General features: G+C 62.4%; 213 protein-coding genes and 3 pseudogenes (1 of these 216 cut by a window edge). 95 read left to right on the top strand and 121 right to left on the bottom strand.

Annotated features, from left to right (window positions below; translation table 11 throughout):
* The 3 genes in view from FJ959_RS14565 to FJ959_RS14555 are tightly spaced (at most 25 nt apart) and all read left to right on the top strand, a layout consistent with a single transcriptional unit that may run on beyond the window.
* On the top strand, positions 1-209 hold the final stretch of the coding sequence (locus tag FJ959_RS14565; RefSeq protein WP_140630523.1) for an amino acid ABC transporter permease. 463 nt of this gene lie to the left of the window's left edge; only the last 209 of its 672 coding nucleotides appear in the window; its start codon lies beyond the left edge, outside the window; it ends in the stop codon at positions 207-209.
* Entirely contained in the window at positions 206-880 is a 675-nt protein-coding gene (locus FJ959_RS14560; protein WP_140630521.1) for an amino acid ABC transporter permease, read from the top strand. The genes FJ959_RS14565 and FJ959_RS14560 overlap by 4 nt, the downstream gene beginning before the upstream one ends.
* A gap of 25 nt (positions 881-905) precedes the next feature.
* Positions 906-1,649 carry an amino acid ABC transporter ATP-binding protein gene (locus tag FJ959_RS14555; protein WP_140499166.1) on the top strand — a complete coding sequence of 248 codons (744 nt, stop codon included), beginning with the start codon at positions 906-908 and terminating at the stop codon, positions 1,647-1,649.
* A gap of 15 nt (positions 1,650-1,664) precedes the next feature.
* On the opposite strand, the gene FJ959_RS14550 is transcribed toward FJ959_RS14555, so the two are convergent.
* From FJ959_RS14550 to FJ959_RS14530, 5 genes are all read right to left on the bottom strand, one after another.
* On the bottom strand, positions 1,665-2,363 hold the full coding sequence (locus FJ959_RS14550) for an RES family NAD+ phosphorylase (protein WP_140516231.1): 699 nt from the start codon (positions 2,361-2,363) through the stop codon (positions 1,665-1,667).
* A complete protein-coding gene (locus FJ959_RS14545) occupies positions 2,357-2,767 on the bottom strand; it encodes an MbcA/ParS/Xre antitoxin family protein (protein WP_140559857.1) in 411 nt (136 codons plus the stop codon). Before FJ959_RS14545 ends, FJ959_RS14550 begins: the two co-directional genes overlap by 7 nt.
* A gap of 297 nt (positions 2,768-3,064) precedes the next feature.
* The gene (locus tag FJ959_RS14540) at positions 3,065-4,498 is read right to left on the bottom strand and encodes an aldehyde dehydrogenase family protein (RefSeq protein WP_140559858.1); all 1,434 of its coding nucleotides are present in this window, start codon (positions 4,496-4,498) and stop codon (positions 3,065-3,067) included.
* A 153-nt stretch (positions 4,499-4,651) separates the two neighbouring features.
* Entirely contained in the window at positions 4,652-5,035 is a 384-nt protein-coding gene (locus FJ959_RS14535; RefSeq protein ID WP_140516236.1) for an ACT domain-containing protein, read from the bottom strand.
* Positions 5,036-5,049: 14 nt separating this feature from the next.
* Complete coding sequence (locus FJ959_RS14530) at positions 5,050-5,517, bottom strand: GNAT family N-acetyltransferase (RefSeq protein WP_140499176.1); 468 nt, start codon at positions 5,515-5,517, stop codon at positions 5,050-5,052.
* Between the two features lie 418 nt (positions 5,518-5,935).
* Between FJ959_RS14530 and FJ959_RS14525 the strand changes: the two genes are divergently transcribed.
* From FJ959_RS14525 to FJ959_RS14515, 3 genes are all read left to right on the top strand, one after another.
* Positions 5,936-7,000, top strand: coding sequence for a YeiH family protein (locus FJ959_RS14525; protein WP_140556332.1), 1,065 nt, complete (start codon positions 5,936-5,938; stop codon positions 6,998-7,000).
* A gap of 83 nt (positions 7,001-7,083) precedes the next feature.
* Positions 7,084-8,127 (top strand): AraC family transcriptional regulator, encoded by a 1,044-nt coding sequence (locus FJ959_RS14520; protein WP_140630518.1) that lies wholly within the window; start codon positions 7,084-7,086, stop codon positions 8,125-8,127.
* 121 nt (positions 8,128-8,248) lie between these two features.
* Positions 8,249-9,298: a dienelactone hydrolase gene (locus FJ959_RS14515; RefSeq protein ID WP_140630516.1), complete on the top strand. Its 1,050-nt coding sequence runs from the start codon at positions 8,249-8,251 to the stop codon at positions 9,296-9,298.
* Positions 9,299-9,325: 27 nt separating this feature from the next.
* Here the strand turns inward: FJ959_RS14515 and FJ959_RS14510 are convergent, their stop codons facing one another.
* On the bottom strand, positions 9,326-9,823 hold the full coding sequence (locus FJ959_RS14510) for a GAF domain-containing protein (RefSeq protein ID WP_140582607.1): 498 nt from the start codon (positions 9,821-9,823) through the stop codon (positions 9,326-9,328).
* Between the two features lie 77 nt (positions 9,824-9,900).
* On the opposite strand from FJ959_RS14510, the gene FJ959_RS14505 reads away from it, so the two are divergent.
* The gene (locus tag FJ959_RS14505; protein ID WP_140630514.1) at positions 9,901-10,305 is read left to right on the top strand and encodes an NUDIX domain-containing protein; all 405 of its coding nucleotides are present in this window, start codon (positions 9,901-9,903) and stop codon (positions 10,303-10,305) included.
* Positions 10,306-10,322: 17 nt separating this feature from the next.
* Here the strand turns inward: FJ959_RS14505 and FJ959_RS31785 are convergent, their stop codons facing one another.
* From FJ959_RS31785 to FJ959_RS14495, 3 genes are all read right to left on the bottom strand, one after another.
* Entirely contained in the window at positions 10,323-10,481 is a 159-nt protein-coding gene (locus FJ959_RS31785; protein WP_181165260.1) for a hypothetical protein, read from the bottom strand.
* Between the two features lie 149 nt (positions 10,482-10,630).
* Entirely contained in the window at positions 10,631-12,259 is a 1,629-nt protein-coding gene (gene groL, locus FJ959_RS14500; RefSeq protein ID WP_140630511.1) for a chaperonin GroEL, read from the bottom strand.
* 60 nt (positions 12,260-12,319) lie between these two features.
* Positions 12,320-12,634: a co-chaperone GroES gene (locus FJ959_RS14495; protein ID WP_140516246.1), complete on the bottom strand. Its 315-nt coding sequence runs from the start codon at positions 12,632-12,634 to the stop codon at positions 12,320-12,322.
* Between the two features lie 245 nt (positions 12,635-12,879).
* On the opposite strand from FJ959_RS14495, the gene FJ959_RS14490 reads away from it, so the two are divergent.
* Positions 12,880-13,128: a hypothetical protein gene (locus tag FJ959_RS14490; protein ID WP_140499188.1), complete on the top strand. Its 249-nt coding sequence runs from the start codon at positions 12,880-12,882 to the stop codon at positions 13,126-13,128.
* Positions 13,125-13,391: a DUF1488 domain-containing protein gene (locus tag FJ959_RS14485; protein WP_140499190.1), complete on the top strand. Its 267-nt coding sequence runs from the start codon at positions 13,125-13,127 to the stop codon at positions 13,389-13,391. The genes FJ959_RS14490 and FJ959_RS14485 overlap by 4 nt, the downstream gene beginning before the upstream one ends.
* A gap of 23 nt (positions 13,392-13,414) precedes the next feature.
* Here the strand turns inward: FJ959_RS14485 and FJ959_RS14480 are convergent, their stop codons facing one another.
* Both FJ959_RS14480 and FJ959_RS14475 read right to left on the bottom strand, forming a co-directional pair.
* Entirely contained in the window at positions 13,415-13,606 is a 192-nt protein-coding gene (locus tag FJ959_RS14480; protein ID WP_140521391.1) for a hypothetical protein, read from the bottom strand.
* Between the two features lie 5 nt (positions 13,607-13,611).
* A complete protein-coding gene (locus FJ959_RS14475) occupies positions 13,612-13,818 on the bottom strand; it encodes a hypothetical protein (RefSeq protein ID WP_140499194.1) in 207 nt (68 codons plus the stop codon).
* Between the two features lie 728 nt (positions 13,819-14,546).
* Between FJ959_RS14475 and FJ959_RS14470 the strand changes: the two genes are divergently transcribed.
* The 5 genes from FJ959_RS14470 (at position 14,547) to FJ959_RS14450 (ending at position 21,069) form a co-directional block, all read left to right on the top strand.
* On the top strand, positions 14,547-15,596 hold the full coding sequence (locus FJ959_RS14470; RefSeq protein WP_140565487.1) for a LacI family DNA-binding transcriptional regulator: 1,050 nt from the start codon (positions 14,547-14,549) through the stop codon (positions 15,594-15,596).
* Positions 15,597-15,659: 63 nt separating this feature from the next.
* The gene (locus FJ959_RS14465) at positions 15,660-16,907 is read left to right on the top strand and encodes a sugar ABC transporter substrate-binding protein (RefSeq protein WP_140582616.1); all 1,248 of its coding nucleotides are present in this window, start codon (positions 15,660-15,662) and stop codon (positions 16,905-16,907) included.
* A gap of 374 nt (positions 16,908-17,281) precedes the next feature.
* The gene (locus FJ959_RS14460) at positions 17,282-18,208 is read left to right on the top strand and encodes a sugar ABC transporter permease (protein WP_140630509.1); all 927 of its coding nucleotides are present in this window, start codon (positions 17,282-17,284) and stop codon (positions 18,206-18,208) included.
* A complete protein-coding gene (locus FJ959_RS14455) occupies positions 18,208-19,065 on the top strand; it encodes a carbohydrate ABC transporter permease (protein ID WP_140630506.1) in 858 nt (285 codons plus the stop codon). The genes FJ959_RS14460 and FJ959_RS14455 overlap by 1 nt, the downstream gene beginning before the upstream one ends.
* 21 nt (positions 19,066-19,086) lie before the next feature.
* Positions 19,087-21,069 (top strand): glycoside hydrolase family 127 protein, encoded by a 1,983-nt coding sequence (locus tag FJ959_RS14450; RefSeq protein ID WP_140521385.1) that lies wholly within the window; start codon positions 19,087-19,089, stop codon positions 21,067-21,069.
* Positions 21,070-21,143: 74 nt separating this feature from the next.
* Here FJ959_RS14450 and FJ959_RS14445 read toward each other — a convergent pair whose 3' ends face one another.
* From FJ959_RS14445 to FJ959_RS14415, 7 genes are all read right to left on the bottom strand, one after another.
* Positions 21,144-21,542: a DUF1801 domain-containing protein gene (locus tag FJ959_RS14445; protein ID WP_140499206.1), complete on the bottom strand. Its 399-nt coding sequence runs from the start codon at positions 21,540-21,542 to the stop codon at positions 21,144-21,146.
* Positions 21,543-21,639: 97 nt separating this feature from the next.
* On the bottom strand, positions 21,640-22,095 hold the full coding sequence (locus FJ959_RS14440) for a DUF1801 domain-containing protein (protein WP_140630502.1): 456 nt from the start codon (positions 22,093-22,095) through the stop codon (positions 21,640-21,642).
* Positions 22,096-22,106: 11 nt separating this feature from the next.
* Positions 22,107-22,331: a hypothetical protein gene (locus FJ959_RS14435; RefSeq protein ID WP_140499210.1), complete on the bottom strand. Its 225-nt coding sequence runs from the start codon at positions 22,329-22,331 to the stop codon at positions 22,107-22,109.
* Between the two features lie 34 nt (positions 22,332-22,365).
* Positions 22,366-22,758 (bottom strand): VOC family protein, encoded by a 393-nt coding sequence (locus FJ959_RS14430; protein WP_140559866.1) that lies wholly within the window; start codon positions 22,756-22,758, stop codon positions 22,366-22,368.
* A 73-nt stretch (positions 22,759-22,831) separates the two neighbouring features.
* Positions 22,832-23,263 (bottom strand): SRPBCC domain-containing protein, encoded by a 432-nt coding sequence (locus FJ959_RS14425; protein WP_140582629.1) that lies wholly within the window; start codon positions 23,261-23,263, stop codon positions 22,832-22,834.
* Entirely contained in the window at positions 23,260-23,583 is a 324-nt protein-coding gene (locus tag FJ959_RS14420; RefSeq protein ID WP_140559868.1) for a metalloregulator ArsR/SmtB family transcription factor, read from the bottom strand. The genes FJ959_RS14425 and FJ959_RS14420 overlap by 4 nt, the downstream gene beginning before the upstream one ends.
* A 129-nt stretch (positions 23,584-23,712) precedes the next feature.
* Entirely contained in the window at positions 23,713-24,444 is a 732-nt protein-coding gene (locus FJ959_RS14415; RefSeq protein WP_140630499.1) for a gamma-glutamylcyclotransferase, read from the bottom strand.
* Positions 24,445-24,672: 228 nt separating this feature from the next.
* On the opposite strand from FJ959_RS14415, the gene FJ959_RS14410 reads away from it, so the two are divergent.
* The 3 genes from FJ959_RS14410 to FJ959_RS14400 all read left to right on the top strand — a co-directional run bounded on the left by FJ959_RS14410 (position 24,673) and on the right by FJ959_RS14400 (position 29,481).
* Positions 24,673-25,365 (top strand): DUF2270 domain-containing protein, encoded by a 693-nt coding sequence (locus FJ959_RS14410; RefSeq protein WP_140499219.1) that lies wholly within the window; start codon positions 24,673-24,675, stop codon positions 25,363-25,365.
* Positions 25,366-25,528: 163 nt separating this feature from the next.
* Entirely contained in the window at positions 25,529-26,803 is a 1,275-nt protein-coding gene (locus tag FJ959_RS14405; RefSeq protein ID WP_140630496.1) for a DUF763 domain-containing protein, read from the top strand.
* 356 nt (positions 26,804-27,159) lie between these two features.
* Complete coding sequence (locus FJ959_RS14400) at positions 27,160-29,481, top strand: cation:proton antiporter (RefSeq protein ID WP_140630494.1); 2,322 nt, start codon at positions 27,160-27,162, stop codon at positions 29,479-29,481.
* 9 nt (positions 29,482-29,490) lie between these two features.
* Here the strand turns inward: FJ959_RS14400 and FJ959_RS31780 are convergent, their stop codons facing one another.
* The 10 genes from FJ959_RS31780 to FJ959_RS14355 form a co-directional block, all read right to left on the bottom strand.
* The gene (locus FJ959_RS31780; RefSeq protein WP_181165259.1) at positions 29,491-29,634 is read right to left on the bottom strand and encodes a hypothetical protein; all 144 of its coding nucleotides are present in this window, start codon (positions 29,632-29,634) and stop codon (positions 29,491-29,493) included.
* Positions 29,635-29,835: 201 nt separating this feature from the next.
* Entirely contained in the window at positions 29,836-30,669 is an 834-nt protein-coding gene (locus FJ959_RS14395; protein ID WP_246678927.1) for a methyltransferase domain-containing protein, read from the bottom strand.
* 398 nt (positions 30,670-31,067) lie between these two features.
* Positions 31,068-31,463: a hypothetical protein gene (locus tag FJ959_RS14390; protein ID WP_140630487.1), complete on the bottom strand. Its 396-nt coding sequence runs from the start codon at positions 31,461-31,463 to the stop codon at positions 31,068-31,070.
* Positions 31,464-31,769: 306 nt separating this feature from the next.
* Positions 31,770-32,903, bottom strand: coding sequence for a DNA adenine methylase (locus tag FJ959_RS14385; protein WP_281405966.1), 1,134 nt, complete (start codon positions 32,901-32,903; stop codon positions 31,770-31,772).
* A 5-nt stretch (positions 32,904-32,908) separates the two neighbouring features.
* Entirely contained in the window at positions 32,909-34,192 is a 1,284-nt protein-coding gene (locus FJ959_RS14380; protein ID WP_140630482.1) for a hypothetical protein, read from the bottom strand.
* Positions 34,176-35,699 carry a DGQHR domain-containing protein gene (locus FJ959_RS14375; RefSeq protein WP_140630479.1) on the bottom strand — a complete coding sequence of 508 codons (1,524 nt, stop codon included), beginning with the start codon at positions 35,697-35,699 and terminating at the stop codon, positions 34,176-34,178. The genes FJ959_RS14380 and FJ959_RS14375 overlap by 17 nt, the downstream gene beginning before the upstream one ends.
* A 183-nt stretch (positions 35,700-35,882) precedes the next feature.
* Entirely contained in the window at positions 35,883-36,128 is a 246-nt protein-coding gene (locus FJ959_RS14370; RefSeq protein ID WP_140552045.1) for a MoaD/ThiS family protein, read from the bottom strand.
* Positions 36,128-38,392: a xanthine dehydrogenase family protein molybdopterin-binding subunit gene (locus tag FJ959_RS14365; RefSeq protein WP_140630476.1), complete on the bottom strand. Its 2,265-nt coding sequence runs from the start codon at positions 38,390-38,392 to the stop codon at positions 36,128-36,130. Before FJ959_RS14365 ends, FJ959_RS14370 begins: the two co-directional genes overlap by 1 nt.
* A 2-nt stretch (positions 38,393-38,394) precedes the next feature.
* The gene (locus FJ959_RS14360) at positions 38,395-38,871 is read right to left on the bottom strand and encodes a (2Fe-2S)-binding protein (RefSeq protein ID WP_140521372.1); all 477 of its coding nucleotides are present in this window, start codon (positions 38,869-38,871) and stop codon (positions 38,395-38,397) included.
* Positions 38,871-39,731, bottom strand: a complete 861-nt coding sequence (locus tag FJ959_RS14355) for a xanthine dehydrogenase family protein subunit M (protein WP_140499232.1) — start codon at positions 39,729-39,731, stop codon at positions 38,871-38,873. Before FJ959_RS14355 ends, FJ959_RS14360 begins: the two co-directional genes overlap by 1 nt.
* A gap of 247 nt (positions 39,732-39,978) precedes the next feature.
* On the opposite strand from FJ959_RS14355, the gene FJ959_RS14350 reads away from it, so the two are divergent.
* A complete protein-coding gene (locus FJ959_RS14350) occupies positions 39,979-40,422 on the top strand; it encodes an SRPBCC family protein (protein WP_140499234.1) in 444 nt (147 codons plus the stop codon).
* A gap of 98 nt (positions 40,423-40,520) precedes the next feature.
* A complete protein-coding gene (locus FJ959_RS14345) occupies positions 40,521-41,669 on the top strand; it encodes an amidohydrolase (RefSeq protein WP_140630474.1) in 1,149 nt (382 codons plus the stop codon).
* A 65-nt stretch (positions 41,670-41,734) separates the two neighbouring features.
* On the opposite strand, the gene FJ959_RS14340 is transcribed toward FJ959_RS14345, so the two are convergent.
* Positions 41,735-41,935, bottom strand: a complete 201-nt coding sequence (locus FJ959_RS14340) for a hypothetical protein (RefSeq protein WP_140630472.1) — start codon at positions 41,933-41,935, stop codon at positions 41,735-41,737.
* A 375-nt stretch (positions 41,936-42,310) separates the two neighbouring features.
* Between FJ959_RS14340 and FJ959_RS14335 the strand changes: the two genes are divergently transcribed.
* Positions 42,311-44,338 (top strand): amidase, encoded by a 2,028-nt coding sequence (locus FJ959_RS14335; protein WP_140630469.1) that lies wholly within the window; start codon positions 42,311-42,313, stop codon positions 44,336-44,338.
* 67 nt (positions 44,339-44,405) lie between these two features.
* The gene (locus FJ959_RS14330; protein WP_140630467.1) at positions 44,406-44,825 is read left to right on the top strand and encodes a VOC family protein; all 420 of its coding nucleotides are present in this window, start codon (positions 44,406-44,408) and stop codon (positions 44,823-44,825) included.
* Between the two features lie 23 nt (positions 44,826-44,848).
* Here FJ959_RS14330 and FJ959_RS14325 read toward each other — a convergent pair whose 3' ends face one another.
* A complete protein-coding gene (locus FJ959_RS14325; protein WP_140499244.1) occupies positions 44,849-45,496 on the bottom strand; it encodes a ThuA domain-containing protein in 648 nt (215 codons plus the stop codon).
* A 52-nt stretch (positions 45,497-45,548) separates the two neighbouring features.
* Positions 45,549-46,571 (bottom strand): LLM class flavin-dependent oxidoreductase, encoded by a 1,023-nt coding sequence (locus tag FJ959_RS14320; protein WP_140630464.1) that lies wholly within the window; start codon positions 46,569-46,571, stop codon positions 45,549-45,551.
* A gap of 122 nt (positions 46,572-46,693) precedes the next feature.
* Between FJ959_RS14320 and FJ959_RS14315 the strand changes: the two genes are divergently transcribed.
* Positions 46,694-47,791 carry a CaiB/BaiF CoA-transferase family protein gene (locus FJ959_RS14315; protein WP_140630462.1) on the top strand — a complete coding sequence of 366 codons (1,098 nt, stop codon included), beginning with the start codon at positions 46,694-46,696 and terminating at the stop codon, positions 47,789-47,791.
* Positions 47,792-47,954: 163 nt separating this feature from the next.
* Positions 47,955-49,181: an FAD-dependent oxidoreductase gene (locus FJ959_RS14310; protein ID WP_140630459.1), complete on the top strand. Its 1,227-nt coding sequence runs from the start codon at positions 47,955-47,957 to the stop codon at positions 49,179-49,181.
* Positions 49,182-49,206: 25 nt separating this feature from the next.
* On the opposite strand, the gene FJ959_RS14305 is transcribed toward FJ959_RS14310, so the two are convergent.
* The 15 genes from FJ959_RS14305 to FJ959_RS14235 form a co-directional block, all read right to left on the bottom strand.
* The gene (locus FJ959_RS14305; RefSeq protein WP_140517323.1) at positions 49,207-49,482 is read right to left on the bottom strand and encodes a hypothetical protein; all 276 of its coding nucleotides are present in this window, start codon (positions 49,480-49,482) and stop codon (positions 49,207-49,209) included.
* A gap of 164 nt (positions 49,483-49,646) precedes the next feature.
* Complete coding sequence (locus FJ959_RS14300) at positions 49,647-51,143, bottom strand: aldehyde dehydrogenase family protein (RefSeq protein ID WP_140630456.1); 1,497 nt, start codon at positions 51,141-51,143, stop codon at positions 49,647-49,649.
* A 113-nt stretch (positions 51,144-51,256) separates the two neighbouring features.
* Entirely contained in the window at positions 51,257-52,519 is a 1,263-nt protein-coding gene (locus tag FJ959_RS14295) for a D-tagatose-bisphosphate aldolase, class II, non-catalytic subunit (RefSeq protein WP_140630454.1), read from the bottom strand.
* Positions 52,516-53,511 (bottom strand): sugar kinase, encoded by a 996-nt coding sequence (locus tag FJ959_RS14290; RefSeq protein WP_140499255.1) that lies wholly within the window; start codon positions 53,509-53,511, stop codon positions 52,516-52,518. The genes FJ959_RS14295 and FJ959_RS14290 overlap by 4 nt, the downstream gene beginning before the upstream one ends.
* Before the next feature lie 72 nt (positions 53,512-53,583).
* Positions 53,584-57,390, bottom strand: a complete 3,807-nt coding sequence (locus FJ959_RS14285; protein ID WP_140630451.1) for a hydantoinase B/oxoprolinase family protein — start codon at positions 57,388-57,390, stop codon at positions 53,584-53,586.
* Positions 57,391-57,653: 263 nt separating this feature from the next.
* Positions 57,654-58,655 (bottom strand): N(2)-acetyl-L-2,4-diaminobutanoate deacetylase DoeB, encoded by a 1,002-nt coding sequence (doeB, locus tag FJ959_RS14280; protein ID WP_140630448.1) that lies wholly within the window; start codon positions 58,653-58,655, stop codon positions 57,654-57,656.
* A gap of 5 nt (positions 58,656-58,660) precedes the next feature.
* Positions 58,661-59,839 carry an ectoine hydrolase DoeA gene (doeA, locus tag FJ959_RS14275; protein WP_140556274.1) on the bottom strand — a complete coding sequence of 393 codons (1,179 nt, stop codon included), beginning with the start codon at positions 59,837-59,839 and terminating at the stop codon, positions 58,661-58,663.
* Between the two features lie 138 nt (positions 59,840-59,977).
* Positions 59,978-60,970, bottom strand: a complete 993-nt coding sequence (eutC, locus tag FJ959_RS14270; protein WP_140499263.1) for an ectoine utilization protein EutC — start codon at positions 60,968-60,970, stop codon at positions 59,978-59,980.
* Complete coding sequence (eutB, locus tag FJ959_RS14265; protein WP_140630445.1) at positions 60,970-61,956, bottom strand: hydroxyectoine utilization dehydratase EutB; 987 nt, start codon at positions 61,954-61,956, stop codon at positions 60,970-60,972. Before eutB ends, eutC begins: the two co-directional genes overlap by 1 nt.
* 28 nt (positions 61,957-61,984) lie before the next feature.
* Positions 61,985-62,761, bottom strand: a complete 777-nt coding sequence (eutA, locus tag FJ959_RS14260; protein ID WP_140630442.1) for an ectoine utilization protein EutA — start codon at positions 62,759-62,761, stop codon at positions 61,985-61,987.
* A 5-nt stretch (positions 62,762-62,766) separates the two neighbouring features.
* Positions 62,767-63,426, bottom strand: a complete 660-nt coding sequence (gene ehuD / locus FJ959_RS14255; protein WP_140521357.1) for an ectoine/hydroxyectoine ABC transporter permease subunit EhuD — start codon at positions 63,424-63,426, stop codon at positions 62,767-62,769.
* Between the two features lie 16 nt (positions 63,427-63,442).
* Positions 63,443-64,102, bottom strand: coding sequence for an ectoine/hydroxyectoine ABC transporter permease subunit EhuC (gene ehuC, locus FJ959_RS14250; protein ID WP_140517343.1), 660 nt, complete (start codon positions 64,100-64,102; stop codon positions 63,443-63,445).
* Between the two features lie 207 nt (positions 64,103-64,309).
* The gene (ehuB, locus tag FJ959_RS14245) at positions 64,310-65,161 is read right to left on the bottom strand and encodes an ectoine/hydroxyectoine ABC transporter substrate-binding protein EhuB (protein ID WP_140499273.1); all 852 of its coding nucleotides are present in this window, start codon (positions 65,159-65,161) and stop codon (positions 64,310-64,312) included.
* 93 nt (positions 65,162-65,254) lie between these two features.
* On the bottom strand, positions 65,255-66,046 hold the full coding sequence (gene ehuA, locus FJ959_RS14240) for an ectoine/hydroxyectoine ABC transporter ATP-binding protein EhuA (RefSeq protein WP_140499274.1): 792 nt from the start codon (positions 66,044-66,046) through the stop codon (positions 65,255-65,257).
* A gap of 221 nt (positions 66,047-66,267) precedes the next feature.
* Complete coding sequence (locus FJ959_RS14235) at positions 66,268-67,653, bottom strand: PLP-dependent aminotransferase family protein (protein ID WP_140499275.1); 1,386 nt, start codon at positions 67,651-67,653, stop codon at positions 66,268-66,270.
* An 84-nt stretch (positions 67,654-67,737) separates the two neighbouring features.
* On the opposite strand from FJ959_RS14235, the gene FJ959_RS14230 reads away from it, so the two are divergent.
* From FJ959_RS14230 to FJ959_RS14215, 4 genes are all read left to right on the top strand, one after another.
* Entirely contained in the window at positions 67,738-68,229 is a 492-nt protein-coding gene (locus FJ959_RS14230) for an Lrp/AsnC family transcriptional regulator (RefSeq protein WP_140517347.1), read from the top strand.
* A 200-nt stretch (positions 68,230-68,429) separates the two neighbouring features.
* Complete coding sequence (locus FJ959_RS14225; RefSeq protein ID WP_140630833.1) at positions 68,430-69,923, top strand: NAD-dependent succinate-semialdehyde dehydrogenase; 1,494 nt, start codon at positions 68,430-68,432, stop codon at positions 69,921-69,923.
* A gap of 32 nt (positions 69,924-69,955) precedes the next feature.
* A complete protein-coding gene (locus FJ959_RS14220; protein ID WP_140630439.1) occupies positions 69,956-71,335 on the top strand; it encodes an aspartate aminotransferase family protein in 1,380 nt (459 codons plus the stop codon).
* 105 nt (positions 71,336-71,440) lie between these two features.
* The gene (locus tag FJ959_RS14215) at positions 71,441-72,556 is read left to right on the top strand and encodes an alcohol dehydrogenase family protein (protein WP_140630436.1); all 1,116 of its coding nucleotides are present in this window, start codon (positions 71,441-71,443) and stop codon (positions 72,554-72,556) included.
* A 69-nt stretch (positions 72,557-72,625) separates the two neighbouring features.
* On the opposite strand, the gene FJ959_RS14210 is transcribed toward FJ959_RS14215, so the two are convergent.
* Genes FJ959_RS14210 through ehuB (FJ959_RS14190) form a run of 5 tightly spaced genes read right to left on the bottom strand, consistent with a single transcriptional unit; the run spans position 72,626 to position 76,435 of the window.
* Positions 72,626-73,351, bottom strand: coding sequence for a GntR family transcriptional regulator (locus FJ959_RS14210; RefSeq protein WP_140499279.1), 726 nt, complete (start codon positions 73,349-73,351; stop codon positions 72,626-72,628).
* A complete protein-coding gene (gene ehuA / locus FJ959_RS14205) occupies positions 73,348-74,127 on the bottom strand; it encodes an ectoine/hydroxyectoine ABC transporter ATP-binding protein EhuA (RefSeq protein WP_140499280.1) in 780 nt (259 codons plus the stop codon). The genes FJ959_RS14210 and ehuA (FJ959_RS14205) overlap by 4 nt, the downstream gene beginning before the upstream one ends.
* Positions 74,124-74,783 (bottom strand): ectoine/hydroxyectoine ABC transporter permease subunit EhuD, encoded by a 660-nt coding sequence (gene ehuD / locus FJ959_RS14200; protein ID WP_140499281.1) that lies wholly within the window; start codon positions 74,781-74,783, stop codon positions 74,124-74,126. Before ehuD (FJ959_RS14200) ends, ehuA (FJ959_RS14205) begins: the two co-directional genes overlap by 4 nt.
* Complete coding sequence (ehuC, locus tag FJ959_RS14195) at positions 74,780-75,508, bottom strand: ectoine/hydroxyectoine ABC transporter permease subunit EhuC (RefSeq protein WP_140499282.1); 729 nt, start codon at positions 75,506-75,508, stop codon at positions 74,780-74,782. The genes ehuD (FJ959_RS14200) and ehuC (FJ959_RS14195) overlap by 4 nt, the downstream gene beginning before the upstream one ends.
* A gap of 57 nt (positions 75,509-75,565) precedes the next feature.
* Positions 75,566-76,435: an ectoine/hydroxyectoine ABC transporter substrate-binding protein EhuB gene (gene ehuB, locus FJ959_RS14190; protein ID WP_140499283.1), complete on the bottom strand. Its 870-nt coding sequence runs from the start codon at positions 76,433-76,435 to the stop codon at positions 75,566-75,568.
* 449 nt (positions 76,436-76,884) lie between these two features.
* On the opposite strand from ehuB (FJ959_RS14190), the gene FJ959_RS14185 reads away from it, so the two are divergent.
* From FJ959_RS14185 to FJ959_RS14165, 5 genes are read left to right on the top strand one after another with little or no spacing between them, the layout of a single operon-like run.
* On the top strand, positions 76,885-78,033 hold the full coding sequence (locus FJ959_RS14185; RefSeq protein WP_140630434.1) for a Xaa-Pro peptidase family protein: 1,149 nt from the start codon (positions 76,885-76,887) through the stop codon (positions 78,031-78,033).
* Positions 78,034-78,042: 9 nt separating this feature from the next.
* Positions 78,043-79,299 carry a sarcosine oxidase subunit beta family protein gene (locus FJ959_RS14180; RefSeq protein ID WP_140630431.1) on the top strand — a complete coding sequence of 419 codons (1,257 nt, stop codon included), beginning with the start codon at positions 78,043-78,045 and terminating at the stop codon, positions 79,297-79,299.
* Between the two features lie 12 nt (positions 79,300-79,311).
* Positions 79,312-79,578 (top strand): sarcosine oxidase subunit delta, encoded by a 267-nt coding sequence (locus FJ959_RS14175; protein ID WP_140630428.1) that lies wholly within the window; start codon positions 79,312-79,314, stop codon positions 79,576-79,578.
* Positions 79,575-82,523 (top strand): sarcosine oxidase subunit alpha family protein, encoded by a 2,949-nt coding sequence (locus FJ959_RS14170; RefSeq protein ID WP_348640290.1) that lies wholly within the window; start codon positions 79,575-79,577, stop codon positions 82,521-82,523. The genes FJ959_RS14175 and FJ959_RS14170 overlap by 4 nt, the downstream gene beginning before the upstream one ends.
* Positions 82,516-83,022: a sarcosine oxidase subunit gamma gene (locus FJ959_RS14165; protein WP_224705352.1), complete on the top strand. Its 507-nt coding sequence runs from the start codon at positions 82,516-82,518 to the stop codon at positions 83,020-83,022. Before FJ959_RS14170 ends, FJ959_RS14165 begins: the two co-directional genes overlap by 8 nt.
* A 219-nt stretch (positions 83,023-83,241) precedes the next feature.
* Here FJ959_RS14165 and FJ959_RS14160 read toward each other — a convergent pair whose 3' ends face one another.
* The 5 genes from FJ959_RS14160 to FJ959_RS14140 form a co-directional block, all read right to left on the bottom strand.
* A complete protein-coding gene (locus FJ959_RS14160; RefSeq protein WP_140499290.1) occupies positions 83,242-83,835 on the bottom strand; it encodes a DJ-1/PfpI family protein in 594 nt (197 codons plus the stop codon).
* Positions 83,836-83,902: 67 nt separating this feature from the next.
* On the bottom strand, positions 83,903-84,853 hold the full coding sequence (locus FJ959_RS14155; RefSeq protein ID WP_140630426.1) for a substrate-binding domain-containing protein: 951 nt from the start codon (positions 84,851-84,853) through the stop codon (positions 83,903-83,905).
* Positions 84,854-84,910: 57 nt separating this feature from the next.
* Entirely contained in the window at positions 84,911-85,882 is a 972-nt protein-coding gene (locus FJ959_RS14150; protein ID WP_140630826.1) for an ABC transporter permease, read from the bottom strand.
* 17 nt (positions 85,883-85,899) lie between these two features.
* Positions 85,900-87,477, bottom strand: a complete 1,578-nt coding sequence (locus tag FJ959_RS14145; RefSeq protein ID WP_140630424.1) for a sugar ABC transporter ATP-binding protein — start codon at positions 87,475-87,477, stop codon at positions 85,900-85,902.
* Positions 87,478-87,483: 6 nt separating this feature from the next.
* A complete protein-coding gene (locus FJ959_RS14140) occupies positions 87,484-88,182 on the bottom strand; it encodes a GntR family transcriptional regulator (protein WP_140499296.1) in 699 nt (232 codons plus the stop codon).
* A 209-nt stretch (positions 88,183-88,391) separates the two neighbouring features.
* On the opposite strand from FJ959_RS14140, the gene FJ959_RS14135 reads away from it, so the two are divergent.
* From FJ959_RS14135 to FJ959_RS14125, 3 genes are read left to right on the top strand one after another with little or no spacing between them, the layout of a single operon-like run.
* Positions 88,392-89,615: an iron-containing alcohol dehydrogenase gene (locus FJ959_RS14135; RefSeq protein ID WP_140630422.1), complete on the top strand. Its 1,224-nt coding sequence runs from the start codon at positions 88,392-88,394 to the stop codon at positions 89,613-89,615.
* A gap of 14 nt (positions 89,616-89,629) precedes the next feature.
* On the top strand, positions 89,630-91,117 hold the full coding sequence (locus tag FJ959_RS14130) for an NAD-dependent succinate-semialdehyde dehydrogenase (RefSeq protein WP_140630420.1): 1,488 nt from the start codon (positions 89,630-89,632) through the stop codon (positions 91,115-91,117).
* An 11-nt stretch (positions 91,118-91,128) separates the two neighbouring features.
* Positions 91,129-91,944 carry an alpha/beta hydrolase gene (locus FJ959_RS14125; RefSeq protein WP_140622775.1) on the top strand — a complete coding sequence of 272 codons (816 nt, stop codon included), beginning with the start codon at positions 91,129-91,131 and terminating at the stop codon, positions 91,942-91,944.
* A 131-nt stretch (positions 91,945-92,075) separates the two neighbouring features.
* On the opposite strand, the gene FJ959_RS14120 is transcribed toward FJ959_RS14125, so the two are convergent.
* Positions 92,076-93,143: an ornithine cyclodeaminase gene (locus tag FJ959_RS14120; protein ID WP_140630418.1), complete on the bottom strand. Its 1,068-nt coding sequence runs from the start codon at positions 93,141-93,143 to the stop codon at positions 92,076-92,078.
* A 3-nt stretch (positions 93,144-93,146) separates the two neighbouring features.
* Entirely contained in the window at positions 93,147-94,067 is a 921-nt protein-coding gene (gene rocF / locus FJ959_RS14115; protein WP_140521344.1) for an arginase, read from the bottom strand.
* A gap of 126 nt (positions 94,068-94,193) precedes the next feature.
* Between rocF and FJ959_RS14110 the strand changes: the two genes are divergently transcribed.
* On the top strand, positions 94,194-94,631 hold the full coding sequence (locus FJ959_RS14110; RefSeq protein ID WP_140499320.1) for an Lrp/AsnC family transcriptional regulator: 438 nt from the start codon (positions 94,194-94,196) through the stop codon (positions 94,629-94,631).
* A 226-nt stretch (positions 94,632-94,857) separates the two neighbouring features.
* Here the strand turns inward: FJ959_RS14110 and FJ959_RS14105 are convergent, their stop codons facing one another.
* The 3 genes from FJ959_RS14105 to FJ959_RS14095 all read right to left on the bottom strand — a co-directional run bounded on the left by FJ959_RS14105 (position 94,858) and on the right by FJ959_RS14095 (position 97,768).
* On the bottom strand, positions 94,858-96,186 hold the full coding sequence (locus FJ959_RS14105; RefSeq protein WP_140584262.1) for a cation diffusion facilitator family transporter: 1,329 nt from the start codon (positions 96,184-96,186) through the stop codon (positions 94,858-94,860).
* Between the two features lie 10 nt (positions 96,187-96,196).
* Positions 96,197-96,478 carry a metal-sensing transcriptional repressor gene (locus FJ959_RS14100; RefSeq protein WP_140499324.1) on the bottom strand — a complete coding sequence of 94 codons (282 nt, stop codon included), beginning with the start codon at positions 96,476-96,478 and terminating at the stop codon, positions 96,197-96,199.
* A 219-nt stretch (positions 96,479-96,697) separates the two neighbouring features.
* Positions 96,698-97,768, bottom strand: coding sequence for an NAD/NADP-dependent octopine/nopaline dehydrogenase family protein (locus tag FJ959_RS14095; RefSeq protein ID WP_140499326.1), 1,071 nt, complete (start codon positions 97,766-97,768; stop codon positions 96,698-96,700).
* Positions 97,769-98,010: 242 nt separating this feature from the next.
* On the opposite strand from FJ959_RS14095, the gene FJ959_RS14090 reads away from it, so the two are divergent.
* The 10 genes from FJ959_RS14090 (at position 98,011) to FJ959_RS32295 (ending at position 106,919) form a co-directional block, all read left to right on the top strand.
* Entirely contained in the window at positions 98,011-98,982 is a 972-nt protein-coding gene (locus FJ959_RS14090; RefSeq protein WP_140552093.1) for a LysR family transcriptional regulator, read from the top strand.
* Positions 98,979-100,448 (top strand): NAD(P)/FAD-dependent oxidoreductase, encoded by a 1,470-nt coding sequence (locus FJ959_RS14085; protein ID WP_140584261.1) that lies wholly within the window; start codon positions 98,979-98,981, stop codon positions 100,446-100,448. The genes FJ959_RS14090 and FJ959_RS14085 overlap by 4 nt, the downstream gene beginning before the upstream one ends.
* Positions 100,445-100,927 carry a hypothetical protein gene (locus tag FJ959_RS14080; protein ID WP_140499332.1) on the top strand — a complete coding sequence of 161 codons (483 nt, stop codon included), beginning with the start codon at positions 100,445-100,447 and terminating at the stop codon, positions 100,925-100,927. Before FJ959_RS14085 ends, FJ959_RS14080 begins: the two co-directional genes overlap by 4 nt.
* Positions 100,924-101,487 (top strand): peroxidase-related enzyme, encoded by a 564-nt coding sequence (locus FJ959_RS14075; RefSeq protein WP_140517387.1) that lies wholly within the window; start codon positions 100,924-100,926, stop codon positions 101,485-101,487. The genes FJ959_RS14080 and FJ959_RS14075 overlap by 4 nt, the downstream gene beginning before the upstream one ends.
* A 56-nt stretch (positions 101,488-101,543) precedes the next feature.
* Positions 101,544-102,284, top strand: coding sequence for an amino acid ABC transporter ATP-binding protein (locus FJ959_RS14070; protein ID WP_140559957.1), 741 nt, complete (start codon positions 101,544-101,546; stop codon positions 102,282-102,284).
* A gap of 24 nt (positions 102,285-102,308) precedes the next feature.
* Complete coding sequence (locus FJ959_RS14065) at positions 102,309-103,136, top strand: transporter substrate-binding domain-containing protein (RefSeq protein WP_140559901.1); 828 nt, start codon at positions 102,309-102,311, stop codon at positions 103,134-103,136.
* Positions 103,137-103,202: 66 nt separating this feature from the next.
* On the top strand, positions 103,203-103,919 hold the full coding sequence (locus FJ959_RS14060; protein WP_140559902.1) for an amino acid ABC transporter permease: 717 nt from the start codon (positions 103,203-103,205) through the stop codon (positions 103,917-103,919).
* Positions 103,920-103,939: 20 nt separating this feature from the next.
* Complete coding sequence (locus FJ959_RS14055) at positions 103,940-104,632, top strand: amino acid ABC transporter permease (protein ID WP_140559903.1); 693 nt, start codon at positions 103,940-103,942, stop codon at positions 104,630-104,632.
* A gap of 229 nt (positions 104,633-104,861) precedes the next feature.
* Complete coding sequence (locus FJ959_RS14050; protein WP_246675682.1) at positions 104,862-106,217, top strand: D-alanyl-D-alanine carboxypeptidase family protein; 1,356 nt, start codon at positions 104,862-104,864, stop codon at positions 106,215-106,217.
* Positions 106,218-106,544: 327 nt separating this feature from the next.
* Complete coding sequence (locus FJ959_RS32295; protein WP_281405485.1) at positions 106,545-106,919, top strand: SH3 domain-containing protein; 375 nt, start codon at positions 106,545-106,547, stop codon at positions 106,917-106,919.
* A gap of 263 nt (positions 106,920-107,182) precedes the next feature.
* On the opposite strand, the gene fdhF is transcribed toward FJ959_RS32295, so the two are convergent.
* The 4 genes from fdhF to glp all read right to left on the bottom strand — a co-directional run bounded on the left by fdhF (position 107,183) and on the right by glp (position 113,383).
* On the bottom strand, positions 107,183-109,975 hold the full coding sequence (gene fdhF, locus FJ959_RS14040) for a formate dehydrogenase subunit alpha (RefSeq protein WP_140630415.1): 2,793 nt from the start codon (positions 109,973-109,975) through the stop codon (positions 107,183-107,185).
* Complete coding sequence (locus FJ959_RS14035) at positions 109,975-111,648, bottom strand: NAD(P)H-dependent oxidoreductase subunit E (protein WP_140630412.1); 1,674 nt, start codon at positions 111,646-111,648, stop codon at positions 109,975-109,977. Before FJ959_RS14035 ends, fdhF begins: the two co-directional genes overlap by 1 nt.
* 150 nt (positions 111,649-111,798) lie before the next feature.
* Positions 111,799-112,050, bottom strand: coding sequence for a sulfurtransferase TusA family protein (locus tag FJ959_RS14030; protein WP_224671395.1), 252 nt, complete (start codon positions 112,048-112,050; stop codon positions 111,799-111,801).
* A 76-nt stretch (positions 112,051-112,126) separates the two neighbouring features.
* The gene (gene glp / locus FJ959_RS14025; protein ID WP_140630410.1) at positions 112,127-113,383 is read right to left on the bottom strand and encodes a gephyrin-like molybdotransferase Glp; all 1,257 of its coding nucleotides are present in this window, start codon (positions 113,381-113,383) and stop codon (positions 112,127-112,129) included.
* Between the two features lie 150 nt (positions 113,384-113,533).
* Here glp and FJ959_RS14020 point away from each other — a divergent pair, with 150 nt between their 5' ends.
* Together FJ959_RS14020 and mobA are read left to right on the top strand one after the other, a co-directional pair.
* The gene (locus tag FJ959_RS14020; RefSeq protein ID WP_140630821.1) at positions 113,534-114,418 is read left to right on the top strand and encodes a formate dehydrogenase accessory sulfurtransferase FdhD; all 885 of its coding nucleotides are present in this window, start codon (positions 113,534-113,536) and stop codon (positions 114,416-114,418) included.
* Positions 114,408-115,049 (top strand): molybdenum cofactor guanylyltransferase MobA, encoded by a 642-nt coding sequence (gene mobA, locus FJ959_RS14015; protein ID WP_181171911.1) that lies wholly within the window; start codon positions 114,408-114,410, stop codon positions 115,047-115,049. The genes FJ959_RS14020 and mobA overlap by 11 nt, the downstream gene beginning before the upstream one ends.
* Here mobA and FJ959_RS14010 read toward each other — a convergent pair.
* From FJ959_RS14010 to FJ959_RS13990, 5 genes are all read right to left on the bottom strand, one after another.
* A complete protein-coding gene (locus FJ959_RS14010) occupies positions 115,033-116,982 on the bottom strand; it encodes a molybdopterin biosynthesis protein (protein ID WP_140630408.1) in 1,950 nt (649 codons plus the stop codon). The genes mobA and FJ959_RS14010 overlap by 17 nt on opposite strands.
* A gap of 14 nt (positions 116,983-116,996) precedes the next feature.
* Complete coding sequence (locus tag FJ959_RS14005) at positions 116,997-118,124, bottom strand: molybdopterin-binding protein (RefSeq protein ID WP_140630406.1); 1,128 nt, start codon at positions 118,122-118,124, stop codon at positions 116,997-116,999.
* Positions 118,125-118,166: 42 nt separating this feature from the next.
* Positions 118,167-118,952 (bottom strand): extracellular solute-binding protein, encoded by a 786-nt coding sequence (locus FJ959_RS14000; protein ID WP_224519050.1) that lies wholly within the window; start codon positions 118,950-118,952, stop codon positions 118,167-118,169.
* 62 nt (positions 118,953-119,014) lie between these two features.
* The gene (locus tag FJ959_RS13995; protein WP_140630405.1) at positions 119,015-119,737 is read right to left on the bottom strand and encodes an ATP-binding cassette domain-containing protein; all 723 of its coding nucleotides are present in this window, start codon (positions 119,735-119,737) and stop codon (positions 119,015-119,017) included.
* A 2-nt stretch (positions 119,738-119,739) separates the two neighbouring features.
* A complete protein-coding gene (locus FJ959_RS13990) occupies positions 119,740-120,432 on the bottom strand; it encodes an ABC transporter permease (RefSeq protein ID WP_140630402.1) in 693 nt (230 codons plus the stop codon).
* A 95-nt stretch (positions 120,433-120,527) separates the two neighbouring features.
* On the opposite strand from FJ959_RS13990, the gene FJ959_RS13985 reads away from it, so the two are divergent.
* Positions 120,528-121,403 carry a helix-turn-helix transcriptional regulator gene (locus FJ959_RS13985; protein WP_140521328.1) on the top strand — a complete coding sequence of 292 codons (876 nt, stop codon included), beginning with the start codon at positions 120,528-120,530 and terminating at the stop codon, positions 121,401-121,403.
* A 27-nt stretch (positions 121,404-121,430) separates the two neighbouring features.
* On the opposite strand, the gene FJ959_RS13980 is transcribed toward FJ959_RS13985, so the two are convergent.
* The 6 genes from FJ959_RS13980 to FJ959_RS13955 all read right to left on the bottom strand — a co-directional run bounded on the left by FJ959_RS13980 (position 121,431) and on the right by FJ959_RS13955 (position 126,971).
* Positions 121,431-121,637 (bottom strand): DUF6494 family protein, encoded by a 207-nt coding sequence (locus FJ959_RS13980; RefSeq protein ID WP_140499366.1) that lies wholly within the window; start codon positions 121,635-121,637, stop codon positions 121,431-121,433.
* A gap of 309 nt (positions 121,638-121,946) precedes the next feature.
* A complete protein-coding gene (gene ugpC / locus FJ959_RS13975) occupies positions 121,947-123,002 on the bottom strand; it encodes a sn-glycerol-3-phosphate ABC transporter ATP-binding protein UgpC (protein ID WP_140630400.1) in 1,056 nt (351 codons plus the stop codon).
* Positions 123,003-123,027: 25 nt separating this feature from the next.
* Complete coding sequence (locus FJ959_RS13970) at positions 123,028-123,783, bottom strand: ribonuclease activity regulator RraA (RefSeq protein WP_140630398.1); 756 nt, start codon at positions 123,781-123,783, stop codon at positions 123,028-123,030.
* A 106-nt stretch (positions 123,784-123,889) separates the two neighbouring features.
* Positions 123,890-124,768, bottom strand: a complete 879-nt coding sequence (locus tag FJ959_RS13965; RefSeq protein ID WP_140630395.1) for a carbohydrate ABC transporter permease — start codon at positions 124,766-124,768, stop codon at positions 123,890-123,892.
* Entirely contained in the window at positions 124,765-125,688 is a 924-nt protein-coding gene (locus FJ959_RS13960; RefSeq protein ID WP_224646876.1) for a sugar ABC transporter permease, read from the bottom strand. The genes FJ959_RS13965 and FJ959_RS13960 overlap by 4 nt, the downstream gene beginning before the upstream one ends.
* Before the next feature lie 2 nt (positions 125,689-125,690).
* A complete protein-coding gene (locus FJ959_RS13955) occupies positions 125,691-126,971 on the bottom strand; it encodes a sugar ABC transporter substrate-binding protein (protein ID WP_181171909.1) in 1,281 nt (426 codons plus the stop codon).
* 346 nt (positions 126,972-127,317) lie between these two features.
* Between FJ959_RS13955 and FJ959_RS13950 the strand changes: the two genes are divergently transcribed.
* The gene (locus FJ959_RS13950; protein ID WP_318012678.1) at positions 127,318-128,022 is read left to right on the top strand and encodes an FCD domain-containing protein; all 705 of its coding nucleotides are present in this window, start codon (positions 127,318-127,320) and stop codon (positions 128,020-128,022) included.
* Between the two features lie 84 nt (positions 128,023-128,106).
* Here the strand turns inward: FJ959_RS13950 and FJ959_RS13945 are convergent, their stop codons facing one another.
* Positions 128,107-129,093, bottom strand: a complete 987-nt coding sequence (locus FJ959_RS13945) for an aldo/keto reductase (protein ID WP_140521324.1) — start codon at positions 129,091-129,093, stop codon at positions 128,107-128,109.
* 288 nt (positions 129,094-129,381) lie between these two features.
* Between FJ959_RS13945 and FJ959_RS13940 the strand changes: the two genes are divergently transcribed.
* From FJ959_RS13940 to FJ959_RS13930, 3 genes are all read left to right on the top strand, one after another.
* Positions 129,382-130,539 carry a mandelate racemase/muconate lactonizing enzyme family protein gene (locus FJ959_RS13940; protein ID WP_140521323.1) on the top strand — a complete coding sequence of 386 codons (1,158 nt, stop codon included), beginning with the start codon at positions 129,382-129,384 and terminating at the stop codon, positions 130,537-130,539.
* A 54-nt stretch (positions 130,540-130,593) separates the two neighbouring features.
* A complete protein-coding gene (locus FJ959_RS13935) occupies positions 130,594-131,490 on the top strand; it encodes an NAD(P)-dependent oxidoreductase (RefSeq protein ID WP_140630390.1) in 897 nt (298 codons plus the stop codon).
* A gap of 671 nt (positions 131,491-132,161) precedes the next feature.
* Entirely contained in the window at positions 132,162-133,784 is a 1,623-nt protein-coding gene (locus FJ959_RS13930) for an alpha/beta-hydrolase family protein (RefSeq protein ID WP_140517423.1), read from the top strand.
* A gap of 8 nt (positions 133,785-133,792) precedes the next feature.
* On the opposite strand, the pseudogene FJ959_RS13925 reads toward FJ959_RS13930, so the two are convergent.
* The 3 genes and pseudogenes from FJ959_RS13925 to FJ959_RS32290 form a co-directional block, all read right to left on the bottom strand.
* Positions 133,793-133,918: pseudogene (locus tag FJ959_RS13925) on the bottom strand (ionic transporter y4hA); the annotation flags it as partial.
* Positions 133,919-134,177: 259 nt separating this feature from the next.
* The gene (locus FJ959_RS13920; protein ID WP_140630388.1) at positions 134,178-135,653 is read right to left on the bottom strand and encodes a Do family serine endopeptidase; all 1,476 of its coding nucleotides are present in this window, start codon (positions 135,651-135,653) and stop codon (positions 134,178-134,180) included.
* A gap of 654 nt (positions 135,654-136,307) precedes the next feature.
* Positions 136,308-136,562: a hypothetical protein gene (locus tag FJ959_RS32290; RefSeq protein WP_224655846.1), complete on the bottom strand. Its 255-nt coding sequence runs from the start codon at positions 136,560-136,562 to the stop codon at positions 136,308-136,310.
* On the opposite strand from FJ959_RS32290, the gene FJ959_RS32615 reads away from it, so the two are divergent.
* From FJ959_RS32615 to FJ959_RS13890, 5 genes are all read left to right on the top strand, one after another.
* Entirely contained in the window at positions 136,456-136,878 is a 423-nt protein-coding gene (locus FJ959_RS32615; RefSeq protein WP_348640289.1) for a BA14K family protein, read from the top strand. The genes FJ959_RS32290 and FJ959_RS32615 overlap by 107 nt on opposite strands.
* Before the next feature lie 57 nt (positions 136,879-136,935).
* Positions 136,936-137,496 (top strand): hypothetical protein, encoded by a 561-nt coding sequence (locus FJ959_RS32285; RefSeq protein ID WP_224655847.1) that lies wholly within the window; start codon positions 136,936-136,938, stop codon positions 137,494-137,496.
* Positions 137,497-138,302: 806 nt separating this feature from the next.
* Positions 138,303-138,848, top strand: coding sequence for a DUF308 domain-containing protein (locus FJ959_RS13900; protein ID WP_181165256.1), 546 nt, complete (start codon positions 138,303-138,305; stop codon positions 138,846-138,848).
* 415 nt (positions 138,849-139,263) lie between these two features.
* Positions 139,264-139,785: a DUF1269 domain-containing protein gene (locus FJ959_RS13895; RefSeq protein WP_140499392.1), complete on the top strand. Its 522-nt coding sequence runs from the start codon at positions 139,264-139,266 to the stop codon at positions 139,783-139,785.
* 84 nt (positions 139,786-139,869) lie between these two features.
* A complete protein-coding gene (locus FJ959_RS13890) occupies positions 139,870-140,214 on the top strand; it encodes a hypothetical protein (RefSeq protein ID WP_140630383.1) in 345 nt (114 codons plus the stop codon).
* A gap of 31 nt (positions 140,215-140,245) precedes the next feature.
* Here FJ959_RS13890 and FJ959_RS13885 read toward each other — a convergent pair whose 3' ends face one another.
* The 4 genes from FJ959_RS13885 to FJ959_RS13870 form a co-directional block, all read right to left on the bottom strand.
* Entirely contained in the window at positions 140,246-141,274 is a 1,029-nt protein-coding gene (locus tag FJ959_RS13885; protein ID WP_140499465.1) for an AI-2E family transporter, read from the bottom strand.
* Positions 141,275-141,421: 147 nt separating this feature from the next.
* Positions 141,422-141,679: a YMGG-like glycine zipper-containing protein gene (locus FJ959_RS32610; protein ID WP_348640292.1), complete on the bottom strand. Its 258-nt coding sequence runs from the start codon at positions 141,677-141,679 to the stop codon at positions 141,422-141,424.
* Between the two features lie 245 nt (positions 141,680-141,924).
* Positions 141,925-143,169, bottom strand: a complete 1,245-nt coding sequence (locus FJ959_RS13875; RefSeq protein ID WP_140559915.1) for an arginine deiminase — start codon at positions 143,167-143,169, stop codon at positions 141,925-141,927.
* A gap of 18 nt (positions 143,170-143,187) precedes the next feature.
* Complete coding sequence (locus FJ959_RS13870) at positions 143,188-144,621, bottom strand: basic amino acid/polyamine antiporter (protein ID WP_140630380.1); 1,434 nt, start codon at positions 144,619-144,621, stop codon at positions 143,188-143,190.
* A gap of 265 nt (positions 144,622-144,886) precedes the next feature.
* On the opposite strand from FJ959_RS13870, the gene FJ959_RS13865 reads away from it, so the two are divergent.
* Positions 144,887-146,317, top strand: coding sequence for a basic amino acid/polyamine antiporter (locus tag FJ959_RS13865; RefSeq protein WP_140556218.1), 1,431 nt, complete (start codon positions 144,887-144,889; stop codon positions 146,315-146,317).
* Here the strand turns inward: FJ959_RS13865 and FJ959_RS13860 are convergent.
* A complete protein-coding gene (locus FJ959_RS13860; RefSeq protein ID WP_140556217.1) occupies positions 146,314-147,369 on the bottom strand; it encodes a helix-turn-helix domain-containing protein in 1,056 nt (351 codons plus the stop codon). The two genes, FJ959_RS13865 and FJ959_RS13860, sit on opposite strands and share 4 nt — an antisense overlap.
* Positions 147,370-147,840: 471 nt before the next feature.
* On the opposite strand from FJ959_RS13860, the gene FJ959_RS13855 reads away from it, so the two are divergent.
* The 13 genes from FJ959_RS13855 (at position 147,841) to FJ959_RS32495 (ending at position 164,096) form a co-directional block, all read left to right on the top strand.
* Entirely contained in the window at positions 147,841-149,034 is a 1,194-nt protein-coding gene (locus FJ959_RS13855; protein WP_140630814.1) for a succinylglutamate desuccinylase/aspartoacylase family protein, read from the top strand.
* A 79-nt stretch (positions 149,035-149,113) separates the two neighbouring features.
* Entirely contained in the window at positions 149,114-150,556 is a 1,443-nt protein-coding gene (locus tag FJ959_RS13850) for an amidohydrolase family protein (RefSeq protein ID WP_140521318.1), read from the top strand.
* Positions 150,557-150,822: 266 nt separating this feature from the next.
* Positions 150,823-151,404 (top strand): HdeD family acid-resistance protein, encoded by a 582-nt coding sequence (locus tag FJ959_RS13845; protein ID WP_140499407.1) that lies wholly within the window; start codon positions 150,823-150,825, stop codon positions 151,402-151,404.
* Positions 151,405-151,419: 15 nt separating this feature from the next.
* Positions 151,420-152,553: an efflux RND transporter periplasmic adaptor subunit gene (locus FJ959_RS13840; protein WP_140556215.1), complete on the top strand. Its 1,134-nt coding sequence runs from the start codon at positions 151,420-151,422 to the stop codon at positions 152,551-152,553.
* Positions 152,550-155,711: an efflux RND transporter permease subunit gene (locus tag FJ959_RS13835; protein ID WP_140630377.1), complete on the top strand. Its 3,162-nt coding sequence runs from the start codon at positions 152,550-152,552 to the stop codon at positions 155,709-155,711. Before FJ959_RS13840 ends, FJ959_RS13835 begins: the two co-directional genes overlap by 4 nt.
* Before the next feature lie 238 nt (positions 155,712-155,949).
* A complete protein-coding gene (locus FJ959_RS13830; protein WP_181171825.1) occupies positions 155,950-156,657 on the top strand; it encodes an META domain-containing protein in 708 nt (235 codons plus the stop codon).
* An 18-nt stretch (positions 156,658-156,675) separates the two neighbouring features.
* Positions 156,676-157,857 carry an alpha/beta fold hydrolase gene (locus FJ959_RS13825; protein ID WP_140565652.1) on the top strand — a complete coding sequence of 394 codons (1,182 nt, stop codon included), beginning with the start codon at positions 156,676-156,678 and terminating at the stop codon, positions 157,855-157,857.
* Positions 157,858-157,895: 38 nt separating this feature from the next.
* On the top strand, positions 157,896-158,603 hold the full coding sequence (locus tag FJ959_RS13820) for an MgtC/SapB family protein (RefSeq protein WP_181165254.1): 708 nt from the start codon (positions 157,896-157,898) through the stop codon (positions 158,601-158,603).
* Between the two features lie 62 nt (positions 158,604-158,665).
* Positions 158,666-158,866, top strand: coding sequence for a hypothetical protein (locus tag FJ959_RS13815; RefSeq protein ID WP_140499417.1), 201 nt, complete (start codon positions 158,666-158,668; stop codon positions 158,864-158,866).
* 68 nt (positions 158,867-158,934) lie between these two features.
* On the top strand, positions 158,935-159,915 hold the full coding sequence (locus FJ959_RS13810) for an AraC family transcriptional regulator (RefSeq protein WP_140584247.1): 981 nt from the start codon (positions 158,935-158,937) through the stop codon (positions 159,913-159,915).
* Between the two features lie 653 nt (positions 159,916-160,568).
* Positions 160,569-161,639 (top strand): AraC family transcriptional regulator, encoded by a 1,071-nt coding sequence (locus FJ959_RS13805; RefSeq protein WP_140499421.1) that lies wholly within the window; start codon positions 160,569-160,571, stop codon positions 161,637-161,639.
* Between the two features lie 748 nt (positions 161,640-162,387).
* A complete protein-coding gene (locus tag FJ959_RS13800) occupies positions 162,388-163,239 on the top strand; it encodes a helix-turn-helix domain-containing protein (RefSeq protein WP_210239525.1) in 852 nt (283 codons plus the stop codon).
* Positions 163,240-163,490: 251 nt separating this feature from the next.
* On the top strand, positions 163,491-164,096 hold the full coding sequence (locus FJ959_RS32495; protein ID WP_140521310.1) for a L,D-transpeptidase: 606 nt from the start codon (positions 163,491-163,493) through the stop codon (positions 164,094-164,096).
* Between the two features lie 137 nt (positions 164,097-164,233).
* Here the strand turns inward: FJ959_RS32495 and FJ959_RS13790 are convergent, their stop codons facing one another.
* The 5 genes from FJ959_RS13790 to FJ959_RS13770 all read right to left on the bottom strand — a co-directional run bounded on the left by FJ959_RS13790 (position 164,234) and on the right by FJ959_RS13770 (position 167,970).
* Complete coding sequence (locus FJ959_RS13790) at positions 164,234-164,686, bottom strand: universal stress protein (RefSeq protein WP_140499425.1); 453 nt, start codon at positions 164,684-164,686, stop codon at positions 164,234-164,236.
* A 673-nt stretch (positions 164,687-165,359) separates the two neighbouring features.
* Complete coding sequence (locus FJ959_RS13785; RefSeq protein ID WP_140517447.1) at positions 165,360-166,184, bottom strand: Ku protein; 825 nt, start codon at positions 166,182-166,184, stop codon at positions 165,360-165,362.
* 137 nt (positions 166,185-166,321) lie between these two features.
* Entirely contained in the window at positions 166,322-167,317 is a 996-nt protein-coding gene (locus FJ959_RS13780) for a YihY/virulence factor BrkB family protein (protein WP_140630372.1), read from the bottom strand.
* A 5-nt stretch (positions 167,318-167,322) separates the two neighbouring features.
* Positions 167,323-167,562 carry a hypothetical protein gene (locus FJ959_RS13775; RefSeq protein ID WP_140630370.1) on the bottom strand — a complete coding sequence of 80 codons (240 nt, stop codon included), beginning with the start codon at positions 167,560-167,562 and terminating at the stop codon, positions 167,323-167,325.
* A gap of 102 nt (positions 167,563-167,664) precedes the next feature.
* The gene (locus FJ959_RS13770; RefSeq protein WP_140500644.1) at positions 167,665-167,970 is read right to left on the bottom strand and encodes a preprotein translocase subunit YajC; all 306 of its coding nucleotides are present in this window, start codon (positions 167,968-167,970) and stop codon (positions 167,665-167,667) included.
* 520 nt (positions 167,971-168,490) lie between these two features.
* Between FJ959_RS13770 and cyoA the strand changes: the two genes are divergently transcribed.
* The 15 genes from cyoA to FJ959_RS32490 all read left to right on the top strand — a co-directional run bounded on the left by cyoA (position 168,491) and on the right by FJ959_RS32490 (position 182,472).
* Complete coding sequence (gene cyoA / locus FJ959_RS13765; protein ID WP_140630367.1) at positions 168,491-169,438, top strand: ubiquinol oxidase subunit II; 948 nt, start codon at positions 168,491-168,493, stop codon at positions 169,436-169,438.
* 2 nt (positions 169,439-169,440) lie between these two features.
* Positions 169,441-171,444, top strand: a complete 2,004-nt coding sequence (gene cyoB / locus FJ959_RS13760; RefSeq protein ID WP_181170974.1) for a cytochrome o ubiquinol oxidase subunit I — start codon at positions 169,441-169,443, stop codon at positions 171,442-171,444.
* On the top strand, positions 171,441-172,115 hold the full coding sequence (gene cyoC / locus FJ959_RS13755; protein WP_140500647.1) for a cytochrome o ubiquinol oxidase subunit III: 675 nt from the start codon (positions 171,441-171,443) through the stop codon (positions 172,113-172,115). Before cyoB ends, cyoC begins: the two co-directional genes overlap by 4 nt.
* Positions 172,112-172,522: a cytochrome o ubiquinol oxidase subunit IV gene (cyoD, locus tag FJ959_RS13750; RefSeq protein WP_140517457.1), complete on the top strand. Its 411-nt coding sequence runs from the start codon at positions 172,112-172,114 to the stop codon at positions 172,520-172,522. The genes cyoC and cyoD overlap by 4 nt, the downstream gene beginning before the upstream one ends.
* A gap of 315 nt (positions 172,523-172,837) precedes the next feature.
* Positions 172,838-173,674: a heme-binding protein gene (locus FJ959_RS13745; RefSeq protein ID WP_246678925.1), complete on the top strand. Its 837-nt coding sequence runs from the start codon at positions 172,838-172,840 to the stop codon at positions 173,672-173,674.
* A 122-nt stretch (positions 173,675-173,796) separates the two neighbouring features.
* The gene (locus FJ959_RS13740; protein ID WP_263486167.1) at positions 173,797-175,557 is read left to right on the top strand and encodes a methanol/ethanol family PQQ-dependent dehydrogenase; all 1,761 of its coding nucleotides are present in this window, start codon (positions 173,797-173,799) and stop codon (positions 175,555-175,557) included.
* Positions 175,538-176,407: a substrate-binding domain-containing protein gene (locus FJ959_RS13735; RefSeq protein ID WP_140630365.1), complete on the top strand. Its 870-nt coding sequence runs from the start codon at positions 175,538-175,540 to the stop codon at positions 176,405-176,407. Before FJ959_RS13740 ends, FJ959_RS13735 begins: the two co-directional genes overlap by 20 nt.
* Positions 176,404-176,937, top strand: coding sequence for a c-type cytochrome (locus FJ959_RS13730; RefSeq protein WP_140630362.1), 534 nt, complete (start codon positions 176,404-176,406; stop codon positions 176,935-176,937). Before FJ959_RS13735 ends, FJ959_RS13730 begins: the two co-directional genes overlap by 4 nt.
* Positions 176,934-177,947, top strand: coding sequence for a cytochrome c oxidase subunit II (coxB, locus tag FJ959_RS13725; RefSeq protein WP_140630360.1), 1,014 nt, complete (start codon positions 176,934-176,936; stop codon positions 177,945-177,947). The genes FJ959_RS13730 and coxB overlap by 4 nt, the downstream gene beginning before the upstream one ends.
* Positions 177,944-179,914, top strand: coding sequence for a cytochrome c oxidase subunit I (gene ctaD, locus FJ959_RS13720; protein ID WP_140630357.1), 1,971 nt, complete (start codon positions 177,944-177,946; stop codon positions 179,912-179,914). The genes coxB and ctaD overlap by 4 nt, the downstream gene beginning before the upstream one ends.
* Positions 179,911-180,516, top strand: coding sequence for a cytochrome c oxidase subunit 3 (locus FJ959_RS13715; protein ID WP_140500655.1), 606 nt, complete (start codon positions 179,911-179,913; stop codon positions 180,514-180,516). The genes ctaD and FJ959_RS13715 overlap by 4 nt, the downstream gene beginning before the upstream one ends.
* A 1-nt stretch (position 180,517) precedes the next feature.
* Entirely contained in the window at positions 180,518-180,859 is a 342-nt protein-coding gene (locus FJ959_RS13710; RefSeq protein ID WP_140500656.1) for a hypothetical protein, read from the top strand.
* Entirely contained in the window at positions 180,856-181,734 is an 879-nt protein-coding gene (locus tag FJ959_RS13705) for a cytochrome c oxidase assembly protein (RefSeq protein ID WP_140630354.1), read from the top strand. The genes FJ959_RS13710 and FJ959_RS13705 overlap by 4 nt, the downstream gene beginning before the upstream one ends.
* Before the next feature lies 1 nt (position 181,735).
* Entirely contained in the window at positions 181,736-182,122 is a 387-nt protein-coding gene (locus tag FJ959_RS13700; RefSeq protein WP_224618831.1) for a c-type cytochrome, read from the top strand.
* 224 nt (positions 182,123-182,346) lie between these two features.
* Entirely contained in the window at positions 182,347-182,472 is a 126-nt protein-coding gene (locus FJ959_RS32490) for a hypothetical protein (RefSeq protein ID WP_263486168.1), read from the top strand.
* A gap of 328 nt (positions 182,473-182,800) precedes the next feature.
* Here FJ959_RS32490 and FJ959_RS13695 read toward each other — a convergent pair whose 3' ends face one another.
* Positions 182,801-183,790 carry an NAD-dependent epimerase/dehydratase family protein gene (locus FJ959_RS13695; protein ID WP_140622719.1) on the bottom strand — a complete coding sequence of 330 codons (990 nt, stop codon included), beginning with the start codon at positions 183,788-183,790 and terminating at the stop codon, positions 182,801-182,803.
* Positions 183,791-184,362: 572 nt separating this feature from the next.
* Here FJ959_RS13695 and FJ959_RS13690 point away from each other — a divergent pair.
* The gene (locus FJ959_RS13690) at positions 184,363-185,238 is read left to right on the top strand and encodes an ABC transporter permease (RefSeq protein WP_140565688.1); all 876 of its coding nucleotides are present in this window, start codon (positions 184,363-184,365) and stop codon (positions 185,236-185,238) included.
* 3 nt (positions 185,239-185,241) lie between these two features.
* Complete coding sequence (locus FJ959_RS13685) at positions 185,242-186,471, top strand: ABC transporter ATP-binding protein (protein ID WP_140565690.1); 1,230 nt, start codon at positions 185,242-185,244, stop codon at positions 186,469-186,471.
* Between the two features lie 9 nt (positions 186,472-186,480).
* Here the strand turns inward: FJ959_RS13685 and FJ959_RS13680 are convergent, their stop codons facing one another.
* From FJ959_RS13680 to FJ959_RS13570, 24 genes and pseudogenes are all read right to left on the bottom strand, one after another.
* Positions 186,481-187,419 (bottom strand): glycosyltransferase, encoded by a 939-nt coding sequence (locus FJ959_RS13680; RefSeq protein WP_181167681.1) that lies wholly within the window; start codon positions 187,417-187,419, stop codon positions 186,481-186,483.
* Positions 187,416-188,294 (bottom strand): glycosyltransferase, encoded by an 879-nt coding sequence (locus FJ959_RS13675; RefSeq protein WP_140565696.1) that lies wholly within the window; start codon positions 188,292-188,294, stop codon positions 187,416-187,418. The genes FJ959_RS13680 and FJ959_RS13675 overlap by 4 nt, the downstream gene beginning before the upstream one ends.
* A complete protein-coding gene (locus tag FJ959_RS13670; protein WP_181175174.1) occupies positions 188,287-189,285 on the bottom strand; it encodes a polysaccharide deacetylase family protein in 999 nt (332 codons plus the stop codon). Before FJ959_RS13670 ends, FJ959_RS13675 begins: the two co-directional genes overlap by 8 nt.
* The gene (locus FJ959_RS13665; RefSeq protein ID WP_140630350.1) at positions 189,282-190,844 is read right to left on the bottom strand and encodes a glycosyltransferase; all 1,563 of its coding nucleotides are present in this window, start codon (positions 190,842-190,844) and stop codon (positions 189,282-189,284) included. The genes FJ959_RS13670 and FJ959_RS13665 overlap by 4 nt, the downstream gene beginning before the upstream one ends.
* Positions 190,841-191,935 (bottom strand): NAD-dependent epimerase/dehydratase family protein, encoded by a 1,095-nt coding sequence (locus FJ959_RS13660; RefSeq protein WP_181172023.1) that lies wholly within the window; start codon positions 191,933-191,935, stop codon positions 190,841-190,843. The genes FJ959_RS13665 and FJ959_RS13660 overlap by 4 nt, the downstream gene beginning before the upstream one ends.
* Positions 191,932-193,035 (bottom strand): Gfo/Idh/MocA family oxidoreductase, encoded by a 1,104-nt coding sequence (locus FJ959_RS13655; protein ID WP_181167229.1) that lies wholly within the window; start codon positions 193,033-193,035, stop codon positions 191,932-191,934. The genes FJ959_RS13660 and FJ959_RS13655 overlap by 4 nt, the downstream gene beginning before the upstream one ends.
* Positions 193,019-194,011, bottom strand: coding sequence for a glycosyltransferase (locus FJ959_RS13650; RefSeq protein ID WP_140630345.1), 993 nt, complete (start codon positions 194,009-194,011; stop codon positions 193,019-193,021). Before FJ959_RS13650 ends, FJ959_RS13655 begins: the two co-directional genes overlap by 17 nt.
* On the bottom strand, positions 194,008-195,024 hold the full coding sequence (locus tag FJ959_RS13645) for a glycosyltransferase family 2 protein (RefSeq protein WP_140630342.1): 1,017 nt from the start codon (positions 195,022-195,024) through the stop codon (positions 194,008-194,010). Before FJ959_RS13645 ends, FJ959_RS13650 begins: the two co-directional genes overlap by 4 nt.
* Positions 195,021-196,166, bottom strand: coding sequence for a glycosyltransferase family A protein (locus FJ959_RS13640; protein ID WP_181165248.1), 1,146 nt, complete (start codon positions 196,164-196,166; stop codon positions 195,021-195,023). Before FJ959_RS13640 ends, FJ959_RS13645 begins: the two co-directional genes overlap by 4 nt.
* A gap of 595 nt (positions 196,167-196,761) precedes the next feature.
* Complete coding sequence (locus tag FJ959_RS32275; protein WP_246678924.1) at positions 196,762-197,061, bottom strand: hypothetical protein; 300 nt, start codon at positions 197,059-197,061, stop codon at positions 196,762-196,764.
* A 76-nt stretch (positions 197,062-197,137) separates the two neighbouring features.
* A complete protein-coding gene (locus tag FJ959_RS13630) occupies positions 197,138-198,259 on the bottom strand; it encodes an aminotransferase class I/II-fold pyridoxal phosphate-dependent enzyme (protein ID WP_140517481.1) in 1,122 nt (373 codons plus the stop codon).
* A gap of 11 nt (positions 198,260-198,270) precedes the next feature.
* Positions 198,271-199,530, bottom strand: coding sequence for a cysteine desulfurase-like protein (locus FJ959_RS13625; protein ID WP_140565709.1), 1,260 nt, complete (start codon positions 199,528-199,530; stop codon positions 198,271-198,273).
* Between the two features lie 11 nt (positions 199,531-199,541).
* Complete coding sequence (locus FJ959_RS13620) at positions 199,542-200,531, bottom strand: pyridoxal-phosphate dependent enzyme (RefSeq protein ID WP_140630339.1); 990 nt, start codon at positions 200,529-200,531, stop codon at positions 199,542-199,544.
* A gap of 14 nt (positions 200,532-200,545) precedes the next feature.
* Positions 200,546-201,532: an ornithine cyclodeaminase family protein gene (locus FJ959_RS13615; protein ID WP_140521280.1), complete on the bottom strand. Its 987-nt coding sequence runs from the start codon at positions 201,530-201,532 to the stop codon at positions 200,546-200,548.
* Between the two features lie 11 nt (positions 201,533-201,543).
* Positions 201,544-202,668 (bottom strand): aminotransferase class I/II-fold pyridoxal phosphate-dependent enzyme, encoded by a 1,125-nt coding sequence (locus FJ959_RS13610; RefSeq protein WP_140521279.1) that lies wholly within the window; start codon positions 202,666-202,668, stop codon positions 201,544-201,546.
* A 20-nt stretch (positions 202,669-202,688) separates the two neighbouring features.
* Positions 202,689-203,498, bottom strand: a complete 810-nt coding sequence (hisN, locus tag FJ959_RS13605; RefSeq protein ID WP_140500676.1) for a histidinol-phosphatase — start codon at positions 203,496-203,498, stop codon at positions 202,689-202,691.
* On the bottom strand, positions 203,485-204,219 hold the full coding sequence (locus FJ959_RS13600; protein ID WP_140500677.1) for an ABC transporter permease: 735 nt from the start codon (positions 204,217-204,219) through the stop codon (positions 203,485-203,487). Before FJ959_RS13600 ends, hisN begins: the two co-directional genes overlap by 14 nt.
* Positions 204,216-204,914, bottom strand: coding sequence for an ABC transporter permease subunit (locus FJ959_RS13595; protein WP_140517485.1), 699 nt, complete (start codon positions 204,912-204,914; stop codon positions 204,216-204,218). Before FJ959_RS13595 ends, FJ959_RS13600 begins: the two co-directional genes overlap by 4 nt.
* 77 nt (positions 204,915-204,991) lie before the next feature.
* The gene (locus FJ959_RS13590; RefSeq protein ID WP_181172022.1) at positions 204,992-205,783 is read right to left on the bottom strand and encodes a transporter substrate-binding domain-containing protein; all 792 of its coding nucleotides are present in this window, start codon (positions 205,781-205,783) and stop codon (positions 204,992-204,994) included.
* 25 nt (positions 205,784-205,808) lie between these two features.
* The gene (locus tag FJ959_RS13585) at positions 205,809-206,573 is read right to left on the bottom strand and encodes an ATP-binding cassette domain-containing protein (RefSeq protein WP_140500680.1); all 765 of its coding nucleotides are present in this window, start codon (positions 206,571-206,573) and stop codon (positions 205,809-205,811) included.
* Between the two features lie 129 nt (positions 206,574-206,702).
* Entirely contained in the window at positions 206,703-208,184 is a 1,482-nt protein-coding gene (locus tag FJ959_RS13580; protein ID WP_140500681.1) for a PLP-dependent aminotransferase family protein, read from the bottom strand.
* Positions 208,185-208,407: 223 nt separating this feature from the next.
* A pseudogene (locus FJ959_RS32270) lies at positions 208,408-208,518 on the bottom strand (integrase); the annotation flags it as partial.
* 154 nt (positions 208,519-208,672) lie between these two features.
* Positions 208,673-210,004 carry an aspartate aminotransferase family protein gene (locus FJ959_RS13575; RefSeq protein ID WP_140500682.1) on the bottom strand — a complete coding sequence of 444 codons (1,332 nt, stop codon included), beginning with the start codon at positions 210,002-210,004 and terminating at the stop codon, positions 208,673-208,675.
* A 97-nt stretch (positions 210,005-210,101) separates the two neighbouring features.
* Positions 210,102-211,079 carry a LysR family transcriptional regulator gene (locus FJ959_RS13570; protein WP_140500683.1) on the bottom strand — a complete coding sequence of 326 codons (978 nt, stop codon included), beginning with the start codon at positions 211,077-211,079 and terminating at the stop codon, positions 210,102-210,104.
* A gap of 119 nt (positions 211,080-211,198) precedes the next feature.
* On the opposite strand from FJ959_RS13570, the gene FJ959_RS13565 reads away from it, so the two are divergent.
* Genes FJ959_RS13565 through FJ959_RS13555 form a run of 3 tightly spaced genes read left to right on the top strand, consistent with a single transcriptional unit; the run spans position 211,199 to position 217,679 of the window.
* Complete coding sequence (locus FJ959_RS13565) at positions 211,199-213,646, top strand: FAD-dependent oxidoreductase (protein WP_140517489.1); 2,448 nt, start codon at positions 211,199-211,201, stop codon at positions 213,644-213,646.
* Positions 213,643-216,108: an FAD-dependent oxidoreductase gene (locus tag FJ959_RS13560; RefSeq protein ID WP_140630335.1), complete on the top strand. Its 2,466-nt coding sequence runs from the start codon at positions 213,643-213,645 to the stop codon at positions 216,106-216,108. The genes FJ959_RS13565 and FJ959_RS13560 overlap by 4 nt, the downstream gene beginning before the upstream one ends.
* Positions 216,109-216,122: 14 nt before the next feature.
* The gene (locus FJ959_RS13555) at positions 216,123-217,679 is read left to right on the top strand and encodes a trimethylamine methyltransferase family protein (RefSeq protein WP_246678923.1); all 1,557 of its coding nucleotides are present in this window, start codon (positions 216,123-216,125) and stop codon (positions 217,677-217,679) included.
* A gap of 80 nt (positions 217,680-217,759) precedes the next feature.
* Here the strand turns inward: FJ959_RS13555 and FJ959_RS13550 are convergent, their stop codons facing one another.
* The 5 genes from FJ959_RS13550 to FJ959_RS13530 form a co-directional block, all read right to left on the bottom strand.
* Positions 217,760-219,286, bottom strand: a complete 1,527-nt coding sequence (locus FJ959_RS13550; protein ID WP_210239463.1) for an ABC transporter permease subunit — start codon at positions 219,284-219,286, stop codon at positions 217,760-217,762.
* Positions 219,273-220,364 (bottom strand): betaine/proline/choline family ABC transporter ATP-binding protein, encoded by a 1,092-nt coding sequence (locus tag FJ959_RS13545; RefSeq protein ID WP_226880602.1) that lies wholly within the window; start codon positions 220,362-220,364, stop codon positions 219,273-219,275. Before FJ959_RS13545 ends, FJ959_RS13550 begins: the two co-directional genes overlap by 14 nt.
* 125 nt (positions 220,365-220,489) lie before the next feature.
* Positions 220,490-221,524, bottom strand: a complete 1,035-nt coding sequence (locus FJ959_RS13540) for a glycine betaine ABC transporter substrate-binding protein (protein ID WP_140521273.1) — start codon at positions 221,522-221,524, stop codon at positions 220,490-220,492.
* Between the two features lie 99 nt (positions 221,525-221,623).
* Complete coding sequence (locus FJ959_RS13535; RefSeq protein WP_140500687.1) at positions 221,624-221,977, bottom strand: Rieske (2Fe-2S) protein; 354 nt, start codon at positions 221,975-221,977, stop codon at positions 221,624-221,626.
* A 9-nt stretch (positions 221,978-221,986) separates the two neighbouring features.
* The gene (locus FJ959_RS13530) at positions 221,987-223,069 is read right to left on the bottom strand and encodes an amidohydrolase family protein (protein WP_140558747.1); all 1,083 of its coding nucleotides are present in this window, start codon (positions 223,067-223,069) and stop codon (positions 221,987-221,989) included.
* Between the two features lie 124 nt (positions 223,070-223,193).
* Here FJ959_RS13530 and FJ959_RS13525 point away from each other — a divergent pair, with 124 nt between their 5' ends.
* The 3 genes and pseudogenes from FJ959_RS13525 to FJ959_RS32265 form a co-directional block, all read left to right on the top strand.
* Entirely contained in the window at positions 223,194-224,051 is an 858-nt protein-coding gene (locus FJ959_RS13525; RefSeq protein WP_140559947.1) for a LysR family transcriptional regulator, read from the top strand.
* Positions 224,052-224,140: 89 nt separating this feature from the next.
* Positions 224,141-225,196, top strand: coding sequence for a hybrid-cluster NAD(P)-dependent oxidoreductase (locus FJ959_RS13520; protein ID WP_181168451.1), 1,056 nt, complete (start codon positions 224,141-224,143; stop codon positions 225,194-225,196).
* Between the two features lie 74 nt (positions 225,197-225,270).
* Positions 225,271-225,526: pseudogene (locus tag FJ959_RS32265) on the top strand (zinc-binding dehydrogenase); the annotation flags it as partial.
* Between the two features lie 65 nt (positions 225,527-225,591).
* Here FJ959_RS32265 and FJ959_RS13510 read toward each other — a convergent pair.
* Positions 225,592-227,344 (bottom strand): hydantoinase/oxoprolinase family protein (locus FJ959_RS13510; protein ID WP_140630332.1); only part of this gene is annotated, 1,753 nt, incomplete at its 5' end.

Genomic DNA, 227,344 nt, shown 5'->3' with positions numbered 1-227,344 from the left:
CGATCGTGCTGGTCAAGGATTCGGCGCTCCTGTCGCTGATCTCGGTTGCCGAGCTGACGCGCGCCGGTCAGTTGCTCGCCTCCGACCGTTTCATGCCGGCGGAAGGATTTCTCACCATCGCCGCCTTCTACCTCCTGCTCTATTACGGCCTCAAAGGGCTGGCGGTTCTCTCCGGCCGCTGGCTCGGCTCGGCGGGAGCGCGCATATGATCTGGCAACAGTTGCAAAGCCTTGCGGGCAGCTATCCGCTGGCGCTGCGCGGCCTCGGCATGACCGTGGTGCTGTCGCTGATCAGCCTGGTGCTGGGCACCCTGCTCGGCTTCGGCCTGGGCATCTTGCGGACCGGCGGCAACCGGTTGATCTCCGGCGTGATCGGTGCCTGGGTAGACCTCATCCGGGGCACGCCGTTTCTGGTGCAGATATTCCTGATCTTCTTCATCTTGCCGGAGCTGGGCATCGAGCTCGACGCCTTCACCGCCGGCATCATCGCGCTGACCAACCTCGCCGCCTGCTTCATCTGCGAGATCGTCGCCGCCGGCATCCGTTCGGTTCCGACGGGCCAGGTCGAGGCGGCACTGGCGTCCGGCCTGTCGCGCTGGCAGCGCATGCGCCAGGTGGTGCTGCCGCAGGCGATGCGCATCGTGCTGCCGCCGCTGGTCGGGCAATATGTGCTGCTGATCAAGGACTCTTCGGTCGTCTCGGCGATTGGCCTGACCGACCTCACCCGCGTCGGCTGGCTGGTGGTGCAGCGCGTGCCGAACGGCCTGCTGGTGTTCTTCCTCGTCGGCGTCGGCTATTTCATCGTCTGCTATCCGCTGATCATGCTCGCCCGCCGGCTCGAGCGGCGCATGGGTGCCGCCCATGGCGAGGTGCAGATATGACATCGAACCCAAAGGTTCTGACCACATGACCAAAACGGGCATGATCGATTTTCGCGGCGTCAACAAATGGTTCGGCCCGCTCAACGTGCTGAGGGACATCACGCTCAGCGTCGAGCCGCGCGAAGTGGTCGTCGTCTGCGGCCCGAGCGGGTCGGGCAAGAGCACGCTTATCCGCTGCATCAACGGGCTGGAGACGATCAAGGACGGCGACCTTGTCGTCGACGGCCAGCGGCTCGGCGACCCCGCCACCAACATGACGAAGCTGCGCACCGAGATCGGCTTCGTCTTCCAGTCCTTCAACCTCTACCCGCACAAGACCGCGCTCGAAAACGTCACGCTGGCGCCGATCCATGTCCGCAAGATCCCGCGCGCCGAGGCCGAGCAGGCCGGCCGCGAACTGCTGGCCAAGGTCGGGCTTGCCGACAAGGTCAACGCCTATCCTGCGCAGCTTTCAGGCGGCCAGCAACAGCGTGTGGCGATCGCCCGCTGCCTCGGCATGCGCCCAAAGATCATGCTGTTCGACGAGCCGACCTCCGCCCTCGACCCCGAGATGATTTCGGAAGTGCTCGACGTCATGGTCGCGGTTGCCGAGGAAGGCATGACCATGATGGTGGTGACGCATGAGATGGGCTTTGCCCGCAAGGTCGCCCAGCGCGTGGTGTTCATGGATGCCGGCGCCATCGTCGAAAGCGGCACGCCCGACGAGTTCTTCTCGCACCCCAGGACCGATCGCAGCCGCGCATTCCTGAGCAAGATCCTGCGGCACTGACCGGCGCCGCCGCCTTCAAGTGACCGCCAGCACCTTGCCCGTATCGTGCTGGCGCACGAAATCCACGCGGCGGCCGTCCCAGTGGTAGCTGTAGTGCCTCCCCTGGACGGGAACGGTGATTGCATCCGGCCAGAAGATGCCGATGCACTGCCCGCTTGGCATGCGCACGCTGTTCCACACCAGCCCGTCGCTGCCGGCCGCACGCAAGGCGCGGCCTTCGGCCTGCGAGGCGGTGTAGTCGTCCGGGTCGAGCGCGCCGGGCACCGCGTTGACGTCATCGAGGTCGCGATCGACGCTGCCGATCAGCACGCGGAAATCCGCGGTCCAGCCCGGCTCCTCCTTGGTGGCGCGCATAAAATTCTGGTGGTGGTGGATGGTTTCGGCCAGCGCCACCTCCTCGCTGTCGCCGGCATAGTAGATGCCGTAGCTGCCATCGGAAAACCGCCCGGGCCGCAAGGTCGAGCAATGCACGAAGGGCGCCATCACGAAACTTGCGCCGGGTCCGGACACCCGCCTTTCGGCCGGCACCTTGCCGAGATCGCCGAGCTCCAGCCGGATGCGCGGATTGGTCTTCTCCTCGACGGCGGCCAGCGCTTCCCAATCGCGCGGGTCGGCAATGTCCTCGAAGAGGTCGATAGGCGGATGGATGGAGCGGATGATGCGGAAGGTCTGGGGCCAGTGGACGCGGCGCCGGACCGCGAGCCCACTCACCATCCACCACGCTCCGCGTCGAGCCATTCGCGCATCGCGGCAAGGTCGGAGATTTCGCCGCGCAGCATCAGGTCGAGCGCCGATTGGCCGCCGAACGTGGCATTGGGCTTGCGGATCCAGGCATAGCCGCGCGCCGGCTCGGTGAAGAGATAGCGCAAACCCTTGTGGATGCCCATCAGATGCGCCATGCGGGTGCGCAGGTCACGGTCGATCCGGCCGATGCCGCCTTCCTTCCAGCGCGCCCAGGTGCGCGCCGACATGCCGCCGAGCAGGATGCAGGCCTCGAGGTCGGTGAGGCCCCACGCCTTGAACAGATTGACCGTGGTGCGCGCCAGGGCGCCCGCCTCTTCATCCGAGATGGCGCTGCCGACCGCGGCCGGCGTGGTGACGATGGACTGAAGCTGCATTTTCTGCTCCCGCTATTGGCAGACATATAGCATGTATTTGCCAATTGGCAAGGAAACAGGACCAGAGCGGCCACCTAAAAAGGTGGCGCGGCATAACAGACCAGGGTTCCTCGCCCCCACAAAGGTGGGGGAGAGGTGGCTCGGCGAAGCCGAGACGGAGCGGGGGAATGGCGCGGCGTGGATATGCCGTGAAAACCTTCCAGCGCCGCAGCCCCCTCTCCGACCGCTTCGCCGCCACCTCTCCCCCGCTTTGCGGGGCCGAGGAACCCACGTTCTGTGAGGGCGGCTCTTGTCCGCCTACTCCGCCGCCTCATACCCCGCGATACCCTTGATCTCCAGAAAATCCTCCAGCCCGTATTCGGCGTATTCGCGGCCGTTGCCGGATTGCTTGTAGCCGCCGAAGGGCAGGCCGGCGTCCCATTGGGGATAGTTGATGTAGACGTTGCCGGAGCGCATGCGCGCCGCGACGTCGCGCGCCTTCTGGATATCCTTGGCCTGGATATAGGAGGCAAGGCCGTAGACGGTGTCGTTGGCCTGCTCGACCGCCTGCTCGACCGTGTCGTAGGGCATGATGGCCAGCACCGGCCCGAAAATCTCCTCGCGCGCGATGCGCATGTCGTGGGTGACATCGGCGAACACGGTCGGCCTGACATAGTAGCCACGGTTGAGTTCGGCCGGACGGCCGGGGCCGCCCGTGACCAGCGTGGCGCCCTCGTCGATGCCGCTCTGGATCATGTCCTGGATCTTGTCGAACTGGGCCTGGCTGACGACAGGGCCGAGCTTGGTGCCGGGAGCGTCGGCCGGGCCGACCACGAACTTTTCCGCCGCCGCCTTGGCGTAGGAAGTCGCCTCGTCATGACGGTCGCGTGGCACGAACATACGGGTTGGCGCGTTGCAGGACTGGCCGCTGTTGCTGAAGCAGCCGGCGACGCCCTTGGTCACGGCGGTGGCGAGGTCGACATCCGGGAACAGGATGTTGGCCGACTTGCCGCCAAGTTCCTGGTGCACGCGCTTGACGGTGTCGGCGGCGGCCTTGGCCACCAATATGCCGGCCCGGGTGGAGCCGGTGAACGACATCATGTCGATATCGGGATGGCTGGACAGCGCCTGGCCGACGCCGGGGCCGTCGCCATTGACGAGGTTGAACACGCCCTTCGGCACGCCGGCCTCGTCGAAGATCTCGGCGAAGATGATGGCGTCGAGCGGCGCGATCTCGGATGGCTTCAGCACCATGGTGCAACCGGCGGCAAGCGCCGGACCCACCTTGCAGGTGATCTGGTTCAGCGGCCAGTTCCATGGCGTGATCAGGCCGACGACGCCGATCGGCTCCTTGACGATCAGCGAGGAGCCCTTGACCTGCCGGAACTGGAAGCTCTTCAGCACTTCCGCCATCTTGGCCAGATGCGCGAGCCCGATGCCGACCTGGCTGTCGAGCGCCATCCGGCGCGGCGCGCCCATCTCGCGTGACACGGCGAGCGCAAGGTCCTGGCTGCGCTTCTTGTAGACCTCGATGACGCGGTTGAGGATGTCGAGCCGTTCCTCGACCGAGGTGAAGCCGAATGTGCCGAAGGCCCGCTTCGCGGCGACCACCGCCTTGTCGACGTCGGCCTTGGAACCAAGCGAAATCTGCGCGAAGCTATCTTCGTTCGACGGATCGATGACATCGATCGTGTTGGGCACGACAGGATCGACCCACGCGCCATCGATGTAGAACTGCAGATTGTGTGACATGATTTCTCCTGAGGGGCGCCGCACAGCCGTCCGGTGTGATATCTGGTTAGAAATAACGATGCGCGAATGGCGGTGTCAAACGCAACCCCGAACTGGTGAGCGAGCCGCGAGCGGTTGAACCAGCCGGGCGGGCGATAGCTGGAATAGAACGAGTTAAAGCAGAGTATGCCCGGCTTCGCCCAGAAGCCGTGTCGCCGCGACCCGATCGGCGGCTTTCACCAGCAGGTGATCGCCGTCGAAAGTCGACACCACGAAAATGCCCAGCTCGTTTTCCGACAGTGGCCTGATGACCGACAACACGATGCCGGTTTCATCGAAAGCGAAAGGTCCTTGGAGCTTGAAGGCGACCCACTCGTCATCCCGCTTGACGCCATCTGGAACGCGATCCTGCAGACAGACGATCGAAAGTTCATCCTCGGTTCTGGTGATGCTGACGAAGCCTGGCCCGTCCGCCCAACCGGGAACGCTCGCTCCAGGCTCGAGCCGCGAAATCGCGTACAGCCCGGGCAGTTGCTTCAGCCTGATTTTGGCAGCCATTGTCGAACTCCGATCTATCCAGCGAGCCTCTTGCTCATATAGACAGTCGTACCGTTCATGAACGGCTCCTCCCGGTCGATCCTATAGCCGTGCCTCTTGTAAAGCGACACATTGGCCGCGAAGGCGCCATTGGTCAGCAGGCGAAGTTCGTTGCGGCCCGCTTCGGCCGCCTTGCGTTCAGCCCGCTCCAGCAACAGCCGGCCGATCCCCCTTCCCTGCGCATGCGGTGCCACGCAGACATTCTCGATCCAGACATGATCGTCGGCTGGCATGGTTTCGATCGCGCCGACGATTTCGCCCTGGTCGGTCGCAAGGTCGAACTCATGCTCTGCAACCGCTATGTCGTAGTCGGCGCGCATGGGCAGCGGTTCGCGGCCGATCAGCGGCACCCATTTGGCATAGGCCAAGCGCACGATGTCCCGGATGGCTGCGGCGTCCGCCGGCCCGGCCTGCCGGAACTGGATGGAAGGATTGATGCTCATCGAGGGCTCCAGACATGAACAGCCCGCCGACGGTTGCGCGGGCGGGGCTGGGAAGAACGAACCGGAATTAACGGGCCACTCCTCGTCGTCGCGCAATCATGCCGCCTCGCAGTGTACAGGTTCGGCGTCGCATGACATTGGCGCGGGGAAGAACGAACATGGCGCCAAGCTGGCGCAGCATGAGTGGCCCGTCAAGCCGACGCCAAGCCACCTTCTGGCGGTGCCCCAGCCTCTTTACCGCGCTGCCTCACCAACCCTGATTAGAGGCATGCCGTATCGGCCCTTGGCCAACGACCGCATTTTGGTCACGTAAGCCGGAAAACCGTCCTGGAAAATCGATCATTCTAACGAAAATAATTCATTGGAAAGATTAGTCGGGGAATGGCATTCCCCGGGCGAAGTCGCCTGGAGCATGACGTTGTCTTCCTTATCCCACATTGCGAACGATATTCCAAAAAGCCTGATTTCCGCCGAACCCGCGCAGCGCCGCAAGGCGCTCGACTCGACCAAGGCCGGACCCGTGCCCGGTATGATATTGGTCGCGATGATCACTGCGGTGGCCTTCTCGGCCCGCAACGTCTCCGGCTTTGCCCTGTTCAGCCCGATGATAATAGCCGTCGTCGCCGGCATGATCTACTCCAACGTGCTCGGCACGCCGGGGCACGCCAAGGCCGGCATCGCGTTTTCGCAGCGCCGGCTGCTGCGCTTCGCCATAGTGCTGCTCGGTTTCCAGCTGACGCTCGGCCAGGTGGTGTCGATCGGCGCCGGCGGTGTCGGCATCGTGGCAGCCACCCTTGGCGCCACCTTCGTCTTCACCATCACGCTCGGCCGGCTGATCGGCGTCGACGCGAAACTGGCGCAGCTGATCGCCGCCGGCACCTCGATCTGCGGTGCCTCGGCAATCGTGGCCACCAACATCGTCACCGACGCGCGCGACGAGGACGTCACCTACGCCGTCGCCTCGATCACCTTGTTCGGCACCGTCGCCATGCTCGGCTTCCCGCTGCTGGCGCCGCTGCTCGGCCTCGACCAGCATGCTTTCGGCCTGTGGGCGGGCGCCTCGATCCATGAGGTGGCGCAGGTCATCGGCGCCGGCTTCCAGAACGGCACCCAGTCGGGCGAGATCGCCACCGTCGCCAAGCTCACCCGCGTCGCCATGCTGGCGCCGATGGTCATCGCGCTGGGCCTGATGGCGCGCCGCAAGAGCAGCAGCGACCAGCAGGCGGCGCGCCCGCCCATGCCATGGTTCGTCGCCGCCTTCGTCGCCGTCGTGGCTCTGAACAGCCTTGTCGCGATACCCGCCGACGTGAAATCGGCGATGGCGCTCGCCACCACCATCATGCTGACCATGGGGCTGGCCGCCATGGGCCTGCAGGCCGATATCTCGCAGCTGCGCTCGCGCGGCCTGCGCCCGCTGGCGCTCGCCTTCTCGGCCTTCCTGTTCATCGGCGGCTTCAGCCTGATGCTGGTGAAGTTGGCCTGAACTGGCCCTATTCGACTGGCAGGTTTGGGAATCGAACCATATCGGCTACGGTCCGCGTGTTCGCACCCGAGCCTGACCGATCCATGCTGTTCGTTCCTCTGCCCTTTGTCGTCGCGCTGTTGCTTTTCATTCTGCTTGGAGTGGTCGCCAGGCGCGAGGATGAGGCAGCACCCAACCTGCCGTTTCTTGGCTTGATCCTGGTCGCGGCATTGCAGTCGCTACTCACCGGCCTGCGCTGGGGCTACGGCATCGGCGGCGTCGGCTACATCGCTCCCGTGTCGGCCGCGATCATGCCAGCGCTGCTCTATGCCGGTGTTGCGAGGCTCGTCCGCACCAGCGACAGCCAATGGCCGGCCCGGCTGGTGCTCCATATGGTGCCAGCCGCCGTCGCTTTGGTGCTGGTGATCGTCTGGCGCGACGCCGTGGACGCAGCACTCATAACCATCGAACTCAGCTATGCCGCCGCCATCCTCTGGCTGCTTCGATCCGGCGCGGATGGGCTTCGGCTTGCTCCGTTCGATGGCGCGGTTCCGGCCTACCGGGCCATTATCGCCGCAGCGGCCACGCTGTGCCTGTCGGGTCTGGTCGACATGGTGATATCCTTCGATGTGGCATCCGGGCATGGCGCCCGCGCCGCGGCCGTGATCGGCGTCGCCAATCTTTTCATCCTCGTCATCGTCGGTGTCGCGGCGGCGGCGGCCGGCCAGAGCCGTGTTCCGCCCAATGCCGCAGAACCGGTGGATACCTCGCCCTCACCTGATGCCGGCGAAGACGCCGACACGCTAGCCAGAGTGGACGGCGTGCTGCGGGGAAAGAAGCTCTACCGGGATGCCAACCTCAACCTCAACCGCCTTGCACGGCGCGCCGGAATTCCGGCACGACAGATCTCGGCGGCGATCAACCGGGCTAAGGCCAGGAACGTCTCGCAATATGTCAACGAACACCGCATCGACGAAGCCTGCCGGCTGCTGACCGGCACCGATCGCTCCGTGACCGAGATCATGCTCGCGGTGGGTTTCCAGACCAAGTCGAACTTCAACCGCGAGTTCCGCCGCGTGACGGACATGACGCCCCTCGCCTGGCGGGAACGCCAGGCACCCTCGCTTGCAAACGCGGTAGGCGGTTGAACGCTAACGACTCCCGCGCCAGTTCTACTCGATCACGATAAAGCACGTCCTCGATCGCGATCGAGGTCGCAGGCTTCGATCCGATCTGCGATGGCGCATGCGTTCGTCAACGGAGATCTCAATGAAATTCTGGATCATGCTTTGCACCGTCCTTGTCTCGACAATGCAGATGCAGCAGGGGGCCGACGCCGCCGACGATGTCGGCGTTCGCCAGATTGTTGCCCCATCCAAAGAGCGTGGCATCGATCTTGACGTCACCGTTTGGTATCCTGCGCAGCCAGGCGGCGAGACGGTCAACCTTGGCGACACCGAGCTTTTCGTCGGCACTTCCGCCATGCGCAATGCGCCGGTTTCAGGCGGGAAATTCCCGCTCATCCTGCTTTCGCACGGCGCCGGCCTGGCGGGAAATCCGCAGGCCCTGAGCTGGATCGCAACGCCTCTGGCCGGGCGGGGATTCATAGTCGCCGCCCCCACCCATCAGGGAAATACGGGACCAAAGAGATCGGCCGCCGAGACGATGAAACTGTGGCTGCGCCCCGCCGATCTCACGGCAACGCTGGACGCGATCAGAAAAGAGGCATTCTTCAGGGGTCATCTTGAGCAAGGCAGGACTGGCGTTCTCGGTCTTTCCATGGGCGGCAACACGGCGCTGGCGATAGCCGGCGCCCGCGTCGACCCGAAGCTGCTGGCCGCCTATTGCGACACGGACCTGCTCAATGCGTCGCTTTGCCAGTGGGTCCAGCAAAGCGGCGTCGATCTTCACGCCATGGATTTGCGCCTCGCCGGCCGCGACAACAGGGACGAGCGCATCCGCTTCGCCATGGCGATCGACCCCGCGCCATCCGATGTCTTTGATCTCAAAAGCTTCGGCGGCATCAAAATTCCGGTCGAGATCGTCAATCTAGGCCGGCCGGGAAAAATCCCTGCGACCGCCGACGCCTCCGGCATCGCAAAAGAGATTACAAGGGCAAGCTATGCGACAATCGAAGATGCCGATCACTTCAGCATGTTCGCGGAGTGCAAACCCGGCGCGGCCGCCATCATCGCATCAGAACAGATCGGCGACCCCGTGTGCGACGACGGCGGCGGGCGATCGCGCGGCGAAATTCACGCGCAGCTTGTCGAGATGGCGGTCACGGCGTTCAGCCGCATGCTGAAGACCGCTCCGTAGGACGGCCGCCTCCATTAGGGCTCGAGCTCAGTCCTCGAACGAACTCGCCGCCACATAGATCGCGGCCAGTGTTTCGATGCCGGCCTGGTCTGCCTTGTCGAAGCGGCCGGGCAGCGGGCTGTCGAGATCGAGCACGCCGAAGACGCCTTCATCGTCTTCGAGAAGCACGACCAGTTCCGAACGCGAATCGGCGTCGCAGGCGATGTGGCCGGGGAAATCGTGCACGTCCTTGATCAGCATCGAGGTGCCGAGTTCGACCGCCGTGCCGCATACGCCCTTGCCTACGGCAATGCGCACGCAGGCCGGCTTGCCCTGGAACGGACCCAGCACCAATTCCTCGTCCGAGGCCAGGAAATAGAAGCCCGCCCAGTTGAGATCGGGCACCATCTGGAAGATCAGCGCCGCGGTGTTGGCGGCATTGGCGATCGAGTCGCCCTCGCCCTCGAGCAGCGCCTCCAGTTGCGCGGCAAGATCGCGGTAGAACGCGGCCTTGTCCGAAGTGTCGATGGCCTTGGCTGCGAACATGGCTTGTCTCCGAACTGAGAATCGCGGTTCCGTTTCCGCAGGCGCCCTGCACCGAACGGCCACCGGAACAGTCTACCGTGAATCCTACCCGCCACGAAAGCCGCAAGATAAGGGTCGCTCCCGGCGTCATCGCGGATGCGTCGGGCCGGCTGCTTCTGGTGCGCAAGCGCGGCACCAGCGCCTTCATGCAGCCCGGCGGCAAGATCGAGCCGCGCGAGTCCCCGCTCGATGCTCTGGTGCGTGAATTGCGCGAGGAACTCGGATTGGCGGTCGACCTCGCCACCACCTCCCGGCTCGGCCTGTTCTCGGCCAACGAGCCGGACAGCACGGTCGAGGTGGAATTGTTCGGGCTCTCCATCGACAGCCAGCCGATAGCCGCCCCCGAGATCGAGGAGATCATCTGGCTGGAGCCCGGCTCGACCAGTTCCGTCGAACTTGCGCCGCTGACGCGCGATGTGGTGCTGAGGTTGAGCGGAATGTAGCGGCGGCGGCGCCGCTATTACATCGGACGCTTGGGTTCGCCCTTTTGTGGCATTGCCGGATCGGGCTCGGATTTCTTGTGCTTGTCGGCGGCAATCCTGCGGATGCGGTCGAAGCGGCTTTCCTCTGTCGTTTCGGTCGTGACGACCGTCTGTGGCTTCTGCACGAACACGATCATGGATCGATCTCCTGGGCCAGAGGCCTGCGCGCCGGGGGAGAATCCCCCGGCGATAGTCGTCTCGCCTGCGGCAAAGGCCGGTTCGGCGAGATACGGATCAGGTCTGAAAGACGGCTTTTATGAAACCACCTTCGCGAGCCGGCCGAATCCTAGTAGCCGCCCATGCCGCCACCGCCGCCCGCAGGCGCGGCATCCTTGGCCGGAATGTCCGAGATCATCGCTTCGGCGGTGATCAAAAGCGCGGCGATCGAGCCGGCATCCTGCAACGCGGTGCGCACCACTTTCGCCGGATCGACGATGCCCGCCTTGATCATGTCGACATACGCCTCGTTCTGGGCATCGAAACCCTGGTTGTGATCCTTGCTGTCGGAGAGCTTGCCGACGACAACGGAGCCTTCAACGCCCGAATTCTCGGCGATCTGGCGGAGCGGCGCTTCGAGTGCCCTGAGCACGATCGAGATGCCGGCGGTGACATCGGCATTGGCGCCGTTCAGGCCGGCAAGCGCCGTCCTGGCACGCAGCAGGGCCACGCCGCCGCCCGGCACGATGCCTTCCTCGACCGCCGCGCGCGTGGCGTTCAGCGCGTCGTCGATGCGGTCCTTCTTTTCCTTGACTTCCGACTCGGTGGCGCCGCCGACGCGGATGACGGCAACGCCGCCGGAGAGCTTGGCCAGCCGCTCCTGCAGCTTCACCTTGTCATAGTCGGAAGTGGTTTCCTCGATCTGGCCCTTGATCTGGGCGACACGCGCCTGAATGGTCGCCTTGGTGCCGGCGCCGTCGATGATCGTGGTGGTGTCCTTTTCGATCAGCACGCGCTTGGCGCGGCCGAGCATCTCGATGGTGACGTTCTCCAGCTTAATACCGAGATCCTCGGAGATCATCTGGCCGGATGTGAGCACCGCGATGTCTTCCAGCATCGCCTTGCGGCGGTCGCCGAAGCCCGGCGCCTTGACGGCCGCGACCTTGAGGCCGCCGCGCAGCTTGTTGACGACCAGCGTCGCCAGAGCCTCGCCTTCGACGTCCTCGGAGATGATCAGCAGCGGCCTGCCGCTCTGCACCACCGCTTCGAGGATCGGCAGCATTGCCTGCAGATTGCCGAGCTTCTTCTCGTGGATGAGAATATAGGGCTCTTCCAGCTCCGCGCGCATCTTGTCAGCATTGGTGACGAAATAGGGCGAGAGATAGCCGCGGTCGAACTGCATGCCTTCGACGACGTCGAGTTCGGTGTTCGCGGTCTTGGCTTCCTCGACGGTGATGACGCCGTCATTTCCGACCTTGTCCATCGCCTTGGCGATCATCTCGCCGACGCTGGCATCGCCATTGGCGGCGATTGTGCCGACCTGCGCGATCTCGGCCGACGATTTGACCTTCTTGGCCTTCGCCTTGATTTCCACGACGACGGCCGCGACGGCCTGGTCGATGCCGCGCTTGAGGTCCATCGGGTTCATGCCGGCGGCAACCAGCTTGGCGCCTTCGCGCAGGATCGAGGCGGCCAGCACCGTGGCAGTGGTGGTGCCGTCGCCGGCGAGGTCGTTGGTCTTCGAGGCCACTTCGCGCACCATCTGCGCGCCCATGTTCTCGAACTTGTCGGCAAGCTCGATTTCCTTGGCGACGGTGACGCCGTCCTTGGTGATGCGCGGCGCCCCATAGGCCTTGTCGATGATGACGTTGCGGCCCTTGGGGCCGAGCGTGACCTTGACCGCATTGGTGAGGATCTCGACGCCGCGCAGCATACGGTCGCGCGCATCGGTGGAGAATTTGATTTCCTTGGCAGACATGATTTTATCCAGTTCGCATTTGGAGTGGAGCCGTCACCGCGCAGAGGCGCGGCGCTTCAGTCAGGCGGCCTTCTTGGCTTCGACGCTCTTTTCGATAACGCCCATGATGTCGGCTTCCTTCATGATCAGAAGATCCTCGCCGTCGATCTTGACCTCCGTGCCCGACCATTTGCCGAACAGGATCAAGTCGCCGGCCTTGACGTCGAGCGGAACAAGTGCGCCGTTTTCGTCGCGGGCGCCGGGACCAACCGCGATCACTTCGCCTTCCTGCGGCTTTTCCTTGGCATTGTCGGGAATGATGATGCCGCCCTTGGATTTGATATCGCCTTCGGCGCGCCGGATGACGACGCGGTCGTGGAGTGGCCGAAATTTCATGAGAACTTCTTTCTGGGGCCGGCATAGGCGGCCGCCCCCTTCTATAGGCTCTTTGGCACTCGATAGATAGGAGTGCCAAAATTTATTCCGAGCGGATATTGAATAATCATAGTATTATTTCGGCGCCCGGTTTCATCGGGTCGGAAAACGACCAAATATTTCAAAAATTTGAATTTTCCCGGCAGAGTGCCTATTTATCGGACAAGTTCATTTTCACGATTTCAGACGCAAGGGAGATTTCCTCGATGGCCGACGGCAACCAGACGATCATGGAAAAAGCTGAAGCGCGCTTTGTCGACAAGCAGAAGAAGACGGCGGAGCGCAACAAGGCAACCGCCGAATATATGTCCGAAGCGAGGGCCAGGGAGATCAAGACGGCAAGGCTGAGGCAACTGCGGCTGGCCAAGGAAGAAGCCGACCGCGTGGCCGAGGCCCTGAACCCGACGCCGAAGAAGAAACGCGCGGTGAAGAAAACGACGGAGGCAAAATCATGAGCCTGACCTTCCCCAACCGCAGCCGCAGCTACGACGAGGCCGGCAAGCGCATCCGGTTCGTCGGCTATGACGGCATGTTCCAGATTTCCTTCTCGGTCGCCGCCGATGCCATGACGAGGATGCAGCCGGCGACGGCAGCCAATGAAGCCGGCTATCTCGCCACCTTCGACACCGAGAGCAGTGTCATCCGGGACGTAGCGTCAAAGGCCTATGACCGCACGCGCAAGAGCATGTATGTGCTGACGGCCGACGACTTCCGCTGAGACGACAGGCGAACGGCGCTGGATCAGGATTTACGCTCCGCCTTCTCCCGGCGCTTGACGTCCCGGACATTCATCTGATCGACCATGGCGTTGGCGTCGCGCGGGCTCATGCCGACCATCGCCCTTTGCCTGACGACGACGGGCTGGCCGGTGAAGACGTCGATGATGGCCCAGCTTTGGGGCAAGTCCATGCGCAGTGCGTAGCGGTTGGCCATTTGCCTCAGCCCTGCAACATGAAGAAGACCATGCCCAGGACCGATATCGTCCAGGCGACGACCGACAGCTTCAGCACCATGCCGCCATGGGCGGCCAGGGCCTCCCGCAGCCGTGGAGCGATACCTGCCGACGGGACCGGTTCCACCGCGACGACACGGGGTCCCTTGGCGCCAAGTTTTCCAAAGACGGGCAACAGCGACGGTTCACGCACGAAAATGGCCTCGAATGTCGGGGAAAGTCGGAGCGGGCAAGCTCTCGCCCTTCCATAGCACTCTTTTGGCGAGTGCCCTGCATGCCAAATGCAAATAGGCTGCTTTAACGCCGGCCGCATGCCACGTGACCCCGATCGTCAGATGCTGAAAGCGCGCAAGTCGGCTGGGTAGCAGTCTTCTTGCCGGCACGTCAGCGTCACGACGAAGACTAGGACCTGTCCGGCCCAGGCCGCAAATGCAAGCTGGCAAGGCCCATCGCCCTTGATGGTCCGACGCAGGCTCTACGTCATGTGATTTTTTGGAGGCCTCGCCTCGGGATCGAACCGAGGCTTCAGAGATTTGCCGTCTCCAGCGTAGCCGCTCCGCCACGAGGCCATGACTAGCGAACTAACCGATAATATTTGCGCAAGCGTTAAGACCGAAGAGTCGTTTGTAGACATGTCGCCGATTGCTGCTTTGGCCGGCTCGCGCCGTGGGCAGCACTGACGGCTGCCGATCAGGAATTCGCCTGATGAACTCGCCGGGCGCCGAGCCCGTGAGCCCGCCCTCCGGCGGCCACTTCGCACCACCGGAGGACCAGCCACTTTTCCTCTTGAACAGCCTCTGGATCTGGCCTAGTTTGGGTTGAGAAAAGGTTTTTCCAAACATTTCCGAGCGGGCTCGGCCATTGGCCGGGTCATTCCGGCCTGTAAGAGAAAACCTTTTCCCAATCGGGATTTTCGCCGCAATGGCATTGGACGATCAGCCAGCCTTTCCCAAGCCCGTCACCTTGCGTGACGTGGCGGCCGAGGCTGGCGTCAGCGTCGCCACCGCCTCGAAGGCGCTCAACGACCAGGGCCGCATGACCGCCGAGACCCGCGAGCGCATTCGCGAGACCGCGCAGCGCCTCGGCTTCCGGCCCAACAGCCTGGCGCAGAGCCTGCTGCGGCGACGCTCCTTCACCGTCGGCCTGCTCACCAACGATACCTATGGCCGCTTCTCGCTGCCGCTGATGTCGGGCATTTCCGACGCGCTGGTCGACGCCGGCGTCTCGGTGTTCCTGTGCAATGTCGAGGAGGATCCGCGTCTCGGCCAGCTCCATGTCGAGGCCATGCTCGACAAGCGCGTCGACGGCATCATCGCCACCGGCAAGCGCATCGACCGTCATCTGCCGGTCGACCTGTCCAATCTGCGCATTCCGGTGATCTATGCCTTCACCCAGCCCGATCCCGACGCCGTCGCCTTCGTCTCCGACGACGCTGGCGGCGCGCGGCTGGCAGTGGAGCATTTCTGTCGGCTCGGCCGCAGGCGCATCGCCCATGTCTCGGGACCGGCGAGCTTTGCCGTGGTGCACGCCAGGGCGCAGGCCTATCGCGATGTTCTGACCGAGAACGGCCTGTCGGTCACCGAGCCGCTGCTCGGCTCGTGGTCGGAGGCCTGGGGACACGAAGCCGTGGCGAGGCTGTTCGACGGCGCGGCCGACGGCGCAAGCGAAAGGCCGGACGCCGTCTTCTGCGGCAACGACCAGATCGCGCGCGGCGTCATCGATGCCTTGCGCGAGCGCGGTCTCGACGTGCCCGGCGATGTCGGCGTCATCGGTTTCGACAATTGGGAGATCGTGGCCGAAGCGACGCGCCCGCCGCTGACCTCGGTCGACATGAACCTGGCTGCGCTCGGCCGCGAAGCGGGGCTGACCTTGCTTTCCCTGGTCGGCGGCAAGCCCGCCGCGCCAGGCATCCGGAAACTGCCGTGCCGGCTGGTGGTGCGTCAGTCCTGCGGCCGCCTGCCGGACGGCTGAAGAACCAAACGCCGCAATCGGCGGCAAGCCGCGCATCGCGGCCAAAACGTGGAGGAGGAGAATATGAGGACTTTGATTGCCAGGCTGGCCTTGACGGCCGCCGTACTCGGCTGCGGGCTGCAATTTGCCGCCGCCGAGACCGCCAACATCTGGGTGCGCGCCGACGGCTCGAACTTCATGCCGCGCATCGTCGATGCCTACAACAAGGGCCACACCAACCAGATCAAGCTCGACATCATCCCCAACGCCGAGATCATTCCGAAATACGGTGCTGCCGCCGCCGGCGGCACGGCGCCCGACGCGCTGTCGCTCGACCTGATCTACACGCCCTCCTTTGCTGCCGCCGGCCAGTTGGAGGACATCACCGACTGGGCCAAGTCGCTCCCCTATTTCGCCAGCCTGTCGCCGGCTCATGTGAAGACCGGCACGTACAAGGACCGCATCTACGGCCTGCCCTTCTCCGCCGACGCCTCGGTGCTGATCTGGAACAAGAAGCTGTTCAAGCAGGCCGGCCTCGACCCCGAAAAGGGCCCGGCCAATTGGGCCGAGATCGAAGCCGACGCCGAAAAAGTCAACGCGCTCGGCGGCAACATCAAGGGCTTCTACTTCTCCGGCAATTGCGGCGGCTGCAACATCTTCACCTTCACGCCGCTGGTCTGGGCCTCGGGCGGCGATATCCTCTCACAGGACGGCTCCAAGGCGACGCTGGACAGCCCGCAGCTGCGTGGCGCCATCGATCTCTACCGCTCGATGGTCAAGAAGGGCCTGGTGCCGGAAGGCGCCCAGACCGACACCGGCGCCAATTTCTTCGCCGCCTTCGCCGGCGGCAACATCGGCATCTCGCCGTCGGGTGCCTTCGCTATCGGCGCGCTCAACACCCAGTATCCCGATATCGACTACGGCATCACCTTCCTGCCGGGCAAGGATGGCGGCTGGTCGTCCTTTGCCGGCGGCGATAATTTCGTCGTTACCAAGGGCACCAAGAAGATCGATGTGGTGAAGGAGTTCCTCGACTTCGCTTATTCGCTGGAAGGCCAGACGATCCTGGCCAAATATGGCAGCCTGCCGGTGCGCGGCGACATCGCCAAGGACGCGCTGAAGGACCTCGACCCGCGCTACCAGGTCGCAGCCGAGGCCATGGCCAAGGGCAAGACGCCCTATTCGGTGGTCTTCAACGACCTGATCAACTCCGCCAACGGCCCGTGGACGCAGATGGTCAACGAGGTGTTCTTCGGCGACGACGTCGACGGCGCCATCGCCAATGCGCAGGAGACCATGCAGTCGATCATAGACCAGGCGCCGCAGAAATAGGCGCCTGCCTGCCGGCCGGCCGTCTCCCTGAGCGGGTGGCTGGATATTGTTTGGTTCAGATACAGGGCTATCGCGTTGAGAAGACTCACTAGCATCGACAGCTTGGGACCTAGCGCACTTCGCCTCCCCTTCTCCCCTTGTGGGGTGAGAAGCGGTCCGCGCAGCGGACGAAAAGCCAACTGCTTGGCTTTTCGAGCTTCGAACGCCCTGAGCCTGCGAAGGGCCGGGTGGTGGCCGATCCACTCTGCCGGGTCCCCGCTGCTTCGCAGCCTCCCGGTGTTCGCCGGCCTTTCATCGTGCCACTGGCACGATGAATTCGCCTCCGGCGAACCGGCCGCTCACCCCACAAGGGGAGAAGGAAAAGCGGGCCAGCCATGACCACCATCACAGCAACCACCGCCCCGCCCCGCGCCCGAAAACTCGTCGGTGCCGGTCGCCGGCAATGGATCGGTCTCATCTACGTCGCGCCGGCCGTGGCGCTGGTCATGGTGTTCTTCGTCATCCCGCTCGGCATGACGGCGTGGATGTCGCTGCACAACTGGCCCCTGATGGGCGTGCACTCCTTCATCGGCCTCGACAATTACGTCGCGATCCTGCGCGACACCAGGTTCTGGAATGCGCTGAAATTCACCGGCTATTACACGGTGATCGTCACCATCGCGATCTTCGCCGTCGCCTTCCCGCTTGCCATCTTCATCGAGCGGCCGCGCCCGTTCACCAATCTATACCGCACCGCCTTCTTCATGCCGGCGGTGGTCGGTTTCGCCTCGGCGAGCCTGCTCTGGTCATGGCTGCTCAACGTCGATTCCGGCCTGTTCAGCCCGGCCGCCTACAATCTCGGCCTGATCGACAGGAAATTCAATCTTCTGGCCACCTTCCAGCCGGCCTTCTGGTCGATCATCGCCATGGTGGTGTGGAAGGTCGCCGGCTTCACCATGATCATCCTGATGACCGGCCTGCAATCGATCCCGCAGGATTTGCAGGAGGCCGCCGTCATCGACGGCGCCGGCCCGTTCGCGAGGTTCCGGGCCATCACCTTGCCGCTGATGCGCCGCACGCTGGCGCTGGCGCTGATCCTGTCGGTGGCCGGCTCGGTCCTTGCCTTCGACCAGTTCTACATCATCCTGCGCGGCGGCCCGCGCAACCAGACGCTGACGGCGGTGTACTGGATTTTCAACCAGTCCTTCGTGTCGTTCAAGCTCGGCTATGGCGCGGCGCTCTCCATGGTCCTGCTGGTGATCCTTGTGGCGCTCAGCCTCGTCCAGCTCTGGCTGTTGAGGAAGCCCGAGGGCGTCGACTGATGACGCAGGCAATGTCCGCTCAAGGCAAGCTCGCCGCCAGCGTCGTCAGGCACTCCACCGGCATCGTCGCCTCGGTGCTGTTCGTGGCGCCGATCGTGTGGGCCGCGCTGTCGGCCTTCAAGCCGGCGCAGGAGGCGCGCCAGCCGCCGCTGCCGCCCTGGCCGACGACAGGCTTCTCGCTGGAGAACTACGCCACGCTCAACACCTTCGGCGACGGGCTCTGGGTCTCGGCGCAGAACAGCATCTACGTCTCTGTCATGACGGTGCTGGTCTCGGTCGTCGTCTCCGTGCTCGCCGGCTACGGTTTCTCGCGTTTCCGATTTCCGCTCAAGGACCTGTTCTTCGTCCTCATCCTGTCGACGATCATGATCCCGTTCCAGTCGATCCTGACGCCGATCTTCCTGGTGCTCACCAAGCTTGGCCTGCACAACACGCTGACCGGGCTGGTCGGCGTCTATGTGACGCTGCAACTGCCGTTCTCGATCTTCATGATGCGCAACGCCTTCGACGCGGTGCCGCGCGAGATCGAGGAGGCCGCGCGCATGGACGGCGCCGGAAACGCCACCATGCTGTTGAAGGTGATGCTGCCGCTGGTCTGGCCGGGCGTCGTCACCATCGCGCTGTTCGCCTTTCTCGGCGCCTGGAACGAGTTCCTCGCCGCTTTGGTGCTGATGACCGACCAGTCCAAGTTCACGCTGCCGGTGATGATGACCGCACTCCAGTCCGGCCGCTTCGGCGCCATCGACTGGGGCGCGGTGCAGGCGGGCGTCACCGTGATGATGGTGCCGTGCCTGATCCTGTTCCTGGCTTTGCAGCGCTTCTACATCCGCGGCCTGATGGCCGGGGCCGTCAAGTGATCGATCGAATGGAGTAAGTTCATGACCGCATCGTCTTCTGCCAGGCCTGCCAGCGCCTCCAGGCCCAAACTCGCCTTCCGGCCGCTACCGGTGCCGCAGGTCGACGTGCACGGCTTCTGGGGCGACCGTGCCGATGCCGTCGCCGCGCGCACCGCCGATATCCTCTACGACCGCTGCGTCGAGGCGGGCATGCTGGAGCAGATCGATCCGGACCGGCCCTCGCCCGGCGTCGTCATCCCGTTCCATTCCCCTTCGCCCGACGAGGCGGCCTCCCCCGGCTTCACCGGCTCGACGGTGACGACGCAGATGTTCTGGGACTCCGACTGGGGCAAGACGATCGAGACGGCGGCCTATTCGCTCTACCGCGCCAAGAACCCGGAGCTGGAGAAGAAGATCGACGCCGTCATCGACCTCTACGAAAAGCTGCAGCAGCCGGACGGCTATCTCTCGAGCTGGTACCAGCGCATCCAACCCGGCCTGCGCTGGACCAATCTGCGCGATTGCCACGAGCTCTATTGCGCCGGCCACCTGATCGAGGGCGCCGTCGCCTATTACCAGGCGACCGGCAAGCGCAAGCTGCTCGACGTCATGTGCCGCTATGCCGACCATATCGCCTCGGTGCTCGGGCCCGAGCCGGGCAAGAAGAAAGGCTATTGCGGCCATGAGGAGATCGAGCTGGCGCTGGTGAAGCTGGCGCGGGTGACTGGCGAGAACAGATACATGGAGCTGGCGAAATACTTCATCGACCAGCGCGGCCAGCAACCGCATTATTTCGACGAGGAGGCGCGCGCCCGCGGCACCGATCCCAAGGCCTATCATTTCAAGACCTATGAATACAGCCAGTCGCACATTCCGGTGCGCGAGCAGGACAAGGTCGTCGGTCATGCGGTCAGAGCGATGTATCTCTATTCCGGCATGGCCGACATCGCCACCGAATATGGCGACGACAGCTTGCGGGTGGCGCTCGACCGGTTGTGGGACGATCTCACCAGCAGGAACCTCTACATCACCGGCGGGCTCGGGCCGTCGGCGCACAATGAGGGCTTTACCAGCGATTTCGACCTGCCCAATGAGAGCGCCTACGCCGAGACCTGTGCCGCCGTCGGCCTGGTGTTCTGGGCCAGCCGCATGCTCGGCATGGGGCCGAACGCCCGCTACGCCGATATCATGGAGCGGGCGCTCTACAACGGCTCGATCTCGGGCCTGTCGCTCGACGGCTCGCTGTTCTTCTACGAAAACCCGCTGGAAAGCCGGGGCCGGCACAACAGATGGAAATGGCACCGCTGCCCGTGCTGCCCGCCCAATATCGGGCGCATGGTGGCCTCCATCGGCAGCTATTTCTACAGCCTGGCGGACGACGCGCTTGCCGTCCATCTCTATGGCGATTCCACCGCTCGTTTCGACATAGCGGGCGTGCCGGTAGCACTGACGCAGGCGAGCCGCTACCCCTGGGACGGCGCGGTCGCCATCACCATCGAGCCGCAGGCGCCGGTCGCGTTCACCCTGCATCTGCGCGTGCCGGCATGGAGCGCCGGCGCGGCGCTCAAGGTCAATGGCGAGACGATGAAGCTCGAGGACGTCACCAGCGATGGCTACGCGGCGATCCGGCGCACATGGAAGAAGGGCGATAGCGTCCGCCTCGATCTCGAAATGCCGATCGAACGGCTCTACGCCAACCCGCAGGTGCGTCAGGACGCCGGCCGCGTGGCGCTCTCGCGCGGCCCGCTGATCTACTGCGTCGAGGCGACCGACAATGACGGCAGCCTGCACCGCATCGCATTGCCGCGCACCGCAAGCATCGAGGCGCATGACGAGCCGGACCTGCTGGGCGGCGTGGTGGCGCTTTCGACCACAGCGCTGGCCGACACCGATGAGGGCTGGCAAAACGGGCTTTACCGCACCGACCCGCCCGCTGCCAGACAGACGCGGCTGACCGCCATCCCCTATTTCGCCTGGGACAACCGCGAGCCCGGCGAGATGCTGGTGTGGCTGAGGGACGGATGAGGCCAGAAGGGCGCGAAGGAGCGCGACAGGCTTCATTCTGCCCGCCGCATTCTTCGGTGCCAGTCACACGGAGCCTATCGCCGGGCCTTTGACTTGTTCAGAGCCACGGCGGCGTGGATAAGCGCCTTGAACGCTTCCTCGTCGACCTCCTCGCCCTCTTGGAAATCGATGGCGCGCCTGGTGTTTCCTTCCAGGCTGGAGTTGAACAGGCGCGACGGATCGGGCAGCGCCGCACCCTTGGCAAAGGTCAGCTTGACGACGTTCTTGTAGGTCTCGCCGGTGCAGATCATTCCGGCATGCTCCCACACCGGGACCCCGCGCCATTTCCACTCCTCGACGATCTCGGGGTCGGCCTGCCGGATCAGGCCGCGCAGCCGGCTCAGCATCTCGCCGCGCCAGTCGCCGAGTTCCTCGATCCTGCCGTCTATGAGCTGCGAAGGAGACCTGCCTTCTGGCGACCCGCTCTTCGTCATGTCCGTTCTCCTTCAGCCTTGAGGGCGATCACCGCCCCGTCCGCCCGATCATAGGCGCTCTGTTGCGCGCGGCAAATCCGGGCCCGGCGCGCAAATCTCACATCCGTTCGCCGGGCAGTCGGCTCGCCTGCTTCACCCACTCGGTGAACTGGGCCTCGTCGAACTCGTCGTCCTCATGAATGTCAAGGTAACGCGTGTCCTTGCTTTTGGACTGGCCAAGCGGCACCGGGTCCAGCGAGATGCCGCGGAAGAAGGCCACCTTTATGTATTTCGTGAAGCAATGAAAGCTGAGGAACCAGCCCTCGCCTTCCACGCCATAGAAGGGCGAGTTCCATTTGACGGCCTTGCGCACATCAGGCACGGCACGCTCGATGAGCGCGTCGAGACGGCCGCCGACCTCGCTCTTCCAGTCCGGCATGGCTGCGATATAGGCCTGCACGGGGGCGTTGCCTTCGCCCTTGGCGATCTGCGGGTTGCCGCCAGAAAGCAGGACCGGACCGGCGGTTGCTGGCCTGGCGGCGCCTTTGGCTGATTGCCCCTGCCTCTTCACCATCCATCCCGTCCTTACTGGCTCGCGCGCTGCCGCCCGTTAAGCCGCTTGGCGGCGTATGGCAGCACGAACATGTAGAGGCCGCTGAACAGCAGCAGGAAAAGCGGCAGCAGCGGCGAATAGACCACCCAGGCAGGCGGCTGCCCCAAGCCCATGGCGACGAAGTTGGCGAGGACAGTCCCCGTGAAGATGATCGATAGCCAGCGATGCGTTTGCCGGACCCATTTGTTCCAATCCATGCTACCTCCTCTTGAAAAATGAACGAAACGCCGCTTACCAGCGCGCCAGCTGCGTGATCTGGATGAGGTTGCCGCAGCTGTCGTTGAGCTGCGCTATGGTCGAGCCGGTCACTTCGGTCGGCGCCATGGCGAAGGCCGCGCCCCGCGCCTTGATGCGCTCGTGATCGGCCTTGATGTCGTCGGTGAAGAGCATCAGCGCCGGCTGGCCCTGCTTAAACAAGGCCTGCTGGTAGGCCTTGGCCGCGGGGTTGTCGCTCAGCGCAAGCTGCAGCTCGGTTCCCTCAGGCTCGTCCGGCGAAGCCACGGTCAGCCAGCGAAACGGCCCGTTGCTGAAATCGGCCTTCTTGGTGAAGCCCAGCACGTCGGTGTAGAAGGCAAGCGCCTTCTCCTGGTCGTCCACATAGACGCGGGTCAATTTGATCTTCATCGCATGTCCTCCATAGGTTTTGTTGCGGCGGCCGTCTTCGAACAGCCTTGCCATGAACCCCGCCTGGCGGATTTCAGTCCGTCCGTGCCAGGAGCTCTTCCAGCTTCTCCAGGAATTTCGGCCATCCCATCTTGGCGCCGCCATAGGCCCGCCTCTGCTCGGGCCGGAAACCGGACTGCTCCATGCGCAGATGGGTCCCGGCGGGCGTCGGGGTGAGCGTGAAGGTCACCACGCTCCTGAGATCGAAGGCCGGGTCCTGGTGCGCGAGGTTCCAAGTGTAGGACAGCGTCTTGTGCGGCTCGACGGCAAGCACCTCGCAATCCAGCACGCCGCCCCAGGCGGTGCTGAGGTTGAAGCGATGGCCCACGACCGGATTTAAATCGTTCTTCATCAGCCACTCCTCAATCAGATGCGGTTGCGTCAGTGCGCGCCAGAGTTTTTCCGGCGGATGCGAAATCTGCCGCTCGACGACGACAGTGCGGGTGTCGGCGGCAGTGTCGTTCACTGGTCCATCCTTTTGAGCAGATCCTCGAGATCGTCGAACCGGGTTTCCCAGAACCCGGCCATCTCACGCGTCCAGTCCATCAGCGGCGCCAGCGCGCCGAGCTGCGCGCTGTAATGCGTCTGGCGGCCCTCATGGCGGTCGCGCACCAGCCCGGCCTGCTTCAGCACGCCAAGATGCTTCGACACGGCCGGCTGCGAGACCCCCGACTGGATCGTCAGCGCTCCCACCGTCTGCTCTCCCTGGCGGCACAGCCGTTCGAAGATGGCGCGCCGCGTCGGGTCGGCGAGCGTCCTGAAGAGCGCATCATGAGCATCCGGCATTTAATCGATAACCCGTTGGCTATTGATGGACGTATAACCGTCGGGATATGTATTCGTCAAGCGGAAGATTTGGAGGGGCGGGAAAGCGTCTGGAAACTTCCGGATCGCGTTGCGCTGGGACGCCGATCGCTAAGCCGTGGCGTGGACGCGGTTGATCTCCTCGGCCACCAGCGCCTGCAACTGCCACAGGTTGCGATCGCGAATGCCGCAGGCGTCGAGGTGGCGGATGGTCTCGAACAGATATTGCGCGCCCGAGCCCCAATGGCCAGCGGCCCGGGCCAGCGTCGCCGCGATCGCCCGTTTGTCCAGCCTGCCGACATAGCGCGCATTGGCGGGATCGACGACGAAGCCGAGCGCGCGGCACATGCCGCCCTCGGTCCTGACCCGCAGCCAGCGCGGCACGTTGACGGCGGGCAGGATGGTCATCTCGCGGCGCAGCAGCGCCTCGAGATTGTCGGCAACCGGCTCCGCGATCTCGAACACCATGCCCTGGCATTGGCCACCACGGTCGAGCGCCATCATCAGGCCGGGCTGCTCGATCGTGCCGCGAAACCGCTGCACGGTGAAGCAGAAGGAGCGGTGCCAGCCGGTCGCCACCGCGCGCTCGCCGCCCCTTACCTCGCCCGCCGGCTTCCACAGCAGCGAGCCATAGGCGAACAGTTTCAGCGGCCCGGCCGGCGCATCGGCCAGGATTTCGTCGCTGAAACGCGCATAGTCGGCATCGGTCATGTAGACCATACCCGGCGTCGGCCCGGCATCCTCGACCGCGCGCAAGGTGCGGGCGACCAGCGCCTCCGTCAGCGCCATCGCCGCGGCTCGCGACGTGGACTGTGAACGTGCGGCGGATATCGGACTGTTCATCTTCGTACTCCAGCCTTGCCGCCATGTTGCCCAAGGCAAAGGGATTCTCAAGAGCCAGGGCCACTCGGACGCTGACTCAGAAGCTGAGCGGACCTGCCCAAGCGTTTGAAAAGCCTCGGCGCACCGCCGTCGCGACAGAAGTGGCCGAAAGTCCGCCTGGGTCGGCGCCATCCGCCGCCGGCGGAACGAGATCGCCTTCCACGCGTTTCATTGGGTTGGGAGGGAACTATGAACGATGCGCCGGCAACGCCCATCGGCAGGACGCTTTCGCCCAGCGAAATGGTCACCGTGATGTCGCATTTCCATCGCGCCGAGATTGCGCGCATGGCGGGATGGCGCGACCGTATCGACAGGACCAGCAACTGGGCGATCACCGTCGTGGCCGCGATGCTGTCGGTGTCGCTGTCGACGGCCAGTGCCCACCACGGCGTGCTGTTGTTCGCCATGCTGCTGGTGCTGCTGTTGCTGTGGATCGAGGCGCGGCGCTACCGCTTCTTCGATGTCTACCGCGCCCGCGTGCGCCAGTTCGAGCGCCACTATTTCGCGCAGATATTCTCGCCGCAGCCGGACTTCGCCTCGGACTGGCTGCTGATCGTCGGCGAAAGCCTGCGCACGCCGAAATTCCTGGTCTCGCAGCGGGTGGCGCTGGCGCGCCGTTTGCGCCGCAACTACATCCATATGATGCTGATCCTGCTGCTCGCCTGGATCCTCAAACTGTCGACGCCGAGCCTGCTCGATCGGGCCGCGCCGGTGGGTTTCGTCGGCACATTGCGCGAGGCCGTCAGCGCCGCCGCCCTGGGTCCCGTGCCCGGCCTGGTCATCGTCACGCTGGTCGCCATCCTCTTTGCCGGCCTGCTGGCCGTCGCCTTACTGACGCCCGACGACAACGGCGAACTCTCCTTCGGAGACGTGCATGTCTAGCCCGCCAACAGACAAAAACGCTTTGCGAACAACCGGGTGAGGCGCCATCCTGAATCAAACCGCGAATGAGCGCCTGTGTGCCGGCTTGGAAAATAGCCGCATGGATGCCATCTAGAGGGAGAGAGCCGGCCTCTGGGCGGCCGGCCACGGAGCATCGAAACAAGTGACGCAGCGAAGCGGCAGCGCCGACCTGCCGCTGCATGGCGGACGGGTCCCGAAATGGCTGGGCGACCGCATGACGCGGCTCGGCGCGGTGCTGTGCCAGGCGATCGTCCACCACTATGGCCGCGACGAGCTGCTGCGCCGCCTGGCGCATCCCTTCTGGTTCCAGTCCTTCGGTGCGGTGATGGGCATGGACTGGCATTCGTCCGGAATCACCACCAGCGTCATCGGCGCGCTGAAGCGCGGGCTGACGCCGCTGTCGGGCGAGCTCGGCATCCATGTCTGCGGCGGCCGCGGCGCTCATTCGCGCAAGACGCCGCATGAGCTGGAGATGATCGGCGAACGTGTCGGCTTCGACGGCGCGGCCCTTGCCACCGCCAGCCGCCTGGTCGCCAAGGTCGACAGCGCCGCCGTGCAGGACGGTTTCGATCTCTATCTGCATGGCTTCATCGTCACTGACGACAGCCGCTGGGTGGTCGTCCAGCAAGGCATGAACGGCGACAGAAGGCAGGCGCGCCGTTACCACTGGCTGTCGGAAGGGCTGAAGAGTTTCGTCGACCAGCCGCACGCGGCCATCGAGGGCGAGCGGCAGGGCGAGATCGTCAACCTCACCGACCATCGCGCCGAGGCCTCGCGCAGCGGCCAGCTCGATCTTCTGCGCCAGCTCGGTCCCGACCGGATCGTGCACGAATTCGCCGCCATCGAGCCCGCGACGGCTTCGGCAAAGCGCGACAACGCACAGCCAATGCTGCCCAATCTGGTCATGCCGGCGCACCATGACGTGCGCGAAAGCGACATCGTCATGCGCCGGCTGCACGGCAACATCTCCGCCGCCATCGAGAGCGGCCCGACAGATTTTCCCGAATTGCTGCTGGTGCCGGGCGTCGGCGCCCGTACGGTGCGGGCGCTGGCAATGGTGGCGGAGGTGGTGCATGGCGCGCCGTGCCGCTTTTCCGACCCGGCGCGCTTCTCGCTGGCGCATGGCGGCAAGGACCGGCATCCCTTTCCGGTGCCGCTGAAGGTCTATGACGAAACCATCGCCGTCATGAAGTCGGCGGTCGCCAAGGCCAAGCTCGGCCGCGAGGAGGAGCTTGCCGCCTTGCAGCGGCTCGACGGCCAGGCGCGGCGACTGGAGCGCTACGTCACCGGCCCGAGCCTGAAGGAGATCGTCGCCGGCGAGTTCGACCAGTCGCACCTGCTCGGCGGCCGCAGCGTCTTCGGCCCGGAGCCGCCGCCTGAAGGTGCTTTGCCGGGCGGCGCCAAGAAGTCGGGCTAGATCGCCGATCGCGGCCGCTACGCCGACAATTGGCGAAGCAATCCGCGGGCGGCGTCCAGCCGGCATGGGCCTTTCTCCCCGTCACTATACGGGGAGAAATGTCCGGCAGGACAATGAGGGGCGGCGCCAAGCTTTCGGCAAATAGCATCTGGATCCTGTATTTCTCCCATGTCGGCGCTGCCCCTCATCCGCCTGCCGGCACCTTCTCCCCGTATAGAGACGGGGAGAAGAGGGCTGTCTTTTATGTCGGCACTTACCCCAACAGATTGGCCCGAACAGATTGGCCCGACCCGCCGCAACCTTGCGCGGCATTGCACGTTTATGCGCAGCGGACTTGATCCGCGTTGAGGGGTTGGATGACTAGGCACTGGCCGCAAACGGGATTTCTTCCTGCCATTCTCATCCTTTTCGCCGCCTTTACCTCGCCGTGCCCGGCCTGGGCAGCCCAGGCAAGCAGCCACGCCGCGGGCATGGGCGGCTCGGCGGAGGGCGTTTTCGTCGCCGAGATCGTGCTTCTGCTTCTGGTCGGGCGCGGCCTCGGCGAAATCTTCCAGCGCTACGGCCAGCCGGCGATCATGGGCCAGCTGATCGGCGGCATCCTGCTTGGGCCTTCGCTGTTCGGCTGGCTCTGGCCGGATGCGCAGCAGCTGATCTTCTCGACCGACCCGGCGCAGAAGAGCATGATCGAGGCGGTCTCCCAACTCGGCGTCCTGCTGCTCCTGCTGCTCACCGGCATGGAGACGGACCTGCGCCTGGTGCGCCGGGTGGGCGCGGCGTGTTTTTCGATCTCGGTCACCGGCGTCGTCGTGCCCTTTGCCTGCGGTTTCGCGCTGGCGCAAGTCCTGCCCGGCACGCTGCTGCCCGACCCCGGCGAGCGCGTCGTCGCCGGGCTTTTCCTCGGCACCGCCCTGTCGATCTCCTCGGTCAAGATCGTCGCCATGGTGGTGCGCGAGATGAACTTCATGCGCCGCAATCTCGGCCAGGTCATCATCTCCTCGGCCATCATCGAGGACACAATCGGCTGGCTGATCATCGCCGTCACCTTCGGCATCGCCACCAATGGCAGCCTTCAAATCGTGCCGCTGGTGGTCACGGTGGCCGAAGTGGCGCTGTTCATGGTGTTCTCCTTCACCATCGGCCGCCGGCTGGTGTTCACGCTGATCCGCTGGAGCAACGATTCCTTCCGCAGCGAATACGCCGTCATATCGGTCATCCTGATCATCATGGGCGTGATGGCGCTGATCACCAACCTGATCGGCGTCCATACCGTGCTCGGCGCCTTCGTCGCCGGCATATTGGTCGGCGAATCCCCGATCCTGTCCAGCCACATCGAGAGCCAGCTGCGCGGCGTCATCACGGCGCTGTTCATGCCGATCTTCTTCGGCATGGCCGGGCTTTCGGCCGACCTCACCGTGCTCGCCGACCCGACGCTGGCGCTGCTGACGCTGGCGCTGGTGCTCATCGCCAGCATCGGCAAGTTCGGCGGCGCCTTCATCGGCGGCCGCTTCGCCGGCATGACGCTGAAGGAGGCGACCGCCGTCGGCAGCGCCATGAACGCGCGCGGCTCGACCGAGGTCATCGTCGCCTCGATCGGCCTGTCGATGAACATCCTGTCCCACAATCTGTTCACCATGATCGTGACCATGGCTGTCATCACCACGCTCGCCATGCCGCCCATGCTGCGCTGGGCGCTCGGCCGGCTGCCCGTCGAAGACGCCGAGAAGCAGCGCGTCGACCGCGAGCTGCTCGACGAGCGCGGCTTCGTCTCCAAGCTGGAGCGGCTGCTGCTGCTGGTCGACGACAGCCCGGTCGGCAAGTTCACCGCCTATCTCGCCGGCTTGGTCGGCGGCGGCAGCGGCATGCCGACCACGCTTCTCCACCTCAAGGACGGCAGGCTTGCCGGCCCGGCCCGCGACAAGGGCCCGGAGCGCGCGCTGAAGGAGGTCAAGAAGGGTGCCGCCCGGAGCGCCAAGGCGGTGAGCAAGGCCGAGGACACGCCGGTCGAGAAGGTGCATCTGACCGCCCGCAGCGAACGCGAGGCCACCGCACGAACGATCGCCGAGGAGGCGCGCAAGGGCTACGGCCTGCTGCTGGTCGGGCTCGAGGCCATGCTGACCGAGAAGGGCTCGTTCACCGAGGCGCTGAACGACATGACCAGCGGCTTCGACGGTCCGCTCTGCCTGGTGCTGAACGGTGCCGGCGCCGGGGGCAAGATGCCGGTGCTGCGCGCCGGAACCACCATCCTCGTTCCCGTCAACGGCACGGAAGTGTCGCGCCGCGCCGCCGATTTCGCCCTGGCGCTGGCACGGCCGCACCGGGCGCGGGTCAAGGTGCTCTATGTCTCGCAGGCGCGCAAAGGCGCCCGGCAAGGCACCGTTTCGCATCGTCGCGAGGAGGCGGTGCTCAAGGATGTCGTCGATCTCGCCGACCGCTACGGCGTCGCCGTCGACACCGCCATCCGCGCCCGCGCCACGCCCGACAAGGCGATCGCCAGGGAAGTGGCCAAGGGGGCGGCGATGGTGGTGATGGGCGTCACGCAGCGGCCGGGCGAGGAACTGTTCTTCGGCGACACCGCAATGGCGGTGCTGGCCGCCGTCGCCTGCCCCGTCGTGCTCGTGGCAAGCGATCGCATCCGCGCCGAAGCAAGGCCCGAGGCCGCGGCCGAAACCGGAGCCTGATGGCGGAGCCTATAGGCCGAAGAACTGCCTGCCGATCATATAGCCCAGCGCCACCACGGCCAGCGGGAACAGCGCCGGCGCGACCTTGCCGAGGACCGAGCCTTGCTGCTCCTTTGGCGGCACATAGCGTGCATTGCCGAGATTCTTGGTCATTGCGTACCCCCGCGCGAACCAGTTCATTAGCAGATGCTTATTAACAGCACGGCCGAATTAACGGTTCGCGAAGAAATTCGCTCGAAAGCCGGCCAGTTGAGTGGAGAGCTGGCGAATGCGGCTTGGCTCAGTCTCGATCTCGGAACAGGGTTTGCCTGCGGCCTGGCGCCGCGCCGCGGCTTCGGCCGTCGCGGCGGAGCGTTACGTCCGGCAAACCGCCATGACGAAGAATTCGCGGTAGCAGAAATCCGGATCGTCGAGCAGGCGATCCGGCCGCTCCTTCAGCTCCCGCCAATAGGCCTGGTCGGCATCAGGCAGGGCATAGCTCGGCGCGACGCTGGCGAAATAGGCCAGCAGGTCGGCAACATAGTCGCGCGTGAAGCGAGGCGCGGGCGCCCAGCGCTCGACCAGCCAGCCCTTGCGGCTGACGACCTGCAGGCCTGCCTGGCGCAGGCGCGCCGGAAGCGTCGAACCGCAATCGGTGCCGAGCACGCCCCGCTCGCGAAATCCCTGCAACCTGGCTGCCATGAAGCGCGCCAGCAGCGCCCGGTCCATGGGCAGGATCTGCAGGATGGTCGAATCGAAATCCTTGACCGCCAAGATGCCGCCCGGCTTCAAAACGCGCCTGGCCTCGCCGACGGCAAGCTCGAACTCGGCCGGCGTCAGATACTGCATGACATTGCCGGACCAGACACAATCGAACGATGCGTCGGCGAATGGCAGCGACAGGATGCTGCCGACATGCGTGGCAATGTCCGGCGGCTCGGACAGCGTGCCCGCGAGCGCCTCGACCCGGGCGATGTTTTCGGGCGCGAGGTCGAGCGCGGCGATGAAGCCGGAGGGGCCGACGGCGCTGGCGATGAGCGGCAGGAAGCCGCCGCTGCCGCAACCGGCATCGAGCACGCGCCAGCCCGGGCGGATGCCGGCGTCGAGCAAGGCCGCCTCATATTCGGGCCGCGACGATTCGAAATGAAGATCGAGCCAACCGGCCTCGCTCGCTTCGTGGCCGGTGGACGTTTCGTTCCTGGCAGACAAATGATGACCCCCCACTATGCCCCGGCAGGATAGAAGCGCACCGAGCGGCATCACGCAATGCCCTGCGAATTTGGGTGGACCCACCGCCAGCCATTGCCCCTCGTCGTTTGAGGATTGATGGACAAGATGCGCCGCTTGTCGGTCGTTCAGTTGATCGCGGTCTCGCTCCACAAGCGGACGTCCGATTGATGTATGGCAGCGGTCTACTTACGTCGGAAATTCAGGCGCGTTTGTGCCGCAAACGTATTCGAGACTCCACAGCTACAGCAGTACCATCATCGAAGCGGCTACTGATACGCATGTGGCGCGCGAATGGCTGTTTTGCGTCCAAAATGGCCATTAGAATGTCATGGCGAGTCTCCGAAAGCGGTCGCTCGCCAGGCTGCTAGAATGCGTAGTTATGAACTTGCTGCCGCCATCACGATCTGCACGATGGCCATCAAAAGGCCGGCGATTCCCGTTACTCCGGCGAGAGCAGGAGAGCGCAAGAGACGCATAATCTCGGGCCAGAGTGGGTCTGGGGTTTCGATCAGCTTTTCGGCCGACTCTATCAATGCCATGGCATTAGCGGTACGGGCGTTTGAAAGCTTGGCTGATTCGATGACTACCCGCATCTCCCTAAGAATTCGCCGGATCTCAGACTTTTGATGCTCTGACAAGTTAAAACGGCCAGTCCAGGCCGCGCTGTCTACGCTGACCGGAATATCTGCCTGCTCCACGGCATCGAACCCAGCGGCGGTAATCTGAAATAATCTACCGCCGGACATCTGGTATGCCTGACGCGTGATAACCAAGCCTGCGGACTCCAGGTCATCCGTCAGAGACAATATGTATTGATTAGGTTTCTCGAGCCCAGTGTTTTTCCTGATCGTCGGTATGGTGCAGTACCGTGTGTCTCCGCCAGCTAAGCGGTGATGTAAGTACTTAAGGATCGTTATCTGGTCCCTTCTGGCACTCACCTTGATTTCCTCTAGTTATGTCGCGATCCTCGGTAAAGTCTCTAGCATTCAAAACACGATAGCTAGCGAAGGCGGGCGATGCAGATCACAGACAGCCCCATGGTTGACCGGTCACAAATCGGCTAATCCTTAGGCTCTCACTCAATAAACAGCACCTGCCGATAAGGTCAGGATGAGCTCATCGGCTTCTTGGCGTGCTGCTCGATGCTTGAGATCGCCTCCCAAGGTCGAAAAACGCGAGGAAACCTTAGCTTCCTCTATCCGAAAATGGTCTGCGGCAAGAGCCTTAACATCGTCCCCGCTGAGACCGTTGGATGCTTTTCCCGCTGGAAAGGTGATGATGACGTTGGCATTTTTCCGAGCGAGGATGGCTAGTAGATCATCAAAAGCTCGCCGAGAAGTGGTCAGCATAGAAAATTCTGAGATAGGACGCTCGCTCTTTTCAGGGTAGCGCCCTGCGCCCGAGACGTCACCAACCTCGCCGCGAGCGATACTCTCGAGTACATGATAGAAACGACTGTAATGCACCCCAGAATAAGGAGGATCAAGAAAGACAAGGTCTCCTGGCCGTGCCGCTTCAGCGAGTTCATTGGCACCCATACAGTAGGCCCGGCCTTTCTTCCCGGCCTTGCGAGGAGCGATATCGTCGACGCGTGTCCGGACAATTGTTGGAAGGTCTCTTTGCCAGGCTTCGATAAGGAAACGGCCCGCGGTTTCATTGGGCTTGAACGGCTGAGCGGTGTGTCCCGGCGAGGCAGCGCAGCGGCTAGCGGCTTGGATAAGAGCGGCGAGCGCGAGATTTCGTAGGTCTTCGGCTTCGGGTATGGTTGCGCGTAATGCGTCGATCCATGCCGACTGCCAGGGGGAGAAGTAATAGCCTCCATAAGCTCTGCTGACCGGAAATTTCACACCAAAGTCGATGGAGCGAGCATTCGATGCAGCCTCGGACACAGGGACCTTACCTAGTGAAGCCTGCAGTTCCTTGATGTCCTGCCATTGCCTATGTGCGGAGATAAAGCCGCGGGCGCGATGCACCCAGCTTTCGACCCAACCCCGGTCAGTAATGGACGACGTGCGCTCTATGACGGAGGCTGCAAGGACCGCCGAATAGATCTGAAGGTCGCACGCAAGGACTTCCTTTCCGTACTGTTCGGCGACATACCAGGCAACCGCGGCGGATCCTGTGAAGAGATCAAAGACGCGTTCGGCCTCGACCAGCGAGCGACCAAGCGCCTCGCCGAGACCGTTGCCGAGCATCGCCCGTTTCGATCCCATATATTTCACTGGAAGAGGCCCCATAGGGCGACTCGTTCTGTTTCACACATCCGCATGGCGTTGCCTGCTAGCTTCGAAAGCCACTCATGTCGATGGCCTGTGGGCGCCCCAGCACTCTCCTCAAGCGCGACATCAATATCATCCCAGAGATCAGAGGTTGTTGCCGGCGGCTGACCCGGACGCCACAGACCATGATTCACACCGAATTCCTGCCACCAGTTATTAAAATGGTCGACAGGCTGAACACCTGCGGCGCGCAGATTTTCCTCAGCCATGCCCGTCGCCAGCGTGAGGAGAAGGCCTGCGCGACACATCATTGGATACGGCGGTGCGGGCAGCTCGCGATTGGCGAGCTGGATGAGAAAGTCATGGTCGACGGGCTCGTTAACCCGTGTCAGGAAATCGAACGGAACCACAGCCTTGGTGCTTTCCTGCAGTCTCGCATGGCTATGGGGATACTCGTATAGCTCCAGGCCGTGAGACCTCGCCTCCCGCTCTAAGAGAATGCGCAGCAGGTGCCGTTCGAGCTCAACGCCGTTGGGTCTGCACGCATTCCAGAACATCCTTAAGAAAGCCGAGTCTTGCTCCGGCGTCGTTAGAAGGGGGCCGAGGGCCGTTGGCTGATAGCTGGACCAGTTGCGCTGATCCCGGTCTACTGCTCCTTGTTGGAGGTCGAACCCCCATTCGGTCATCAGTTCACCTGCAACAGTGGAGGCCTGAGCAGGAAAGAATTCACGAAAGGGATCGAGCAGGGATGCTCCCGCCAGCCGTATAGGTTTGATCAGCCGCTCCAAGCTGGAGGAATCGACGGACCATTCGACCAACGCAAGCCATGCCATGTCATGTGTCGTGTGTGGGGACATGATATGGACCACACCCGCTGCATCAATGGCTGCGTTTCGCCTATTGAATACGCCAATTCCCGAACTGGCCAGAATGGACAGCGCTGCTCGCAGTTCAGCATAGTAGGACAAATGGCGAGCGGCGTGTGCCTGACCGCTCAGCAAGGACGAAAAAGCTCTGCCCAGATAACTCCAGCCGTCGATAGCATGGAGCGGACCTCGGACAGCAATGATTTCGAGCATGTCCGCGCCAGATACAGCAGCAAAGGCGGCCGCTCCTGCGGGAGGGGCGCCATCGGGGTATGGGTGTGCCGCAGGAAGCCAGGGCGGACATGCCTGGGCTCGGAATCGACTTAGGGCATTAATAACGACATTCGGATCGGCAAGCGCCAGAATCGCCTTGTCGGCAGCGTTCAACTGGGCTGTCATGTCAGGAAAGCCGTCCAAGAGCTTCTTCGGCGACCTCCGCTATCTCCTTCGAACCGGCGGCAAGATGCCGAAAAAGCTGCTCTCGCAGCGCTACATAGCCGCTGCTGCCGCGAAACGCACGCTTGAGCATGCGCTGGTCGTCACTCAGTCCGGGCGCGTCGGCGGACCGCCAATCAAAACCCGCAATCGCTGACCCGAAATCCCCGATCCGCTCTAGGAGGTCAGAGCCTTCCAGTTCGCCCAGCGCAATCGATACATCTTCAGGTGTGGTTGCTGTGCCTGCCACGATCTTGGTTTCAAATTCGAAGAGTTCGGGCCCCATCTGTGCGAGTGAGAAGAAGATTTCGTTGGCAACAGCAAGGACACCGCGTACACCTTGCTCCTGGTTGAGCATCGTCCGATTGCCGGTGAAGGCTTCTGCTGGATCATTGTCGAGGGATTCTTGCCCGTTTGGCCGGATGAGTTGCTCAACCCAGTCATGCTTGATCTGCAAGATCGCCTCGCGGATCGCCGTCCACAACGCGATAAGGAAGGCAGCCTGTTGGGGGCGAGACCAAGGGAGCGGTCCCATCACAGGTGTGATCTCGGCGGCGAAGAGACCGTTTGCCGATCGCCCGCTGCCTGTCGAGAGAAAACTCGTGGTAATTGCCTGGACCCAGCCGGCCTGAGTGACGCCTGCGCCAGGAGGTGCAGTTCTCGATGACTCGCCCAACATGTTGATGCGATTGTGGAAGGGACTTTCCGGCTGGGTATAGAGGATTTCCGTCAGTTCCTGCGCTCGCGCCTGACGATAGATGCGCAAGTCCGACAATGTCTCAAGCCATTCAGCGGAGCGCAATAGCGGAAAAAGATCAAAGGCATGGCTGGGATTGATGCGCTTGGGCGATACGTTGATCGACCAGAACAGATAGGCCTGCCAGCCGACATCAAGACCGGTGAAGGCAACGACAGGGAGTTCAAAATCGCCTGGTAAGCTGCCATCTTTGAGTGCTTCATCGAATGCCCATAGCCGATGCTGGCCGTCGATTACCTCAAACGGCTCGAGGTCCGTGGGCGTCCATTGCTCGAGGCGGTCGAAATAAGGCAGCGTTAGCTCGGCGCGGTTTCCTCCATCATTGCTGATCGAGACAAGGTCGGAAGCGGCAACCTTCCGACCACGTCGCTCGTCGTTTGCCGTGAGGATGTTGACGACAATGGCGGTCGGCAACCATCCGGGCTTGCGCATAGCGGCAGAGGCTTCATTACGAGCCGCGATCGGAAGGCTGCTATAGGGATGGCCGAAGCGAACGAAGTCGCGAATTGCAGCCGACCGCTTGGGGTCGTGGAGCCGCTGAAGGCCCTCGCCGCCCTCATGATCGCGGGTTCGCCGATATACACCACTTAGGGCTCGCAATTGGACCGCCGGCATTGAAAAGAGCAGGATATGCTCTTCGGGCTTGCGCCGATGCTGACTTGGGTCAAAGTCGAATTGGCCCCATTCTGGGAGCCATTGTTTGAAGCGTATTGCCTCAAGTTTCCCCGCCATTCACGAAATCCCCCGCCTCTATGGTGTGATCTTTAACGGCAACAATCTTAATTTGTCATCCTATAGCCGCCCGTCCGCTTCCGCGAAGAGTTTCGGGCGCCGGCAGGCGTACGAAAGTCCCCGAGGAAGGAACCCGCGGGCAAGACGTTCGATGCTAAGCGATCGCAGCGAGGCGCCTTCCCCTCACCCCCCAGCCAACCGCGGCAACAGAAAAATCTCCGCCCCCGGCGGCAGCTTCTTCCCCCACGTATCCCGATAAATCACCCCGTCGATCGCCACCGCGATCCCCCTATCGATCAACGGCTCGAGGCCGGGATACTGTTCAGCCAGTTTCCTGAACAGCTCCCTGATGTCCTTGGCCTCGACCTCGACCTTGCTCTGGCCTCCGGCGGTCGCGGCAAGCGCCCCCCAGAGCGTCACTTGCACCATCAGCCTTCCCGTTCCGCCTCGATCGCCGCCAGGATGCGCGGCGGCGACATCGGGATGTGGGTCATGCGCACGCCGGCGGCGTTCGAGACCGCATTGGCGATCGCCGCCAGCGGCGGCACGATCGAGGTCTCGCCGACGCCGCGCACGCCATAGGGGTGGTTGGGGTTGGGAATTTCCAGGATCTGCGTGTCGATCATCGGCAGGTCGGAGCAGACCGGGATGCGGTAGTCGAGGAAGCCGGCGTTCTGCAGCCGCCCGTCCTTGCCGTAAATATACTCCTCGTTGAGCGCCCAGCCGATGCCTTGCGCGGCACCGCCCTGGTACTGGCCCTCGACATAGGTCGGGTGCACCGCCTTGCCGGCATCCTGCACCACGGTATAGCGGATCACCCTGGTCGAGCCGGTGTCGGGGTCGACCTCGATGTCGCATATATGGGTGGCGAAGGAGACGCCGGCGCCGTCGGCGACGAGTTCGCTATGGCCGGCGATCGGCCCGCCGGTCTTGCCGGATTGCGCCGCGATCTCCTTCAGCGACAGCTTGCCGAGATTGCCGTGCTTCTCGCCCTTGGCCACCGCATGGCCCTGTTCCCAGACCACGTCGTCGACGGAAATGTCCCACATCTGCGCGGCGCGCTCGCGCAGCACCTTGATGGCGTTGCGGGCGGCCGAGATGGTCGCCATGGAGGAGGAGAAGGTGCCGCGGCTGCCGTCCGTCATGTCGTTGTAGCCGAGACTGGAGGTGTCGGCGACGACGGCCTTGACCTGCGAATAATCGATGCCGAGCTCCTCCGCCGCCACCAGCGACAGAGAGGCGCGCGAACCGCCCACGTCAACGGTTCCGACGGCAAGCGAGACCGAGCCGTCCATGCCGATGTTGAGGTCGGTGCAGGTCTGACCGCCGAAATTGAACCAGAAGCCGCAGGCCATGCCGCGCCCCTGGTTCTTACCCAGCGGCGCCTTCATGTGCGCATGGTTCTTCACCGCCTCCAGCGTCGGGCCGATGCCGATCGGGCCATAGACCGGGCCGTAGGACGATCGCGTGCCTTCCTGCGCCGCGTTCCTGATGCGGAAATCGACCGGGTCCATGCCGATCTCCTTGGCGAGCTCGTCGACGGCGCTTTCCACCGCGAAGGCCGCCATCGGCGCCGACGGCGCGCGGTAAGCCGCGGTCTTCGGCCGGTTGACCAGCACTTCGAAGCCGACGGTCTTGACGTTCTCCAGCCGGTAGCAGGCGAACGCCGTCATGGCGCCGATCTCGGCCCAGGTGCCGGCATAGGGGCCGCTGGTGTAGCGCAGCGTCGCTTCCGCGGCGGTGATCGTGCCGTCCTTGCGGGCGCCGATCTTGACGTCGATCGAGGTGGCGCTGGTCGGGCCCGAGGCGCGGAACACCTCGTCGCGGGTCATCACCAGCTTCACCGGCCGGCCGGCCTTGCGCGACAGCGCAAGCGCCACCGGCTCGGCCCAGACATGGGTCTTGCCGCCGAAGCCGCCGCCGATCTCGGAGGAGGTGACGCGCAGCTTCGAGGCCTCCATGCCCAGCAGCTGGGCGCAGTGCTGGCGGTAGACGAAATGGCCTTGAGTGCAGACCCACAGGTCCGCCGTGCCGTCGGAGCTGACATTGGCCACGCAGGCATGCGGCTCGATATAGCCCTGGTGCGTCTGCTCGGTCTTGAAGGAGCGCTCGACGATGAAGTCGGCCTGGCCAAAGCCCTGATGGACGTCGCCATGGCCGAACTGGCTGCGCTTGGTGACGTTGGACGGCTTGACCGGCTTTTCCTCCAGCCCCTCGGTGAAGATGGTCTCGTTGATCAGCGGCGCATGGTGCTGCATCGCCTCGTCGACATCGGTGACATGCGGCAGCACCTCGTAGTCGACCTCGATCAGCTTCAGCGCCTGCCTGGCGGTGCGGGCGTCGATCGCGGCGACAGCGGCCACCGCATGGCCGTCATAGAGCGCCTTGGTGCGCGCCATGCAATTGTCGAGGATGTCGTACATGGCGGCATCGCCGTCGGTGAGGTCCGGCAGGTCGGCCGCGGTGATCACCGCCTTCACGCCGGCGAGCTTTTCCGCCTTCGAAGTGTCGATCTTCCTGATTTTGGCGTGCGCGTGCGGGCTGCGCAGCACACGCCCGACCAGCTGGCCGGCCATGTTGAAGTCGGCGCCGTAGCGGGCGCGGCCGGTCACCTTGTCGACGCCGTCGGGACGGATGGGACGCGTGCCGACCGAAGCGAAATTGCGATTGGAAAAACGCGGATCGAAATTCATCGTCAGGCTCCCTTCATCACGCTTGCCGCGTCCTGGACGGCGCGCACGATCTTGTCATAGCCGGTGCAGCGGCAGAGATTCCCGGCCAGGCCGAAGCGGATCTCCTCCTCGGTCGGGTCGGGGTTCTTGGCCAAAAGATCCTTCGCCGCGATCAGGAAGCCCGGCGTGCAGACGCCGCATTGCAGCGCGGCGTGCTCGAGGAACTTCTGCTGGAGCGGATGCAACCGCTCGCCATGCGCCATGCCCTCGACGGTCTCCACGCGGCGCCCTTGCGCCTCCGCGCCCAGCACCAGGCACGAGCACACCAGCCGGTCGTCGAGGATGATGCTGCAGGCGCCGCAGTCGCCGGTGCCGCAGCCTTCCTTGGCGCCGGTCAGCCCGAGCCGGTCGCGCAGCACGTCGAGCAGCGTCTCGTCGGGCTGGCAGAGATATTCGACGCTGTCGCCGTTGATCGTGGTTGAAACTGCTACACCGGCCATCACTTGCCTCCTGCACGCTTGTAGGCTGACGTGGCGGCCCGCCTGGCCAGCACGCCCGCGACTTTCCGTCTGAACTCGATCGTGCCCCGCTTGTCGTCGATGGGCCGGCAGGCCCCGGAGCAGACCTTGGCGAGCCGCTCGAGCGCGGCTTCATCCAGCGTCCTGCCGATGAGGGCCTCGGCGGCCTCCTGCACCAGAAGCACCGTGGGCGCGGCGGCGCCCAGCGCCACGCGGGCCGCCTTGACGACACCTTGCTCGTCGAGCGTCAGGTTCACGCCGGCGCTGACCACCGCGATATCCATCTCGGTGCGGGGAATGAATCTGAGATACGCGTCGCCCGAGCGCGGCGCTTGGCTGTCGAGCAGGATCGCCTCGATGATCTCGCCCTTGGCGAGCGACGTCTTGCCCGGTCCGGTCGGCACCGCCTCCACCGCAATGGTGCGCCGGCCCGCGGGCCCGACGATCACCGCCCTGGCGCCGGCCGCCACCAGCGCCGGCACGCTGTCGGCCGCCGGCGAGGCGTTGCACAGATTGCCAACGATGGTGCAGCGTCCCTGCACCTGCTTCGAGCCGATCAGCTTGGCCGCCTCGACGACGCCGGGCCAGGCCTTCTTCAGGGCCGCGTTCTCTCCCAGCACCGCGCAGGGCACCGCCGCACCGATGCTGAAGCCGTCGGCCGTTTCCCTGATTTCGCTCAAGGCCGCGATCGCCTTGATGTCGACGATCAGTTCGGGTTCGATGAAGCCGCCCTTCATCCTCACCAGCAGGTCGCTGCCTCCGGCGAGAATGGCCGCCGTTCCGGCCGATCCGGCCAAGTGGCCAACGGCATCTTCGATTGAAAGTGGACGTATGTAGCGCATCGTCTCCCCTTGGTCACAGCGATCTCAGCGACCGTTATAAACAGTCTCCTCATAATGGCTATCCGGTTCGTCATTTTCGACGATTGGGCCAGCCGCCGCAAAATCGAGTCCCAACCCAGGCTGAACTGGCGTAAGCCAGTCGCGCAGGCCGCGGCCGAGGCTCTGAAAAATTCCGGGAGCCGGTGTCGGACTGGCCGGGCCCCGCTCGTCCTTGGGGCATCGAACAGGCATTATGAAAGGATATGATATGCCCGGCACCGTACGTTTGCACCGTGTTCTCACCACCAGCCCGGAAAAAGTCTATCGCGCCTTCGTCGAGGCCGACGCGCTGGCGAAGTGGCTGCCGCCGAACGGCTTCACCTGCACGGTTCATCACTTCGAGGGCAAGGTGGGCGGCACGTTCAAGATGTCGTTCCGCAACTTCACCACCGGCGACAGCCATGCCTTCGGCGGCGAGTATCTCGAACTCGTTCCCGGTGAGCGCCTGCGCTACACCGACAGGTTCGACGACCCCAATCTGCCGGGCGAGATCCAGGTGACCGTCACCCTGAAAAAAGTATCTGTCGGCACCGAGATCGACATCACCCAGGCCGGCATTCCCGACGTCATCCCGGTCGAGGCCTGCTATCTCGGCTGGCAGGAGTCGCTGCGGAACCTGGCAAAGCTCGTCGAGCCCGAGATAAATCAATAGGCCAGACGGTGGCGGTTTCAGCCATTTGCCGCTAGCTATCCTTCCGACGCGCCCGGTCGATCGGGCGCGTCGTGAGCGATACAGCGGAGGCCAAAATCATGACTCTCACCAACCGGGACATCGTCGAGCTGACCGAGTGGCGGCGCAAGTTGCACCAGCAGCCGGAAATCTCGAACGAGGAGGAAAAGACGGCGAAAGCCGTCGTCGACTTCCTCGCCGATACCAATCCCGACAAGGTGCTGACCGGATTGGGCGGACATGGTGTCGCGGCCGTCTACGACAGCGGCAAAAACGGACCAACCGTCCTGTTTCGTTCGGAACTCGACGCGCTGCCCATCGAGGAACTGTCCGGCGTGCCGCATGCCTCGCGCGTGCCGGGCAAGTCGCATATGTGCGGCCATGACGGACACACCGCGATCCTGGCGGCGCTCGGACGCCAGCTCGGGCGCGAGCGGCCTGCAAGCGGTCGCATCGTGCTGATGTTCCAGCCGGCGGAAGAGACCGGCAATGGCGCCGCCGGGGTGGTGGCCGATCCCCGCTTCGGCGAGATCGCGCCCGATTTCGCCTTCTCGCTGCACAATCTGCCCGGCGTGCCGTTCGGCGAGGTGCGGCTCAAGCCCGGCGTGGTCAACTGCGCCTCGCGCGGCATGCGCATCGTGCTGGAGGGCAAGACCGCGCATTCCTCCATGCCCGAGACCGGAATTTCGCCGATGCCGGCGATCAGCGCGTTGATGCCTGCCCTGCCCGCGCTCGGGCACGGAACGTTCGCCGACGACGATTTCGGCATGGTCACCGTGACCCACGCCGAGATGGGCGAGGCCGTGTTCGGCATCGCGCCCGCCCACGCCGAGGTCTGGGCGACGCTGCGCACCAGGCGCGACGAGCGCATGGCGGATCTGTGCGCCGCCGCGGAAGCGCTGGTCACGAAGATCGCCGGCCAGCATCGCCTGTCCGCAAGCTGGGACTACCACGAGATCTTCGTCGCCAGCGTCAACGCGCCGGACGCGGTGGAGCATCTCCAACGCGCCCTCGACGAAGAGGGCGTCGCACACACGCAAGAGGCCCTGCCGATGCGTGCCTCGGAGGATTTCGGCTTGTTCGGCCACAGCGCGACGTCGGCGATGTTCTTCCTCGGCGCCGGCGAGCGCCACCCTGCCCTGCACAATCCCGACTATGATTTCCCCGACGACTTGATCCCGATCGGGTCGAAGATCTTCATGCGCACGGCGCGCAACTTGCTGGGGTGAAATAGGCCGGATGGCCGATCGGGGCGAGCCGGCACGCCACGCCCTGGCTGTGGTGGCATGGCTCGCTAAACGTCGAGAACAACCGTCATTCCACGGACCTCGGCCATCTCGAGCAGCAGGTCCTGCAGGCTGTCCTCGGTCACCATCTCGCCGGTTCGCTCCAGCAATTCCTCGATGCTTTCCTTCATTGAAAGGGCGGCAACTCCGGTTTTTTCGGAAAGCAGCCGCCCAATAGCAGCGCGGATCAGGGCATTCTGGTCAGGCATGATCCCCCTTTCATGCTGGGATGGCGGCATGAGTTTTCTTCAATGCATGCTTCCGCCGCAACTTCTGCGAGCTTCAGCTTACGCTTGCAAGTCGTTTTGAGGGACTGAGATTCACTATTTGGCGAATAGTTGCCCACGGACGACACCAGAGGCGCAACTCCTCGTTGCCGGATCCGGACCTCGCCGCTCCAGAAGGCACCTCACGCGCCGTCTCTATTAGAGGTTGCATGGGTCAGCCGCTTTTTGCCAGTCGGGATATGCAACCGCGGCACCGTGCCTGACCCGCGCCAGGACCACCGTCAATCGCGATTGGCCCTTGCCGAAGCCGGCGGCCTCGCTCATCCATGCCTGGAAACGATCGCCAGGGGCCAGAAGATGACCGATGCCAGCCTTCACATCGTCGAAGCGACGATCGAACAGTTGCGGCGCGCGCTCGACGACGGCACGGTGAGCAGCGTCGAACTTGTCGGTGCTTATCTCAGGCGCATCGCGCATTTCGACCGGCACGGCATCAGCCTCAATGCGGTCCCGGTTCTCAATCCTGATATGTTCGAGGACGCCGCGGCTTCGGACCGGCGCCGCAGCCAGGGCAAGACGCTCGGCCCGCTCGATGGCATCCCCTACACCGCCAAGGACAGCTACAAGGTGTCCGGCTTGACTGTTGCCGCCGGCTCGCCGGCCTTCGAGCATCTCATCGCCAACGAGGACGCCTTCACCGTCGCCCGGCTGCGCGCCGGCGGCGCGGTGCTGATCGGCCTCACCAACATGCCGCCCATGGCCAATGGCGGCATGCAGCGCGGAGTCTATGGCCGCGCCGAAAGCCCCTACAATGCCGATTACCTGACCGCTGCCTTCGCGTCCGGCTCCTCGAACGGCTCTGGCACCGCGACGGCGGCGAGCTTCTGCGCCTTCGGGCTTGGCGAAGAAACCTGGTCGTCCGGCCGTGCGCCGGCCACCAACAACGCGCTGGTAGCCTACACGCCGTCGCGCGGTGTCATTTCGGTGCGCGGCAACTGGCCCCTGGTGCCGACCATGGATGTCGTCGTGCCGCACACGCGCAGCGTGCCCGACATGCTCGAATTGCTGGATGTGATCGTCGCCGACGATCCCGAGACGCGGGGCGATTTCTGGCGCGCGCAGCCCTGGATCGCGCTGCCGAAGAGTTCCGAAATCCGACCGCCGCGCTATACCGATCTGGCGCTAGCGGGGTCGCTGAAAGGCATGCGGCTTGGCGTACCCAGAATGTATATCGGCCGCGACAGCGGCGCCGACCGGCGGATCGAAACCCGCGCCTCCGTGCTTGATCTCTGGGAGCAAGCGGCGGCGGACCTGAGACGGCTTGGAGCCGAGGTGATGGAGGTTGATTTTCCTGTCGTCTCCAACCACGAGCGCGATCGCCCCGGCGCGCGCACCATGGTCGACCGCGCTCTGGTGCCGCCGGACTTCGCCGATCGCGAGATCTGGGACCTCTGCATCTCAGCCTGGGATGATTTTTTGCGCGCGAACGATGATCTGAACATTCCCGATCTCGTTTCGGTCGACGGCCCGAAAATCTTTCCGCAGCCACCGGGCACGCTGCCCGACCGTTATGAAGGCGGTTTCGACTTGGCACAGTATGTCGAGCGCGCGAAATCAGGCGTCACGCCGTTCCGGGCCATTCCGACGATGGAGGACGGGCTGAAAGGGCTGGAAGCGACGCGGCGGCTCGATTTCGAGGACTGGCTGGACGCGAACAGGCTTGATGCCGTCGTGCTGCCTGCCGTCGCCGATGTCGGGCCCGCCGATGCCGACATCACTGAGGCCTCCGCGGCGCTTGCCTGGCGCAACGGCACCTGGGTCGCCAACGGCAATCTGGTGTGGCGGCATTTCGGCATCCCGACCGTTACCGTGCCGATGGGCACCATGGCCGACATCGGCATGCCGGTCGGCCTGACCTTCGCCGGCAAGGCCTATGACGATGAAAGGCTGTTGCGCATGGCCGGCGACTTCGAACGCTCCACGCAGCGCCGCACCCAGCCGCCGCGCACGCCGGAACTGGCAGACGATGTGTTTTCGCGCCGGGCCAATCAAGCCGGCAATGGCAAGGCGCCTACGCTCGCGATCAAGCTTGCGGCCGAGACGCGCGACAGCGGCGATCAGGACGAGATCGTCATCACGCTCGACCTCCCCGTCGACGCAACCGAGACGGAGCACGCCAGCATCAAGGTGCACGTCAACGGAGATGCCGTCGCGATGCGCCGAGCCGGCGCGCGTCTGACCGGCCGGGCGTTTGTCCCGGCCGCGGAGCATCAACGGATCCACAGCGTCTGGCGCGGCCCCTACGGCTCGATCGTCACGGCGGTGATGCGGCTGCGGGATGGACGCAGCGCGGGCGCCTATGTGGTCACCGGCGGGATTGAATGACGATGAGCCCACGCGGGCCAATTTCGCGCCGGGCTATGTGAACCTGCGAAATTATGAGGAGCCAGCCATGATCAAGGTCAAACAACTCGCCCATGTCTGCATCTTCGCCAATGATCTGGACGAGACACGGCGCTTCTACGAGGATGTCCTGGGCATTGATATCCAGTTCAATTTCCTGCGCGAAGGAAAGATTTTCGGTTTCTACCTTAATTGCGGCGGCCGCAGCCATATCGAGGTTTTTCACAAAGAGGGTGCGCGGTTCAGCGAGACGAACCAGATCAACCATTTCTGCCTGGAGGTGGAGGATATCGACGCCGCGATCGCGCATATCGCGTCCAGGGGCGTGGAGGTCACCGCGAAAAAACTCGCCTGCGACGACACCTATCAGGCTTGGCTGCGCGACCCCGACGGCGTGAAGATCGAACTGTTCGAATACACCGGCAAGAGCGCGCAATTCACAGGCGGCGATCGCGTCGCCGATTGGTAGGCTGTCGCGGTTTCAGTGGGCAGCTACCCCCGCGCGGCCCAGAGCAAACCACGCTCGACGATGACAGCCATTTCCGGCATCGCGAACTCATCCGCCGTGTGTCCGAGCGAACTGTAGAAGACCTTGCCTGCGCCATATCTTCGCTTCCAGACAACCGGCATGTCGACGCCGCCGATGCCCGGGAAATGCTCGTCGGTGAAGGTGGTCGTCGCCAGCACCTCGTTGCTCGGGTCGACATGCATGTAGTACTGCTCCGACCGGTAGGCGAAGTCGCTAATGCCTCTCGTGATCGGATCGTCCGGTTTGGTGATGACCACGCGATAGTCGATGATGTCGCCGGGATGCGCGACCCATTGGCCGCCGGTCATGAACTGATAGTCCGGCTCGTTGCGGAAACTGTCGCCCATCGTGCCGTGGAAACCGCCGAGTCCCGTTCCCTGTCGAACCGCGCGCGTCAGATTCTGCAGCTCGGACTTTTCGATCTTCGACATGGTGATGACGGGCACGATGAGATCGAATGAGTTCAGCTCCGGATCGGCAAACATCCCCGTGCCCTCGCCGAGCGTGACCGTGTATCCATTGCGCTCCAGCATGTCGCGCACCACAGTGGCGCTGCGCTGGGGCGTATGGCCTTCCCACCCACCCCAGGCAATCAAGGCCTTCTTTGCCATGCAGTGAATCTCCTGAACTGTCCGCAGCAGCGATGGTTACACGGCTCGGCTGTCAGCGCCAACCCAGCGCCGGCGCGACATGGGTCAGGATCGCCTCGATGGCATGGGCGTTGTAGTCGACGCCGAGTTGGTTGGGCACGGTGAGCAGCAGCGTGTCGGCCTCGGCGATCGCCTCGTCCTCGGCCAACTCCTTGATCAGCACGTCCGGCTCGGCGGCATAGCTGCGCCCGAAGATCGCCCGCGTGTTCTCCTCGATGAAGCCGATCTGGTCGCGGCCCTCATTGCCGCGCCCGAAATAGGCGCGGTCCCGGTCGTCGACCAGCGCGAAAATGCTGCGGCTGACCGAGACGCGCGGGTCGCGTTCATGGCCGGCCGCCTTCCAGGCCTCGCGATAGATCCGGATCTGCTCGGCCTGCTGGATATGGAAGGGCTTGCCGCTTTCGTCGAATTTGAGGGTCGAGCTCTGCAAATTCATGCCCAGCTTCGCCGCCCACTCCGAAGTGGCGTTGGTGGCGGCACCCCACCAGATGCGCTCGCGCAGGCCTTCAGAATGCGGCTCCAGGCGCAGCAAGCCGGGCGGGTTGGGAAACATCGGCCGCGGATTGGGCTGGGCGAAGCCCTCGCCGCGCAGCGTGTCGAGGAAGACCTCGGCGTGATGCCGCGCCATGTCGGCGTCGCTTTTGCCTTCCTGCGGCGCGTAGCCGAAATAGCGCCAGCCATCGATCACCTGTTCGGGCGAGCCCCGGCTGATGCCGAGCTGCAGGCGCCCGCCGGCGACGATGTCGGCGGCACCCGCGTCCTCCGCCATGTAGAGCGGATTCTCGTAGCGCATGTCGATGACCGCCGTGCCGATCTCGATGTGGCTGGTCTTGGCGCCGACCGCCGCCAGCAGCGGAAATGGCGAGGCGAGCTGTCGGGCAAAATGGTGGACGCGGAAATACGCGCCGTCAGCGCCGAGTTGCTCGGCCGCGACGGCGAGATCAATGGATTGCAACAGCGCGTCCGACGCCGAGCGCACCTGCGATTGCGACGAGGGCGTCCAGTGCCCGAATGACAGGAAACCGATTTTTTTCATGGCCCTGACGTATATACCGGCGACACGTGCTTCAATGCCAAAAGAGCAGGGTTACACACCGTCGCCCCTGCGTGACACCAAAAGTGTGCCTTACCGAAAGTTTGAATGCCGTGGAGGGTGGGATGCTCAGGGGAATCCGCATCGTCGAGATCGAGGCGTTGGGGCCGGCGCCCTTTGCCGGCATGCTGCTCGCCGATCTCGGCGCCGACGTGATCGTCGTCCACCGCAAGCATGCATCCGTGCCGGGCCTTCCCGAGCGCTCGCTGCTCGATCGCGGCAAGCGCTCTATCGCGCTCGACCTCAGGGATGCCGGGGACGTTGCCGTGCTGATGCGCCTGATCGCCACCGCCGACGGCCTGATCGAGGGCTTCCGGCCGGGCGTGATGGAGCGTCTCGGGCTTGGTCCAGATGTGTGTCTGGCCGCCAACCCTCGCCTGGCCTATGGCCGCATGACCGGCTGGGGGCAGGAAGGCCCGCTCGCCCGCACCGCCGGCCACGACATGAACTATACCGGCGTGTCGGGCGCACTCTGGTATGCTTCCCTGCCGGGCGAGCCGCCAATGGCGCCGCCGACGCTGGTCGGCGACATAGGCGGCGGCGCGCTCTATCTGGTGATCGGCATGCTGGCCGCCATCATGAACGCCCGCGCCTGTGGCGAAGGCACGGTCGTCGACGCGGCGATCGTCGACGGCTCGGCCCACATGATGAATCTTTTGATGTCCCTCGCACAATCCGGCGTGCTTGCCGCCGAGCGTGGCCGGAGTCTTCTGGACGGACCGCATTGGTGCCGCGTGTACCGCACGGCAGATGGCGGCTTCATCAGCGTCCAGTGCGTCGAGCCGAAATTCTATGCGCTGTTCCTCGACAGGCTTGGCCTGGGCGGCGATCCGCAGTTCGCCGCTCAGTTCGACCGCGGCCTCTGGCCCGAGCTCGGCAGCCGGCTGGAAGCGATCTTTGCCGAAAAATCCCGAGACGAGTGGATGAAATTGTTCGAGGGAACGGATGCCTGCGTCGGGCCTGTGCTCAGCCCGCATGAGGCGGCGCTGCATCCGCACATGGCCGCACGCGGCTCCTGGTTGGTCGAGAATGGCGCCCTCCAAGCTGCCTCCGCCCCCCGTTTTTCCAAACGGACGGCAAAGGCACCGGCGAAAAGTCCGGCACGCGACGAACATGGTGCGGAGATTCGTGCCGAACTTGCGGATCCAGCCGCAAGTCGTTGAATAGGCTACCCGCCTTTGCTGAGGAAATCGCCGACTGGCCTGCGCCCGGCTCGGACCGAAGACGATATCGTGGCGGCACTTGCGGCAGTCGTGGGCGGCATACTTGAAAAGCATCTCGTATACGAGTATACGAGATGCTTTCATTGGGAGGAGGCTGCGCTCCATGTCCTTCAACTCGACTCGCGTCCAGACACCAATGGATGCCGTGGTCATCGGCGGCGGCATCGCCGGCTGCACGCTCGCCTATGAACTGGCCCGCCACGGTCTCAAGACGACGATCCTCGAGCAGAGCATGATCGCCGCCGAGTCCTCAGGACGAAACACCGGCACCTTGCTCACCGGCCCGCAGAAAGAGGTCGTCGAACTGCTGGACGCCAGCGTCGCGATCTATGCCGAGCTTGCCGACGGACCCGTTCCCTTCGAATTCGCCGCCATCGCACATCTGCTGATTTCCGAAGACGAGGCGAGTTTCGAGGCGGCTGCCGCCGTGGCCGACCGCTACAGGGAAGTCGGCGTGGCAATGGAAAAGATCACGGGCAAGGAACTGGCGCGCGACCACCCGCGTGTCGGCTTCAACGTGGCAGGCGCCTATTCCGTCGGCCGTGCATGGACGCTGGAACCCATGGGCGCGACACATGCCTTCGCCCACGCCGCCCGTGAGGCCGGCGCGACGATCCGTACTGGCCTGCGCGTCGCCCAGATCTTCTCCAGGGGCGGCAAGGTCCAGGGTATCTTGACCGACCAGGGCATCGTTCCCGCCGATCTCGTCTTCATCGCCAACGGATTGTGGATGTCGGACCTTCTGCGCCGCACCGTCGGCGACGGACCGCTGCCCGGCCTGCCCTTCACCGCCGGCCGCGGCTGGTTGATCCAGTTAGGAAAACTCGACTTCGAGCTGCCCTGGATCGTCGAGGAATTGACCTGGCCGGATCAGGAAGAGCTCGGCCGGCGCATGAGGCTCGACAGCCTTGCCGATGTCGCCGCGCAGCGCGACGACCAGCCGGCGGTGGAAGCTATCTGCCTCAACCCCATGGGCGGCGGCGATGCCAGGCTTGGCGCCTCCGTCCAGCCGGCCTTCCGCGATCTCGTCCGCAACACCGACATGGCGAGCCGGATCGCCAGCCGCACGCTGCGCATGCTGCCGGGCCTCGGCGCGCCGCAGGTCAGGAACGTCTATCCCGGCAACCGCCCGATGCTGTCCGATGGCTTGCCGGTCGCTGGCAGGACGGCCATCGAGGGCCTGTTCGTGCATGGCGGCATGGGTTCCATCGGCATGCATGCCGCCCCCGCCACCGCGCGCTGGCTGGTTGACGCCGTGTTTTCCGGCAATGGCAGCCCAGCCCAGACATGGCTGCGGCCGGACCGCTTTCCCGGATGGGAAGCGTCATGAGCCTGCTTGCGGAGCGGTCGGCCCGCTATTTTCCGCAGTGGTGATCGTTGATCTTGTTCAGCGCATTCGCATCCGGCCCCACCCGGTGGTAGGAACAGGCGCCGGCGGCCGTCGTGACAAGCTGCCGGTCATAGTAGCGCGGGCCGCCGAACAGTATGTCGATAATATCGCCGTCAGCGGGAACATAGCGTTCGGGTTCGCCCTGGTGGTGGCGGTGCCTGGCCCCGGCGGACGCCGAAGAGACGATGCCGCAGCCCATCACAAGGGCGAGAGCGCAGATCGCGAAGCGTTTCGTCGTCATCGACAACACCTTCCTGGCCAACCGGATTTCATCTTATATCCAAAAATCGCCGGATAAAGAAAAGTTCCTGAGAACGGGCGCCGGTTGATTTGCAGCCGGCGTGCATGAGCGGCAGCCTGGGAACCGGCGGCGCAGGCCGGCTCGCCTGACAACCGACAAAAGCCTTAGTCGGTCTGGATCCATACCGACTTGGTCTCCAGATACTCGTGCAGATGTTCGATGCCGCCCTCGCGGCCATACCCGGACATTTTCATGCCGCCGAACGGCACGGCGGGGTCGATGGCGTGGTACATGTTGACCCAGACGGAACCCGCCTTGACCCGGCGGGCAAGCTTGTGCGCCGTGCCGAGATGAGTGGTGAAGATGCCGGCGGCCAGCCCATAGGGCGTCGCATTGGCGCGGGCGACGGCTTCGTCAAGCGTATCGAAGGGCATTGCCGAGATAACGGGCCCGAAGATCTCTTCGCGCGCTATGGTCATCGTGTCGGACACCGCGCCGAAGACGGTTGGGGCGATGAAATTGCCGCCGTCATAGAGGCCGCCGGTCAGCCGCGATCCGCCGGCGACCAGTTCCGCGCCCTCCTCGCTGCCCGCCTTGATGTAACCCTCCACCTTGCCGGCCTGCCGCGCATTGATGAGCGGCCCCATTTCGGTTTCGGCTTCGATGCCGTGGCCGATGCGCAGCCTGCCGGCGAAGTCAGCGAGCCGGCGCACGAACTCGTCATGGATTTCGCGTGCCACGAAAAGCCGCGAACCGGCGATGCAGACCTGGCCCGAATGCACGAAGACAGCCATCGCCGCGATCGGAACGGCCTTGTCGATATCGGCGTCGCGGCACACGATGAGCGGCGACTTGCCGCCGAGTTCTAATGAAACGCGCTTTAGATTGGCAACACCCGCCCGGGCGATCGCCTGGCCGGTGAGCGTCGAGCCGGTGAAGACGATCTTGTTGACGTCGGGATGTTCGGCAAGCCGCGCGCCGGCTTCGGCCCCGGTTCCGGTGACGATGTTGACAACGCCGTCGGGAACGCCCGCGTCCTGCATCAGCCGCGCGATCAAGAGCGGCGTCAGCGACGCATCTTCCGAGGGCTTCAGCACGATGGTGCAGCCGGTGGCGAGGGCCGGCGCGATCTTCCAGATCGACGCGGCGGTCGGCGCGTTCCAGGGAATGATGGCGCCGACCACGCCCACCGGCTCGCGCCGGGTGAAGGTGACGATCTCGCCCGGGATCGAATTGTCGATTGATTCGCCATGCAGCGCGGTCGCCATCCCGGCATAGAAGCGCAGCATGCCGATGACCCGGCGCCGGTTGGCGAGCGTGCGCGTGATCGGCAGCCCCATGTCGAGCGTGTCGGAGACGCAGAGCTCTTCCCAGTTCTTCTCGAAGAGATCGGCGATCCTGAGCAGCACGCACTGCCGTTCGTAAGGCGAAAATCCGGACCACGGACCTTCGAAAGCGGTGCGCGCAGCCGCCACCGCCGCGTCGACGTCGGCGGCGCCTCCGCGCGGCACCGTCGCCAGCACCTGCCCCGTCGCCGGGTTGAGCGCCTGCATCTCCTGTCCGGACTGCGCAGCGACCCATTTGCCGCCGATGAACATCGGCCGGAATTCGCCATGGTAGAGCGTCGCGGCCTTCGCCCTTGGGTCGAAGTTCAGCGTCATATCCTCCTCCTCGCCATTCCGTTGCGACTATTACTCCGGTGCAGGCACACCTCAAGCAAGGAAGCCGACAAGTCGTCGAAATGACCGAACTGCGTCCCCTGGCTATCGGCCGCTCAACCGCTGGAGGCGAAGCGGTAGCCCTCCAGCGCCTGCTGAACCGCGGCCACCAACACCGCCTCCGGATCGAGCGGCTGTCCGGCAAAGCGGTCGAGTGCGGGCAGATGCTGATGGAACAGCGTCACCGGCACGGCCTTGCCCGACAAGGCGGCCGTCAATCGCTGGACAGCTTCCATCGCCTCCTGATGGTTCCAGTAGTAACGTATGCGGTCCGACAGCGAATAGTGCCGCTGCACGCGCTGTTGCGCCGCAGAGCCGTGGTAGTGGCTGTGCCAGTCCTTGGCATCGGCCGTCATCAGCGCTTCCATGGTCTGATAAAGCGGGCGCGCGCCGTAGTCGGGCAACAGATCGGAGGCGATCAGGTCCAGCCCGTAGAGCGCTTCGCGCAGGACGAAGGTCAGCTGCGGCCCCACTTTGAGGATGGCAAAGCCGTCCTCGACCAGTTCGCGCAGGGCCGCTTGCGTCTGATAGTCGGTGGAATGGGCCTCGTAGACCAGGCCCGCTTCCTGTTCGAGCAATTCGCGCAGATGCAGCGCCTTGGCGCGATCGTAGAAGACCACGTTCTCGTTGCCGAACTCCACGCCCGGCTGCACCACCACGGCGATGACCCGCGAGAAGGCGTCTGCGAGGCCGTTCTCGTGGAAGATCTGCCGATGCACCGCCAGTGTGTGCTGGACCGCGGACAGGCTTGTGGGGCTGATTTCGCCGATGAGATGATCCGCTCCGCCCGGCGGCGGAACCTCGGTGCCGATCACGTAGAGTGGCCGGTCGGTCCCGCTGGCGGCGTCCTCGGCCTTGCGCGCCAGGCGGGCGGCGCGCCTGGCAATCGTAGCGTCATCCAGCGCCGCCGGCTCGCCCGCGCATCCCATGGAGGCATCGAGATGGATCTTGCGGAAACCGGCCCGGACATAGGCGGACACCATGTCCTCGGCCTTCGCCATGGCCGCGCCGGCATCTTCCTTTCGCCATGGATTGGGACCGAGATGATCCCCGCCGAAGATGACCCGCTCGGGCGCAAGGCCTTCGGAGCCTGCAATAGCGGTCACCGCCGCGACGAAGTCAGCGGGCTGCATGCCGGTATAGCCGCCGAACTGGTTGACCTGGTTGCAGGTCGCCTCGATCAGCAGCGGCCGCGAGAACAGCGCGGCGTCGCGCACTGCGGCCCGGATCACGACCGGATGGGACGAGCAGACGGAGGTGATGCCTTCCGCCGCGCCCCGCCGCCGGGAATTTGCAAGTTTCAGCAATGGATCGGTCACGGGCGTCGCCTCGGCGTGTTGGCAATGAACAGATCGAGTTCGGCGCGCGTACCGGCTCCTTCCATCGGGCCTTGCCGCGTGACGTTGCGCGCGCCTGCCGCATTCGCGTAATCGAGCGCGGTCACGGCAGGCATGCCGAGCCTGCGGCAGGCGATGTAGGCACCGCCAAAACAGTCGCCCGCGCCGGTCGGATCGATCTCCTCGACCAGGAAGCCGGGCGACTCGACGCGGCTGCCGTCGGCGCCGAACAGGGACGCGCCCAACGCGCCGCGCTTGACGACGACCTCGCCGGCGCCGCGGGCAAATAGCGAGGCGAGCGCGTCGGCTTCATTGTCGTTGCCCGAAGCGGTGTGGAGTTCCTCACCCGACGGCAGGATCAGATCCGCAATGTCGAGAAGCCGCGCGAAGCGCTCGCGCGTCTGGCCATGGCCGAGCAGTTCCTTGCGAAGATTGGGATCGAGCGAGATGCTTCCGCCACGCGCCTTGACCACATCGATGGCATGGTCGAGCACCTGCCAAATGGCGGGAATGCTGAGTGCGGTGCCCATGACGTGCAGGTGGCCTGAACGCGCCAGCAGCGCCCTGGCCTCAGGGGTCAAGCCGACCAGCGCCGCGGCCGATTTGCCGATATTGTAGACGAAGTCGCGCGAACCGTCCTCGCGGTAGCGCACGAAGGCGCTGCCCGTCGGATAGTCGGGGCTGACGGCGATGGCCGTGACATCCGCACCGTCCCGGCGCAGGCGCTCGACATTGATCCTGCCGAAATCATCGTCGCCGACGCAGGCGATGATGCCGGCCCGCCCGCCAAGCCTGGCGCATTGGTCGATGAAGATCGCCGGCGCCCCGCTCGGATAGGGTCCGGTCAGCTCGATGGGCTCGAGAAAGCCATTGCCACGGCTTGTGGCCATGATCTCCACCAGGATCTCGCCGACGGTGACGGTCGGCCCGAGTCCATCGGGCGCCAGTGTCTTCAATGGGGATTTGCTTGGCATGGCGAAGGCCCGGTGTGAAAGGCAAGGGAAATCCGGATTCCAAAAAACGGATAGAGCGGTTCCGCGATTCTATCAAACGTTGGACGGCCCTGGCTCCGGCCTTCCAAACGCCCCGGGCGTCGGCGTCGTCACGATGACGGCGTCGCCGGCCTGAAGCACCGTCTGGTCGCAGGCTTTCAGCACCTCGACCTTGCCGTCCTTGCGGCGCACCTTGGTCGAGCCGGCCTCGCCATCGCCACCGCCGTCAAGCCCTTGCGGCGGCCGGTTGCGATGCGAGGACAGGATGGCGCATTCCATCTTCTCCAGGAAACGGATGGTGCGCTTCGTGCCGTCGCCGGCATTCCACCTGCCCTTGCCGCCGGAGCCTTCGCGGATGTGGAAATCCTCCAGCATCACCGGAAACCGCAGCTCCAGTATTTCCGGATCGGTAAGGCGCGAATTGGTCATATGGGTGTGAACGCCCGACGTGCCGGCAAAGCCGCGGCCGGAATTCATCTCGCCGGCGGGCGAACCGGAACAGATCGTCTCGTAATACTGGTACTTGCTGTTGCCGAAGGTCAGATTGTTCATGGTGCCTTGCGCATTGGCCATGGCGCCCATGGCGCCGAACAGCGCGTTGGTGACGTGCTGCGAGGTCTCGACGTTGCCCGCGACGACGGCGGCGGGATAAGCGGGTTTCAGCATCGAGCCGTCCGGGATGATGATGTTGATGGGCCTTAGGCAACCGGCATTCATCGGGATCATGTCCTCCACCATGACGCGGAAGGCATAGAGCACCGCGGCCCGGGCGACAGGCTCTGGCGCGTTGAAATTGTTCTTCATCACCGGCGACGTGCCGGTGAAATCGACCGTCGCCTCGCGCTTTTGCCGGTTGACCGATATCTTCACCTTGATCACCTGGCCGGTGTCGGTGGGATATTCATAGGCCGATGTATCCGGCAGCCGCTCGATCACGCGCCGCACGCTTTCGGCCGCATTGTCCTGCACATGGCCCATATAGGCCTCGACGACATCGAGCCCGAAATGCGCCACCATCTTGCGCAGCTCCGCCACGCCCTTTTCGTTGGCAGCGAGTTGCGCCTTGAGATCGGCGATATTCTGGTGCGGATTGCGGGCCGGATAGCGGTGATCGGTGAGCAGCGTCTGCAGCTCATTCTCGCGGAACTTTCCGCGATCGACGATACGGAAATTGTCGAACAGCACGCCTTCCTCGTCGACCGTGGTGGCAAGTGGCGTCATCGAGCCCGGCGCGGTGCCGCCGATGTCTGCGTGGTGGCCGCGCGAGGCCACCCAGAAGAGGATCTTGGGCGATTGGCCAATCTCCCCTCTTGTGGGGGAAATCGGCCGCTCTTCCTCGAAAACCGGCGTGACCACCGTGATATCGGGCAGATGCGTGCCGCCATTATAGGGAGCATTGAGCGCAAAGACGTCGCCGGGATGAATGTCGCCGGAGTTCAGCCGGATGATGGTCTCGACCGAGCGGTCCATCGAGCCCAGATGCACCGGCATATGCGGCGCGTTGGCGACCAGCGCGCCGTTCCGGTCGAAAACGGCGCAGGAGAAATCCAGCCTTTCCTTGATGTTGACGGAATAGGCGGTGTTCTGCAGCGTCACGCCCATCTGCTCGGCGATCGACATGAACAAATTGTTGAACACTTCCAGCATCACCGGATCGGCCTCGGTGCCAAGTGCCGCCTGCCGGCCTTTCTTGCTGGTGCGCCGCATCAGCACGTGGTTCCTGGCCGTGATCTCGGCCTGCCAGCCCGGCTCGACGACGATCGTCTGGTTGGGCTCGATGATCAGTGCGGGGCCAGCGACCCGATCGGACGGCCGCAACGCCTCGCGCCGACAGACGTCGGCTTCGTGCCATTTTCCTTCCGTATAGATCCGCCGGACCTCCTCGGCTCTGGCTTTTGATGGCTGCCCCGCCTGCGCATAGGCTTCGGTATTCTGCTCGCCGCCCGCCTCCGTCCCCTCGACGCTCACAGCTTCGACGATCATCGGCTTGTCCTCATAGACGAAACCGAATTGCGCCTTGTGGGCAGCCTCGAAATCGGCCCTCGCCCGCAACATCGAGCCATGGTCGAAATGCACCGGAAGTGCGGTGTCGGTGCCGTCATAACGGATCTGCAACGCCGGTCTGGCGGTCACCGCGTCCTCGGCGATGCCTTGTGCGGCGAGTTCCGCGACAACGGCGGTTTGCAAGGCCGCGATCAGGCCTTCGATTGCCGGCCTCGATTCTTCCGCGAGCGGTGCAAGCAAGGCCTGCTGGCGTGAGGCAAAGACCGAAGACAGGCCGATGCCGTAGGCCGACAGCAAGCCGGAAAACGGATGGATCAGCACCGCCTCCATGCCGAGTGCGTCGGCGACCAGGCAGGCGTGCTGGCCGCCTGCGCCGCCAAAACAGTTCAGAAGATATTCGGTGACGTCGTAGCCGCGCTGCACCGAGATCTTCTTGATGGCGTTGGCCATGTTTTCCACCGCGATTGTGACGAACCCTTCGGCCACCGCTTCGGCCGAGCGGCCGTCGCCGATTTTAGCGGCGAGCGCGGTGAATTTCTGGCGCACGATCTCCGCGTCGAGCGGCTCGTTCTGGCCGGGGCCGAAGATGGCAGGGAAAAAATCCGGCTGCAGCTTGCCGAGCATGACGTTGGCGTCGGTGACGGCGAGCGGGCCGCCGCGCCTGTAGGCGGCGGGGCCTGGATTGGCGCCGGCGGAGTCCGGGCCGGTGCGAAAGCGGCCTGCTTCGTAGTGCAGGACCGAGCCGCCGCCGGCCGCGACGGTGTGGATGCGCATCATCGGCGCGCGCACGCGCACGCCTGCGACCTCGGTATCGAAGGCGCGCTCATATTCGCCGTCATAATGGGCGACATCGGTGGAGGTGCCGCCCATGTCGAAACCGATCACCTTTTCGAAGCCGGCGAGCCTGGCCGTCTCGACCATGCCGACGACCCCGCCGGCCGGGCCAGACAGCAGCGCATCCTTGCCCTGGAACAGGTCCGCGGCGGTGAGCCCGCCAGAAGACATCATGAACATCAGGCGGGGATTTTCCCTTCCCCTCGAGGGGAGAGTGGCGGCGAAGCCACCGGGCGGCGGATCGACTAGGTTCGACGTCTTGGTCGCACCTTCTGCGGCGATCCCCTCTGCCGGCTTCGCCGACATCTCCCCCTCGAGGGGGGAGAGAACGCCGAGTTCCTGGCCTACTTTTTGCACATATCTCGACAGGATCGGAGACAGATAGGCGTCGACCACGGTGGTGTCGCCGCGGCCGACCAGCTTGATCAGCGGCGACACCTCGTGGCTGACCGAAACCTGGCCGAAACCGAGCTTGCGGCAGACCTTAGCGACGGCCTTTTCGTGATCGGGATATTTCCAGGCGTGCATGAAGACAATGGCGACCGCATCGATGCCGTCCGCCTTTGCCTGTTCGATCGCCGGGCGACAGGCAGCGATGTCGAGCAGCCGTTCGACGCAGCCGTCGGCAAGCACGCGCTCGTTGACCTCGATGACGCGCTCGTAGAGCTGTTCGGGGAGGATGATCTCCTTGGCGAAGATGTCGGGCCGCGCCTGATAGGCGATCCTCAACGCATCGCGAAATCCCTTGGTGATGAGCAAAAGCACGCGGTCGCCCTTGCGCTCCAGCAGCGCGTTGGTGGCGACCGTGGTGCCCATCTTTACGTCGCCTATCAGCCCGGCGGGGATAGGCTCGCCGGGGCGCAGGCCGAGAAGGTCGCGAATGCCCTGGATGGCTGCGTCGGCATAGGCCTCGGGATTTTCGGACAGAAGCTTGCGCGGATGCAGGCCGCCCTCGGGATCACGGCCGATAACATCGGTGAACGTGCCGCCGCGGTCGATCCAGAAATCCCATTTTTGTTGCATTCCGACACCCTCTTTATCGCGAGTATGGCAGCAAAGTCATACTCTTTGATACCCGAGTTCGCGCCGGAACAAGTCGTCGCGCCGGCGCCTCTTCGATGACGGTGGCTTTGGATGTCTGAGGCGATGGCAAGGCACGTGCCGCCGCGACACACCGGCCGGAGCCGTGAGCGCGGCCGGGCTGGCTCGCCGGCCGCTATCTGGATCCAGGGTGGAAGAATGCGAGATAGGTCCAAGCCTGCCCGCCGTGCAGGCCGACCCTTCCGTTAGTCGACCAATGCGGCAACCACCGAGACGCAGTCCCCGGCCTTGACCAGGCCGGGGAAATGCCGCGCCGCCAACATGCCCGACATTTTTGCCCGGATCTCCTGGGGGGCGATGCCGGTTCGGCCGGTGGAATGGATGCGCGCCAGCACCGCGCCCTTCTCGACAGGCTCGCCGAGATCGACCATCGTCTCGACCATGCCGTCGTCCTCCGCGAAGGCAAAGCAATCGCCGGACGGCATGTCGAGCCATTGGGTTGGCGTCTTTTCGACCGCACCGGCAACGATGCCGGCATGCCTCAGCACGTTGAGCATGCCGCGCCGGGCGATCCGCACCGTCTCGGCTCTCGACGTGCCTCCACCGCCGAGCTCGGTCGTGACGAACACCTTGCCCATGTCCTCGGCGGCGGTATCGTACATGCCGACGGCATCGATTTCGATCATGCGCATCGAGAACGGCGCCGCGAAGGCTTCGACCGCCGCGAAGGCCCTTTGTTCCAGGGCCTTGTCCGGCAGCGCATGGGCGGCGCAGAACGGCACGAAGTCCAGCGTCTTGCCGCCGGAATGGAAGTCGAACACGATATCCGCGCGGGGAAGCAGCTCCCGCTGGAAATAATCGGCGATCTTTTCCGTCACCGTACCGTCTGGCCGGCCTGGAAAGCTGCGGTTCATGTTGCCCTTGTCGATCGGCGAGGTGCGCGTGCCGGCGCGGAAGGCCGGATAGTTCATCGCCGGCACGATGATGACCGTGCCGCTGACTTGGGCGGGATCGAGCGTGCGCGCCAGATCATAGAGCGCCAGCGGCCCTTCATATTCGTCGCCATGATTGCCGCCGGTCAGAAGGGCCGTCGGCCCCTTGCCGTTGCGCAGGACGCAGATCGGGATCATCACCGAGCCCCACGCCGAATCGTCGCGGCTGTAGGGCAGGCGCAGGAAACCGTGCTGTGCGCCGTCGCGATCGAAATTGACTGAGGGCGAGACCGGCGACGGACGAAGGTCGGACATCGGTTTCAATTCTTCACCACCAGCTTGCGCGGCACATTGGCCAGGCACTCGACGCCCGTCTCGGTGATCAGGATGGATTCGGTGATTTCCAGCCCCATCGTCTCCAGCCACAGGCCGGTCATGAAATGGAAGGTCATGCCGGGCTTCAGCTCGGTGCGGTCTCCGGGGCGCAGGCTCATCGTGCGTTCGCCCCAGTCCGGCGGATAGGAAAGGCCGATCGGGTAGCCGGTGCGGTTGTCCTTGACGATGCCATATTTCTTCAACACCGCGAAGAAGGCGTTGGCGATGTCTTCGCACGTGTTGCCGGGCTTGGCTGCCGCGAGCCCCGCGTCCATGCCTTCGAGCGTCGCCTTCTCCGCATCGAGGAATTCCTGTGTCGGCTTGCCGAGGAACACTGTTCGCGACAACGGGCAGTGGTACCTGTTGTAGCACCCGGCGATTTCGAAAAACGTGCCCTCGCCCGACTTCATCGGCTTGTCATCCCAGGTCAGGTGCGGCGCCGAGGCGTCGGCGCCCGACGGCAGCAGCGGCACGATCGCTGGATAGTCGCCGCCGATGCCGTCGACGCCACGCGTGCCGGCATCATAGATCTCGGCGACGAGATCGCATTTGCGCATGCCGACCTCTATCTTGTCGACGATGCGCTGGTGCATCGCCTCGACGATGCGGGCGGCCTTGCGCATAAAGTCGATCTCGGTCGGGCTCTTCACCGCGCGCTGCCAGTTGACCAGCGCGGTGGCGTCGACGAAACGGGCATTGGGCAGGTGCTTCTGCAAAGAGGCGAAGGCGGCGGCCGAGAACCAGTAATTGTCCATCTCGACGCCGACGGTCAGCTTGCCCCAGCCGCGATCGGCAAGCACGCTCGACAGGAAATCCATCGGATGGCGCTCGGTCGACTGCACATAGTGATCGGCATAGCCGACGATGTTGTCATGCGCGAGATAGGCGGTGCGCTTGGCGCCGTTGGCGTCCTGGCCGCGGCCATACCAGACCGGCTCGCCCGACGGCGGCACGATGACGGCCTGATGCACGTAGAAGGACCAGCCGTCATAGCCGGTGAGCCAGGCCATGTTGGAGGGGTCGCTGACAATAAGCAGATCGACGCCTTTCACCGCCATGGCTTTCCGCGTCTTGGCGAGGCGATCCGCATACTCGCTTCGCGAGAATTTCAAGTTCGGTTGCATTTTGTTGGTCCTCGTTTGTTGGGCCCTGGAACCCGCTTCAACTTCCGTTGAACCTGGCTCCAGGTAATTTTTTGTTTGAGCATGATCTCCTCGGAAAACCGGTTTCCACTTTTCCGGATCATGCTCTTGCGGCCAGCATCAACTTTCAAAAATGGTTCCGGCTTTCGCAACCCGGGCCCGGTCACGGGCTAGCGTGGCGATCGCGGTGTCCTGCACGCCGGTGCCGGTCAGGTCGGCGATGGTGATGTCGTCCGCCGCGCGCCGGCCATGCCGTTCGCCGGCGATGATCTGGCCGAGTTCGGCCACCTCCGTGTCCGCCGCCATCACGCCGGCGGAGATGGCATGGTGCAATTCACCGAGCCGGCGCGTCTGCCTTGCGCTGTCGGCGACATAGAGATCGGCCATGCGCAGGATTGCCGGTGCGATCTCGTTCTTGTGCTCGGCGTCCGAGCCCATGGCGGTGATGTGCTGGCCGGCCGAGACGAAGCCGGCCTTGATCAATGGTTCTGTCGAGGGCGTGGTGGTGACGATGATGTCGGCGCCGGCGGCCGCCTTGGCCGCATCCGGTTCTGCGCGCACCACGATGCCCAGTTTTTCGCTCAAGGCGCCGGCCGCGGCTTGCGCCTTGGCCGCGTCGCGCGCCCAGATGCGAGCTTCTTCGATCGGCCGCACCAGGCGCAGCGCCTCGAGCTGCAATCCGGCCTGCACGCCGGCGCCGAAGATCGCGGCAATGGATGAATCCGGCCGCGACAGATGTTTTGCGGCGACCGCCCCGGCGGCTGCGGTGCGGACGTCGGTGAGATAGCCATTGTCGAGCAGCAACGCCTCGACCAGACCGGTTTTTGCCGACAGCAGCACCATCATGCCGTTGACGCTGGGCAGGCCGAGCTTGGGATTGTCGAAGAAGCCGGGGCTGATCTTGATGGCGAAGCCGTCGATGCCAGGCACATAGGCGGTCTTCACGTCGACCTCGCCGCGATGCTCGGGGATGTCGAGCCGCAGGATGGGCGGCATCGCCACCGGCAGGGTAGCGAGCGCCCGGAAGGCGTTTTCGACGCAGGCGACGGCGTCGAGATCGAGAGCTACGATCTCGCGTAGTTGTTTCTCGGTAAGGATGGTCATCCGGCTCATCAGGCGCGCTCCGCAACTACTTCGCCGCAAACGATCTTTCTGTGCAGGCTCATATCGATATTGCGACCGGAAAGCAGAACGACCACCGGTCCGTTTGGCTTCACCTTGCCGGCAAGCAGCGCAGCGATACCGACCGCGCCGGCGCCCTCGACGATCTCGCGCTCCTGTTCATAGGCATGGCGGATGCCGGCGGCGATCTCGTCTTCGGAAAGCAGCACGACGTCGTCGAGCAGGTCTCGGCACATGGAAAAGGTCAGCCGGTTGTCGAGGCCAATGCCGCCGCCGAGCGAATCCGCCAGCGTCGGCAGTTCCTCCAGCTGCACCGGGCGCCCCGCCTCGAGGCTGGCTTTCATCGCCGCGCCGCGCGCCATCGAGATGCCGACGACCTTTGTGCTCGGCCTGACGCCCTTGACCGCTGCGGCAATCCCGGAGGCCAACCCGCCGCCGGAGAGCTGCACCAGCACCAGAGCGGCGTCAGGAACCTGCTCCATGATCTCCAGCCCGAGCGTGCCCTGCCCGGCGATGATGTCGGGATGGTCGAAGGGTGGCAGCATCACCAGACCCTCTTGCGCCACCAGCCGCTCGACCTCCTGCTGCGCGTCGTCCTGGCTGTCGCCGACAATCCGGATTTCCGCGCCGAGGCAGCGGATGGCATCGAGCTTGTTCCGAGGCACCAGCCGGGACATGCAGATAACCGCGCGCATGCCTTCGAGCCTGGCGGCATGGGCGAGTGCGCGGCCGTGATTGCCGGTCGAAGCCGCGACAACACCGCGTGCCCGCTGCTCGGCATTGAGCGAAGCAATGGCGTTCGAGGCGCCACGCAGCTTAAAGCTGCCCGTGGTCTGGCGGTGCTCCAGCTTGAGGTGAACGGGAAGGCCGAGCCGCTCCGACAGGCTCTCGGACGGCACGACCGGTGTCGACTCGACCTTGCTGGTGATGCGTTTGCGCGCGGCGCGGATGTCTGAAAGGGCGACGGCGTGCGTCATGGGTCGCTCGTGCATGCAGGACATGACCTTACTGTCCAAGCGGCAAGGTCGTCAGCCGCCCGAACTCCGGACGCGGCACATCATCGCCACACAGTCGCAGGCAATTCCACGCGCTCGCCTGGTTGCTGGTGACGACCGGGCGGCCGATAGCCTGTTCCATCGCGGCAACCGCCAGCGCCGAGCGCAGCGCCGTGCAGGACACGAACAACGCCTCGGCCTGCGGGTCAGTCGCCTCGCACGCCAGATCGACGAGGGCTGCCGGCGCAATGCGCGCCATCTCGCGGTCATCCTCGAAGCCGAGACAGGTGAAGCTGGTGATCTCGAAGCCGCGTTCGGCGAAATAGGCCGCCATCGGCCGGCTCGTCTCGACGGTGTAGGGGGTGAGAATACTGATCCTCTTCGCGCCCAGAGCCCTCAGTCCGCGCACGCCCGCCATCGGCGGCGTGACCACGGGCACGCCAGGCTTGGCCGCCTGGATCGCCGCCTCGATCTCGGCATCGCCGATCACCACGGAGGCCGACGTGCAGGAGTAGCAGATGGCATCGAGCGGTTCGTCCGGCAGGATCAGCGCCGCGCCAGCCGTCAGTTCGGGCTGCATCTTGCGCAGATTCTGAGGTGTGGTCGGATTCTTATAGGGGATGCGGGCGACATAGATGCCGATCCTCTCACTCGCCACCATGCGACGGAAGTCCGGCTCGCTGGTGTGGTCGGTGGCCAGGATGATCAGGCCGACGCGCTTTTCCAACGGGCGCACCTCGAGTGCGGGCCTTGTCGGCATCAGCCTGATTTCGGGAAGCGGCTTCATGGGAACTACCTTTCGATCTTGCCGTAGCGATGTTCCAGCCAGCGCAGCAGCATAACCGAGAAAAGGCTGATGATCAGGAAGAAGGCGCCGACCAGCGTCATCGGCTCGACATAGCGGTAATAGGTGTTGGCGACGCTCTTGGCCTGGTTCATCAGCTCCAGCACGGTGATCGCCGACAGCAGCGGCGTCTCCTTGAACATGGCGATGAAATAATTGGCCAGCGCCGGGATCATCGGCGGGATTGCCTGCGGTATGACGATGTGGGTCCAGGTCTGGCGAGCGCTGAGATTGCAGGCTTTGGCCGCCTCCCACTGGCCGCGCGGCACGTTCTCGATGCCGGCGCGATAGACCTCCGCCGTATAGGTGCCGTAGTGCAGCCCAAGCCCGATGACGCCGGCCACCAGCGGCGGCAGCAGGATGCCGAAATCGGGCAGCACGTAGAAGATGAAGTAGAGCTGCACCAGCAGCGGCGTGCCGCGGATGAATTCGGCCGCCCAGCCGACCGTGCGCGACATCATCTTGTTCGGCGAGCGGCGGGCCAGTGCGATGCCCAGCCCGACGATTGCCGCCAGCACCGAGCCGAGCACCGTCGCCAGGATGGTGATCTTCACCCCCTCGATCAGCGTCGGCAGGATCTGCCGGACGAAATCCCAGTCCCAATCCATTACAGGGCCCAATCCATCAGACGCGCACTCCGTCGAGGCCGCGCGCCATGCGCCGCTCCAGCGACCGCACGCCCCAGGAGATGACGAGCGCGAGCGCGAAATAGATCACCAGGATGGTGGTGAACGGCATCAGCGTGCTGCCGGTCTGCGAGCGCACCACCTGCGCCTGGAAGGTGAGATCGGCGAGCGAAATCAGGGAGACGACGGATGTCGCCTTGAGCAGTTCGATGGCGTTGTTGCCGAAGGTCGGCAGCATCACCAGAAGCGCCTGCGGCAGGATGACATGGCGCATGCCTTGCCAGCGGCCGAGATTGAGAGCCGTGCAGGCCTCGTATTGCTCGGCGCCGACCGACTGGATGGCGCCGCGTACCACTTCCGCCGCATAGGCGCCGACATTGAGGCCCAGCGCCAGCACGCCGGCTTGCAGCGGAGTGAGCTCGACGCCCGCCAGGGGCAACACGAAATAGGCCCAGAACAGCTGTACGAAAATCGATGTGCCGCGGAAGAACTCGATATAGGCGGTGGCGAGCGCCCGCAACGCGAAGAAGCGCGACAGCCGCCCCATGCCGGCCAGGAAGGCCATGATGAGGGCCAGCACCGACCCCATCAGCGTCAGCTCGATGGTGACAAGCGCTCCCTGCAATATCAGGCCGAGATAGCCGGACCACTGGGTCATGTATCAGAGGCTTCCAACGTTTGGTTTTAACAACTTCCCCCTCTCACGGGGAGAAGATGCAGGTTCACCCTCTTAGCTGCAGCGCAGCTGCCTCGAAGGACGGGCAGGCGGATGAGAGGCGGCTCCAAGCTCGCAGAAACGCGCGCTGCCCCTCATCCGGCCCTTCGGGCCACCTTCTCTCCGTGGACGGGGAGAAGGGAAAAGGGCTTATTTCGCCGCGCAGAGCTTGTCGCGCGTCGTCGACATCGCCGCCGCCGCCGAGAAGCCGTACGGCTCGATGATCTTGGCGAACTCGCCCGACTTCTTCATCTTGGCGAGCTCGACGTCGAAGGCGTCGCGCAGCGCCTCGTCACCCTTCTTGAACGCGGCGCCGTCGCAATAGACGGGCGCGCCCTGCACGGGTGCTATGACTTCGAGGCTCGGGTCATTGGCCTTCTTCATCAGATCGTTGATCGACAGGACGGGGAGCGAATAGGCATCGATGCGGCCGTCCTGCACCATCTTCAGCCCGCTCTGGCCGTCGGGCACGACGATGACGCGGTCACGCGGCACGCCGGCGTTGAGCGCGAGCTTCTCCTCGGTGCCGCCGCCGGGCGCGCCGATGGTGGCGGAGGTGTCCTTGGCGACATCCTCGTAGCTCTTGAAGCCCTTCGGATTGCCTTTCTTCACCAGCATCGCCTCGGCGTCGCACAGCACCGGCTCGGAATAGGCAACCGCCGCACAACGCTCCGGCTTCATGAACAGGCCGGCGGTGACGACATCGAAACGGCCGGCCTGCAGGCCGGGGATCATGGCACCATATTCCGAGATCGACGCGGCGACGTCGGCGACGCCCAGCCGCTTGAAGATTTCCCGTGCTACGTCGGGCGCGGCGCCCGAAACCTTGCCGTCGGCGGCGACCGCCGTGTAGGGCGGCTCGTTGGCGATGGCGAGGCGGGCGAAGCCTTGCGCCTTCAGCTGCTCGAGCTTGCTGTCGTCGGCCGATCCGATGTTCGAGGCCGCGAGCACCGCGGTCAGCGCAAGACCGGCGACGCCGGCCAGAATGCCAAGTTTTTTCATTGTTCCCAACTCCATGTTTGTGTTCTTGGTTGCAGTCATTTCAGGACGGCAATACCGCCCTTGCGGACGGTGTCGCCGCCTCTGGCATGGCGGTCAGACGCGATGTCCGGCCGCGATGATCTTCTTCAGGAAACCTTGCGTGCGCTCCTGTTTGGGATGGCGGAAAATCTCATCGGGTTTGCCCTCCTCGACGATGCGGCCGCGGTCGAAGAACAGCACCCGGTCGGCGAAGTCGTGGGCAAAGCCCATTTCATGGGTGACGAGCAGCATCGTCATGTCGGTTTCGGCCGCGAGCTTGCGCATCACGTTGAGCACCTCCTCGACCAGTTCGGGATCGAGCGCCGAGGTGACCTCGTCGAACAGCATGATCCGGGGCGACAGCGCCAGCGCGCGGGCAATCGCGACGCGCTGCTTCTGGCCGCCCGAAAGCTGTGCCGGCATGGCCTTGGCCTTGTCGGCCATGCCGACCATGTCGAGCAATTCCATCGCCCGCTTCTCGGCGGCAGCGCGCGGCGTGCCCTTGGTCAGCATCGGCGCCAGGGTGACGTTGTCGATGACGCATTTGTGCGGGAACAGATTGAACAGCTGGAAGACCATGCCGATCTTCTGGCGCATCCTGGCCAGATGCCGCTCGTCGGCGGCCAGCAGCTGGCCGTTTCGCTCCATGTGATAGAGATGCTCGCCGTCGATCTGGATGTGGCCGCCATCGATGCGCTCCAGCGTCATCAGGATGCGCAGGATCGTCGTCTTGCCCGAGCCGGACGGGCCGATCAGCGCCAGCTTCTCGCCGGGCATGACCTGCATGGACAGGCCGTCCAGCACCTTGAAGGTGCCGAAGCTTTTCGAAATGCCATCGACCTTGATGATAGGCGCGGATGCGGACAAACGAATTTCCCGTGCTGGAGAAGCCTATGCCCTTAACGATGCGGAACCCGCCAAATCATGTCAATCGGGAAAATAATATCATGACAATTATTCTGATCCCGCACAATTCTTGGGCATTCAGTGCCTAGCAATGTGCCGAGATCGAAATCAAGTCGAACCGAAAATGACAGCACCGGGGACGCCTTTGGCGGTCGGCATCGTCTGGATAGCGGCACATCTCGCTAGATTGCGAGCAGCAGATGCTCGGGGTCGCCAAGCAGCAGCTTGGTGACAACGCCGAGGCCGGCGCGCAGTTCCCCCTCGGTGGTCGAACCCAGCGAGATGCGCACCGCCGGTTGCCAGGGCGCTTGCGAGATGCGGAAAGAAGCGCCGGGCGCGATCGCCACGCCTTGCAGGCGCGCCTGGGCGACGAAGCTCTCCTCGGCACGGTCGGCCGGCAACTGCAACCAGACATGCAGTCCGTCGCGCCGGGTGCGATAGTCGACGCCGGCCAGCACCTCGGCGACGATGTCCTGGCGTCGCCGCAATGCTGTGCGTTGCCAGCGCACCAGTTCCATCGCGGTGCCGTCGGTCACCCATTTGGTGGCGATTTCCGCCACCAGCGGCGTCGCCATCCAGTTGGAAACCAGATGCCGGTTGGCGACCGCGGCGACATAGCGGTCGGGTGCGGCGAGATAGCCGATGCGCAGGCCCGGCACCACGATCTTGGTGAAGGACGTGACGTAGAGCGTGCGTTCAGGCGCGAAGGCGGCGACCGGCGGCGGCCGGTCCTCGACCAGCGGCCCCAGCACATCGTTCTCGATGATGGCTATGTCGTGCCTGCGCGCAACCGCCGCAATCTGCTCGCGCCGCGCCGCATCCATCAGCGTGGCCGTCGGGTTGATCACCGAAGGCTGCACGAACACGGCGCGGATGTCGGAGATCCGGCAGGCCTCGTCCAGCGCTTCCGGGATAAGGCCATTGCCGTCTATCGGCAGGCCTTCGAGGTTGAAGCCGAGATAGCGGGCGAGCGGCACCAGCGTATGGTGGCCGATCGCCTCGGTGGCGACGGTCGAGCCGGGCGGCGCCACGCTCATCAGCGCCACCGTCATGCCGGCGGTAGCGCCATTGGTCAGGCTGATATTCTGCGGCGAGGCATCGAGACCGCACAGCTTCAGCCACTCGACCGCCACGGCGCGGTGACGGGGAAACACCATGTTGGGCCGGAACGACAGCGCCGAACTCGACGGCAGGTTGTCGGCCAGCCAACCCAGCGCCTGCTTTAGCCGCTCCAGATGCATCGGCTCGCAGACCGGCTTCAGGATCGAGAGATCGATCACTTCGCCCAGCCGCTCCGGCAGATAGGGCGGCTCAGGCTCGCGCCGCTGCGTCTGGACGAAGCTGCCGCGGCCGATCTCGCCCGAGATCAGGCCGCGGCGAATCAGTTCCTCATAGGCGCGACTGACCGTCTGCACCGATAGTTTCAACTCGTCGGCCAGCCGGCGATGCGTCGGCAGCCGCGCGCCGTTGGCGAGCCGCCCATCATGAATGGCGCGTGCGAACTGGTCGGCCAGCGACTGGTAGGCGGGCCGCCGGATGAGCGCGGGATCAGGTTGCCATAATGTCATGACTTATTAGAGATCGAAATCAGTGCAATTGACAATCGAAATAATGCGCCGTCATGGTACGGCGGGACCAAAAAGTGGATACAGATGGCCGCCGCGAAACTCGACCCGATCGACCTCAGAATCCTCGACGCGATCCAGCGTGACGGGCGCATCACCAAGCTGGCGCTGGCCGACAAGGTCGGCCTGTCACCGACGCCGTGCTGGATGCGGCTGCGCAAGCTGGAAAAGGCCGGCATCGTCTCCGGCTATCATGCCTCGATTGCCATGCGCGTCGTCGCACCCGTCGCCACCGTGCTGATGGAGGTGACGCTGGCCAGCCATCGCCAGGCCGATTTCGACCGCTTCGAGCGTGTCATCCGCGACATACCTGAGATTGTAGCCTGCTGGTCGGTGGGCGGCGGCGTCGACTACGTTCTGAAGGTGATGGCGCGCGATATCGATACCTATCAGCGGCTGGTCGATGCCTTGCTCGAACGCGAAATCGGCATCGATCGTTACTTCACCTACATCGTCATCAAGACGGTGAAGGACGAGACCGTGCTACCGCTTGCCGATCTGTTGCCGGTGCAGTCCTGAGATCGAAACCAGCGTTCATCTGGCACCGTACGCTCGGAGAATGCGCGAAAGCACCCGCCCCACCCCTGCGGCTAGACAGATCGTCCTGCTCCCCAGCCGAATAGAGAGAATCTCTCTATATAGCTGCACCTAAACAGCCTCATCCTTCGCGCCGACGCCCCTAGTCTTTGCGGCATCACCCCAATCGGGAGCAATCGATGATGTCCGCGCACTTTGCCCGTTCGCACCGCCATGAGGCGCTCGACCGCCTCGCCGACCGCCGGCTGCTGCGCGAGCTTGCCTATGTCGACGGGCACTGGACGGCAAGCGAGGCGGCGGAGAGCTTCGAGGTCACCGACCCGGCGACCGGCGCCACGGTGGCCTTTGTCGCCGCGCTCGATGGCCGCCAGACGGCAAGTGCGATCGATGCGGCGGCGCGCGCTTTCCCTGCCTGGCGGGCGCTGTTGCCGCAGGAGCGCTCGAAAATCTTGCGCAAATGGTTCGACCTCATCATTGCCGCGAAAGACGATCTCGCTCTGCTGATGACGCTGGAACAGGGCAAGCCCTTGAAGGAATCGCTCGGTGAGATCGATTATGCCGCCTCTTTCGTCGAATGGTATGCCGAGGAAGCAAAGCGCCTCAACGCCGAAAGCGTAACTAGCCATCTGGCGAAGGCGGAAATGACGGTGCGGCGCGAGCCGCTCGGCGTCGTCGGCGTCGTGACGCCGTGGAACTTCCCGTCCGCCATGCTGACCCGCAAGGCGGCTGCGGCCCTTGCCGCCGGTTGCACCATCGTCGCGCACCCCTCTTCGGAAACGCCGCTCTCGGCGCTGGCGCTGGCCGAACTCGGCGAGCGCGCCGGCCTGCCCGCCGGCGTCTTCAACGTCGTCACCGGCAAGGCGTCGATCATAGTCGGGCGAATGTGCGAGGACCCGCGCGTGCGCGCCATGAGCTTCACCGGTTCGACCGAGATCGGCAGGCTGATCGCGGCCCAGAGCGCGCCGACGATGAAGCGGCTGGTTATGGAGCTTGGCGGCCACGCGCCGCTGATCGTCTTTGCCGACGCCGATCTCGACAAGGCCGTGCGCATCGCCGTCGACGCCAAATTCGCCACGTCCGGCCAGGACTGCCTCGCGGCCAACCGCATCTATGTCCAGCGGCCGATCTACGATCGTTTCTGCGCCGCCTTCGCCAAGCGCATCGAGGCGCTGCGGACCGGCAATGGCCTTGCCGACGAAAGCGACATCGGCCCGCTGATGCATGAGCGCGCCGTCAAGAAGGTCGAGGAGCAGGTCACCGACGCGCTCGCCCATGGCGCCCGCTGCCTCGTTGGCGGCATAAGGCACCAGGCCGGCCCGTTGTTTTACCAGCCGACGCTGCTGGCTGACGTATCTGACGAGGCACTGATCATGCGCGAAGAAACGTTTGGTCCGGTCGCAGCCGTGACGCCGTTCGACAGCGAGGACGAGGTGACCGCGCGCGCCAACGCCACTGAATATGGTCTGGTCGCCTATGTCGTGACCGAGAACGGCGCCCGCCAGCAGCGCCTGGGCAGGGCGCTGGACTACGGCATGGTCGCCATCAACCGCGTCAAGATCACCGGTGCGCCGATCCCGTTCGGCGGCGTCAAGCAGTCCGGCATTGGCCGCGAGGGTTCGCGTCAGGGGCTCGAAGCTTTCACCGATCTCAAATATCTTTGCCTGGACGTCGCTTAAGCCGCGTCCACGTTCCTCAAGGAGTCAAAAGAATGCTCGACCAGTCCAACGAACTCGCCGCCTGGGATCGTGATCACTTCTTCCATCCCTCGACGCATATGGGCACCCACGCGCGCGGTGAATCGCCGACGCGCATCATGGCCGGCGGTGAAGGCGTCACCGTCTGGGACAGCAACGGCAGAAAAAGTATCGATGCCTTCGCCGGCCTCTACTGCGTCAATGTCGGCTATGGCCGCCAGAAGATCGCTGACGCCATCGCCGCCCAGGCCACGAACCTCGCCTATTACCACGCCTATGTCGGCCACGGCACCGAGGCCTCGATCACGCTGTCGAAGATGATCATCGACCGTGCGCCGAAGGGCATGTCGAGGGTCTATTTCGGCCTCTCCGGTTCGGATGCCAACGAAACCAACATCAAGCTGATCTGGTACTACAACAACGTGCTTGGCCGCCCGGAGAAGAAGAAGATCATCTCGCGCTGGCGCGGCTATCACGGCTCCGGCATCATGACGGGGTCGCTGACCGGGCTCGATCTCTTCCACAATGCCTTCGACCTGCCGCGCGCGCCGATCCTGCACACCGAGGCGCCCTACTATTTCCGCCGCGCCGACCGTTCGATGAGCGAGGAGCAATTTTCGCAGCATTGCGCCGACAAGCTCGAGGAGATGATCCTGGCCGAGGGCCCCGAGACCGTCGCCGCCTTTATCGGCGAGCCGATCCTCGGCACTGGCGGCATCGTGCCGCCGCCCGCCGGCTACTGGGAGAAAATCCAGGCGGTGCTGAAGAAGTACGACGTGCTCCTGGTCGCCGACGAAGTGGTGACGGGCTTCGGCCGGCTGGGCACCATGTTCGGCTCCGACCATTACGGCATCAAGCCGGACCTGATCACCATCGCCAAGGGCCTGACCTCCGCCTATGCGCCGCTGTCGGGCGTCATCGTCGCCGACAAGATGTGGCAGGTGCTGGTGCAGGGCTCCGACAAGCTCGGCTCACTGGGGCACGGCTGGACCTATTCGGCGCATCCGATCTGCGTCGCCGCGGGTGTGGCCAATCTCGAACTGATCGATGAGATGGATCTGGTGAGGAATGCCGGCGAGACCGGCGCCTATTTCCGCGCCGAATTGACCAAGGCCGTCGGCGGCCACAAAAACGTCGGCGAGGTGCGCGGCGACGGCATGCTGGCGGCGGTCGAGTTCGTCGCCGACAAGGACGACCGTGTGTTCTTCGATCCGGCGCAGAAGATCGGACCCCAAATCGCCACGGCCCTCGCCGCAAGCGGGGTCATCGGCCGCGCCATGCCGCAGGGCGATATTCTTGGTTTCGCCCCACCGCTTTGCCTGACGCGCGAGGAGGCTGACACCGTGGTGGCCAAGACCGCCGATGCCGTGAAGAGCGTGTTCGCCAATCTCTAATTGCCGAGATCGGCGCTATCCCTCATCCGCCTGCCGGCGCCTTCTCGTCGTTCACGGAGAGAGGATAAAGGTGAGGGGCAGCGCCGACCTACAAAGTATTCGGAAGTGAACGCGATGACCTCTCATCCCACCCTCCCCGCCACCATGGCGGCCGTGCAGCTTACCGGCCACGGCGGCCCGGAAAAGCTCGTCTACCGCACCGACGTGAAAGTGCCTGTGCCCGCCGCCGGCGAAGTGCTGGTCAAGGTCACCGCCTGCGGCATGAACAACACCGACGTCTGGGTGCGCCAGGGCGCCTATGGCACGGAGGAGGACGCAGGGGCCGTGTCGACATGGCGGCGTCAGGGCAACACGCTGTCCTTCCCGCGCATCCAGGGCACCGACACGGTCGGCACCATCGCGGTCGTTGGCGCAGGGGTCTCGCCGGATCGCATCGGCGAACGAGTGATGGTTGATTTCTCGATCTACAATCGCGACGACGATTCGCTCGCCGACATCGACTATATGGGCCACGGCCGCGACGGCGGTTACGCCGAATACCAGGCTGTGCCGGCCGAGAACGCCCATGTCGTCGACACCGATTTGAGCGATGTCGAACTCGCCACCTTCTGCTGCGCCTATCTCACCGGCGAGCAGATGCTGGAACGTGCAGGGCTCAAGGCCGGCGAACGCGTGCTGGTCACCGGCGCCTCGGGCGGCGTCGGCTCCGGCATCGTGCAATTGGCGCGGGCGCGCGGAGCCATTCCCTATGCCGTCGTCGGCAAGGGCAAGGAGCAGGCAGTGCTCGACATCGGCGCCGAAGCCGTGATCACCCGTGGCGTGGCCGACCTGCCGCAAGCCGTGGCCAAGGTGACCGGCGGCCAGCCCATCGACGTCGTGGCCGACCTTGTCGGCGGCGCGATCTTCAACGATCTGTTGCGCATCCTGAGGCCCGAGGGCCGCTACACCACCGCAGGCGCCATCGCCGGCCCGGTCGTCCAGCTCGATCTCAGGACCATGTATCTCAAGCAGCTTCAGCTCCACGGCTCGAGCCAGGGCACACGTGCGGATTTCCGCCGTATCGTGCGCTATATCGAGGAAGGCAAGATCCGGCCGCTGGTCGGCGGCGTCTACAGGCTTTCCGATTTCCACCGCGCCCAAGCCGATTTCATCGCCAAGGATTTCGTCGGCAAGCTGGTGGTGGTGCCTGACGCCGGGGCTGAACAGCGGCACCCTAAATAAAGAGGACGGAGCAGCAGCGCTTCTCGGCGCCGGGATGACAAGCTACGTCACCATGACAAAGGACGACCGTCAGGTCTTGCCGTCAAATTCATCATGTCGGCCGGCATGGCGCACCATGCGCCGAAAGCTCATCGAGATATGGGCTCGCCTGATGTGCCCGATCGATTCCCAATCCCCGATTTCCGCCGCAGCCAGCACTTCCTCCATTTCGCGCCGGAAGGCCGTGAACTCCTCCACAAGGCCGAGTTGCGGCATCATCTTGAGGACTACGCGCGCAACCTGAAAATACAGTCTTTCGCTTATTTCGCGCAGGGGCTGGTTCCCGGTCATGCCGGATAGTTCAGTGAAGAAGTCCATGTTCAGCTGCAGGAAGGCACGCTGATCCGGGTTGAGCATATCGGAATCACAGCGCGCGATGAGCGCTCGGATGCGATCGAGGTCGACCGCCGTTCGGGGAATTGGCGAAAGCTTGCCGACAAGCAGCGCGAGTTCCAGTCGCAGATGATAGACCTGCTGCAACTCCTCGATGTCGACGTCGGTGACGATCGTACCGACGCCGTGAACCGATTGCACAAGGCCTTCGGCCTCGAGCCGCGCCAGCACGCGTCGGACCGGTGTGCGGCTGATCTCGAATTCCTGGGCGAGTTCTTCTTCGGAGAGCCGGCTCCCCGGCGGATAATCGAGCAGGCAGATACGGTCGCGCAGGATCAGGTAGATGCGTTCGAACCGTTCGCGCGCCGAAAGCGGACGCGAAGGCGGCACTGTCTTGGCCGAGGCATCCGTATCAAGCGTCATCCAGCCTCCAGGACAGCGTGCAGGAACTGCCGCGTCCGCTCATTCTTGGGTGCGCCGAAAAGCTCTGCTGGCGGCCCCTGCTCGCAAATTTTGCCCTGGTAGAAGAAGCAGACGCGATCGGAAAATTCCTTGGCGAAGCCCATCTGGTGGGTGACCATGAGCATCGTCAGATCATGCTCGCGGCCGATTTGCCTTATCACTTGCAGCACTTCGCCGACAAGTTCCGGATCGAGCGCGGACGTCACCTCGTCGAACAGCATTATCTTGGGCCGCATCGCCAGCGCCCTGGCAATGGCGACGCGCTGTTGCTGGCCGCCGGAAAGCTGGGAAGGATAATGATCCTTCTTCTGCGACAGCCCGACCATGTCGAGAAGCTCGGCCGCCCGTGCCTCGGCATCGGCCCGCTTCATGCCAAGCACGGTCATCGGCGCCTCGATGCAATTGGCCATCGCCGTCATGTGTGGAAACAGGTTGAAAGACTGGAACACCATGCCGATCTTCGCCCGGATGCGGCGGATATGGGCAAGATTGGCGGGCACCAGCTTTCCGCCTTGCTTCATATGCGTCAGTGGCTCGCCTTCGACCCAGATGACGCCGTCATTGATCGTCTCCAGCGTCATCAGCATGCGCAAGACCGTGGTCTTGCCGGAACCGGACGGTCCGATGACGGAAACCTTCTCGCCGCGCGCGATTTCAAGGTTCAGCCCGTCGAGCACGGTGAGCGCGCCATAACGCTTCGAGACATTGTCGAAACGGACCATCGGTTGTTCGGTCATCGCGCGGTCCTTCGGTTGAGCAGGCGTTCGAGGGCACGGATGAGCGCGGCCGAAACCAGGCTCATGGCCAGGAAGAACAGGCCGACCAGCGTGATCGGTTCGGTGTAGCGGAAAGTCTCGGAGCCGATGATCTTGGCCGTCTGCATGAGTTCCAGCACGGCGATGGCCGACAGCAGCGGCGTCTCCTTGAACAGCGCGACGAGATAGTTGCCGAGCGCCGGCACGATCGGCGGTATCGCCTGCGGGATGATGATGTCGCGAAAGGTCGTCCAGGAGGAGAGGTTGAGTGCGATCGAGGCTTCCCACTGGCCGCGATGGATGTTGTCGAAGCCCGCGCGGTAGACTTCCGAGCAATAGGCGGCGTAGTGAATGCCGATGGCCAGAACGCCGGCCGTGAATGCGTCGAGCACGACGCCGAATTTCGGAAAGACGAAATAGAGGAAGAAGATCTGGATGAGCAGCGGCGTCGAGCGGATCAGTTCGACCAGCACCGAGATCGTCCAGCCGGTCCAGGGCACCGCGATACGGATTACCGCGAGGACCAGCCCGAGCAAAGCCGCGATGACGAAGCCGAGCAGCGTCGCCTCGATCGAGACGACGGCGGCGCGTGCGAGCACCGGCAGGATCTCGGCGGCAAAACTCCAATCCCAGATCACGCCGCCCTCCCCCGCGCCAGACCGAGCGAGGCCCGCCTTTCGAGAAGCCGCATGCCGATAGAAACGGTGAGCGACATGGCGAGATACATCAAAAGCACCAGCGTGAAGATAGGAATGGTCTTGAAGGTGTTCTGGTTCATCTGCTGCGCCTTGAAGGCGAGGTCCGTGAGCGTGATCAGCGAAACCAGCGCCGTCGATTTCAAAAGCTCGATGAACAGATTGCCCCAGGGCGGGATCATGGCTACGAAGGCTTGGGGCAGGATGATCCGGCGCAGCATTTGCGCGCGGCTCATGTTGAGCGCCGTTCCCGCCTCCCATTGGCCGCGCGCGACCGACTGGATTGCGCCGCGCACGCATTCGGATCCATAGGCGCCGACATTCAAGCCAAGCGCCAGCACCGCGACGGGAAACGCGTCGAGCGTGACCCCGAATTGCGGCAGCACGAAAAACAGCCAGAACAATTGCACCAGCGCCGAGGTGCCGCGAAAGATTTCGACATAGACCGTCGCCAGCCATCTGAGGGGCGCTGGACCATACATGCGCGCCAGCGCGGCGAGCACCCCCATCACGACCGCCAGCAGGCTGCCGAGGACGGCGATCTCGATCGTCAGGACGGCACCCTGCAATAGTCCCGGTAGGAACAGCCTGTATGTTTCCTGCGTCGCCAGCACCGCGATCACGGCCAGCGAAACGACCAGCATGGCAACGAGCGTGCGGATACCCATCTGCTTCTCCGAGGAAAAAAGAGGGCGGCGTTTTCACGCCGCCCAGCAGTTGGGAATTTATTCGCCCTTGCAGAGCTCTGCAGTCGTCTTGTTCGGCAGATAGTCCTTGCCGAAGCCGAGCGGCTCGACCAGCGCGATATGCTCCGGCGTACCGAGGAACTTCTTCAGTTCGGCGTTGAACGCTTCCTGCAGATCGGTGTCCTCCTTGCGGAAGCCGAAGCCGCCATGGCCCTTCACCGACTTGCCGGCAACTTCACCGAAGGGCTTGGTCGATTCGACGCCATCGGCCTTCTTGGCCATGTCGGCGATCGAGAGCGCGGTTAGCGCGGCAGCATCGGCACGGCCAGACTGGACCGCCGCGACCAGGCTGGATTGGTCGGGCAAGGAAACGACTTGTCCTTGGGCAACGCCGGCGTCCTTCGCATATCCCCCCTCGACGGCGCCCGCCATCACGGCGAGCTTGAGATCGGGATTGTCCTTGATGCTCGAATAGTCCTTCACGCCTTTCGGATTGCCCTTCGCGACCAGCATGGCCTGGCCGATGCCATAGGACGGTTCGGAAAAATTGATCTCGGCGCAGCGCTTGGGATTGATGAACATGCCGGCGGCGATGATGTCGAAGCGGCCGGCCTTGAGACCCGGAATGAGCGAGCCGAATTCGGTCAGCACGCCGTCGACCTGCGCAATGCCCATCTTGGCGAGCACCGCCTTGGCGACTTCCGGCGCTTCGCCGGTCAATTTGCCGTCAGGCGTGGCGAAACCGAACGGCGCCTCATTGGCGAAGCCGACGCGGATATAGCCGTCCTTCTTGGCGCGTTCGAGCGTCGTTTCGGCATGGGCCGGCAGTGACGTGAATGCGGTCGCGGCGAGCGCAAGACAGGCGGCGGCCTTCACGAGCGCGCGGCGGGATATCTGTGACGTGAACATGCATTCCCCTTTTCTTCTTCGATAGTTGTCGGCTCGAACGACGTTTCTCCACCATCGCGTCAAGCGCACTAAGACGTATACAACTCATCTGGACATATCGCAAGACGCACTGTACGAATCTGGAAAAATCGCCATAGAGCTTGATTGTGCGGCTTTGTGATGCGCAAGTTGTGCACAATTAAGATGTGCTTTCTCGATGCGGATACGAACCGCATTTGGATGAGGGCAGGAAGGAAAACGGCTTTGGACGCGTCGGGCGGGTTCAGCAAGGCGGAATACGCGCAGCGCCTGGCCGACGTGAGACAACGCATGGCAAGGCCGGCTTCGATCTCATCTGTCAGGACCCCAGCGTCACCGAAGGCGGCGGCGAGCGGCTCTGCGACGTGGCCCCCGATCCCATCGTCATTGACTGACCATCAGCCCAGGACCGGCAACTCAAGGACACCTCAATGGACCGCAATCCCTTTTCCGAAGCCGAGATCGCCGGCCGCTTGTCGAAAGTTCGCACGGCATTGGCAGAGCGCAAGCTCGACGCCGCCGTCTTCGCCTCGCCGGAGACTGTTTTCTACCTCACCGGCCTCGACCATTGGGGTTTTTTCGCGCCGCACCTCCTGATCGTCACGCTCGACCGGCGCCCTATCCTGGTCACCCGGTCGATGGAGAAGGTAACGATCGAGAACCAGGTAAGGGCGGCGGAATTCCGTGGTCACTCCGACAGCGAGACCGCGGCCGACCTCACCGCACGCGTCATTTCCGAACTCGGCCTGGCCGGCAAACGGATAGGCCTCGAACACTGGACCTCCGGACTCAGCCACGGCCTCGCCCTGAAGCTCGAGGCGCAGGCCGACGCCAAGTGGAGCGACGTCTCCGGGCTGGTCGACAAGATGCGGTTGGTGAAGAGCGCCGAGGAACAGGTGCTGATGCGCCGCGCCGCCAAGGTCACGGATGCTGCGGCAGGTGCCGCAATCGCTGCCATCTCCGACGGCGCCGCCGAGCAGGAGGTTGCCGCCCAATGCGTGGCGGCGATGGTGCGCGCCGGCGGCCACGCGCCGGGCTTCGGCCCGTTCATCCGGCCCGCCGCCCGGCTCGGCGAGGAGCACACGACCTGGGGCGACGGCATCTATCGCAGCGGCGAGCCGGTCTTCGTCGAACTGTCGGGCTGTGTCTCGCGCTATCACGCGCCGCTTGGCCGGCTGATCCGCATCGGCAACATCAAGGACGAAGATGCCGCCATGGCCGAGGTCACGGCCAAGGCATTCGAGGCCGTCGTCAGGGCGCTCGAGCCAGGCGCCTGGGCGCGCGATGTCTACGCCGCCTGGCAAGGCGTCGCTGACGAGGCCGGCCTGTCGCATTATCGCCGCCATCATTGCGGCTATCTCGTCGGCATCGGCCAGCCGCCCTCATGGACCGGCGGCAATTCGGTGACGGGCCTCAGGCACGATTCCGATCTCGAAATCGAGACCGGGATGAGCTTCCACATCCTGTCCTGGCTGATGGGCACCGGCCGCGGCGACCATTTCATCTCCAACACCGTGCTGCTGACCGATGCGGGGGCCGAAGTGCTGACCCGCACCCCGGCCGGCCCGATCGTCCGCTAGACCATGAACATGGCGCGCTATTCGGCGTTTTCGATTTTCCGCAATGCCCTTTCCGGCCAGAAGAACTGGCGGCGCGCCTGGCGCGCGGCCGAGCCGAAGCCCGCCTATGACGTGATTGTCGTGGGTGGCGGCGGGCATGGCCTTGCGACGGCTTTCTACCTCGCCGAGAACCACGGCATCCGCAATGTCGCCGTTCTGGAGAAGGGCTATGTCGGCGGCGGCAATATCGGCCGCAACACCACCGTCATCCGCTCCAACTACCTGCTTGACGGCAACACCCAGTTCTACGAATTCTCGGTCAAGCTGTGGGAAGGCTTGTCGCGGGCGCTGAACTTCAACGTGATGTTTTCGCAGCGCGGCCAGATCGTCACTGCCCATTCGGCCGATCAACTCGACACATTCAGCCATCGCGCCAACATCATGCGTCTGAACGGCATCGACGCCGACATACTCGACCGCGACGCTGTGCGCCGGCTGGTACCCTATCTCGATTTCTCCGAAACCGCGCGATTTCCGATCCATGGTGCGATCTTGCAAGGCCGCGCAGGCACGGCGCGTCATGACGCCGTCGCCTGGGGCTATGCGCGCGCTGCCGACGGCCACGGGGTCGACATCATCCAGAATTGCGAGGTGACCGGCTTTGTCCGAAACGGCGAAAGGATCGTCGGCGTCGAGACCAGCAAGGGCCGCATCGGCGCCGGCAAGGTCGGCCTCGCCGTCGCAGGCCATACTTCGCTCCTTGCCGCCAAGGCCGGCCTGGAACTGCCGATCGAAAGCCACGTGCTCCAGGCTTTCGTCACCGAGCCGCTCAAGCCGCTGGTAGATCACGTCGTCGCTTATGGCGCAGACCATTTCTATGTCAGCCAGTCCGACAAGGGCGGGCTGGTCTTCGGCGGCAATCTCGACGGCTACAATTCCTACGCCCAGCGCGGCAATCTCGGCGTCGTGCGCGAAGTGGCAGAGGCGGCGATAGGCCTGATGCCCTGCATCTCGCGTCTCAGGCTGCTGCGCCATTGGGGCGGCGTCATGGACATGACGCCGGACGCCAGTCCGATCATCTGCCCGACCCCGATCGAGGGGCTCTATCTCAATGGCGGCTGGTGCTATGGCGGCTTCAAGGCGACGCCGGCCTCCGGCTGGTGCTTTGCCCATATGCTGGCCACCGGCAAGCCGCATCCGCTGACCGCCGCCTACGCGCTCGACCGTTTCCGGACCGGCCACACGCTCGACGAGGCCGGCGCCGGACCCTCGGCCTGGCTGCAATAGAGAGCAAGAGAAATGCTTCGCATCGACTGCCCATGCTGCGGCCCGCGCGACCATGACGAGTTCCGCTATGGCGGCGACGCTTCCGCGGTGCGCCCGGCGCATGACGATCCCGATCCGGAGGCGTGGTACCGCTATGTCTATGTGCGCAAGAACCCGGCGGGGCTGCACCGGGAATTCTGGCAGCATGTGACCGGCTGCCGGCAATGGCTGGTCATCGAGCGCGACACGAGGAACCACGCTATCGCATCGGTCGGCTTCGCCAGGAAAATGCCAGCATGAAAATGATTGGAAATCGTCTGGCCGCCGGCGGCCGCATCGACCGCACGCAGCCGCTCCGCTTCACATTCGACGGCCGCGAGCTGGGCGGCTATCGAGGCGATACGCTTGCTTCCGCGCTGCTTGCCAATCGGCTCATGCTGACAGGCCGCAGCTTCAAATACCATCGGCCGCGCGGCATCTTCTCGGCCGGCCCGGAAGAACCCAACGCGCTGGTTACGCTCGGAAGCGGTGGACGGCGCGAACCGAACCTTCCGGCCACGACACTGGAACTGGCTGAAGGTATGACTGCCGAAAGCCAGAATCGCTGGCCGTCCCTTGCCTTCGACGTGCAGAGCGTCAACGGCCTGTTTGCGCCCCTTCTTTCTGCCGGCTTCTACTACAAGACCTTCATGGGTCCGACCCGCCGCGCCTGGATGTTCTACGAGCATTTCATCCGTAAAGCCGCGGGATTGGGCCGGGCCGGCACCGAACCCGATCCCGACCGTTACGAGACCCGGCATGCATTTGCCGATGTTGCAGTCGTCGGCGGCGGCCCTGCCGGCCTGTCGGCGGCGCGCGCCGCGGCAGCCAGCGGCGCCAGGGTCGTCCTCGTCGAACAGGACTTTCTGCTCGGTGGCCAACTTCTTGCCGAGCGCACCGATGGCAAGGCGGCAGCCTGGCTGACAAAGATCGAGGCGGAGCTTGCAGGCCAGCCCAACGTCACCCTGATGCGCAAGACAATGGCGTTCGGCACCTATGACGGCAACACGCTGGGGCTGATCGAGAGGCATGACGGCCAGGTCGCGCAAGGCGCTGCTCGGCAGATTTTCATCGTGCTTCGCGCCGGCTCGATCATCTTTGCGGCCGGTGCTATCGAACGGCCGCTGGTGTTCTCCAACAACGACCGGCCAGGCATCATGCTGGCGTCCGCCGCCCGGACCTATCTCAACCGCTTCGCCGTGCTGCCGGGGAAGAATATCCTCGTGGCCACGATGAACAACGGTGCCTATCGCGCTGCTTTCGACCTCGCCGCCGCCGGCGCGCGAGTGACGGTCGCGGACCAGCGCGGCGCTCCGCCCGCCGGTCTGGCGGCGGAAGCCGGACGCCTGAACGTAGAGATCCGCTCCGGAACCCGGATCGCCGATCTGCGCGGCAGCCATGCGGTGAAGGCCGTACGGCTTGCCGGCCCGAGCGCCAAATCGGAAATCGCCTGCGATTTCGTCTGCGTCTCCGGCGGCTGGTCGCCGACCGTGCATCTCACCTCGCATCTTGGCGTCAGGCCCGTCTATCGCGACGACATCGACGGCTTCGTTCCGGGCGGCTTTCCGGCAGGCCAGTTCGGCGCCGGCGCGATGATGGGGCGCTTCTCGACCGCCGACGCGATCGAGGACGGCCACCGCGCCGGCGTCGAAGCGGCATGCTTCTGTGGAAAACCGGCGGCCATGCCGGCGCCGGATGAACTCGATCTCGAAGGGGCCCCGGCCGCTCCCTTTCGTGCGATCTCTTCCGCGGGGCGCGGCAAGGCCTTCGTCGATCTACAGATGGATGTGACCACCAAGGACATCGAGCTCGCCCATCGCGAGGGCTATGAATCGGTCGAACACCTGAAGCGCTACACCACGCTCGGCATGGGGACCGACCAGGGCAAAACCAGCAATTTCGCAGCACTTTCGGCCATGGCGGCGCTGCGCCGGGCGACGATTGCGCAAACCGGAACCACGACCTTTCGCCCGCCCTACGCGGCGGTCGCGATCGGCGCGCTGGCCGGTCGCGCCGTCGGTCATCACTTTAAGCCGGTCCGTCGCACGCCGATGCACGACTGGCACCTGGCAAACGGTGCCGAGATGCTCGAGGTCGGTCTCTGGATGCGTCCGTATTTCTATCGCGATGCCGGACGCGACGTGAATGAAGCCTATGTCGCGGAGATGCGGATCGTGCGCGGCGGCGCCGGGCTGATGGACATTTCCACCCTCGGCAAGATCGACGTGCAGGGGCCGGACGCGGCCATATTCCTCGACCGTGTCTACGCCAACGGTTTCGCCAAGCTTCCGGTTGGCCGCGCGCGCTACGGCGTCATGCTGCGCGACGACGGCGTCGTCTTCGACGACGGCACCACCACGCGCTTGTCGCAAAATCGCTTCTTCATGACCACCTCTACCGCCAGGGCCGCCGATGTCCTGTCGCGGCTGGAATTCCTGCTCGACACCGCCTGGCCGGATTTGCGTGTCGCGGTCTCTTCGGTAAGCGACGAGTGGGCGGCGATGTCGATCGCCGGGCCACGAAGCCGCGATGTCCTTGCCGCCGCCTTTCCCGCGCTCGATGTCTCCAACGAGACGCTGCCGCATATGGGCGTCATCGAAGCCGGGTTCGACGGACGGGCCCTGCGCGTTATTCGCCTCAGCTATTCCGGCGAGCGCGCCTACGAGATCTATGTCGGCGCCAGCGCCGGCGAACAGGCCTGGAGCCGTCTCATCGAAGCAGGCGCGCCGTTCGGCCTCAAGCCCTATGGCGTCGAGGCGCTTGGTGCGCTGCGCGTCGAAAAGGGCCATGTCGCCGGGCCCGAGATCGATGGCCGCACCACGCTCGATGATCTCGGCCTCGGCCGCATGGTTGGCAAACGCAGCGGATTCGTCGGCGACGTCCTCCGACGCCGCCCGGCGTTTCAGGCGCCCGACCGCCAGCGCCTCATCGGGCTGGAATGCATCGAGGACGGCAAGCGGCTGCGCGGAGGCGCCATATTGTTCCTGCCTGGCGATGCCGTCACCGGCCACGGGCGCGGCCGGATCACGTCGGTTACCTTCAGCCCGGAACTCGGCCACTATGTCGGACTGGCGCTGTTCGCGGGCAATGCCGCGGCCGAAGGAGACGAGGTCATCGCGGTCTACCCGATGCGGACAGAGACGGTTCGCGCCCGCGTCGTGCCTTCTGTCTTCCTAGACCCCAAGGGAGAGCGCATGCATGGTTGAACCTGTGCTGTCGAAGGACTTCAACCTGTGGGCCTCCGATTGCCCGATCATTCAGATCGAGGGCTGGGACGGAACACTGGCAAGATTCGAAACGAGCGTCTCGCAGGCCTTGGACGCGAGGCTCCCTGCCAGCGTCGGCGAGACGGTTCGGCACGCTGGCGCCCTCATCGTCAGGATCGCGCCCTGCCGTCTTTGGCTGATCGTCGAGACAGGCGCGGAACCGCCCGCCATTGCGATCGATCCGGAATTGGGCTGCTCGGTTCTGCTTGGTGAAGGCCGGGTGCGGTTCAGGATGGAGGGTGCGCGTCTTCAGGACACTCTCTCTGCCTGCATGCCGGTCGACTGGTCGTCCGCCGCTTCGGCCCCCGGCCGTGCTGTACAGACGTCCATCCATCACGTGCCGGCGCTCTATCTGCGAACGGGCGAGAGCAGCTGCGACCTGATCGTGCCGCGAAGCTTCGCCATCAGCCTTGCCGACTGGATTGCCGCCGCGCGTTAAAGCAATCCCAGGAAAAGTGCGTAACGTTTTTCCGCTCGCGATTGCGTAAGGAAAAAGCTGGACCTGTCCGGCGCAGCGGCCGCTAAACCGGCAGGACGCACCGCGCGCATACCTTTTGCACGACGGTCGATATAGTTGTCCGCATCGGCGAAGGCCTCGGTATCACTGTGGAGGCCGACACGCCACGGCAGCGCGCCCGGCCTCCACCTGGTTCGTGGCTCAGTTGTGGCGGATTTCCGTGCCGAGCACCTTCAGGCACTCACGGATAAAGGCGGCCAGCGCCGTCCATCCCTTGGCCGACACCATCGTGCCATCGACATAGGCTTCCGTCGGCGAGAGGTCGATATAAGTTCCGCCCGCGAGAGTGACTTCCGGCTCGCAAGCGCCCAGCGCACCAACCTTCTTGCCGCGCACGACACCGTCGACCGCGATCAGGATCTGCACGCCATGGCAGATCGTGAAGATCGGCTTCTTGGTCTCGTGAAAGTGTCGAACGATCGTCTGCACCCGCTTGTCGGTGCGGATGTATTCCGGTCCGCGTCCGCCCGCGCAGTAGACCGCGTGGTACTGGTCGAGCTGCTTTTCCGCATCCGAGAACGTCTTGTTGATCAGCGCGTAGTGCCCGAGCTTTTCGGTGTAGGTCTGGTCCCCTTCGAAATCGTGCAGCGAGGTCTTGATCAGGTCGCCCGCATTCTTGTCGGGGCAGACGACATGGACCGTGTGACCAACGGCTTCCATCGCTTGCTGGTAAACGAAAATCTCGTATTCCTCGGTGAACTCACCGGTCAGCATCAGTATCTTCTTGCCTGGCATAGCTTTTCCTCTCTGTTGTTGGCAGGCAAGGCGCGTGACGCGCCTTGCCTCATTCGGATTGCGCGCCTCAGAACGGGGAGTCGGGGAAATAATATTCCTTGGCGTTGGCCTGGGTTATGAGCGGGGCGTCGAGTTTGACGGCACCGCGAACCGGAGCCTGGCCGATCAAGTTGGCCACGGTCATGTAGATAGCGGTCTTGATCATCGCCGGCGGATACGGCGTCTCGACCGGTGTCATCGCATCCCCGTCTATCACCTTCTTCACGATGTCCTTCATGCCGTTGCCGCCAAGCGCCAGCTTGACGTCGGTTCGGCCGGACTGCTTGACAGCCTCGAGCACACCGAGAAGCATGTCGTCGTCATTGGCCCAGACCGCATCGATGTGCGGGTGCTTGGCCAGGTAATCCTGCATGAGCTTGAAGGCCTCGTCGCTGTTCCAGTGGGCATACTGCATGTCGAGCACCTTCAGGCCGGTGCCCTTGATGGTATCCTCGAAGCCCTTGATGCGCTCGTCGTCGATGACGGTGGGAATGCCGCGCAGCACGACGATGTCACCTTTGCCGCCCAGTTTGTCGATCATGAATTTTGCCGTGTTGGTGCCAACCGCGATGTTGTCGCCGGCAAGATACAGGTCCTGGATGGAAGGGTCGGTCAATCCCCTGTCGACGACGGTGATGAACGTACCCATCTCCTTGATGGCTTTCACCGGCTGGGTCAGTTCCTCGGAGGTGTAGGGCAGTATCACCAGCGCATCCAGCTTGCGGCTGGCCGACAGATCCTCCAGCGCGCTTACCTGGTCGGCCGCCGAGGGCGACGTCTTCACGACGACTTCGACATCCGGGAAGGCCGCGTTGATTTCCTTTGCGGCGGCCTGCGCGTGATAAACGATGCCGGCCGTCCAGCCATGATCCGCCGCCGGGATCGACACCGCGACCACCTTCTTGTCGGCTGCAAGCGCCTGGCCGGCCACCATCAGTGCGCCGACTGCCGCTACGGCAACCCATTTCCTGCTAAACATAAATACCTCCCAGAGATATGGACCACACAACAGGCGCCCGTCCGGTCCGAAGACGGGCTATTTCGAAAATCTTTGCACGAGCATGGCGATGATGATGATGACGCCCTGCACCGCGGCGACGAGGTATTCGGAAACGAAATCCGACAACACCATCAGGTTGGCGATCAGTTCCAGGATCACCGCACCGGCGATGGTGCCCCAGATGCGGCCCTTGCCGCCCCGCAGCGCCGTTCCGCCAATGACAACGGCCGTTATCACCTGCAGCTCCCAAAGCTGTCCGGTGGTCGGGGTGGCGGCTCCCAGACGAGGCACGTAACAGATGGCGGCGACCGCCACGCATGCACCCTGGATGACATAGGCAATGGTGCGCGTCTTGACGACCGAGATGCCCGAATAGCGGGCGACGTCTTCGTTCGCGCCCACCGCCGCGCATTTGCGGCCATATTTGGTCTTGTAGAGGACAAATGCGCCGATCACCGCAACGAGCGCCGACAGAAGGATCGGCACCGGAATGCCCGCGACGGCGCCGAAATAGACCGGCCGGTACGCCTCCCGCAGCGAGCGATCGATCGGGATCGTGCCGCCGTCGGTCATATAGGTGATCAGTGCGCGGAAGATACCCATCGTGCCGAGCGTGGCGATGAACGGCTCGATCCTTCCGACCGTGACGATGAGACCGTTCGCGAGGCCGCATAGAAGGCCCGCGATGACCGCAATCACCATGCCTGCCGGAATGGCCCAAAGGCCGAGGCTGGGGCCCATCATGTTCATGAACATGATCGTGACGCCGGCGATGAAGGCGACCATCGAGCCGACCGAAAGGTCGAGCCCGCCTGATGAGATCACGAATGTGGCGCCGACGGCTATGATGGCGACATAAGCGCTGCGCGTGATCACGTTGCCTAGGTTTGTCGCGGAAAGAAAATCCGGATTGATGAGGAATCCCGCCACCAGCAGTGCGAACAATGCGAGGAAAGGGCCGGCATCCGTCCACGAGAAATGGTGCTGCCTGTCGCTTCGGGCAGACATGGAATGGGTAAGCGCCGTCACTGTCTTCCTCCTTGGGCCGTGCCATGGCCTTTGTCACTGGTCGCCAGCAGCGCGATGTTGCTTTCGATCATCGTTTCGCCCGAGACCTCGCCGCTGATCCTGCCTTCGCGCATGACCAGGACGCGGTCGCAGATGCCGACCAGTTCCTGCATCTCCGACGAGATGACGATGCAGGCTTTGCCTTGGCCCACGAGTTCCTGGATGAAGGCGTAGATCTGCGCCTTGTTGGCGATGTCGATCCCGCGCGTCGGCTCATCGATGATCACGACCGAAGGATTGGTCAGGAGCACCTTGGCCAGCAGAAGTTTCTGCTGGTTTCCGCCCGAAAGCTGCCCTGCCCTGGCGTTGTGGCTCTTCACCCGGATGTCGTAGCTGGAGACGGCCCGCGCGAGCGCCTCGGATTCGCGGCCGCGCAGAACCAGAAGTCCCGGATGCAGAAGGCCAAGCGACGAGAGGGTCAGGTTCGGCGCCAGCCGCTCCTGCAAAAGCAGGCCCTTGCCCTTGCGATCTTCCGTCAGATAGCCGATGCCCGCCTCTATGGCCTCGCGCTGTGAATGTATCTGTATCGGCGAACCGTTGAGCTCGATCGTAGCCGTCGCCGGCCTAAGCCCCACAATGCCTTCGAACAACTCGGTTCGCCCCGCCCCGATCATGCCGGCGAAGCCAAGAATCTCGCCTTTGTGAACGGTAAAGGACACGTCCCGTGCATAACCTGGAACAGTCGCGTTTCTGACGGTCAGCATGGGCCGGCTCGTCTGGACCTCGCGCTTGTGAGGATAAAGCGCGGCGAGTTCGCGCCCGACCATAAGCTGCGCCATGTCGGCCTGGCTCAACGCATGGCCGGGATAGGTGCCGATCATCTTGCCGTCGCGCAGGACCGTGACCTTGTCCGCCAGCCGCTGCACCTCGTCGAGGCGATGGCTGATGTAGAGAACCGCGATGCCCCGCGCCCTGAGCCCGAAGATGATGGCGAGCAAACGCTCGACCTCCCCACCGGTCAGCACCGCTGTTGGCTCGTCGAAGATGACGACCCTGTGGTCGTCGAGCAACGCGCGGGCGATTTGCACGAGCTGGCGATCCGCCAGCGAAATGTCTCGGACCAGCGCGGTCGGCGACACCTCGCAACCGATCTCGGCCAGTTTCGCGGCCGCTATGCGGCGCATGGCGCCATCATCGACGATTCCGCGCCTGGAGAGCTCGCGGCCGAGAAAGAGATTGTCAGTCACCGTGAGCGCTTCGGCCAGGAGGATTTCCTGATGTACCAGCGCGATGCCGGCCGCCTGCGCCTGGTGAGGTGTCCTGAAACTCACGCGGTCACCGGCCATGGACAGGCTGCCGGCGGTTGGCTCGATGTAACCGGAAAGCAAGCGCATGAACGTCGACTTGCCGGCGCCATTCTCGCCGATGACGGCATGGATCTCGCCAGGGAAAATATCCAGCGTGATGTCCGACAACACGGTCACCGGGCCGTATTGTTTGCAAAGCCCTTCCGCGCGTAGCACCGGAGCCACAGCCGGTGTGGGCTCCGGCGGCAAAGCGGTGACGCTTCCGTCGATGCGAGTGGCAACTGGCATCGCGGCCTACTCGAATGCAGGCAGGAGCCTGTCCCGCGAATTCTCTATGTGCACGCGCATCGCCTTTTCGGCGGCAACCGGATCGCTGGCCGCGAAAGCGGCGAGGATGGCTTCGTGCTCGTCGAGCGCCTCCTCGGTGACCCGCGAGTGATACATCAGGCGGAAAATGTGGAAGTGGGTGTGCTGGTGGTTCAGCGTTTCGCGGATGAGCTCGTTCTGCGCGAACTCCATGACCTTGTCGTGGAAGATGGCATCCTGGCGGGCGAAGTTCGAATAACGCAGGCGTTCGTCCTTGCCCACCCGCCTGGCCATCACGCCAGCCGCCTCCTGCAAAATCATCAGCCGGGCTTCATCGAGCGCAGCGGCTGCCTTGGCGGCGGCTGCGGGTTCGAGCAGCAGGCGCAGTTCATAGAGTTCGTCGAAACGGCGCCGTGTGATCTGGGGCGCGGCCCGGTACCCGATCAGATGGGTTTTCACCACCAGGCCCTCGCCTTCCAGCCGCCCAAGAGCTTCGCGGATCGGCGTATGCGAGACGTTGAACTCCTTGACAAGGTTGTCGACGGTGATCCGCGATCCCGGAGCTATTTTCAGCGACATCAGCTGCTGGAAGATCGCCTCGTAGACGTCGCCCGACAGGCTGTTGGCGCGCTGAATGCGGCCTGTCAACCGAGCGTCATTGTCGACGGTAAGGTCTGGATTCTGCATGTTTTGCCTCTTGACAGGGGCGACCTCTAACACGATGCTCCGCGCAATTCAATCCTATATCCTATACGATTTTATAGAGGATATTTCGTGAGGCAGGAAAACTCGACGACGGCTCTGGCCCGTGCCTTGCCCGAACCACGCCACGCACGCTGGGCAAGCGGTGATCTCCGATCCCCCGCTCCCCAATCCATATTCGAAGGACACACTTCATGACGCTATTTGCAGCAGCCCGGTTGCCGCATGAGATTCTTTTCGGCAAAGGCCAGCGCCACGCGCTGCCTGATATTGCCGCCAGATATGGCCGGCGCGCATTCATCTGCACGGATGAGCGTTTCGCCGGGACGCCAATGTTCGCGCAGATCAGCGCGGCACTGAGAGCAGGCTCGATCGAAACGCTCGTGTACGATCGCATCCTCCCGGATGTCCCTCGTGACAGCGTTGCCGTCTGTGCCGCCCATGCGAAGGAATTCAAGCCGGACATGGTGATCGGGATCGGTGGCGGCAGTTGCCTGGACATGGCCAAAAGCGCCGCGCTGCTGATCAGTCACGGCGGGTCGCTTCAGGACTACTACGGGGAGTTCAAGGTGCCCGGCCCCACGCTTCCGGTAATCGCGGTCCCGACCACCGCCGGCACCGGTTCGGAAGTGACGCCGGTGGCGGTGATCTCCGATCCGGAGCGGACGCTTAAGGTCGGCATTTCCAGTCCCCATCTCATTGCCGCGGTCGCGCTCTGCGATCCGGAACTCACCTCGACATGCCCGCCCTCCCTCACGGCAATTGCCGGAGCCGACGCGCTCACCCACGCGATCGAAGCCTTTACGTCCGCCAAACGCGGCGCCGATCCGCACTTGCCGCAGCGGCATGTCTTCGTCGGCAAGAGCGCCCTTACCGATCATTTCGCGCTGCTGGCCATCCAGCTCCTGGGCCGCAGTCTCGAAAAGGCGTACAGGGACGGCTCGGACGAAGACGCACGCGCCGATGTCATGATGGGAGCGCTGGCGGCCGGCTGCGCTTTCGGCACGGCCGGAACGGCGGCTGCCCACGCCGTGCAATATCCCGTCGGCGCGCTTACCCACACGCCGCACGGATTGGGCGTGGCGACGATGCTTCCCTACGTGATGAGCTACAATCTGCCCGCCGCGACCGACGAAATAGCGGCGGTCGGCGCCGCTCTGGGGGTGACGGAGACAAAGAGCGCCGAGGCGACCGCGCGCGCCACCATCGATGAGGTAGCCCGGCTGTTCGCGGCGATCGGCATCACCCGCACGCTGGCCGATCTGGGTCTTCCACACGACAAGATCGACTGGACCGCCGAGCAGGCGCTCGGCATCGATCGGCTGATCAAGAACAACCCTCGTCCTTTCGACATCGCCGCGATGCGGCGGCTGGTGAGGGCCGCCTATGACGGCGACATGGCCGCAAGCTCAGTCTGACCAGAGGTGATGAGATGAACGTACCCCAAGGGCAACTCAACGAAGATCCGGACATGTTCGACTACACCACATTCTCGCACGGCCTCTATATCGACGGACACTGGCGACCGTCTTCCGACGGTCGTCTCATTGAGGTGATCGATCCTTCCACGGAGGCCGTGATTGCGGCTGTCCCGGACGCCACGATTGCCGATGCCGCCGCTGCCGTCGAGGCGGCTGCGAAGGCGGCGGCAGGCTGGCGCGCAACCGCGCCGCGCAAGCGTTCGGAAATACTGCGGCGTTGTTTCGAATTGATGGTCGAACGGTCCGATACGCTGGCGGCGCTGATCTCGCTGGAGAACGGCAAGGCGCTGCGCGACGCGCGCGGCGAGGTCGCCTATGCGGCTGAATTCTTCCGCTGGAATGCCGAGGAAGCGGTGCGCATCAGCGGCGAGTTCGGCCTGGCGCCGTCAGGCGCCAACCGGATCGTCGTTGATTATCATCCGATCGGCATCTGCGTGCTCATAACGCCCTGGAATTTCCCCGCCGCCATGGCGACACGCAAGATCGCGCCGGCGCTGGCCGCCGGCTGCACCGTCATTCTGAAGCCCGCCAGCGAGACGCCCCTGACCGCCTACGCGCTCGCCGCGCTGTACGAGGAGGCGGGTGTGCCTCCCGGCGTCGTCAATGTGCTCACCACTTCGAACCCCGGACCAGTGACCTCCGCCATGCTCGCCGACCCGCGCGTCCGGAAGCTATCCTTCACCGGTTCGACCGGCGTGGGTCGTGTTCTGCTGGCCGAAGCCGCCAAGCACGTCATCTCATGCTCGATGGAACTCGGCGGCAACGCCCCGTTCATCGTCTTCGATGACGCCGATCTGGACGCGGCCCTCGATGGCGCGATGGTCGCCAAGATGCGAAACGCCGGCGAGGCCTGCACGGCAGCCAACCGCATCTACGCGCAGGCCGGCATCCATGACGCGTTTGCCGAAGGTCTGCGCCAACGCATGGCCGCGCTCAAGCTCGGTTCAGGCACCGACCCGGACACCGAATGCGGTCCGTTGATTACCAAGAAGGCCGTCGACAAGATCGATCGGCTGGTCAAGGACGCGGTCGCCCGTGGGGCCAGGATCCTGTGCGGCGGCGCGGTCGCCGACGACAAGGGCTATTTCTATCCGCCGACCGTCCTTCGGGACGTGCCCGCCAATGCCGAGATGGCGCAGGAGGAGATATTCGGTCCGGTGGCCCCGATCAGCCGCTTCGAGAACGAGGACGAAGTCATCGCGCGCGCCAACGACACGGAATACGGCCTTGCCGCCTACATCTACACGCGTGATCTGGCCAGGGGCATGCACGTGGCATCGAAGATCGAAACGGGCATGGTCGCGCTCAATCGCGGCCTGATGTCGGATCCGGCGGCACCTTTCGGCGGCGTCAAGCAGAGCGGCCTTGGCCGCGAAGGCGGACAGAAGCACGGCATTGCCGAGTTCATGGAGGCGAAGTACATCGCCGTGACCATGTGAACGGGCACCCCATGCAGAATGATCCTTTCCGCATCCGCGATCACGTCGCCGAGTTCGACGACATCGTCGCCGAGATCGTTCGTCGCAGCACGGAGGTGCGGGCAACCATGCCGATGGTTGCCGATATCGCCTATGGAGCGGATGCCACCGAGACCATCGACCTGTTCTTTCCGGAGGGCAAGCGCGACCGCCTGCCGGTCCATATGTTCATCCATGGCGGCTACTGGCGCATGTTCTCCAAGCGCGACTATTCCTATGTCGCCGAGACGGTGACGCGCGCCGGCGCAATCGCGGTCATCGTCGATTATGCGCTGATGCCGGCTGTGAGGATGGCCACGATCGTCGACCAGGTGCGGCGCGCCAAAAGCTGGGTGCTCGACCATATCGGCGATCACGGCGGCGATACCGAGCGCCTGACCGTGAGCGGACATTCAGCCGGCGCCCAACTTGCGACGATGCTTTTCAATGACGACGGCCGGACTTCGACAATCAAAGGCGCGTTGCTGCTTGGCGGTCTCTACGACCTGAAGCCCCTTCAGACCTCTTTCCTTGCCGCCGAGATCGCGATAACGGACGAGGACGCAGCCAGGTTCTCGCCGCTCACCCGCCGTTTCGATCCGTCGGTGTCGGTCGAGATCGCTGTCGGCACCGATGAAACGCCGCCATTCCACAGCCAGGCCGAGGCGTTTACGCGGCATCTGAAGGAGCAGGGACTACAGGTCTCGCAGACCGCCCTTCCTGGAGCCAATCACATGAGCAGCGTTCTCGACCTCGGCTTGGCCGGCACCGAGGCGGCAACCATGCTGACAAACCTGGTTTCCGGCTGAGGCCATTGGCGTCGGCGACTTTAGCCAGGGATATTCAGCCGCCGCGCGTTGCGCAGCTCCCGCCCTCCGATCCCATGCAGATTACATTCCGCCCTCGGGCGGGCATTTTGCAGCAGGCTTTCTGCGAAAACTCAGCCGGATACGGCCGTGATCTGGGCGGCCTTGTCGGCGCGCAGCAGCATGCCGAAGAGGTCGCGTGGCTCATCCGGGTCCGCCAGCAGATCGAGCTCCTCGTAGAGGCCGGTGCGCTGAAGCTGGTCGCGGACGTAGCGCAGCGCGGAAAAGTCCTCGATCGCAAAGCCGACGGAATCGAACAAGGTGATCTGGCTGGCATCCCGGCGGCCGGCGGCCTTGCCGGTCATCACTTGCCACAACTCCGTCACGGGATGGTCCGGCTCGAGTTGCTGGACTTCACCCTCGATGCGCGACTGCGGCGGGTATTCGACGAATATGTCGGAGCGCAGCAGAATATCGCGATGCAATTCCGTCTTGCCGGGGCAATCGCCGCCGACGGCATTTATGTGCACGCCCGATCCGACCATGTTGTCCGTCAGGATGGTCGCGGAGCGTTTGTCGGCGGTGACCGTCGTGATGATGTGAGCCCCTTCCACCGCCTCCTGCGCCGAAGCGCAGATCGCGATGTCGAAATCGAACCCCGCAAGGTTTTTCGCGCACTTCAAGGATGCCGACCGATCGATGTCATAGAGGCGAAGCCTGTCGATGCCGAGCAGGGCCTTGAAGGCGATGGCCTGGAATTCCGACTGGGCGCCATTGCCGATGATTGCCATGCAGTCCGCCGCATTGGGAGCAAGGTATTTGGCCGCGACGGCCGACGTCGCCGCCGTGCGCAACGCGGTCAGGATGGTCATTTCCGAAAGCAGCATCGGATAGCCATTGCCGACATCGGCCATCACGCCGAACGCCGTCACGGTCTGGCGCCCGTCGCGCGTGTTTTTTGGATGACCGTTGACATACTTGAAGCCGTAGAGCTGTCCGTCGCTCGTAGGCATCAGTTCGATGACGCCGTCGATGCTGTGCGAAGCGATGCGCGGGGTCTTGTCGAACAATTCCCAGCGTCGGAAATCCTCTTCGATATAGGCAGCGAGATCGATGAGAAAGCGATCGATGCCGACGGCAAGAACCAGCTTCATCATGTGATCGACGCTGACGAAGGGCACGATGTTCAGACGGGGGGTCACAGTTCAATAACTCCGTGTGGGACGGTCCATGATCCGCCGGCCCATCAGGCTCGCGGTCAGGTCCACGAGAAGGGTTGCGGTGCGGTTGCGTTCGTCGAGTGCGGGATTGAGCTCGACCAGATCGAGGCTGGTGACGAGATGGCTGTCGTGCAACATCTCCATCACCAGATGAGCCTCGCGGAAGGTGGCGCCGCCCGGCACGGTGGTGCCGACGGCAGGCGCGATCGAAGGGTCGAGAAAATCGACATCGAGGCTGACATGCAGCATGCCGTTTTCGGCACTGACCCGCTCGAGAAAGGCGCGAAGCAGCGGGGCCATGCCGTATTCGTCAATCATCCGCATGTCGTGCACGGTGACGCCCGCCTTGCGTAGCGCTTCGCGCTCCGCCGGATCGACGCTGCGGATGCCCAGTGTGCAGATACGGGCCGGATCCACGCAAGCCGCCAGGCTGGGGAAGTAGCCTTCGAAGCCGGGTTGCCCGCTGGCATAAGCCAGCGGCACGCCATGCAAATTCCCGCTGGTCGTGGTGTCGAGCGTGTGAAAATCAGGATGTGCGTCGAGCCACAGCACGAACAGCGGGCGGCCGGCTTCCGCCGCCCGGCGGGCGATACCGGCCAGCGTGCCGGCGGAAATGCTGTGGTCGCCACCAAGGAAGATCGGCAGGGCGCCGGCGCTGGCTGCATAGGCCGCCTCGGTGATCGCCGCCGTCCATGCGACGATTTCCGGCAGCGCCTTCAAGGCGGCATTGCCGTGGCTGATCGGGCGCATATCGGCAGAGGCGACGGTGCCAAGGTCGGCCAGCGTATGTCCGAGTTCAGTGAGCGCGGCCGCCAGGCCTGCGGTACGCAGCGCACTAGGCCCCATCTCGCAACCCATCCGGCCCGAGCCGACCTGGATCGGTGCCCCGACGATCGTACAATGCATCCGTATTTCCCCGCGCGTTTTCTAGGCGTCATTGGAGCGCGGATAACTGGCAGGATGAACATATCAAATTGGCAAATTTGTCGAAATGAGCTATCAAAATGGAATGATTTGATTGCATTCTGAGCCATGGATCAGCTTGACGAACAGCTCATCACGCTTTTGCGGCATGACGCGCGGCGCAGCATCTCGGACCTTGCCATGGATGTCAGCGTCTCGCGGGCAACGGTCAGGTCTCGCATAGAGCGCCTTGAAAAAGCCGGTGCGATCATCGGTTATACCGTCATCCTGCGAGCCGATGCCGTCGACCAGCGTGTACGCGGCATCATGATGGTGGAAATCGAAGGGCATGCCGCCGATCGTGTGATCCGCGCTCTTGGCGGCTTCTCGGAGGTTTCGACGATCCATACCACCAACGGCCGCTGGGACCTGGTGATAGAGCTGGGGACGCAGACACTGACCGAATTCGACGCCGTGCTGCGGCGCATCCGCCTGATCCCCGGCATCACCGGCAGCGAGACCAGCCTGTTGTTGGCGACACCCCGGAGCACCAAGGCGCGGCTTTGATCGCTGTCTGCGAATAGCCTAGCTGGCCAAACCGGCAGTGCTGCTCCTGCACCGTTGTGCGGCGCAACCCTAAATGAGCTCGGACTTGGCCAACCTGTGGCAACCTCCAGCGGGGGCGGACCTTGCTGAGAAGAACAGAGCTGCGTGAGCGGCGAGATCTGTCATCGACCCGCGTCACGCGACACCGATTGAGCGAACCCGTCAAGTCGCGCAAGTCTGCCCCGTCCTAGTGTTGGTGGCCTTCCGGCTCAACCATCTTGAACGGCAGGACCTGTTGCTTGCCCTTAGAGGTCAGGATCAGCCTCGCCTCGAACTCGTGCGGCTCGGCGGGGGCGACGCTGCTTTCACGGCGGTGGTGATTGCCGGCGACAGGCCCGAGCGAAAGCGTCTCGGGACCTTCGGACCGGTCGATGATCACGGTCGCCCCCAGATCGTCGGCATGGCTGTCGATGGTGAGACGCAAGCGCTCGCCAGCGGGCGTATCGACGATTTCGAGCGTTCCCGTTGCCAGGTCGCTGACGACCTTGAAAGGCTCCGGCGCATGATCGGCGTGGGCCGAACCGCCCGCCACGGATCCGCCTTCGCCTTCCAGACGGATGTTCGCCTCCGAGAGCGCCGGCAGGTGGTCGAACAGCTCCCCTCTCAAAGCCTCCGCGATGCCGACCACATCCTTTGCGCTCGCTGTCTCGGCCACCTTGATGGCGATATCCGCATGCAGCCTGTGGCCGATCCAGCGCGCCCGCACCTGGGCGACCCGTTGGATGCCCCTCACATGTTCAGCCGCATGATGGATTTCCTCGACGATGCCCGGCTCGACGCCATCCAGCATGCGTGTCAGCACCGCCTTTGAGGACTGCCAGACGATGGCGAGGATAGCCACAGTGATCAAAAGGCCGATGATCGGGTCCGCGAGCGGGAAGCCTAGCCAGACGCCGGCCGCGCCAAGCACCACCGCAAGGCTGGTGAAGCCATCGGTGCGGGCGTGATAGCCGTCGGCGATCAGGGCCGCGCTGTTTATCTCGCGGCCGACGCGGATGCGGAATACCGCGACAGCCTCATTGCCCAGGAAACCGACGAGGCCGGCGGCGGCAACCCAGCCGAGGAAGCTGATGGCTTGGGGATGGATCAACCTGTCGATCGCCTCATAGCCGGCGACGATGGCACTGAAGAGGATAATCAGGACGATGATGATGCCGGCCAGGTCCTCGACCCGGCCAAGGCCGTAGGTGAAGGTCTTGCTGGGCTTGCGCCGCGCCAGCATGAAGGCGATCCACAGCGGGATGGCGGTGACCGCGTCGCCGACATTGTGGATGGTGTCGGCAAGCAGCGCCACGCTGCCCGAGAGGAATACGATGACCAGTTGCAGCACCGCTGTGAGGGCTAGCAGCACGAACGACCATTTGATCGCCCAGATGCCGCGTGTGGTCGTCGCGATTGTGGGATCGACCACGCCATGCGTGTGGCCGTGTCCGCCCTCGCCATGGTCATGGCCATGCCCGCCGAAGCCTTGAGCTGCCGGGCCGAAGCCGAACCAGCCGCGAATGCCGTCCATCATGGAGCGTGTCTCACAAGTATTTGGTGATGTCCTTGAATTCATCGATCGAGCGGCGCTGCTCACGCGGCAGCGGCCCCACGACATCTTCCAGGCAGTGGTTTAGGTGATCCTGGATGAGCGTCTTCTTGGCCTGGGAAACAGCCCTTTCGACGGCATGAAGCTGCTGGGCAATGTCAAGGCAAGGCCGGCCTGCTTCGATCATCTCAATAACGCCCCTCAGATGACCGTCGGCCCGCTTCAGCCGTTTGACGATGTCGGGATGGGTCTCGTGAATGTGGGGACGCTCTTTCATTCTGAAGTGCTATCCCCCCGGAGGGGATATTGTCAATTCAGGATGCTCGATTCCCCGCGGCGTCCCGAACGCTACTTTCGACGGTTGCATGGCTGGTTCTGGCGATCGCGGCGCCAGCGACATCGCCCTGACGCTGCGCACCACTGTTAAAATGCACCGACGCGATGACGTAGCGCGGCGCCCCTAAATGTGATCATGCCGTATCGGCTGCGGGCGCACTCAAAACCCCGTGCGGCAAAGGTTTTCAAGATCCGCCTTTGCTATTCCCTCGAGGCCGAGCGCGGGAAGAATATCGTTATCCCCCTTGAGATCGCGACCGTAAGCCGCCGATAATATCGAAACTCCAGACTCGTGGAGCGTCGCCGGTTTCTCGGTGATCTTACCCAACAATACGGTCGGCAGCAGTCCAAACGGAACATCCTCGAGAATGTAGCGGCTTTCGATTGTTGTCGGACCAAAGCCGCCACGGCCTTGACGATCCATCTCCTGGTTCATCTCCGAAACGGTTCCCTTCGGAACATGGAACGACAATGAAAAATGCTCCTGGACGGTGCGAACCGCGATACCAAAATGGGCCGCGATGGCTAGCCGTTCGGCATCCAGAGCCTCGATAAGGCGGCCAGCGGCAGGGGTGACGTTTCCCCCCTGGCTCCATTGCTCGGCTTTTTCCATGCGTGTCAAGTTGAGGAGGGCAATTCCCAAGTGGTTTTGCGGATTGAGGTTGCTGAGCGCGATCGCGAGCATGCCGTCGCGCTTGACAAAACGATCACCAAATAGGCTCGTGCAAAATCCGTATCCTTCATCCTGAGCTTTGAAAGGCAGCGTCGCGACATCAAGCTTCTGGCGAATGGTGGTGACATGGACCTCGGTTGGCCCGAGTTGCCGCCCGGTCAACAGTGTTGTGCCCCACAGGACGATCGGCAAGCTGACCTTGCGCTCCGCCAACCGCCTGGAGAGATACAGTGCCCCGAACGAACAATGCGAACTGATGATGACCGGGATTCCATCGATCAGATGGGGGGCGGCAGCATCCATCACCATCCTGTGGCCGTAAGCCGGAAGTGCAATCACCACCACGTCCGCGTTGGCGATGGCATCCTTGCAATCCTTGGCGATGCGCACCGGTACCGTCGCCGCGATGTCCCCCGTCGCTTTCAACAATTCGCCGGTAGCCAACCCCTTGGTGCGCTGCCCCGACGGTGACCAAAGCATTGGCGAATGCCCCGATCCTGCCAAATAGGCGGCAAGGCCATAAGCAATTGCTCCGGCGCCCAGAATACTCACGCGCATAATATTCCTCCTGTCGCAGGCTTTGTGGTTCGAGAATCCTTGCCGCCGTCACCTGAATTCTTTTCTTCAGGAGGCTTCGCAAGCTGGAGCCGCGTCTGACGTCCCTGTCCGCCTCCGACCCGGATTCTGGCGCTGAGGCCGGCATATGCACAAAGCCCGTAACGAACATTCGTTTCCGCTTGACATATATCAAAAACGAATGAGACGATGTCAATCATACGGATTACGCATGTAGGAGAAACATGGAAACCCGGGACCTTCAGACCTTCCTTGCGGTTGCTGCCAGCGGCAGTATCACCAGGGCGGCTGACATGCTCGGGCGTTCCCAGCCTGCGGTGACGCGCACCATTCAGGAGCTCGAGGCCGAACTTGGCTTCGAATTGCTGCATCGGATCGGTCGACGGGTGCAGTTGTCTGAAGAAGGAGTCGCGTTCGAGGAGGAAGCACGACGCCTGCTGATGTCCTTCACCGAACTCGCAGCGCGGGCCAAGATGATCGCCGCCGGCAGAGGGCGAATCCTGCAGATCGTCACCACCTCCGCGATCGGCACCGGCTTGATCCCTACGGCCTTGGCTGAACTCCAAGGTGCCGAGCTTCCGCACGAGACGCATCTCGGGCAGTTCCTTCCCTCGACCGTCGCTCAGGAAGTGCGCAGCGGACGTGCCGAGGTCGGGTTTTCAAGCCTGCCGCTCGATACGCCCGGTCTGGATGTCCTGCGGCTCTATTCGGCGCCTGATGTTGCTGCCGTGCGGGAGGATGATCCGCTGGCCGAACTAGATGTCATACCGCTTTCCGCTTTTGCCGGCCGCCGCGTCGCCACGTTGCTCAACCCGCTGCGTTTCCAGTTGCATGTCTCCAAGGCGTTGGCGGCCAGGGGCATCGACACCGGGCCAGTAATCCGCACGAATACCGCCTATGGCGCGTTGCAGATCGTACGCCGGACTGGTGTTGCGGCTGTCATCGATCCCCTCACCGCCTATGGCGTGGGCTTGCCTGGGGTCGTCATCCGCCCGATCGACGTAACCGTCCTCTTTTATTGGGGTGTTGTGGCTGCCGAAAAACGCCCCCTTCGTCCAGTCGCGCAGGCGTTGGTGGATGCGGTCGAGGCGGTGGCTGAACGGTCGATCGTTGGCTTCAAGAAACTCGATCCGACCCTGGCCGGCCAATTGGTGACCGATCCTGCCTCCGGCACAAATCACGGAACGGGAATATGAAGCACACCCCCAGTTCGCTCCCCCTGAGAGGTCTAGCCGCGCTTGAAGCACAACTTGCTCAGGACCTCGATTTTCTCGAACTGCCTGCCAAGCCATGGGTTCCCGCACGTTCGCGCGATGGCGTGCCGGTCCGTGACGTCGTTGTGATCGGCGCCGGCATGTGCGGACTTGCTGCCACCGCAAAGCTGGTGCTGACGGGGATAACCAATGTCGTCGCCTATGACGCGGCTCCGGCCGGCTTCGAAGGGCCATGGATAACGTTTGCCCGCATGCAAACGCTCCGGTCGCCGAAAACGCTGCACGGTCCGTCGCTCGGCCTGCCGCAGCTGACATTCCGCGCCTGGTTCACGGCACAATGGGGCGTTGAGGCATGGCGGTCGCTGGACAAAATCCCCAAAGGCCAGTGGATGGACTACCTGGTCTGGTATCGGAACGTTCTTGGTCTGCCGGTGCGCAACAGCGTGCGCATGACAGGCGTTGCAGCCGTTGGCGATCTGATTGCGATCGATGTCGAGGGCGCGGAAACCGGCCGGGTTCTCACCCGTCGTCTCGTTCTAGCCACCGGTCGGTCCGGTCTCGGCGGTTTTGCCGTGCCCGATTTCCTCAGGGGCATCGATCGCTCCTATTGGGCCCATTCTGCCGACGACATCGATTTTGATGCACTGAAGGGCAAGCGTGTTGCGGTTATCGGCGCCGGCGCCTCTTCGATGGACAATGCCGCGACGGCGCTCGAGGCGGGCGCCGGTTCAGTCGACATGTTGATCCGGCGCAAGGAAATGCCGCGGATCAACAAGCTGACCGGGATCGGCAGCCAGGGTGTCATCCTCGGCATGTATCATTTGCCCGATTCCTGGAAGTGGAGATTCTTCGACTACACCGCCTCGACCCAGACGCCGCCGCCGCGTTCATCGACGCTTCGCGTGTCTCGTCATGCGAATGCCCGCTTCTTTCTCGACTGTGGTGTGGTCGCGGTGAAGGAAGATGCCGGAGGCCTTCTGGTCGGAACTACGCAAGGGCCGATGCGCTACGATTTCATGATCGCTGCGACCGGCTTTTCAAATGACTTCAGTGGTCGCCCGGAATTCGCTGCCCTCGCCCCACACATTCGCACCTGGTCGGATGGTCGATATACGCCGGACATGGGGCCGCCGCGCGCAGGCATGTTGGAGGCACCGGATCTCGGCCCCGCCTTCGAATTCCGCGAGCGCGTCCCCGGTTCCTGCCCGATGCTGGCGCATGTCCACTGCTTCAACGACGCCGCCATGCTGACCCATGGTAAGGTCTCCGGCGATATCCCGGCCGTCAGCGCCGGTGCCGACCGTCTGGTCCGCGGCATTGCCGCGTCGCTGTTCGCCGAAGACGTCGAAACCCACTTCGCCAATCTGATCGCCTATGACACCCCGGAACTTCTGGGCGACGAATGGGTCGATTCAACACCCTTGTTGCATAAGGAGGCCGCACTGTGATCGACGCAATGGACAAGGCTGCAGGTCTTTCACCGGACGATGCCCTTTTTGCTGCACGGCGGTTTCGGCCCGAATTCGTGCGAGGGGCCGAGGAATGTCGCCTCTCCGTCCTGCAGCCGGCAAACGACCAGGGGCTGGCGCCGAATTTGCGGGTCGCTCTGGCCCGTCGCATGGCAGCTCTGAACGCCGACCCCGTCCTGATGGCCGAATATGAGGTGCAACTGGCTCAGCTTGGTCCCACGGAGCAGCTTCTGTCCTTGGCCCGGGGGGAAACGGATTTGAATGAACCTCTGGCGACCATCGCCCGACATGTTGACCTGATCACCCTGACGCCGAAAAAGGCGGAGGCGAGCCACATTGCCCTGCTCGCCCAAGCCGGATTGAACAATCCCCAGATCGTTGCGCTCTCCGAATTGATTGCCTTCATCAACTTCCAGACCCGGGTCGCAACCGGCTTGCGATTGATGAGGCGGGCATGATTTCCTCGGTGCGCCTGAAGCCGCTGAATTGGCATCCCTATATCGCACCGGTCGAGCTATCGGAGGCAACGCCGGAACAGCTCGAAGCGATGAAGGTTACGCCGTCGGCCAAGAAAGTTTCGGAATATGTGCGCACCCTTGTGCATGATCCCGAGAGCTATCTTGCCCGCACGGTGTTGTTCAACGCGATCATGTACGTCGAGGGCGGGCTTGCCCGTCCCGACCGCGAGCTTGGCGCACTGGGTGCCTCGATCGTCAATGGCTGCAAATTCTGTGCCGTCGTTCACGCCCGCCGGCATGCAGAGCTGACCAAGAGCGATGAAGTGGTCACGGCGCTGTATCTCGACAAACCTGAAAAGCTCGGGTCGCGCGATGCGGCAATCTACAACTTTGCCCGCCGCCTGTCGGCGGCGCCGTCGGAAGCGACGGCAGACGACGTCGCCTCGCTGCGATCAGTCGGCATGAATGATGCCGAGATCATCGACCTCGTCCACGCCATAGCGATCTTCGGCTGGGCAAACCGGCTGATGCATGTCCTGGGCCATGCGGAGAGCGGGTGATGACGTCGCATACGGTCAAGCCAGTCCGTCCCACACTTTCCGAAGGGCAACCAGCAATGCTTGAACTCAAAGATATAAAGCTGTCTTACGGAAGCACGCAGGTCCTGAACGGCGTCAATCTCTCGGTAAAGCGGGGTGACGTGGTGTCGATCATCGGCCCCAGCGGCACCGGCAAGACCACGCTGCTGAAATGCATCAACTATCTGGCCAAGCCGTCGTCAGGAACCATCGCGTTCGATCAGATTCGGATGGATTACCAGCGTGCCGACAAGGCCGCTGTCCAGGCGATCCGGTTGAGGACCGCGATGGTCTTTCAGCAGTTCAACGTCTTCAAGAACATGACGGTCCTCCAGAACGTGATGGATCCGCTCGTTGTGGTGCAGCGCAAATCCAGGGAAGAGGCGCAGGAAATCGCGCTCAGAGAGCTCGATCGGGTCGGTCTCTCGTCGAAGCGAGACAGCTATCCATCCCAGCTCTCGGGCGGCCAGCTCCAGCGCACCGGCATCGCACGCGCGCTGGCGGTGCGTCCTGACGTCATCCTCTTCGATGAGCCTACGTCATCGCTGGACCCTGAACTTGTCGGTGAAGTTTTGAAGGTGATCAAGGATGTCACGTCGTCAGGGATCACGTCGCTGCTTGTGACCCACGAGATGCAATTCGCAAAGAACATCTCGAACCGGATCGTCTTTATGGACCGTGGCGTGGTTGCCGCCGACGGCAGTCCGGCTGAAATCTTCGACGCGCCTTCCAGTCCACGACTGGCTCAATTCCTGCAGTCGGAACTCGCTTTTCAATAGCTCAACAAGTAGGGAACCCAAGAAATGTCTGCAATCACATCCGGTTTTTCCCGCCGCTATGTCCTGGCCGTCGCTGGTGGCATCGCAATTGCCCTCGCAACCGCTGGGATCAGCTATGGTCAGGCCGTCCGGACGGTCAAGATCGCGACGTCTGCCGAGTCCAAGCCGCTGGCCTGGGGCGCGATCGGCGTCGAACCGCAAGGCTATGAGCCCGATCTTCTGAGGGCGATCAATGCGAAGCTGCCGCAGTACAAGTTCGAAATGGAAGGTGTCTCTGACATCGCCCAGGAAACCGGCCTTGCCACCGGGAAGTACGACATCGCCGTAGGTGGCTACTACAAGTCGCCCGAGCGAGAGAAGCAATTCATCATTCCAGAGAACCCGATGGGCGCCAGTCTGATGAAAATCTACAGCAAGAAAGACAGCGGCATAAAGGAAATGAAGGACCTGGTCGGCAAGAGGATCGTTCCGACCACGGCAGGTGGCGGAACCTACAAGTTCATCATGAACTGGCAGAAAGAGAATCCGCAATATAAGCTCGACGTCACGGCATCGAGCGCCGGGATCCCCTACCCGAACCGCCTGGATGAAGTTCAGAACGGCAAGTTCGACGCATTGGTTCTACCGTCTAACCTCGGTGAGCAGGCGGTCATCGACAACAAGAAGCTCGATATCGTCGCATCCGATCCGGTCTACAGCAACAACACGTACATGCTGATTCACCGGTCAGCGGAAAACAAGATCCTGGCCGAGGAGGTCAACAAGGTGCTCAAGGAACTGAAGGACGACGGCACGATCGACAAGCTCTCGCAGAAGTGGTTCGGCGAGGACATCGTGAAATACATGAAGTAACAAGGCGTCCTCAGCTGCATCTGGACAGCCGGCGTTGAGGCAGAACTGCAAGAAGGAGTGTTCCAAGTGGACGTTTCTGCTATGATTCCCGAGTTGCTCTCGGCGTTGCCGCTGACGCTGGCCATCACTTTTACGGCCCTCATTGCTGGGTTCTGCCTAGCTCTCCTTGCGACAACACTCCGGGTCCGCAGGGTGCCAGTGATCAGTCACCTGGCGGATCTCTACGTATCCTATGCCCGGAGTGTTCCCGTCGTCCTCCAATTGTTCGTTGCGTTTTACGGGCTTCCCTTGCTGGTAATCCTGTTCGGCTCCGAAGATTTTTTCTCGCCGACGATCGCTGCGATGGTGGCATTGAGCTTTTATCACGGCGGCTACCTGTCAGAAGTCCTGCGACCTGCATATCTGGCCGTCGATCGCGGCCAGCATGATGCGGCAGACAGTCTTGGATATACCTTTCGCCAGAAAATCACGCGGGTCATCGGGCCACAAGCAGTGCACTTCGCATTGCCGGGCTACGGGAACTCCGTCATCTACCTGATCCATAACGTTGCGCTGGTGATGTACATCGGGGCGGCGGATGTCATGGCGACCGCGCATTTGATCATGGAGCGCGACTATAATCAGTACCAGTTCGAAACCTATCTCGTGCTGGCGGTCATCTATTCGGTGATGTGCCTGATCGCATGGCTCATCGTCCGCTTCTTCGAGCTTCGTTCCCCGATGCAGGCACCAGAGGCTACGTCACCTGCTCAGATCAAGAACACACTGATCGCGAGCGTGTGACCTAACAAGGGTATTTGACCATGTTTGAGACCGATATCCTGCTCCAAGACTCGCGGGAAATTCTGGGCGCCGTACCCGTAACGCTTGCAATGGCCCTCACGATCTTCGTGCTCTCGACGATGGTCGGCAGCCTGTTTGCGCTCGTGGAATATAGACGGATTCCCGCACTGCGAGAGCTCGTCATGGCCTACAAGGTCGTCTTCAAGGGCGTTCCGATGGTGATCGTGATCTTCCTCGCCTATTTCGGTCTTCCCCCCGCGCTTCAGTTTCTGTTTTCATTGGTTGGCATAGACTTCAACGCCCACCAAACGCCCAATTGGGTTATCCTTGTCATTGCGGTGACCGGCTGTGTCGCGGCGTTCCAGGCCGAGATTATCAAGGGAGCCCTCAACGCCTTTGACACCGGTCAGGCAGACGCAGCCTATTCGCTTGGCTATACAAGGGGCCAATTGTTTCGACGGGTGCTATTTCCCCAGGTCGCCCTGACAGCAATTCCCGATCTGACAACCTCGATGATGGTTATCATGAAGGCGCTTTCACTCGGATTCGCCATCGAGGTTGTCGATATCTTCGCGCAGTCACAGCTGACCGCCGCGTTGAATTTCTACTATCTCGAAGCCTTCGTAATTGCCGTCGTGATCTACATGGTGATTGCCTATATCGTCACACAAATCGCCGACAGGCTGGAGCAAGCGCTTAGGGTACGGACCTGAGGATGTAGAATAGAATCTTCTAGCAAGATCGGCTTGTCTTCCGCGGAAGCATCCTGGTAGTCGGCGCCGCAATCGATGCGCGCCTCGAGCCGTGCGGCGTTCCGCGAACCGTCACGGCGGCCGACCTTATCTGGTGCGGAATCGAGGGATAGAGCCGAGACAATTTGAGGCCTCTCGTTAAGAATGCGATAACCAATTGGTAACGGTGCCTGCCTAGCTTCGTGATCCGATGGCCGGCTCGCCCGGCCACATTTTACACGGAGCGGCGACGGGCGGGCGGATGTATCTGATATTGGAGAAGCTTGTCGCCTTGCCGGCGTCATTGTTGAAATTCGCCTTGAGGATCTCGGTCGTCATCGTGTTTTGCGCCGCCTCTGCTTCCGCCGTGCAGGCCAATTCCAGATTTTCAGGCATTGTCATCGATGCCAAGACAGGCAAGACCCTCTACAGAGATCATGCGGACGCTCCGCGCTATCCAGCGTCTCTCACCAAGATGATGACGCTCTACCTCATCTTCGACGCGCTCGAGAGCGGCAGGATCTCGAAAGGCACGGCGATACCGGTGTCGGCCAATGCCGCCAACGAGGCTCCCTCCAAACTCGGACTGAAGCAGGGTCAAACGATCACCGTCGAACAGGTCATATTGGCCCTGGTAACGAAGTCCGCCAACGATGCCGCGACGGCCATTGGCGAGTTCCTCGGCGGGTCGGAGGTCGGCTTTGCACGTCTCATGACGCAAAAAGCACGACAGTTGGGAATGACCTCCACCACGTTCAGGAACGCTAACGGACTGCCCGACACAGCCCAGAAGACCACGGCGCGCGACATGGCACGCCTTGGCCTGGCGCTCAGGGATCATCACCCTGGCTATTATTCCTACTTCAACACCCGATCCTTCAAATACAAAGGTCGGCGCTTCGGCAATCACAACCATCTGCTCGGCCGGGTGAAGGGCGTGGATGGGATCAAAACGGGATACACGAATGCCTCGGGCTTCAACCTGGTTTCTTCCGTCGAGGCGCAGGGCCGCAGCATCGTCGCGGTGGTGATGGGCGGACATACGGTCAGGAGCCGAGATGCACGCATGAAGCGTCTCATCAGCCGCTATCTGGCTAAGGCTTCCAACGGTCCGGACCGGTTCAGGATCGATCGTGGCGGAGAAAGCGCATTGGTCGCCTCCGCGGCTTCGAACGCATCGGTGCCCACTCCGACGTGGAAGCCAGCCCGGGTGGCCGATTCCCGAGCCGCTTTCGCCGCTGAGGCGATGGGCGATGTGTCCAGGGAGCAGGCCTTGTCTGCCGATGCCATCGATCCGATCAGCACCGCTTCCACCCAAGAAGGTCAATGGATCATCCAGATTGGATCGATGCCAAGCAAGGCCGCAGCTCGTGAAATCCTTTCACTGGCGGCTCGCAAAGCGCCAAAACTGCTTTCGAACACTTCTGCTTTTACCGAGGCCTTCGAAAAAGATGGCGATGTGTACTACCGCGCCCGATATGCCGGCTTCGACAACAAGTCGGAAGCGTGGCGCGCTTGCGGGCGACTGGCGCTCAAAAAAATCGATTGCTACGCGCTCACTCGGTAGGTGGGACCGAAGGCCCATGCGAACGCTGCAACTCGCCTCTCCCGACGTTGTCTCACCAGGACCACGCGGCAATATCGAAAGATGTCCTCGAGCCCTCTTCAATCCTTCGCATGGGGCTTCGCCGTGAGACGCCGCGGTTGTGCGCCTCGGAGCAACGTCGTCTCGTCGACTTATCAAGACACCGGTTGCGGCTTTTTCGTCACGGGTAGCGTCCTTCGTTGTTGCCTCATCGCTGCACTATGTGTTGCAACTGTCACAAAGGCCGGCCCTCAAGCTGCTGTCAACGGGATTGCCTTGCCCCGCTTCGCGTCGTTGAAGAGTTCTCCTGTGAATATGCGGGTCGGACCGGGCACCCAATATGACGTCGAATGGGTTTATGTCCGGCCCAGGATTCCGCTTGAAATCTACCAGGAATATGGAAACTGGCGGCGCGTGCGAGACTGGCAGGGAACATCCGGCTGGGTCTTCGGTCCGCTTCTTTCGGGGCGAAGGACCGCTGTAACCGCCCCATGGAGCAAGGACAAGATCGCGCTGCGCCGGAAGCCTTCGGTTTCCAGCCTCGTCACCGCCTGGCTGGCGCCGGAAGTAATTGTCGAACTGGTGCGCTGCGACGGGCAATGGTGCAGGGTCGCGGTCAAGTCGCTGGCAGGTTTCGTCAGGCAAACCCGCCTTTGGGGCGTCTATCCTAACGAAACACTCTAACAGCAGCACTCGTCAGAAGGCTGCTGCTGGTCGGCCGGTGATGGCATCTCGCGTCGCCTTCAGCCAAATCAAACCTCGCGAGAAGAACGCCGAGTTGAGGGCGTTCCGCACAACTATGGCTGACATCTGGCCGCCGACAGAGCCCCTCCCACCTGTCGCGAGCCTTCGCGACGGCCTGCCCGACTATTCCGGCGGCCGTCGAGCAATGGACTTCCTCAAGTCAGCCGTCTCCCAACACCACCTCCGCGGGCAGGTTCCAAACGTCATTCGGCAGCTTCGACCGATCTCGATGCCGCCACGATCCGCGCGGCACAATATTTGAACTCGGGGATCTTGCCGTAAGGATCGAGCATAGGATTGGTAAGCATGTTGGCCGGGCTCTCATTAAAGCAGAACGGCATGAACACCATGCCATCGGCGACCTCTCGATCGGCCCGCAGAATGGCTTCGACAATGCCGCGCCGCGTCTCCACGTTGATCACGTCTCCCTGCGCCAGCCCGCGGCGCTTGATCTCGTAGGGATTCATTGCAGCAATGCCGTAGGGCTCGATCGCGTTGAGCACCCCGGCGCGGCGTGTCATGGCGCCCGTGTGCCAGTGCTCCAGCAGGCGCCCGGTGGTTAGCACCAGAGGATATTCGTCGTCGGGCACCTCGTCGGGAGGCAGGAGGTCGGCGGGCACGATGCGCCCGCGGCCATCCGCGGTCGGAAACCCGGTGGTGAAGACGATCTCGTTGCCAGGAACATCAGGACCATCGGCAGGATAGACGACGGACTCCTCGCGTTCGATGCGCTCCCAGGAAATGTGCTTCAGCGACGGCATTACTTGCGCCATTTCGCCGAAGACGTCCGAAACGTGCCCGTAGTTCCAGTCCAGCCCCATGCGTCTGGCAAGCTCGATGATGAGATCGAGATCCTGCCGCGCCTCGCCCGGCAGGTTGACGGCCGGCCGGCCGATCTGCACCTGCCGATTGGTATTGGTGTAAGTGCCGAGCTTCTCAGCATGCGCGGAGGCAGGGAGCACCACGTCGGCATGCCACGCTGTTTCGGTCAGGAAGATGTCCTGAACAACCAGATGCTCTAGCTTGGCGAGTGCGGCGCGCGCATGGCTCTGGTCCGGATCGGACATGGCCGGGTTCTCGCCCATGATGTACATGCCCCGGATCTCGCCGTCATGGATCGCGTCGACGATCTCGACGACGGTCAAGCCGCGTTTGGGGTCGAGCGTCTGGCCCCAGAAATTCTCGTACTGGCCGCGGATATCGGCATTCTCCACCGATTTGTAGTCGGGGAAATACATCGGGATGAGGCCCGCGTCCGAGGCGCCCTGGACATTGTTCTGGCCGCGCAGCGGATGCAGGCCTGTGCCGGCGCGCCCGACATGCCCCGTGATCAGCGCCAGCGCGATCAGGCAGCGCGAATTGTCCGTGCCGTGGGTGTGCTGCGAAATGCCCATGCCCCAAAAAATCATCGAGCGCTCCGCCTTGGCATAGGTGCGCGCCACCTCGCGCAGTACACCGGCCTCGATGCCGCAGACGGGAGCCATCGCCTCGGGCGAAAAATCCTTCACCTTGGCCTTCAATGCCTCGAAGCCGGAGACATTGGCCTGGATGTACTGCTCGTCATAGAGCCTCTCTTCTATGATGACGTGCAGCAGCGCGTTGAGCATCGCCACGTCGCTGCCCGGCTTGAAGCGCAGCGCATAGCTGGCGTGGCGCATCAGTTCCTGGCCGCGCGGATCCATCACGATCAGCTTGGTGCCGCGCTTTGCCGCTTGCTTGAAATAGGTGGCGGCCACTGGATGGTTTGTCGCCGGCCGCGCCCCGATGATGATCACGCATTCGGCCTTCATGGCGTCCATGAAAGGCGCCGAGACCGCGCCAGAGCCGACGCCCTCCATCAGAGCGGCCACGGAAGAGGCGTGGCAGAGCCGGGTGCAGTGGTCGATATTGTTGGTGCCGAAACCCTGCCGGACGAATTTCTGGAAGAGATAGGCCTCCTCATTCGACCCCTTTGCCGAGCCGAAGCCAGCCAGCGCCTTGCCACCATGCTGGTCGCGGATGCGTTTCAGCCCGCTGGCAGCGCGCTCCAGCGCCTCTTCCCAGCTGGCCTCGCGGAACACTGTCAGCGGGTCGACACTGCGCAGATCAATGTCGCCGGCCTTCGGCGCGTCGTCGCGACGGATCAGCGGCTTCGTCAGCCGTTCGGGCGACATCACATAGTCGAAGCCAAAGCGCCCCTTGACGCAGAGCCGGTTCTCGTTCGCCGGACCGTTACGGCCGTCAACCTGGACAATTTTATTGTCCTTGACAGCGACCTGCGTCTGGCAGCCAACGCCGCAAAACGGGCAAACCGTATCGACGACCTTGTCGAACGCCTGGACGACACGCGTCTTGCCGGTCTCGTCCATCAGCGATTTCTCGTAGAGCGCACCAGTCGGGCAAGCCTGGACGCATTCGCCACAGGTGACGCAGGTCGACAGGCCCATCGGATCGTGCATATCGAAGACAGGAATCGAGTGATTGCCGCGCTCGGCCATGCCGATCACGTCGTTGACCTGCACCTCGCGGCAGGCGCGCACGCAAGCGCCGCAGGTGATGCACGCGTCGAGATTGACGGCAATGGCCGGATTGGTGATGTCGAATTCTGGCGCTAGCCCCTCCTCGGTGAACTTGGAACGGTATCGGCTGCCCGAAATCCCCATCGAACCGGCCCATTGCCAGAATGCCGACTGGTTGTCTGGACCGTCGCTCGCCGGTCGCATGTTGCTTGCGAGAAGCTCGAATACCATCTCGCGCGATTTGCGGGCGCGTTCGGTATCGGTTTTCACGACCATGCCGGCGGAAGGCTGGCGAACGCAGGAGGCAGCCAGCACGCGCTCGCCTTCGATGTCGACCATGCAGGCGCGGCAATTGCCGTCGGGACGATAGCCCGGCATGTCGACATGGCACAGATGCGGAATCTTTGTTCCCTGGCGCTTGGCGACATCCCAGATAGTCTCGCCAGGGGCGGCGCTCACGGTTTGCCCATTGAGGGTGAATACCACGCTCTCGGCCATCAGAGGTCACTCCGGAAATGCGTCAGCAGATGGTTGATCGGATTGGGCGCCGCCTGGCCCAGGCCGCAGATCGACGAATCGCGCATCACGGCTTCGAGGTCGCGAATCTTATCTTCCGGCATCGGGCCCTGCTCCTGCAAGATAGCCACCAACTTTTCGGTTCCCTCGCGACAAGGCGTGCACTTCCCGCAGCTCTCATGTTTGAAGAATTTCATGAGGTTGAGCGTGACCTGCTTTATATTGTCGGCCCGCGAGAACACGACTATAGCATGGGAGCCGACGAAGGCGCCCTGCTTGGCCAGATCGCCGCCGAAATCGAGCGGAATGTCCCCCAGTGCTGCTGGCAGGATGCCGCCTGAGGCGCCACCCGGCAAATAGGCCTTGAACTCATGACCGTCCGCCATACCGCCGCAATAGTCGTCGATCAATTCGCGTACCGTGACGCCGGCCGGCGCCAGCTTGACGCCGGGATTTTTCACCCGGCCGGATACGGACCATGAGCGGATGCCAGGGTGGCCGGGCCTGCCCTGCGCAGCGAACCATTGCGCGCCCTTTTCGACGATGTCGCGGATCCACCAGAGCGTCTCGACATTATGGTTGAGCGTCGGTCGTCCGAACAGGCCGACCTCGGCGATGTAGGGGGGGCGGTGGCGCGGCATGCCGCGCTTGCCCTCGATGCTTTCCAGCATCGCACTCTCCTCGCCGCAGATATACGCACCAGCGCCGCGGCGGAGCTCGATGAAGCCCGGCTTGACGATGCCGGTGGCCTCGAGTGCGGCGATCTCCTGACGAAGAATGGCGAGCACCGCAGGGTATTCGTCACGCATGTAAAGATAGATCCGTTCCGCCTCGACGGCGTGCGCCGCGATCAATGCACCCTCAAAGGCACGGTGCGGATCTCGCTCGAGATAGATGCGGTCCTTGAAGGTGCCGGGCTCCCCCTCGTCGCCATTGATCGACATCAGACGCGGGCCCGGATAGGAACGCACGAACTGCCACTTCTTGCCAGCGGGAAAGCCCGCACCGCCCAGACCCCTCAAGCCTGCATCGCCCAGGGTGGCGATGAGCTCGTCCGTGGTCAGCGCCCCAATCCGTACCCGCTGCAAAAGCTGGTAGCCGCCCGCCTGCCGATACGCCTCCAGCCCGACATAATCGGGCAGGCTCACACCGGTCTCCGCTGCCGCGGCCATGCGCCTCAGGCCCTCGGCGGTTGCCTGGTCGACCTCGCGATCACCGATACGCGCGGCAGGCGCGCCAGCGCAACGGCCCATGCAGGGCGCACGCATGACCCTGATCGCCGCTGGATCGGCGCCCGCTTGCAATTCGGCCAGGAGCGTGTCGGCGCCCGCCAGCATGCAACTCACTGAATCGCACACGCGGATTGTCAACGGCGCCGGCGGGATCTCGCCTTCCTTCACAACGTCGAAATGGTCGTAGAAGGTCGCCACCTCGTAGACCTCGGCCTGCGACAAGCGCATATCTTGCGCCAGCGCCCGCAAATGCCGCGCCGACAGGCAGCCATATCGGTCCTGGATCAGATGAAGGAATTCGATCAGCAAGTCGCGCCGTCGCTGGCGCGCGCCCAGGAGCGCCTGGACCTCGGCGAGCGCGGCGTCATCCAGCGGCCTGCCCTTTGGTCCGCGATCACGCGGCCGTCGTTCCTGGATCGTCATGTGCTCACCTCCCCGAGTGAAACGCCCTTACCTCTTAACGATACCCCCGCGGACCAGGATGTCGACTATGAGGCACGACATGTCCCCTGCACGACCAGCGCAAGCATTGCCTCGCAAATCTTGGGGCCGCCGCCGACGGGGTGCAACTCGTCACATCGTCGCGGGCTGCGTCTTTTCGATCATGAACACGACGCGATCGCCGTCGCGCTCCGTCGCTTCAAGTCGCTCGCCCATCTCGTTGAGCAGATTGGGGATATCGATGACCGCCAGCGGGTCCGTGCAGTGAACCTCGAGCCGCTCGCCTGGCCTCAAGGCTTTCAACGCCTTGCGGGTCTTGAGCGCGGGCAAAGGGCACTTAAGCCCGGTCAGATCCAGCTTCGCCGTGGTTATCATGGTCGGCATGATGCCCGACGGGACCTGGCCGCGTCAATCGAGCCTGGGTTGCGGCTCTCGTTTCGAGGACGCGATCCGACGGCGCTCACATAAGACTGGAATAGGGGAGGAACTGGACCGTGTGACCTGGCTCGACACGGACTATCTCCTCTCCCAACTCGACGAGACCGTCGGTCGCGACCAGGGATGACAACAGTCCTGCGCCTTCCCTGGGAAACTTCGTCGCTTCGTAGCATCCATCCGCGGCCGCGCGTACGCTTGCTCGCACATACTCGCGCCGTCCCTGCTTTTTGCTATAGGAAAAGGCGGCCCGCATAGCGATCGGGGTCGGTGGTTGCTGGAGGGCCCCCGCAAGGGCGAGGATTGCCGGGCGGGCAATATGCGCGAAGGTGACGAAGCTCGCCACCGGATTGCCAGGAAGTCCGATCAGCGGGGTTCCATCGATCACCCCCATGGCGACCGGCCGGCCCGGCTTGATCGCGACGCGCCAGAACACCAGGGTTCCGGCACTCTCGACGGCGGCCTTCACGCAATCTGCCTCGCCCGTCGACACACCGCCCGAAGTCAGGATCAGGTCATGGCTCAATGCCGCTTCGCTCAGCTTTTCAGCGATCAGGCTACCATCGTCCACGAGGATACCGAGATCGGTGATGTCGCAGCAGAGTCGAGCGAGCATCGCCGTCAGCATGAAACGGTTGGAGTCGAAAAGCTGCGCCTGTCCGCGCATGTCTCCCGGCGCGACGATTTCGTCTCCGGTCGAGAACACTGCGACGCGTATCCTGCGCCTAACCTGGAGTTCCGTGAACCCCAATGCGGCGGCGAGCGCGATATCTTGCGGCCGCATCCGATGGCCCGCCGGGAGGACGGTCTCGCCCAATGCGACATCTTCACCCGCAGGGCGCACATTGGCACCCTTTTTCAGGCCGGGCGGGAGAAGGATCCTGCCGGAGCCGTCGATGCTCACGTCTTCCTGCATGAACACCGTGTCGGCCCCGTCGGGCATTGGAGCGCCAGTGAAGATGCGTACCGTCTGGCCCGGCCGCACAGGTTCATTCGCCGCCATGCCGGCCTGAACCCTCCCGGCAACGGCGAATGCCGTCTCGACGGTCTGCGGCAGATCTGCCCCTCGCACGGCGTAGCCGTCGACCGCGGAATTGGTGAAGGGCGGCAGCGCCAGCGATGCCACCATCTCTTTTGCCAGGACGCGCCCATCCGCCAGCAAGAGCGGGACCGTCTCGACCTCCTCTACGGCGCTGAGTTTCGAGGCGATCAGCGCGGCAGTCTCGTCGATGGGCCGCATCTGTCCGCCGAAAGCGAAGCAGTCATCCGAGATTTGCGCCATTTATATTCCCACTCTACGAGCGTGTCGGCTTCTTCGTAATCGCATCAATCCGGCTTTTTTTAATCAGCTTCGGTTGAACAGCCTGTAAGATACGGCAAGCTAGCGCAGGCGCGAGCCAGAATACGACGTCAGGAGACTGCCATGCCTTTGATGCTACGCCAACCGGAACACGCTATCATCACACCCGATCCGCAAGACCAACGGCTGACGGAGCTGGTTGCGGGCGTCGACCATACAGGCGCGGCGGTAGAGGTCCGCGTACCGATCGAACGTGCCCTGACGCTCTATCTCAACGCTCAGGAGATCGTCACGATGATGACGGTCAACGACTATCCTGAATATCTTGCGCTCGGCTATCTGCTGAACCAGAACATGCTTCTGCCCACCGATGTGGTGACGGACGTCGAGTATGACGAGGACCTCCAGGTCGTGGTCGTTCGCACCGAGCGCAACACCGACTACGAGCAGAAGCTCAGAAAGCGAACGCAGACTTCGGGTTGCGCCCAAGGCACTGCCTTCGGCGACGTGCTGGAGGCGATCGAAGACATTACGCTCCCGCCCGCTGAGCTTCGCACCTCCTGGCTCTACGAGCTGACGCACAAAATCAACACCACGCCGTCGCTCTATCTGGAGGCAGGCGCGATCCATGGCTGCGTCCTTTGCAGAGAGGGCACGCCAATCTGCTATATGGAAGACGTCGGCCGCCATAACGCTGTCGACAAGATCGCCGGCTGGATGTACCGCCACGCCATCGATCCGGGGGACAAGATCATGTACACGACCGGGCGGCTGACCTCCGAGATGACGATCAAGACGGTTCGGATGGGCATTCCCATTCTGGTTTCGCGTTCCGGCTTCACCGCCTGGGGCGTGGCGCTGGCCCGCCAAGTGGGGCTGACGCTGGTCGGCCGGGCGCGCGGCAAGCGCTTCACCGCACTTTCGGGCCAGGAGCGGATCGTCTTCGACCAGGATATCGCTTCGGTCGATGAGGAAGCGCCGCGCCACCGCCGCAAGGGTGCCGAGCATGACGATTGAGCGGCCCATGACGTTGGGCGTCGTGCTCGCCGGCGGTCTGGGTCGGCGCATGGGCGGCGGGGACAAACCGACGCGCGTGATCGGCGGACGCACGATGCTCGAGCATGTCATCGAACGGCTGGGACCGCAATGCGACGGGCTCGTTCTTAATGCCAATGGCGACCCCGTTCGTTTCGCCCGTTTTGGCCTGCCCGTCGTCGCCGACACGATCGAGGGTTATCCGGGGCCGCTCGCCGGCATGCTCGCCGCGCTCGATTGGACGGCGGACAACAGGCCCGACGTCGAGTGGGTGGTCAGCGCCGCCGGTGATTGTCCTTTCCTGCCGCGCGACCTCGTTGCACGCCTCCAGCGGGCGCGCATGACCGAGGGGGCGGATTTGGCGGTGGCGGCATCCGGTGGTCAGGCGCATCCGGTCATCGGGCTCTGGAAAGTCGCCCTGCGGGACGAATTGCGGCATGCGTTGACCAACGAGAGCCTGCGCAAGATCGACCGGTGGACCAGTCGCTACGGCCTTGCCACCGTATCCTGGCCGGCAGAGCCGGTGGACCCGTTCTTCAACGCCAACACAGTCGAGGACCTCGCCGAAGCCGAGCGGCTGGCCGCGTTGCTTGCCGCTAACCCGGCCGGCTGAACCCCGCGCGCTCCAGCGCCGAATGCACCTCGTCGGCCTGGAGGACTTCGAGGAACGCGTGCACCGCGGGCCGATCCTTTCGCGCGCAAACCAGCGCGAAGTCGTAGTGCTCTTCGGTCAACGGGATAAGACCGAGCCCGGCCGCACGCGCGACCGGCGCAATGGTGACGCCCCAGTCAGCGCGCTTCTGTGCCACAGCCGCGGCCACGGCATTGTGTGTGCGCGGCTGGTTCCAGTAGCCGTCCGGGCGTTCCGCGCCGAGGAGTTGGTCGATCAGGATACGCGTTCCCGAGCCTTGGTTGCGGTTGACCATCATGCAATCGGGATCGGCGAGCGCGGCACGGACCGCATCCTCCGCGCCGAGGCCCTCGAAGCGCTCGTCCCCTCGGCGGAACACCAAACCTTGCATGCGCCGCCAGCCAGGCACGAGTTCGAGACCGTCACCGAGGAAGGGCGCGTTGTAGTTCCGCGTCTTCGGGTCGAAGAGATGGATGGGAGCGAGATCGCACTCGCCGCGCTTGGCCGCCGCAAGACCGCCCAGGCTTCCCACAGAAAGCGAGCGCACCGAAATCCCGCGACGCGAAAGTTCGCCAACGACCAGATCGAGGCCGACGCAGTGACTGCCGATGACGACGAGGTCGGGAACGCGGACTCGCGGCGTGAACAGCGTCACCGGCACGTCGGCACCGGCAGGCACGTGATCGGCCAGGGCCTCGATGCGGATGAAGCCATCCGCCTGGGTAAAGGATGTTATCGCTCCCGAGCCCTTACCAGTCGGATAGGCCGTCAATCCTCCCTGCCCTTGCACAAGGGAGACCATCGCGAATTCGGTCCGTCCGAGTTCTGAAGGAACCCGCAACGGAAGGCTTGCGGTGACCTGAGCATCGACGCGCGGCGGCAGCCCCGCCATGCGCCGCAGGGCGGGTACCACCATGTCATGGAAGGTGAACATGGCCGAGGTCGGAAATCCCGGCAGGACGATGACCGGCTTGCCCCCGCACACCGCCAGGCAAAGCGGCTTTCCTGGCTTCAGCGCCACGCCGTGGGCGATGATGCCGGGCTTGCCCAGTCGGCCGATAATGCGATGCGTGACATCCCCTGCCCCTTTGGACGTGCCGCCCGACAGGATCAGTACGTCGTGGGTGGCGAGCGCCTCGCGCATAGCCGTCTCAAGCGTTGCCTCGTCGTCCGGGAAGGCGCCGAGAAAATGCGCTTCGCCGCCATTTTCAGTGACCGCCGCAGCGATGATCGGTCCGTTGGCGTCATAGATGCCGGCCGCCCGCAGCGGCTCGCCCGGCTGAACGAGTTCATCGCCAGTGGAGAGCACGGCCACGCGTGGCCTGCGCGCCACGGCCACTTGTGCGATTCCGCACGCGGCGAGCATGCCGATTTCGCGCGAGCCGATTTGCGTTCCGGTGCGCAGCACGACCTCTCCTCGCGCCATGTCGGATCCTGCATTGGAGACAAACTGGCCGGGCGAGATGCCGCGCCCCACCTCGATGGCACTCAACCCCGCCGGATGGGTATGCTCCACCATGACGATCGCGTCCGCACCACGCGGCAGCGGCCCGCCGGTTGCGATGGGCGTGGCGGTTTCGGTCAGAACGGGGAGTTGCGGAACCGTGCCGCAGGCAATCGCTTCCGCATTCAGCTCAAGCCGAACGGGACGGGTTTCAGAGGCGGCAGCCAGATCGGCCGCACGTACCGCGAAGCCATCGACATTGGAGCGGTCGAAGGGCGGCACGTCGACCGGCGCCGCCACGTCCTCGGCAAGAACCAGCCCGAGCGCGTCGGCCAGCGTCCGCGTCTCGGTCGGCAACGGGCGGGGAAACAGCGCTGCCTCGAAGCGCGCCAGCGCAGCTTCGCGCGACAATATCGTCAGGAACTGCTCCTGCCCGCTGTTCTGCCGGGCCGATGATGGAGAATTCGTCATAGCGGCTCACTCGATCAAAAGTTGCGGAGCGGAAAGGCGGAGACAGGCGTGCCGGCGGCATACCCCTCGCTATCGCCCGGGACCGCAAGCCAGGCGTCGGCAAGCCGCATGGCGTCCAGCGAAAAGTCGCCGACGGCGAGCGGCGTCCACATATCCCGTTCCTTCCCGAGCAGAACGAGCTCGTAAAGTCCGACCGCGGATGAGATTTTCCGCGAGAGCGGCAAGATGATGCCTGACCGTTCAGATCTGCCCGACAGGCGGTCCAGGACTGGCTGGACAAGCGCAAGAAACCCAGCGAAGGCTTGGTGCGGCGATCCGGCCAATGCGACCACCGGTGTCTTGCCGAGCCGGCCTATTGCCGTTGTCCCTCCGGGCCGTAAGGCAATGCCGTGCCCAATCAACACCCCGCGCCGCACAAGAGCCTCGGCGGTCACGTCGGCGTGGCCGTCACCAGTACCGCCGATCAGGAGCAGAAAGTCGCAGGCCTCGCCATCAAGAGCGGCAATGATCGATGCCGCGTCGCGCTCTACGGTCTCTATACCGGCAATCGAAACGCCCGAGGCACTCAGGCTCTCGACCACGAGCCGCATGGAGAATGTCTCGTGGCTGTCGGCAGCGACATCGATTGCGCGCACTCGCGGGCTCCGTATGGCAAGCTGGCTCAGTCCCACTTTGCGGGCGACCAGCAGGTCGGCGACGCCGATCGCCTTTCCCTCAAGCATTGGCGGGCGGGCCGCCGCCATATCCTCGCCCGCCCGGCGCACACCCTGACCGGGCACGGCTTCAGCTGCTGCTTGGATCATCGGTCCACTGCAATCGACGAGGCCGGCCTGCAGCACACAGTCGCGATCTTCAGGCATGGCCTCACCCGTCTCGACCCAGATCGGCGCGACCGGCAAAACTAAGGGCGAATAGGCTGATGCCCCCACGAGGTCGAGGGAGCGACACGCCCAGCCGTCGATGGCAGCGATGTCTCGCGCAGGCTGAGCCGGCACGACAGCCGGCATCCCGGCAGCGACATAGCCCAAGGCTTGTTCAAGCGGCACCAAGCGGGGGGTGACGGGCATTACACCATCGAGCAGCGCGTCGAGCGCCGCTTCCAGGAGAGTCAGCGGGCCCGTCGAAGAAAACGTTCTCGTCATGGCGCGATATTGAAGCAGACGCGAGCCTGTTTGCAACCAGCTTCAGGAACGCCCGCGCTGCGCGTTCGGGAAGAAGAGCTGCTGGCCGTCGATCTTGTACTCTCCGATCGCCTTCTGGCCTTCCGGAGAAATCAGCCAATCGATGAAGCGCTGGCCGGCCTCCACTTTGACGCTTGGATGCTTGTGAGGATTCACCAGCATCACGCCATACTGATTGAACAGCCGCTTGTCGCCCTCGACAGCGATGTCCAACTCGCCACGATTCTTGAACGACAGCCAGGTGCCACGATCGGAAAGCGTATAGGCGTTCATGGCTGCCGCGGCGTTGAGCGCCGCCCCCATGCCCTGCCCGATCTCCTTGTACCACGGGCCCCTGGCCGCCTCGATGTCGATGCCGGCCGTCTTCCACAGACCCAATTCGGCCGAATGGGTGCCGGACCTGTCACCACGCGACACGAAGGCCGCTTTCTTGGCTTTGATGGCAATCAGCGCGGCTGCGATGTCCTTGGTCCCGCTGACGCCCGCCGGGTCGCTCTTGGGGCCAACGAGGACGAAGTCGTTGTACATCACGTCGAAGCGCTTCACCCCGAAGCCCTCCTCGATGAACTTCTCCTCCTGCGCCTTGGCGTGGACGAAGACCACGTCGGCATCGCCGCGCCGACCGGTGTCGAGCGCCTGACCGGTGCCCTGAGCGACAATCTTCACGCCGATGCCGGTTTTCTTCTCGAACAGCGGCAGGATGTGATCGAACAGGCCGGAATCCTGCGTCGAGGTCGTCGACGCCACGACTATCGACTGGTCCTGGGCAGGCGCGCCGCCTGCTAGCATCAGAAGCACCACAAGCGCAGAGAATATTCGGCGGGTCAGCATCTCAATCTCGGTCCAGTTGATCAAAGCACGAGCTCGCCGCGCACGAAGGCAGCGGCTTGCGGGGTCGCGGGGCGGTCAAGGAAGTCGTCGGCGTCGGCATGCTCGCAAACGCGCCCCCGGAGCAGAAAGACGACGTCTGCCGCGATCCTGCGCACTTGGCCGAGATGGTGCGACGCCATGATGATTTTCGTGCCCGATTGGGCAGCCGTGATGATGATCTGCTCGACAAAACGCGTCGCCGCCGGATCGAGGCTGGCTGTCGGCTCGTCGAGCAGCAGGATTTCGGGCTGGCGCGCCAGGGCCCGGGCGAGGGCCAGCCGCTGCTGCTCGCCACAGGAGAGATGCCGTGCCGGACGTGCCGCGAGATCGAGAAGACCGACGCGCTCGAGCAGTTCCTCCACGCGCGGGGCCCGGAGCCGACGCGGACAGCCCGCTTGAGCCAGTGCATAGGCGACATTCGCGGCCGCCGAGCGACGCAGCATCACCGGCTTCTGGAACAGGATTGCACGCCGTGTCGGCGGGGAAAACGTTCGTCCCCCCCAAGTCAGGGTTCCAGCAGAAGGTGCAACAAGCCCCATGCAGAGCCGCAGCAGGGAGGTTTTGCCCGACCCGTTCGGGCCGACGACCAGAGTCGGCGCGCGCGGCCCGATCGTCAGGTTCACCCGGTCCAGGATGGTCGTCGCACCGGCGACCAGCGACACGTCATCGAGGACAAGTGGAAGATCGCTCTGAGCAGCCCGCATCCCTAGCCAGCCCGTTGCTCGGACCAAACTCGCACGCCCCAGGCGGCGGCGTTGATCAGCAAGATGAGGAAAATCAGCATCAGGCCGAGCCCCATGGCGAGCGGCAGGTTTCCCTTCGAGGTTTCAAGTGCGATTGCCGTCGTCATGGTGCGGGTGAAGCCATCTATGTTGCCGCCGACGATCATCACGGTGCCGACCTCGGCCGCCGCCCTGCCGAAGCCCGCGAGCAGAGCCGTGACGAGGCTGAAGCGGCCGTCCCACAAAAGCGTGGCGACCAGGCCCGCCGGCCCGACCTGCATCGCAGTCAGTTCCTCACGATACTCGCGCCACAGATCCTCGACCGTCTGGCGAGTCAGCGCGGCAATGATGGGCAGCACCAGTAGCGCCTGCGCGATGACCATCGCGGCGGGTGTGAACAAGAGGCCGAATTCACCCAGCGGCCCGGATCGCGATAGCAGCAGATAGACCGTCAGCCCGACCACCACCGGCGGCAGGCCCATGAAACCGTTCAGCAGCACGACGATCGCCGAACGACCGGGAAAGCGCGCCAGCGCGATAATTGCGCCCAGCGGAAGGCTGGCGATCATGGCGATCGCGACAGCCGAAAGGCTCACGGCGAGCGACAGGCGCACGATGGCAAACAGCGTGGCGTCGCCGCTCGCGATCAGTTGCCATGCGCCCAGCCCTTCCGACATTGCTCCTCGCAGTCCTGTCCCGTGTCAATGTCCTGCAACTCCTCCGTCACTGTCAAATCCTTGAACCTGAACAGGAATATGCATATCAATGCAGGATGGATTTGCTGACGACGTCCGAAGCCGCCGACTATCTGCGCATTGGTGAGCGCAAGCTTTATGAGCTGATTGCGGAGGAGCGTGTCCCGTGCAGCAAGGTGGCGGGCAAGTGGCTGTTTCCTCGGCATGAACTCGACCGTTGGGTCATGTCGGGGTTGATCCGGCCCGCAGGAATGACGCAATCCGAGCCGCCGCCGATCGTCGGTGGCAGCCAGGACGACCTGCTCGAATGGGCTCTCCGCCAATCAGCCTCCGGCCTGGCCTTTCTGACGGAAGGCACGGAAGCCGGCGTGACACGCCTGCTGCGCGGCGAGGTGTCTGTCGCCGCGATTCATTTCCACAGCCCCGACCCGGACCCGAATGTCGCCGCGATTGCGGCCAGACCGCGGCTTTACGATGCGGTGCTGGTCGGATTCGCCCGCCGCGAGCAAGGCCTGCTGCTCGCGCCAGGCAATCCAAAATCGCTCAACAACCTGACCGACGTACTTGCGACCGGCGCACGCATCGCGGTTCGTCAACGCGGCGCAGGCGCGGACATGCTGCTCACGCAATTGCTGGCGGACTCCGGCGCGAAACAGGACGACGTCAACCGGTTGGAGCCGCCCTGCCTGACCGGACCCGATCTCGCGGCTGCCGTGCGCATTGGTAGGGCCGATTGCGGAATTGCCACGCGCGCGGCCGCCCGCGCCGCTGGCCTCGATTTCGTTCCATTGGCCTGGGAAAGCTTCGATCTCCTGATGCGGCAGCGGACCTACTTCCAGCAACGGATCCAGACGCTCCTGCGTTTGCTAGGGCAGGAAATCTTCGCCAGCCGCGCCGCCGAGCTTGGCGGATACGATCCATCGCCCGCCGGGCAGATACGGTTCTTCAAGTAGCAGCCGACCCCGATCAAGCCGCAGCTCTCATCCAAGATCGATCTCGCCCTCCACGACATGGCGCAAGCCTGCCGGCTCCGAGGTGATGACGGCCCTCACGGTCAGTCGGCCCTGTCCTTTCAGGCCCTTCTCCGCCACGGCTTTCTCGATTGCCTGTTGCGAAGTCACGCCGACCTGCTTCAGGAACTTGCGCATGGAGACGTTGAAGGGATCGGTTTCCATATTCTGGGTCATATGATTGCCTCGAACGGTGTGGACGATATGGCCGGTCCGGCAAGCTTGGTGCCCGCAACGGCGGCGCTGCGCCAACGGAGCACGGAATGGCCCGGGGTGCAATGAGGACGACGCCCGCACTATGTCTGACGCGGTCCGTTCCTCTGTGGCGTAACAACGCGTGGTGCCGAGATCCCTGGTCATGCCGGAGCGCCGCGGGCGATTGCCGTGACGGCCGATGGGCAAACGGCGATCACCGGTGGTTTCGCAGCAAGTGGCAACTGATGAAGGGCATGATGGGATGGGCTGTTTTTCGCCCGTCAGCGCGCCCTAAGCAATCCTGGTACCACTACGAGCATCGAACAGATGCACCTTGGATACCATGATCTCCAACCCAACCTCTTGATCAAGTTTGAAGGGCGGCTGATCCCGCACCTCGGCCACGAGGTCCACTCCACCTGCACTTAATGTAAGCTCCTGGGCCTCACCGGTCGGTTCGACCACTTGCACCCTCGCCTGAGAGTGGTTGCCACCAACCGAAATGTGCTGCGGACGAATCCCGTAGACTACCCCATCTCTGTCGCCCATCCGAGCATCCGCCGGCAAGGGTAAGCGCAAGCCCTGATCGGCGACAAATGCGCCGTTGTCGATGCGGCCCTCGATCAGGTTCATTTCCGGCGAGCCGATAAAGCTTGCGACGAACAGATTGGCTGGGTTCTCGTAGAGCTCGGAGGGGCTGCCGATCTGTTCGATCCGGCCTTTGTTCAACACCACGATGCGGTCGGCGAGCGTCATCGCCTCGGTCTGGTCATGCGTGACATAGATGCTTGTTCGGCCGAGCCGTTGGTGAAGCTTCTTGATTTCGGCGCGCATCTTGACACGCAACTTGGCATCGAGGTTGCTGAGCGGCTCATCAAACAGGAAAGCGGCTGGATCGCGCACGATGGCGCGGCCCATGGCGACACGTTGGCGCTGGCCGCCGGACAACTGCCGCGGCATGCGGCCAAGCAGATCCTGCAGGCCAAGGATTTCGGCCGCCGCCTTGACCCTCGAGACAATCTCTTCCCTAGGGACCTTCGCCAGTCGAAGCGCGAAGCTCATATTGTCGGCCACGCTCATATGCGGATAGAGCGCGTAGCTCTGGAAGACCATGGCTATGTCGCGCGACTTGGCCGGCATCTCGTCGACGACACGCCCGCCGATGCGGATCTCGCCGGTCGTCTGCTCTTCCAGCCCGGCGATCATGCGTAGCAGCGTTGACTTGCCGCAGCCTGACGGACCGACCAGCACCACGAACTCGCCGCTGGCGATCTCGATATTGACATCGCGCAAAACTTCCACGGCGCCGAAGCTCTTGCCGAGCTGTTCTATCTCAATTGCAGACACCTATTGTCCTCCCGTCCGGCACCACTCATTTTTGTTGAGCATGCCGCCATGCTCGGTATTCGGCCTCGCCCTCGGGGCTCAACGGATAGTATTTCCGCAGGTCTCCCCCTTGCGCCAGGCGCGAGCGCGAAAACTCTTCCCACTCAATATGCGCGCCGGCGAGCTCGACCAATTTTGGAGCAAGGGCGACCGGCACGACGACCACGCCGTCATCGTCGGCGACGATGATATCGCCAGGGATGACCAGCACGTTCGAGCAGGCGATGGGAACGTTGACGGCGAACGGCACGATGTTGGTTTGGGCGTGGAAATTCGGCGTGACGTCCCTCACCCAGATGCCGATGTCCAAAGCCGTCGCCTGGGCGGAATCGCGGATGCAGCCGTCGACAACCACGCCGGCCCCGCCGCGCCCGGCGAAATAGGTCAGCATCATCTCGCCGAAGATGCCGCTTCCCAGATCGCCGCGCGCATCGACCACCACCATGTCGCCCGGCTGCGTGGGATAGAGCACGTGACGGTGTAACTGCCGCTCCGGCTCCTCATATTCGGTCTCGTTGTAGAGATCCTCGCGCTTCGGCATGCACTGGAGCGTGAGAGCAGGCCCCGCCGCTGTGCGGCCCAGCCTCAATGGACGCGGGCCCCGTATCTGCGGGTCGCGAATGCCCATCTTGTGGTAGAGTTCGCTGGCCAGCGTCGCCGAGCCGATCGCCGCAAGCGCATCGACCAATTGTCTCGGCGGCCGCGAAATGTCCGACATCGCCGGTATCTGATCAGCTGCCATTCCGTATCCTCCGATTGCGCGGCGAGGTCCCTGACCCCACCGATCGTCACTCAGTTGCGTATCCCGTCGTCGAAGCCGTCGAGCGTTCTGGGTGCATGTCCGCCATTCAGCCGCGGACGGCACCGGTGGTGAGACCCTTGACCAGCAGCCCCTGGGCAAACCAGACAAACACCAGGGTCGGGATGACCATCAGGACGCCGGCTGCCGACATCGCGCCCCAGTCGATGCCGAATTGCGAGACGAAGTTGGTGAGCCCGACCGGCAGAGTCTGCGCGGCCTTGCTGGAGGTCAGGGTCAGGGCAAGCAGCAGGTCGTTCCAGGTGAAGAGGAAGGTGATGACCGCGCTGGCGCCAATACCAGGAGCAATCAGCGGCGTCACGATCTGGACCAGCGTGCGCACCGTGCCGGCGCCGTCCGACTGGGCAGCCTCCTCGATCTCTTTCGGCACGTCCTGGATGAAGCCCAGAAGCAGCCAGATGGCGACAGGCAGTTTGGCCGCCGTATGGCTCAGGATCAGCGCCCAGATGGTGTCGAGAATGCCCATGGCGGCAAACACGGCAAAGAGCGGAATGGCAAGCGCTATGACCGGGATCATGCGCATGATCAAAAGCAGCCCGAAAATCAGCATGGCGCCCGGCATCCTGAAACGCGACAAGGCATAGGCGCAAGGAATGGCCAGCAGATGGACGAGGATGACCGTCGCCGCCGAGACGATGACGGTGTTCCAGACATAGTCCATCGTGTCGTACTCCGCGAAAACGGAGACGTATTGTGTTAGCGTCGCGGTCTCGGGAATGATGTGCACCGGCACCGAGAAGATGTCGGCCGAACTGCGGATCGACGTTAGGAACAGCCATACCAGCGGAAAGACGGTGAACGCGACGGTCAGGGCCAGCGCCATATACTGGCCGGCGGTTCCCACCGTAAATCGACGGCGCCGGCGCTTTGGCCTGGGACGTGCGCTAACGATTGCGGCTTCGCTCATATCGCTCTCCGTTTCGCAATCAGCCACGGTATTCCGTAGAGGAGCCCGAGCACGAACAGCGACATCCCCAAAGCAATGTAGGAGACGGCCGCCGCATGTCCGAAATCCACCGCCTGAAACGCCAGCAGGTAGGAATAGACGGTGAGCAGGTTGGTGGCGCCGCCCGGCCCGCCCTGCGTCATCAGCCAGACGACGTCGAAGGTCCGGAACGTGTCGATGATGCGAAGCATCAGGGCGATCATGATGATCGGACGCATCAGCGGCAGCACGATATGCCAGAAGCGCTGCCATGGCGTGGCGCCGTCCACGGTGGCCGCCTCGAGCGGTTCCTGCGGCAAGGACTGCAGGCCGGCAAGGAACAGTAGCACCATCAACGGCGTGTTCTGCCAGACATCGGCGACGATCACCGAGACGAGCGCCCAGGTCGGATGGTTGAGCCATGGAATGTCGGGCAGGTTGAACATGCGCAACAGCGCGTCGACCAGGCCGTACTGGGTGTTGAACAGCCACCGGAAATTCAGGCCCACCACTGCGGGCGCGATCATCGGAGGCACCAGGAGCAAGGTGCGCGCGAGCCGCATGCCGCGCAATTTGCCATTGACGAGCACGGCGATCGCCATTCCAGCCACCACTTCAATCGTGATCGAAATGATGCTGAATATGGTCTGATTTCGCAGTGCCTGGTTGAACTGGCGGCCGAAGAGTTCGTCGGTGTAATTTGCCATCCCGATGAAGGGCGCCGAACCGCTCAGATCCCAGCGGAAGAAACTCATGGTGAAAGAGTATCCGAGCGGATAGAGCAGGATGGCCAGCATGACGAGGAGCGCCGGGCTGGCCAGAAGGTATCCTCTCTGCCAGGTGTAGGGCAGCGGCGAACGTCGCCGACGCCCCGACACCGTATGCTGCGCGACGGACGGCATCGTCAATCGTAAGCTCCGGCCCGACGCATGATCTCCTCGGCCTCCGTCGCCGCCTGGTTGAGCGAGTCCGCGGGAGAGGCCTGGTCGGTCAAGGCCTGTTCGATGGCCGAAAACATCAGCGTGCAGACTTTCGAGAAGCCGGCTAGCTTCGGCCATTCCTTGCCGTTGGCTATCGTCGTCTCGAGCTGCTGCAGCCACACGGCCTGAGGCCCCTTTGCCGCTGATATCACTTCCTTGGCGATCGCCTGGCTGCTGGGGAAGTTGGTGAATTGATCGAACTGCAACCGCTGCGCCTCCGGACCGACCGTATACTTGATGAATTCGACGGCGGCGTCCTTGCGTCCGGATTGTCCGTTGAGCGCCATGGCATGCGAAATGGCGCATGAAATCGCGGCCTTGTCCTTGACATAGGGCGCAGTCGACCACTTGCCGACGACACGTGAGGTCTCCGGATTCGATAGGGTCGCGAAGGCGCCCGGCCAATCGAAATTCGCATAGACCGTGCCGGACGAGAATTCGGTCGAATTTTCGTTCCACTGATAGCCGACCGCATCGGGTGGCACGATTTTGTGCTTCTGGATGAGATCGCGATAGAAGGTCAGGGCCTTGATGCCGGCTTCGGAATTGAAGGCCGGCTTGTTGGCCTGGTCCACCCAATCGCCGCCGGCTTGCCAGAGCAGATCGCTGAAGGTGCGTTGTGCTGGATCGCCCTGCCCCGGCACGACCAGCCCATAATGGCCATTGCCGGTCAGTTTCAGCCCGACGTCGACGAGCTCCTCCCAGGTCTCAGCCGGCTTCAGGCCTTTTTCCTGATAGATGTCGCTGCGGTAGTACTGGGCGCGCGAATCCATGTTGCGCGGAATGGCCGCCAGATTTCCAGTCTTGGGATCGCGCAGATACTTGACAGCGACCGGGTAGAATTCCGCGAGTTCGCTGTCGCTGAAATAGCTGTTCAGCGGCGCAAAATGGCTGAAGTAGGAATCGATCTGCGCCGTATGGGTGCTATAGACGTCGTATTGGCTCGATCGCGCTGCGCTCAACGTGACCACCTTCGCCGTCAGCGGGGTGAATTCCAGCAGGTCGTAGCGAACCTTGATACCGGTCTTGGCGGTGAAATCCTGAACGATCTTTTCCCAGTATTTGGGATAGAGCGGGCCGCCGGTGATCAGCAGTGCGGTGATCTCGTTCGCGTCTGCCCTGGCGATCCATGGCGCGGCTAGCGAGCCGGCCATCACTGCCGCGCTCGCGGCCAGGAATTTGCGTCTCGATAGGTTTGCGGACATCATAATCTCCTCCTTGGTTTGATTGGTCGGCCCATCCAAGGGTCGGCCGATAACTTCAACCTTTCCGGCAAATCCGCGGCGGCTTGCTCCTCCCGCAGCGAGACTGCCTGGATTACGTCCCGAACGACGCTTGCGAGCCGGCCGGGCGATTAGGCACGTTTGTTCCAAGGCGCCTGGGCGTTCGCGAAGGCGTATCGGTCCTGATTTCGGACAGCGGGAGTCGGGATTGGACGAGCTCCACCGTTCGATCCTCCCTTCCCGCAGGCCGAGTTATAGGCTACTGAGCACCATGAGATAAGTTGACTGCATATCTAGCTATCAGCCTATAAGCTTATCAGACAAGTGGATGTTAATGATGGATGCCATGGAGGTCAAGCTTCAAACTTTGCCCAAGCAGGTGGCCGGCGTGCTCGCGCGCCGCATCGCCAGCAGCGGCGTCGCCGGCGGCCAGGGACCGTCGGAGCAGCAGATCCTTCAGGAGTTCGGGGTTTCGCGCGCGGTGGCACGGGAAGCGCTCAAGATCCTGGCGTCTCTCGACATGATCGAGATCGCGCAGGGACGACGCGTGGTGCTGCGTCCCGCAGACGAATGGGACTATCTCAGTCCATTGCTTATCGACTGGCTGCCGCCCGAGCAGACCCGCGAGATCTTGGCGGAAGCACACGCAACGCGGATAATCATCGAACCGGCCATCACCGCCATCGCGGCCAAGCATATGACCAAAGAGAACCTCGAGCGTCTTGGCACTCTGCTGGCAGCGATGTCGGCCAGCGAAGACAATGCGGACGCCTATCTGAAACTCGATCTGGATTTCCACATGGAGATTTGCCGGGCAGCCAAGAATAGAATCCTCGACCGCTTCATGTACTCCTCCCGATGGTGGCAGATGGCAAGCAGGCGCATCAGCAACCAGGTGCCTCATGCCCTGCCCTCGGCGACTGAGATGCACAGAGCGATCTACGAGGCGCTCGTGGCGCGTGATGCAAAACGGGCGGAAGAGGCGATGCGCCGGCACCTGAAGATCACCACGGCCGTTGGCCTGCCCCCATAAGAAATCGCCAGCCGATGCTTCCGAGCGGCGCAGCCAGCAATCGGGCTAGCCGCGCCGCTGCGCGCCGGGAGGACGCGGCCGATATCAGGCGCTTTTTGCTTGCTGTTCCTGGCGCTGGCGCGCGCGAAAACCGAACATGTCGCCCTTGTCTTTGATTTCCGCCCATACCGGTCCGGTAATCTTGTCGATGGCAGCGATGTCCGCGTCGGAAATCGCCCAGCCTGTGCTCTCAGCATTTTCCTCGAGTTCCTTGACCGTGCGCGCGCCGACCAGCGGCGAACTCACGCCCGGCCTGCTGGTAAGCCACTGGATCGCAAGCTGCGGAACCGTCTTGCCGTAGCGCGCCGCAATCGGCTTCAGGGCGTCGACGGCGTCAACCGCGCGCTCGTAGGTGCCCGGCTGGAACAGAACGGTGGTGCGGCGCTCATCGCCTTCGACGAATTTGGTGTCCGGCGACAACAGCCCTGTGAGCAATCCCTGGGCGAGACCGCTATAGGGCATCACGCCGATATTGTGCTTGCGGCAATAGGGCAGCGTCTCAGCCTCAACCTCGCGCCACAGCATGTTGTAGGGCGGCTGGAGCACGTCGATGACGCCATGCTGACGGGCGCTGTCCATGTCGGCGGTGCTGAAATTCGAGACGCCGACTGCCTTGATACGCCCGGACGACCGCAGCCGCTCCATCATCTCCATGGTCGGGCCGATCGGAAAATCCGAGTTCGGCCAGTGGACAAAATAGACATCGACATAGTCCGTCTGCATCCGCTTCAGCGATCCGTCGAGCGCCGCCTCAATCGCGGCGGGTTCGAGGTGATTGGGCGCAACCTTGGTCGCGATAACAGCCTTGTCGCGACGGCCGGCCAGTGCCTTGCCGACGATCTCCTCGGCATGGCCATGTCCATAGGCTTCGGCCGTGTCGATCAGCGTTATGCCAAGCTCCGCGGCGCGTCGGATCACCCGGATCGATTCCTCGTCGTCGGCCGCGCCCCAAAAGGCGCCGGACATACCCCAAGTGCCTAGACCGATCTCCGATACCCTGACCGGCGACGATCCCAACTGTCGCTGTTGCATCCTGTTCCTCCTGATTGGCAGGCAGGGCTATCACCCTGCTGATGTCCAATTTATACGCTTATATACTCGTCTAACAAGTAGGTCCCGGCGGATTTATGGCGATTGGCGCGGAGCGACGAATTTCCCAAGTAATTCAATGATACCTGCCGTTTCAAGGTGTATTTGCGCAAAATCGTTCAAAGGGGGTTTACGTCCCATCTTCTCATCTTGTATGCTTATTGGACAAGTTGACCTAACTGACCATATGCATTTGAAGGCGCCGCGCGCCATCACGGGGAGGAGGTTTCGATGAAGATCACGGACATCAGGACAGCGGTCGTCGCCTATCACGGCAAGGCGACCCTGATCCGCATCGATACGGACGCCGGCATCTCCGGTTATGGCGAGGCAAATCCCGATGCAGGCGCCGCCGCAATCGTCGGGCTGATTTCGGAACTGAAGTCGGAACTGATCGGCCAGGATCCGCGCAATGTCGAATATTGCTGGGACAAGATTCGCCGTGACCATGTGTTTTCCGGTGCGCAAGCCGGCGTCTTTCTCATCGCGCTGACCGGGCTGGAGATGGCGCTCTGGGACGTGGCGGCGAAAGCCGCCGGGCAGCCGCTTTATCGCTTGTTCGGCGGCAAGTTCCGCGACCGGATAAGACTCTATGCAGATTGCGGCGATGGCGATGAGGAATCGGGATCGCCGCAGGGATGCGCGGCACGCGCGCGCCGCATGGTGGCGGAAGGCTTCACGGCGCTGAAATTCGACATCGACAATCTGCGCCACCCGGCGAAGTTCGACGCGGTGAACCATACCATCAACGGCGCCGAGTTGCGCTTCATGGTCGAGCGTGTTGCAGCGGTCCGCGATGCGATCGGCCCCGACGTCGATCTCTGCATCGACCTGCACGCGCGGTACGACGTCCTCAGCGCCAGCCGCATAGCGGCCGAGATGGAACGGTTCAACCTTCTCTGGCTGGAAGAGCCGATCCCGGCGGAAAATGTCGAGGCCCTGAAGCAGATCCGCATGCGGACCAAGACGCCGATCTGCGTCGGCGAAAATCTCTACCTGCGCTGGGGCTTCCGCGAACTGTTCCAGAACTATGGCGCCGACGTCATCATGCCCGACGTGCCGAAATGCGGCGGCCTTGCGGAAAGCCGCAAGATCGCGAATCTCGCCGAGATGTACTACGTGCCGTTCGCGCCGCATCTGGTGTCGACGCCGCTGGGCACGATGGCGACATGCCATGTCTGCGCCAGCGTTCCGAACTTCCTCGTTCTAGAGTGGCACGCGCTTGAAGAGCGGGAGGCGTGGGACAGTTACGTGCGCCTTCCGGACGGCGCGAAGTCGATCGTCGAAGACGGCCACATCGTGGTGCCTGACGTGCCCGGCATCGGCGTCGAGCTCGACATGGAAGGCGTCCGCAAGCACGCCGTGCCAGGCTTCGGCATCTTTGAATAGAACGGACCGGGCGGATTGCGCTGCCCGATCAAACAAATCCGTTGTGAGGAAATCATGGGCAAGCGGATCATCTTCACCGGCGGCAGCGGCAAGATCGGCCGGCACGTCATACCCTACCTGCTCGAGCGCGGGCATCAGGTTCTGAATCTCGACCTGACGCCGCTCGATGTGCAGGGCGTCGACACCGTCATCACCAATCTTGCGGACGCTGGCGAGACCTACAATGCCCTGACGCTGCATTTCGGGTTCAACGAATACTTCGGCGGAAAGAGCCGCGGCCCGGTCGACGCAGTGGTCCATTTCGCGGCGATCCCGCGGATATTCCTGCGACCGGATAACGCCATGTTCACCGCCAATGTGCAGTCGACCTACAATGTGATCGAAGCCGCCACCAAGCTTGGCATCCGCAAGATCGTCACTGCTTCCAGCGAAACGGTGTACGGTGTGTGCTTTGCCGAAGGCGACCGCGATTTCACATCGTTTCCGGTGGACGAGGACTATGACGTCGATCCGACCGACAGCTATGGTCTCTCCAAAGTGCTGGGCGAGAAGATTGCGCGCTCTTTCGCCTCCCGTACTGGAGCCGACGTCTATGCCCTGCGGATCGGCGGAGTCGTCGAACCGCGGGACTATGGCCGCTTCCCGGAATTCCTGGCCGACGCCTCGAAACGGCGGCGCGACGGCTGGACCTACATGGACGTGCGCGATCTTGGCCAGATCGTCGATCTGTGCATCGAGAAGGACGGCTTGGGGTTCCAGATATTCAACGCAGTCAACGACAACATCGTAGCCGAGATGCCGACGGCGGAATTTCTCAGCAAGCACGCACCCAACATACCAGTCACACGCGCCATGGATGTATTCGAGGGACCGATCTCAAATCGGAAGCTGCGCGACATCCTTGGGTTCCGGCAAGAGTATGACTGGCGCACACAGCCTGCGGATACTTGACTGGTGGCGGAGAAGGCAGCGGTAGATGGGGAATGTTCCTGAGGCCAAGGTTGGCGCAGAGACCAGATTTTCCTGAACTCAAGCAGCGCGCTGGGTAAACGTAGCACTCGGTTCACGAATATTGCCGGCGCTGCGGTGCCACATGGCTTCAGGGCCTTTGGCCGGGCTAGTCCAACGTCTGCTTCCTAGCTCACGCAGTTTGGAGCTAAACGGCGGGTTGGAGGCGCAAAGCTGCCATCCGCAGACGATGCGATCGGCGAGTGTCTAGACCATCGCCTCGAATCGCCTTGGCGAACCGCTTCGTAGCCTAATGGCGGATAACGACAATGGTCGGCCCGGAGGGTCGACGTCTTCTACTGGAAGTCAAGACGTTAGCGGACGGTTCGGCAACCCGTTTCCTTCATATTCTCTGGTATGATCTGGCGAACCTAAGGAACCGGGGGAGCACTAGTTTTTACTACGCGTGGTATCTCTGTCTTGTCCCGCAAAGGGGTCGATGCATGTTGACCCAGGGCATGAGCCCGACTGGTTAGGAGGCCAATAGCGGACGCGCGACTCCGAAGATATAAAAACCATAGGCCAACGTTATCCTGCGGTCCAACTCGAGGCGTAACACCCAAGTGACAACTACTCGTTTCCTTAGTATCTGGCGATCGCTCTCCGGTGTCGGCATGGCCCTCGGCATGCTATTCTTCGCGGCCGCCCTGACGCCGACGCTCGTTCCCCGCACCGACCTGACGCAAGGCGTACTGGCGGGCGCGTGCTTCGCCATCGGCTACAGCCTTGGCGTCGCCTTGCGGTGGCTGTGGAAATATCTCGAGATTCCGGAACTGCCGCCACGGCCGCGTTTGCTGTCCAAGGCGATTATCCTGGTCCCGTGCCTCGGCCTTGCCGTTGTGGCACTGTGGCGATCCGGCGCGTGGCAGAACTCCATCCGCGCGGTGATGGGCATGCCGGCTGTCGATGGCGCTCATCCCCTCAATGTCTGCGCCCTGGCCATTTGCACCTTCATCGTCGTGCTCGCGCTGGCGCGCCTTGTCGCTTGGCTGGTGCGCGCCATCGCCGGGGCACTGAGACGCTACATACCCCGGCGCCTGGCGAATGTCGCCGGCGCCGCTGTCGCCGTGCTGCTCATCTGGTTGCTGGTGAGCGACGTTGCGATCCGCGCGATCTTCGGCGCGCTCGATTCCTCGTTCGCCAAGTTCGACGCACTCATGGAACCGGAGCGCCAGCAGCCGAGCGAACCCTCCAGGACCGGAAGCCCCGCCTCGCTGGTCAGGTGGGACGAGCTCGGCCGCGCCGGCCGCGAGTTCATCGCGGACGGTCCCGCCGCCGCCGAGATAGGGACCTTCACCGGCCGGCCGGCGCAACAGCCGGTCCGGGTCTATGTCGGGCTGGGAGCGGCGAACAGTGCGCAAGCCCGCGCGAAACTCGCGCTGGAGGAGCTGAAGCGGGCGGGCGGCTTCAGCAAATCCACGCTTGTGGTCATCACGCCGACCGGGACCGGATGGATCGATCCGGCCTCGATGGATGCGCTCGAATATCTGTGCCGCGGCGATGTCGCCAGCGTCGCCGCGCAATATTCCTATCTGAGCAGTCCGCTGTCGCTGCTGGCGCAGCCGGAATACGGCGCCGAGACGGCCCGGGCGCTGTTCCTCGAAATCTACGGCTACTGGACCACCCTGCCGAAGCAGTGGCGGCCGAGGCTTTACCTGCACGGGCTCAGCCTTGGCGCCATGAACTCCGAAAGATCGGCCGGGCTGTTCGAGATATTCAGCGATCCGATCAGCGGCGCACTCTGGAGCGGCCCGCCCTTCGAAAGCCGCATCTGGCGCTCGGTGAGCGATACGCGCAACAACGGCTCGCCGCAGTGGCTGCCGATCTTCCGCAATAGCAGCCTGGTCCGGTTCATGAACCAAAGCGGCCCGGCGGTGGCGCCCGACACGCCCTGGGGCCCGCTGAGGATCGTCTACCTGCAATATGCCAGCGACCCGATCGTATTCTTCGATTATCGCGACGCCTACCGGCAGCCGGATTGGATGAAGGCGCCGCGCGGGCCGGACGTCTCGCCGCAACTGAGCTGGTACCCGGTGGTGACCATGCTGCAGCTCGGTCTCGATATGGCCGTGGCGACAACCACGCCGATCGGCTACGGCCATGTCTACGCGCCGCAGGACTATGTGGAAGCCTGGAGTGCGGTGTTGGGCGTGAAGGACTGGTCGCGACAGGACCTCGCCGCCCTCAAAACCCATCTTGCCAGCAAGGTTGCAGCACAGGCCGACAGAGGCGGCTAGCTGGGGCTTCAGGGCACGGCCGAAATCAGCAGGAACATGGCGAATATGCCGAGATGGACCACTCCCTGGAGTCTCGTCGTGCGGCCCGTGCCGAGCGTGGGCGTGCTGACGAACATGGTGAGCAGAAGAAACACCGCGAGCCCCGACATCCGTTCAGGCTCATGATGCAGTCGATTTGCCACTGACGTAAATGGCGGAAAACGGCAGCGGGCGTAGGGAGCCCGCTGCCGCCAGGAGCGAGGCACGACGACGGACTGACGTGCTCGGCTCCTTGTTCCCGCAGCGGCTTGGCGGCAGACATCGCCGCGGGAAATTGCTGGATGTTCGCGGCTATCGCGGCGGCAGCATTTGGGGCGGGCGCCCTGAAACCAACAGGCTCCAGGCCGCCTTCTGTCAGGCCTTGCCCACGGGCAGCGCGACGAACCGGCTCGAGTCGTCGCGGGTGATCTGCATCAGTACGGCCTTGCGGCCAGCCTTGGCTGCATCGGCCATGGCCTTGGAGACGTCATCAGTGGTGTTCACCTTGGCCGAACTGACGGCGGTGATGACATCGCCCGGCTGGATGCCACGATCGGCCGCATCGCTATTGGGATCCACATCGGTGACGACCAGTCCTTTGCCATCGTCTGACTTGGCGATGGTCAGGCCAAGATCGGCCAATGCGTCGGCCTTGGCAGGCGCGACCTGCTTGCCGTCATCGCCGGAGGCCTGCTTGTCGCTGGACGGCAGTGTGCCGAGATCGACCTTGATCGTCCGGCTTTTGCCGTCACGAAATACGGTAAGATCGACCGATTTTCCCGGCGCATAGGCGCCGATCGTGCGGGCGAGTTCCTTCGGCGAGGCGACATCCTTGCCGTCGACCTGGGTGATGACGTCACCGGCGGCAATGCCTGCCTTGTTGCCGGGACCAGCGTCCTGAGCGTTCGAGACCAGTGTGCCCTTGTCGGATTTCAGACCAAGCGATTCAGCAATTTCAGCGGTGACCGGCTGGATCTGGACGCCGAGCCAACCTCGCTTGATGGAGCCTTCCTTCATCAGGTCTTCCACGACCTGCTTGGCGGTCGAGGCCGGGATGTCGAAACCAATGCCGACACTGCCGCCCGACGGCGAGAAGATGGCTGTGTTGATACCGATCACCTGGCCATTGAGATTGAAAGTCGGGCCCCCCGAATTACCATGATTGACCGGAGCATCGATCTGGATGAAGTCGTCATAGGGGCCGGCGCCGATATCGCGGCCCCGAGCGGATACAATGCCGGAAGTGACGGTGCCGCCGAGGCCGAACGGGTTGCCGACTGCCACCACCCAATCACCGATGCGGATCTTGGAGTCGTCGGCGAAGTCGACATAGGTGAACTTGCCGCCGCCATCGACCTTCAGCACAGCCAGGTCCGTCCGCGGATCGGTGCCGACCAGCTTGGCGTCGAGTTCCTTGCCGTCACTGGTGACGATGGTGAAGGATGAGCCTTCCGAGACGACGTGATTGTTGGTGACGAGATATCCGTCCTCCGAGATGAAGAAGCCTGAACCCTGTGCCACCGGGCGCGGCTTGCCGTCACCATGTTTGAAGCCGCCCTGCTGCCGGTTGTCGGGCAGGTTCTCGAAACCATCCTGATCGTCGGAACCGTCGTCGGCGACCGGCTGGACCGTGGACTTGACCTTGACGCTGACGACCGCCGGCGAAACCTGCTCGACGACATCGGCGAAGCTCGGCATCTGCGGCGCCTGGACATGCACCGCGTCGGCCAGCACGGGGGCAGTGCCGGAAACAACAGCTCCGACGCCTACAGCGCCTACAGCGCTCAGCGACACTACAGCCGCCGCCAGGCGCCGACGAGTTCCGGAATACGAATTGGGGACAATATTCATGGGGTTCCATCCTTTTGAGTGAGATGCACTGAGCATCCTTGGCCAGGATGGTTAGAAGAACCTACATTACGGCATCATTGCCATATCATGAAAGTTTTGTCATTTTCATTCCATAGTATTTATAAAGACGATATGTATAGTTATTTTCATTAATATTGCAAATTTGTAACTTGCACGTTCGATTATTATTCAATTCTGTGACATCGAATTCGGTGGATTTGCGATGTCACGACAATTTAAATCGACACTAGAAAAAGTGAATGTGCCTTCCGATTTATTCGGAGTTTACGCGACATTGGGCGGGGCTTGCCGGGCGGCGATTTCAGATCGAATTTCATCGCGAGTTCTCTATGTGTTGATTGCATGGCAGGCCATTTGAAGGTAGCGCGCATGGCATTGGGCGCGCCTTGTCGCCGGGACGCCAAGAGGCCGCTCCGGGCGGTGATTTTCCGCAGGGTGAGAGCCTCCCCAGGAGGTGATTATCGTCCAAGCGAGGCGTCGAGAGGGTCTGTCGCTAGCTCGCTAAAGACCGGCGCACCGCTACCATACCACTGGCCCTCCGTCCCGCATCGCCACCGGCATTCGAGCAACACTGGTGGCGCCTGTCGCGACGGGCGTCATTGGCGGAAAGACATGCTGTTCGACTAGCCTCATTCATACCGCAAGCAAGAAATAAACGCTCGATCCACGTTTGGGATTCACCGCATATTCCAAGAAAACCAGGTACTGCCTTAAATTACTTGGCTTTGATGCCATCCGCAGCAGCAGGTCGCACGGCGGGATGAAGTCCACGGAGAAGCATATGAGGCGCATCATCGTCGCTGCGATCATCGCAAGCATGGCAGCCCCCACCTGGGCAATGCCCGTCGGAGCGCTAAGGCCGTCGGCTTCCGATACGGTCACGAACATCGACCTAAGGAGGCCTTCCCGCCATCGACCGGGACATGGAGTACGGCCACCGCACCACAGGCCACCCCATTATCGGCCCTCGCGTCCGCCACGCCATCACCGGCATTCGAGGAACAATAGCGGCGCCGTCGCCGCGGGCCTCATTGGCGGAATGCTGCTCGGCGGGATGGCGATCTCGGCTGCCCGCCAGCACAATCACAGCGCTTGGAACAACCATGTGAACTGGTGCTCGCAGCGGTACCGCTCCTACCGGGTCTCGGACAATAGCTGGCAGCCCTACAATGGCCCACGCCGGCAGTGCATCTCGCCCTTCTGAGTGCGCTCTGGGCTCGCTGGTGCTAGGAAGCCTACTGGGATTTGTTGAAACGGCTGAATGCAAGCTTGGACGGGAGCAAAAGCGAGCCTGGCAAAGGCCGGCGGGGCCATTGGCGTGAGCCAGCGGAAGTATCCCGCCTGTTCAAAGAGCATCTCCGCGAAGGCGTTTGCCGATCAATTGATACATGTCCGGCGTTCTGGTCGATGCGACGAATCTCGGTCCGAAAGTCGCAGGTCCGCAGGGAAGACATGGTTCTCTGTTTTCATCCACGTCGATGCGCCAGTTGGGAGGACTATTGTGCTAAAAAATCTATCGATCGCGGCAATCAGCGCCATCATGATTGTAAGCTTCAAGCATTCCGCGTTTGGCACGTCGATCGGCGTGGGCAATCCCTACCCGGTCAGTCACTACGAGTGCCAGGACGGCACGCGTCTGGCAGTGCGTCTCCTCGGGGATCGCGCTTCTGTATCCGTCAACGACGCGGCCGAGGTCGATCTGCCCTCCAAGGGACCGGAAGGAACGACGTATTCGAACGGTCAGTGGACGCTGACCATCATACAGGGACGCCTGTCCTGGGGCGTTGGCCGAGCTGTGCCATCTCTATGCGCCGGCGGTTGAGCCTCCCACCTCAGGAAAACTGATGAAGACTATCCAGTTCGGTCGCGCACTTCATCGCAGCTTTCGAGATCCAGATACGCGTCGGCTCCTCGTGCATTGCAGTGTTTCTGGACGCCTGGTGCCTCGGCGCGGCCGGCGGCAGGAACAATGGCACCCATGACAATCTCCATCCGTCAAACCAGCGGTTAATGCATGTCGCCCAGAAGTGCGCAGCGGTTCTGGGACAACGATATGCATCAAAACAAAGACTTAAAGCGAGTCGCCTGAATCTGTTTCGACGCGACACGCTTTAATCCCAAGAGATGCGCTTCGACAATAATACCGAAAACGCACGCGCTCTGACGGCAGTGCATAAAATGCAAAGAATCCAGAAACTAGGCATTGTGTCTCCAAATATCCGAGCCACCATGCAGAATTATTGACAACGTGTTCGCATGCGCGTGATGTCGGCTTAATTCACCAAAGAGGACGAAAGATATGCGGAGATATGCACTAGCTGCCCTGTTAAGTGCCGCACTCGGCTTTGGTATTCCTCTTGCCGCTGTGTCCCCAGCGGGAGCTGTGACCGTAAATATAAATATCGGATCAAACCTTAACAACGGCCGCGCGATTACTTGCGCTCAAGGCCAGCGATTGATTCAGAGCAGAGGCTTCAGGGACGTGCGTCGCGTGGACTGCCGGGGACGCAATTTTGTTTATCACGCGCGTCGCATTGGCGGCAGCACTTTCGAAATAGTGCTGAATGCCCGTACTGGCCGCGTGGTGGATTTCCACCGTATTCGTAGATGACTCAGGGAGGCAAGGGAATGACGCAGTTGTCTGAGACCCAGCAACCCAGACGATCTGCGTGGACGAACTCGGCGATCGGAATCGTCTTTATCCTGGCAGGGATCTTCGTGTTGGGCGATCTGGCGCTGGCCACGACCATCAGCGCGCTTGTCCTGGGAATTGCGATCGTATGCGCCGGCTTTGTCGAGATCGCCCTCGCCATCTGGGCCGGCGGGTGGCGTGGTTTTCTCTGGCAGACGATGCTCGGCATCCTGTACGTCGTTTTTGGCTGCCTGCTCATCAGCTTGCCGGTGCTGGGATCTATCATCCTCACATGGGTGCTCGGTGTAGTGCTCGTGATATCTGGGCTCGGAAGAATGTCTTTGAGCCTGCGCTACCTGTCCACCGACCGATGGATGATGCTTGTTTCCGGCCTGTTCGGTCTCGCGGCTGGCTTCTTGATACTCATCGGATGGCCATCGACCGGGGTTTGGGTGATTGGGGCGTTCGTGGGTATCGACCTAGTTCTTCACGGCCTGGGCTGGCTCGTTACAGGCTTTCGGCCAACGGATACGACCCGATGATCCAACCATTTTCATCGTGACCGTTACCGCTTTGCGGCATTGGCTCCTGTCCTGCCGCGACGGTTCTCAAGCGCGGCAAGCTTTTTGCGTAGGGTTTCATTTTGTCCTGGACGTCGCGAACGGCCCGTCGATGCGCACGATGCCGCATGACCGGGATCAGCCACCCCTCGCGACCAGCAGCGCGGCCTCTGATCACATAGGAGAAGTTCGGGCGGCTCCGGACGAGAATTCGTCGCGACAAAGCCGAGCGCAACGGACGAAGCGGCCGACAACCAATGTCGAGACCGCAGGCTTGCCAGTCGGACAGGCAAGCAAAATGAGACGTGCTGCACACTATTCGGATTTCCGGCTCAATCTTTCACCTTCTAGGATGTGTATTACGTGCCCTTGGAAAGTCTTAGCCTAGGAGGGTCCCATGTCCGATCTGATCGTCATCGTCTATCCAAACGAGGCCAAGGCTGAAGAGGTACGTCAACGGCTCATAGGACTTCAAAAGGAATACGTTATTAAACTTGGCGACGCGGTTATTGCCACCAAGACCGAGGCGGGTGCGATAAAGCTCAATCAACTTGTGAATACGACGGCGGCAGGCGCTGTATCCGGTAGCTTCTGGGGCTTGCTTATCGGTGTTCTCTTCCTGAATCCGCTGATCGGGCTTGCGGTCGGCGCCACCTCCGGAGCCCTTGGCGGCGCTTTGACGGACGTGGGCATCAACGATGCGTTCATGCGCGATCTGTCAGCCAGCATCCAGCCTGGGGACGCTGCCCTATTCGTGCTCGCGCACGAGATGACAGCGGACAAGGTGCTCAAGGAGATCCAGGCCTTTGGCGGTGTGGTGCTTAAGACGTCGCTGGATGAGACGAAGGAGCAGGTTCTGCGCGATGCGCTTCAACGCGCTTCGGCGATGGCCGGCCAAGGCGCGGCCGCGACCGCCTGACGCGGTCACGGAACATCCCGGAATCGGAACTCTGCTGGTCGGCAAGGGCGATGGATGGCCGGATAGTAAGTGGGCGATGCAAGCATGTCCGGCCTTGAGACAGCGGCCCTGCTTTTGATTGAAGCCATCTGCGGCGCGGGCGGAGCTTTCGCTACGACTTGGTTTTGGCGCATGGCTGCGCTGGGTTGGAAATCTGTCGCGGCGGCTGGCGTCGTGGGAGGACTGGCCCTGACAGGGCTGGCCGGTCGGATTCCCGCCTTGGCAAACTTCCTCGGCAACGTCGAAAATGCTGTCGATGCCACCGCTCGTGGTGTCGGCACCCTCACGCCCGGCGTGCTGATTGGCGTCGGCATTGCCGGCCTTCTTGGCGGCATCCTGTCGGTTTGTATCATCGGCCTCGTCCGGGGCGCGGGATCCGGACGTCGCTAGGGGCCCGGCCAATCGAATTTCCTGGCGGCAATCACGCGTTCCGCCGATCGGCGGACCCAAGCAACTGAGCGATCCAAAGGGTCGCCGGCGATTGCGAGCAAAAAGTAACCAGCGCGATGGTGATGGGCACACCTATGAACGCGCCGAACACACCCCAAAGAAACGACCAGAAGAAGACCGAAAACAGCACCACAAAAGGCGACATCGCCAACACGTAACCGGCAACCCGCGGTTCTATGTAGCTGCCGATGACGAACTGAATGATGTTGAGGCCGGCAAAAATCGAGACGGCGGCCTGTGGCGATCCGAACTGCGCGAGCGCGTAAAGCGTCGGCAAGAATGTCGCGACGAACGGCCCGATAAACGGAATATAGTTCAAGGTGAAGGCGATAACGCCCCACTCGGCGGCAAACCGCAGTCCGAAAGCCGCCGAAAGCGCGCACACCATCGAACCGGTCGCAAGGCTCATCAATGTCCGAACCAGCATGTAACGTCGCCATTTCGATGCTGTCTGACTGCTGCCATTGATCAGTGCGGCCGCCGCCTGGGCGCTCAGCGCTACACGAGCATTGCGAGCCGCCGCTTCAGCGTCGAGAAGACCCAGAAGCACGTAAACGACGACAACGATCCAGAACGAGATCACGGTATTCAGCCTTGCGGTCACGCCTTGAGCTATCCGCACGAACCAGCCGACATTGAAATGCTCGGCCCAGGCGCCGGCCATCACGACACCGTGCCCTTCCAACCACTCGGCGAGTTGACTGTAGAGTCCTTGAAAGCGGGCGCTGTCGGCGAGGACCGATCGGCCAATGCGGCCAAAACCCCAACTGGCGATCGATGCAAAGGCGAAGAATGCCAGGACGACGACACAGACGACTATCGCCAGTGCGATCAGCTTTGGAAGAAGCCGCTGCAGGTTGCGCTGCAATGGCCACACCAGCGCGATGAGGAAAAGAGCGCACACGACTGGCGCGAAAATTGAGGCAGCGGCCTGCAGCGCCCATATGACGGCGATAACCGCCAGAATATACGTAGGCGCAAAGAGCGTTCGCTTCGCCATGGTATGGTCTGTTCCCGGCCGGCTGGATGACGTTACAGACAACTCCGAAATTGGTCCGGAAGCTTGCTCAGCGCCCAGACCAATGTTCATCGATATCGCTTAACCAGCTCGATTCGTGCTGAATAAAGCTGATCTTACGCATCGCGCCTAGCACCGTTTTGTGATGGGTCGACCCTGACGATCGCGAACCGTGTGACCCCAGCGATCACGAACCCAGCATTCGCGATGATGCGCGCGCGGTGCCGTCGCAGCGCCGACCACAGCCCCTGTGCCGCCACCGACCGCCGCGCCTACAAGGGCACCTCGACTGCCGTTTGCAAGGCCGCCGATGACCGCACCCGTTCCGGCTCCTGCCAACGCCGTGCCTGCTGTTCGCTGTTCCGTGGCAGTACAACCCGCGGCCATCAGAGCCAAAGCAGAAACGAATATAATACTTCTCATGGTTTCATCTCCTGGGTACATTTACATCCGCTCGCCAACAACGAGCATTCCGTCCAACAATGTGCCTATAGGATTGGGAGCGACTCCAACGCTCTATGAGCAATTCTGGGGTAGACGGTCTTTATGTGCTGGAGGCCGTCCGACAGGTATGGCCTTCAGACTATTTGGGGGCCGACCGGCCGCCTGTATCGAGCCCGGCCGGATTGCTATCAATAGTCGACCGCATCGCGAATGATGGGACAGGTCATGCAATGACCCCCGCCTCGGCCGCGGCCGAGCTCCGCGCCTGAGATAGTGATGACTTCTATGCCTTCCTTGCGCAGCAGCGTATTTGTGTACGTGTTGCGATCGTAGGCAAAGACGACACCAGGCGAGGCGCAAACCAAGTTGGCGCCGCTGTCCCACTGGGTGCGCTCGCGCATGTAGTCGTTGCCGCCGGTTTCAACGACGCGCATCTTCTTGAGACCAAGCGAGTCACGCACCGTCTCAATGAAACTGCCTTTGTCCTTGTGGAGTTCGACGCCCCCCTTGCCGTCAGGGCGATAGGAGAATGCGTCAATGCCGTTGACGATGTCCGGATACATCAGCACGCAGTCGCGATCGGCAAACGTGAATACCGTGTCGAGATGCATCGCCGCGCGCAGCTTAGGCATTGCGGCGACGATCACACGTTCGGCAACTCCTTTCTCAAACAGGGCCGCCGCCACTTGGCTGATAGCCTGGCGCGAAGTGCGCTCGCTCATGCCGATAAGCACATTGCCCTTGCCGATAGGCATGACGTCCCCACCCTCGAATGTGGCAAGCCCCCAATCCCTGGTCGGGTCACCCCACCAGACATTGACCTTGCCGGCGAAGTCCGGGTGGAACTTGTATATCGATGTGGTGAGGATGGTCTCCTCGTGGCGCGCAGGCCAATAAAGGGCGTTCAGCGTCACGCCGCCATAGATCCAGCAGGTGGTGTCCCGGGTGTAGAGCGTGTTGGGCAAAGGCGGCAGCAGATATTCGTTGACGCCGGCCGCGTCACGGATCAGCGCCAGTTGTTCGCCGCCGATGCTTTCCGGGAATTCGAAGGTCGACAGCCCGCCGATCAGTGTTTCAGCGAGGTCGCGATTAGAGAGGCCGTCGAGATAGGAGCGGACCTCGTCGATGAGGCCGAGGCCGACCTGGTTCGGTACGATCTGCTGGTCGAGGATCCACTTCTTGGCTTCCGGAATGGCGACCGTCTCGGCGAGCAGATTGTGCATCTCGACCACCTCGACGCCCCTGTCGCGCATCTTGGTCATGAAGTCGAAATGATCGCGCTTGGCATTGTCTACCCAGAGCACGTCGTCGAAGAGGAGTGCGTCACAATTGCTGGGTGTCAGCCGCTGGTGGGCGCGGCCGGGAGCGCACACCATGACCTTGCGCAACTGACCAACCTCTGAATGAACGCCGAATGAAGTATTGTTTGTCATGACCTTCCTTCTTTCTGTTCAAGGTGCGATGGCGCCCGTCAGCAGCCCGTAGGCTCCGATCAGGCCAGCGATGAGCGTGACGGCGAACACGAAGAGTTCGGCGAGCGTGAACAGCTGCAATTTCTGCTCGCGCCGCGCCCAGACGTAGAGGATAGTTCCGGGCGCGAAGAGGACGGCAACAAGCAGCACGTATTTGAGCCCGGCGGCGACGAACATGAAGATCGTGTAAATCGCCGCGATCCAGGCAAAGATCTGGTCGCGGCCGCGCTGATCCGGCGTCTTTTCATAGCCAACGCCGCTACGAGCGAGCAGGATGCCGTAGCCGGCCACGAGCAGGTAGGGCAGCAACGCGGTGACGCTCGTCATGTCGAGCATGAAGTTGAACGCGTCCCGCGACCAGTAGGTGGAGATCACGAAGAGCGATACGACGATGTTGGTGAGCCAGAGTGCGTTAGCGGGAACCTTGTTGCCATTCTGCGCTGCGAAGAACCTTGGCATGTCCTCCGACTTCGCCGCCGCGAACAGCACCTCGGCGCAGATCAGGGACCAGGCGAGATAGGCGCCGAGCACCGAGATCAGAACGCCGATCGAGATGAAGACCGCACCCCAGTGACCGACGACCGCTTCGAGAACGCCGGCCATCGACGGCTGCTGGACACCGGCGACAGCCGATTGCGGCAGAGCCGCGTAGGGCAGCAGCGTGACCGCTACCATCAGGCCTGTGACGCCGACGAAACCGAGAATCGTCGCCGTACCGACGTCGGAACGCACCTTGGCAAAGCGGGAATAGACGCTGGCGCCCTCGATGCCGAGGAAGACGAAGACCGTGATCAGCATTGTGTCGCGCACCTGGGCGATCAGGGACTTCGGCGGCATGTCCAAGCCGCCGAAGAAATTCTCGCGGAACTGCCCGAAATGAAAGAAGAAGATCAGGAGCAGGATGAAGACCAGGATCGGCACGATCTTGGCGATCGTCACGACAGTATTGATGAAGGTCGCCTGCTCGACGCCGCGCAGGATCATGAAGTGGAAAGCCCAGATGCCGATCAACGAGACGATGATGGCGGTGGCGCTGCTGCCGTCCCCAAAGATCCCGGGAAAAAACCGCCCCAGCGTCGAGCCAATGAGCACCCAATAGAAGACGTTGCCCAGGCAACTACCGAGCCAGTAGCCGAAGGCGGACAGAAAGCCCATGTAGTTGCCGAAGCCGGCCTTGGCATAGGCGAAGACGCCTGAGTCGATGTCTGGCCTCTTCTCGGCCAACGCCTGGAACACCCGCGCCAGCATGTACATGCCGGTTCCCGCAATTGCCCAGGCAATGATTGCGCCGAACGGACCTGTCGCAGTCGCGAACCGGCCAGGCAGATTGAAGATGCCTGCGCCGACCATCGATCCCACAACCATGCTGGTCAGCGCAAACAGCGAAAGCTTCTGATTTTCGTTTGAAGTCATAAACCGCTCTCCTGGCTGCGCGAACCAGAGTTCGCGATCAGACGCCTCGCCGACACGTCTCGGTCCAGCAAGGTTATGTCTGATCAGAAGCAGTAAATGCGAATATCGGCAACCGGTTAAACGAGCCAAGGCAAAGGTTTTGGACGTCAGGTATACTAGTGGGATTTTATGCCAATCACGTGGGCGCCAGATTCGAGATAGGTTGCAGGCGTAACAATGAGGCCGCTGGACCGCCGTCCGCCAAGGAATTGTTGATCCAAATTCAATGAACTCGACCGTTCAGCAAAAATTCTCGATATGGACCCTGACGGCTATGGTCGTCGGTTCGATGGTCGGCGCGGGCATCTTCTCTTTGCCGCAGGCTTTTGGTCGCGAGACCGGTCCGTTCGGGGCCATGATCGCTTGGGCCATCGCTGGCGTCGGAATGCTGATGTTGGCCTTCGTCTTCCAGACCTTGTCGGTTCGCAAGCCGGACCTCGATGCGGGCGTGTATGCCTATGCCAAGGCCGGCTTTGGCAACTATCTCGGCTTCCTCTCGGCCCTCGGTTACTGGTCTGCCGCCGTTCTCGGCAACGTTTCCTATTTCGTGCTGATAAAGTCGACGCTGGGGCTTTTCTTTCCTGTGTTCGGCGATGGCAATACCATCACGGCGATCGTCATTTCCTCGATGCTTCTGTGGATCGTACATTCGCTGATCCTGCGGGGCGTCAAGGAAGCGGCGGCGATCAACACCATTGTCACTTACGCCAAGATCATTCCGATCTTTCTCTTTATTATCTTCGTTATCTACGGCTTCAGCGCCGATGTCTTCACGGCCAATTTCTGGGGCGGGGAAGAAGTCAGCGTTGGCAGCATCGCGAGCCAGGTTCGCGGGACCATGTTGGTGACCGTATTCGTCTTTGTCGGAATCGAAGGCGCGAGCGTCTATTCGCGTTACGCACGCAACCGCGGGGATGTCGGGGTCGCGACGCTCCTTGGTTTTCTCGGCGTGCTCTGTCTGCTTGTGCTGGTCACCATTCCCTCCTACGGGATCATGCTTCGTCCTGAACTGACAGCGCTGCGCAATCCCTCCATGGCCGGCGTATTGGAAGCGGTGGTCGGGCCATGGGGCGCCAAGTTCGTCAGCTTCGGCCTGCTGATCTCCGTTGCCGGTGCCTATCTGTCCTGGGTGCTGCTGGCCGCTGAAATCCTGTTCACCGCATCACATCACCAGACCATGCCGCGTTTTCTTGCGTATAAAAACAAGCATGGCGTGCCGTCGCGGGCGCTCTGGCTGACCAATACGGTCGTGCAGGTTTTTCTGGTCCTGACGCTCTTTGCTCAACAGGCCTTCAGGCTCGCTCTCGAGCTGACCAGTTCCATGATCCTCATCCCATATCTTCTTGTCGCCGCTTACGGGGTCAAGCTCGCATGGGGCGGCGAGAGCTACGAGAACGACCCCGTAGCGCGGCGTGTCGACTTCGCAAGGGCGGCGATAGCATTGATCTATACGGCCGGTCTCATCTACGCCGCCAGCGCCAAGCACCTGCTGCTCTCGGCCGTCATCTACGGACCGGGCACGATCCTCTTCGTCATGGCTCGGAAGGAGCGGGGGCAGAGGGTGTTTACTCCCGCCGAGATGGGGATGTTCGTCGTCGCCGCACTTGGCGCGGTCGCGGCAATCTACGGCATCCTTGCCGGCGCCATCGCAGTCTAGGGCCCAAAGCTGTTTCGCAGCAGAAGACCACTCAGCGTGTGCGCCCTGCTGTCAGGCTGGCTGATCTGCTGCGAGCTCGTGGCTTGGGCGCCTTGCCAGCCTTCCACGCGTGCCTCCTTTGGCGTAATGCCGAATTCCTTCCTGAACATCCGGCTATACGCCGATGGATCCGTGAAGCCCCAATCCCCGGCAATGGCGGAGATCGGGCGCCCATCCAAGCTGTTGGAAAGTATATCGCGTGTCTTGAGCAGGCGTTTGTGGCGAATATAATTCGAAACACCTCCGGCCGGTTCGAATATCCGGTAGAGGCGAGAGCGGGACACACCGAGTTCGCGGCAAAGCCTGTCGGATGCCAAGGACTGATCATTCAAACTTTGTGCAATGATTTTGGCAGCGCGCTCGGCGATCACGGCGTCGATCACACGCTTCGCCTCGGTGATGCGGTCATGTGATGGCGACACGCACGCAGCCAGCAGATTGGTGGTGGCAGTGGCAATGTGCGACACATCCACGGCCCTCAGATCGGAAAAGGAACGGTGCAGCAGAAGCATGTAGTCTGCCAGGAGTCTTTTCGACTCCTCACGTATTTCAATCCTGGACGATTGGATGAAAGGCAGGTCGCGTGGCAGGAAAACGGCAAGGAGGGCGTCGTTCTCCATCACGCATTCGTAGGGCTCTGCAAAAGATTGCAGGGTCGTTCTCACGACCTGCCAACTTCCAGGAAGCCTGCCCTTGGACAAGGGCAGGCTCAAATACCAATTGTCCACCGAAGGGTTTTTCAAATGCCGCCAGCGACAGCGGTAGCCACTGCCAGGCAATTCGAGGAACATGACAGCCAACGTTCCCAGATCCCACACTGTTTCATGTGCTGGAAATGAATGGCTCCGTTCTTGCATAAGTTCAGTGTCGGCAACGCCTTGATACCAGGTTCGAAACAGGTCGAATTGCTTAGCAGGTGGTGCCGTGGAGGTATCGATGTCGACGGCGCATTGCAGGGACTTCTCGGCACCTGCTCCTCCAGATAGCCCGGCGGCATGAACCATAGCATCCATAGCAACTATCCGTCTTTGTTGGTGCAACACGGGTTATTGCAAGAACATTAGTTCATTCTAATATATACAACTCCGGCAAGCAATGTTGAAGGTGGATGTAATACCCTGTCTACTACCAGCATAGAAGCATGTTAATCAATCGTTAACATGCCATCCGGCCCATTTGAGGTATCCACCAGGAATTCGCGAACTGGGCTTAATTGTACCCGACGGAAGTTGTGGAGGTGGCTGCGTGATATCCGAGGCTTATCACACCGGTTGTGGTGGCTCTCAACTCAGTATGCAAGGCATCCCAATCATAGACCACCAGTCCATTTTTCTTGTTGGAGGCTGTACTCCCTGAAATGTCTTGTGGGACTAATGCCCGGATACCACGCGCACAACGGGAATCGGTAAGGACGATCTAGCCGCCCTCGCAGGCGTCACCGCGAGATCTGCAGCATGATCCTCATCGGCAGGGACCACACAGCCATGGCGCATGAAACCAGCGAGGGCCTCGGACGTCGCGACTTCATGATCGCATCGGTCGCTACCATCGGCGCTGCCGCTGCGCTCATGGCCGGGCCGGCGCAGGCGCAAACGGGCTCGGCACCTGCAAACGCGTCTCCCGCAGGGACGTCGGGGACCGTCTATACCGGCGATGTCATCGACGGAAAGAAGGTCATCAGTTCGCTTGACATCTCGGATCTGAAACCAGGCAAGCACAGCCTTTATTTCCAGGGCGTACAGATGCCGACGGGCCAGCACTGGTACGTCTCGGTGATGGTCGCCAAGGGGGCAGCCCCAGGCAAACGACTGGGGCTGATGAGCGGCGTGCATGGCGATGAAATGAGCCCCATTCAAACCGTGCAATCCGTAATGCGTGAGCTCGATCCGGCCGCGATGTCGGGATCGGTGATGGCGGTACTCGACATTTCGCGCCGCGCAATGGAAGGCATGGAACGGAGATGGCCGAATTCGGGGCGCGGGATCGACCTGATCGACATCAATCGGTTGTTCCCTGGCAACGAGGACGCTCCCGACGCGCCGACGCGCCACGCCGGCCTGATATTCAACCGGCTTCTGCGGTCAAACCTCGACTACGGGATCGATTTTCATACAGCCGCCACGGGCATGGACGCGACGGCGTTCCACCTTGCGCGCATGGATCTCCCCGAAGTGCGGGCGATGGCGGAACTCTATCCGGTCGATCAGATTTTCGACAACTTTGGCGAGCGAGGTCTTCTCGCCAATGCCCTCATCGATGCCGGCATTCCCGCCTTCACGCCCGAGATCGGCAAGCCGCGGATCTTCGATCACGACATGATCGCCCTGTTCGTCGAAGGAACGATGAACGTCATCAAGCACCACGGAATAATTTCAGGCCCTATCGGCAGAACCAGCAAGGATTCGAGCGTTTTCGTCGCGGACGGCATGTTTCCCGTCACCGCGACGCATGGCGGTTTCATCGAATTGTTGGTCGAACTCAATGAGACCGTTCGGCCCGGACAGAAAGTTGCAGTCCAAAGGAACACCTTCGGGGAAATCGTCGCGGAATACTCCGTGCCTCTCGGCGGCGAAGTCGGCGCCAGGCGGACCGATGCAACAGCGGAGTCGGGGACTCCGATCGTATTCCTCATCTTTGACAGCGCCAATCCTGTCGGCGGCGATGTGTTGGTCGAGTAACGGGACCTGAAACGACAAGAACCGCGACACGAAGCGCCGTCCGGCAGGTGTCAGTGTCGCTCAACCGAAAGCAAAAGACATGCTGCGGCTAGGCTCGAAGTACGGTCACCTCGTTCACAGTTCTGGTTGCGGTTGTCTCAATCCCGATCTTCAACGAGTCTCTCGTCGTCTGGAGGCCTTTTCCAGGCGTAGTTTTCTCTCCGGTTTCGGGGCTGCCGCCATCGCCGGGGTGCTGACAAAGCCGTCCTTCGCGCAGACGGCCGCGCCCCCTTCCAAGATCCTGTTTCGCGAAGTCCGGCTATTCGACGGCAAGTCGGGTACGGTGAAGGACGGAGCGCAAATCCTGGTGGAGGGCGGCAGGATTTCCGGAATCGATATGACGAACGCCCCTCCCCCGGAGGACGCCACCGTCATCAAATGCCGCAATGGCGTTCTCATGCCAGGGCTCATCGACGCGCATTGGCATGCGATCTTCGCGGCGGTCCCGGTCAACATCCTGCTTAACGGCGACCCGGGGATTATCTTCGCAGCGTCCACCGCCGAGGCGGATCGCACGCTCAGTCGCGGCTTCACCACCATACGCGATCTGGGAGGTCCCTCCTTCTCCTTCAAGCAGGCTATCGACACCGGGCTGATCCCTGGCCCGCGCATCTATCCCTCCGGCGCGATGATCACGACCTCCGGGGGCCACGCCGATCTTCGCCTGCCAAGCGAGATTCCGCGCGACGGCGGCAAGCTCAGCAAAGGTGAACTCCTGGGGGGAGCGGCCATCGTCGACGATATCGGCGACCTGAAGATGCGGATCCGGGAGCAGCTTCTCCAAGGCGCGTCACAGATAAAGTTGGTGGGCGGCGGTGGCGTATCATCGCCCCGCAGTCCGCTGGACATCGTCACCTTCAGCGAAGAAGAGCTGCGGGCAGGCGTCGAGGTGGCACAGGATTGGAGCACCTACGTTACCGTGCACGCCTATACGTCTCGCGCGATACGACGCGCGCTGGCAGCTGGGGTGCAGTCGATCGAGCACGCGCATCTGATGGACGAGGACACGGCGGCGATGATCGCCGAGAAGGGCACATGGCTAAGCACCCAGCCCTTCCTGACGGCGGAGGACACCGGCCCGCTGACGGGACCTAGCGCCGACCGCGCCCAGGAGCTTTTCTCAGGGACGCCGAGGATATATGCCTTTGCTCGCAAGCATGGCATCAAGACGGCCTGGGGTTCCGACGTGCTGTTCTCGCCTGCGTTGGGTCCGCGCCAGAGCATGATGCTCACGCATTTGGCCAACTGGTACAAGAACGCCGAAGTCCTGCAGATGGCCACCTCCGGCAATGCCGAACTGCTCGCACTCTCCAATCTGCGCAACCCTTATCCGGGCAAGCTCGGCGTCATCGAAGAAGGAGCTTTCGCGGACCTCTTAGTCGTGGACGGCAACCCGCTCGACGACATCCGGCTGATCGAGGATCCGCATAAGAACTTCGTCGTCATCATGAAGGACGGCCGGCTTCACAAGAGCACCCTTTGAGAGTCAGCGGAAAACCGTATGCCGCCTTCACTTCCCAGCAATCAGTTAATCCGACACGGCCTCATGGTCCTGACGAAGCAAGGCCGCGAGAAAATCTCGACTAGGCAGTCGTCGTCATCGGGAAATCTCGCCGCGAGGCAACCAGACAGGCTCCTGACGCTCCGTCCGGCAGACTTCTTCCTGATACTTTCCATTGAGCGCTCTCGGCTCTCTTCTCTGCCCGCAGGGTGCGAGATCGATATTTAGAACCTGCATGGAACGGGGACATGCCAGAAAAATCGGATCACCCACCTGCAACGCCATATGAACGGGCCGAAATCGAGCAGGGCAAGTGGCGCAGGTTTCTGCTCTTTGGGCTCCTCCTGCTTGCGGGCGGCGTGTTTTCAGTCGCAGTTCCCAGCGTTTCCAATTTCGCATCCAACGTCGTGTTCGCCGTGGCCCTGATGGCAGTCGGCGTCATCAAGGTCATCCAATCGCTCTGGATCAAAAGTTGGGTGGGCTTCGTGTGGCAGGAACTGACCGGCTTCTTCGAGCTCATCGGCGGCATCATGATTTACTTCAATCCTATCAAAGCATCGGCCGCAATATCACTGTTCATAGCGTTTGTACTATTTGTCCACGGTGTTCTTCAATTAATCATCGCCGCTGAAGTCAGGAAAGTCGGCGGCTGGTATTGGTTCGCCGTTTCCGGAATCGTGGCCATATTCGCTGCTTTCTCCATACTGCTGAAGTGGCCGATCGTCAGAGAGATGCCGACTGGCTTGGTGGCCGGATTTTCCATGATGATTGCTGGACTGGCGTATCTCGTCATTGCCCTGAGCGTGCGCAGGACGAAGATTTTGTCTTGAGAGCAGGATCCGACGATGATGAAAAGCAATTTTGACTTTCGAGCCAGGGTCGTGGCGGCCGCATTGCTAGTCAGCGTGGGCGGCTTCGCGGGAGCGGCACGTGCGCAGACCGCGGCGACGGTGCCAGTGGTCGTGCAGAAGGTCCAGTCCGGTCCGGCAAACGCGCCGCTGACATACAACGCGCAGGTCGAGGCGATCGATGCGGTCGACATTCAGGCGCGCGCGTCCGGCCTGCTCAAGGAGATCAGGTTCTCCGAAGGCCAGCACGTGAAGGAGGGCGATCTGCTTTTCGAAATCGAGCCGGATCAACTGTCGGCGGCGGTAATGTCCGCACAGGCGCAGGTGGCCAGGACCGAAGCCACCCGCAACGCCGCGCGACAAAGCCTCTCACGCGCCAGGGACCTGCTCAGCCGCAGGACTATTTCTCAGGCCACGTTGGATGACGCGCAGGCTGCATTCGATGTCGCCGCGGCGGATGTTCAAAGCGCCAATGCAGCCCTCAATACGGCCGAACTCAATCTTTCCTATGCTCAGATCAGGTCTCCCATCAATGGCACCATCGGCCGCTCCCTGGCGACGCGCGGTAATCTCGTGGGGCCCGGCTCCGGATCATTGGCGCGCATCGTACAACTCGATCCTATCCGCGTCGCATTCTCGATCGCTGACAGCACTTTGGTCGACATCAGGCAGAAACTTGCCGGTGGTCAGAAGATCGATGCGAACAAATTCCACCTGAGTCTGTCTCTCGCCAACGGCACACAATTTGCTTTGCCGGGGCGGGTGCAGTTCATCGACAACGAGGTCAATCAGCAGACTGGTACCGTCGCTGTCCGCGCGCTGTTCCCCAACCCCGACCACATTTTGGCGCCTGGCCAGTTCGTCCGGCTAACAATCGTCGACGAAGAAGCCCGGAAATTGCCGATGGTGCCGATGGCGTCCGTTCTTCAGGACCGCCAGGGCAAGTTCGTCTTCGTGCTCAACGACAACAATACCGTGACCAGGCAGGCGATCACGACCGGTGCGCGCATCGACAATCGCTGGGCGGCGACGAGCGGATTGGAAGGCGGCGAAACGATCGTCGTCGAGGGCCTGCAACGCGTTTCCGATGGTCAGCAGGTCACCCCCCGCGAAGCGGAGGGTACGCAATGATCTCGGACCTCTTCATCAGCCGCACCCGGCTCGCGATCGTCGTCTCGATCATCATTTCGATCGCCGGCGGGATCGCGGTGTTTTCCCTTCCCATACAGCAGTATCCGCAGATCACCCCTCCAACGGTGACGGTGTCGGCCTCCTATCCGGGAGCAAGCGCGGAAGTCATCGCCGACGTGGTGGGCGGCCCGCTGGAGACGGCCATCAATGGCGTGGACCACATGATGTACATGTCGTCCACCAGCTCCAATGCCGGCCAATACACGCTATCGGTGACCTTCGAGGTCGGAACCGATCCCGAGACAGCACAGATCAACGTGCAGAACCGCGCCCAGCTGGCGATCTCGCGCCTGCCGGCAGCGGTCGCGCAGCAAGGTGTCTCCGTGCGTGCCCGCTCGCCGGATTTTATCCTCGGCATCGCTTTCTATTCGCCGGACGACAGCCTCGATGCGCTGGCGATCACTAATTTCATCACCACGACCGTCGCCGACACGATATCGCGCGTGCGGGGCGTCGGCGAGGCTTCGGTCGCCGGGGCTTCGGAATACTCGATGAGGGTGTGGCTCAACCCGCAGCGCATGGACGCGCTTAGCCTGACGCCCGACGATGTCTCGGCCGCCATCCAGCGGCAAAACATCCAGGCGACGCTCGGACAGGCCGGCGCCCCCCCGCAGGCGCAGGGCTCGGAGCTGCAATACACTCTGGTCGCGCAGGGGCGGTTGAGAAGCGTCGAGGAATTCGGGGACATCGTCGTGCGCACGGGCTCGGCGGGGGCCAAGGTCTACCTGCGCGATATCGCGCGGCTCGAGCTTGGCGCGCTAAGCTATGCTTCGAGCGCCAGCTTCGCCGGACACGCCTCGGCGATGATGCAGATCAACCAGTCGCCCGGCGCCAACGCCATCCAGACCGCGGCGTCGGTCCGCGCCGAACTGGAGCGCCTCTCGTCACGCTTTCCCAAAGGCATGCAGTATCACATCGTCTACGACGCGACCCGCTTCGTGAATGCCAGCATCTCGCTGACGGCCAGAACCCTGCTTGAGGCGTTCCTGATCGTTCTCGCAGTCACCTACGTCTTCCTGCAGGATTGGCGCGCCATGTTCATCTCGGCGCTTGCCATCCCGGTTTCCATGCTCGGCGCCTTGGCGGTGCTGTTTGCCGCCGGCTATTCGCTGAACATGATTTCTCTTTTGGCGCTGGTGCTGGCGATCGGCCTGGTGGTGGACGATGCCATCCTTGTCGTCGAGAACGTCAAGCATGTGCTGGAGGATACCCCTGACATCGCGGTCGCCGACGCCACGCGCAAGGCGATGCACCAGATCACTGGGCCGATCATTTCCACGACCTTGGTGCTGCTTGCCGTGGTGACGCCGACTGCGTTTCTCGGCGGCATAGGCGGCCAGCTCTACCGGCAGTTCGCCGTGACGCTGTCTTCGGCCCTGGTGATTTCCTCCTTTGTCGGATTGACCCTGAGCCCGGCGCTGGCCGCACTGCTTTTGCGGCGCGATGTGGGCCATTTCAAGCGTGGCCCGCTGGCCTGGTTCACGGCATTCATGAACAAGACGCGTGACGGCTATGGACGCCTCCTCGGGTTTCTGGTGCGGCATTGGTACGTGCCGATGGCGGGATTGCTTGCCTGTTTTGCCGCCGCCTATCTGATCTTCACCGGGCTACCGTCGACTTTCCTGCCCGACGAGGACCAAGGCGCGTTGTTCGTCGACATCCAGTTGCCCAATGCCGCTTCGCTCGACCGCACGAAAGCCATCGTGGAGGACGTGCGCAAGATTCTGACCGACACCGGAGGCGTGCAAGACGTCATCACGGTTGCGGGGTTCAGCATCCTTCAGTCGACGAGTTCGCCGAGCGGCGCAATGGCGGTCGCGGCGCTGAAGCCCTGGGACGAGCGCAGGTCCAGCGAACTGCAGCTCGCCGGCATCCTGCAGGCGCTGCGGGTGAAGTTCTCCCAAATTCCGGGCGCGAACGTCGCCGTGTTCGCGCCGCCGGCGATTGCCGGCATCGGCTCGGTCGGTGGCCTGGACTTCCGCCTGCAAGCGCTTGAAGGACAGCCGCCACAAGAGATCGCGCAGGTCGTCGGCGCCCTGCTTGGCGCCTTCAATCATCTGCCGGAGCTCGGCGGGGCCGCCACCACCTTCAGCGCCAATGTCCCGCAGGTCTATGTCGACGTCGACAGAACGCGCGCCGAAGCGCTTGGGGTAAGCGTGTCGGACGTCTATTCCACCATCGGCGCGGCCTTCGGATCGCGCTACGTAAATGATTTCACGCTCAATGGCCGCGTGTTCCAAGTCAATCTGCAGGCCGATGCCGATTTCCGTGCCCATGCGGAAGACATCTTGAACCTGCATGTGCGTAGCCGGAACGGCACCATGGTGCCCTTGAACAATCTGGCGTCGTTGACGACGATCCTGTCGCCATTCGCCATCCAGCGTTACAATCTCTCGGTCGCCGCTCCCATAAACGCCATTACCGCACCTGGAAGCAGCAGCGGCGGCGCCATGGACGCGATGGAGAAGACAGTGGCCCAACTGTTGCCGAATGGCTATGGCTTCGAGTGGTCAGGCCTGTCGTTTCAAGAGCGCCGCGGCAGTGGCCAGGAGGGGCTGGTCTTTGCGCTGGCGTTCCTCTTTGCCTATCTCTTCCTTGTCGCCCAATACGAGAGCTGGTCGCTTCCGTTGATCGTCATCCTTTCGCTCGGAGCGGCTCTCTTCGGCGCCATAGCGGCATTGAAGGTCTTCGGGATGCAGAACAGCCTCTACGTGCAGATCGCCATCGTGCTGCTGATCGGACTGGCGGCGAAGAATGCCATCCTGATCGTGGAATTCGCCAAGGAGCGGCGCGATGAGGGACTAAGCGTAATGGAGGCGGCGCGGATCGGGGCCGAGCAGCGCTTCCGGGCCGTCATGATGACCGCGGTTTCCTTCATCCTCGGGATCATTCCTCTTGTCGTGTCGACTGGCGCCGGCGCGGGCGCGCGGCGGGCTGTTGGCGTCACAATTTTCGGGGGCATGGCCGCGGCTACGACGATTGGCCTGTTGATCATCCCCTCCGTCTATTTTGTCGTCCAGAAAGCAACCGAGTATCTGTCGTCCCGGCGTCCGGGAGATCGTACGGAACGCCTCGACACGATCGAACCATCACATTGAGGTTCGTTCTCGCCAAAGGGCGGTCGAGATGGCCCGCGGCAACCATTTATGTTCTTGGAATCTCAATTCTTGGCTTTGCGTCCATTTCTTCGCCGAATGGACTCGTTCTCCGAACCGCGGCGATGGACTGACGGCCGGATGCAAGTACATTCGGCGCAATATTTGGCGAAGTTGCCCCCAGAGGCCGGTTTCCGGGCGGCCTTCGAGTTCAGTGACGCATCGTCTGGAGGCTGCAACCGTGAGTCCAGAGTCCTGCTCATCCTTGCCGTTGGCCGCTTCGCTCGCGGTGTTGTCGCTGTACGCCACCGCAACGAGCAATGCGGAGGCTGCCTCGTTGGCTGCACGCGGCAACGAACCCGGTTGGCAAATCAGCATCTCGGACACCGCGCTCAGCTTTAACGCCTTAGGGGGCGAGACCTTCACAGTTCAGCCGGCTCCGCGTCCCACAAGGCAAGGCGACGCCGACACCTATCTGGCGACGGTAGACGGCCGGCAACTCGCGCTGACCATCGCTGCCAAAATATGCGTCGATACCATGAGCGGAATGCCATACCCCCAAACCGCGACCGTCATCCTTGGCGACCGGAAATTTGGGGGCTGCGCCGGAGAGCCGGGCGACCTCCTTCACGGAGATTGGCTCGTGGACGAAATTCGAGAAGAAACCACGGTCTCCGATTCGAAACCCACCCTTGCCTTCGAGCCAGATGGACGCATCCATGGGAATGGCTCGTGCAATCGGTTCTTTGGCGGCTTCGCCTTGACCGGAGAAGCGCTGACGATCTCGGAAACCGGCTCGTCCAGGATGATCTGCGATCAGCCCCTCATGGATCAAGAGCGCAGTCTTCTGAAGGCACTCGGGTCCGTCCATCGTTTTGAAGCCCCACAGACAGGACGAGTGCAACTGTTGGACAAGGACGGCCAAACGCTGGTGAGTTTACGAAGATAAGCCGGCGCGGCCAGCAGCATGCAGAACCCCGCAGGACGATTTGTGTTGGTTATCTCGCTGGCGTTGCTGGTGCAAAGCTGCGCCGGTCCAAGAGCCGTGACGGGCCTTGCCTCGCCTGTACAAATTAGCAACAAAATGTCGGCTATTTCCTTCCTGATTGCCACCACGCGCACAAGGTTCCCCACCTCCGAACCGCCCTATTCGCGGGATCGTTCCCCGACGTTGAGTTTTTCGCAGTTGACTGTCGTCGTGCCGGCCACACACCGGCCGGGCGTCGTCGAGACGTCATCGACATCACCCGATCCGAAGCGCCATTTTTCCGCTCGTGATCTTGTCCGCTTCGAGAACAGAGCATCCTTCGCAGGTCGGTTGAACGGGATGCTGGCGAAGCGTCCGCCTTCGGAGCGCGAGGTGTTTATCTTCGTGCACGGCTACAACAACAATTTTGCCGAAGGCCTGTTTCGTAATGCCCAAGTCGTCCACGACTACCGCATCTCCTCGGTTCCGGTTCATTTCTCCTGGGCGTCGGCGGGATCTATCGGCGCCTATCTTTTCGATCGCGATAGCGCTCTCCAGGCGCGGGACGGCTTGGCCGAAACGATCGAAATCGCAGCTCGATCGAACGCTAGCGGTGTTTTCATCGTCGGCCATTCCATGGGCGCGTATGTCGTAATGGAGGCGCTTCGCACCCTTGTATTGCAAGGTAAGGCGGCGGTTACCTCAAGAATCCGCGGCGTCTTGCTTGCCGCGCCCGATATCGATCCAGATGTCTTCAGCAGCCAAGTCAGGGACATACCCCAACTGCCGCACCCCTTCACGATCGTTGTCTCTCGGCGAGATCGCGCCTTGAGCCTGTCGCGGCGCATTGCAGGTGGCCAGCCACGAGTCGGCAGTGGCTTCGATATCCCGCTCCTCCAGAAAAAGGACATTCAGGTTATCGACATTTCCGACGTGGACGGCGGCGGCCACAGCGGCTTTGCAACGTCGGAAACACTGATGAAGCTGTTGAGGTCCGGGCCCCTGCTGCGCCGTCTCATCGTGAACGAAGATATGCCGGTCGAAGACAAAGCCGAAGAGACCCGGCAGATCATCTTCGATAACGCCTCCCTCGTTCTCCATCTGCCGCTCACAATCCTGAAGCGGTCGGCATCCCGGCAATCCGTGTCCCAGCAGCCGGCGTCCGAGATCGGCGCCATGTGATGAAAGCCCCTGCATTTTGAATCAGACGGAATGAACATTTGGAAGCTGAAGTCGCGATAACTCAATCAATCCTGCTGAAGCTTGTGCTTGCGTTGCTGCTCGGCGCGCTGATCGGTGCGGAACGCCAGTACCGGCAACAATATACAGGACTTGTGACGCACGCGCTGGTCGCACTGGGCGCGGCGGCATACTCCTCGCTGCCGGGCGCTCTTGGCTCAGGTCTCGATCTTAGAATGGGGGCTCAGGTCGTAACCGGCATTGGCTTCCTTGGCGCCGGCCTGATCATCAGGGACGGTTCCAACATAAGAGGGTTGAGTACGTCCGCGACGATCTGGAGCACTGGCTCTGTCGGGGTCTTCGTAGGCTTTGGCTTTCTGCTGCTGGCCGCGGAAACCGCAATGCTCATTATTATACTCAATTCGCTTCTTCCTAATTTCTCAAGATTCTTTCGAAGGCACTCTCAGGAACAACCTGCCGTCGAATACACGTACACTATAGAGATCGTATGCTCACGAGATAATGTTTATTTGCTCAGATCGATTCTGCTTCAGACCATCAATACAAACCTCCTCCGCCTACGCTCCCTTAACAGCCATCCCATCAATGAGGGCGACGCCATGAGAATAGAAGCAACGTTGTTCAGCAACCGTGATGATGCGCAATCAGTCGAACGCGTCGTCGCTCACCTCGCGCTCGACTCGAATGTTCAGTCGGCTTCCTGGGAGCCGGAAGAAAAGACCGAATAGAGCGAAAGCCAGAAAGACCCTCGACACCACCTCGAAACGTCAAATTTTAAGGAGCTGCTACAATGGAAGGAAACACCAAGGCCTTGTTGGCAAACAAATTGATAGCTATCGGCCTCTTGCTCATAGGCTTTCTCATTTTTGCATCGGGCTATCGCTATGGCTCTCCATCGAGCATCATGGTTGGCTGTCTTCTCTTTGCTATCGGAATCATTCTTCTGATTATAAAGATCGCCCGCAGAAACAAGCCGGACTCGGTTGCTTGACTTATCGAGTTGGACGAAAGCGATCGCGTCCAACTCCAGTCCGGACAAAAGACTTGGAGAGGCCCTCGTTGTTGGAGGCTCCTAACTGGTACGCCCGCCAGTATAATTCCGTGGTCGCGCGCACCCGCGAGTCCGATCCCGACGCGGAATTCCATATCCAGCAGATTGGCGAGCAGCGCCATGCATCGAGCCTTGCAACGATAGACTATGGCGACGCGTTCGTCCTCGATTTGCGGGACAAGGGTGGCATCGCCATGTCCGGGGCGATCAATGACGATGCGTTGACGGCGGTGTTCCTCTGGGGCGAAGGCACGACCTTCAACGGACAACGGAGTGAAGTACCGCAGTTGCGGATCATCGGCCCGGGAACAGAATTCAAGCTGGAGATGCCAGGAAGCTATCGCCTCATGCGGATCGGTCTGCGTGGGTCCGCGCTCGAGTCTCTGCGCACGGCATCAGCCTCCCACCTGGGCCAGAGGACCGCGCTGATGCCAGGGATACATGAGCAACGCCTCACGGCAGGAGCCGAGCTGGAGCTTCAGCAGAGGCTGCTGCGAACCGTCGGGTTCGCGGAAGCTGCAGCACAGCGTGGCTATGACCTAAGTGCCGGCCTGGCCGTTGCGGCGAGCGAAGCGGGCGCCGCGCTCGCGCGGGTGCTTTCCCTCACGGAGCAACCATCCCCCCGCGCCCTCGGTTCCAGCGATCGGCGCGATATCGTTGATGCCACCCTGGCCATTCTGGAGGCAAGGCCTCATAGCCCTGTTTCCGTCAGTGCAGTCTGCGAGGTACTGGGCATTGGCGAGCGAATGTTGGAGCGCGCCTTTCAGGAACGTCTGGGAGTCAGCCCTCGAGCTTACGAGCGGGAGCGGCGGCTTCGGGCCGCGCACGGCCTTATCCTGACGCAGGGCGATCGCCTCTCGATCACCGACATCGCCATGAGCTTTGGTTTCTGGCACCTGGGCCGTTTCGCTGGAGCCTATACGTCAATCTTCGGATGCTCCCCCAGTGAGGCGCGTCGGCGCTTCTGGAGACACGCAGCACCAGACTGATGGGATGCTCAAACCTGCCGATCCGAGGCTGGTTAACGCGGTGCCTCAGGCATTTTGATCAGGATGGGAAGACGATGAAGCCGTCGGCTCCTGTGGACGGAGGCAGTCAGCAGAAATGCCGGATCCCCCGCGGTCGGCGAATCCTAAAGCCAACAACACACCTACGCGTAGGGCCTCATCACAGCTATGTGCAGCCCGCATTCGGCCTAGTTGCCTGCTGAACCACCCCAATCCGAGAGCTTTCGGGCACTCCGTCGGAAAGTGGATAGAAATTGGTTGGCCGTCAGGAGATTCTGATGGCGCGACCTCAGTGGGGCCGCAACAAACCTTCCGACCGGTTGGTCGCAAGCAAGAGAAACGCAAGGTCACTCCACATGGCGCGCTCGGCGCCGATGAGAATGGCCATAGTCGCAAGGGTAAATACGATGCGAAAACGCTGTCCCAGCTTCCACGAGAAATAAACGCATTGTCTACGTTTGGGATTCCTAGCCCACTCTAGGGGAGCATCTCCGGCTTAAGATTGCCTCAAAATCAATCTCATCCGCGGCGGCAGGTTGAGGGTGTGTTTTATTGTCGGTTTCCTTGCGGGAAACGGCCTGCCGACCTCTTGAGCTGCCTATACTTCGGCGTCTCATGTACGACAGGAGTTTGTTATGGACGCGAGAGTAACCGCTGCCGGCATTCCCACCGACCCTTTTGCGGATGAGCCTCTAAGATGCGCCATCGACGTAAATAGCTTGTCGGCACCCCCAGCCGAACAGTTTGATTTCTATCGATCATGGTTTGCTGGGGTTGCCGAAATACAGCTTCTTCGGGCCGAGCACGCCGTGTTCCCGGCTCGTCATCAGGTATGGCAGTTGGGCGATCTGGCGTTGAGTTCCATCGAAATCCCAGGCTCCGGCTACGAGATACAATGGGAACATCGCAGACGGTCCCTGTTGGATCACTGGATGCTGTCCGTGCCGTTCTCGCAGTCTGCTGCCGGCGAGATGATATCTCGTCGGCCCCGCATGAGGTGTCTGGCCTTGCCCGATGTTGGAGTGAGCAACGATGATCTGTTCATCACACTGTTTCTGCCCCGCACATGGCCGGCAACCAGATCATCGAAAATCGAAGCCAGCGACGAGGCACTGGATTTTCTTGCGCACTACGCCGTTCTGCTGCACCGCTCACTTCCTCATTTGAGAGAAGCGGATCTGCCCCATATCGTCACCGCGACTGCCAACATTTCCGCGGCTGCTCTTATGCCGACAAAAGATCATCTGGCAGAGGCGCAAGGGCCTGTGAACGCGGTGTCTGCCGCTCGGATTGCCAAGCGTATCGCAGAGAGGTTGAGCGATCCCGACTTGACGCCCAACAAACTCTGCCGTGCGGTCGGTGTCTCACGCTCCCGTCTCTACCGGATTTTCGAGCCGGTGGGCGGTGTGTCCAATTATGTGCGGCGCAAGCGGCTGCTGAAAACGCGCGACGCTCTAGCGGACAGTTCGGACAGGCGAACGATCTCCAGCATTGCCGAAGTATGGGGCTTCCAAGATCCGTCTACCTACAGCCGGATGTTCAAAACAGAGTTCGGCATCTCTCCAAGGGAAGCGCGCGAACTCGGGTGGCAGGGCGTCAAGCATTCGACCTGGCTGACTGTGGATGAGCCCCTCGCGGATGCTGGCATCCTGAGCAACCTTCTGATCAACAATTCATTGGGATTGTCCCTTTCTTCAAGACAGTGACGGATTCCTGGCAGAGGTCGGGGCGCCTGGAGATCATCCCACAAGCTACAAGAAATATACGTCAAACCCATATTATGGATTCCTCGCATATTTTTCAAAAATCGATGACCGTTTAAGCTCGGCCGTGTCCTCGTCATTAGCATCACGATTTTCGATAACTCCACTCTGGATTTTTAATTGTCAGGACCGTCTCCTTGCGAAAAGCACATCGTTCATTGTTGATCTGCTAGCTCGATAGGAGCTTGTGATGGAGGTAACAGTACGAAGCGATACTCTTGGCGAGCCGATCGCTGGAGCAGTTGCCATACACGCTGCCGACATCCGCACATCATCGATTCTGCTGGCTGGGCGAGATGTTCTTGTCGACTGGTTCTATACCACCCAAGCAGGTGCGGGTGTCAGGATTTCAAGTCCCATAACCTCGATCTCGCCGCGGCTACATCCGCCGGGGATGAGCCCGATACGTCTGGTCTCTTGATCGAGAATTCCATGGGGTTGCCGTCACCCTCTTTCAAGCAATGAGTTTGCCTCAATGCAAGACAAGCCATCAATTGTCAGCGAAAGCGAAACGATCGGGACCCCAGAACCTCTAAGATGCGTCGTAGACGTTGATACCTCGCAGGCGCCACCGCCCGAGCAATTCGACCTTTTCCGGAGTTGGCACTCAAATATAGCCGACGTCGAATTGCTGCGAGACGAGTTCGGCTCGTTCTCTGCGCGCGAGCGGGCGTGGCGGTTGGAGAGCCTCGTGCTGGCTTTCATCGAATATCCCGGGATGGGGTACCGTCGGCGGTGGCGCAGCAGAAAGAGTCCGGTGTTCGACCACTGGGCTCTTTCGGTGCCCCAGACAATCCCCGCGGGCGGCGGCACGCCAAGAATGGGACAGCTGCGCTGGCAATGCCTGGGTGCACCCCATGAAGACCAGGGTGAGGATGACGGTGTCCTTGCGCTATTCCTTCCGCGGGATTTCGCCTTCTCGCAACCCTTCACGCTCGATATCCGGCCCGAGATGGCCGCATTCGTCGCCGACTATGTTCTGCTGCTCTATCATTCCTTCCCCCATCGCACGGAAAGCGACGTCCCGTATGTCGCATCGGCGACCACCAGCCTGCTTGCCGCGTGCATTTCCCCGTCCCGGGATCACTTTTTCGAAGCACAGGAGCCGATCGACGCGGTCATCATGGCCCGCGCGAACAAGATCATAGTAGCCAATCTGGCCGACCGGAATCTGACACCGGGAAAGCTCTCGCAAGACCTCGGCATTTCACGCTCTCGACTTTATCGGATTTTCGAACCAGCCGGAGGAATCTCGCACTATATCCGGCGACAGCGGCTGCTGAAAACGAGGGACGCGCTCGGAAACATCGCGGATGGACGCCCGATTTCGAGCATTGCGGAGGAGTGGGGCTTCATGGATCCCTCGACATATAGCCGGACATTCAGGCGCGAGTTCGGAATCTCGCCCAAAGAGGCGCGGGAGGCGGGCTGGCTGGGCCTCAAGCACCCTCCGTTGGCGGAGCGGTCGAACAACGGCAAACCTTCTCTGAACAGCCTCCTGGCCAACAATTGCCTTCTCAGCCATCAGCTTTCGACTACGTGATTGGAGTCTTCGGCTGAGGTAATCTTGTCGAAGACAAGAGTGAACCCATTCCTTGGCGAAGCTGGAGATTGGGCGCCGGTTCGAACTGCCCGCCGGGAACACCACGCAGTCTGACGAGGCGCTCGTATGACATAAGAGATTGCACCCTCAGCGGAGAGGCCGATGTCAGAAGTGTTGGTCCCGATAGCGCAGGCTCATCGAAGCTCATAAAATGCCAGCCAAGAAGTCATTAAATTTCGGAGGTTCATTTGGTGAATTCTTTGAGCAGACGATCCGTGATCGTTGGGGGAATATCATTTCTGGCGCTGTCCGGGCATGCGGAAGCTTCCCAAAAGAGTTGGTATATCGGGAGAATTCCAGATAAGCCTTTTGACATCCCTCTCGTAGACAAGACGCGCATCCCCCGGCAATTCCGTCGGCAAACAGTGCCTTACTTGGGTAGGGAAACCGCCGGAACAATCCTAATCAACAAGCAGGAGCGCTTCCTGTACTATGTCGAAGACGCAGGCAGGGCGATCCGCTTCGGCATCGCTGTCGGTCGGGATGGACAGCGATGGGGTGGAGAAGCCATCGTTGAACGAAGAGCCCAATGGCCGACCTGGACCCCCACCGCCAACATGCGACGCCGTAATCCGAGCTTGCCGCAGCGCGTTCCGGGAGGCCCAAACAATCCTCTCGGCGCCCGGGCGCTGTATCTGTATCGCAATGGCCAGGACACGCTGTATCGCATTCATGGGACCAATGAGCCGTGGACCATTGGAAAAGCTGCATCATCCGGCTGCATCAGGATGTTGAACGAGCATATTTTTGAACTCTTCGGAACGGTGCGCAACGGCGCGCGCGTTATCGTTGTCTAGCCTGCGGCAATCATGAATGCCATTGCGCGGCACCTCTAAATGCCGAGGCCGACGCGTGGAGACATCCTCGTCACAGGACACCGTCTCTCCGGAAGCTTGAGCGCAGAGGAAGCCGGCGCTTCTCCGGTTTCGTTTGGCTACCGCACGACCAATACAGGCACACTTCCATCCGCGAGAACCTCCGACGTCTGGCTTCCCAGCAAAAGCTTTCTGATGCCACGACGGCCATGGGAAGCCATCACAATCAGGTCGCAGCCTCGTGACTTGGCGGTGTCGATAATCGCCTTGGCCGGGTAGGTATCCGGGACATGTAGAAATTCTGCGGAAACCCCCATCCGGTCGGCTGCCTCCCTGACTTGATCGAGGACTTGCCCTGCGAATTCCTTGCTCGCGGCCTCAAAACTATCAACCTCCTCCTGCGAAGGAATAGACCCGGAGGTAAATCCGGTTCCATAGTCAATCAGCATTGGCTCCGTGACCGTGACAACTGTCGCCTTGGCAGCCAAGGCTTTCGCCAGGGCTATCCCCTGCTCAACGCCCTTCCTGGCGACGTCGGAGCCATCCGTGCTCACGAGGATATGAGTGTACATCTGAGTTCTCCCTGCCTGGTCGACCACGGTTCCGGCAACACCAACACTCGTCGAGATATGCACGTTGGTGCACTGCAAGCCCTCTCTTGGACATCCAACTCACGCCGCTTGTATCGCGACGCTGGGCACATTCGGGAGCGGACGCACCATCTCCAAACCGCGGAGGAATAGCGCTAGCCCGGCCCGACGATCACCAATTGCCTTTTCGTGTACCAGCTATGGTTAAATCACAGACAAGACGACAGATGTTCGCAATGCCTTTGTTGCCCGCTCAACCTACAATTCATCGAGTCATTGCGTTATGTGCAATTTATCCCAATGAATTGCATCTCGTCCAATTCTCCTTATTGCGACGTGCATATGTTGGCGATTCCCCTTTCGACCCCAAAATCGAACAATATGATTTGATCAATGTATCTTTCGGTGAGTATCTCCATGTGAAAAGAAGCACATTATTGACTGGAGGGGCGGCAGCCGTCACCGCCTGTCTGCAAAGCCCGCCTTTTCGCAGTCGATGGGACGTGCATCTTGGGGTTAAAGGCGACGCGCCCCTGCACCGCGCGAATGACTCGGGCGGAAGCCCCGAGCCCGAGCGACCAATCGATCTTTTCTGATCCCGGCACAGGATCGTTTTCGGTCATAATTCGAAGAAAGCAGACAACCAGATCCGCGACTATGCCGATTTGCGTCCGGCTTTGGCTTTGGGGCGGTCCTTGATGCCTTCCTTGGCGAGACTCTTGCGGAGAACCGACGCCAGATCGATAACGTTCTCCTTGGGCGGGGGCACCGGTTTGGGCGGCTGCTTGCCCTTGCGTTTTGCGTCGATCAACGCGATGAGCGCATCCTCGTAGGTGTCTTCAAATTTCGACGGATCAAACTTGGTCACTTTTTTGTCGATCAGCAGGCCTGCGATTTCGAGCAGTTCCTGGTCATATTCATGGCTTTCCAGGTCTTTGAATACGGTCTCTTCCGAGATCATCTCGTCATGGGTCCGCAACTCGGTAAGCAGCATTCCCTTGCCATATGGCTGTATCACGACTTCGCGCCCGCGTTGGTACAGCACCACGCAGGACCGCGCCGCCACGCCCTTCTTGGCCATCGCTTCGCGCAGCACGGAGAAGGCCTCGGTGGAAGCACCGTCGGCAGGGATCAGGTAATAAGGCTTTTCCAGGTAGCGCGTATCGATATCCTTGATGGCGACAAACTCGTCGACCTCAAGCGTGTGCTCAGACGTCATCTTTAGCTTTTTGATCTCGTCCGGTTCGACCTTGATGAAATCGCCCGCGTCTGCCTCGTAGCCTTTGACTTGGTTTTCGCTATCGACGACATCGCCCGTCTCTTCGTCAACATAGGCAGCCTTGACGGGCAATCCATCTTTCCGATTCAAAATCTTGAAGTGGATTTTCGATGCCTCACTGGTTGCACCCACAAGCTTCACTCCGCACGACACGGACCCGACTTTCAGAAACCCTTTCCAAACTGCTCGTGGGGCCGCCATGCAGTCCTCCTGTCGCGCCGATCCTTGGCACAAACGTCAGCCGGATCGTTCCGTTCCGCCCGCCTGATCAGCATCGACGCACGCGATCGCATCACGGATGGTGCGGCTTTCCATGCCAACGGTGCCCCCGCGCGGCGTCAATCCTGCTTTCGCCGCGACAAATGCGAGAGCAGCGCGGTGATCAGGCTGCTTACCACAATCCATGCGGCGATCTCGCCGTCATGCACCTCAGGCCGGCGCGGCGTGTCTATCTTGTCGCCGCTCAACGCCACTACCGGCGCAAGGTCTGGCCGGCTTCCGCGCCTGACCGAGTAAGCGCGCGTAATTTCTGCACCGAAGAGGAATATCTGCGCTGAATAATAGACCCAAAGCAGCACCACCATAAGCGCGCCTGCCGCTCCGTAGGAAGTCGCTATCGCGCTGGTGCCGATATACCAGCCGATCAGCGACTTGCCGATGGTGAACAGCAACGCAGTAACCACCGAACCGACGGCAACATCGCGCCATTTGAGCGTGCGATCCGGCAAGACCTTGTAGATCGCCGCGAAGAGCAGCCCAATTAGCAAGAAAGAGACAACGGTGTTGACGCTGCTGAGCACCAGTTCGCCGAACGGCAGGTGGTGATTGATGACATCGCTCAGCGCGGTGATCGCTGCGCTTGCCGCCAGCGATACCAGCAGCATGAAGCCCAACGCGGCAACCAGGCCGAGGCTTGCCGCGCGCGCCCGCACCAGGCGCGAAAGCGACAGGCCGTCGGCTTTTACCTTCCAGATCTCGTTCAACGACTGTTGCATCTCACCGAAAACACCGGAGGCAGTGAAGAAGAGCGTCACCAATCCGATGAGCGTGGCAAGCGTCCCGGACCATCGGTGCGAAGCCGTCTCGATCGTCGCCTTGAGTAGATCGGCACTCTGCGCGCCCATCGCGCCGGATATCTCCGCTGACAGGGCGAGCTGGGCCGCATCCTTGCCCACGGCCAGACCGGCGATCGCCACGACGATCAGAAGGATCGGCGCCAGCGATGTCGTGGCGTAGAAAGCCACCGCTGCCCCGTGGCTCAACGCATTATCGTCGATGAAGCCGGTGACGGCGTCCTTCAAGAGAATCCAGGTACCGCGAACCCAGTGTGGCATCTCCCTCATCCGTCACGCCATATCGGACGCGGAGCGTCGTGGCCTGTCCCGATTGATGTCACGATCGGTGGAAACTGCCCTGCACGCCGTTCTTTGGCCGCTTCCGCCAGTGCCAACACCGCGTTGCGGACCCCGGTCTGGATTGCGCGGTTGGCGTCAAGCCCTTCATGGCTCGTCGCATAGGGCTTCCAGTAGCCGATATAACGCGCGAGTTCGGCCACCTCGCCGATGAGGTCAAGCTTCATCAAGCGCAGCCCGTCGGTAGGGCCGGCGCGGCGAGATGGCGTGGATAATCCCATCCCGCGAGCTCGGCCTCGTTGGCGAGCTTTGCGTCGCGGGGTGATGCGTCAGCCATTTCGGGCCGCGCAATTTTTCTTGAGCCTTATGATCGCCGATTTGTGGACGGTAACCACCCCGCCACAGTCAATCCGTACGCTCAGCTTGTTGGTTTCAGGATCGACCCGAGTGACGTCCCCAACAAGAACGACTTTGTCTCCGACGTGAGTTCTGGGGGGAGCATCGATCGCATAAGGACGATCATAGGAGGGGATGCTCACCCTGGCGCGCCCACTGGGAAGCATGTCCATGACCGTACTCGTCAGGGCAACTTCATCACCGATTGCAACTTCTCGAGGCAGGTTGAATTGCAGCATGGCATTTCTCCCGAGACTATCCCAAATCAATGCTGGCAGCTCGAGTTGGTTGCCTGAAATCGCACCTACATAGCAGGCAATCGGAGACGTGCCGACGCGGATCGCGAGCCGCGGGCTCAACAGCTCGCCGGGGAGGAGCACACGGGGGCGGAACCTTTAAGAGCCAAGCCAACCGATATTGCGTGATCGCGAAACGTCCCAGCGCGCAACGGCGTCTCGCCCGAGGTTGGGTTGCATCTTGTAGGGCTCGCGTTCGCCGTAGCACCGGCGGTACCCCCGAGTTGGACATTTGCTGTCCGTTTCCGCAGGAAGAGCATCCAGCCTGCAGCACGTTAGCTTGCCGTAACGCTGACGTAGAACAAGTTGAGATCGGAGCGTGGGGCGCGCGAGACGCTCCGTCATCTCGACGTAGCGCTCTTCGCCGTTGGAGACGAAAGCGCGCCTTTGCGGAACAAGCAGCCCGCGCCTCAGTTATGCAGGTACTGATCCCGGGGACGGCGGCTGGCTATGATGTTTTCCAGTGTTACACCGTTGTAGTCGAGGCCCATCGCTTTTCTGGATTTTTGCGGCGGTAACCCTGTCCGGTTGCGCGGGAGGTGTGCTCGACCCGCAGGGACCGGTCGGCGCGGGGAACCGCACGATTCTCCTGAACTCAATGGCCGTGATGCTGGTCATCGTCATTCCGACGCTGGTCGCGCTGCTTGCCTTCGCCTGGATATTCCGTGCCTCGAACCGCAGGGCTCGGTATGATCCAGAGTTCACCTATTCCGGCCGGATCGAGCTCATCGTCTGGTCGATTCCGACGCTGACCATCCTCTTCCTCGGTGGCTTGATCTATTATGGATCGTACCATCTCGATCCTCGCAAGCCGATCGACTCCAGCCGGCCGCCACTCGAAATCCAAGTCGTGGCGCTCGACTGGAAGTGGCTGTTCCTCTATCCCGATCAAGGTGTCGGAACGGTCAACCAGCTGGTTATTCCAACCGGCATGCCGGTGCGTTTCAGATTGACCTCGGCCAGCGTCATGAACACCTTCTTTGTGCCCCAGCTCGGCAGCATGGTCTATGCTATGAACGGCATGCAGACCGAGGTCAACCTGCAGGCTGATCGCGAGGGCGAGTACTTCGGCCTGTCGGCGCATTTCAGTGGCGATGGCTTTTCGGACATGAATTTCCGTGTCAGGGCAGTCTCGGCTGACGCCTTCGCCAGTTGGGCCTCCTCCTTGCATGGCGGAGGCGGCGTGCTCAACGCCAGCGCCTATCGCCAGCTTGCCAGGCAAAGCATCAACGCGCCGGCATCCTCGTTCGGCCATGTGCAGCCGGGCTTGTTCGATGCGGTCGTGCGCCAGACGCTACCTCCGGGGCCGGGACCTGCTGCGACCGCCGCCGGAGAGCCGCAGGTGAGCCCGAAAGCTGAGCCCAAGGCGGGAGCGCCGCCCATGGCTCACCAGCACGATGAAGGAGGATGACGATGCTCGGCAAGCTCGACTGGTCGGCCGTTCCCTTTGACCAGCCTATTCCGCTCGGCGCGGCCCTGATCGTCTTCCTGGCCGCCGCCGCCGTTCTGACCTGGGTAACGATCAAAGGCTACTGGCCCTATCTTTGGCATGAGTGGATAACCTCCGTCGACCACAAGCGGATCGGCGTCATGTATATCGTGCTGGCGGCGCTGATGCTTCTGCGCGGCTTCGTTGACGCCGTCATGATGCGCACCCAGCAGGTGCTCGCCATCCACGGGCCGGGATACCTGCCGCCGGAGCACTACGACCAGGTCTTTTCGGCCCACGGCACGATCATGATCTTCTTCGCCGCGATGCCCTTTGTCATTGGGCTGATGAATTTCGTCATCCCGCTGCAGCTCGGCATCCGCGACGTCGCCTTCCCGACGCTGAACTCAGTGAGCTTCTGGCTGACCGCGACCGGCGCGCTGCTCGTCAACATTTCGCTCGTCGTCGGCGAGTTCGCGCGCACCGGGTGGCTACCTTATGCACCGCTGTCGGAGACGACCTACTCGCCAGGCGTCGGCGTCGATTATTATTTGTGGTCGATCCAGATCTCCGGCGTCGGCACCCTGCTCACGGGCGTCAACCTGGCGACCACCATCCTCAAGATGCGCGCGCCAGGCATGGGCTATCTGCGCATGCCGATGTTCTGCTGGACCTCGCTTGCCTCCAACATGCTCATCGTCGCCGCATTCCCTATCCTTACCGCAACCCTCGCCATGCTAACCCTCGACCGTTATCTCGGCTTCCATTTTTTCACCAACGAAGCCGGCGGTAACCAGATGATGTTCGTCAATCTCATCTGGGCCTGGGGTCACCCCGAGGTCTACATCCTCGTGCTTCCCGCCTTCGGGATCTATTCGGAGATCTTCTCGACCTTCTCGTCGAAACCGCTGTTTGGCTATCGTTCGATGGTTGCGGCGACGATGTTCATCTGCATCGTCTCCTTCATGGTCTGGCTGCACCACTTCTTCACCATGGGCGCCGGCGCTGATGTCAATGCGGCTTTCGGCATCGCCACCTCGGTTATCGCCGTCGGCACCGGGGTCAAGATCTACAACTGGCTCTTTACCATGTATGGCGGGCGCGTGCGCTTCGAAACGCCAATGCTGTGGGCGCTAGGCTTTGTCACCACTTTCATCATCGGCGGCATGACCGGCGTGCTGCTCGCCGTTCCGCCGGCCGATTTCATGCTGCACAATTCGCTCTTTCTCGTGGCGCATTTTCACAACGTCATCATCTCGGGCGTGCTGTTCGCGGCCTTTGCCGGCTTCACCTACTGGTTCCCGAAAGCCTTCGGGTTCCGGCTGCATGAGGGTTGGGGCAAGGCGGCGTTCTGGGTCACGCTTGCCGGCTACATTCTGGTGTTCGTGCCGCTCTATATCGTCGGCCTTCTCGGCATGACCCGCCGCCTTCAGCATATCGACATGGATATGTGGGCGCCGTGGCTTGTCGTGGCGGCCTTCGGAATCGTGGTGATGATCGTCGGCGCCGCATGCCAGGTCACGCAGCTTGTCGTCTCGATCAGGCATCGCGACGAGTTGCGCGACGAGACCGGCGACCCTTGGGACGGGCGCTCGCTGGAATGGTCGACATCCTCGCCGCCGCCCGTCTTCAACTACGCGCGGCTGCCGCATGTCGAAAACGAGGAGCCCTACTGGACCGTCAAGCAAAGGGCAATGGACGAGCAGAGTCAGGAGACCGAAGAGGACTACGAGGCGATCGAGATGCCGCGCAATAGCCCCACAGGCTTCGTCACCGCCTTCTTCAGCACTCTGATTGGCTTCGCGCTCATCTGGCACATCTGGTGGTTGGCGATTGTCGGCTTCATCGGAGCCTATGCCACCTTCGTTGTATTCGCCTGGCGCGAGCATGGCGATTACGAGATCCCTGCCGAGGAGGTCGGCCGCATCGATCTTGACCGCAAGGCAGCCCAGCTTGCCTGGATGCGTAGACGCGAGCGTGTGGCATGAGCGACATCCCCGCCGGCACCGCAACGCGCGATCCCTACCGGCTGGGCCGCACCGCAGGGCATGGCCATCACGTGTTCTCGGCGACCGGCCACGGCGAGGGAGGCCCGGCCTCGAAGTTCGTCACGGTTGCCTACGGCTTTTGGATCTTCCTGTTGTCGGACATCATAATGTTCTCGGCTTTCTTCGCCGCGTATGCCGTCCTGTCCAATTCGGCGGCGGGGGGGCCAACAGGCAAGGAGCTGTTTGAGTTGACGCGCGTCGCGGCACAGACGGCGCTGCTGCTCACCTCGAGTTTCACCGGCGGCCTTGCGATGCTCGCGACCCACCGCCGGTCAATGGCCGCCACCCAGTTCTGGTTGCTGGTGACCGGCCTGCTTGGTGCAGCCTTCCTGTTCCTGGAGGTGCAGGAATTCGCGGCCATGGTGAATGAGCAGGCGGGCCCATCACGCAGCGCCTTCCTGTCCGCGTTCTTCGCCCTTGTGGGCTGCCACGGAACTCATGTTGGACTTGGCCTGCTTTGGCTCGGCACCATGATGGCGCAGCTCTGGATAAAAGGCTTTCGTCCCGACATATTGCGCCGGCTTCACTGCTTCAGCCTGTTCTGGCACGCGCTCGACATCATCTGGATCGCCATCTTCACCCTGGTCTATCTGCTGGGAGCGTCATCATGAGCGAAATGGACAGCCGGAACGAGGACATGCTTGACCGCCGCGATTCCGCACCAGGCGAAGAACGCAGCGAGGAACACGAGGTGGCGGGAGGCCTTTCCGGCTATCTGCTGGGCTTTGGCCTGGCAATCCTGTTGTCAGTGGCGTCCTTCATTGCGGCACAAACCGATCTAATTTACCAGCCGGCCGTGATCTCGGCCCTGACGGTGCTTGCCATCGCACAAATGGGCGTCCATCTCGTCTTCTTCCTGCACCTGACGACAGGACCTGACAACACCAACAACGTGCTCGCGCTCGCTTTCGGTGTGCTGATCGTGACCTTGGTCGTTTTGGGCTCGGTGTGGATCATGAACCATCTCAGCCAGAACATGGGAGCGATGGATGCGCATCAGGCTCACATGATGCCATAATGCGGTTCCAGGTCTGTGGCCTGGGCGCAAAACCGCCTGTCCGTCGGTTCGGTTACCTTGTGCATAGCGTCTGCACTTTCAGGCGTCGAAAATCCATAGGTGCGGAGAGCGGTGAGGAGCTGGTCGAGCTGTTTGGCCCGGCAATGTCTATATCGGCCCGCTCACGGTCGGCGGCAGAATGAGCTGCTGCCCATGGTCGCAACGTCTGTGCCTTCCATCATAATTTCAGGAACTAGGAACATAGGGGCCTCGTCCGAGTTCCATTGAAAGTGTGGGAACATAGCTCAGTTTGCCAAGGGATCGGGCGAGGATTCCTTGCTCTGCGAGCGCTCCCACTTTCCACATTGTGTTCAACGAATGCTCCGGATCATGGGTCGCCCACAGCTTTCCTCCCTGGCTTTCAGCCTCCTGGTACTCGTTAATTGTGCATTGCTGCAAAGCAGGGCCTGGGCACAGCTACCCTGCCCCGCCGACCACGCCAAGCTCCTGGCTGCCCTCAAGGCAAACGTCAAAGCAAGCGGAGGCCCCGCCAATGGCGGCTTCGAGACCAATGAATGGGCGGCGATCGTTACGCGTGACGGGACAGTTTGCGCCGTTGCTTTCAGCGGCCCCACCAGCGATGCGCAGTGGCCCGGCAGCCGGCTGATCGCAGCCGAAAAGGCCAGCACGGCCAACGGGCTCAGCGTTGCCCAGCTGGCTCTCTCGACGGCGAATCTATATGCTTCTGTTCAGCCGGGTGGCCCCTTGTTCGGCTTGCAGCTTACCAATCCTGTCAACCAGGCAGCCGCTTATGCCGGCGATAGCAAGACCTTTGGGAGTGCAAGCGATCCGCTGGTTGGCAAGCCGATCGGCGGCGTCGTGGCATTTGGCGGCGGCCTGGCTCTCTACGACGGCAAAACGATTGTCGGCGGGCTTGGCGTCAGCGGCGACTCCTCGTGCGCCGATCACAATGTCGCTTGGCGGCTGCGTGCGGCCCTGGGCCTGGACAAGGTTCCGGCGGGCGTCAACGCCAACGCCAAGGACGCCATCGTCTACGATCTCGATCCTGGCGGAAAGAGCGCCTCCGGTTGGGGTCATCCGTTGTGCGCAGGAACCGAGGCGGACGTCGCGGCGGAACTCGGCGCCGGAGTGGGAGGTTCGATCCGCAAATGAGGGGATCTCTGAAAGTGGCGGGGAAATACGCATCTGCGACACCAGACGGCCGAGGAGCGGAAAGGGGCCGCGGTTTCGACTTTAGGCCGTTGAAGTGGCTGGTGCTGGCCGCAGGCTGCTCATTGCTGAACGCCGCGGCCGCGCAGTCCGCGGTGACACCCGCCATCACACCGCCCGCCGCGGCCGCGCCACCTGATGACGGCCAATGGACAATGCCGGCTAAGAATTATGCCTCGACGCGCTACAGCGAACTGGCGGACATTAACGAGGACAATGTCAAGAACCTTCAAGTTGCCTTCACTTTTTCGACCGGAGTGAACAAGGGTCAGGAAGCGGCGCCACTCGTGGTTGGCAACACGATGTATATCGTGACGCCTTTTCCAAACATCGTCTACGCGCTCGATCTTTCCAAACCGGGCGCGCCGATGAAATGGAAGTACGAGCCAAATCCTGAGCCTGCCGCGCAGGGCGTTGCCTGCTGCGACGTCGTCAACCGCGGTGCGGTCTTCGCCGACGGGCGCCTCTTCTTCAACACGCTGGATGGTCACACGATCGCGCTGGATGCCGCCACTGGCCAACCGGTGTGGAACGCGCATGTCGGCAACATCAATATCGGCGAGACCATAACCATGGCGCCGCTTGTGGTGAAGGGCAAAGTGCTGGTCGGCAATTCCGGCGGCGAGATGGGTGTGCGCGGCTGGGTCAAGGCGCTGGACGCGGGCGACGGACATGTCGTCTGGACGGCTTACGGCACCGGACCGGACAAGGACGTGCTGATCGGGCCGGATTTCAAGCCGCATTACGACATGGACAAGGGCAAGGACCTTGGCGTGACCACATGGCCGCCGGAAGCCTGGAAGATCGGCGGCGGCAACATGTGGGGCTGGATCTCTTACGATCCGGACCTCAACTTGATCTATCACGGGACCGGCAATCCAGGGCCGTGGAATCCGGACCTTCGGCCCGGCGACAACAAATGGACCTCCGGGATTTTCGCGCGCGATCCCGATACCGGAGCCGCGAAATGGTTCTACCAATGGAGCCCGCACGACCTGCACGACTACGACGGCATCAACGAGCAGATCCTGCTCGATATGAATTGGCAGGGTAAGCCGCGCAAAGTGCTCGTCCGCCCGGAGCGCAACGGCTATCTCTACATTCTGGATCGGACCACCGGGGAAGTCCTGTCAGCGACACCCTATGGGGCCGTCAATTCCAGCAAGGGCGTCGATCTGAAAACCGGGCGCCTGATCGAAAACCCGGACAAGAAAACCGGCACCGGCAGGGTGATCCGGGATATCTGCCCGACAGCATCCGGGCTCAAGGATTGGCAGCCATCTGCGTTCTCGCCGAAGACAGGACTGCTCTACATTCCACACAACAATCTGTGCATGGACGAAGAGGGCCTCGAGGTGAACTACATCGCCGGCACCCCCTATGTCGGCATGAATGTGCGCATGATCCCGGGCCCGGGTGGCAACCGCGGTGCCTTCACCGCCTGGGACATCGCGGCCGCAAAGCCGGCTTGGAACCTTAAAGAGAATTTTCCGGTGTGGAGTGGCGCGGTCGCCACCGCCGGCAACGTCGTGTTCTACGGCACAATGGAGGGCTGGTTCAAAGCTGTGAGCGCAAGGACAGGGGAATTGCTTTGGCAGTTCAAGACCTCGTCCGGGATCATCGGCCAGCCGGTCACCTATCGCGGCCCCGACGGGCACCAATACGTCGCGATCCTGTCGGGCGTCGGCGGTTGGGCCGGCGCGATCGTATCGGGCGACCTCGACCCGCGCGACGCTACCGCCGCGCTCGGCTTCGTCAATGCGATGAAAGACCTGAAGAACGCGACCACGGCGGGAGGCACGCTCTATGTGTTCCGGCTCCCCTGATGCTTTCGAGTTGAAGACAGTTCGAAGACGCGAGGCGAACGGGCGTCTTGTGGCCGCGGTGGTAGCGTTTGCCTCGCTGCTCTTCGCGGTTGCCGCCGACGCCCGTGAACTCAAGGTGTGTGCCGACCCTAACAACATGCCGTTTTCCAACGCCGCTGGACAGGGCTTCGAAAACAAGATTGCCCAGATCATCGCCAAAGAACTGGATGCAAGACTTTCCTATACCTGGTGGGCCCAACGCCGCGGTTTCGTTCGCAACACGCTCAAGGCAGGCCTGTGCGATCTCATACCTGGCACCCCCGCCAATCTCGAAATTCTCCGCGCCACCGCTCCCTATTACCGCTCGACCTATGTCTTCGTGACGCGGCGGGATAGTCCCGAGATCACGTCTTTCAACGATCCAGGCCTGCGCACTCTGCGCATCGGCGTGCAGCTCATCGGCGATGACGGGGCCAATTCCCCACCGGTCCAGGCACTCGGCCGCCGCGGCATTGTCGGTCATCTCGTCGGCTATCCAGTCTATGGCGACTATTCGGCTCCCAACCCGCCCGCGCGCATTGTCGAGGCGGTGGCCAGCGGCGAGATCGATGTTGCCGTCGTCTGGGGCCCGCTCGCTGGTTATTTCGCCGCCAAGCAGAAGACACCGCTGCGCATCACGCCCGTGACACCTCGAATCGACGGGCCTCAATTGCCAATGGTCTACGACATCTCCATGGGCGTCCGACGCGGGGATGACGCGCTGCGCGACGAAGTGGATGCAGCCCTTGCCAAGCACAAGGCTGAGATCGACGCGACCCTGGCCCGATACGGTGTGCCGCGCCTTGATACCGGCGGGAGCGCGGACCGATGAGGCGGAACCTCACCGTGCTCTTGTCGGCGATGCTGGCCCTTGCCGCTTGCCAGCGGGAAGAGCGCGACACACGTCCGCAATCGGCCCTTGGGTCCGGCCAACAGCCAACGCCGGTGACTACGCTGGAGCCAGGCGGCCAAAGGCCGCTCCCGAGCGACAACAAGGCGGCCAGCTTCGAGGCCAACGCCTTTCATCTCAGCGAGGGCAAGCGCCTGTTCAGCTGGTTCAATTGCTCGGGGTGCCATGCCAATGGCGGTGGCGGCATGGGACCGGCGCTGATGGATGAGAAGTGGGTTTACGGCGGCTCGATCGAGAGTATCCACGCAACGATCCGGGACGGGCGGCCTAACGGCATGCCTAGCTTCCGAAACAAGATACCCGATGATCAGATTTGGGAGCTTGCAGCCTTCGTACGTTCGCTGAGCGGCAACGCCCCCTCCTCCGCCGCACCGCAGCGTAACGACGACATGATGGTCCATCCGTCGGAAAATCGCCTCCCCGATGCCGCGACGCTGGGGAAATCGCCGTGAAACGATTTTTTCCCAAAGCGTGTTGCGCAGCCGCTCTCCTGGCGCTTTCAGGTTGCAGCGGCTGGCAGTCCGCTCTCGATCCGAAAGGCCCGGCCGCGGGCGAGCTAGCCTGGCTGATCTGGTTTTTCACTGCCCTGTGCGCGGCCGTGTGGATGCTGGTGATGGTCGTGCTGGTCGCTACCCTGTTCCAGCGAGTTCGAACAGGAAAAGATCCGCTCGTGCTCGACCTCGCCTCCGAACATCGCAAAATGCGCGTGGTCTTGACCGCGGTTGGGGTGACTGCGGCGATTCTAATTGGGCTGACCCTGTTGAGCTTTTTCGCCAACAGGACGCTTGCCGGGATCGGCTCGGATGAGGCGCTGACGGTCCGCGTGACCGGCCACCAATGGTGGTGGGAAGTGCGCTACGAGAATGCCCAGCCAAGCCGCATCCTGACGACGGCGAACGAAATCCACATTCCGGCCGGCGAGCCGGTTCGGCTTCTTTTGACTTCAACAGACGTAATCCACTCCTTCTGGGTGCCGAGCCTTGCCGGCAAGCTCGACCTCATCCCCGGACATATGAATGTGTTGGACATCAGGGCTGACAAGCCAGGCGTCTATCGTGGTCAATGTGCTGAGTTCTGCGGCGCGCAGCACGCCAACATGGGCACCTTCATCATTGCCGAGCCGCGGCCGCAGTTCGATGCCTGGCTGGACGACCAGTTGCGGCCTGCCGCCGCTCCGACCAATGCCGAAGCCAAGGCCGGCGCGGATCTTTTCCTCCAGCGGCCCTGCGTGATGTGCCACAGGATCGGCGGCACAGCCGCAGGCGGCACGGTAGCGCCCGATCTTACCCATATAGCCAGCCGGCAAACTCTCGCAGCCGGAACGCTGACGATGAGCCGCGGCAATCTCGCCGCTTGGATCGCCGATCCGCAAGGCATCAAGCCCGGCTCCCACATGCCTGTAATGGCTCTCAATGGCGACGAGCTCAATGCCATCGTCGCTTACCTCGAGGGGCTGAAATGACCAGCGCCGACCTGACGAGCGGACGCGACCTGCGGGCGGAAGCCCAAGCAAAGGGAGATCTCGCTCCCGAGCATGACGGACCGCGCGATACCGGCATGGAGGAAGCCGACCTCCAGCGGCGGCTGGAGCGCACCTGGCGTACGCCCCCCGGCATCGCCGGCGCGCTTTCGAGCGTCGACCACAAGGTGATCGCCAGGCGCTATCTGATCACTGCCTTTATCTTTCTGTGTCTGGGCGGGCTCAACGCAGTAGCTATGCGTGTTCAGCTCTCGGGACCACAGCGTGGGCTGATCGGGCCGGACCTCTACAACCAGCTGTTTACCATGCACGGCGTCACGATGATGTTCCTGTTCGCGGTACCGATCGTGCAGGCGACCGGCATTTATCTCGTGCCGCTGATGGTCGGCACCCGCAACATTGCGTTTCCGCGGCTGAATGCGTTCAGTTACTGGGTCTATCTTTCGGGCGGCCTGTTCGCCTGGGTGTCTTTCGCTCTCAACATGGCGCCGGACGTCGGCTGGTTCGCCTATGTGCCGCTGTCCGGTCCCGAATTCGCCCCTGGCAAGCGCGCCGACGTCTGGGCGCAGATGATTACCTATACCGAGGTGTCTTCACTGGCTGTGGCAGTGGCGACGATCGTCACGATCTTGAAGCAGCGTGCTCCCGGCATGTCGCTGGACAAGATCCCGCTATACGTCTGGGCGATGCTGGTCACCTCCTTTGTCGTCGTCTTCGCAATGCCGGCGGTGATGATCGCCTCGACATTCCTGATCCTCGACAGGCTGGTCGGCACACACATCTTCAACCCGGCCGAAGGCGGTGATGCCTTGCTGTTCCAGCATCTGTTCTGGTTCTTCGGTCACCCCGAGGTCTACATCATCTTCCTGCCGGCGACCGGCATGGTCTCCTCGATCATCCCGGCTTTCGCCCGCCGACCGGTGTTCGGCCATCTCGGCATGGTTCTGTCGTTGATCGCGGTCGGCTTCCTGTCCTTTGGCCTGTGGGTCCACCATATGTTCGCGACAGGCCTGCCCAAGCTCGGCGCCAGCTTCTTCACCGCTTCCAGCATGATGATCGCTATTCCCAACGGCGTACAGATCTTCTGCTGGCTGGCAACGATGTGGGACGGCAGACCGGTGATCCGCACGCCAATGTTGTTCGTGTTCGGCTTCTTCTTCATCTTCGTCATCGGCGGTCTCACCGGCGTCATGCTGGCCTCCGTGCCGCTGGATCTGCAGGTGCACGACACCTACTTCGTCGTCGCGCATTTCCACTATGTGCTGATCGGCGGATCGGTATTCCCGCTGCTGGGTGCGGCCTATTTCTGGTTTCCTAAAGTCACCGGCCGAATGATGAGCGAGCGCCTGGGCCGCTTGCATTTCTGGCTGGCCTTCATTGGCTTCAACGCCGCCTTTTTCCCGATGCACATCGTGGGGCTGTGGGGCATGCCGCGACGGGTCTACACCTATCCGGCCGAGCTTGGCTGGGGGAACATCAACCTGTTCATAACAGCAGGCGCGGTGGTCTTCTTCCTGAGTTTCGTCCTGTTCACCTTCAATCTTGTGCATGGCGCGTTGAAAGGCGCAGCGGCAGGCAACAATCCCTGGGAGGCCGGCACCCTGGAATGGGCAACGCCCTCGCCGCCGCCGAGCTATAATTTCGCGCGCATTCCGGTCGTCACCAACGCGGAGCCACTCTGGGCCGAGCGCGACGCTCTTCCCGTAGCGACCGGGCTTCGCGTCGACGCGCGCGAGCTGCTGGTCTCGACAGTCGCTGAAGCCCATCCCGACATTCGCGAGAAATCGGCGACACCGTCGATCTGGCCGCTCTTTGCAGCGTTCGCCGTAGGCGGCACGTTTCTCTATTCGATCTTCACCCCCTGGGCCATCGTGTGGGGCGCCCTGCCAATCGCCGTCACCTTGATCGGCTGGTTCTGGCCAAAAGGTGATCCGGAGGACGAGGAATGAACGAGCGTCCCGTCACAGATGTTTCCGGTCTCCCCACCTTTGGGCATGGTCCGCGCAGCCCGACCTGGTGGGGCACGCTCGCTTTCATGGCTCTGGAGGGCACCGGCTTTGCGCTCGCCGCAGCCGCCTATCTCTACTTGGCGGTCTCTTGGCCTGAATGGCCGTTGAGTGCACCGCAGCCGAACCATTGGCCAGGAACGATCGTCACGCTGCTGCTGATCGCCAGCCTGGTGCCGAACCACATCCTCGATCGCTATGCCAAGCAATGCGCCATCGTGCCGGTGCGGATCGGACTGGTTGTCATGTCGCTGCTCGGCCTCGCCCCGCTCCTTGTGCGCTGGTTCGAGTTTCCGGCCTTGAACGTTTACTGGGATACGAACGCCTACGGCTCGATGCTTTGGGTGCTGCTCGGGCTCCACACCACGCATCTGATAACAGATGTCGGCGATACGATCGTGCTGACGGTGCTGATGTTCACGCGCCATGGCTATAGCGGGCGACGCTTCGGCGACGTCGGCGACAATGTTTTCTATTGGGATTTCGTGGTCGCAACCTGGCTTCCGATCTATCTGCTGATCTACTGGGTACCGAGGCTCGGCTGACATGCGCGCGGTCCGGTTGGGAACTTCCTGGGGTGGGCTTTTGTCGGGCCCGTTGGCTTGGGCGGTCTCGACGCAACTGAACTACTCGCTGGTTCCCTGGCAATGCAATCACCAGGTGCCGGTCGTGCTTCCCTTAGCGTTGCTGCTCGCCTTGTTCTCGCTTCTGGGCGGTGCTCTGTCCTGGCAGGCAAAGCGGCAAGGCGGCGCTGCTTTCAAAGCAGAACGCACGCGCGGTACCGAGCATTTCGTCGCCGATCTCGGCATGCTGGCGGCTCTCCTGTTTGCACTGGTCATCATCATGCAGGGAAGCGCCGCACTTATCCTGGACGAGTGTCTGCGATGAACCTGGCCACGCTCTTCTCCACCTCGATCTGCTATGCCTCCGGCGCGCCCGAGGCCGGATGGACACTTGCGCTTCCCATCACGGCCCCGCTGACGGCCGTCGCGCTCATCTACATGGCCGGTGCGATGCGGCTGTGGCGCCGCAGCACTCGCGGCCGTCCGCTACGGATGCGTCAGGCGCTGCTGTTTGCCGCCGGCTGGAGCGTACTGACGGCAGCGTTGGTCAGTCCGATCCATGCTCTCGGCGAGCGGCTGTTTGTCGCGCACATGATCGAGCACGAGTTGCTGATGGCAGTGGCGGCGCCGCTGCTGGTCATCGCCTGCCCCGCCCCTGCTCTGCTGTGGGCATTTCCCGTAACGTTTCGGCGTGCCCTGGGTATGGTTGGGCATGGCAAATCGCTGCGAGCGCTCTGGACCTTTGCGAGCCGGCCTGTCACCGCAACGATTGTTCACGGGATCGCGATATGGGTGTGGCACATTCCGGTCCTGTTTGAGGCAGCGCTCGAGCATGGCGTGCTGCACTATGCCCAACATGCGAGCTTCCTCGGCACAGGCCTGCTCTTCTGGTGGGCGTTGCTGCCGCGCCCAAGCCAACAGCAGACCTATGGAAATGCCGTGATGCATCTTTTCTTCACCTCCCTGCACACCGGCCTGCTCGGCGTCCTGCTTCTTCTATCGCCGAAGCTCTGGTACCCGGAGAATGCTGCCGGGGCGGCAGTGTGGAATTTAAGCCCGATCGAGGACCAGCAGCTTGCCGGGCTCGTTATGTGGGTCCCGGCCGGCCTTATCTATGGCGGGGCAGCGCTATTGCTGGCCGGCCTCTGGATAACGACGAGCGGAACCAGGAAGGTCGCGCATGCGCCCTGGCCCATCTAAATTGATCATCGCCGTGTGCATTCTGCTGGTCGTCGCGGGCGGCGCGCTCGCATTGTGGGCCGACCGAGCCCGTCGGGTGCAGCAAGAGGCGGATGCCGCTACCGGCGGCGTCGGTGCACGTGCGATACCGATCATGCTGGCGAATGGCTGCGCCGGCTGCCACACCATCACCGGTGTACCCGGTGCGGTAGGCCACGTCGGCCCACGCCTGGACGCCAGTCTATCTGACAGGATCTATGTTGGCGGTGTGCTGGCTAACAATCCGGAGAACATGATCCGCTGGATACGGTCAGCAAGGGACATTAATCCGCACACCGCCATGCCATCCACCGGCATCACCGAGCAGCAAGCGCGTGACATCGCCGCCTATCTCTATGCTTTGAGATAGACCGCCGCTTCGGCGGGACCACGGGCTGCGCCCAGGACCATAGCCGACGACGGGGAACAAAGCTGCCCGATCACGGTTTGGACAGCAGCCGGCGCAGTACAAATTCAAGTCCGCCGTGCTGCTGGGCCATAAGCCCCAGCCAAGAGCCCGCTTCCCCCTCCCTCAAGAGCGGGCTTTCCTTGTGGATCGGATGCGGAGCGATCAGGGGCGAGGACTGAGGCGACATGAAGCAACTTCTGTCAGATCTCGCCGCAATGGCCGAACCCGGCTTCTGGATCGCCTTGGGGCTTTTAGCCCTGCCTTACTCCGTGGGAGTAATCTTCCTGATCAAGACATGCCACTGCCTCTGATCGCCCAGCCGTCCGGTCGTACGGGCTTTATTACCTGCCAGCGCAAGATGTGAGTGACCATCACGAACTGGGATCGTCGCCAAGGCCATCCGCGCCGCTCGAACACCCATAAGGTTGCCGACCATGCGTTGGAGGAAGCATGCATTGCCGCGGGAGGAGCCTCCCGCACTTGTATGTCGCCTTCGGTGGCCCTGAACGATGCACAGAAGCGCGCGTTCACAGCATCGAACTGGCCGGTTGAACATACCGCGACGTTGGTCGAAGGAACCGGATTGCGGCGAGCACATTTCTCCCCTTTTTCGGTCACATTTTATCGGGCGGATCCCACTCACACCGATGCGGCAACCATCGAGTCTGAGGACACACTGGACAAATCGTTCTGTTGCTGGCGGCGAAACCAGTCCAGGGTGAGGCGCACACCCTCTTCAAGAGGTATTTGACAGGCCCAGCCGGGGATGATCCTCCGCGCTAGAGTTAAGTCCGGACAGCGGTTCGTCGGATCTTGGGGGATCGGATCAACATGCACGATTTTGGTGCCTGGCACCAAGCCCGCGACGTAACGGGCAACATCGACAACGGAAATCTCGCGATCGTTTCCGATGTTCAGGGGACCAATATAACCATGCTCCTCCCCCCAGAAGAATTGTTCTAGGCCGTCCACGATATCGCTGACGTATCCCCAACTCCGCGACTGCAAGCCGTCGCCAAAAACGACTATAGGTTTGCCGAACAGCGCATTCGTGATGAAATTTGATACTGCACGTCCATCGTCAGGTCGTGTCCTAGGTCCGTAGACGTTGAACAATCTTGCAACTCGAATGTCGAGCCCGCTCAATCGGTTACTCTCAAAAAGCAGGGCCTCGGCGCAACGCTTACCTTCGTCATACGATGAACGCGGCCCCGTGCAATCAACGGAGCCCCTGTAAGTTTCCGGTTGCGGCGTTACCAGCGGATCGCCGTAAACCTCAGACGTGGACGTGAAACAGAAACGGCCCCCGGCGCGAAGAAGGGTCAGAAGCCGCATAGTTCCTATTACGTTGGCCGAGATGGTTCGTACCGGATCTTGCATATACCAGGGAGGCGAAGCAGGCGAGGCGAGATGATAGATCTCGTCAAAAAGGCTCCCCTGCTGAAAATCTTCAACAGCCACATCTACCACGACCAAGCGAGGGTCGGCGATATGATCCAGATTGGCACGAGTACCAGTCCAGAAATTGTCAACAGCAACAATTCGATTGATTTCTTGCCTTAACAACAGTCGATCAACCAGGTGGGATCCGATGAACCCGGCTGCTCCCGCGACAAGAACACTTTTCATTTCCGACCCAAAGCTTTGCAGCTTGCTCAGGAGCTATGAACGCTGACTCGTCAAGCCGTCTGAATTGCCAATGAGATGTCACTCCCTCCACGCAATGATGGTTCGCGCAACGCGCATCGCCCGAACAACCCAAATCCGCGCAAATAGTACCACCCCATTGGACAATGGCACATCTTAAGGACCCTGTCACCAGCGGTGCAGTGCATACACTACACTGTAAAAACGAAAGATTTCTGTAGCCTGACTATCTTCGATGGGCATAACATCACCACAAGTTCAATAGGGAAATGTATCCTCGACAACCCAGCACAGGTGGGAGAATAGCGGTAGAAACTCAGACGGCCCGGGCAGGTGTTCGTTCGCATCCGGATCGAACGTAAAGTCCGTGTGCGAGAAATGCCCTCCGTCTGGTTGGACTTATCGAACAACGGGGATATGCGGCGCGATCTCGCGCCTCCGGAGGATCTGGTCGAGCATTGAGGGCGGCTGCTATGCGCTCTCGAATGGTGAGGCTCGTGAACGGCAGGCACCATCAAAAGTGCTGATTGCACTGCGCGGAAATGTAAGCCTCAATGGGGCTGTCAAGGGAGGCGGACGCCATCATCGTGTCGGACCAGACAGGCGCGCAATCAGCTGTCGTGACAATCATCGATCCGTCCCGCAAGCGAGGACTGTTCGAACCTTCCGAGCTTTGGCGATATCGGGAAGTTGTGTTCTTCCTGGCCTGGCGTGATTTCAAGGTCAAATACCGGCAGACTTATCTGGGCATCCTTTGGGCAATGCTGCAGCCGCTCGTTGCTATGTCGGTCTTCAGCATCTTCTTCGGCAAGCTCGCAGGCATTTCGTCCAACGGCGCGCCATACCCGCTATTTGTTCTGTGTGGGCTTGTGCCATGGAGTTTTTTTTCGCGAGCCGTCGCCAGCATGACGGGCAGCCTCGTCAGAAACCAGGAGCTGGTGAAACGCGTCTATTTCCCGCGTCTGATCATTCCCATCTCCACGATGGCCTCATGCCTGACCGATATGCTCGTCGGCTTCGCTCTTTTGTTCGCCGCCATGCTGGCATTCGGAAGCTGGCCGGCACCACAAGCAGTCTTCTTGCCGCTGTTCGTGCTCGTAATGGCTGCGTCAGCGACTGGAGTGGGCGTGGCATTGTCGGCGATCAACGTTCGCTTTCGCGATGTGGGCTATCTGTTGCCGTTCAGCCTTCAGATACTTCTGTTCATGACCCCGATCGTGTATCCAGCCAATCTCGTCCCTCAATTGTGGCGGCCGCTCTATGGTCTGAACCCAATGGTTGGGACAGTCGAAGCCATCCGCTGGAGCGTGCTGGGCACGCCTGCGGACTGGCTCATGATCTCGATATCAACGCTCTCCTCGCTAGCCCTTCTCGTTGCCGGACTGACTATCTTCTCAAAATCCGAACGCGCGTTTCCGGACCTGATCTGAGTGATGACCGACATCGTGATCCAGGCTGCCAATCTCTCCAAGGCGTATAGACTTGGTGTGGCGAACAACAGCTTCCCCACGCTGCGAGACGCGCTCGCCAGCAAAAGGCGGGGTCTTCGCGGGGAGGCCGATACAAGCCACCGCAAAGGTGCGGACGAGCCGTTCTGGGCGTTGAAAAACGCCTCCTTCGAGGTGCACGCAGGCGAAGTCCTTGCCGTGATCGGTCCCAACGGTGCAGGAAAGAGCACCATTCTCAAGATACTGGCGAAGATCGTGGAGCCGACTTCCGGCCGCGCGACGATACATGGACGGCTGGGAGCTTTGCTGGAGGTCGGCACGGGGTTCCATGCCGAACTGACCGGCCGTGAGAACATTTATCTCAACGCGGCCATACTCGGCATGCGGCGCGTCGAGATCAATTCCAAGCTTGACGAGATCGTGGATTTCTCCGGGGTCGAGCCGTTTCTCGATACGCCTGTCAAACGATACTCAAGCGGCATGTACTTGCGTCTGGCCTTCGCGATTGCCGCCCACGTCAATCCCGACATTCTGGTGGTCGATGAGGTCTTGGCCGTCGGCGATGCCACGTTCCAGAAGAAATGCATTGCCAAGGCAGCGAGCATCGCCGGGACAGGCCGCACCGTGCTGATCGTCAGTCACCAGATGCCGGTTCTACAGCGACTTTGCACCCGCGCAATCCTTATCGACGGCGGGACGATCCAGGCGGACGGCCCGACTCAGGACGTGGTCCGGGATTATCTCCAGACGCTTGAGGCCCGCGCAGGAACCGATCTGAGTGTGCGATCCACGCGCACCGGGCGCGGCCGCCTCCGTGTGGTCGGCATCGAAGTTTTCAATGAAATGGGTCCCGTCGCGTCCGGGCAGCCGGCAACTTTTCGGCTTCAGGTTGATGGGCCGCGCGAAACATTGCAGTGCCTTGTGACTATCATTGATGATCTCGGGGATCCTGTGACCTCATTTGATAGCCGGGAGCAATCCCTGCATGACCGTCACGGCGAAGTCTACACGGTACATGTGGACAGCCTTATGCTGAGACCAGGGCGCTACAGGATTGACGTAGCGCTGGTGGCGGACGACAGGGTGGTCGAAGACCATGTCGAGACGGCCGCTGTGTTCGATGTCATGCCCGGTTTGCTCGACGATCGACCGGTCAGCGCCCAGCCTGGCTTTGGCAATGTCAGCTTCCCGCATCGATGGGTGGTCAGGAAGTGACGCCTGTTTTCACCTGGCCACGTGCGCAAGCTGTCGCCGAATCCTGCGCCGCTGCTTTGCTGTCCACATCATGATCTTCAGGGCAAGCCGTTCGGCTTTGCTTCCGATCGTTGCAGGCGTGACATAGGGCGCGCGTGCCAGCCGCAGCGCCAATTGGAGGCGGAAATCCCGCGTTCCACTTTCCATCATATGCTCCGCGATCCAGTCCAGAAAAGCGGCGCGGGCGGGGTGTTTCCCCATCCGATCGTAGAGCCCTCGCTGAGTGGCAATCGCCGAGGCCGAACTGGAATGCTGCCGGTAACGTGCGAGAGTTACAGGAGTGATAAAGGCTGGGAATCGCAGGAATAGCTTCGCCCACAGAGCCTGGTCTTCATAGAGCTCAAAGTGCTCCTCAAAGCCACCAACCGTGCTAACCGCGCTTCTCCGCAAGAGCACGGAACAGGTACACGGAACGTGGCCGTCCTGCATCAGCACCAGCCGACCCAAAAGCCGGGGGGGCTGATGTAAGCGTGCGGCAAGTCCATCTGTCGGCTCGACCCAGTCGGAGCGCGCTCCATCCGGATACCACCATTTGGTCGGCCCGAAAATCATTGCGGCATCCGGGTTGGCATCGGCTGCCGCCAGGACCGTCTGCAGCATATGCGGCTCGTACAAATCATCTGCATCCAGGAAGGCAAGCAAATCGCCGCAGCTGGCCGCTATTCCGGCGTTTCTCGCTGCCGCGGCGCCACGCTTGGATCCGGGAGGCCTGCGCAGCACCTTAATTCGAGGATCGATTGCCGCGGCATCATTGGCGATCCTGATACTGTCGTCCGTCGAATTGTCGTCAACCAGCAAGAGTTCCCAATCTGCAATCGCCTGGGCCCGGACGCTGGCGATCGCTTCGCCCAGATTTGACGCCGCATTGAGGAAGGGGGTTATGATCGTCACCCGCGGCACGGAAGTCATCGCTGCAGCCGTCTTACGATGCTTCGCTTGCTCGTCTTCCAGGTTTCGCGCGCGAGCACTTTCCAGATTGCGGAACGAATGCGGAAGGAGGCGCCCTGATCCGCCATCACCCCATTCAGCCATCTGAGAAACGTGATACGCGCGGCTTCGTCAGCGCCTGCCCTGGCAGAAGCGGCAGAGCAGCTTTCGACGTGCTGGCGGTATCTCGCCCAGGTCTGGCCGGACACGTAGACCGGCGCGAATGCGAGCGCCTTCGCAAAGAAGGTCTGGTCTTCGAACATCAGGCGGAAGCTGTTCTCGAATCCCCCGAGCGTTGCCAACAAACTTGAACGCATCAGGGCGTTGCAAGTTGTCGGCGTCTGGGCTTGGTTCTGCAGCAGCAGTTCCAGCAGCACGGGCGGATCGTATCGGGCGTTCGGTTCGACTCCGAGCGGGTAATAGTAGTCCGCACGACCAGCAAGCTTTGCCCAGCTATGCCAGATCAACGTCCGGCCGTAGATTAGACCGAGCGTCGGATCGTTTTCCATGATGCAGACTTGTTCGGACAGCTTTTCGGGCAGCCATGTATCGTCTGCATCGAGAAACGCGACATAGGCGCCCCGCGCCTCGGCCAGCCCGCGGTTGCGCGACGCGCTGATACCATGATTGCCCTTGTCGGGATGGGAGAGTAGTCGCACCTTGCCTGGCAGGCGCTGCGCATAGTCGCGCACGATGACAGATGAACGGTCCGTCGAGCCATCGTCGACGACGAGGAGTTCCCAGTCAGTGAAGCTTTGACCTACAACGCTGTCAATAGCTTCCCGGAGGTATCTCTCGCCGTTGAACACGACGATGATTGCCGTGACGCGCGGTTCTCGGCATGCATGGTCAGCCATGGCAAAAGACCGCGCGCCGGAACTCTCTCTCACCCCAATCAGCGACCGTGACCCGCGGCAGTCGGAAGGGGTCGACCCTGAGCCCAGCTTCACGCGGCAGGGTGGTTACTGCATAGTCCATGCCAGCAGATCTTACCGCTTCGGCGGTGCTGTCATCGAAGTCTCCGAAGGGGTATGCGAATCCCGCCACCCTCCGCCCTGTGATCTCTTCGCATTGTTGGCGGCTAGCGGAGATCTCGCGTTCAAGACTGTCCCGTTTCAGCAACGGCAGGGATGGATGCGTGCAGGTGTGGGCACCGATCGAAACGCCATCGGTGTCGGCGAGATGCCGCAGCTCCGAATGAGTCATGGCGCGGTCACGCCTTCGGGGGCTGGCGTCGGTTCCTGCCCATCTTGCCAGCTGCTGCAGCGCCCTCCTCCGTTCGTGTACTCTCAACGGCTTCAGCAGTGCGTGCAAGCCGAAATGGAGCGCCGTGCGGCTGATGACGAGATTCGATTTCGCGCGCGTGGCGTCCTCCGTCACGAGCCAATCATAGTTTCGGCCTGCGATCTGGATCGCGAGCCTCTCCGGGAGAGCAGGCGTTTCCAAAGTGATGCGCGACAGAATATCCCACCAGAACACTGAGGGGTCGGTGAGCGCGTGGGTGGTGACGAAGACGGTCACAGGAGCGTTCATGCGTAGCATGATCGGCACGGCATTTTGCACGACGTCCGCATAACCGTCGTCAAAGGTGACTGCCGCGGCATTTCTCGCTGGCTTTCCGTCCCGAAGCCGTTGTGCCAGCCATTGCAGGGGAACAATATCGCGCGCCTTTGTCAGGATTTCGATTTGGCGTGCGAAATTTTGTGGCGAGACCGAAAGTTCCCAAGGATCGACGCGCGGTTCTCCGACGCGATGATACATCAGCACGAGCGGCCGGTTGTAACCGGCAAGCAATCGGCCCCGTCGCAAGAGCTTGCTGAGAGCTTGACGCACTGTCACGCCGCTCATCGCCTGAAAGCGCGCGCGGCGACAATCACCGGGCAACATGGGTCATGCACATCGAGCATTGCCGAATTCAGCTCATGCTCCGCCAAGCCATAGAGAAACCCGGTAGCCGAATAGGCGTTTCCATAGTGGCGGACTTCGACATTCTCCACCCCGAACCTGTCTGAGAGAAGCCGGCCCAGTGCCGCCGGGGTTATCGACCAGAACCAGCTCTCGCCCCATTCTCCTCGGTCAATCGGGCTTACCCAAGGGACCGTGACCAGAAGCACGCCTCCCGGTTTCAGCATCCGCCATAGGGTTGCAACCGCGACAGGCATGTTGAAAAGGAGGTGCAGTGTCTGGGTGAGCACGATGCAGTCAAATGTCTCGGGCGGCAGGTCGTCGCCGTTGGCCAGATCGCCCACGAAGGTTGTCAGCGGGTGACCTTCATATCGGTTTAGAACGTCGCTCCTGGCAACTCGACTGCCTCCGAAGCGGGTCGTATAGGCGTTGTCCCCGATCTCCAGAACCCTGCCGGATATGTTCAGCGAACATGATGCGAGGAAAGTCTCGACATAGCGGCGGTCCACTGGCTTGCCGCGATCAAAACCGAAATTTGTACTGAAGGGCAGCGGGCGGCTGAGGTCACCGAACCGGACGCCCGATCGGCGCCGACTTGACCAGCCCTTGAAACGCTGCCGCAGCATCATGGTGGTCTGCAATGGCGCTGCGAGCGAAACGGCAATGGTGTTCAGGAGCTGACTGCCGAGCGAAGAACGGGATCGAACCGCTGTACTAAGCTGTCCCAGTTGCATGTGCGCATAATAGCGTTTCCAGTTTTCGACGCCCTGATGGTAGGCGGCCGTCCAGTCTGGATTGGTCCGCGCAAGATTCCTCTGCCGGCCAAGGACTTTGAGCGCCGCGCGCAACATCATCGGATTGCTGTTGGACATATTCGTTGCGTGCCTGCGGTAATCTGCGAGACACTCCGGGGTGCATGCGGCCTTGTTTGCCCGAAACAGGCGAAGGTAGACGTCGTAATCCTCGCAAGCCCGCAGGGATCGGTCAAATCCGCCAGCAGCCTCCAATGTGCTACGCCGATAGAGCACTGTCGCATGCATTCCAATCAGGTTGCCGGTCAAGAATCCGGCATACGGGTCCTCTCCCACCGGCCTCAGCGGAACTGAATTCCTGACTGCGCCGGCCTCATCGATGTAGCAATAGGCTCCATAGACCAAGGCGCAATCCGGACTGTCATGGAACAAAGCAAGATTGGTAGCGAGCGCCGTCGGGCGCAGCCTGTCATCGGCATCCAGGAACGCGATGAATTCGCCACGTGCTGCCTTCATTCCCGTATTGCGGGCAGCGGCTAAACCCTGGTTTTCTTGGCGGATGTAGTGGACGTCGACATACCGGCGAACAACATTTTCGGGATTGTCGAACGAACCATCGTCCACAACGATGATCTCATCGGGCCGCACGCTCTGGTTCCGGACACTGTCGATCGCTTCCGCGAGAAATCGAGCATGGTTATAGGTCGTAATGACAACCGAGACACAGGCTGCGGCGGGTCTGACGGTCATCTTTCGCCCACTTGGCTCTGCGCAGTCGGGTAGCCGGCAAAGGTTAGCCATGCGACTGAGCGCCGACATGCCTCCTCGAAGCCGACCACCGGCTGGTATCCGAGCTCGCGCTCGGCCTTGGCCGACGGGAGTTTCACCCGACACCGGTGCAACAGCGCACGTTCTTCAGATACCTTGATCTTTGGAGCCATAGGCGGCCTCTGATCGAGCCCTGATTTCCGCCACTCGGCATAGCCTACCTTTAGTCCGCTACGAACGGGTCTCGGGAGGCTTCGGACAAGCCGCCGGTAAAGGTCGCCATCTCTCAGCCATTGTGTCCAGTTCGGCGCGAATGACAATGGCGCGGAAACCGAAATCGCAGCCAGGTCGAAGCCCAATGCCTCGGCGATCGGGCGGCAAAGATCTGCCCAACTTATCCTTTCGCGGTCCCCGACCAGATAGGTTCGCCCAGCCGCCTCGGGCACTTCGATGGCAAGCTTGATCGCATGAACGACATTGTCGACATAAGCGCTGTTGCAGATGCCATGGCCGCCATCCACCAGATAGGCAGAGCCGTCGAGGAGATCGTTGGCGAAGCCCCCCGTCCAGCTGGAGCGCGGGCCAAAGACAATTCCGGGCCGCAGTACCACCACCTGGACTGCACCGTCCCGTGACAATTCCCCGAGACGACGTTCAGCACGAACCTTGGCATTGTTGTACTCGACCGTCTGGCCGTCGTGCAGCGCGCTCGTTTCGTCCGTTCCGGGCGGCGGCGATTGGCCATGAACGGATGCGCTACTGAGGTAGACCAGGCGAACGACGCCCGCAGCGGCGGCGGCACGATAGACAGGCTCGACGGCATCGACGATCGTGCGACTATCACCGGCAACTGCATGAACAACGGACTGACAGCCAAGAAGGGCCGCAGTAAGAGCCGGAACGTCATGCGCGTCCGCCACCCTTCCATCGATCGCAAAGCGGGACAGGCTGGCGAAAGCACTCGGCCTGCGAACGATCGGCCTCACCTCAGCCCAGCCGGAAAGATGCAGCAACTCCACTGTCCGGCAACCTATGAAGCCGTTGGCGCCAAGCACGGCAACAGTGCCGGTCATTGTCTGGTCTCGGCGGAAGCAATGACGTGGCGAAAGTCTTCTGCTCCGAGCCAAGGCATGTCCAGCCGTTTCCGTCTGGCATAGCATTCCTCGATTCGCTTGAGCACGTTGCGCCCCGCTGTGGCTGACCCGGAAAGGAGGGTTCCATTTCGGACCGTGTCGACCAAGTCCGAAATCTGATCGCAGAACGCGTCGACGAAATCGCGCGACCGGTCGTCGGTGTCGGTGAAGGAGGCGGTGGCTGCCGTGCGGCATCCTTTCAAGGCGATCTCTACAAGCTCAGTCTCATTGACTGCCCAAGAAATCGAGCCACGTTCGCCCTCAAGACGGTAAAGGTTCGGACGAGCCCAATCACGGCTCAGCCGGACCGTTGCCTCGAAGCCGCCAAAACCTAACCGGACAAGGCAGTTCGCCTCGACGCCGCCCATTGCGTCATCGGCGTAGTGGATTTCATGGGGCTCTCCGAACCACCAGGTCAGGAGGTCAAGGCAATGCGTGCCTATGTCCTGAAGCACGCCACCGCCGGATTCCGCGCGGCTGAAATAGCTCGTCGAAGCGACAGGCCACTGGAAAGGGCCACCCTCAAAACAACAGACACCTTGAATTTTTCCGATCAATCCGCCCTCGACCATGGCCTTTATCGATCGGGTGGCAGGGAACTGCCTTCTGACGAGGCCTGTTGCCACATGCAGATTGTTGGCTGCCGCTACCGCCAGGATAAGGTCCGCGTCGGAGCTGCTCGTGGCCATCGGCTTCTCGCATAGAACATGCATGCCGGCCCGCAACGCCTGCATCGACTGATCAAGATGGTATCGAGGCGGGGAAGCGATGATCGCCACATCGGCGCCCACAGCCAGAAGGCCGTCGAAACTGGCTGCAACCTTCGCTCCGGGCAGCCGCGCCTGCACGACCGCGGCCGATTTCGCTTCGGGATCAAAGATGGCTGCGACTGCGATCTGGCCTCTGCCTTGAAGGCGCGACAGCGCTTCCGCATAGTAGAGCTTCGTGACGGCGCCACATCCGGCCAAAACGAGACGGACAGGCTCACCTTGCCGCAGCCGTGCCGGCTGCCGTTGCACAGTTTCAATTTGGGCGGACAATCTCGCCTCCCTGCTTCGCAACGAGCCGCAGCATACGTCCAATTGTCTTGAGCGACGGATCGAGTTGGAAGGCTTCACTCATTTGCGCGAGGCATCCAGCCCAATCACCAGAGCCAAGCAACCGCCGCCCGGTTTCGAGAGCGCTTTGCGAATAGGTCCGCCGAGCCGATGCGGCGACATCGTCCGCGAGTTCGCTTGGAAGATAGCTCTTGAAAATATCAATCGCCATTCGCGTGTAGGCCATGTCCGCGGCATTCCGGATATGGCGCCCTGTGTTCGATTGCGGGTGCATCCGATAAAGCGCAAGGGCTTGCGGTTCGTACCAGACAGGAAAACGAGAAGCGATGCGTATCCACATCTCCCAGTCTTCGCTGCATTTCAGCCGCCGGTCGAAGCCGCCGAGTTCTTCGTAGACCGCGCGTCGGACCGCGATGGACGGCGTCATGATGCGCTGTTCGAGCGCCAATCGGACCACCGCATTCTCAAGCCTTCCGGAGATTGACTGCATTGCAGGTTCGATTGACAACTCCTGTCCGTGGGCGTCCATGAAGACCGTCCGGCAGAACGCCGCTCCTACTCTCGGATCCGCATCGAAACCCCGACCGAGCAATTCGTAAAATTCTGGTCGGACGGCATCGTCGCCGTGCAGGAGATGGACAAGTTCCCCCTGGGCTCGGCTCAGACAGGTATGGAAGTTGCCGATGTGGCCGAGGTTTTGCGGCTGGCGGAAAAAGCCGACACGCCTTCCCCCGATTTCGTTCACGACTTTTTGCGGATCGTCGGACGAACAATCGTCAACCACTTCGATCTGCATATGAGCCGGGTCAGGGGCTTGCGCGAGCACGCTTTGCAGCGTTGAGGCAAGAAAGCGGGCGCTATTATAGACGGGGATCATCACCGACCACTTCGGACGAACAGCCGCCTGTGGCAATGACGGGACCGGATCGCGATTCTCGAAGTTGCGGAAAGCCGTCATCTCCCGAGCACCGAGGATTTCAGCAGGAGCAGTGCCAACCGCGCGATATCGCGTTTCGGCACGTTGTTTCCGCCAGTGCCGCTTCGCAGCAATCGTAGGAAGCACGATCTGGCCGACGGCAAGTCACCTCCGTTCAGATACTGCTTCGACCATTCGTAAAAGTAGCGGGAACAGCCGCCACGGGCAAACTGTGCCCCACGGGCATCCATGACATTCGCCATTCGCCGGTAGAATCCCTCGATCGCATCAAGCCTGAGCGGGCTTGGCAGCGCCGATACAAGCCCACCCGGGTGCAGACGATAGATACCTGCCACCTCGTCGACAAAGGCGAGGTCTGCTGTCTTTGCGCAATGCACATACAGCGGCCAATCAGTAATCGGAAAGAAATCTGCATACCAAGACGGTACATCCCGAACGCACGCGGTTCGCATCATACCGCCGCAAGTGGCGAAGGGATTGCCTTCCCAAATTTCCCTTTGTGTGATTAAGGGCTTCTGATCCCGTGGCGTCCACCGCCGCGACGTGATCTCGTCGCCGTGCGCCACGAGCGCATTGTAAAATATGGCCGAGAGCTCAGGATGCGCGTCAAGATGGGCCACCTGATCTCGCAGCTTGGTCTTGGATGTCCACAGGTCGTCGCCATCAAGGATCGAGACATAGCGCCCGCGCGCAACCCGGAGTCCTCTCGCAACGACCTCGTTGGATCTCAAATTGCTGCCAGAATAGATCGCCGATAGTCTTTCGGGATAATCGGATACATACCGCTCCACGATCTCCCGGGTACCGTCCGTCGAAAAATCTTCGCTGATCAGGATCTCGACACCGGATTCCGTATCTTGCATGAGAACGCTGTCGATCGCTGCCGCTACGTAGCGAGCGTGATTGTAGGTGACAATGAGCACGGTCACACTGACCGTCGGTTCATTCAATGTCCGCTCAAAAGTGCATTCTGCCCTCTGAGCCAAATTGCGGCCCGACGACATCTGCTCTTCCGACAGCAGCAGCTTCTTCATTCCAAGCCTCTAAGGAGAAACGGGCTGTCTGAGCCGCTGCCCTCTTGGGGCATTGCAAAGGTTCCTCGTTCGGGATGCTGCGCCAAATAGCCTCCGCAGGGTCCAAGTTTGCTGTCCATTGCAGCCAGATTGTTGAGCAAGGCACGGTAATCAGTATTCTCGCCGCGATCGAAAAGCTCATCGACAGCGTAGTCCCAGAACGGTTTCCCAATCCCCGAGCTGCGGCCTTCGCGTTCCAGTTTGGTTCCTTGCTTCGCCTTGCGCCGGAAAATGGCAAGCGTCGCACCGACGACTTTCGCGAACTGCGAGGGCGATCGCCAGAGCACTCTGGCGAAGTTCATGCCGACGGCAGCAAAGCGGCGCCTTTTAAGCCCGAGCCTGGCGATCTCGACATCGTTACGGAACATCACATCCGATAGGATCGGGCTCACCATCTCGCTGCAGCGAGCAAAGAGGCTCTCGAGCACCATCCGACGCGAGATGAGCATTCGGACGAAATCTTGCGACATGGCTCCTGGCGTTCGGCGGTATCCGACCAAGTGCTCCTTGACGACATCGAATCGGTATTTCGAGGCGATACTCAATTGGAGGAAGAAGTCCTCACAACCCTCCGCACCGTTTTCGCGCAGTCGCGAGGAATAGCCACCCATTTCGAGTAAGACATCGCGCCGGAACATTGCCGAACTTCCGTGACCGATAAAGTTCTGTCCGAGATGCTGCATGAATACCCATCCGTGCGGGTGCATGCGCTTAGGCGTAATGATCGCCTTATCATCGGCATCAATCGTCCGGTAAAGCGTATAGACAAGCCCAACATCATTGCCTGCTGCAGCGAAAACACGCAACTGCTTTTCGAGTTTGGTTGGGTGCCAGAGATCGTCGGCGTCTATAGGTGCTATATAGATGCCCTTGCTTGCACGTATCCCCGTATTCCGCGCCGACGCGACGCCACTGTTCTTCTGTTGGAGCAGCTTGATACGCGGGTCGTCATTGGATAGTCGGCGGACGATTGATGCAGTTTCATCAGTCGAACCGTCATCAACGACTATTATTTCGATGTTTCTGTAGGTCTGGTTTATCACCGACGCCAAGGTGCGTTCGATAAATTGTTCTGCGTTGTAGGCAGGGATAATGACAGCCACGAATGCGTGAGTAGGACATTGTGAGTTGCTCGTAGAACAACTCCCCTTGGTGCGGCCACTTCCCTTCACTGTCACCCGGCCTCTGAGCTCTGCATGTACTGCTAAACGGCCGCTGTCCGGCTCACTAACATTTGGGGCCACGCACACTGGACGGCCCTCGCGCGGCCTTCTTAGGTGGCCGATCCATTCTCTTTGTGCCACAGCCCATAGCGTATTTTCCTTTCGCCCCTGGCCGACTTGGGGTTCGAAAACTCACGCAATAGCCCACGCTGCACCCTGACTAAGTGACCCAAAATGATCTCGCCCGTGCGTAGAGCCGCCCACGCAGAGTGGCGGATCCGAGAGTATCTGCTGTTTCTGCAATCTATGCCCCTGGATGGCGAGTAGATAGATCGTCAAAAGCGGTACCCGTTAAGGAAAATTCGCGACCGTTTCGGGATGCCGCGAGAATAAACGGTCTCTTTGCTGCGCGCGTTCACGAATGTCACGAGCTGACTGAATCGCACCCAAGACTGCGGAAATTCGCCTTCCATCTGGAGTTTGCCCTGGGACCGGACAAATTGAACAAGCAGGATTGCCGGCTGATGGCGCGCGATCAACCTACTACGATCAGCCCGGCACCGCCGTGGATGACACAGCGCTCGTCGAGACGATGGGTCAAATCTCCGACAGCTTCGAAGCTTACGGCTATCGCCGCATGCAGGCGGCGCTGCGGCAGCGCGGCATCGTCGTCAGCCCCAAGAAGGTCAAGCGGTTGATGCGCGAGCGTGATCTGCAGCCCAGGATCAGGCGCCGCTTTGTCGCTGGCTGCCTCCGCCCGCCCGATGATGAAGAGCGGGGGTGCCTCGCCCTGATCGATGCGGCACAGGAATTTCCAGATAGACCTTACTGCCATCGTCGAAGGGCGCGCGTCGGCCTCACCCGGTGCCCCGGCGACGGCCGCCTTCGGCGGCAGGACATCGCCGTATATGTCACGACCTTTGCCGGGAAGAATGCTTGCGAATCGCTGCGGAGATCGCCGCCAGGCCACCCCGCAGTTCGTCCTCAAGAGGATAGAGGAAGCCGACACGCATGTGGTTGCGCGGCATCTCGAACCAGTGGCCCGGACCGACATAGGTGCCATAGCTTTCCAGCAGGTCTGCGTAAAAGTCGTCGAAATCGAATCCCGGACCATGACGGAAACGGGGGAAGCAGACCACACCGCCCTGGGGCTCGACCCATTCGATCAGCTCGTCGCTCTCAATCCAATCGCGCATGATGGCAAGGCGTCCGGCCAGCACTGGCGCCTGCGCGGCGAGGAAGGCGTCGCGGCCTTCCAGGATGCGGGCGCCGATCCACTCGTCGACGACGCTGCCGCAGATGCCGATCTGCTCCTTCGCCGCCAGGAAGCGCTCCATCAAGTGCACGTCGCGCGTCATGATCCAGCCCACGCGGATGCCCGGCGCGCCGTAAGCCTTGGACAGCGAAGCCACACTGATCGCGGCGGGGCTGAGCGAGGCGGCGGGGGGCAGCATCTCGCCATGGGTCAGGTCGCGGTAGGTTTCGTCCACCAGTAGCCTGCATCCCGCCTTTTCGACCAAGGCGATCAGCGCGTCCAGTTGAGGGCGGCCGATCATCGTGCCGGTTGGGTTATGCGGGCAGGTGATGCTGACATAGCGGGTGTTCGGGCGCAGAGCGCTGGCGACGGCATCGATGTCGAGGCCGAACCGATCGTCGAATTTGAGGTCGATAAAGGTGATGCCGCAGCCGATGGCGCGCGGCGTCTCGATGTTAGTGGCATAGTTCGGCCGCACCACGACAAGATGGTCGTCGCGCGATAGAAGCGTGGTGGCGATGATGAACAGCGCGCCAGCGGCGCCGGCGGCCACCAAAACGTTGTTGGGGCCGAGGCCCTTGCCCTGCGCGGCTACCAACGCCCGAAGCTCAGGGTCGCCGCGATGCTCGCCATAGGGCAGCAGCAGGTCAGGGACGGAGAGATGGAAATCGGACAGCTTACGGTCTCGTACGGAGCTTTCCGACAGGTTGAAGCGAATGCGGTCATAGCCGTATTCCTCCGGTGATTCCTTCTCGATCACCATGCGTGCGTAGTCCATGCTTTCCCCCGTCAGGCTGCCAGCCGGGCGACGGCCAAAACGGCCTGGTCGACCTCGTCTGCTGTGGTGTAATGCGATAGGCCGAGCCGAGCGACGCCGCCTTGCTCGCGCAGGCCGAGCAGGCCGGAGGCTTCATAAGCGTAGAAATCGCCGGCCCAGCCGAAGATGTTTTCGCCCGCCAGCGCGGCTGCGATCTCCTGCGGCGACCTCTTGGCCAGCCGGAAGCTGAAGGTGGGCACACGGGCGTCCAGCCGGTTGCGGCTGGCGATGCCGCAGAGCTTGAAACCGGGAATGCCGGCAACACCCGCCAGGAACCGGTCCATCAGTCCGGCTTCGTAGTCGGTCGCCGCCTCCAATCCCGCCACGATGCGCTGGCGCAGCGGCGCGGCAACGTCGACGCCGGCGCACTGCTCGCCGAGCCAAGCGATGTGCTCGATCGCCGCCTGCGTGCCGGCCTGCGCCTCGAAGGAGGGAGTGCCGGGGGTGTGGCGCCACGGCATGTCGAAGGAGGCGGGCCGCACCTTGAGCGGCGTGAGCCGGTCGCGCAGCTCCGGCCGTATATACATGACCCCGGCGTGCGGACCGAAGAACTTGTAGGCAGAGCATGCGAGCAGGTCGCAGCCGATCGCCGACACGTCGAGGGCCAAATGCGGCGCCGACTGCACGGCATCGACCATGGTGACGGCGCCGGCAGCTTTACCAGCAGCCACGATACGGGCAACGTCGTTGACGGTGCCAAAGATGTTGCTCGCGTGATTGCAGGCAACCAGACGCGTGCGCGGGCCGATCAGTTCGTCCAGCATGTCGTAGCGATATTCGAAGGTTTCGGTATCGAACTCGAGCCAGCGGACGGTGACGTCACGTTCCTCGGCTGCGATGATCCACGGGCCGACATTGCCATCATGGTCCATGCGGGTAAGCACGATCTCGTCGCCCGGTTTCCAGTCGCGTGCCACCATGCGCGAAAAATGGAAGATCAGCGAGGTGCTGTTGAGGCCGAAGACGATCTCGTCCGGCTGTGCACCGAGCAAGGCGGCCGCCGCTGCATGCGCTCCCACCAAGATGCGGTCGCTATCACGCGAGGTGTGGAAGGCACCGCCCTCGTTGGCGCAGCTTCGCAGCATCACCTCGCTCATGCGCTCGACCACGCGTGCCGGTACTTGCGAGCCGCCCGGCGCGTCGAGATAGATACGTGGCTTGCCGTCGTCGGTGATCGCCAGCGCCGGGAAGGCCCCGCGCACCGCCTCGATGTCCCATCGTCCAGTCGTCATGGAATTCCCTTTCAGGTCGGTCGCACCGCCACGATCGCGGTCGTCAGTTCGTCGTAGTCGAAATTCCCGCCGCACAGCACGATCGCATTGACTTGGCCGCGGTACCGTTCCGGGTGCTTCATCAGCCCTGCCAGCGCTAGGCCGGCTGCACCCTCGACCAATAGATGCTCTTCGATCGCGAGACGGGCGAGCGCGCCGGCGATCTCGGCTTCGGAACAGATGACCACATCGTCGACGACCGACCGGGCGAGGCCGAGCGTGACTGAATCCTCATCCATGCCGCCGGCGACGCCGTCGGCCAACGTCGGCAAGTGCTCGACATCGATCACCTTGCCCGCTTCCATCGACGCTGCCAGCGCCATGCTGTTGGCGGCCGCGCAGCCGATGATCCGCGTGCGCGGACTGAAGGCCTTCATCACGGCGCCGATGCCGCCGATCAACCCGCCGCCGCCCATGGCGATGAAGACATTGTCGATATGCGAATGCTCTTCCAGCAGTTCGAGCCCGATCGTGCCCTGGCCAGCAACAACATCGGGATCGTTGTACGGAGATACGTAGACGAGTCCCTTCTCCTCGCCCAGGCGGCGCGCGTGCGCCTCGGACTGGCCGCTTTCGTCGCCATGCAGGATCACGTCGACGCCAAAGGACCGTATGCGCGCCAGTTTGGCCTTCGTGACATTGTGCGGAAGCACGACCGACAATTTTCGGAACAGGCGCGACGCCGCGAAGCTGGAGGCTATGCCGTGGTTGCCGGACGAGGCGGTGACGAACGGCCGGCCCCCGGTCGCATCGTCCATCGCGGTCAGCTTCGAGAAGGCGCCTCGCGCCTTGAAGGAGTTGGTGAACTGGAAATTTTCGCATTTGAACAAAACGGTGCTACCGATCGCGTCGCCGACGGCGGACGCGCCCAGCAGCGACGTCTTCGCGATATGACCGCGGATGCGGGCATGCGCCCGCACGGAACGCGCGGCAGCGGCGGCGATGTCACCTTCGTTCGACATGGTTCTGTCCTGGGTCAAGAGTTTGCGGCTGTGCCGGCGCTCGCGAGGATGGCGCTGGCGATTGCCGCGTCCTCTGCGCCGAGGCCGGTCAGGTCGGCGATGCTGATGTCGCCAGGCTTGCGCGTCAATGAGCCAGTCCGCAGCGATACGCCGATCTCACCGATCCGCTCTGGCTCGACGAGGCCGGCCGCGATGGCATGAGCGAACTCGCCATGGTCGATGCTCTGCAGGGCCGAATCGGCGAGCAACGTGTCGGCGCGCGCGACCAACGTATTCTCCAATTCCTGTTTGCCGGGCGCATCGGCTCCGACGGCTGTAATGTGCGTGCCGGGCGCGATCCATTCAGCGCGCACCAGCGGCGCGGTCGCGGGCGTCGTGGTGACAATCACTTGTGAATCGGAACAAAGGCCGGCGAGCGAGCCGACTGGCGATACCTGGAGGCCAAGGTCGGCCACGTCGGCGGCGAAGCGTCCCGCCGCCGCTGGGGAGCGGCCCCATACCGCGACCGAAAGCGGCTCGCCGTGAGCCAGCGCTCGCAGCGCGCGTAACTGCATGCGTGCCTGGGTTCCGGTGCCGACGATGCCGAGGCGCGTCGCGCCCTTGGGCCAGCACAGCCGGGTCGCCAGCGCGCCGGCATAGCCAGTGCGCCAGTCGGTCAGCATGCCTTGGTCGAACAGCAGCGCTACCGGTTCGCCTGTCGTGGCCGACAGCGCCACCATCATGCCGTTGCCGCTTGGAAGGCCCTTGGTCGGATTGTCGTAGAACCCAGTCGCGACTTTGACGACGAAGATCGACGCGCCCGATACATGGGCGCATTTCACATGGCAATCGCCGTTCGCCGCCGCGAATCCCATGTGGACGACGGGCGGCTGCTGGACTGCCCCGGCGCTGTAGGCGACGAGGCTTTCGCGAACGGCCGCAATACCGGCGGCGTGGTCGAGCCGCCGCAGGATCTCCGCTCGGTCGAGGATGAGCGGCATGTTTGCGGCTGGCCTAGCCATGGTCGTTCCGTTCAGGCCGCCGAGCGGGCAAGGCCGCGCAGGAAAAGCTGCACACGTTCCAACCCGCCTTCCAGGACATGCGCCGGCGCGCCGATGCCGACGCGGAAATAGCCGTCCATGCCGTAGACGTCGCCCGGCGCGACAAGCACGCCCTGCTCGTCCTTGACGCGATGCGCCAGCTCGGTCGAATTTATCGGCAAGTGATAGCGCACGAATGCCATGCCGCCTGCCTGCGGCGGCGCCAGCGAGACCAGCCCCTCGTTGGCGCGGACCCAGCGCACCATCATGTCGACATTGCGTGACAGGAGGTCCCGGCTGCGGTCGAGGATCGCCTTGCGGCGCGCCGGCTGCAACACCATCGACGCGACCAGTTCGCTGACCGCGCCGGTAGTGATGGAGGTATAGTCCTTGCGCTGCCAGGAGGCATAGATCTCGGCAGCGGGGCCGACCAGCCAGCCGATGCGCAGGCCCGGCATCGCCATCGCCTTCGACAAGCCGCTGGTGACGATGGCTTTCTCATAAAGGTCGACGCTGCTCGGCGGCTCGAGGGTACCGTATTCGGCTCCCTTGTAGACCTCGTCCGTATGTAGCCAGATGCCGTTGGTGCGTGCGATGGCCACAATTTCCCCGAGCAGGTCCGCCGGCACCACGCGTCCGGTCGGATTGTTGGGCGTGCAGAGCGTGATGACCTTGGTGCGGGGCGAAATCGCCGCGCGGATGTCGGCCGGATCGGGCAGCCAGCCCAGTTCCTCGCGCAGCGGCACATCACGTACCACCGCGCCGAGCGCCTTCGCCCATCCCCTGATCTGCAGGTAGTTGGGGACGACGACGATGATCTCGTCGCCCGGCTCCAGCAGCGTCATCGCCATCAGAAAATTGGCTTCGGCCGAGCCGTTGGTGACCATCACCTCGTCGACCGTACGATTCTTGTATGTGGCCGCGATCGCCTCGCGAAGGACGACGGCACCGTTCGTCCAGCCGTAACCGAGTTCGGCGGCAAGCACCTTTTCGCGTTCCTCCGGGCTCAGCAGTTCGTTGAGCGAATAGGGGTGTACCCCGCTATCGGAGAGGTTGTACTCGACGATGTTCTCGTAGAGCGACTGGATGCGTTCGAGGGTGAATTCTTCGATCTGCATGTGTGTACGATTCCTCTTCTTCAGGAAGCCGCGCGGGCCGGTGAGGTCGCGTTGGCCAGGATGCCTAGCACAGTTCTGTGCAACTCAGGTGTGGCGCTGGCCACGACGGAACGGCGGCCGGAACGGATCGTCAGCTCGCCGCCCTGCCAGTCGGTCATGACGCCACCGGCGTTACGCACGATCGGGATCAGTGCGCAATAATCGAAGGCGTCCAGCCCCCCGTCCACATTGATGTCCAGCGCGCCGTCGGCGACGCGGCCATAGGCATGGCAACCGCCGCCATAGACGCTCCAGCGCACCTGGCGGCGCAGCCTCTTGTAGGCGGCCGTATCCTTGTCGTCGAAGGATTCCGGGTTGCCGTTGCCGACAAGGGCCTCGCTAAGGTCCTGGCAGGCGCGCGTGCGTACGGGCTTGCCGTTGAGGGTGGTCGGCGAACCGTCGGCGCCCAGCCAGCGCTCGTTGGTGACGGGATTGTCGATGACCCCGAGCATGGGAACGCCGTTGCGGGCCAGCGCGATCAGCGTGCCGAAGGTCGGAATGCCGGTGATGAAGGCTTTGGTGCCGTCGATCGGATCGATGACCCAGACCCATTCCGCGTCGAGGCCGACGGACCCAAATTCCTCGCCGAGGATGCCGTGGTCGGGATACGCCTCCTGGATGCGCGCGCGCAGCCTCTCCTCGACCTCCCGGTCTACCGCGGTGACAGGGCTTGCATCGCCCTTGGAAACGAAGCCGTGTTGCTCGCTGAGCGCTTCCTGGATTGTCGCCCGGCTGACGTCTGCCAGCGAACCGGCGAAAGCCGTAAAGGTCTTGGGGTCAGATGCCGGCATTGTCGGCTCCCTCTATGAGTGGGGTTGCGGGTTCGTCCAGAGGACGCGTGTGTCGTGAAAGCCTGTATTCGAGGGCGCGCAACGCCGTGGTGAGCACGTAGGTAATGGTGAGGTAGATAAGCGCCGCGGTGATGAAGAGCTCATAGGGCGCGAAGGTGCGGGCGACGATCGTGTTGGCGGCGCCGGTCAGCTCCATGACGGTGATGGTCGAGGCGAGTGATGTGGATTTCAGCATGCTGACCACCTCGTTGCCGTAAGCCGGCAGGGCGATGCGGAAAGCGCCCGGCAGGATGATCGTGCGGTAGGTCAACGCCGTCGACATGCCGCAGGCACGCGCCGCCTCGATCTCACCGGCTGGCACCGCCTCGATGGCGCCGCGCAGGATGTAGGCGGTGTAGGCGGCCGTGTTCAGGCTGAAGGTCAGAATGGCGCACACCCAGGCCTGGCGCAGATATGGCCACAGAAAGCTGTCGCGAACGACCTCGAGCTGGGCGAGACCGTAATAGACAAGGAATATCTGGACCAGGAGCGGCGTGCCGCGGAAGAAGTAAATGTACCAGTGCAGCAGGAGGCGCACCGGCGCCGGGCCGCTGACGCGCAGGATGGCGACGGGAAGTGCCACCGCCATGCCGCAGAAGAGTGAGGCGACGAGCAGTTCGATCGTCGTGACGGTGGCCGACAGCAGCGCCGGCAGGCTCTCGACCATAAGCTCGAAGTTCATCGCGCCAGCTTCCTCTCGCCGCGCGTCGCACGCCGTTCCAGCGCGTCGACAATCGAGGTGTTCAGTATGGTGAGCAGGAGGTAGATCAGCGCCGCGGCGAGGTAGAAGCGGAAGGGTTCGCCATTGACCTGCGTCGCCATGGTGGAGATGCGCATCAGCTCCTCCAGCCCGACGATGGAGATAAGCGACGTGTCCTTGATGAGCGAGATCCAGTTGTTGCCGAGGCCGGGCAGCGCGTAGCGCCACATCAGCGGCAGGCGGATGTGGATGAAGCTGGTCGCGGCCGACATGCCGAAGGCATCTGCCGCCTCGATCTCGCCCTTGGGAATGGCGAGATAGGCGCCGCGCAGCACCTCGGCCGCGTAGCCGCCGAAGACCAGGCTGAGCGCGAAGACGCCGGCCGGCATCGCCGGCACTTCGAGAAAGTGGATGCTGGGGTCAATCATCTTCGCCAAGCCGGTCAGGGCCACCGTGCCGCCGAAATAGGCGATGAGGATGATGAGGAGTTCGGGCGTGCCGCGCACGACCAGAGTGAAGCCCCGGCCGATGGCGCGCAGCACACAGTTCGAGGAGAGCTGTGCCAGCGCGCCGAGAATGCCCCAAACGAGGCCGACCGCCAGCGACAGCAGCGCGACCTCGACGGTGGTCATGAGCCCGCTCGCGACCTCCAAACCCCATCCCTGGAAAATGTCCATCTGCCGCTCCTGCGGTGGCAAGAAGAAAGACGCCGGCCATCGGGTGAAATGGCCGGCGATGAACCGTACGGCTCGGCCTAGTTCGATGCCGGCAGCACGCTGAACGACCAGTACTTGTCGTTGATGGTCTTGAACGTGCCGTCGTCGATCATGGCCTTCATCGCCTTGTCGAGCTCGTTGCGCAGGCCGGCATCGTCCTTGCGCATGCCGATGCCCACGCCTGGCCCGAAATACTTCACGTCCTTGATCTCCGGACCGATGAATTTGTAACCCTTGCCTCGGTCCTTGTTGAGGAAGTCGTTGGCGAGCTTGATCGGGCCGGCGAAGACGAGATCGGTCCGCTTGGAGGTCAGGTCGAGCAGCATGTTGTCGGCCGTGTCGTAGAGCTGGATCGTGGCCTCAGGAAAGTTGTCTCGCATGTAGTTCTCGTAAGTTGAGGCACGCTCGATCCCGATGGTCTTGCCCTTGAGACCATCGGGGTTGGGCTTGCCGTCGTCCGTCAGCGGCTTGGCATCGCTTCCGTCCGGACCGACGAACCGGGCGGTGGAGGAGCGGTACGGGATCGAAAAGTCGATGCTCTTCTTGCGCTCGTCGGTGATCGACATCGACGCGGCGAGAAGATCGAACTTGCCGGCGACAAGGCCCGGAATAAGCGAATCGAAAGGCATGCAGACAAAGGAGGCGTCGGCGCCGAGGCGCTTGACAACTTCCTTCGCGACATCGATGTCGAAGCCGCGCAACTCGCCGTTCGCGTCCTTGTAGTTGAACGGCGGGTATGTGCATTCACTGCCGACGCGCAGGTCGCGCGCCGAGACCTGCGCGGCGAAGGCGGCGAGGCCGGCCGCAAGCATCAAGACAAGTTTTTTCATCATGTTCCCCTGTTGTTTGTCCTGTTCAAAGAACGCGCTGCAGGAAGGCCCGGCAGCGCGCCGATTGCGGATCGCCGAGAACCTGTCCCGGCGGGCCGCGCTCCTCCACCATGCCCTGGTGGAGAAAGAGCACCTCGCGCGAGATCTCGCGCGCGAAACCTATTTCATGGGTGACGACGATCATCGTGCGTCCTTCTTCGGCGAGCGTGCGCATGACCGAGAGCACCTCGCCGACCAGTTCCGGGTCGAGCGCGGAGGTCGGCTCGTCGAACAGCATCAGCTTCGGCTCCATCGCCAGCGCGCGGGCGATGCCGACGCGCTGCTGCTGGCCGCCGGAAATATGCGCGGGGTAGTGGTCGCGCTTCTCGAACAGCCCGACCTTGGCGAGATAGGCCCCGGCTCGCTGCCGGGCCTCCTGTTTGGACAGGCCGAGCACCTTCATCGGTGCAAGCATCACGTTGTCGAGCACGGTGCGCTGGCTCCACAGATTGAAGCTCTGGAAGACCATGCCGATGCGGCTGCGGATGCGATTGATCTGGCGCGCATTCAGCTTCGCGCGCCCCGAACTGCGATCCAGCGTCAATTCCTCGCCTTCCACCGCGATCGTGCCGGCGTCGGGAATTTCCAGAAGATTCATGCAGCGCAGGAAGGTGCTCTTGCCCGACCCGCTGGCGCCGATCATGGTGATCACGTCATGGGCATGGGCGACCAGGTCGACGCCTTTCAAGACTTCCAGAGCGCCGAAGCTCTTACGGATGTTATTTGCCCGCAGGACGGTGTTTTGGTCCATGTCCACTTGGTGCCCTTGCCTCCCGATCGGCTGGACACGGAGATTGTCCCGGAAGCGCGGCTGCCCAAAGAGCCAATTTCGCCGACGGGCAGCGGACCAATTCCAGTCCCGTGGGCTGTGAATGCGTCGTCAACCGTGTTCGAGGATAGTCTGCGCGAGGATGTCGACGCAACGCGGGATGCGGCGGACCGACGTGTTGCCGAAGCCCAGCACAAGACCCCTCGGCTTGGTTTCCCGGCGTGCGTAGCGCGAGAGTGGTGGGCAGTCCAGCCCCTTCTGGAGCAGTGTTCGCGATACGGCCACGTCGTCAAACGGTTCGCGTGCGTGGACGGTCAGGTGCAGGCCGGCGTGAACGTCGGGAACGTCGAAGCCGTCTCGCAGCTTTGCGCGCAGGCATTGTGTCAGGCAGGCGGCGCGATCGCGGTAGATGGTGCGCATACGCCGAAGGTGCGAGGCGAGTCGCCCCTGGTCCATGAAGTCGGCGACCAGCGCCTGGTCCGGTAGCGGTGCGTAGAAGGAGAAAATACGCTGGGCGAGGGCGAACGCCTCGACCAGCGGCATCGGCGCGATCAAATAGGCGAGCCGCAGGCCGGGCGCCAGCATGCGGTTGAACGAGCCGGCATAGATGACCCGCCGCGGATCGCGCGCGTAGAGCGTCGTCTGCGCTTCGCCCGACCAGCGGATCTCGCTATTGGAATCATCCTCGAATATCCAGCCGGGCCGGTCCGCCGCCCAATCAAGCAGCTTTTGCCGGCGATCCGACGTCATCGTGCAGCCGAACGGCCATTGCTCGGTCGGGGAGACAACGGCCATACGCGCCTCTCGGACCATCACGCCGGCGGCTTCTGTATCGAAGCCTTGCCTGTCGAGCGGGGCGGGAACGGTGACAAGGCCGAAGGCTTCCAGCGTGGCGATCTCGGGCATGTGGCAAGGATCCTCGACCAGAACGGTGTCGCCGCGGTCGAGCAGAACATGAGACGCGAGAGCGGCCGCTTGCAGCGTATTGCCGATGACGATGATCTGTTCGGGACGACAGTTGATCGCTTTAGCCTCCGCCAGATAGCCCGCGATGCGGGTGGCCAGCAGTGGCGCGCCGCGCGAATAGTCATAGCCGGTGTGGGCGCTGGCGTGCTCGCGCCAGCGGCGGCTAGCGATCTGAGCGAACTCGTCATAGGGGAACTCGTTCAGCGCCGGCACGCCGGCGCTGAGATCGTAGGTCTCGATGCGTTCCGCTGGCAGGTTCATGTCGAGCAGCGCCTGGCCGCGGCGCGAGGGTGCCGGGAGCGCATTTGGACCTGACACCGGTATGACCGCCGTCTCGGCTCGGGGGTGATTGTCTTCCGGCAGCATGGTTTCGACGAAGGTGCCGGCGCCGATCCGACGTGCGACATAGCCCTCCGTGGCAAGTCGCTCATAGGCGAGGACAACGGTGTTGCGCGAGAGCCCGAGTTCCTCGGCCATGACGCGGCTTGGCGGCAGGCGCGCTCCTGGCGCCACGATGCCATCCCGTATCCAGCGGCGTAACTGCTCGAAAAGTTGCTCGTTCAACGGCGTGCCACGGCTGCGGTCGAAGACGATCCTGTTCCAGCTGGGATAGTTGAAAGCGTGCATGTCTGTTCACCGGCTACGGCGGGACCTCACGAGCGGCGACGCAGCCATAAGGATGATCTTCCTATCGAATTGAAATCACCCTATCACATGACGAACGATGAGCAGAAAGCCTTCTCTGCATGCGTCGAATGCCAGCTTTCAGCCACTGGCAGCGTTCACCAAATGGCCGAGATGCACGCGCAAATTGTTCACGGCTCCACTCGTGAAGTGGAGCCGCTCTTGATCACACCTCAGTTGCCTCGGCAAGTTCGAGAGCATCTTCTACATCGACTCCCAGATAGCGGACCGTGTTCACGATCTTGCTATGACCGAGCAAAGACTGGATGGCTCCCAGAGGATAACTGACCTCAATCCAACAAGCATGTTTCTGACAGCTCAGCCTCCGCACGTCGACAGAGCCGGTTTGGGCGGGCCCGGTCCTTTCCGAATGATTCTCTCTGCTGCTCAGCCGCCGCCAAAGGTTTGTGCCCCTCCGAGCACAGGAACCGTTATTGACCGCTGAATGCCGCAAAGCTTTTTTCGAAGCGGTCGACGACATCCTCGATATCGGACATTGCCAAGCAAAGCGGCGGACACATGCGGATGACATTGCGGTACGGTCCCGAGCGGCTGGCGACGAGCCCGTTGCGGCGCGTTTCCTCGAAAATGGCGAGCGTCTCCTCCGGCGCCGGCTCTTTCGTCGCGCCGTCCTTGACGAGTTCGATCGCAAGCATAAGCCCACGGCCCCTGATATCGCCGATGATTGGAAAGCGCTCCTTCATGTCGTTAAGGCGACCCTTGAGCACCGCGCCAACATCCCGGGCGTTCTCCTGGAGTCGTTCCTCTTTTATGACCTTTAGCACGGCTCGGCCGGCCGCGCATGCCACCGGATTGGCGCCATAGGTGTGGAACAGAAATTTATCGGCCATGGATTCAGCGACATCTCGCTTGGCGATGACCGCGCCGAGCGGGATGCCGTTGCCCACACCTTTGGCGATGACGACGATATCGGGCACAATGCCATGGGATTCAAACGCCCAGAAGGCATCGCCGGTTCGGGCGACACCGGATTGCACTTCATCAATGATACAGAGACCGCCGGCCGCGCGGACACGCTCGACAGCGCCGGCAATGTAGCCCGGCGGCATCGGCACGATGCCGCCATAGCCCTGCACCGGCTCGATAATCATGCCGGCCAGCCCGCCGCTGGTTGAACTCGCTATGGCGCGCTCGACCTCGTCGAGATAGGGCTGCAAGCCTTCGCCATGAATGCCGCGATACTGGTTGGGCTCGGCCACGAAAGTGACCCCGCCAAGCTGGGGCACGGGATGGCGAAAACCCGCTATCCCGGTCACCGACTGCGCGCCGAAAGTGGCGCCGTGATAGCTCGAGGCAAGCGCCAGCATGTCGATGTTGCCGGTATGCGAGCGCGCCATCAGCAGCGCAAGATCGATCGCTTCGGCCCCGCTGTTGGTGAAATGTACGACCCAATCGTGACCGGCCGGCATCGTTGCCACCAGTTCCTCCGCGTACTGAGCCGGAACCGGGTGGTAGAACATCGTCGTGCAATGCGTCAGTTCCGCCAGTTGCTCGGTGGCCGCCTTGACCACCTGCGGATGCGCGTGGCCGACCGAGATGCAAAGATTCATGCCGAGCAGGTCGATGTATTTACGATCCTTCTCGTCCCAGACATACTGGCCCTTGCCGCGCTTGAGGATCAGCGGGTCCTTGTAAGGAACGAACTTGCGCTGCGTGGCCGAATAGAAGCGGTTCCGCCGATCGACGATGGCCTCGGTCGACCAGTCGATGTCCAGGTTGGAATGGACGTGCGGAGCGTTCATGCCGTGTCTCCCGTGTTGCGAACTCCTGGATTGAAAACACGGAATGCGCGGCGCGCACACCGCCAAACCTCCTTATCAGGATAACTGATGGAGTTGATTAGTCATGCGACGAGGGGCGATCGACGGCATAGCAGTCGGCGGGAAGGCCAGGCAGGCGGGTGCTGATCGCGTTGGTCAGCACTTCCGCGGTACGCGTGGCGAAAGCCTCGGGGAGGTTTCCGAGCTCCCGCTCGCGCGCGACCAGAAGGATGTTGCGCGACAGCCCGGTGAACGGCAAGGGATGGACGTCAATCTCCATACCCTCCGCCAGCCCGTCGATGAGCAGGGTCGGCGTCAGGATCGCAAAGCCCATGCCGGCCGCGACCGGCGCCATCACCACGCTGGAGCGGTCACCTTCCATGGCACGCGGGATCTCGATGCGCAGGCGGCTCAGATGCTGGTCGACGCGCAGGCCAACCGGCGTCTCGCGCGAGAAGCGCACGAAGGCGAGCTTCTTGGAGAGCTTGACGATGTCACCGACATCGCCGGCAAAACCCTTTGGCGTCACCAGCAGGAATTTTTCGGTCATCACAGGATAGCGCGTCAGTCCCTCGATCTCGAACAGCTCGCCGGAGGTGACGGCGAGGTCGGCGCGGCGGGCCCGCAGCAAGGCGACGTGGTCGGTCGCCAAACCCGCGAACAGGCTGAGCTCGGGAATGCCGAAACCCTTGCGGGCAAGGACCGAAAGCGCCGGCGCCAGTGTTGTCGCGATCGACGCCAGAAGCGCGATGCGCAACAGCGGCAGCGGTGCTGCATTGACGCGCCGCGCGTCGGTGCGCAGGCCCTCGACCTCGGCCAGTATGGCAACGGCGCGGCGATGCAGCGCGATGCCGGCTTTGGTGAGCTCGATCGGCCGCAAATTGCGATCGATCAGGCTGACGCCGAGCGCGCTTTCCAGGTTCTTCAGATGCTGCGAAGCGGCCGATTGAGTCATGCCCAGCATCTGTGCCGCCTGGGTGACGTGCCTGGTCTCGACGATGGCGACGAAAACCTCGATCGATCGGAAAAGGTTGAAATCGAAACTGCCGCTCTTCACCCGCAACTCCGCCCGTGAAGCATCATAAGTTTTCCTAATGTTGCGAAATTTGGGTTGAGCGCAAGTAGTTTAGCGGGAAAAGATCGCGCTGTTCCAATCCAGCGAAGGTATCCCACAAGGTGAATGGCAGCGCACGCATCGTGATCATTGGCGGCGGTGTCATTGGCCTCGGCATAGCCTATCACCTTGCCGAACTGGGCGTGAGCGATGTCGTCCTTCTGGAGCGCCACCAACTGACCAGCGGCACATCCTGGCACGCCGCCGGAATCGTCGGTCCGTTACGCGCCAGCCTCAACCTGACAAGGCTGGCGCAATATGCGACCGAGCTGTTTCCACGCCTCGAGGAACTGACGGGCCAGGCGTCCGGCTACCGCCGCACCGGCGGCCTGTGGCTGGCGCGACGTGCGGAGCGCATGGACGAACTGAAGCGCATCGCGCATTTGGGCAATGTCTGCGGCCTCACCGTTGGGATTGTCGATCAGGCGGGCGTGGCCGAGCACGTGCGCGGCATCGTCACCGATGGCGTCGAGGGCGCGCTGTGGGTCGAGGAAGACGGCCAGGCCAATCCAGTTGATATCTGTGCGGCCTATGCAAAACGGGCCCGCGCCGCCGGTATCCGCATCCTCGAGGGGTTAGCCTGTTCGGGCATCGTGACCCGCAACGGCCGGGTCGCTGGCGTCAAGCTGGCCTCCGGCGCCACCATCGATTGCGAGACCGTCGTCAACTGTGCCGGCGCCTGGGCGCGCGATATCGGCGCGCTCGCCGGCGTTCCTGTGCCGCTGCAGGCCGTCGAGCACATGTATGTCGTGACGGAGCCGATCGCCGGCCTGCAGGATCCGTTTCCCATCCTGCGCGACCTCGACGAAGGCATCTACATCAAGGGTGATTCGGGCAAGCTGGTGCTGGGCGGCTTCGAGCCGAACGCCAAGCTCTTCGACGTTCGCGGACCGGTTGGCGACAGGCCATTCCTCGAACTGCCCGAGGATTGGGAGCAGTTCGAGCCTTTCATGTCGGCCGGGCTGAAACTCCTGCCGGCGCTGTCGCAGACCGGCATCAGGCACTTCATGAATGGCCCGGAGAGTTTTACCCCCGACACGCGGCCGCTGATGGGCGAGTCGCCCTATCTGCGCGGCTTCTATGTCGCCGCCGGCTTCAACTCGACAGGCATGATGTCGTCGGCCGGCGCCGGCAAGGCCATGGCCGAATGGATCGTCGACGGCGAGCCCAGCCTCGATCTGTGGGCGCTTGACATCGCCCGTTTCGACCGCGCCGCCGCGGCGCGCTCTTTCGTCGGCGCCAGGATGGAGGAAGCGGTTGCCGACCTCTTCCGCATGCATTGGCCTTACAAGCAGGCCGCCGCCGGGCGCGAGGTGCGGCGTTCCGCCTTTCACCGTACGTTCGCCGAAGCGGGTGCTGTGTTCGGCGCGCCGACCGGCTGGGAGCGACCGCTCTGGTTCGGCGGCACGGAGACGCGCGGCTATTCCGTCGGCGCTCAGAAATGGTGGAGCCCGGCCAAGGCCGAAGCCGAGCGAATGGCGCAAGGCGTTGGCCTGTTCGAGCTTTCGCCCTTCACCAAGATCGATGTGCGTGGACGCGACGCGATCCAGCTGATGCAAAGCCTGTGCGCGGGGGACGTCGACAGGCCCGAAGGCCGCGCCGTCTATACGCAGATGCTCAACGCACGCGGCGGCATCGAGGCCGATGTGACGGTCACGCGAGTCGACGAGCACGGCTTCCGGGTTATTTCAGGTGCCGCGACCAGACAGAAAGATTTTGCCTGGATCGCGCGCCATGCTGAGGATCTTGGTCTCAACGTCTCGGTCTTCGACGCCACGTCCGCGGAGGCCGTTCTCGGGGTCATGGGGCCGAATTCGCGGGCGCTGCTGCAGAGCCTGACTGACGTCGATCTTTCGGACGCAGCCTTCCCGTTCTCGACTTCGCGCCGCATCGACATCGGCACCGCGAATGTGCGGGCCACACGTGTCAGCTTTGTCGGCGAACTCGGCTTCGAGCTTTATGTGCCGGTCGAACACGCCGAGAGCCTGCTTGCCATGATCGTCTCAGCGGGCGGCGCCCATGGCCTGACCTTTTGTGGCCACTACGCGCTGGATGGCTGCCGGTTGGAAAAGGGCTATCGCCATTGGGGCCATGATATCGGGCCGAAGGACACGCCGCTGGAGGCGGGCCTGTCCTTCGCGGTGTCCTGGAAGAGGGATGATTTCATCGGCCGCGATGCCCTGCTGAAGCAGAAGGCCGATGGCCTGAAGCGCCGGCTCATGCATTTCGCCGTCGACGGCGACAATCCGCTTCTGCTGCATGACGAACCGATCTATCGCGACGGCAAACTTGCCGGGTTGACGACGTCAGGTGGCCTCGGCGTTCGCACGGGGCTCAGCCTTTGCCTGGGCTACGTTGCCTGTGATCCAGGCGAGACGAAAACGCAGCTGCTTGCCTGCGACTACCAGATCGCGGTGGCCGGTGCGCGCTACAGGCTGCGCCCACTCGACAAGCCACCCTATGACCCAACCGGATCGCGCATGCGCGTAAGCGCGGAGGAAAATTCATGAGACAACAGGCCCGCGTGGTCGTTATCGGCGGCGGCGCCATGGGCGTGTCGCTGCTCTATCACCTGGCCAAGCGCGGCTGGAGCGATGTCATGCTCGTCGAGAGGCAGGAGCTGACAGCAGGCTCGACCTGGCACGCCGCCGGGCTCTGCACGCATTTCGCCCACAATGCGACGATCATGGAGATGCGCGCGCATTCGGTGCGGCTCTATCGCGAAATCCTGACCGCCGAGACCGGGTTGCCGACAGGTTTCCACCCAAGCGGCGCATTGCGCATTACGCGCTCGCCGGAGCGCATGGACGAATTCCGCCATGTGCAGGGGCTTGGCCGGTTCGTCGGCCATGACTTCCACATTCTCAGTCCCGATGAGCTCAAGCAGATCTATCCGCTCTGCCATACCGACGGCATCATAGGCGCGATCTACGAGCCCAATGACGGTCATGTCGATCCGACGCTGGCGACCAACGCAATGGCCAGCGGCGCGCGCTCGCGCGGCGCCGAGATCGTGCGCCACAATCCGGTCCTGGCAATCGAGCGCAAGCCATCGGGCGAGTGGCTGGTCCGCACACAACAGGGTGACATTGTCGCGGAGCATGTGGTGAACGCGGCCGGCACATGGTGCCGCGAGATTGGCGCCATGATGGGGCTCGACCTGCCCGTGGTGCCGATGCTGCACCAATATGTCGTGACCGATACCGTCCCCGAGATTGCCGACCGGATCGCCGCCGGCGCCAAGGAACTGCCGATCATCCGCGATCCGGAAGAAAGCTGGTATCTGCGCCAGGAGCGCGACGGCTTTATCGTCGGCCCCTATGAAAAGTCGGCTCACCCCTGGGCGGTCGATGGCGTGCCACCAGAATTCGGCATGGACTTGCTGCCGCCCGACCTGGATCGGGTCGAGCACATCATCGCGCTGGCGATGGAGCGTGTCCCGGCACTCGCCAATGCCGGCATCAAGACGGTGGTCAACGGGCCGATCACCTTCACGCCGGATGCCAATCCGCTGGTCGGTCCGGCATTCGGCCTCGGCAATGCCTGGCTGCTCACCGGCTCAAGCATGGGCGTGATGGAAGGCGGCGGCGCCGGTCGCTTTCTCGCCGACTGGATCGTCGACGGATCACCGCCAATGGATGCGCTTGCCATCGACCCACGCCGCTTCGGCAATTATGCCGACCGCGACTATCGCATCGACAAGGCGGTGGAAGGGTTCGGCCTGCAATTCGGCATCCACTATCCCAACGAGGAACGCGAGGCCGGCCGCCCGCGCCGCACGACGCCGGCGCTCGAACTTCAGAGAAGCCAGGGGGCAGTGCTGGGCGCCGCCTATGGCTGGGAGCGGCCGAACTGGTTCGCTGCCAAGGGCGCCGACCGTGACCCGCCACTGACCTTCCGCAAGCCCGGCTGGTTCGACGCGGTGCGCGGCGAGTGCCGTGACGTGCAGGCCAGCGTCGGCGCCATCGACCTTTCGGCCTTCTCCAAATTCGAGATCGGCGGACCAGGCGCCAGCGCCTTCATGGCTTCGCTCGGCGCCAACCGACCACCGGAACGTCACGGCCGCATCGGGCTCATTCACGCGCTGACGGCAAAGGGCGGCGTGGCGTCGGAATTTACCGTGACCCGACTCGGCGACGAAGGGTTCTACCTGACCAGCGCAGCACTTGCGGAGCGACATGACGAAGGTCTGCTACGCTCACGCGCCGCAGCCTTTCCAGGTGTGACGATCGACAACGTCACCGAAAGGCGCGGCGTGCTCGGCGTAATGGGACCGCGTGCTCGCGACCTCTTGGGAAAGATCTGCGAAGCCGATCTATCGAATGCTGCATTCCCCTGGCTTTCCGCGCAGATCATCCGCGTGGCCGGCATCAAGACGGCAGCGCTCCGGGTCTCTTATGCCGGTGAGCTCGGATGGGAACTGCACGTTCAGTTGGCGCAGTTCGGCAAGCTCTACGAAGCGATCACCAAGGTCGGAACGCAGTTCGACCTGCGTCCGTTCGGCATCTACGCGCTCAACGCGATGCGGTTGGAAAAAGGTTATCGTGCTTGGGGCGCCGACCTGACCACCGAACGTACGCCGCTGGAGGCTGGGCTGGGTGCGCTGGTCAAGACTGACAACCGGACGTTCGTCGGCCGTGAGGCGATGCTGGAGCGCATCGGCGAAAGCGCCTGGTCCATGCTGCTGCTCGAGATCGATGACGACCGCGAAAGGCTGCCGTTCTACGCCCACGCCGTGATGCAGGCGGGGCGCCCGGTCGGGGTCGTTACCTCCGGCAGCCACGGCTTCCGCACCGGCAAGACCGTTGCGCTCGCCTATCTGCGACCCGGTGTTGCGGCTGAAGGCCTGACCGTCTCGATCCTCGGCAGGGAACTGACGGCGCGGGAGCTGAAGAAAGCGCCTTACGATCCGGACAATCTGCGGCTGCGCGGCCTTCAGGCCGATGCGCCGGCCGCCTTCATGCCTGCCTGATCACGGAGACGAAAATGGACAAGGACGCGATGATCGACGCTCCAGCGCCACGAAGCGGGGGCCGAGCGGGAAGGCAAGGCCAGCGCCTGGCCCAGCAGGCGCCGCGGCGTCCCTACATCAGCCGGCGGATCGGCACGTTCAATATCCTCGACGAGGAAGGCCTGAGCCTGATCGAGGCGAATGCCGACCGGCTGCTCAAGGAGGTCGGCATGGAGTTCCATGACGATCCCGAGATCCTCGACATCTTTCGCGATGCAGGCGCCGACGTGCAGGGCACCAGGGTTCGCTTCGAGCCCGGCATGTGCCGCAAGATCGTCCGCGCCACCGCGCCTTCGCAATTCAAGCAGCACGCCCGCAACCCGGCCAACACGGTGGTGATCGGCGGCGACAACACCGTGCTGTGTCCGTCGTGGGGACCGCCCTTCGTCCACGATCTCGATCGTGGCCGTCGCTACGCGACGATCGCGGACTTCCGCGATCTGGTGAAGATCCATCAGATGATCCCGCAACTACATCATTCGGGCGGCGTCGTTTGCGAGCCTGTCGACCTGCCGGCCAACAAGCGTCATCTCGACATGCTCTACACCCACATCCGCCATTCGGACCGTGCCTTCATGGGCGCGTTCATCGGGTCGAGGCGAGCGCAGGACGCGGTCGACATGGCCAAGATCGTCTTCGGCGAGGAGTTCGTCGCCCACAACGCTGTGCTCTACAACGTCTCCAACACCAATGCACCGCTGGTGCTCGACGCCAACATGTCGGGTTCGCTGAAGGTCTGCGCCCGCAACAACCAGCCGGTCGCCTGCACGCCATGGACGCTGGCCGGCGCGATGAGCCCGTGCACGGTCGCCGGCACGCTGGCGCAGGTGCTGGCCGAGGCGCTCGCCTGTCTCAGCCTCGTACAGCTGATCAACCCCGGCGCGCCCTGCCTGATGGGAAGCTTTGCCAGCACGATCTCGATGCAGAGTGGAGCGCCGACATTCGGGACGCCGGAAGCGGGCAAGATGGTGCTCGCCTGCGGGCAGTTGGCGCGTCGCGTCGGCGTGCCGTTCCACACCGTCGGTTCGCTGTCGGCCTCAAAGCTTCCCGACGCACAGGCCGAGCAGGAAGCGACATGGGGCATATTGATGTCGATGTTTGCCGGCGCCAACGTGATCAACCACGCCACCGGCTGGCTCGAGGGCGGACTGGTCACCGGTTTCGAAAAGACGGTCATCGACGCCGATCTCTGCGGCAAGGTCGCCAGCCTGTTCGAAGGCATCGATCTGTCGCTCAATGCGCAGGCGATGGAGGCGATCGAAGCGGTCGGGCCGGGATCGCATTTCCTGGGCAGTGCGCATACGCAGTCCAATTTCCTCTCGGCCTTCTATCGCTCCACCAGCAGCGACAACAATTCCTTCGAGCAATGGAACGAGGACGGCCGGCTCGACGCCGCGCAACGCGCCAACCGGCAATGGAAGAGGCTGCTCGACGACTACCAGGATCCGGGGCTCGATCCGGCGATCGACGAAGCGCTCCGGGCCTTCATCGCCAACCGCAAGGCCAGCGAGCCGGACCAGGCTTATTTCTAGAGCCGGCACCGCATCTTTGATGGCCCGTTCGTGGAATGTTGACCGGCCGAGCTCCGCGAGAAGATCGTTCCCAAACGGCTTTATCTGGTTCGTCCTTGCACGATACGGTCGATGATCATGGCGCAGAGAAGTATGGCGAAGCCCGCGAGCAGTCCCTGCCCGACAGCTGCGTATTGAAGCGCATTGAGGACATCTTCTCCCAACCCTTTGGCGCCGATCAGGGAAGCGATGACCACCATTGAAAGGCACATCAAAATGGTCTGGTTTATGCCGGCCATGATGGAAGGCATCGCTAGCGGGAGGTCGACCCGGGTCAGGAGAAACCATCTTGTTGCACCATAGGCTTGCGCGGCCTCTCTAATGGCCGGCGGGACACCCTGCAAGCCGAGCGCGGTCAGGCGCACCACTGGCGGAGTACCGAAAATCAGCGTGGCGATGACGCCGGGCGGCTTGCCGATGCCGAACAATGCGATCACCGGGATCAAATAGACAAATGCCGGCATGGTCTGCATGAAGTCGAGCACCGGCCGCACGGCGGCATAGACGCGCGGTCGGCGCCCGCACCATATCCCAAGCGGAATTCCTATCGCGAGGCAGATAATGGCCGATGTGCCCAACAGGGCGACTGTTTCCAGGCTCTTTTCCCAAAAGCCAAGCACGGCAAGATAGGCGAGCGCAGCCGCGGTGAAGATGGCGACGCGCGGCCCCGCCAGTTGCCAGGCCAGGGCTAGAATGATCGCCATTGTCACTGGCCAGGGCATGCCCGTCAGTCCATAGGCCAAGGCATCGAGCACCAACGATATTGCGCCTGTGATGCCGCCGAAAAAGCCCTCCCCGAGATGCGACACCGCTCCCATCAGGCTGTCCAGACCCGATGACAACGCGGCCTGCCACTCGCGATTCGAGGGCGCGGCAATCAGCCAGACGGCTGGTGTCGGCGCGGCGAAGCGATAGACCGAAAGCCCATAGGCTGCGATGCAGAAGGCAAGGGCGCATAGCGCCAGCGGATGATTGAGCCCGCGCTGAAGCGTCGGGTTCGAACGCCAGCGCGCGAAGCGCCGCTCCAGCATCCGGTTGGCGAGGAAACCGGCGATCAACCTGGCGAAGAGCAAAGTGACAATGCCGGACCCAATTACAACCGGCGCCTTCGCTTTTGCGGCGTCGGCCCGCATTCTGGCCGTGTTGGCAGCTTTCTCCAGAGCGGCCGCTGATGATTTCAGGCCAGCTGCATTGTCCGCCCCCGCTGCCTCGGCGGCCTTTGCCTGTTCCGCGCGCACCTGTGCCTGCTTGGTGACGCGTTCGGCGCGTGCTTGCTCCCCGGCGCCGAGGTTGCCAGCCGCGCCGACGCCGATCTGAACCACCGCAAGCGTCTCCAGGAAGAAGATGAGCCAGAACAGAAGTGTGATGCCTCGGGCAGCGGCCCACACCGGTCCAAGCAGCGCGGCCGCCAGGTTGAACGGCCAGACGGCACCGGAAGCCCGCCGGATGCGGGCGAACACATCGATATAGTAATCGGGGTTGCGGAGGACGAATTCTCGTACGAGTCCTTCCTCTACCGGTTGGGCGTGCTCTATCGATTGCACAGCGACAGGATCATGGGCGTTCACGGATTTCGCCCTTTCGCAGACCGTCGAGCAGGATCTGCCTGTCGACGATGCCGACGACAGACCCACCGGGATCTGTCACAGCAAGCGGTGCGGCATCCCGTGCCGCGAGTTCGACGAGTTCGGCCAGGGATTCTCGAGAATCCACCCTGCGCAACCGCTCGACGTCCAATTCCGGATGAGACCGGCTCTTGAAACTCTCGACCGACTCCATGATGCGCCCGGCGGTGATCACCTTCAGGCGCGAGATGTCGGCGACGAATTTCGCGACATAGTCGTGCTTCGGAGATGTGACGATCTCCTCGGGCGTGTCGGTCTGGACGATGACGCCATCTTTCATGATCGCGATGCGATCGCCGATCCGGATCGCCTCGTCGAGGTCATGGGTGATGAAGATCACTGTCTTTCCCATCGAGCGCGAGAGGGCCAGGAACTCGTCTTGAAGTTGCCGCCTTATCAAGGGATCGAGCGCGCTGAATGGCTCGTCCATGAGCAGGATCGCTGGATCGGCAGCCAAAGCGCGGGCGAGGCCGACGCGCTGCTGCATGCCGCCTGAGAGCTCATGGCAGTAGCGATCCCCCCAGCCCGACAGGTTCACCTTGGCAAGTGCCGCCTCGGCCGCGTCAAATCTCCGCTGCTTGGTCGCGGCTTGGATCTCCAGCGGGAGCGCGACGTTGTCGCGTACGGTGCGATGCGGAAGCAGACCGAAGCTCTGGAACACCATGGCGATCCTGCGAGACCGCAATGCCCTCAACTCAGCGGGCGACTTGGCCATGACGTTTTCACCGTCGACGAAAATCTCGCCGGCGGACGGCTCGAGCAGGCGGTTTATATGGCGGATCAATGTCGATTTGCCACTGCCCGACAGGCCCATGACGCAGAAGATTTCACCCGGCCGAACCGAAATGTTGACGTTGGCGACGCCCACGACACATCCGAAGCGCCTGGCCACTTCGTCCTTGTCCAGGCGGTCGCGCAAAATCGCCATCATCGCCACTGGCGCGCGGGCGCCAAAGATTTTCCAGACGCCCTTCAAAATGATGGCGGCACCGTGGCTTGCCGCGTCTCCGCGGTCCGCCAGGCCGGGTCCTCCCGGCGCAATGATCGGTGCGGTGTCCACCGTCTACCGCTCCCGTCCGATCACGGATTTGAGCGGCCGGGCAACAGTGCAGGCCGGTTCAGAGCCTGCAATGCCGGCCCTGGCCTTCAATGACCGAACCACTTCGCCACGTCGTCGGGGTGGGCTTTGATCCATTCCTTCGCCACATCGCCTGCCGGCTTCTTGTCGACGATGATTGCATAGGCCCATTTGCTGATGTCGTCCGGATTGAAAGTAATCCGATCCAGGGCGGCGGTCAGTTCCGGTTGCCGCTGGGCCAGCGAACCAGCATAGGCGATGTGCACGGTGGTGTCAGCATATGCCGACGACACTTTCGATTTTTCGAACCATTGAGGATCCTCGCTCGGCTGCAGCATCATGAACTTGGCTGGGTCGTGTTTCGGTTCGGTGAGAAAGGCAAGCTTGTAGCGGGCGAAATTCTGGTGTGGGCCGTAGCAGTAGCCGACCCATGGCTTGTCTGCCTTCGCGGCCCGGTCGAGCGATGCCGCGGCCACCGCTTCGTCGGTCACCTGGAGATCGAAGAAATCGGCGAATCCATAGTCGCGGGCCCGCACCTTTTCGATGTTTGTCGACTGCCAGCCTGACGCGCCGATCCAGATTTCGCCCTTGCCGTCGCCATTGGTGTCGAAGATCTTGGCGTTGTCCGGATTGGTGAGATCCGCGACATCCTTGATGCCATATTTGTCGATCGTGACCTGGGTGACGCAGTAGCCTTGCTTGGCTTCGTAGCCGTTCTGCGCGAGTTTCACCGTGCCGGCGCTTTTGACATATTTGTCTACCAGGCCCTGCTGGTTCGGCAGCCAGACATCTGGCCAGATGTCGACCTCCCCTTTGTTGCGATCCATGGCTTCCCAAATGACTGGGACTGCGGTGGTGGTGACGGTGGAAACGTCGAGCCCAAGCTCCTGTTCGGCCGCGTTCTTGATGACGTTCATGACCGCCGTTGCGGTAGCATAGTTTGGATCCGGCATAGTCACGTCTGCACCGAACGCCGACGATACCGGCGCCAACAATAGAACGCCGAGAGATGGTGCAAGAAGTCGGTTTTTCATATCGTTCCCCAGTTGAGTTGCGCTGATTTTTCTCAGCTTATTGGTCAAGTTAGCGAAACGTGCAGGCAATCCATCCCAAATTGTGCCGCATTAGCAAAAACGATGAAGCGCATAAGGCGGTCGTTGAGATTCCGATACCCGCTCTGTAGGCAGAGGGTGTCTCCATGCTCAGGCCGTCACGTATATGCTCCCTGCCTCGACGGAGACTGGGAACGTCCTCGCGCGAACGGACGGGTTGACCAATGCTGCGCCCGACCTGATGTCGAATTCCCACCCGTGCCAGGCACAGCGAACGATTTCATTCTCACGGTGATAGATGAATTCGGCTCGCTCGACGGGAGCAGTCGTTCCGCATTGCGGTCCCTCACAAAGGGGGGCCCCTCGATGCGGGCATACATTCAGCAGCGCATGGAAACTATCGCCGATCCGGAACACGCCGATCGACAGGCTGCGCACCTTGGCGATGAACGGCGTTCCGACCTGGATCTCGTCGGCGCGACAAATATACGTCTTCTCAGCCATGTCAGGTCGTCACGCTGCAGCAGCGGCTTGCGGGCGGGGAATGCGCTTGTAAACGTCCAGCGCATTCTGGCCGAGCACCTTGCGGCGCCATTCCGGCGGGATGTGCAAAGTGTTGACGTCATCGTAGTCCCAATGGGGGTAGTCGGACGCAAACAGCAGCGTGTGCTCCCCGTCCATGGCCTCCAGGATCGCCCAGAGGTGGTTGACATTCGAAGGCTGCTCCAGCGGTTGGGTGGAGAAACGTATGTTACGCCGGCAATATTCCGACGGCAGCATTTTCAGCCATGGCGTCTCTTTTCGCAGTGCTTTGTAGTCGGCATCCAGGCGCCACAGGACCGACGGGACCCAGGCGACGCCGCACTCGATGATCACGAAGTAGAGGTCCGGCCATTTCTCAAAAACGCCATGGGCAATCATGCTTGCCACATGCGACATGGCCGACATGTGCAGGATCGCATGGGTCTCCCAGAAGAAAGTGGTGGGCGCTGGCGCGACAGCGTTCCAGTTGATGCCGCCATGTCCACCAAGATGTATGGCGAACGGCAAACCGACCTCGGCACAGGCCTCGAAGATCGGGTGATAGAACGGGTCGCCATACGGCCGCACAGAGCCTTGGGAGGCCAGAACTTGCGCCATCCGGGGATGCGCGCCGAGGCGCCGGATCTCCGCCGCCGCAAGGCGCGGGTCTTGCGGTGCGATGATGATGGAGCCCATGAAGCGGCTGTCTTTCGGCAGCCATTCATTGATCTGGTAGTCGTTGTAGGCGCTTACCAGCGCGCTAGCGTAATAGGGATTTGCCAGTGTCGACGCTTCGATGGGCTCGTCGCCAGTTAGGATTGCCACTCCGACATTGTATTTATCGAGGTGCTTCTCCTTCATGATCAGGTAGTTGTCCGCCTCCACCTTCGGTCGCACATCCTTGCGGGAGAAATCCTGCGGATGAAACCAGGGGCGATGGCCGTGCGGAAAAGCGCCGACCGGGCCGGTCTTCTCGCCCTCGATGAACATGTCTTTCCAGACACCGGACAGGTAGGGCTCCAGCACCGTCGCGTTGGACCAATAGTTGTGGCAATCGCAATCGACTATGAACATTTTTCCCTCTTCCTTTGATGCGGCCGTCACAGACCGTGGCTTCTGCACCGAACTTCCGCTTTGATAGTGCACGGATCAAGCGTATGAACAGCTAGATACGATCGCAAAAATCGATGGCTCGCCTATGCAGTTGGAACAAATAGAGACGTTTCTCGACATCATTGAATCGCGAAACTTCAACCGGTCGGCGGAGCGCCTCGGACTGACGCAATCGACGGTCAGCACTCGTGTCAAGAACCTGGAGGCCGCCGTGGGGTCCGAACTCTTCCATCGCGGCCGCGCCGGTGCCGAGCCGACCGCGGCAGGGCGGCGGTTTGAGGTTTACGCGCGGTCAATGCTGTCGACCTGGTCCCAGGCCCGTCACGACGTGCGCGCCTTTAACAGATTCGAAGGCAGCCTTCGGGTCGCTGCCCAGGTTGGAATGACCCGCTCGATCCTGCCGGGTTGGTTGGAAATGCTGCTGCAAGTCTTGCCGCGGTCCTCGATCCATGTCGAATCCGACTACTCGCCGCAGATGATATCTGATCTGAGCCTGGGAAACCTCGATATTGCTGTTGTTTATGCTCCACGCTACCTGCCCGAGATCACATATGACCAACTGATGGTCGAGGAATATACAATGGTTTCGACCAAGGCACGCCGGCTTAGCGATGTAAGCCCGGACAATTACATCCGGCCGGGTTACACCGTTGCGCTCGAGAAGGCTCATGCCGAGGCGTTGCCAAATCTGACTGCGTGCCGGCTTTCGATGGGCTCCGAAACGCTGGCCGACAATATGCTGAGGCGCGCAGGCGGCACCTGCTACATGCGCGCCGACGATGCGCGTCGCTTCGCCGCCGAGCAACCCTCCCACATTGTGGAAGGTGCTCCAACTCTGCATCAGCCCGTCTACACCGCAATTCTCGCGCGACGCCGGCATGAGCCAAACATAAAGAAAGGCATTCGCGCGCTTCATCTTGCGGTCATGTCGCTGGAAGGTTGATCGATATTGTCGATCATAGATGCTTGAGGTTCCTCCTGTATCGAACGTAGGCCTGCTGGCATTCTTGGCCCCTTAATGGGAGCCAGATGATGAACGCCCTCGTTTCTTTTGCTCCCTCCTGCCGATCCGACCGCGTCAGCGGACGTCACACGCTGATCTGTCGCGGCATCGTTCAGGAGACGCACGACGTGAAGACCTTCGTCTTTTGTCCAAAGCGCGGGCAGGCCGGCCAGTTCAAAGCCGGGCAGTTTATCACTCTGAACCTCGTGATCGACGGCGCTCCGGCCGTCCGAACTTACTCGATCTCTTCGCCGCCAACCCGGGTGGGAGACCTCAGGATAACCGTCAAGCGCGTCCCCGGCGGCCTCGCTTCCAATTGGCTGCATGACAATCTCGAACAGGGAAGCGAAATAGAGATCGACGGCCCGTCCGGCAGCTTCAACTGGGATGACCTGCGGAGCGACCGGCCGCTTTTCCTCTCCGGCGGCAGCGGCATAACACCGGTGATGTCGATGCTGCGTACGCTCGCCGACAGTGGCTCCGACAAGGATGTCTGCTTCATTCATAGCGCACGCTCGCCGAAGGACATCATCTTCGGTGACGAGCTTGACAACCTGGCACGGGACCATCGCAATTTTCACGTCCATGTCGTCTGCGCCGAAGCTGTGCATAATTGGGCCGGTCCAACTGGATTGGTTGGTGAGTCCATGTTGCTGAAGTTTGCTCCCGACATTAGGGAGCGCACCGTTTATGCCTGTGGGCCCGAGCCTTACATGAACGCAGTCCGGAACGCCCTCAACAGCATCGGCTTGGATCCTGGTCGGTACCATGAGGAGAGCTTTGGCGGCCTGCTGAAGCCTGCACCGGTGTTGCAAACAGCCCAGGCCGCTTCCGTGCGTTTTGCTCGCACAGGTGTCACCCACCAATGCCGTTCGACACAGACCCTGCTCGAAATCGCTCGGAGCGTTGGTCTGTACCTGCCAAGCGCTTGCCAGCAAGGGATTTGTGGGACCTGTCGTGTGCTGAAGGTCAGCGGCGACGTGGAAATGGCTGATTTCGGCGGACTCAGCGCACAGGAGAAGGACGCCGGATATGTGCTCGCCTGCTGCACTCATCCCATGGGAGCGGTGTCGATAGACTTGTAACTGCAGGCGCACACCGCGGCCGTGCAAATCACAAAGCAATTCAGTACCGATATTGTCGTGGAAGGCACTGATAAAACATCGGCAGCATCGATCTGGTGTTCGACGTCATCGGTGGCAACATCCAGAAACGGTCTGCAGCCCTGATCCGGGGCGAGGTATGCTGGTGACCGTCGTCGGACCAGCCGAGGCGCAGCCCGCGGATGGGTTGGCGGTCGATTTCGTCGTCGAGTCCGGTCGTGGCCAGTTGAGCGAGATCGTCCAGCAGGTGCGGAACGGACGGCTGCGGACGAACATTGGCAAGGTCGCGATCTCGACGAGGCGATCGCCGCCTCAGGAAAAAATACTGTCAGAGCATTGTCACCCGACAACGCTTCACTCACAACAACGCGTGCATGTCACGACGCGATTCGCGGCCGCCCGGTGGCTGTCGCGACGACGATGGCTTCCACGAAACTGCGCTCGCCTTCGATTGTAGCAACTCTTATGTCGCGTGCGATCTCGATCCGAGCCTGATCGGCCCCGGCGCGCTCGGCAAGACCTGCCGCCAAGACTCGAATGTGGGCTTCGGCTGCGGCCATCGCCTCGTCCTCGGTGTCATAGTCGTCCAGCCGCTCGCCGGAATTGAGACGGAAAAGCCCGATCTCCGGTTGGCTGACACGCGCTTCCGCTGACATTCGCACCTGCCCAACCACGGCGCCCAACGCATTTGCGACATCGGCGTGTTCGGCAATGCTGCATTCATTGCCGATCAATTGCGGCAGCCCGGCAAAGTGCAGCGAAGCCGACGCCCCGAGGCCGATCACCGGCCGGTCGAGCGCGATCGACAGCCGCGCCATGCCGCCTCGCCCGCCAACCGCCCGCTGAACCAGCGGGTTGGCAACGGAGACGCCGCCCTCCAGCCCGTCCTCGGCAAATACCGATTCAAGAATTACTTCGGCAGAACGCCGGGTGACGGCGGCAAGAACCAACTCGGAAAACGCTTCTGCGCCTTTGGCGACACGATGCCCCTGGCCGTCGCGCTTGCGTGAGAACAATTCGGCGCCCAGTCGAGCCGCGACAGGATCCCAGTTCCCTTGCAGGCCGAGCACATGGGCTGCATCGGATGGCGTGAAGCCGACGATATGCACCAGGCCACGTGCGACGAGGCGATTGAGCGTCGCGACCTGTGACGTCGATACGAGCAACCGGTCGAGCGCGGCGGGAATTGCCGAAATGTCAGCATAGAGCCGCGTCTCGGTAACCGTCAGGCCTGCGGCTAGACGTTCGGGCACACCTGTGCGCAATGCGAAGCGGCCGTCCAGCCGGCTGGTGTTGGGACTAAGCAATTGCCGCTTGAGACCTTGGTATATGGCATCGCCGTGTTTCACCGCGGCGAGCGCCAGCGGTACCAGCCGCCGGGGCCCGAGCACGATCGTCGAAGCCAACGACTGCTCATGAAGCGAAACTTCCGAATCCCCACCAAGGCCAAAGGTGCGCATGGCGACGGCTTCCACCATGGTTCGCATTCCGCCGACGGTGGCGCCTTCCGGATCGAGCCGCAGGCGGCCGCCGTCCAGAACTGCGATGTCGGTGGTGGTGCCGCCGATGTCGGACACCACCGCATCATCGATGCCGGTCATGTACCGCGCCCCCACCAGGCTTGCCGCTGGTCCTGACAGAATGGTCTCGATTGGCCGAGCGCGGGCGAATTCTGCGGTAATGAGCGCGCCGTCGCCGCGCACGACCATGAGCGGAGCGACGATCCCGCGTCTTGCCAGAAAGCTCTCGGTGGCGTCGACAAGGCGATCGATCATCGAGATCAACCGGGCGTTGAGAAGCGTGGTCAGCGCCCGACGCGGGCCGCCGAGTTTCGACGACAATTCATGCGAACAGGTCACCGGGAGCCCGGTGCGCTCGCGGATGACGTCACGTACCGCGATTTCGTGTTCGGGATTGCGAACGGCAAAATAGGAGGCCACGGCGACGCCTGAAACTGTGTCGGCGAGAAACGGCAGCGCAGCCACGAGAGCGTCGAGCACCAGCTCACGCGGATCTCCGTGGACGTCATGTCCGCCCGGGCAAAAGATCACGGGATCGGAGCCGAGGGCTTTTGACAATCCGTTCCGGGCAAGGTCGGCTTCAGTGAAGCCGATCATCACCAGCGCGACC

It is taken from the genome of Mesorhizobium sp. B2-2-4 (assembly GCF_006442375.1).
GTDB lineage: Bacteria > Pseudomonadota > Alphaproteobacteria > Rhizobiales > Rhizobiaceae > Mesorhizobium.
This window is presented reverse-complemented; position numbering and strand designations above follow the sequence as displayed.

What these genes read in the sequence shown, in the direction of transcription:
- glp (WP_140630410.1), bottom strand. Translation starts at nt 113,383, where the DNA reads ATGGCGCAAATCTCGGATGACTGCTTCGCTTTCGGCGGACAGATGCGG.
- FJ959_RS32275 (WP_246678924.1), bottom strand. Translation starts at nt 197,061, where the DNA reads ATGGCAGTAAGGTCTATCTGGAAATTCCTGTGCCGCATCGATCAGGGC.
- FJ959_RS13615 (WP_140521280.1), bottom strand. Translation starts at nt 201,532, where the DNA reads ATGGCTAGGCCAGCCGCAAACATGCCGCTCATCCTCGACCGAGCGGAG.
- FJ959_RS14420 (WP_140559868.1), bottom strand. Translation starts at nt 23,583, where the DNA reads ATGCCGGATGCTCATGATGCGCTCTTCAGGACGCTCGCCGACCCGACG.
- FJ959_RS13650 (WP_140630345.1), bottom strand. Translation starts at nt 194,011, where the DNA reads ATGACGGCTTTCCGCAACTTCGAGAATCGCGATCCGGTCCCGTCATTG.
- FJ959_RS13850 (WP_140521318.1), top strand. Translation starts at nt 149,114, where the DNA reads ATGCTGCGGCTAGGCTCGAAGTACGGTCACCTCGTTCACAGTTCTGGT.
- FJ959_RS13920 (WP_140630388.1), bottom strand. Translation starts at nt 135,653, where the DNA reads ATGAATATTGTCCCCAATTCGTATTCCGGAACTCGTCGGCGCCTGGCG.
- FJ959_RS13885 (WP_140499465.1), bottom strand. Translation starts at nt 141,274, where the DNA reads ATGGCGAAGCGAACGCTCTTTGCGCCTACGTATATTCTGGCGGTTATC.
- FJ959_RS14550 (WP_140516231.1), bottom strand. Translation starts at nt 2,363, where the DNA reads ATGGTGAGTGGGCTCGCGGTCCGGCGCCGCGTCCACTGGCCCCAGACC.
- FJ959_RS13865 (WP_140556218.1), top strand. Translation starts at nt 144,887, where the DNA reads ATGAACTCGACCGTTCAGCAAAAATTCTCGATATGGACCCTGACGGCT.
- FJ959_RS14225 (WP_140630833.1), top strand. Translation starts at nt 68,430, where the DNA reads ATGTCCGCGCACTTTGCCCGTTCGCACCGCCATGAGGCGCTCGACCGC.
- FJ959_RS13935 (WP_140630390.1), top strand. Translation starts at nt 130,594, where the DNA reads ATGGGCAAGCGGATCATCTTCACCGGCGGCAGCGGCAAGATCGGCCGG.
- mobA (WP_181171911.1), top strand. Translation starts at nt 114,408, where the DNA reads ATGACGATTGAGCGGCCCATGACGTTGGGCGTCGTGCTCGCCGGCGGT.
- FJ959_RS14325 (WP_140499244.1), bottom strand. Translation starts at nt 45,496, where the DNA reads ATGGCAAAGAAGGCCTTGATTGCCTGGGGTGGGTGGGAAGGCCATACG.
- FJ959_RS13870 (WP_140630380.1), bottom strand. Translation starts at nt 144,621, where the DNA reads ATGACTTCAAACGAAAATCAGAAGCTTTCGCTGTTTGCGCTGACCAGC.
- FJ959_RS14135 (WP_140630422.1), top strand. Translation starts at nt 88,392, where the DNA reads ATGACGCTATTTGCAGCAGCCCGGTTGCCGCATGAGATTCTTTTCGGC.
- cyoC (WP_140500647.1), top strand. Translation starts at nt 171,441, where the DNA reads ATGAGCGACATCCCCGCCGGCACCGCAACGCGCGATCCCTACCGGCTG.
- FJ959_RS14000 (WP_224519050.1), bottom strand. Translation starts at nt 118,952, where the DNA reads ATGCTAGCAGGCGGCGCGCCTGCCCAGGACCAGTCGATAGTCGTGGCG.
- FJ959_RS14485 (WP_140499190.1), top strand. Translation starts at nt 13,125, where the DNA reads ATGAGCCTGACCTTCCCCAACCGCAGCCGCAGCTACGACGAGGCCGGC.
- FJ959_RS14510 (WP_140582607.1), bottom strand. Translation starts at nt 9,823, where the DNA reads ATGTTCGCAGCCAAGGCCATCGACACTTCGGACAAGGCCGCGTTCTAC.
- FJ959_RS14090 (WP_140552093.1), top strand. Translation starts at nt 98,011, where the DNA reads ATGGAAACCCGGGACCTTCAGACCTTCCTTGCGGTTGCTGCCAGCGGC.
- FJ959_RS13730 (WP_140630362.1), top strand. Translation starts at nt 176,404, where the DNA reads ATGAGGCGGAACCTCACCGTGCTCTTGTCGGCGATGCTGGCCCTTGCC.
- FJ959_RS14520 (WP_140630518.1), top strand. Translation starts at nt 7,084, where the DNA reads ATGCTGTTCGTTCCTCTGCCCTTTGTCGTCGCGCTGTTGCTTTTCATT.
- FJ959_RS14185 (WP_140630434.1), top strand. Translation starts at nt 76,885, where the DNA reads ATGGACCGCAATCCCTTTTCCGAAGCCGAGATCGCCGGCCGCTTGTCG.
- FJ959_RS14415 (WP_140630499.1), bottom strand. Translation starts at nt 24,444, where the DNA reads ATGAACAGTCCGATATCCGCCGCACGTTCACAGTCCACGTCGCGAGCC.
- eutA (WP_140630442.1), bottom strand. Translation starts at nt 62,761, where the DNA reads ATGAAGCCGCTTCCCGAAATCAGGCTGATGCCGACAAGGCCCGCACTC.
- FJ959_RS13665 (WP_140630350.1), bottom strand. Translation starts at nt 190,844, where the DNA reads ATGACCGTCAGACCCGCCGCAGCCTGTGTCTCGGTTGTCATTACGACC.
- rocF (WP_140521344.1), bottom strand. Translation starts at nt 94,067, where the DNA reads ATGCATTGTACGATCGTCGGGGCACCGATCCAGGTCGGCTCGGGCCGG.
- FJ959_RS14360 (WP_140521372.1), bottom strand. Translation starts at nt 38,871, where the DNA reads ATGGCCGGTGTAGCAGTTTCAACCACGATCAACGGCGACAGCGTCGAA.
- FJ959_RS13610 (WP_140521279.1), bottom strand. Translation starts at nt 202,668, where the DNA reads ATGCAGATCGAAGAATTCACCCTCGAACGCATCCAGTCGCTCTACGAG.
- groL (WP_140630511.1), bottom strand. Translation starts at nt 12,259, where the DNA reads ATGTCTGCCAAGGAAATCAAATTCTCCACCGATGCGCGCGACCGTATG.
- FJ959_RS14310 (WP_140630459.1), top strand. Translation starts at nt 47,955, where the DNA reads ATGTCCTTCAACTCGACTCGCGTCCAGACACCAATGGATGCCGTGGTC.
- FJ959_RS14480 (WP_140521391.1), bottom strand. Translation starts at nt 13,606, where the DNA reads ATGGCCAACCGCTACGCACTGCGCATGGACTTGCCCCAAAGCTGGGCC.
- FJ959_RS13690 (WP_140565688.1), top strand. Translation starts at nt 184,363, where the DNA reads ATGGGGCTGTCAAGGGAGGCGGACGCCATCATCGTGTCGGACCAGACA.
- FJ959_RS14365 (WP_140630476.1), bottom strand. Translation starts at nt 38,392, where the DNA reads ATGAATTTCGATCCGCGTTTTTCCAATCGCAATTTCGCTTCGGTCGGC.
- FJ959_RS14530 (WP_140499176.1), bottom strand. Translation starts at nt 5,517, where the DNA reads ATGAGCATCAATCCTTCCATCCAGTTCCGGCAGGCCGGGCCGGCGGAC.
- FJ959_RS13520 (WP_181168451.1), top strand. Translation starts at nt 224,141, where the DNA reads ATGAACGCCCTCGTTTCTTTTGCTCCCTCCTGCCGATCCGACCGCGTC.
- FJ959_RS13980 (WP_140499366.1), bottom strand. Translation starts at nt 121,637, where the DNA reads ATGACCCAGAATATGGAAACCGATCCCTTCAACGTCTCCATGCGCAAG.
- FJ959_RS13715 (WP_140500655.1), top strand. Translation starts at nt 179,911, where the DNA reads ATGAACGAGCGTCCCGTCACAGATGTTTCCGGTCTCCCCACCTTTGGG.
- FJ959_RS14490 (WP_140499188.1), top strand. Translation starts at nt 12,880, where the DNA reads ATGGCCGACGGCAACCAGACGATCATGGAAAAAGCTGAAGCGCGCTTT.
- FJ959_RS13695 (WP_140622719.1), bottom strand. Translation starts at nt 183,790, where the DNA reads ATGAAAAGTGTTCTTGTCGCGGGAGCAGCCGGGTTCATCGGATCCCAC.
- FJ959_RS14300 (WP_140630456.1), bottom strand. Translation starts at nt 51,143, where the DNA reads ATGACGCTGAACTTCGACCCAAGGGCGAAGGCCGCGACGCTCTACCAT.
- FJ959_RS13875 (WP_140559915.1), bottom strand. Translation starts at nt 143,169, where the DNA reads ATGACAAACAATACTTCATTCGGCGTTCATTCAGAGGTTGGTCAGTTG.
- FJ959_RS14410 (WP_140499219.1), top strand. Translation starts at nt 24,673, where the DNA reads ATGAACGATGCGCCGGCAACGCCCATCGGCAGGACGCTTTCGCCCAGC.
- FJ959_RS13670 (WP_181175174.1), bottom strand. Translation starts at nt 189,285, where the DNA reads ATGAGCGGCGTGACAGTGCGTCAAGCTCTCAGCAAGCTCTTGCGACGG.
- FJ959_RS14370 (WP_140552045.1), bottom strand. Translation starts at nt 36,128, where the DNA reads ATGGTGCAAGTGACGCTCTGGGGGGCGCTTGCCGCGACCGCCGGAGGC.
- FJ959_RS13990 (WP_140630402.1), bottom strand. Translation starts at nt 120,432, where the DNA reads ATGTCGGAAGGGCTGGGCGCATGGCAACTGATCGCGAGCGGCGACGCC.
- ehuB (WP_140499283.1), bottom strand. Translation starts at nt 76,435, where the DNA reads ATGTTCACGTCACAGATATCCCGCCGCGCGCTCGTGAAGGCCGCCGCC.
- FJ959_RS14555 (WP_140499166.1), top strand. Translation starts at nt 906, where the DNA reads ATGACCAAAACGGGCATGATCGATTTTCGCGGCGTCAACAAATGGTTC.
- FJ959_RS14170 (WP_348640290.1), top strand. Translation starts at nt 79,575, where the DNA reads ATGAAAATGATTGGAAATCGTCTGGCCGCCGGCGGCCGCATCGACCGC.
- FJ959_RS13675 (WP_140565696.1), bottom strand. Translation starts at nt 188,294, where the DNA reads ATGGCTGACCATGCATGCCGAGAACCGCGCGTCACGGCAATCATCGTC.
- ehuA (WP_140499280.1), bottom strand. Translation starts at nt 74,127, where the DNA reads ATGACCGAACAACCGATGGTCCGTTTCGACAATGTCTCGAAGCGTTAT.
- FJ959_RS13860 (WP_140556217.1), bottom strand. Translation starts at nt 147,369, where the DNA reads ATGGATGCTATGGTTCATGCCGCCGGGCTATCTGGAGGAGCAGGTGCC.
- FJ959_RS14350 (WP_140499234.1), top strand. Translation starts at nt 39,979, where the DNA reads ATGCCCGGCACCGTACGTTTGCACCGTGTTCTCACCACCAGCCCGGAA.
- FJ959_RS14155 (WP_140630426.1), bottom strand. Translation starts at nt 84,853, where the DNA reads ATGTTTAGCAGGAAATGGGTTGCCGTAGCGGCAGTCGGCGCACTGATG.
- FJ959_RS13965 (WP_140630395.1), bottom strand. Translation starts at nt 124,768, where the DNA reads ATGAGCGAAGCCGCAATCGTTAGCGCACGTCCCAGGCCAAAGCGCCGG.
- FJ959_RS13890 (WP_140630383.1), top strand. Translation starts at nt 139,870, where the DNA reads ATGTCCGGCCTTGAGACAGCGGCCCTGCTTTTGATTGAAGCCATCTGC.
- cyoD (WP_140517457.1), top strand. Translation starts at nt 172,112, where the DNA reads ATGAGCGAAATGGACAGCCGGAACGAGGACATGCTTGACCGCCGCGAT.
- FJ959_RS14470 (WP_140565487.1), top strand. Translation starts at nt 14,547, where the DNA reads ATGGCATTGGACGATCAGCCAGCCTTTCCCAAGCCCGTCACCTTGCGT.
- FJ959_RS32290 (WP_224655846.1), bottom strand. Translation starts at nt 136,562, where the DNA reads ATGTTCGTGACCGTATCGGAAGCCGACGGCCTTAGCGCTCCGACGGGC.
- ctaD (WP_140630357.1), top strand. Translation starts at nt 177,944, where the DNA reads ATGACCAGCGCCGACCTGACGAGCGGACGCGACCTGCGGGCGGAAGCC.
- FJ959_RS14105 (WP_140584262.1), bottom strand. Translation starts at nt 96,186, where the DNA reads ATGATGGACGGCATTCGCGGCTGGTTCGGCTTCGGCCCGGCAGCTCAA.
- FJ959_RS14285 (WP_140630451.1), bottom strand. Translation starts at nt 57,390, where the DNA reads ATGCAACAAAAATGGGATTTCTGGATCGACCGCGGCGGCACGTTCACC.
- FJ959_RS14055 (WP_140559903.1), top strand. Translation starts at nt 103,940, where the DNA reads ATGTTTGAGACCGATATCCTGCTCCAAGACTCGCGGGAAATTCTGGGC.
- FJ959_RS13590 (WP_181172022.1), bottom strand. Translation starts at nt 205,783, where the DNA reads ATGAAAAAACTTGTCTTGATGCTTGCGGCCGGCCTCGCCGCCTTCGCC.
- FJ959_RS14020 (WP_140630821.1), top strand. Translation starts at nt 113,534, where the DNA reads ATGCTACGCCAACCGGAACACGCTATCATCACACCCGATCCGCAAGAC.
- fdhF (WP_140630415.1), bottom strand. Translation starts at nt 109,975, where the DNA reads ATGGCCGAGAGCGTGGTATTCACCCTCAATGGGCAAACCGTGAGCGCC.
- FJ959_RS13560 (WP_140630335.1), top strand. Translation starts at nt 213,643, where the DNA reads ATGAGACAACAGGCCCGCGTGGTCGTTATCGGCGGCGGCGCCATGGGC.
- FJ959_RS14385 (WP_281405966.1), bottom strand. Translation starts at nt 32,903, where the DNA reads ATGGGATCGAAACGGGCGATGCTCGGCAACGGTCTCGGCGAGGCGCTT.
- FJ959_RS13825 (WP_140565652.1), top strand. Translation starts at nt 156,676, where the DNA reads ATGCAGAACCCCGCAGGACGATTTGTGTTGGTTATCTCGCTGGCGTTG.
- FJ959_RS13855 (WP_140630814.1), top strand. Translation starts at nt 147,841, where the DNA reads ATGGCGCATGAAACCAGCGAGGGCCTCGGACGTCGCGACTTCATGATC.
- FJ959_RS13900 (WP_181165256.1), top strand. Translation starts at nt 138,303, where the DNA reads ATGACGCAGTTGTCTGAGACCCAGCAACCCAGACGATCTGCGTGGACG.
- FJ959_RS13735 (WP_140630365.1), top strand. Translation starts at nt 175,538, where the DNA reads ATGTGTTCCGGCTCCCCTGATGCTTTCGAGTTGAAGACAGTTCGAAGA.
- FJ959_RS14435 (WP_140499210.1), bottom strand. Translation starts at nt 22,331, where the DNA reads ATGGATTGGAACAAATGGGTCCGGCAAACGCATCGCTGGCTATCGATC.
- FJ959_RS32285 (WP_224655847.1), top strand. Translation starts at nt 136,936, where the DNA reads ATGCAAGCTTGGACGGGAGCAAAAGCGAGCCTGGCAAAGGCCGGCGGG.
- FJ959_RS13970 (WP_140630398.1), bottom strand. Translation starts at nt 123,783, where the DNA reads ATGGCAGCTGATCAGATACCGGCGATGTCGGACATTTCGCGGCCGCCG.
- FJ959_RS13835 (WP_140630377.1), top strand. Translation starts at nt 152,550, where the DNA reads ATGATCTCGGACCTCTTCATCAGCCGCACCCGGCTCGCGATCGTCGTC.
- FJ959_RS14035 (WP_140630412.1), bottom strand. Translation starts at nt 111,648, where the DNA reads ATGACGATCCAGGAACGACGGCCGCGTGATCGCGGACCAAAGGGCAGG.
- FJ959_RS13710 (WP_140500656.1), top strand. Translation starts at nt 180,518, where the DNA reads ATGCGCGCGGTCCGGTTGGGAACTTCCTGGGGTGGGCTTTTGTCGGGC.
- ehuD (WP_140521357.1), bottom strand. Translation starts at nt 63,426, where the DNA reads ATGGATTGGGACTGGGATTTCGTCCGGCAGATCCTGCCGACGCTGATC.
- FJ959_RS13595 (WP_140517485.1), bottom strand. Translation starts at nt 204,914, where the DNA reads ATGGACATTTTCCAGGGATGGGGTTTGGAGGTCGCGAGCGGGCTCATG.
- ehuC (WP_140499282.1), bottom strand. Translation starts at nt 75,508, where the DNA reads ATGGGTATCCGCACGCTCGTTGCCATGCTGGTCGTTTCGCTGGCCGTG.
- FJ959_RS14085 (WP_140584261.1), top strand. Translation starts at nt 98,979, where the DNA reads ATGAAGCACACCCCCAGTTCGCTCCCCCTGAGAGGTCTAGCCGCGCTT.
- FJ959_RS14210 (WP_140499279.1), bottom strand. Translation starts at nt 73,351, where the DNA reads ATGACGCTTGATACGGATGCCTCGGCCAAGACAGTGCCGCCTTCGCGT.
- FJ959_RS14400 (WP_140630494.1), top strand. Translation starts at nt 27,160, where the DNA reads ATGACTAGGCACTGGCCGCAAACGGGATTTCTTCCTGCCATTCTCATC.
- hisN (WP_140500676.1), bottom strand. Translation starts at nt 203,498, where the DNA reads ATGCCGGCATCTGACCCCAAGACCTTTACGGCTTTCGCCGGTTCGCTG.
- FJ959_RS13530 (WP_140558747.1), bottom strand. Translation starts at nt 223,069, where the DNA reads ATGTTCATAGTCGATTGCGATTGCCACAACTATTGGTCCAACGCGACG.
- FJ959_RS14010 (WP_140630408.1), bottom strand. Translation starts at nt 116,982, where the DNA reads ATGACGAATTCTCCATCATCGGCCCGGCAGAACAGCGGGCAGGAGCAG.
- FJ959_RS32610 (WP_348640292.1), bottom strand. Translation starts at nt 141,679, where the DNA reads ATGGCCGCGGGTTGTACTGCCACGGAACAGCGAACAGCAGGCACGGCG.
- FJ959_RS14130 (WP_140630420.1), top strand. Translation starts at nt 89,630, where the DNA reads ATGAACGTACCCCAAGGGCAACTCAACGAAGATCCGGACATGTTCGAC.
- FJ959_RS14140 (WP_140499296.1), bottom strand. Translation starts at nt 88,182, where the DNA reads ATGCAGAATCCAGACCTTACCGTCGACAATGACGCTCGGTTGACAGGC.
- FJ959_RS14430 (WP_140559866.1), bottom strand. Translation starts at nt 22,758, where the DNA reads ATGAAGATCAAATTGACCCGCGTCTATGTGGACGACCAGGAGAAGGCG.
- eutB (WP_140630445.1), bottom strand. Translation starts at nt 61,956, where the DNA reads ATGACGCACGCCGTCGCCCTTTCAGACATCCGCGCCGCGCGCAAACGC.
- FJ959_RS14465 (WP_140582616.1), top strand. Translation starts at nt 15,660, where the DNA reads ATGAGGACTTTGATTGCCAGGCTGGCCTTGACGGCCGCCGTACTCGGC.
- FJ959_RS14065 (WP_140559901.1), top strand. Translation starts at nt 102,309, where the DNA reads ATGTCTGCAATCACATCCGGTTTTTCCCGCCGCTATGTCCTGGCCGTC.
- FJ959_RS14345 (WP_140630474.1), top strand. Translation starts at nt 40,521, where the DNA reads ATGACTCTCACCAACCGGGACATCGTCGAGCTGACCGAGTGGCGGCGC.
- FJ959_RS14320 (WP_140630464.1), bottom strand. Translation starts at nt 46,571, where the DNA reads ATGAAAAAAATCGGTTTCCTGTCATTCGGGCACTGGACGCCCTCGTCG.
- cyoB (WP_181170974.1), top strand. Translation starts at nt 169,441, where the DNA reads ATGCTCGGCAAGCTCGACTGGTCGGCCGTTCCCTTTGACCAGCCTATT.
- FJ959_RS13950 (WP_318012678.1), top strand. Translation starts at nt 127,318, where the DNA reads ATGTTAATGATGGATGCCATGGAGGTCAAGCTTCAAACTTTGCCCAAG.
- FJ959_RS14075 (WP_140517387.1), top strand. Translation starts at nt 100,924, where the DNA reads ATGATTTCCTCGGTGCGCCTGAAGCCGCTGAATTGGCATCCCTATATC.
- FJ959_RS13895 (WP_140499392.1), top strand. Translation starts at nt 139,264, where the DNA reads ATGTCCGATCTGATCGTCATCGTCTATCCAAACGAGGCCAAGGCTGAA.
- FJ959_RS13775 (WP_140630370.1), bottom strand. Translation starts at nt 167,562, where the DNA reads ATGAAGCTTGACCTCATCGGCGAGGTGGCCGAACTCGCGCGTTATATC.
- FJ959_RS14160 (WP_140499290.1), bottom strand. Translation starts at nt 83,835, where the DNA reads ATGCCAGGCAAGAAGATACTGATGCTGACCGGTGAGTTCACCGAGGAA.
- FJ959_RS13645 (WP_140630342.1), bottom strand. Translation starts at nt 195,024, where the DNA reads ATGAAGAAGCTGCTGCTGTCGGAAGAGCAGATGTCGTCGGGCCGCAAT.
- FJ959_RS13555 (WP_246678923.1), top strand. Translation starts at nt 216,123, where the DNA reads ATGGACAAGGACGCGATGATCGACGCTCCAGCGCCACGAAGCGGGGGC.
- FJ959_RS13995 (WP_140630405.1), bottom strand. Translation starts at nt 119,737, where the DNA reads ATGCGGGCTGCTCAGAGCGATCTTCCACTTGTCCTCGATGACGTGTCG.
- FJ959_RS14125 (WP_140622775.1), top strand. Translation starts at nt 91,129, where the DNA reads ATGCAGAATGATCCTTTCCGCATCCGCGATCACGTCGCCGAGTTCGAC.
- FJ959_RS13945 (WP_140521324.1), bottom strand. Translation starts at nt 129,093, where the DNA reads ATGCAACAGCGACAGTTGGGATCGTCGCCGGTCAGGGTATCGGAGATC.
- FJ959_RS14235 (WP_140499275.1), bottom strand. Translation starts at nt 67,653, where the DNA reads ATGACATTATGGCAACCTGATCCCGCGCTCATCCGGCGGCCCGCCTAC.
- FJ959_RS13585 (WP_140500680.1), bottom strand. Translation starts at nt 206,573, where the DNA reads ATGGACCAAAACACCGTCCTGCGGGCAAATAACATCCGTAAGAGCTTC.
- FJ959_RS13630 (WP_140517481.1), bottom strand. Translation starts at nt 198,259, where the DNA reads ATGGACTACGCACGCATGGTGATCGAGAAGGAATCACCGGAGGAATAC.
- FJ959_RS13780 (WP_140630372.1), bottom strand. Translation starts at nt 167,317, where the DNA reads ATGCCACACTGGGTTCGCGGTACCTGGATTCTCTTGAAGGACGCCGTC.
- FJ959_RS13680 (WP_181167681.1), bottom strand. Translation starts at nt 187,419, where the DNA reads ATGACTTCCGTGCCGCGGGTGACGATCATAACCCCCTTCCTCAATGCG.
- FJ959_RS14315 (WP_140630462.1), top strand. Translation starts at nt 46,694, where the DNA reads ATGCTCAGGGGAATCCGCATCGTCGAGATCGAGGCGTTGGGGCCGGCG.
- FJ959_RS13685 (WP_140565690.1), top strand. Translation starts at nt 185,242, where the DNA reads ATGACCGACATCGTGATCCAGGCTGCCAATCTCTCCAAGGCGTATAGA.
- FJ959_RS14290 (WP_140499255.1), bottom strand. Translation starts at nt 53,511, where the DNA reads ATGCCAAGCAAATCCCCATTGAAGACACTGGCGCCCGATGGACTCGGG.
- FJ959_RS14460 (WP_140630509.1), top strand. Translation starts at nt 17,282, where the DNA reads ATGACCACCATCACAGCAACCACCGCCCCGCCCCGCGCCCGAAAACTC.
- FJ959_RS13960 (WP_224646876.1), bottom strand. Translation starts at nt 125,688, where the DNA reads ATGCCGTCCGTCGCGCAGCATACGGTGTCGGGGCGTCGGCGACGTTCG.
- FJ959_RS14175 (WP_140630428.1), top strand. Translation starts at nt 79,312, where the DNA reads ATGCTTCGCATCGACTGCCCATGCTGCGGCCCGCGCGACCATGACGAG.
- FJ959_RS14230 (WP_140517347.1), top strand. Translation starts at nt 67,738, where the DNA reads ATGGCCGCCGCGAAACTCGACCCGATCGACCTCAGAATCCTCGACGCG.
- FJ959_RS14220 (WP_140630439.1), top strand. Translation starts at nt 69,956, where the DNA reads ATGCTCGACCAGTCCAACGAACTCGCCGCCTGGGATCGTGATCACTTC.
- FJ959_RS14095 (WP_140499326.1), bottom strand. Translation starts at nt 97,768, where the DNA reads ATGCGCGTGAGTATTCTGGGCGCCGGAGCAATTGCTTATGGCCTTGCC.
- FJ959_RS14030 (WP_224671395.1), bottom strand. Translation starts at nt 112,050, where the DNA reads ATGCCGACCATGATAACCACGGCGAAGCTGGATCTGACCGGGCTTAAG.
- doeA (WP_140556274.1), bottom strand. Translation starts at nt 59,839, where the DNA reads ATGCAACCGAACTTGAAATTCTCGCGAAGCGAGTATGCGGATCGCCTC.
- FJ959_RS14450 (WP_140521385.1), top strand. Translation starts at nt 19,087, where the DNA reads ATGACCGCATCGTCTTCTGCCAGGCCTGCCAGCGCCTCCAGGCCCAAA.
- FJ959_RS13805 (WP_140499421.1), top strand. Translation starts at nt 160,569, where the DNA reads ATGGACGCGAGAGTAACCGCTGCCGGCATTCCCACCGACCCTTTTGCG.
- FJ959_RS14375 (WP_140630479.1), bottom strand. Translation starts at nt 35,699, where the DNA reads ATGGCGGGGAAACTTGAGGCAATACGCTTCAAACAATGGCTCCCAGAA.
- FJ959_RS14145 (WP_140630424.1), bottom strand. Translation starts at nt 87,477, where the DNA reads ATGCCAGTTGCCACTCGCATCGACGGAAGCGTCACCGCTTTGCCGCCG.
- FJ959_RS14355 (WP_140499232.1), bottom strand. Translation starts at nt 39,731, where the DNA reads ATGCGCTACATACGTCCACTTTCAATCGAAGATGCCGTTGGCCACTTG.
- FJ959_RS14335 (WP_140630469.1), top strand. Translation starts at nt 42,311, where the DNA reads ATGACCGATGCCAGCCTTCACATCGTCGAAGCGACGATCGAACAGTTG.
- FJ959_RS13580 (WP_140500681.1), bottom strand. Translation starts at nt 208,184, where the DNA reads ATGCACGCTTTCAACTATCCCAGCTGGAACAGGATCGTCTTCGACCGC.
- FJ959_RS14180 (WP_140630431.1), top strand. Translation starts at nt 78,043, where the DNA reads ATGGCGCGCTATTCGGCGTTTTCGATTTTCCGCAATGCCCTTTCCGGC.
- FJ959_RS13600 (WP_140500677.1), bottom strand. Translation starts at nt 204,219, where the DNA reads ATGAACTTCGAGCTTATGGTCGAGAGCCTGCCGGCGCTGCTGTCGGCC.
- FJ959_RS13660 (WP_181172023.1), bottom strand. Translation starts at nt 191,935, where the DNA reads ATGACCGGCACTGTTGCCGTGCTTGGCGCCAACGGCTTCATAGGTTGC.
- FJ959_RS14455 (WP_140630506.1), top strand. Translation starts at nt 18,208, where the DNA reads ATGACGCAGGCAATGTCCGCTCAAGGCAAGCTCGCCGCCAGCGTCGTC.
- FJ959_RS14100 (WP_140499324.1), bottom strand. Translation starts at nt 96,478, where the DNA reads ATGAAAGAGCGTCCCCACATTCACGAGACCCATCCCGACATCGTCAAA.
- FJ959_RS14005 (WP_140630406.1), bottom strand. Translation starts at nt 118,124, where the DNA reads ATGACGAGAACGTTTTCTTCGACGGGCCCGCTGACTCTCCTGGAAGCG.
- FJ959_RS14560 (WP_140630521.1), top strand. Translation starts at nt 206, where the DNA reads ATGATCTGGCAACAGTTGCAAAGCCTTGCGGGCAGCTATCCGCTGGCG.
- FJ959_RS31785 (WP_181165260.1), bottom strand. Translation starts at nt 10,481, where the DNA reads ATGATCGTGTTCGTGCAGAAGCCACAGACGGTCGTCACGACCGAAACG.
- FJ959_RS13845 (WP_140499407.1), top strand. Translation starts at nt 150,823, where the DNA reads ATGCCAGAAAAATCGGATCACCCACCTGCAACGCCATATGAACGGGCC.
- FJ959_RS13840 (WP_140556215.1), top strand. Translation starts at nt 151,420, where the DNA reads ATGATGAAAAGCAATTTTGACTTTCGAGCCAGGGTCGTGGCGGCCGCA.
- FJ959_RS14535 (WP_140516236.1), bottom strand. Translation starts at nt 5,035, where the DNA reads ATGGCTGCCAAAATCAGGCTGAAGCAACTGCCCGGGCTGTACGCGATT.
- FJ959_RS13625 (WP_140565709.1), bottom strand. Translation starts at nt 199,530, where the DNA reads ATGACGACTGGACGATGGGACATCGAGGCGGTGCGCGGGGCCTTCCCG.
- FJ959_RS14540 (WP_140559858.1), bottom strand. Translation starts at nt 4,498, where the DNA reads ATGTCACACAATCTGCAGTTCTACATCGATGGCGCGTGGGTCGATCCT.
- FJ959_RS14340 (WP_140630472.1), bottom strand. Translation starts at nt 41,935, where the DNA reads ATGCCTGACCAGAATGCCCTGATCCGCGCTGCTATTGGGCGGCTGCTT.
- FJ959_RS14545 (WP_140559857.1), bottom strand. Translation starts at nt 2,767, where the DNA reads ATGCAGCTTCAGTCCATCGTCACCACGCCGGCCGCGGTCGGCAGCGCC.
- FJ959_RS14440 (WP_140630502.1), bottom strand. Translation starts at nt 22,095, where the DNA reads ATGGTGAAGAGGCAGGGGCAATCAGCCAAAGGCGCCGCCAGGCCAGCA.
- FJ959_RS14070 (WP_140559957.1), top strand. Translation starts at nt 101,544, where the DNA reads ATGCTTGAACTCAAAGATATAAAGCTGTCTTACGGAAGCACGCAGGTC.
- FJ959_RS13815 (WP_140499417.1), top strand. Translation starts at nt 158,666, where the DNA reads ATGGAAGGAAACACCAAGGCCTTGTTGGCAAACAAATTGATAGCTATC.
- FJ959_RS14110 (WP_140499320.1), top strand. Translation starts at nt 94,194, where the DNA reads ATGGATCAGCTTGACGAACAGCTCATCACGCTTTTGCGGCATGACGCG.
- FJ959_RS13525 (WP_140559947.1), top strand. Translation starts at nt 223,194, where the DNA reads ATGCAGTTGGAACAAATAGAGACGTTTCTCGACATCATTGAATCGCGA.
- ehuC (WP_140517343.1), bottom strand. Translation starts at nt 64,102, where the DNA reads ATGACCCAGTGGTCCGGCTATCTCGGCCTGATATTGCAGGGAGCGCTT.
- FJ959_RS13770 (WP_140500644.1), bottom strand. Translation starts at nt 167,970, where the DNA reads ATGCTGCAATTCAACCTGCCTCGAGAAGTTGCAATCGGTGATGAAGTT.
- FJ959_RS13535 (WP_140500687.1), bottom strand. Translation starts at nt 221,977, where the DNA reads ATGGCTGAGAAGACGTATATTTGTCGCGCCGACGAGATCCAGGTCGGA.
- FJ959_RS13575 (WP_140500682.1), bottom strand. Translation starts at nt 210,004, where the DNA reads ATGAACGCTCCGCACGTCCATTCCAACCTGGACATCGACTGGTCGACC.
- FJ959_RS14050 (WP_246675682.1), top strand. Translation starts at nt 104,862, where the DNA reads ATGGCCGGCTCGCCCGGCCACATTTTACACGGAGCGGCGACGGGCGGG.
- FJ959_RS13955 (WP_181171909.1), bottom strand. Translation starts at nt 126,971, where the DNA reads ATGTCCGCAAACCTATCGAGACGCAAATTCCTGGCCGCGAGCGCGGCA.
- FJ959_RS32615 (WP_348640289.1), top strand. Translation starts at nt 136,456, where the DNA reads ATGAGGCGCATCATCGTCGCTGCGATCATCGCAAGCATGGCAGCCCCC.
- doeB (WP_140630448.1), bottom strand. Translation starts at nt 58,655, where the DNA reads ATGTCCGACCTTCGTCCGTCGCCGGTCTCGCCCTCAGTCAATTTCGAT.
- FJ959_RS14445 (WP_140499206.1), bottom strand. Translation starts at nt 21,542, where the DNA reads ATGACGAAGAGCGGGTCGCCAGAAGGCAGGTCTCCTTCGCAGCTCATA.
- FJ959_RS13930 (WP_140517423.1), top strand. Translation starts at nt 132,162, where the DNA reads ATGGCCCTCGGCATGCTATTCTTCGCGGCCGCCCTGACGCCGACGCTC.
- FJ959_RS13785 (WP_140517447.1), bottom strand. Translation starts at nt 166,184, where the DNA reads ATGGCGGCCCCACGAGCAGTTTGGAAAGGGTTTCTGAAAGTCGGGTCC.
- FJ959_RS13790 (WP_140499425.1), bottom strand. Translation starts at nt 164,686, where the DNA reads ATGTACACTCATATCCTCGTGAGCACGGATGGCTCCGACGTCGCCAGG.
- FJ959_RS14515 (WP_140630516.1), top strand. Translation starts at nt 8,249, where the DNA reads ATGAAATTCTGGATCATGCTTTGCACCGTCCTTGTCTCGACAATGCAG.
- eutC (WP_140499263.1), bottom strand. Translation starts at nt 60,970, where the DNA reads ATGAGCCGGATGACCATCCTTACCGAGAAACAACTACGCGAGATCGTA.
- FJ959_RS14495 (WP_140516246.1), bottom strand. Translation starts at nt 12,634, where the DNA reads ATGAAATTTCGGCCACTCCACGACCGCGTCGTCATCCGGCGCGCCGAA.
- FJ959_RS14330 (WP_140630467.1), top strand. Translation starts at nt 44,406, where the DNA reads ATGATCAAGGTCAAACAACTCGCCCATGTCTGCATCTTCGCCAATGAT.
- ehuB (WP_140499273.1), bottom strand. Translation starts at nt 65,161, where the DNA reads ATGAAAAAACTTGGCATTCTGGCCGGCGTCGCCGGTCTTGCGCTGACC.
- FJ959_RS13985 (WP_140521328.1), top strand. Translation starts at nt 120,528, where the DNA reads ATGGATTTGCTGACGACGTCCGAAGCCGCCGACTATCTGCGCATTGGT.
- FJ959_RS14165 (WP_224705352.1), top strand. Translation starts at nt 82,516, where the DNA reads ATGGTTGAACCTGTGCTGTCGAAGGACTTCAACCTGTGGGCCTCCGAT.
- FJ959_RS32490 (WP_263486168.1), top strand. Translation starts at nt 182,347, where the DNA reads ATGAAGCAACTTCTGTCAGATCTCGCCGCAATGGCCGAACCCGGCTTC.
- FJ959_RS14305 (WP_140517323.1), bottom strand. Translation starts at nt 49,482, where the DNA reads ATGACGACGAAACGCTTCGCGATCTGCGCTCTCGCCCTTGTGATGGGC.
- FJ959_RS13620 (WP_140630339.1), bottom strand. Translation starts at nt 200,531, where the DNA reads ATGTCGAACGAAGGTGACATCGCCGCCGCTGCCGCGCGTTCCGTGCGG.
- FJ959_RS13940 (WP_140521323.1), top strand. Translation starts at nt 129,382, where the DNA reads ATGAAGATCACGGACATCAGGACAGCGGTCGTCGCCTATCACGGCAAG.
- FJ959_RS13705 (WP_140630354.1), top strand. Translation starts at nt 180,856, where the DNA reads ATGAACCTGGCCACGCTCTTCTCCACCTCGATCTGCTATGCCTCCGGC.
- FJ959_RS14150 (WP_140630826.1), bottom strand. Translation starts at nt 85,882, where the DNA reads ATGTCTGCCCGAAGCGACAGGCAGCACCATTTCTCGTGGACGGATGCC.
- FJ959_RS31780 (WP_181165259.1), bottom strand. Translation starts at nt 29,634, where the DNA reads ATGACCAAGAATCTCGGCAATGCACGCTATGTGCCGCCAAAGGAGCAG.